Consider the following 230,173-nt stretch of genomic DNA (forward strand, 5'->3'; position numbering starts at 1 on the left):
GACGAGGCCGGCGGCTGGATGAACCGGGACACGGCCTACCGGCTGGGCGAGTTCGCCGCCATCGCCGCGGCGGCCTACGGGGACCGGGTGGCCCGCTGGGTGACCATCAACGAACCGGCCACGGTGAGTGCGAACGGCTACATGCTGGGCGTTCACTCCCCGGGCGAGGCCCACATGCTCAAGGCGCTTCCGAGCGTCCACCACCAGCTGCTGGGCCACGGGCTCGCGATGCAGGCACTTCGCGCGGCGAAGGTGCCCGGCGAAATCGGCCTGACCAACGTGTATTCGCCCATGGTTCCGGCCTCGGCCAATCCGCTGGACAAGGTCAGTGCCGGGCTCATGGATATGGCCCAGAACCGCCTGTACGCGGACCCGGTGCTGCTGGGCAAGTACCCGGACGCCGTCAGGGCCGCCACCTTCTTCTCCTCCTTCAGCCCGTCCAGCGAGGACATGGAGCTGATCTCGCAGCCGCTGGACTTCTACGGGCTGAACTACTACATGCCCACCCGCGTGGCTGCCGGGCCGGGTGAGGGGACGGTGCCCAAGGGCATGGCCGAGGCCATGGGCAACGACCTCGACGGCGACGGATCCCCGACGCCGTTCCACGTCCAGAGCTTCCCGGACACCGAGATCACGGCCTACGGCTGGCCGATCAAGCCGGACTACATGGCCGTGGCGCTGGCGGAGATGGCCGAGCGCTACCCGGAACTGCCGCCGGTCTACATCACCGAAGGCGGCGCCAGCTTTGAAGACCTGGAGATCCACGACGCGGACGGCCGGCTGATCGTCCCGGATGAGCGCCGCGTCCGGTATCTCGCCGAGCACATCGAGGCTGCCATCGAGGCCACCTCGCCCGGCGGCGCGGCCGAGTCGATCGACCTTCGCGGCTACTACGTGTGGTCGCTCATGGACAACTTTGAGTGGTCCGCCGGTTACAAGCAGCAGTTCGGCCTGCTGCACGTGGACCGGGACACCATGGTCCGCACGCCGAAGGCCTCCTACTTCTGGCTCCGCGAGCTCATGGCGGCCCGAAAGCGGGACGCCTCCGGTGCGGGCGCCGCCGTCGAAACCCCGGCAGCCGGAGCTGACACGCAAGCTGAAACCGCGGCCGGAACCCAGACGGCCGGCTAGAGGAGCTCCAGCTCCTGCAGGCGCTTGGCGATGCCGGCGCCGTCGGGGGAGTAGATCCACGGGACCGTGGAGCCCGTGTGGTCGCCGTCGACGGAGTGGCCGCCGGCCAGCACGGCCTCACCGGTGGACAGCTGGCGGATGCCGATCGCGGCCACGCGGTCGCCGTGGTCCTTGGCGAACTGCGAATAGATGGCCTCGTCATGCTGGCCGTTGTCGCCGAACAGGAGCCAGCGCATGTTGGGGAACTCCTGCGCCAGCAGTTCCAGGTTCCGCCGTTTGTGGTCCTGGCCGCTGCGGAACCAGCGGTCGTGGGTCAGGCCCCAGTCGGTCAACAGCAGGGCGCCGGTGGGGTACATGTTGCGGGTGATGAAGCGTGCCAGCGTGGGGGCGGCGTTCCACGGGCCGGTGGACAGGTAGATCACCGGAGCCTCGGGGTGCTCCACCAGCAGCCGGTCCATCAGCACGGCCATGCCCGGGGTCGCCATCCGGGCCCGTTCGTTGAGCACAAAGGTGTTCCACAATGCCAGGAACGGCCGGGGCAGAGCCGTGACCATGATCGTGTCGTCAATGTCCGAGACGATGCCCAGCGTGGTGTCCGGGGAAATGACGTAGATCATCGATTCCGCAGGCTCGGTGCCCTCGGCGCGCAGCACGGCGCGGTGCCAGCCCGGCGTCAATGACACCGGGACAACCGTGTCCACGAGGCCGCCGCGATCGGCGTGCACCCAGGTGGTGACGCCGCCGATTTCGATCTCCACCTCGACGAACTGGATCGGGACAGACGTGAAGGCACGCCAGCCGCGGATATTCTGGTTGCCGTTCTGGGCAGCCTGCTCCGCCCGGCTGCCGGGAGTGGGCTTGCTCGTGAGCAGCACGCGGCCCAGCACCCGGACCCACTCGGTGGAGCCGTAGCCCTGGTAGGCGATGGTTTGCGGGCTGAACTTCCAGCGCCGGGCTGCCTTGAGGCGGAGGTGGTTGACCGAGTCCGAGACCCAGTGGGCCAGCCGGAAGGCCTGGCTGCCCGAGACCTTCTTGTCCGGCTGTGGTTGCTGCGCTGGTTCCTGCGACGCCAATTCCATACCTCCACTCTCCCACAGCGGCAGGTCCGGCCGGCGTTGCGTCCGCCCTCAGGCGTCGCCCAGCAGTTCACGCAGCCTGGCGGCGTTGCGCACGGCGTTGCCGCCGCCGTCGTTGTTGAAATAGGCGTAGACATCCTTGCCGGACGCCAGCCATTCGCGGATTCGGTCCGCCCACCAAGTGAGTTCCTGCTCGGAGTAGGAACCAGCGTAGAGGTGGTCCGGATCCGGCCCGTGCAGCCGCACGTAGACGAAGGGCGCCGTGGCCCGCAGGATGCAGGGCAGTTGGGCGCCGCTCATGACGCAGTAGGCGGCGCCGTGCCGTTCGAGCAACTCATACACCGCCGGGTGGTCCCAGCTGGGGTGCCGGAACTCCACGCTCACGCGGATCCAGCCGGGCAGGGCGGCCAGGAAGTAACCCAGCCGGGCGTCGTCGCGGGCGAAATCCGGCGGCAGCTGGACCAGCAACACGGCCCGCTTGTCACCCAGCTCGTGCCAGCACCGCGCAATCCGCTCCACCCAGGCTTCCGGGCCGTAGAGCTTCTTGCCGTGGCTCAGCCCCCGCGGCGCCTTGACGGACATGGTGAAGCCCTCCGGCAGCCGCCGCTGCCACCCGGCGAAGGAACTCTCCCGCGGCCAGCGGTAGAAACTCGCGTTTAGCTCCACCGTGGTGAACCGCGAGGCGTAGTGGGCCAACCGGTCCCGTGCCGGCAGCCCGGGCGGATAGAGCACACTTTCCCAGTGGTCATAGCTCCAGCCGCTGGTTCCGATGTGCGGCGCACCCGGAGCCCGGAAATCCTGTTCGGGCATGCCTGAATCCTAGCCCGGGCGGGCGGCCGCGCCCAGCCCTCTGCCCCCTGGAGGAGCGCCGGGCTCCTCGTCCGGCAGCGTCCCGTGTGGCACTGTAAGAGGCATGGCACGCATCGAGGATTACGCAATGGTCGGCGATCTGCACACCGCCGCCCTGATCAGCACGGAAGGCTCCATCGACTGGCTGTGCCTGCCCCGCTTCGACTCGCCCGCCTGCTTCAACGCCCTGCTGGACACCCCCAAGGCGGGCCGCTGGCTGCTGGCGCCGGCGTCCGGCGGCGAATGCACCCGGCGGCGTTACCGCAAGAACACCCTCATCCTTGAGACTGAATGGGAGACCGAGGACGGCAAGGCCAAGGTCATCGATTTCATGTCGCCGCGCGACGGGGCAGCGGACATCGTGCGGATCGTGGTGGGGATCCGCGGGACGGTCAGGATGCGCGGCGAGCTGGCGCTGCGCTTCGACTACGGCCACATCGTTCCCTGGGTGCGCCACGACGAACACGGGATCCACGCGGTGGCCGGCCCGGATGCCGCATACCTGGTCACGGAGGCGCCGCTCCGGGGCGAGCACATGGAGACCGCCAGCGACTTCACCGTCAAAGCCGGGCAGCGCATTCCCTTCGTGCTGACGTGGGCGCCCAGCCACCTCGGCCGTCCGCGCAGGGTGGATCCGGAAGGCGTCCTCGCAGCCACCGAAGCGTTCTGGCAGCAATGGTCGGCCAAGTGCCATGTGACCGGCCCCTACCGTGACGCCGTGCTGCGCTCGCTGATCACCCTAAAGGCCCTGACCTTCGCTCCGACCGGCGGCATTGTGGCCGCCGTGACCACCTCCCTGCCGGAGGAGCTCGGCGGCCAACGCAACTGGGACTACCGCTACTGCTGGCTCCGTGACGCGACCCTGACGCTCCAGGCGCTGCTGGCCTACGGCTACTCCGAGGAGGCCGCGGCGTGGCGCAACTGGCTGCTGCGGGCGGTGGCCGGGGATCCGGCCGACCTGCAGATCATGTACGGCCTGCACGGCGAGCGGAGGCTTCCGGAAATGACGCTGGACTGGCTGGCCGGCTACGAGGGGTCGGCGCCCGTCCGGATCGGCAATGGCGCGGCGGGGCAGCTGCAGCTGGATGTCTGGGGCGAGGTGCTGGACTGCCTTGCCCTGACCCGGACCTCGCTGCTGCAGGACGGCGATGATTCCTGGGACGTCCAGGTGGCGCTGATGGAGCATCTGGAGACCGCCTGGGACCGGCCGGACAACGGTCTTTGGGAGATGCGCGGACCGCGCCGCCATTTCACCCACTCCAAGGTGATGGCCTGGGTGGCGGCGGACCGGATGGTCAAGGGCGTCCGTGATTTCGGCCTCTCCGGCCCGGCGGACCGCTGGGAGGCCCTGCGGGACAAGATCCACGCCGATGTGATGGCCAACGGTTTCGACGCCGAACGCAACACCTTCGTGCAGTCCTATGGGCGGCCCGAACTCGACGCCAGCCTGCTGCTGATTCCTCGGGTGGGCTTCCTTGCCCCGGATGATCCGCGGGTTATCGGCACCATCGAGGCGGTGCAGCGGGAACTCACCCAGGACGGCTTTGTGCTCCGCTACCGGCAGGATCAGAGCGACGACGGCGTCCCCGGCGGCGAGGGTGTCTTCCTCGCGTGTTCCTTCTGGCTGGTGGACGCGCTGATCGGTGCCGGGCGGCGCCGTGAGGCCAGGGAGCTGTTCGAACGGCTGCTGGCGCTGCGCAACGACGTCGGGCTCCTGAGCGAGGAATGGGACGTCGAGGGGGCGCGGCAACTGGGGAACACGCCCCAGGCTTTCAGCCACTTTGCCCTGGTGCGCAGCGCCCTCCACCTGCAGGGGGACGGCCGCTGACCCGGGCTGCTGAAACCGCCCGCCAACCGGGCCGCCCGGCGGCGTAGGTCATGGCCCCGAGGCGGATCCGGACTTTCCTCCAGAGCTTAGATAAGTATACTTACTAATATCCCCAGGCGGGGTGGAGGATTGAAGGAGTATGCAATGGCTGGATATTTCGAGCTCGTGGATGCGCCCGACGGCGGCTACCGGATTCGGATGGTGGACGCTGCCGGGGACTTGATGGCCGTCTCGGTTACCTTCCCCACGAAGCGCGCGGCCGTGGCCGGCATCGCCCAGGCGCGGGAGATCGCCGGCACCGGCCTGATCCGTGACCGCAGCGGCGACAGCCAGTCGGCCGTCATGGCCTCCCTGGCCAAGCGGCGGACCGGCGGGGGCGCCGGACGCGGCTCCTCGCTCTCCGGCGGCACCCTGGCGGCCACGAAGCGTACCCGTGCCCACCACTGACAACCAGCCCGCCAGGGAGCGCCAGGCCGCGGTCCTGTTCGACGTCGACGGGACGCTGGTCGACTCGTCCTATATCCACACGCTCGCGTGGTGGCAGGCCTTCCGGCAGGCGGGCTATGACGTCCCGATGGCCAGCATCCACCGCTCGGTGGGGATGGGCGGGGACCGGATCCTCGACCGTCTGCTGCCGGAAACCGCGATCCGGACGGCGACGCGGACATCATGACCTCCCATGCCGCCGTCTTCTCTACTTTCTGGCCCTCGCTGCGCCGGCTCGACGGTGCGCGGGAGCTGCTGGCGCAGTGCTTCGAGTCGGGCCTCGCCGTCGCGCTCGCCTCTTCCGCCCGGGACCGGGACCTCGAAATTCTCCGCGCCACCATCGACGCCGATGCCTACATCCACGCCGCCACCAGCTCCGCGGACGCGAAGGAAAGCAAGCCCGCGCCGGACATCCTGGCCGCGGCGCTCAAAGCCGTCGACGTACCCGCCGGCAACGCCGTTTACGTGGGGGACGCCGTCTGGGATATTTACGCCGCCGGAAAGCTGGACATCCCGGCGATCGGCCTCACCTGCGGGGGCACCAGCGAGGCTGAACTCCTTGCAGCCGGCGCCGCGGAGGTCTATGAAAGCCCGCGGGCGCTGCTGGACAACCTCGCCGGGAGCGCCATCGGCAAGCTGGCCGCGCGGGTCCGGGGCAACTGACGCCCCCGGCCCGCACCCCCGGCCCCCTTCCCCAACTGTTCCCCTCAGACCGCAACCGAAAGGCAAGCACATGAAGGCACTTACTTGGCAGGGCAAACGGTCCGTAAGCGTGGAAGAAGTTCCGGATCCGGTGCTCCAGGAACCCACTGACGCGATCGTGCGCATCACCTCGACGGCTATTTGCGGCTCGGACCTGCACCTTTACGAGACCCTCGGCCCCTACATGCACAAAGGCGACATCGTCGGCCATGAGCCAATGGGCGTCGTCGTGGAGGTGGGCAGCGCCGTCACCAACCTGGCCAAGGGTGACCGCGTGGTCATCCCGTTCAACATTTCCTGCGGCCACTGCTTCATGTGCCGCCAGGGCCTGCAGTCCCAGTGCGAAACGACCCAGGTCAAGGAGAAGGGTTCCGGCGCCTCACTCTTCGGCTTCTCCGAGCTGTACGGCTCCGTGCCGGGCGGCCAGGCGGAATACCTGCGGGTCCCGCACGCCGACTACGGCCCCATCAAGGTGGGATCGGAACTCCCGGACGAGCGCTACCTCTTCCTCTCGGATATCCTGCCCACGGCCTGGCAGGGCGTGAAGTACGCGGACGTACCCGACGGCGGCACCCTCGCGGTGCTGGGCCTGGGACCCGTGGGACAGTTCGCCTCGCGGATCGGCAAACACTTCGGCCTGCGCGTCATTGGTGTCGATCCCGTGCCGGAGCGCCGCGCGATGGCGGAACGGCACGGCGTCGAGACCCTTGACTACTCCAAGGGCGTGGCCGATGAGCTGCGCTCGATGACCCAGGGCCGCGGCGCCGACTCGGTCGTGGACGCGGTCGGCATGGAGGCCCATGATTCGCCCGTGGCTGCCTTCGCCCAGCACGCGGCCGGGCTGTTGCCGGACAAGCTGGCACAGAAGGCCTTCGAGACCGTCGGAGTGGACCGGGTGTCCGCCCTGCACACGGCGCTGGATGCGGTCCGCCGGGGCGGCACCGTCTCGCTGAGCGGAGTCTACGGCGGCAGCGCGACCCCGATGCCTCTGATGCACATGTTCGACAAGCAGATCCAGTTGCGGATGGGCCAGTGCAACGTGCGGCGGTGGACCGAGGACCTGCTGCCGCTGGTCGAAGCCGACGCCGACCCGCTGGGGGTTATGGACCTCGTGACGCACCAGGCCAGCCTGGACGAAGCCCCGGCCATGTATGAAAAGTTCCAGAAGAAGCAGGACGGCTGCATCAAGGTTGTCCTGAAGCCGTAGCGGTGCCGCTGCCGGTCTGTCCTCCGGGGGCCGACCGGCAGCGAGACTGCCCTTGAAAACACGTAGGAACGCGGGCGGATATGCCGAAAACCTGTCCTGTCACTCGTTCCTGGATTGGGATATGCTCCTGAAATGGCACCGCGAAGTTTTCTTCAATGGCCGGTTATCCGGCAGCTGAGCACCGGCGATTTGCTGGGGCGCGGGCCCGCCGTGACCTCGGCCAAGACCCAGGCGATCGCGCCGCGCACCGCCACGGCGGACCGCGTCGTGCAGAGCGTCTGCCCTTACTGCGCGGTCGGCTGCGGACAGCGCGTCTACGTCAAGGACGAGAAGGTTGTCCAGATCGAGGGCGACCCCGATTCGCCCATTTCGCGCGGCCGGCTGTGCCCCAAGGGCTCCGCCAGCGAACAGCTGGTTAACTCGCCGGGCCGGCAGACCAAGGTCCTGTACCGTGCCCCGCGCGCCAAGGAATGGCAACGGCTGGACCTTTCCACCGCCGTCGACATGATCGCCGACCGGTTCATCGAAAGCCGGCGCAGGACCTGGCAGCAGGAAGACGACGAAGGCCGCCTGCTGCGGCGCACCATGGGTATCGCCTCGTTGGGCGGGGCCACCCTGGACAACGAAGAGAACTACCTGATCAAGAAGCTCTTCACCGCCGCCGGGGCGGTACAGACGGAGAACCAAGCCCGTATATGACACTCCGCCACGGTTCCCAGTTTGGGAGCCTCGTTTGGACGCGGTGGTGCAACGCAATCACTGCAGGACATGGCCAACGCCGACTGCATCATCATTCAGGGATCCAACATGGCCGAGTGCCATCCGGTCGGATTCCAGTGGGTGGCGGAGGCCAAGGCGCGCGGAGCCAAGGTCATCCACATCGACCCCCGGTTCACGCGCACCTCGGCGGTCGCTGACAAGCACTTGCCGATCCGGGCCGGATCCGACGTCGTGCTCCTTGGTGCCCTCATCAACTACGTCATCGCCAATGACCTGTGGTTCAAGGAGTACGTGACCGCGTACACCAACGCGGCCACGCTGGTCCACGAGGATTACCGCGACGCCGAGGACCTGGGCGGCCTGTTCTCCGGGTTCGATCCGGAGAAGGGCGCCTACGACAACTCGTCCTGGGCCTACGAGGAGGCCGAGGAAGGCTCCATCGGCGAACCGGCCGGTCCTGAGCACGGCGCAGAGGCCGGCGCCCGGGCCTCCGGTGATACCTTCGGCAGCGGCGGCCCGCCCCTCGAGCACGCCGAGGTGCTGCGGGACGACACGCTCCAGAACCCCCGGACCGTCTTCCAGATCGTGAAGCGGCACTACGCCCGCTACACCCCGGAGATGGTGCGCGACATGTGCGGCATCAGCGAAGCGGATTTTGCCTATCTGGCGAAGGCCCTCACGGAGAACTCCGGCCGCGACCGGACCACCTGCTTCGCCTATGCCGTGGGCTGGACCCAGCACTCCCTGGGAGCGCAGTTCATCCGCGCCGCCGCCATCCTTCAGCTGCTGCTGGGGAACGTGGGACGCCCCGGCGGCGGAATCATGGCCCTGCGCGGCCATGCCAGCATCCAGGGCTCTACCGACATTCCCACGCTGTTCAACCTGCTGCCCGGCTACCTGCCGATGCCCAGCGCCGGCCGGCACGACACCCTGGAGGAGTACCTCAAGGCGAACGCCTCGAAAAACCAGAAGGGATTCTGGGCCGACGCCGACGCGTACACCATCAGCCTGCTCAAGGCCTGGTGGGGTGACGCGGCGACCGCGGACAACGACTGGGCGTACGACTACCTGCCCCGCCTGACCGGTGCCCACGGGACCTACGAGACCGTCATGAGCATGCTCCGGGACGAGGTGGAAGGCTACTTCCTGCTTGGCCAGAACCCTGCGGTCGGCTCGGCCCACGGCCGGATGCAACGCCTGGGCATGTCCCACCTGAAGTGGCTGGTGGTCCGCGACCTGAACATGATCGAATCGGCGACCTGGTGGAAGGACGGCCCGGAAATCGAATCCGGGGAGCTCCGCACCGAGGACATTGAGACCGAGGTCTTTTTCCTGCCGGCGGCAACGCACGTGGAGAAGGCCGGGTCCTTTACCCAGACCCAGCGGCTGCTGCAGTGGCGCCACCAGGCCGTGGCCCCGCCGGGCGAGTGCCAGAGCGAACTCCAGTTCTTCTACGAACTGGGGCACCGGATCCGGCAGAGGCTTGCCGGTTCCCAGGACGAACGGGATCGGCCGCTGCTGGACCTGACGTGGGACTACCCCACTGACGACCACGGCGATCCGGACCCCGAGTCGGTGCTTGCCGAAATCAACGGCCGTCACCTGACCGGCCCCGACGCGGGCAAGCCCCTCTCCGCCTACACCGAACTCCGCGCCGACGGCTCCACGACGGCGGGCTGCTGGATCTACACCGGCGTCTACGCCGACGGCGTCAACCAGGCAGCCAACCGGAAGCCGGGCCAGGAGCAGGGCCCCGCGGCCCCCGAGTGGGGCTGGGCGTGGCCGGCCAACCGGCGGATCCTGTACAACCGGGCCTCCGCCGATCCGGACGGCAAGCCGTGGAGCGAACGCAAGAAATACATCTGGTGGGACGAGGAGCAGGGCAAGTGGGTGGGCGACGACGTCCCGGACTTCCCGCCGACCCTCGCCCCCGGCAGCAAGCCCGACCCGTCGGTGGGCGGTCCGGCCGCGCTCAGCGGCGACGATCCGTTCATCATGCAGTCTGACGGCAAGGGCTGGCTGTTCGCGCCGAAGGGACTCGTGGACGGTCCGTTGCCGACCCACTACGAGGCGCAGGAGTCGCCAGTGGCCAACGGGCTGTACCCGCAGCAGCAGAGCCCGGCGCGCCTGAAGTACCCCCGGAAGGACAACCTCAGCGCGCCCAGCGCAGGCGACCCTGGCGCTGACGTCTACCCGTTCGTGTTCACCACGTACCGGCTCACCGAGCACCACACGGCCGGGGGCATGAGCCGATGGCTGCCGTACCTGTCCGAGCTGCAGCCGGAGATGTTCTGCGAGGTCTCGCCGGAACTGGCCGCCGAGCGCGGACTGGAGCCGTACGGCTGGGCCACCATCATCTCGGCGCGCTCGGCCATCGAGGCGAAGGTGCTGGTCACGGAGCGGATGACGCCGCTGACCGTGGGTGGCCACACCGTGCACCAGATCGGGCTGCCCTATCACTGGGGCGTCGGGAACAGCGCCGTCGTCAGTGGCGACGCTGCCAACGACCTGCTGGGCGTGACCCTCGACCCCAACGTCCAGATCCAGGAATCGAAGGTGGCCTCCTGTGACATCCGCCCTGGGCGCAGGCCGCGGGGACCGGAGCTGCTGGCGCTCGTCGCCGAGTACCAGGCGCGGGCCGGGCTCACGGTGGAGACCAGTAACAGCACGGTGACCCATCCGGCCGCCGAGGGCGAACATCCGGGCGGGCAGACGCCGTGATCCCCGCCCCGCCAGCTGCCCCGAGCGCAGCACATCTTGCCCGGTCCGGGTGGCGGCACATCGCCGCCGCCCGGACACCGACCCGACTTTGGAGGACCGAATGGGCCAGCTGACCGGACCGACCGACCCCACCGCCGATGCCCACTGGGAGCACAACCATCCGCGCAAGGGGTTCTTCACCGACACATCGATTTGCATCGGCTGCAAGGCCTGCGAAGTTGCCTGCAAGGAGTGGAACCACAACCCGCAGGACGGAAACCTCGAACTGCTCGGGTCCTCCTATGACAACACCGGGTCGCTGGGTGCCAGCACCTGGCGGCATGTCGCCTTCATCGAACAGGGCCAGGAGCGCATTGCTGAGGCCCGGGAATCAGGCCGTGCCCTGGTCAGCCTTGGCATGCCGCGCATCGGTCCGCCGGCCCCACCCAGCGTGGCGGACCTCGCTGACGCCGATACCACCCCGCCGGACACGGCGGACTTCCGCTGGCTGATGTCCTCTGACGTCTGCAAGCACTGCACGCACGCCGGATGCCTCGACGTCTGCCCCACCGGAGCGTTGTTCCGCACCGAGTTCGGCACCGTCGTTGTCCAGGACGACGTCTGCAACGGCTGCGGAACCTGCGTGGCCGGGTGTCCGTTCGGCGTGATCGAGCGCCGCAGCAACGGCACCGTGAAGGTTGCCGCCAGCAGGGAGGAACAGCACGCCAAGCATGCCGACGTCCCCAACGCGGGCGTCGCCCAGAAGTGCACCCTGTGTTACGACCGGCTGGTGGCCGACGAGACGCCCGCGTGCGCCAAGGCCTGCCCGACGACGTCCATCAAGTTCGGCGACCACGACGACATGGTGGAGACCGCCAAGGAACGGGTTGCCACCCTGCACGCCCAGGGCATGACCGAGGCCCGGCTGTACGGCGCGAACGAGAACGACGGCGTCGGCGGAACCGGTTCTGTCTTCCTGCTGCTGGATGAACCCGAGGTCTACGGCCTCCCGCCGGACCCGCGGGTGCCCACGGCGGACCTGCCGAAGATGTACCGGCGGGCCGGCATGGCGGTAGCCGGCATGGCCGTCGCCGCCGCGGTGGCGTTCCTGGGAGGACGCGAGTGACGCTCTCGGAATTCGACAGCTTCCGGCCCACCGAGCCTGCCCGACGCCGGCGGGAGGGCGGTAAACGCGGCACCGGCCGGCGCAGGGAAAACGGTGACGGCTCCCGGGAAATGCCCATGGTGCCGGAACCTGAATTCACCTCGTACTACGGCCGTCCGGTGGTCAAGCCGGCCCCCTGGGGCGACGACGTCGCCGCATACCTCTTCCTCGGCGGTGTTGCCGGGGGCTCTGCGCTGCTGGCAGCCGGCGGCCAGTTGAGCGGACGGCCGCTGCTGCGCCGGAACGCCCGGCTCGGTGCCCTCGGCGCCGTCGGCCTCGGCGCTGGCGCCCTGGTCAAGGACCTCGGACGCCCGGAGCGCTTCCTGAACATGCTGCGCACCTTCAAGGTGACCTCGCCGATGAGCGTCGGCTCGTGGATCCTGAGCGCGTTTAGCGCGGGAGCCGGCGTGGCCGCCGTCGCGGAGATCGACCGGATGAGCGGCGAACGGCTGCCGCTGGGACCGCTGCGGGGCGTGCTCCGCGCCGTCGAAGGCCCGGCCGGCCTCGAAGCCGCCGTCTTCGCGGGACCGCTGGCGGCCTACACGGCCGTCCTGCTGGGCGACACCGCGACGCCGACCTGGAACGAGATGCACGGGGAACTGCCGTTCGTGTTCGTCAGCTCCGCCAGCCTGGCCTCCGCGGGGCTCGCGATGGTGACAACCCCGGTCCGCGAGGCCGGACCCGCTCGGAACCTCGCGCTGCTCGGCGTGGTCGGGGACGTGGTGGCGATGAAGATCATGGAACGGCGGATGGATCCGGTGGCCGCGGAGCCCCTGCACCAAGGCAAAGCCGGCACCATGCTGAAGTGGAGCGAGCGGCTTGTCCTGGCCGGCGGACTGGGCACCCTGCTCGGAGGCCGGAACCGGGCGGTCGCGGCGGCGTCGGGACTGGCGTTGCTGGCAGGCTCGGCACTCACCCGCTTCGGCGTGTTCGAGGCCGGGCTCGCCTCGGCCAAGGATCCCCGCTACACGATCGAACCGCAGAAGCGGCGCCTGGCGGCGCGGCGTGCCGCCGGCATTACCGGCGACGCCATCACCACCGGCAGCTGACGCGCCGGCAGCTGACGCGCCGGCAGCTGACGATCCGGGCCCGGGCAGTCAGCCCTGCTCGGGCCGTCGGCGCGCCGGGTCTAGCGGATCCGGATGCCCTGGCCCGCCGTCGTATGGCCGATCACCGGGTAGCCGGGCACCTCGCCCACCACGAGCAGGCCGCCGGAGGTTTGCGCGTCCGCCAGCAGCAGCAGGTCATCCTCCGTGATCCCGGTGTCGGCGTCGAGGTGGGCGCGCACCCAGTCGAGGTTGCGCTTGGTGCCGCCGGAGACGAATCCGTCGCGGAGCGCCGCCCGGGCGCCGTCCACCAGGGGGACGGACTGCAGGTCAATGACGGCGCCGATCCCGGAGGCGCGGACCATCTTGTAGAGGTGTCCCAGCAAGCCGAAGCCGGTGACGTCGGTGGCCGCCTTGACCCCGGCGGTTAGGGCGGCGTCGGAGGCGTCGCGGTTGAGCCGCGCCATCGTCTCGATCGCTTCGGCGAAGACCTCGCCGGTCTGCTTGTGGCGGTTGTTGAGCAACCCGACGCCGATGGGCTTGGTCAGCGTGATGGGCAGTCCGGGCTCGGCGGCGTCGTTGCGCAGCAACCGATCGGGGTGGGCGACGCCGGTGACGGCCATGCCGTATTTGGGCTCCGGATCGTCGATGGAGTGGCCGCCCAGCACCGGGCAGCCCGCCTCGGCGGCGACGCTCAGGCCGCCGCGGAGCACCTCTGTCATGAGTTCCATCGGCAGCACGCCACGCGGCCAGCCGAGCAGGTTGATGGCCGTCACGGGCCGGCCGCCCATGGCGTAGATGTCGGAGAGGGCGTTGGCCGCGGCGATGCGGCCCCAGTCGTACGCGTCATCGACCACGGGAGTGAAGAAGTCGGCCGTGGTCAGCACCGCCAGATCCTCGCGGACCAGGACGGCGGAGGCGTCGTCGCCGCTGTCCAGTCCGACGAGCACCTCCGGCCCGGGGTGCCCGATCAGGCCGCGGACGGCGTCCTCGAGTTCGCCCGGGGGGATTTTGCAGGCGCATCCTCCGCCGTGGGCAAAGCCTGTGAGCCGGATGGGCGCGGCGCTCTCCTCCGGCTTCCGGGTGGGTGTCTGGGCCTCGGTCACCCGCCCAGCGTACCCCCAAGGCAACCCTGCTATATTGAGGCGCGGTGGCGTCCGGGTCCTGGTGGGCCCCCCGGTCTTCAAAACCGGTGCGGCCGAGCATCTCGGCCTGGCGGGTTCGATTCCCGTCCGCCACCGCCAACTTCAGGCGTCACTGCCGCCGGCCGAGGAGGACCGTGGACCAGATCGACCCCCGGCGATTCATTCCGCGGACGAACGACCTGCTTGCCCTGCCCTCCGTCCGGGAAGCCGCCGGGCGGCTCGGCGGCCACGTCATCCGCGAGCTGGTCCGGGACGTCCAGGACCGGGCCCGGCGCGGCGAACTGGCCCCCGCCCTGGTGGAAACGACGCTGACGGCGGCGGTGAACGGCCGCCGGGCAACCACCCTGCGGCCGGTGCTCAATGCCACCGGCGTCATTGTCCACACCAACCTCGGGCGCGCGCCGCTCTCGGACGCCGCCAAGGAAGCCCTCGTCGCCGCCAGCGGCTACGTCGACGTCGAACTCGACCTTCGGGACGGCAGCCGCTCCAGCAGGGGAGCGGGTGCCCGGGCGGCCCTGCTTGCTGCCTGCCCCGCGGCGGAGGCCGCGCTGGTGGTCAACAACGGAGCGGCCGCACTCGTTCTGGCGACCACCGCCCTGGCGGCCGGCAAGGACGTGGTCCTGAGCCGCGGCGAACTGGTCGAGATCGGCGCCGGCTTCCGCCTTACGGACCTGATGGAGTCCACCGGCGCGGTGCTCCGGGAGGTCGGCACCACGAACCGGACGCACCTGGCCGACTACGCGGACGCCCTGGGACCGCAGACGGGGTGCGTGCTCAAGGTGCACCCCAGCAATTTCCGGGTCGACGGATTCACCTCCGCCGTGCCGCTGACCGAACTGAGCCGGCTCACCGTGTCCGGCGGCGTGCCCCTGGTGGCCGACCTCGGCAGCGGACTATTGACGCACGACCCGCTGCTGCCGGACGAGCCGGACGTGACCTCCGCGCTGCTGGCCGGAGCCGACGTCGTCATCGCCAGCGGCGACAAGCTGCTGGGCGGGCCCCAGGCGGGCCTGCTGCTGGGCCGCAAGGACATCATCGACAGGCTGGCCCGCCATCCCCTGGCCCGGGCGGTCCGTGCCGACAAACTCGCCCTCGCCGCCCTCGAAGCCACCCTCACCGGCGGGGCCACGCCCGTGTCCCAGGCCCTGCACGCCGACGTCGGGGAGCTGCGCCGGCGCACCGACAGGCTCGCCGCGGCCCTCGGCGTCCCGGTCGTGGCCCACGACGGCAGGGTCGGCGGCGGCGGCGCCCCCGGCGTGCCCCTGCCGGGTTGGGCCCTGCGGCTGCCGGAGCGGCTCGCCGGGCCGCTGCGTACCGGCAGCCCGGCCGTGCTTCCGCGCGTGCACGACGGCGCCTGCCTGATCGACCTTCGCTGCGTGCCCGCCGCGGACGACGACCGGATCCTCGACGCAGTCCGCCAAGCCCAGTCACGATTTGCGGCGGCCGATGCCGGGGGCGCAGCCTGAATTATGCACGTCATCGCCACGGCCGGGCACGTTGATTCCGGCAAGAGCACCTTGGTCCGCGCCCTCACGGGGATGGAACCGGACCGGTGGGAAGAGGAACGCCGCCGCGGACTGACCATCGACCTGGGCTATGCGTGGACTGCGCTGCCCTCCGGCCGCGACGTGGCCTTCGTCGACGTGCCGGGACACGAGCGGTTCCTCGGGAACATGCTCGCCGGTATCGGCCCGGCGCCCGTAGTTTGTTTCGTGGTCGCAGCCGACGAGGGCTGGCAGGCACAGTCCAGTGACCACCGGGACGCCGTCGTGGCCCTCGGCATCGAGCACGGAGTGATCGTCCTGAGCCGCTCCGACCGGGCCACGGAGCAGCGGCGCGCCGAGGTCCTGGCCAGGACCCGCGCCGAGCTGGCCGGAACAGGCCTGCGTGACGCTCCCGCCGTCGCCGTCTCCGCCATTGACGGCACCGGGCTGGACGAGCTGCGCGCCGCGCTCGACGACGTCCTCGCCGGGGTGCCGGCGCCAATCCTCACCGGCCGAGTGCGGCTCTGGGTGGACCGGTCCTTCACCATCACCGGCTCCGGGACCGTGGTGACAGGAACCCTCGCCGCCGGAACCCTGGCGCGCGGCGACCGGCTGATGCTGCTGGGGGATGCCACCGAGCGGCCGGTGGCCATCCGCGCGCTGCAAAGCTGCGACATCGCGCGGACCTCCGTGGAACCGGTGAGCCGGGTGGCCCTGAACCTCCGCGACGTCGGCCCCGCCGAGATCCACCGGGGCGACGTGCTGGTGACTCCGGACGCCTGGCCCACCACCGCCGTCGTCGGCATCCAACGAGCCTCGGGCCTGGAGTACACGGAGGTGCCGGAGAACATCATGGTGCACGTGGGAACCGCCGCGGTGCCAGCCCGGCTGCGCCCCTTCGGTGCCGACCTTGCCCGTCTGGTCCTCGACCGGGCCCTGCCCCTGGTGCTGGGGGACCGGCTGGTGCTGCGGGATCCGGGGCGGCACTCCGTCCTGGGCGGCGCCCGCATCCTCGACGCCGACCCGCCCGAATTGGTGCGCCGCGGCGACGGGGCCAAGTGGGCGCGGCGGCTCGCCGCGATGGACCCCACAGGCGACCTCGCCGGGGCGGTAGCGGCCCGCGGTGCGGTCCGGGAGGACCACCTGAGGCGGCTGGGGCTGCTGACCGGTCAGGACCCCGCAGGATTCGACGACATCCATGTCATGGGGGACTGGTGGGTGCACGCTCCCGTCCTCGAGGCGTGGCAGCAGCGGTTGCGGACTGCCGTCGAGGAGCTGCGGCAACGGGACCCGTTGGCCCCCGGTCTCTCCATGGGGGCCGCGGCCGGCCTGCTGAGCCTGCCGGACGAACGGCTGCTGCCGCACGTGATCGACGGCGCGACGCTGGAGGCCGACGCCGGACACATCCGGGTGCCCGGTAGCCGCGACGACCTCGGCGCCGCCGAGCCCGCCGTCGCTGAGCTGGAGCGCCGGCTTTCCGCGGCCCCGTTCCACGCCCCGGAAGCCGACGACCTGACCGCGCTGGGCTTGGGCGCCCGGGAGCTGGCTGCCGCCGAACGGGCGGGCCGCCTGCTGCGGTTGCGCGACGGGGTGGTGCTGCTACCTTCGGCGCCGGCCGTTGCCATGCGTGCGCTGGCCCGCCTTGAGCAGCCGTTCACCACGAGCCAGGCGCGTCAGGCGCTCGACACCACCCGCCGCATCGCGGTTCCACTGCTGGAGCATCTTGACTCGCGCGGTTGGACCCGGCGTTTGGATGCCGGCCACCGCACCGTAGTGCGCTAACCCGCGGGCGCTAATCCTGTACGACCGGCCGCGCAGTCCGTGCCGCGCAGTCCGTGCCGCGTTTCCCCGGGCGGCGGGCCGCGCCTGATGGGCCGCTAGCTGGGCGGCTGTTTTGTCCTCAACCCGCCCAGCGCAGGCCGGGACGACGAATCCCAGAAGTCCAGGAAGTCCCGCTCGGTGGCGGCCGCCAGGGCCTCCTCCTTTGCGTGCAACCGTCCGTAGGTGAAGGCGTTCTCCCCGCTGTCCTGGGCCCGGCGGGCCAGCTCCTCCAGCCGCTGCCGTGCCACCACGCTGTCCTGGTGCAGGCCCAGTAACTGCTGGATTGTCCGCGCGGACTTCGCTGTCCGTTTGGCGGTCCGGCGCCGCTTCTTGCTTGCGTGCTTCTTCCCGGTGCGTTTGGGTAGTGAGGCGGCCAGTTCGGCGGAGTAGCGCAGCCGCTTCGCCGCTTTGCGGACCTCGTGCAGGCCCGCATCCCGGGCGCCGGCGTCGCCTGCCCTTGCTGGAAGCGCTGTGACGGCGCGCTGTAACCGCCGCCGGTCCTTGGTCACGAGCTTGCCGAACCTCGCCCTGGGAGCGCCGGCGGCCGTGGGTGACAGCGCAGCGTCGGTGACGAATCGTTCCAGATCCGCCAGCAGCTGGGCATAGCGCTCGTTTCTGAGCGCCTCGAGGACCGTGACGAATCCCGCCGCGGCCAAGGCATCGAGCTCCTCGTCGATCCGGGTGGCGGCCGGGCCGTGCGGTCCGGAAATCCCGCGGAGCGCTTCGGGCTCCTGGGCGAGCAGGGTCGCCAGCCTCTCGCGGACCACTCCCGGATCGCGGGCCGTGCCCAGCAGTCCCGAGAGCCAGCGCAGTTCGTCCCGTAGCGGTTCCACGGCGCCGTCGTCGAACAACGGCCGACCCGAGGCCAGCAGGGAGCGGAGGCGGCGGGCCGCGACACGCATCTGGTGGACCGCTTCCGGCTGTCTCTCCCGGACTCCTGGGGCGTGCTGGCGCAGTTCAGCGAGCTGCTGGTCCAGGTAAGCCAGCAAGGCCTCGCCCGCGGTGGTTGCCACGCTTCACTCTACTTCGTGGTGCAAGACCCTGACGTGGGCCGCGAGATGACAGATCACGGCAATGTTTGTCTCCGGCACTGCCGCGAAGTGTCATCTCGGCATAGGCTGTCCGGGACCGGAACCGCCACGCCACCCCAGGAGCCCCACATGACGCACCAGCACCACCTTGGCCGGGTCGCGGTCGTGACCGGAGCGGGTTCCGGGATCGGGCGGGCGGTGGCCCGGCTCATGCTGGCCGAAGGCTACCGGGTCGTGCTGGCCGGCCGGCGGGAGGAGCCGCTCCTGGCGACCGGGGCCGGCCACGCGCAGGCGCTCGCGTTCCCTTGCGACGTTACCCGCCCGGCCGACGTCGAACGGCTCTTCGCCGTCGCCCTCGAGCAGTGGGGCCGGGTGGACGTGCTGTTCAACAACGCCGGCGTGTTCGGTCCCGAGGCCTCGGTGGATGAGGTCAGCGTCGAGGATTGGAATGCCACGGTGGCCGTGAACCTGACCGGCTCCATGCTGTGCGCCGCCGCCGCGGTCCGGGCGATGAAGGCGCAATCGCCGCAGGGCGGCCGGATCATCAACAACGGCTCGATCGCGGCGCACTCACCCAGGCCGCGCACCGTCGCCTACACGGTCACCAAGCACGCGGTCACCGGCCTGACCAAGAGCATTGACCTCGACGGCCGCGGCTTCGGCATCAGCTGCGGCCAGATCGACATCGGCAACGCCGCCACCGGGCTGATGGACGAGATCGGCGTGGACGACGGCGCGCTCCAGGCCGATGGCAGCCGCAGGCCGGAGCCGACGTTTCCGGTTGAGGACGCGGCCCGCGCCGTGCTGCTGATGGCCGGAATGCCCGCCTCCGCGAGTGTGGGATCCCTCGTCATCACCGCCGCGGGGATGCCATTCATCGGGCGCGGCTGAATCTTAGGCGCGGGAGTCGCCCCGGAACTGGACTGCGCTGGCTGGACTGACCTAGAGCGGCAGCAGTGCGGACAGGTCGGCCCGGAGCCCCGAGGCGGCCACCCGGCCGGAGTCGACGGCGTCCGCCCAGCTCAACCGGCCGGTGACCATCGCGAGCCAGGTGGCGGCGTCGCATTCGATGACGTTCGGGGGAGTGCCACGGGTGTGCCGCGGACCCTCGACGCACTGCGTGACCCCGAACGGCGGGACGCGGACCTCCACCGAATTGCCGGGTGCCCGGGCGGTGACTTCCTCGAGGGAGTAGCGCACCGCCGTCGCGAGCGTGCTGCGGGACACCGGACCCGCTGAGCCGGCAACGGGGTCCGCCGCTGCGTTCCCTGCGACATCGGGTGCGACGTCGGGTGCCGGTGCGGTGGCGTCCCGCCAGGAGGCCAAGGCCGCGCGGCCCTCGTCCACCGGGATCCGGCGCCGTGAGACTGCCACGGCCTAGTCCAGCAGCGCCGAGACGGCGTGGCCGAGGCGGATCTTGCCGACCGGACGGCCGCCTCCCAGCACCGGTTCGACGACCTTCTCCAGCACGCTGGAGACCTCCGGGATCTCGACGGCGCCGGCGGCGGCGAGCAGGGTCAGCCCCACCAGCGTCGTCGCGCGGATGTTGCCGTCCAGGACTTTCAACGCCACCGAGACCCCCTGCGGGGTGGCCATGACCAGCACGCCCTCGGCGCCGATCTTGGCGATGATCCCGAGCTCGTCCATGACGATCGTGTTGGCCTGCCCCCGGCCCTGCACGGCCCACGGGTAGTCCAGCATGGAGGTGGCGATCGTGGCGGCGCGGGCGTTGGAGTTGTTGTCTCCGGGAGCCTTGGCAAGCCTCGAGAAGGCGCGGGCCAGGCCGGTGAGCGACACGGCGGCCACCGGTGCGCCACAGCCGTCGATGCCGAGGTGCGCGATTTTCTCGCCGCAGTATTCCTCGATCACGGACCGGATGCGCTGCTGCAGCGGGTGGTTGGGCTCAAGGTAGCTGTGCGTGTCCCAGCCGTTCTCGGTGCACGCCCACAGGAACGCGGCGTGCTTCCCGGAACAGTTGAAGGCCAGTCGGGACTTCCCGCGTTCGGTCTGGACCAGCCAGGTCCGGGCGGTCTCGTCCTCGGGCCACGCGGCGGGGCACTGGAGCTGGTCTTCCTTCACTCCCGCGGCTTTGAGCATGCCCTCCACCACATCCATGTGGTCGAGGGAACCGACGTGGCTGCCGCAGGCAATCGCCACCTGCGCGCCGCGCAGCGGGACGCCCGACTGCATGGAGGCCAGGGCCTGGAACGGCTTGAGCGTGGACCGCGCGAAAATCGGTGTGGTGATGTCGCCCAGTTCGGTGACGACGTTGCCGTCCGCGGCCATCACGACGGCGGAACCGATGTGGCGGGATTCGATGAAGCCGCTGCGTTCAACGACTGCCAGTTCGACGGCGGACTCAACAGTGAAGGTGGCATGCGAGTTCAAAGGCATGCTGCAAGTCTATGGTGCGTGGCGGCCTCAGCCCGGTTACTCCACGGGCTCAGCCGAGTTACTCCACGGTGACCATGACGGACTGCCAGCCGGAGGCGCCGTCGGGCACGGGATCGGCGCGCTTGTCCGTCTGGACTTCGCCGGTTCCGTCGGTGGCGCGGGCCTTGATGTAGTGCGGTCCCGGGGTGGCATCCCACTCGAAGGACCACTGCCGCCAGGTCACCACGGAGGCCTCCGCCGCGAGGACGGCTTCGGTCCATGGGCCGTTGTCGATCTGCACCTCCACCTTGGTGATGCCGCGGGTCTGCGCCCAGGCGGTGCCGCCGATCGCGACCTTTCCGGCGCGGACCTTGGCGAAGGACTTGGGGACCTCCACCCGGGCCATGGTCTTGATCGGACCGCGCTCGGACCAGCCGCGCTCCGTCCAGTAGGCCTTGTTGTCCGCAAAGCGGGTCACTTCCAGGTCCACGACCCACTTGGTGGCCGAGACGAAGCCGTACAGCCCGGGAACCACCATGCGCACCGGGTAGCCGTGCTCCAGCGGAAGGGCCTCACCGTTCATGCCGATCGCCAGCATCGCGTCCCGGTCGTCCTGCAGGACCTCCAGCGGGGTGGAGGCGCTGAAGCCGTCGACGGAGGTGGAGAGCACCATGTCCGCGCCGTCCTTGGGCCGGGCCATCTTGAGCACATCCCGGATGGGCATGCCCAGCCATTTGGCGTTGCCGGCCAGGTTGCCGCCCACCGGGTTGGAGACGCAGGTCAGCGAGACGTGGGATTCGATCAGCTGGGCATCCAGCAGGTCCTGGAAGCTGAGCCGGACCTCCTGCTCCACGAGGCCGTGGATGCGCAGTTCCCAGGACTGCGCGTCGATTTCCGGCACGCTGAGCGCGGTGTCGATCCGGTAGAAATCCTTGTTCGGGGTGAGCCACGGGGTGACGCCGGGAGCCTTGGACTGGACGCCGGCGGGGACGGCGGCGGCGGCCTTCGCCGGGGCCGGGAGTTTCAGGGCTTCCCGGGCCTGGGCGACGTTGCTGCGGGCGGCGCTCAGGAGCCGGCCGCCGGTGGCGGCAGCTGCGGCGGCCACCGCGGTGATGCCGCTGGCGGTGAAGAAGGCGCGGCGGCTTGTGGCGGGGCGGTCCGGCTCCTTGGCGCCCCGGTCGGAGGCCACCTCCGGCCATTCCCGGGTCCGCCAGAGCTTGCCGATCAGGAACCGAAGCACCACCAGGCCGGCCACGGTGCCGATCAGCGACGGGATGGCATCCAGGGGCTTCACGCTGGCCCGCGTCACCACGCTGGCTACGATCACCGCGCCCATGAGCAGCACGCCGGCCACGCCCAGGGCCCACTTGCGGAAGGCTACGATGCCCAGCACGCAGGCCAGCAGCAGGATGGTCAGGCCCATCCCCACGAACAGGGCGGCCTTGTCATTCGTGCCGAAGGTGGCGATGGCGAAGTCCTTCATCCACGGCGGGGTGAAGTCAATGAAGGTCGAGCCCAGGGCGATCAGCGGCGTCGCCCGCGCCGTGAAGAAGGCGCCGATCAGTTCCGCGACGGCCAGCACGACGGCGGCCGAAACCACCCCGGCCAGCGCGGCGAGCGCGGTGGGCCCGGACAGCAGCGCTGGCCGCTTCCTGGGCTGGCGGGTGGTGCCGGGCTTCGGGGTGCTGGGCATGTTCATACAGGATGTTCGGAGCGGGAGGGCCCGCGGATTGTCCCGAGAGCCGAAGAGCGGACATGTCCGGCGCCTGCGGCGGGGAGTGGGCATGTCCGGCGCTCGCGGCGTGGACTGGGCATGCCCGGCGACGGTCACAGCTTAGGAGCCTGCAGGGTCCACAAAGTACCCTTGGGAACTGTGAAGGTACTTGTCATCGGCCCCGGCGGCCGCGAACACGCCATTGTCCGATCCTTGCTCGCCGACCCCAACGTTTCCGAGGTGCACGGGGCCCCGGGCAACGCCGGTATCAGCAAGCTGGTCCCCACGCACGCCATCGACGCGAACGATCCCGACGCCGTCGCCGCGCTGGCCACCAAGCTCGCCGTCGACCTCGTGGTGGTCGGACCGGAAGCACCACTGGCCGCGGGGGTCTCCGATGCGGTCCGCGCCGCAGGCATCCCGGTCTTCGGCCCCAGCAAGGCCGCCGCCCAGCTTGAAGCCTCCAAGGCCTTCGCCAAGGAGGTCATGGCCGAGGCCGGCGTCCCCACCGCGATGGCTCGCGTAGCCTCCAACGCCGAGGAAGCCGCCGACGCCCTCGACACCTTCGGAGCCCCCTACGTTGTGAAGGATGACGGGCTGGCCGCCGGCAAGGGCGTCGTCGTCACCCGCAACCGGGACGAGGCGCTGGCGCACGCGCAGAGCTGCTTCGACGCCGGCGGGACCGTGGTGATCGAGGAATTCCTCGACGGCCCCGAGGTCTCCGTGTTCGTGCTCTGCGACGGCAGCACCACGGTGGCGCTTTCCCCCGCGCAGGATTTCAAGCGGATCTTCGACAACGACGAGGGTCCCAACACCGGCGGCATGGGCGCCTACACGCCGCTGGACTGGGCCCCCGAAGGCCTCGTCCAGGAGGTCATCGACCGGGTGGCGCAGCCCACCGTCAACCAGATGGCCCACCGCGGCACACCGTTCGTCGGCGTGCTTTTCGTCGGCCTCGCCCTGACCTCGCGCGGCACCCGCGTCATCGAATTCAACGTCCGCTTCGGCGACCCGGAAACCCAGGCTGTCCTGGCCCGGCTCAAGACCCCGCTCGGGGGCCTGCTGATGGCTGCCGCGAAGGGGGAACTGGACAAGGTCCAGCCGCTGCGCTGGTCCAAGGAGTCGGCGGTCGCCGTCGTCGTCGCCGCCGAAAACTATCCCGGCACGCCCCGCACCGGTGACCGGATCCGCGGGCTCAAGAAGGTCGAGGCCATTGAGGGCGTGCACGTCATCCACGCCGGCACCAAGCTCGACGACGAGGGCAAGGTTGTCTCCGCGGGCGGCCGCGTCCTCGCGGTGGTTGCGCTCGGGACGGACCTCGTGGAGGCCCGCGAACGGGCGTACGACGGCGTCGAACTCGTCCAGCTCGACGGCGGCCAGTTCCGCACCGACATCGGCGGCAAGGCCGCGCGCGGCGAAATCAAGGTGACGGCGCCCGGCGCAGCTTCGGCTGTCGCGGCCGCCGCTGCCGGGAAAGCGAAGGCTTGAGCATGAACACCACCGAATCCGCCAAACCCGCCGGCGGCCTGGAGACCGAGGCGCTGGACCTTCCCGGCTGGACGCACGTCTACTCCGGTAAAGTTCGCGACCTCTATATCCCGGCGGACGAGTCCATCACCGAGCGCGTCGGCCACGAGTGCGTCCTGGTGGTTGCCAGCGACCGCATCAGCGCCTACGACCATGTCCTCGCCAGCGAGATCCCGGACAAGGGCCGTATCCTCACCCAGTTGAGCCTGTGGTGGTTCGAACAGCTGGGCGTGGAGCACCATGTGCTCGCGTCCACGGTCGACGCCGGTGTCCCAGCCGCGGTCGAAGGCCGCGCCATGATCTGCAAGAAGCTCGACATGTTCCCGGTGGAATGCATCGCCCGTGGGTACCTGACCGGATCCGGGCTGGTCGAATACCGGCAGTCCGGCACCGTGTGCAGCATCCCGCTGCCGGGCGGCCTGGTGGACGGGTCACGGCTCGCCGAGGCCATCTTCACCCCGTCAGCGAAGGCCGAGGTGGGGGAGCACGACGAGAACATCACCTACGACGCCGTCGTCGACCTGGTGGGCGAGGACGTCGCCGCCCGGCTCCGCGAGCTGACTTTGGAGATCTACACCAAAGCGGAGGAGATCGCCCGCGGCCGGGGCATCATCCTGGCGGACACCAAGGTGGAGTTCGGCATCGACGCCGCGACCGGAGTCATCACCCTCGCCGACGAGGTCCTGACGCCGGACTCCTCGCGGTTCTGGGATGCCGCCACCTACGAGCCGGGCAAGGCGCAGCCGTCTTACGACAAGCAATACGTGCGCGACTGGCTGACCTCGGCGGAATCGGGCTGGGACAAGTCCTCCGACACCCCGCCGCCGGCGCTGCCGGCCGACGTCGTCGCCCGCACCCGCAGCCGCTACGTGGAGGCGTACGAGTTGCTCACCGGCAGGACCTTCGCCTAAGCGCTGCCTTGCGGCCGGGTCGCCTAGCTGCCGGGTCGCCTAGCTGCCCGCGGCGGCGGCTTCGGCGCGGCGCTTGGCCAGCCGGATTTCCAGCACCGCGTCCATGGCCTGCTGGACCCGGTCCGAGGCCCCGGCGGCGCTGAAGTCTTTCTGCGCTTCCTCCAGGTAGACGAGGGCTTCATCGGACTCGCCGGCTGCTTTGAGCGCCTTGCCGAGCAGTAGGGCCACCTCGCCGGCGACGTGCTTGGCCAGCGCGTCCCGTTCGGCGTGGATCTCGCGCAGCTTCTGAACCGCGCCGACGATGTCCCCGGTGAGGTAGAGCCAGCGGGCCCGGATGAAGGCCACCTCAAGCCGGTCAGTCTTGTTGCCGCCGACGATCGAGAGGGCCAGTTCGGCGCGTTCGATCGAGGACAGGGTTTCCGGTTCGACGATCCCGGAGGACAGGCGCACGGCGGCGGAGGCCTTGTTGAACCTGGCCCAGAGGTCGATGTCGCTTGCCGGCGAGAGCAGCGTGGCAGCCTTCTCGTGGTACTTGATGCCCTCGGCGTAGTCGTGCCGCATGAACGCCACGTTCCCGATCACCCAGGCGACCTCGCCGGCCAGCTGGGAGATGGACTGCCCATCCATCTGCTCGTTCATCTCCTGGCAGTACTGCCAGGCTTCGTCGAGCCGGCCGCTTTCGGCGAGGGCACCGATCAGGGCGCGGAGCGCGCCAATGATCAACGTGGAGCCCTTGGGGAGCTGGGCGCAGAGCCGGACCGCTTCCTGGGCGTGCTCGACGGCGACTGCCAGCTGGCCCTGGCCGTGGCACACGGCGGCCAGCATCTGCCGGGCACGCACCCCCAGGCCGGCCGATTCGGCGGCCATGGGGTGGTCCAGCAGCCGCTGCACCAAGTTCTGGCACTCCTTCAACTGCCCCTGTTTCATGAGGCACTCCGCCTGCATGTAGGTCATGTTCCACCAGGCGCTGGTGTTTTTTCCCTCCAGCGCGATCTGGGCGGCAGTGGCGGCGTGGCTGGCGGCCAGCGGATAATCGCGCAGATCCCAGGCCTGTCGCGCGTACAGCCCCGCGAGCACGTATTCGGCGTCGCTGACCGACACCGGCTGGCTCCAGGCCTCCAAAGCCTTGGGCGCCAGCTCCAGCCGGCGGGCGAGCTCTTCGATAACATCCGCGGTCGGTTCACGGCGGCCAGTCTCAAGCAGCGAGATGTAGCTGGGTGAGAAAAGGTCCTTGCCCAGCTCCGCCTGGGTGAGGCCGCGCTCCAGCCGTTCAGCTCGGAGTTTCTCCCCGAATCCGTTCCCCACGGGTTCCTCCTAATTCCGGACAGTCGATGTACTAAATGCTTGACAGTCTCTGTGCAAGTAATTTTACAATGTATGTCAACAAGGGCTGGTGCTGGCTTTGTAACTTTCCGAATCGTATTTCCGACTCGTATTGAGGAACCCACATGTTCAAGAAGATTGCTGCCTCCGTCGCCTTGGCCGGGGCTCTGGCGTTCTCCGCAGCGGCTCCCGCAGTGCTGTCAGTAAGTGCCATCGGTAACTGGCCGGACCCCATGAGCAACAACACTCTGGCGATCGGCAACTGGCCCGATCCCATGGGCACGAGCAAGGGCACGCTTTCGGCGATCGGCAACTGGCCGGACCCGATGGCGAGCACCACCCGGATCGGCAACTGGCCGGACCCGATGTAAGCAACGCTCCAGGCAGCCCCGGGACACCCTAGGTGTCCCGGGGCTCCTTTTTGCCCGGCCCAGTCCATCGAGTGCTCCGAAACGGCCCTTTTGAGGGGTCATAACGGCGACTACGGAGCAGTCGATGGCTGTTCGGTGTCTGTTGTGGCTGGCGGGACAAAAAAAGAGGGCCTTCCAAGTGGAAGGCCCTCTTTGATTGGTCGGGATGACAGGATTTGAACCTGCGACCTCGTCGTCCCGAACGACGCGCGCTACCAAGCTGCGCCACATCCCGATCCGTTACTTCAAAAGCAACTTCACAAGAGTATCCGATTCCGGCCCCGGATGCGAAATCGGTGCCGTAAACGACGCCGCCGCGGGGGACCGGAGCCGGGAATCAGACCAGCGAGTCCTTCCACGCCCCGTGCAGCCTGGCGAAGCGGCCGCCGCCGCCGATCAGTTCCGCGGGCGTACCGTCTTCCACCACGCGGCCGTCATGGACCACGAGGACGCGGTCCGCGGTCTCCACCGTGGAGAGCCGGTGCGCGATGATCAGTGCGGTGCGGCCCGCTTCGCCGGAGCTCACGCCCTGCAGCAGGCTCGCCAGCCCGGCTTGGACCATCCGCTCGGACGGGATGTCCAGCGAGGACGTGGCCTCGTCGAGGATCAGGACGGCCGGCCGGGCCAGGAAGGCCCGGGCGAAGCTGATCAACTGGCGCTGCCCGGCCGAGACCCGTCCGCCGCGTTTGTTGACGTCCGTGTCGTAGCCGTCCGGAAGCGCCGTGATGAACTCGTGCGCGCCCACGGCCTTTGCTGCCTCCTCGATCTCCTCCCGGGAAGCTTCGGGCCTGCCGAGGGCGATGTTGTCCGCTACGGAGCCGCTGAACAGGAAGGCTTCCTGGGTGACCATGACGACGTTGCGGCGCAGGTCCGCCGTCGTCAGCTGCCGCAGGTCCACGCCGTCGAGCGTGAGCGAGCCGGAGGAAACGTCGTAGAAGCGGGCGATCAGCTTGGCGAGGGTGGACTTCCCGGCGCCCGTCTGGCCCACCAGCGCCACCGTCTGGCCGGCGGGAATGTGCAGGTCCATGGCGGGGATGATGACCGGTCCGTCGCCGTAGCGGAACTCGACGTTCTCGAAGTCGATGCGGCCCTTCGCCTCGGGCAGTGCAACGGGGTTTTTCGGCGGCCGGACGGTGGGCACTTCCTCCAGCAGGCCGGAGACCTTCTCCAGCGCCGCCTGGGCGCTCTGGAAGGAGTTATAGAACATCGCCATCTGGTCCACCGGTTGGAAGAAGCGCTTGGTGGAGAGGATCAGCGCCAGCAGGACGCCGACGGCGAGCTCGCCGCTGACGACGCGGAAGCCGCCGGACAGCAGCACGACGGCGACGCAGACGTTTCCGATCAGCACCAGCCCGGGTTGGAAGACGCCGTTGAGGTTGATGGAGCGGACGGTGACCTTGCGGTAGTCCTCGGAGAGTTCCGCATAGCGCTCGGCGTTCTGGCGCTCCTTGCGGAAGGCCTTGACGGCGCGGATGCCGGTCATGGTCTCGACGAAGTGGACGATCAGCCGGGCCGAGACGACGCGGGATTCGCGGAACGCGATCTCGGAATGCTTCTGGTACCAGCGGGACAGGAAATACATCGGCACGCCGGCAGCGAGTACCAGCAGCCCGCTGCGCCAGTCCAGGGCGAACACGGTGGCCGCGGTGAAGATCATGAACAGCAACCCGGAAGCGAGCGAGCTGACCCCGGAATCGAGGAGTTCACGCAGCGCCTCCAGGTCCGAGGTCTGCCGGGCGATGATGCGCCCCGAGGTGTACTTCTCGTGGAACTCCAGGCTCAGCCGCTGGGTCTGCCGGAAGACCCTCACGCGCAGGTCCAGCAGCATCGCCTGGCTCAGTCGCGCCGTCGAGGTCACGTACAGGGCGGTCAGCCCGGCGGTCGCGACGGCCGCGACCAGGTAGGCGACGCCGGCCAGCACCAGCGGGAGGTTGTCCCCGCCGCGCAGGGCCGGGAGGGCGTGGTCGATGCCGAAGGCAATCAGGGCCGGACCGGCCACACGGGCGGCCTGGGACAGCACGACGGCGGCGATGGTCAGCCAGAAGCGCAGGCGCACGGGCCGGATGAGCGAACCGAGCAGGGCTAGGGAGCGCCGCCGGACGGCTTTGCTCTCGGCCTTGGACAGGTTGGCGTTGTCCTCGTTGGCCGTGCCGAAGGTGGTGGTGCTCATCGGGAAACCTCTTCGGCCTCGAGCGCGGACAATTCGGAGTCGAGGTCCCGCGGTTCCGGGTCCAGGCTGGCAATCACGTAGCGGTAGTGGCTGTTCTCGGCGAGCAGTTCGGTGTGGGTGCCGACGGCGGAGATCCGGCCGTCCTCCAGCAGCGCCACCCGGTCGGCCAGCGCCACGGTGGAGGGCCGGTGGGCCACGATCAAGGTGGTGGTGTCGGCAAGCACCTCGCGCAGCCTGGCTTCCACCAGCTCCTCCGTGTTCACGTCCAGCGCGGAGAGCGGGTCGTCCAGGACCAGGACCTTGGGCTGGGCGGCGACGGCCCGGGCGAGGGCGATGCGTTGCCGCTGGCCGCCGGAGAGGCTGAGGCCCTCCTCGCCGATCAGGGTGTCCAGTCCTTCCGGGAGGGAGTAGGCGAAGTGTGCCTGGGCGGTGTCCAGCGCCTCGGCCAGGATCTGCTCCCGGCGTTCCGCCGACTCGTGTCCCGGCACTCCGAGCAGCACGTTGTCCCGGACGGAGCTGGAAAACAGGGTGGTGTCCTCGAAGGCGACGGCGACGACGGTGCGCAGTTCTTCCACGCTGAAGTCGCGCAGGTCCACGCCGTCGATCGTGACGGAGCCAGAGCTGACCTCGAAGAGGCGCGGCACCAGCTGCAGCAGGGCACTCTTGCCGCTGCCGGTGATGCCCACCAGGGCCATCGTTTCGCCGGGGCGGATGTCCAGGCTGATGTCCTTGAGGATCGGCTTGTCCGGCGCGTCCTCGAAGGCGAAGCTGGCATTGTGGAAGCCCAGGGCGCCCTTGAGCTCGGCGGGACGGCGCGGCTCCGGCGGGCTGGTGATGGTGTTGACCGAGTCCATTACTTCGAAGTGCCGGTCCACGGCGGTCTTGGCGGTCAGCGCCATCGCCAGGAGCATGCCGCAGAACTCCACCGGCGCCGCGATGACGGCCGCGGTGGCGAAGAAGGCCACGAGCGAGCCGATGCTCAGCTGGCCGCCGGCCGCCAGCATGACGCCGACGACGAGCCCGGCACCGAGGGCCAGCTCGGGCAGCAGCGTCACCACCAGGCTGAAGGCTGCCAGGTGCTTGGCCTTGGAGATCTCGGTCTGGCGGAGCTCCTCGGCCTGTTCGTTGAAGTTCTCCAGCGCCTCGCGGCTGCGTCCGAACGCCTTGAGCACGCGGATGCCGTGCACGGATTCCTCAACCGTGGTGGCCAGGTCCCCGGCCTGGTCCTGGCTGCGGCGGGCCACCTTGCTGAAGCGGGTCCGGAAGCGGAAGCCGTAGATCATGATCGGAACGGCGGCGGCCAGGAAGATCAGGGCCAGCTGCCAGCTCATGGAGAACATCACGACGACGCCGATCACGACGGTCAGCGTGGTGACCACGAGCATGATCGCGCCGAAGGCCATCCAGCGCCGGAGGAAGTTCAGGTCTGTCATGGCGCGCGAGAGCAGCTGCCCGGAACCCCAGCGGTCATGGAAGGACACCGCCAGGTCCTGAAGGTGGTCGTACAGCGACACCCGCATCCGGGTCTCCACGGTGGTGGCCGGGTTGATGACGAACTGGCGGCGCAGTGCCACGAGCCCGGCTTCGGCGACGCCCAGCACCAGGATCACGGACGACGCTATCCAGACGGCCTGGCCGCTGCCACCGGGCCGCAGCCAATCGTTGATCAGGATCCGCAAGACCTGGGGGATGGCCAGCGCGACGATGCTGGCCAGCAGGGCGGACAGCAGGCCCATGACCAGGCGCGGCATGATCGGCCTGACGTGCGGATAGAGACGGCTGATGGATGAGAAAAACGGGGTCTGCTTGGCCATGCCTGCTTCTTAGCTGCAACTGCGAAATGGATTACGCAACTGGATGTAGTTTCCTGTAGCAACTACCCTAGGCCATCGCGTGACCCGGTTCACAGGATATCGGGCCGTTCCGAAATCTGTTGCAGTAATTATGTTCCGCAATGGAGCCCGGGGGTCTGTTCTTGGGCGCTGGCTCGAGGACATGCCCCTTCCGCGGCGGCCCCATTGGGCATGTCCCCCGGAAGGCGCTGGGCTCCGCGCCTAGGCCCGGGCGGTGAGCGTGAGCAGCACGGCCTCGGGCTTGCAGGCGATCCGGACCGGGGCGAAGCGCGAGGTGCCGATGCCGCCCGAGACGTTGACCGGCGTCGTGCGTCCGTTGCTTTCCCAGTCGTGCAGTCCCTTGGCCCGCCAGGTGGGCAGGTCGCAGTTGGCCACGAGGGCGCCGTAGCCCGGGACGCAGATCTGGCCGCCGTGGGTGTGGCCGGCCAGCAGCAGGTCCGCGGCGTCCTCGGTGAAGTGGTCCAGCACGCGCTGGTACGGGGCATGGGCGACGGCGATCCGCAGGTGCGGCTTGGCGTCTTGGCCCTTGGTGCCGCGCGGCCAGCCGGCGTAGCGCTCGAGGCGCAGGTGCGGATCGTCCACGCCGGAGAAGTCCACGCGCAGGCCCCGAATCACGAGCGACTGGCAGCGGTTGGTGAGGTCAATCCAGCCCCCCATGCCGAAGCCTGCCCGGAGCCGCGGCCAGTCCAGTTCGACGGGGTCCGGGCGCGACTTGGAGGGCCCCAGCAGGTACGAAGCGGGATTCTTGAGCCGGGGGGCGAAGTAGTCGTTCGAGCCGGGGACGAAGACGCCCGGGAACTCCATCAACGGCTGCAGCGCCTCCAGCAGGGGATCGACTGCCTTGGTGTGGCTAAGGTTGTCGCCGGTGTTCACCACCAGGTCCGGCTGGAGCTCGGCGAGGGAGCGGAGCCACGCGGCCTTGCGGTGCTGGCCGGGGACGAAGTGGATGTCGCTCAGGTGCAGCACCCGGAGCGGACCGTACCCGGCGGGCAGGATGGCCAGCGACTCCTCCCGCAGCACAAACTGGTTCTTCTCCCACAATCCGTAACCGGTCGCGGCGGCCCCGGCCGCGGCGCCGACGGCGGTGGTTACGGCAAAGCCGCGCCCGATGCTTCGGGCGCGGCTGGCCAGCTTGGTTCCGCTGATCATGGCTTCTTCGAGGGCCCGGGCTTGGGTGCCGGTGCCGGAGCCGGTGCCGACGGAGCCGGTGACGACGGCGCCGGGTTCTGCTTCGCCGGCGGCACAAAGTTGTTGTTCTTGCCGGCGTCGTTGTTGGTGGGCTGCTGGTATGGCTCGGCCAGCAGGTTCGACGGCGGCTCCGGGAACGGATCGGTGCCGTGCGACGGGGCGACCTCGGCCATGAACCTGGAGAACATCGGCCCGGCGATCATGTAGCCGTCGATGCCCTCATAGAACTGGCCGTTGATCGTGATGTTCTGCCCGGACCGTGTCTGGCCACCCAGCGGATCGCCGAACCAGGCCGCCGTCGCCAGGCCAGTGGTGTGGCCCACCACCCAGGTGGAGCCGTTGTTGTTGGAGGTACCGGTCTTGGCCGCAATCGGGAAGTTGGTCTGGGTGGAAATGCGGGGCTGGATCAGCGAGCCGGAGCCGCGGTTGAGCACTTCCTGCAGCGCGTAGTTCACGCCGCGCGCAACCTCTGGCTTCAGGGCGTCCCGGCAGTTGGTGGCCTGGGCGGGAAGCTTGGCTCCGGTGGCATCCGTCACCGAGGTGATCGCGATCGGTGCGCAGTACCGGCCATCGTTCGCGAACGTCGCGAACGCGGTGGCCATGGTCAGCGGCGAGGTCTGGGTGGAGCCGAGCAGGTTAGGCACTCTGAACATGTCAATCGGCTTGTTGTCTAGGCCGTTGTGCAGGCCCACCGCGTCCACGATCCGCTGAATGCCGCAGAAATCCAGTTGTGCGGCGGAGGCGAAGGTGATGGTGTTGATCGAGTTGTAGAGACCCTTAAGGACCGTCATGGGCTTGTAGTAGTCCGGCTCCGCGTTCTGGAGGTCATCGGTGGCGTTGCCGCCGGCGTTCTTCTCCGCGGTGCTGTACGTGCCGACGGTGGTGCCGCAGGAGTTCCGCCAAGGGAAGCCGGTCCGATACTCGCGCACCGAGCCGTCCACCACCGTGTTCATGGACTTGCCCTCGTCCAACCATTCGGCGAAGGTGAACGGCTTCATGGTGGAGCCTGGCTGGGCGCCGCCCAGGCCGCCGAGGTCATTGCCCTTTTCGTCGTTTTTGTCGACGTTGAAGTTGATCTGGGTGTCGAATTTCCCCTTGGCCGGCAGCCAATTGGTGTTCTGGGCCATGTTGGTGATCTTGCCCGTGCCCGGTTCGACGGAGACCAGGGAGGCTCCCCACTTGTTCGGGTTCGCGCCGGCGGCGGCATCGACCTGCGCCTCGGCTGCCTTCTGGGCCTTAGGCTCCAGCGTGGTCTTGATCGTCAGGCCGCCGCGGAAGATCTTCCGCTCGCGTTCCTTGGCGTCCGCGCCGTAGGCGGGGTTGTTGAGCAGCAGGTGCAGCACGTAGTCGCAGAAGTACGGAGCGGTGGACGAGTAGGCGCAGCCCTGGCGCGGCTGGGTGACCTTGGTCTTGACCGGGGTGGCGACGGCGGTGTCGTACTGCGCTTGCTTGATCTTGCCCTGCGCCAGCATCGCCTTGAGCACGAGGTTGCGGCGGACCTTGGCGTTGTCCGGGTGCGTGACCGGATCGTAGAAGGACGGGCTGTTCACGACGCCGGCCAGGAGCGCGGCCTGCGGCAGCGACAGGTTCTTGGCGGAGGTGCTGAAGAACAGCCGCGACGCCGCCTCGATGCCGTACGCATCGCGGTTGAAGAAGACGATGTTCAGGTAGCCCTCAAGGATCTGCTGCTTAGAGAATTTCTTTTCCAGCGCGATTGCCAGCTTCATCTCGCGTAGCTTGTCACCGACGCCCTTGTTAACACCGTTCAGCAGGACCTGGTCGCTCTTGCCCTCGGATTCGAGGGAGGAGTTGATGACGTTGTTCACGTACTGCTGCGTGATGGTCGAGGCGCCCTGCTTATTGCCGCGCGCGGTGGCGACCAGTGCGCGGAGAATGCCGGTGGTGTCCACGCCGCCGTGCTCGTAGAAGCGGCTGTCCTCGATGGCGACCACCGCGTCCTTGATGTACGGGGACATCTGATCCAGCGACACGCGGGTGCGGTTCTCTTTGTAGATTGTGGCGATGACGCTGCCGTCCGAGGCCAGGATCTTGGTCGACTGGCTCGGCGGTTCAACCTTCAATTCGGCCGGCAGGGTCTCGAAGAATTTGATCGAACCACTCGCCGCGTTCCCGGAGACGGCGGCCGCGGGGACCAGCAGGCCCGCCGCCAGGACACCACAAATCGCGCTCACGCCCAGGAAAAGTACGAGCTTTCCGAGGGTGGTGGCCGTGTCGAATAAAGGGTTCTTACCAGTCGCCATGTTTTCCACTTTACCGGCAAGGACTAGGCTTTACTTCATGACCAAATGGGAGTACGCCACGATTCCGCTCATTATCCACGCGACGAAGCAGATCCTGGACCAGTGGGGCGACGACGGCTGGGAGCTCGTCCAGGTTGTTCCGGGCCCGGACGGAAACGGCCTGGTTGCCTACTTGAAGCGGGAGAAGAACTAGCCATGAGCACCCCCGAAACGACCGCTCCGGCCGCGGCAGCGAGCCCCGCGAGCACGGCCGAAAGTGCCGCCGGCACCGGCGCGTCGTCCGCCGTCGAACAGCGCCTTGCCGAGCTCGGCCTGGCGCTTCCCGAGGTAGCCGCCCCGGTGGCCGCCTACGTTCCGGCCGTCATCTCCGGCAACCACGTCTACACCTCCGGCCAGCTGCCTTTCATCGACGGCAAGCTCGAGGCCACCGGCAAGGTCTCTTCGGGGACCGAGGGGACCTCGGATGAGTCCACCGTGTCCCCGGAAGCGGCCAAGCGCTACGCCGAGGTCTGCGCCGTCAACGCCCTGGCCGCCGTGAAGAGCGTGATCGGCGACCTGGACCGGATCACCCGGATCGTCAAGGTGGTCGGTTTCGTCTCCTCCGATCCCTCGTTCACCGGCCAGCCCGGTGTCATCAACGGCGCCTCCGAACTCCTGGGCAAGGTCCTGGGCGACGCCGGCCAGCACGCACGTTCCGCCGTCGGCGTTTCAGTTCTGCCGCTCGACTCTCCGGTCGAGGTCGAACTGATCGCCGAATTCGCCTAGAAGGCCGGTCGTTTTCCTTGCCGCACCTAGCACGACGCCTGTTCGATCTTCCCCCGGACCTTGAAGGGGCAGCCCGCAGCTGGCTTGATCACGGCGAGCGGACCCCCCGGGCACCCCGCTACGCCTCCTCCGTGGTCCTGCTCCGCGATTCGCCTACCGGCCTGGAGACCTGGCTGGGCTACCGGCCCGGGGCCTCGCCGCTGGGCGTCCTCGCCTTTCCCGGCGGCTCGCTCGAAACGTCCGACGACGACGCCGTGAACTGGCTGGGCCCCGCCCCGCAGTGGTGGGCCGAGCAGATGGGAACATCCGACGTCGGGCTGGCACGCCGCCACGTCATCGGCGCCATCCGCGAGTTGTTCGAGGAGACGGGCGTCCTGCTGGCCGGTCCGGACCTTTCCACCACCGTGGAGGCGACGTCCACCGCCGAGTGGATGCGCGCCCGCGAAGCCGTGGCCGACCAGGAGAGGTCCTTCACCGACGTGCTGGCCAAGCGCGGGCTTTCGGTGCGGACGGATCTGCTCAAGCCGCTGGTGAACTGGCTGAGCCCCGACTTCGCCCACCGCCGTTTCAACACGCGCTACTTCGCCGCGACCATCCCGATGAACCAGCAGCCCTCGCTGCTGGCCAGCAAGGGCGTGTGGGCGCGCTGGGTGTGCGTCCGCAAGGCGATCGCCGAGCGCGACACCACCGCACTGGGCGACGAGGTGGGCCAGCCGAACACCGTGGGCCTGAAACTCGGCCAGCTCCTGGTCCCGGGATCGGAGATCATGCTGGAGAAGATGGCCGCGGCCAACGGCTGCATCGCCTACCTCAGCTACAAACGCAAGGCTCACGCCTATCAGCCGGCCCTGGTGGAGGAAGGCGGCCGCCTGATGCTGGAAGTCGAGGCCGCGAAGACCGTGGCCGGGGAACCGCAGCGCGAACGGTAACGTGCCTGCCGGGCCGGTATTGGCCCGCTCAGACGCACGGTTCCGGATGCCACTTTCCGGGTCAGGACATGCGAAGGGCCCGCTCCGAATATTCGGAGCCGGCCCTTGGCATGTGTTCTTCGCGTATGGTCCCTGCGGTTTAGCGGGAGCGCTGGCGGAGGCGCTGCATGTCGAGGATCACGACGGCGCGGGCCTCAAGGCGCAGCCAGCCGCGCTGGACAAACTCGGCGAGGGCCTTGTTGACGGTCTCGCGCGAGGCGCCGACCAGCTGGGCCAGCTCTTCCTGGGTGAGTTCGTGGGCAACCAGGACGCCGTCCGTCGCGGGGCGGCCGAAGCGGTCGGCCAAGTCCAGCAGCGCCTTGGCCACGCGTCCGGGGACGTCGGAGAAGACCAGGTCGGAGAGCGAGTCGTTGGTGCGGCGAAGTCGCCGGGCGAGGGCCTGCAGCAGCTGGGCCGAGACCTCGGGGCGGGTGCGCAGGAGGGCGTTGAGGCTCTCGTTCTTCAGCCCGGCCAGGCGGGTCTCGGAAACGGCGGTGGCCGTCGCGGTACGCGGGCTCGGGTCGAACAGCGCCATTTCGCCGAACAATTCGCCCGGGCCGAGGATGGCGAGCAGCGACTCGCGGCCGTCCGGGGAGGTGCGGCCGAGCTTCACTTTGCCGGAGACGATGAAGTAGAGCTGGTCGCCCTGGTCGCCTTCCCGGAATACCGAGGCTCCGCGTGAGAGGTCCACCTCGGTGAGTTCGTCCGTCAGCAGACGGAACGCCTCGTCGTCGAGCGTGGCGAAAAGGGGTGCGCGGCGCAATACCTCGATATCCATGAAATCTCCTGACTTACTGTGTCGGCTGGGGCGCTTCAGCCATTGTTTCAGAATTTTGCGGCTTCTGTGACGTACTTGGCACCGAAACGCACGAAACGGCGGGCGGGTGACGTCCCGGGCTGCTGCGGGACCCGGCAAACTGTCAGCCCGCGCCGGTAGAATGGGCACCTACCAGTCATTAAGGAGCCCCGGTGTTCGGCTTGACCATCTTGGACCTGGCGTTGATTCTGACGCTCTTGTCCTACCTGATCTACGGCTTGCGCAACGGCTTCCTGGTGACGCTTGGCGGAATTGCCGGGTTCGCGGCGGGGGCCGTGGCGGCCTTCGTGTCGATTCCGATCGTCAGCGACCTTGTGGGCGATCCCGGCTGGCGGCTTACCGCCATCATTGCCACCGCCGTGCTGTTGATGATGCTGGGGCACGGCCTGGGCACCATGATCGGACGGCGGATCCGCAGCGTTGTGAAGATCAGTCCGCTTCGGCTGGCCGACCGGGTGGTGGGCGGCGGAGTCAACCTCGCCGTGTCCGCCCTTGTGATGTCCATGCTGGCGTTCAGCATCAGCGCGCTCGGTGTTCCGGTCGTTTCCCAACAGCTGGCAGACTCCAAGGTGATCGGCTTCATCGACGGTGTTACGCCCACGCCCCTGAAGACCTCCATGGCCCAGCTGCGCTCGGCCGTGATCGGGGACGGGATTCCGACTCTGTTTGAAGGTGGTGTCGGCGGACGGCCTGTGCCAGTGCCGGATGCCAGCACCGACACCCCCGCCTTGAATAAGGCAGCCGCGTCCGTGCTGAAGATCGCCGGGACCGCCTACCAGTGCGGCCAGAACCAGACCGGCACCGGCTTTGTGGTCTCGCCCGGCCGGGTCGTGACGAACGCCCATGTGGTGGCCGGCGTTCCGGAGCCCGTTGTGGAGGTCCCCGGCGGGGGAGCGCTCCCCGGCCGGGTGGTGTACTTCGACAGCCGGCATGACCTCGCCATCCTGGCCGTGGACGGGCTGCGCGCCGCGCCGCTGCCGCTGGGGCGCGACCTTCCCGCCGGCAGCCCGGCGGCGTTCGCGGGTTATCCGCACGGCGGCCCGTTCCAGTCCAAGCCGGCAACGGTGCGGGACATCACCACCGTGCTGGTTCCGGACATCTATGGCAACAACGCCGCCGCCGAGGATGTGTACCGGCTCGCGGGTGACGTGCAGCCCGGGAACTCCGGCGGTCCGCTGCTGACCACGGGCGGCCAGGTGGCCGGGGTCGTCTTCGCGAAGTCGACGTCCGAGCCCTCGCTGGGCTTCGCCATCACCATGAACGACCTCGGCCCCGTGGCCGCAAAGGCCCCGGACCTGGGCGACGCCGTGTCGCCGGGCCAGTGCATTAAGAAGTAGCCCGCGCCGAACTATCCGGGAACGGGCGGACCGGCCCGTCAGGCGCCGGCGGCCTCGATCCACTCCAGGCTCTGGCCGTGCGGGCCGGCGATGGCCACCGGCAGGCCGTCCTCCAGCAGCAGGAAACGGCCGCGGAGCCGTGCTTCGTCCATTTCGGGAACCACGCTGGATCCGTCCGCCTGCACGATGACGGTGTGGCCCTCGTTGGAGATCCAGTGGCAGCCCCGGTCCGCGGCCAGCAGGGCGATGGTGTCGCGGAATTGTTCGCGGCCGGCGGCATCGAGGTAGGCCATGACCGCGCTGTGGAATACCACCAGGGCGGCCTCCGGCGGTGCCTGCCCGGCCAGGGAGACGAGTTGTTCATTGAGGTCCCCGGCCACCAGCAGCGGCGGATCCGTCCGCGCGACGGCGATCGCCTGGCGCAGCCGCTCACGGCGGAAATCCTGCTCGGGCCAGATCAGGGCCTCCAGCCAGGCGACATCTTCGGGGTCCTGGATGTCCAGCGGGTTCAGGTCGATGCCGGCCCGCCACGCGACCACCGGCAGCGCGGCCGGCAGGGGCACCGGCCCGGCCGTGGCGCAGCGCAGCACCGGGTAGGTCCCGGGCGCGGCGCCGGCCGGAGCCAGTTGCGTGACGCTGCCCGCCCCGTCGTCGAATTCGTAGCCGTAGTGGTCCGGGTACAGCGTCAGCCCCGCCGACGCGCCGACCTCGATGAGGGCCAACGGACGCTTCTCCGCGGCGGCGATCCGGGCGAGGGACGGGAGCAACGCGGCGCAGCGGCCGGCCTCGTTCGTCTGGGTGGACCGGGAGAGGACAATCCGGGAGATGCCGTCCCAATGGGCGTCAAGGAACCTCCTGAACTCCGCGTAGGGGCCGATCCGGGCGCCGAGGAAGCGGGCGGCCGCCAGCATCAGGAGCGGTTGGCGTTTGTTGTGCGGCCACGCGTCGATGCGCCGGATGAGTTCGGGGTCGTCCGCGATGCCCTGCGACCACTCCGCGTAGCAGGGGGAGTTGCCGGGCGCGTCGACGGTGCCGAAGTGGCGGTACCACTCCGCGGTCCCTGCCGGCTCCGCACCGGGGGACATGCTCAGTCCCGGTCCGCGTGCAGCTCGGCGAGGTAGTCGACGGCGAAGCGGTAGCCCAGGATACCCGCCCCGGCGATCACAGCCTTGCTGATGTCCGAGAGGTAGGAGTGGTGCCGGAACGGTTCGCGGGCATGCACGTTGGTGATGTGGACCTCGACGGCGGGAAGCTGCACTGCGGAGAGGGCGTCCCGGATGGCCACCGAGGTGTGGGTGTAGGCGCCGGCGTTCAGGACGATGCCGACCGCTTTGCCCCTGGCGGCATGGATGGCGTCTACGAGGGCGCCCTCATGGTTGGACTGGAAGCAATCGACGTCGAATCCGTGCGCCGCGCCGGCCTCCTTGGCGAGCTCCTCGACGTCGGCCAGGGTGGCCGTGCCGTACTTTTCCGGTTCTCGGGTGCCCAGCAGGTTCAGGTTGGGCCCGTTCAGGACCAGGATGGTGCCGCGTCGGGCGTCCGGGGAGGTGGCTTCGCTCATGCCTGCCAATGTATCGCGTTGTTCCGGACCGTGCCCCTGATGTGTCCTGCGAAGTTCATCATTCACGGACCGGTCCCCGGCCGGCAGGACTGCCCGGACCGCTCGCGAGCCGTTCAATCCGCCGCAGCGCGAGGGCGCAGACCGGCAGGTAGGCCGGTGCCCACCAGGGCACGGTGAAGGTGACCAGGCAGCCGCCATCCTTCTGTGGCTCCACCCGGTGGCCGGTGGCCCGCACCCCGGCAACAGACCACTGCCAGTACCGCCCTGCCTCGAACTTCGTCACGGTGTACGGCAGGGCCACCCGCAGGATGGTGCGGACCCTTCCGCGGCTGCCGGACCGAAGCTCCGAAGACTCCGGTCCCGCTGTTGCCGGTTCGACGCCGCTGACTGATGGCCCCCACGCCGGCCACTGGCCGGTATCCGTGAGCAGCTTCCAGACCACCTCGGCCGGCGCGTCGACCCGGCGCGAGAGGGAAAAGTCACCCGGTGCGGCCCAGGACGGGAACCGTGTTCACTTCTTGAGCGAGTGCGCGATCTGGGCCATCACGGTGTTGTCCGCCAAGGTGGTGGCGTCACCCACCTCGCGGCCCTCGGCGACATCCTTGAGCAAGCGGCGCATGATCTTGCCGGAGCGGGTTTTCGGCAGTTCCGGCACCACCAGGATGGTCTTGGGCTTGGCGATCGGCCCGATCTCCTTGCTCACGTGGTTGCGGAGCTCCTGGACGATCGAGTCGCCCGAGTCCACCGCGTCCCCGCGCAGGATCACAAACGCCACCACGGCCTGGCCGGTGGTCTCATCCGCTGCGCCGACGACGGCGGCTTCCGCCACGGCCGGGTGGGACACGAGGGCGGACTCGATCTCCGCGGTGGAGAGCCGGTGGCCGGAGATGTTCATGACATCATCGACCCGGCCGAGCAGCCAGATATCGCCGTCGTCGTCCTTCTTGGCGCCGTCGCCGGCGAAGTACATCGTTTCGAAGCGGGACCAGTAGGTGTCCTTGAACCGTTCCGGGTCACCCCAGATGCCGCGCAGCATGGCCGGCCATGGCTCCCGGACCACGAGGTAGCCGCCGGCGCCGTTGGGAACGGATTCACCGGCCTCATCGACGACGTCCACGGCGATGCCGGGCAGCGGGACCTGGGCGGATCCCGGCTTGGTGGCGGTCACCCCGGGCAACGGCGCAATCATCTGCGCGCCGGTTTCGGTCTGCCACCAGGTGTCCACGATCGGGGCCGGGTTCTCCTTCTTCTCCCCGTTCTTTCCGGCGTTCGCGCCGATGACCTCCCGGTACCACATCCACGCCTCGGGGTTGATGGGTTCGCCCACCGAGCCCAGCACCCTGATGGAGGAAAGATCCGACTTTGCCGGAATTTCCTTGCCCCATTTCATGAAGGTGCGGATGGCGGTCGGGGCCGTGTAGAGGATGGAGACCTTGTACTTTTCCACGATCTCCCACCAGCGGCCCTGGTGCGGGGAGTCGGGGGTGCCCTCATACATGACCTGGGTGGCGCCGTTGATCAGCGGCGCGTAAGCCACGTAGGAGTGGCCGGTGATCCAGCCGACGTCGGCGGTGCACCAGTACACATCCGTTTCCGGGTGCAGGTCGAAGACCGCCTTGTGCGTGTAGGCCCCCTGGGTGAGGTAGCCGCCGGTGGTGTGCAGGATGCCCTTGGGCTTGCCGGTGGTGCCGGAGGTGTAGAGGATGAACAGCGGGTGTTCGGAGTCGTGTCCGACGGCGGTGTGCTCGTCCGAGGCGGCATCGACCGTGTCGGACCACCAGTGGTCCCGGCCCTCGTGCCAGTCCACGTCCTGGCCGTTGCGCTTGACGACGACGACGTTCTGGACGGTGTGCCCGTCGTGGGCCAGCGCCTCGTCGACGGCCGGTTTCAGGGCGCTGGGCTTGCCGCGGCGGTAGGTGCCGTCGGCGGTGACCACCAGCTTGGCCTCGGCGTCGTCGATCCGCGAACGGAGCGCCTCGGCGGAGAAGCCGCCGAAGACAACCGAGTGGATGGCGCCGATACGGGCGCAGGCCAGCAGCGTGATGACGGCCTCGGGGATCATCGGCAGGTATACGGCCACGCGGTCACCCTTGGCCACGCCGAGGGATTCGAAGGCGTTGGCGGCCTTCTTAACCTCCTGCGTCAGCTGCGCGTAGGTGTAGCTGCGGGTGTCCCCGGGCTCTCCCTCGAAGTAGATGGCAACCCGGTCACCGTTGCCGGCCTCGACGTGACGGTCCAGGGCGTTGTAGGCGGCGTTGATCTCGCCGCCGACGAACCATTTGGCGAAAGGCGGATTGGACCAGTCAAGGGTCTCGGTGAAGTCCTTGCTCCAGCTCAGCAGCGCGCGGGCCTGCTTGGCCCAGAAAGCCGGCCGGTCGGCGTCGGCCTCGGCGTAATCGGCGGCGGTGACCACTGCGGTGGCGGCGAACTCGGCCGAAGGGGCGAACTTGCGGTTCTCCTGCGACAGGTTTTCGAACGCATCGCCCTGCCGGGGCGCCTGGGTGGCCGTGGTGGAGCCGGGGGTCTGCTGGGACATGGTGAACCTCATCATTCATCGATCCGTGCTGTGCGGAACGACCGATCCCGCCGCTGTCCCGGACACCTGCGTGGCACCGGACATCGGCTGGTCACGGGCGTACCGCAAAGAGCTGTTCCGAAATACACACTAACGCGCAGGTGTGACAGAACGTGTGCCCCGTCACAAAGGGAGCCGTGAGCGGCGTTTATTAAGCGCCGAGTGGTGCGGGCGTTCGGCGTGGCCTGCGGGGAGCCGCGCCGAACCCCGCTTTACGCGCAGGGCGAAAGGCTCCCCGGAGTGTGCTGGAGTTACGGCCGGGCAGCTAGTGATCGGTTCTGCACTTGGCTAGGCTGAGACGGAGTTGTGACATCCAATGGGGGGCGACGGGGCCGCTGGCGGTCCTGTTTCGCCTGCCGTTAGGCGGCACTGTCCAGGGTGCGGCCACGCTAAGGAGAACAGAATGAACGAGCAAAGCAACGGGCAGCTCCACGCGCCCCTCCGCAACGAGGGCCAGGCAGGCCCGGCGCAGGCCGACGGCCAGGGGGACCAGCCACGCTTCACCGTGGACAAGCCGAACCCGAAGAACAACGAGGCCGTCGTGGGGCCCTTCACGGTCCGCGACCTCACCGTCTTCGGCTCCACCCTGCTGCTCTTCATCGCCTCCCTGATCCCGATGTTCGTGGACCGCTACAACCTGTGGAGCCTGGGCAACTTCTTCTTCCTGGGCCTGGGGGTCCTGCTGCCGCTGATTGTCGCCGCCCTCTTCGTGGCCCGACGCGTCAGCCCGGGCACGAAGATCCGGATCGGTTCCCTCTCGATCGACCAGTTCGCCTCCGTGGTGGCGTCCTTTAGCCTGGCGTTCTTCTTCCTGGCCTCTGCCGGCGCATTCGTGCCGAGCCTTCTGGTGGGGCTCGTTGGCTCGCTGGGACTCTTCACCGCCACCGTGCTCGCGCGGCTGATTCCCAGCCTCGCCGGCGACTTCCTGCACCGCGCCGAAACCCCCGCCCACGTTGTGGCGCGGGAAGCCGCGGTGCCGGTGCGCAAGCCGCGTGCGCCCAAGGCACCCAAGCCCGCCGGCGAAGCCTCAACGCCCCGGGAAGGCGGCAGCCCGCTGGCTGGCTGGGTCAAGCGGATGACCACGGACAAGACGGCGGGCCCTGCCGAAAAGGCCCCGCTTGCAAGCGAAGGCCGCGGGTCATCAGCCGGTGCCGCCGGTGCAGGTGCAAGCGCTGCAGCTGCAGGAGCCGCAGGCGCCGCCGCGGCATACGCCCGCCCGGCCGCCGCCGAGCCCGCCACCCAGGCTCACGGCGTCGTCCCGACCGCGACGCCGGCCGTATCGCCGACGCCGACGGCAGCGTACGCCCCGGCTCCCGCCGCAGGCGAAGCGGCCCCGGTGGCCGCGGAGCAGTCACCGGCCGCGGCCGCTCCCGCTGCGGCAACTTCAACGGGATCCCCGGCCACCTCGGAGGCACCCGCGCGGCAGAGCGCGGCCCTGGAGGAGACCCAGGCGGCCAGCGTCCCCGCTGCGGCAGCGGCCGCGGCGCCGTCCGCCGCAGGCCACGAGGCACCCACGGCCCTCACCCCGCAGGTCCGTTCGCAGGAGCCGATCGGTGCCACGGTGGACCCGGCAAGCCGCCCCGAGAGCAATGCGGCCGCCCCGGCCTACGAGGCGTTCTGGTTCGCGGTCGCACAGCCCCGGACCGCCGTGGACGAGCGCACCGGCGCCCCGGCCTTCGTCGTCGAACCCGGCGGCTGGGTCCTGGCCCTGGAGGACCGCGGCCACGAGTTCCTAGTCCAGCACACGGACGGCCGCGTCGGCGTGCTCCGGGATCTCAGCAACATCGAACGCGGCTAGCCGGACCGTGGCCACCGAAGTCGGCGCCGCAAAGCCCGCTACCGCGAAGCCCGCCACCGCGAAGCCTCGCGTGCAGGCTGGTGGGGAGACCTTGCTTGGACTCAAGCGACGCGCCCGCCGGATAAACAAGGCACTCGCCGAGCAGTATCCGTATGCGCACGCAGAGCTGGATTTCCGCAGTCCCTTCGAGCTGGTGGTGGCCACGGTGCTCTCGGCCCAGACCACGGATGTGCTGGTCAACCAGATCACGCCGCTGTTGTTCGCCCGGTATCCCGACGCCCGCAGCATGGCCGAAGCCGAGCCCGCAGAGCTGGAAGCGATCATCAAACCCACTGGGTTCTTCCGGGCCAAGGCGCGCAACCTGATGGCGTTGTGCACCAAGCTTGTGGACGACTACGACGGCGAGGTGCCCGGCCGGCTGGCGGACCTGGTGAAGTTGCCCGGCGTCGGGCGCAAGACCGCCAACGTGGTGCTGGGAAACGCGTTCGGGATCCCCGGCATCACGGTGGACACGCACTTCGGCCGGCTGGCGCGCCGCTTCGGTTGGACGGATTCGGACGATCCGGTCCGGATCGAATCCGACGTCGCCGAACTGTTCGAGCCAAGAGACTGGACGATGCTCTCGCACCGCGTCGTGTTCCACGGCCGGCGCGTCTGCCATTCCCGCAAACCGGCCTGCGGCGCCTGCGCGGTGGCGAACTGGTGCCCCAGTTTCGGAGCTGGCGAGACGGATCCGGAGAAGGCCAGGAAGCTGCTGAAGTACGAACTTGCCCCGGGCCAGGAGGAACTGCTGGCGAAGCTGCTGGCCGAAACGCATCGCGCCGCCGAAATCCGGATGGAATCGCAGAGAAGGCCGCAATGACCGCCCGCCAGGACCTGATCGATCTCGTGGCCGCGGTGCAGACCGGCACGGCCCCGTCGCCGGATCCGCGCTGGCGTGAGCTGACGGTTGAGCCCGGCGAACGGGTGCGCCGGGCCGCCGTGCTGATGCTGTTCGGCTCGCTGGATGACGTCCCCGCCACGTCGGTGAAACTGCTGGCGCCGGCGGATCTGGACGTACTGCTGCTCCAGCGCGCGCAGACCCTGGATGATCATCCGGGCCAGGTGGCCTTCCCCGGCGGCGGAATCGACCCGGGCGAATCCGTGATCGAGGCCGCCCTCCGGGAAGCTGAAGAGGAAACGGGGCTGGACCCGCTGGGTGTGGAGGTTCTCGGCGTCATGCCCGAACTGGCACTGCCCCGCGGGAACTTCCTGGTCACTCCCGTGCTGGGCTGGTGGGCGTCCCAGTCACCCGTTCGGGTGGTGGACTATGGCGAGTCCTCGCAGGTCTTCCGGGTGCCCGTGCGGGACCTGCTGGACCCCGACAACAGGGTGATGGCGACCGTCAGCCGTGCCGGCCAGACCTTCCAGAGCCCGGCCTTTACCGTCAACGGCGTGGTGGTCTGGGGCTTCACCGGCATGATCCTCAATCAGTTGTTCGACCAGCTCGGCTGGGCTGTCCCGTGGGACCGGAAGCGCCTTCACGGGATCGACGGCTGAGCTCGGGTCCCCGATATTGTGCCGTCAAGCCCGCCGCGGGCCGTGAGGACGCCGCCGCGGCGGGTTTGTTACCGGACTGGGTGACGGACTGCCGGGGGCCCGGCTTGCCGCCAGGCTTCCCGCCGGACCGGTCCACGACCAACCCGGTCGCGGCGTTCTCGCGCACCGCGGTGATGCCCGCGGCCGCTCCCTTGATGGTGTTGAAAAGCGGTGAAACAGCAACTACTGTCCCGTCCGGTGCCGTCAGCCTGAAGAAATACGACTCGTCCCCGGCTTCTGCAATCTCGAAAACGCCAGCCACTCTGCTGCCTCCCCAATTCCCTGCCTTGTTGCATTGCACCGGCGGATCAATCGGGATCATCGCCGGCCTTTTTCGAGCCTAACGGGGCTCTCAGAGCGGGCGCAACGCTACTGACGGGTACGTTACCCAGGGTGTCCGGCCCGGCGTCGGGCAGCGCATATCGGCAGCTATTTAGCGTTATCGTAGGAGTCGACGACGGCGACGCTCACCGGAAATTCCACCGGGATCCTGCCGAACAGGAGCTCTTTGGCGGCCGCCGCGGATTCCTCTATGGCCCGGATGCAGGCATCGACGGCGTCGGCGGGGCAGTGCACCATGACCTCATCGTGCAGGAAGAAGACCAGTTCCCCGGCGGCTGAGCCGTCCGCACGCAGCCCCCGCAGCCGGCGTCGTAGTTCCGCCAGCCAGCAGGCCGCCCAGTCGGCGGCGGAACCCTGGACCACGAAGTTCCTCGTGAACCGCCCGCGCGAGCGCGCCAGCGACTCGGCGCGGCGCTGTTCCTCCGCAGTGGCGGATTGCTGGCTCCGCAGCCACCGCTCCGAGGGCGGCGGGCTGCTGCGGCCCAGCCGGGAGGTGACGGTTTTGCCCGCTTCGCCCTCGCGCGCGGCTTGCTCGACAAAGCCGACGGCGCGGGGATAGGTCCGGGCCAGCTGCGGCATCAGCCGTCCGGATTCGCCCGTGGTGGCACCGTAGATTGCGCCGAGCAACGCGACCTTGGCCTTTGCCCGGTCGCCGCCGAAACCTTGCGCGGCGATGCCGGCGTAGAGGTCCTTGTCTCGGGCGGCCTCCGCCATCCTGGAGTCCTGGGCAAGCGCCACCAGCACGCGGGGCTCCAGTTGCGAGGCGTCGGCGACGATCAGCTTGTGGCCGGGGTCGGCGTGCACGGCGCCGCGGATCTGGCGCGGGATCTGAAGTGCCCCGCCGCCGCGTGAGGCCCAGCGTCCGGACACGACCCCGCCCACCACGTATTCGGGCCGGAAGCGGCCGTCCTTGACCCAGGCGTCCAGCCACGCCCAGCCGTTGGCGGCGTGCAGCCGGGCGAGCTTCTTGTAGGCCAGCAGCGGTTCGATCGCCGGGTGGCTGGATTCCTTCAGCTCCCACTGGCGCGTGCTCTTTACCTCGATGCCGTTCCGGTGCAGTGCCCGCATCAGTTCCTGCGGGGAGTCAGGATTCAGCGCCGGGGATTGCAGAAGGCGGCGGAGTTCGCTGTTCAGGGCCTCCAACTTGGCGGGGCGGTGGCCCTGGGCCGGCCGCGGGCCGAGGTAGTCCTCGAGGATGCGTTCGTGCAGTTCCTCGCGCCAGGGGACGCCGGTGTGCTGCATCTCGGCGGCAATCATGGCGGCGGCGGATTCGGCGGCCAGCAGCAACTGGAGCCGTTGCTTCCGGCGTCCGCCGTCCGGAGTGACGGCATTTGGAGTGACGGCATTTGGATCGAGGGCATCCGGGGCGACAGCGGACAGGGCTTCCTGCTGCGCGGCGTATTCGGCGCGCAGCTGCTCGGCGGAATAACGCGGGGCCGCGCGCAGCCCAGGGTCATCGAACAGGGCGCCCTGGTCAGCGGGCGGGGGAGGGGGCTGCAGTGCCCGCGGCGGCTGCTGGACGTCGTCGTCCTGGGTGAGCTTCTCCGCATTCCGGGAATACTCGGTATGCGCGGTGAACTCCGAATGGGCCAGGATGGCGCCGCACAGGGTCAGGTCATAGCAGCGTTCCAGCTCGACCCCTGCGGCCAGTAGCGCCGGGTACCAGTCCTGCGTGCGGTGCCAGATCCAACGCGGGCGCTGCTGCTCCAGCTGGCGCACGACGCCGGGCAGCTCGGTGGCGCTGACGATGCGCGCCGCGGGGGCCTCGGGATCGGGGTCGCCGGCCGGCGTGAGCCGTTGCAGGGCTGCGCCGTCGGCGTGGGCGGCGAGCAGCAGATGCATAGGCTCAATTCTGCCCTGCCGGTCCGTGTCCGGTGGACCGGGGTGGGGGCGGGGCCGTTTGTCTGGACGGGGCGCTTTGGGGGCGGAGGGGACCGGGCCGCCCCGGGGCGCGCCGGACCGTGCCGGGGCACACGGAATCGCCCTGGTTTTCCACATAGCCGACGTCGGCGGGTCGAAGCAACGCCCGCAGCTCAGAAAGTGGTGGCATGAGCAGGCATCAACTCCGCGAGCCCCTTGGCAGCCAGGTCACTTCGAGCCAGCCGGTGACCCGGGCGGGGCCGGACGCCGCACCCGGCGCGGCCCCAATCCCCGGGTCATGGCTTCCCGGCGGGTCTGCGGAGACGCTGCTGGTAACGGGCTCCGAGGTCCTGCGCGGCGAGGTGGAAGGGATTGTGGCCGCAGCCGGCCGGCAGCTAATTGTGGCGCGGGATGCCGCGGAGGCGGCCCAGCACTGGGAATCTGCCGGCGCGGTGCTCGTTGGAAGTGACGTCCGCGAACTGCCGATCCGGCGCCGTGCGCCGGCAGTCCTCGTCGGGCTGAGCGGCGAAGGCGACAGCCTCTGGCAGTTGGCGGCGGTCATGGGGGCGGAACGGGTAGCCGTCCTCCCCGAGGGAGGACCCTGGCTTGCCGAGTACCTCAGCCGCTCCCACGCGCCGGACCCCGGTGGCCATGTCCTTGGCGTGGTCGGTGGATGCGGCGGTGCCGGCGCCACCACCGCCGCAATCTGGCTGGCGGAGGCCGCCGCAGGGCTCGGTGCCCGTGTGCTCCTGATCGACGGGGATCCTTGGGGCGGAGGCCTCGAACTGGCCCTCGCAGCCGAGGACGCGCCCGGACTCCGCTGGCCCGACCTTGCCGAGGCCAGCGGCAGCATCGACCCGGACCAGCTTCACGAGTCGCTGCCCGAGACGGGTGGTTTCTCCTTCCTGTCCTGGCCGGGCAGCAGGGAACGGCCCAAGCACGTCGACGCGGCAGCGGTGGCCGGCGTGCTCGACGCCGCACGCCGCTGCTACGAACTGGTCGTGCTCGACGTCGGCCGCGGACGCGAATCGCTGCGCGCCTTCGCATGGGAATGTGACCGCATGCTCGTCGTCCTGCCTGCCCAGCTCCGGGCCGCGGTGGCATCCGCCCGACTGGTGGCCGAACTTCCGCCGGTGGAAACTTCGCTGGTTATCCGTGCGAAGCCGGGAGCCGCGCTGGACGTCCGGCTCATTTCCGAGGCTGTGGGGCTGCCGGTGCAGAGCATCATGCCCGAGCTCCGCGGTACGGCCGCCGCCACGGAGCTCGGGCGGCTGCTGGACGCCGGGCGGCGGCACAGCGTGAAGCGCTTTACCGAAGCTGTCCTTGATTTCGGCGCAGACGAGTACCCGTGAGCTCCCACGCGGCCGGCGCGCCGGACGCTGACAGCCCGCGGCTCCGGAGGCCTAGGAGGCACCAGCCGGGCGTGGACGCCCGGCTCCTTGAGGCCGTCCGCGAGTCGGTCATGGCCGACGCCGGGCCCGTCACCCCGTCCCGGGTGGCCGCGGCCGTCCAACGGAGCGGAAAACTCCTCGGCACCGCCGGGGCGCTGGCGGCTGTCGAAAGTATCAGCGCCGAACTGAATGGGCTGGGGCCGTTGCAGCCGCTGACCCGCGACCCCCTCGTGACGGACATCTTCGTCAACGGCCCGGACTCGGTCTGGCTGGACCGCGGGCGTGGTCTTGAACGCGCCCCGGTCAGCTTTGCCGGGGAGGCGCAGGTCCGTGCGTTGGCGGCCCGGCTGGTGGCCGCCGGCGGCCGTCGGCTGGACGACGGCTCGCCTTGTATGGATGTCAGGCTCGACCGCGGCTACCGGGTGCACGCCGTCTTGCCGCCGATCTCCACGGCCGGGACCTTGCTGAGCGTGCGGATCCGCCGCGAGTCCGTGTTTTCCCTGGCTGAGCTCGGCAGGAGCGGCATGTTCGGCCTGTTCATCGAGGACGTTCTTCGGCGAATGGTGGCCCGGCGCCTCAGCTTCCTGGTGAGCGGAGCGACGGGTTCGGGAAAAACGACACTGCTTGCCACGCTGCTGGGACTTTGCGAGCCCGGTGAGCGGCTGGTTCTGATCGAGGATGCTTCGGAGCTGAATCCCGTCCATCCGCATGTGGTGTCCCTGGAATCGCGCCACAGCAACCTGGAGGGCGGCGGCGCCGTTGATCTCGGCGAGCTGGTCCGGCAGGCCTTGCGGATGCGGCCCGACAGGCTTGTGGTGGGCGAGTGCCGCGGCGCCGAGGTCCGGGAGCTACTTTCCGCTATGAACACCGGGCACAACGGGGCCGGCGGCACGATCCACGCCAACACCGCCGCGGCGGTCCCGGCCCGGCTGACGGCGCTCGGGGCACTCGCGGGGATGGGGCCGGACGCCGTCCGACTTCAGGCAGCCAGCGCCCTCGACGCCGTCGTGCACCTGGAACGGACACGACTCGGCCGTCGGGTGGCATCGGTGGGGCTGGTCGGGGAAGACGCCGGGGGCCTGGCCGTGGCCGTAGCGCTGGAAACGGTCGGCGGCGAGGTCCGCGCCGGGCCCGCATGGCCGGAGCTCGCCGCCCGTCTGGGCCTGGACCCGGCTGCTGCGCCCGACAGTTCCGGCATCCGCGCCGCGGCCGGTCCGCCATGACGGCCCTCCTGACCGGAGTCTTGGCCCTCGCATCCTGGCTGGCGCTCGCGCCGCCCGGCGGGCCCGCCCGGCGTATTCGGCGGTCTCTTCCAGGCCGCTTCGGGAGGTCGGCATCGGAGCTGTCCGTCGGGCGGCGGGCAGAAGGCCGGGGTGGCCGCTTCGCGCCGCTGCGCGGGAAGGGCAGGGCGGCGGCTGCTGTCCCCATGACCGTGCTGGTTCAGCAGTTGGCCGCGCTGTTGAAGGGCGGCCGGACACCCGCCCGGCTGTGGGACGAACTTTGGCTTCTCTATGCGGACCGGGAATTGCCTGACCGCACGCAGGGCAGGACGCAGGGCAGCAGCGGGCGACGCAACCGGGGCGCCGGGCGGCCCGACGCCTTGGATGCGACCTCGCAGGCGATCCTGGCGGCAGCCCGGTCTGCCGCACTGCGGGGAGCCCCGGTCGCGGCAGCCATCCGGACGTGTGCGTCCACCGGTGCCGGCGGCGGCGCCCACGCTGGTCCGGAGGAAAGGAAACGGGCGGTCTGGGTGGAACTTGCAGCATGCTTCGACGTAGCCGAGGCCAGCGGCTGCCCGCTTGCCGAGGTCCTGAACCGCTTCGCCGCCCACCTGGAAGCCGAGGAGGACGCCGAAGCCGCCCGGCAGACCGCACTCGCCGGCCCCCGGGCAACCGTCCGCATCCTGACCTGGCTGCCTTTTTTGGGGCTCGGCCTCGGTGTCCTGCTCGGCGTGGACCCCTTGAGCATCCTGCTCGGGACGCCCTTCGGCATGGCGGCGCTCGTCGCCGGACTCGCCCTCACCGCAGCGGGTCGGATCTGGTCCTCCCGTCTCGTCCGGGCGGCGGCCCGGCTGCAGTGGTGATCCCCCCGGTGGGCAGTTTCGCGGTGGCCGCGCTGCTGGCCGCGGCGGTGGTCGTGGCGCTCGCCGACCAACGCCGTGCGGGCATGCGGTGGCGGCGGCTGGGCCGACGTCAGACTGGCGGGGCGCCTGCGGGAGGCGCAGGCGGCGACGCGAAGACGGCGCCCGAGCCGGGCGTCGGGCTCCGTGATCCGGCACTGATGCTGGAACTGATCGGTGCGATGCTGGACGCCGGAGCAGGGCTGGGGCGCTCGTTGGAATTAGTTGCCGGCCGCGCGGACCCCGAGCTCGGGCGCGCTCTGAGGCCTGTCGTCTCCGCCCTCGCGATCGGCGCCGACTGGGAGACGGCGTGGCGGAGTTCCCAGGCAGTTCCAGCGCGGTTGCTGGCCCTCCGGGACGCCCTGGCCTTCGCCGCGCTGACCGGCGTGCCGTCCGCGGCCATCCTCTATACGCAGGCCGCCCGGCTGCGCCGCGAGCATTTCCGGGCCGCCGAGCAGCGGGCCGCGGCATTGGGCGTGAAGCTCGTCGTCCCGCTCGGGCTGTGCTCGCTGCCCGCGTTTGTGTGCCTGGGCATAGTGCCGGTGCTACTCGCGATGCTGCCCCACGGACCCTGAGGGAAGGATCCGCGTGCCTCGACTTCTCCTCAACAGCCGAAGTTTTCCACTTGGCCACGGACCGCACTTACCGGCGCACGGCGTGGGATCGACATTGGAATCAGCCGGTACTGCACCGGAACAATCGGAGAGGAAATCCCATGACACTTCACCGCAGCACCCCCGCCGGAACCGACCGTGCGACCGCCGAGACTGGAACCGCAGAGGTTCTGGAAATCTACCCGGGCGCCCGGCAGGGGCCGCCGGTCCAGGCCGTTCCCCGTCCGTCCCGCAGATGGGGAAGGCTCTTCGGCTCCGAGGCGGGGATGGCAACGGCTGAATACGCCATCGCCACGCTCGCCGTCGTGCACCTCATAAGGCGGACTTGAGTTCTAACGGCCGGACAGTTTTCCAAGCATCCGCGTCACCGCTTATACCGGATAGAGCGTCGAGGAAGCGCCCCGGGCCGGTGGGCAGTATCGAGGGACCTCACGCCGCTTATTGGGACGGTTTGATGAGGACATCACTCCGGTGAACGACAACCCGGAGGCTCTGTTGTCGACCGTCACCTGGTTGCCTAGGCAAACGGCATGGCGCATCGTCGGAAGGCGGTGAAGCGCATATCTGCCGCTGCCGGCAAGAGAGAGTAGTGCCCCAGCTGTTTTGGGTCGCTACATTCTGGGGGCTGCTGACCCGGTGCAACAGGAGAGTGGGTGCGGGAGCCGCGGGATGCTCGCGCAGCTTCATGCGTCTTCCCCTCTAGCGGTCCGGTGTGCATACCATGACGGCATGCTGCTTTCTTCGCTGGCTTTCATTGGGCTTCCAATATGAGAGTTTCACAGAACCCACCAACGCGACGCACACCACATAATAAGTCGCTACGGGCTAGGGAGGCCGAGGCCAGGGGCGAAAGGACCTGGACGAATTGGCAAAGAGGGCCCCTCATTGAAGAGGTGCTCCGAGTGAACCAAAGGGGTCTCGATGCATCGGATCTGCGGTCCGTTAAACCGCTCGAATACCTGAAGGTAAAATTGCTCGTCCCGACCGAACATCATCATGTTCGCTTACGGCTCGCCGGACTGGAAAGCGAGCAGGTCCATTACTACAGCATCAATCGAAAGCTTGTGGATTTGCTCACGACGGCCAAGGTTCGAGGCTGGGGTCGAACTCGGCCGACCGAGGCTGACCTCGACGAAATGGTGGAGAACTTAACAGGTCACCGCTTTTATCGCCAACGCCGCTAGGCTAGGCACAGTGATCCAAGTCCGCAGCCCGCGGTTTGTAAATCGACACTACCTGCCGCAAATCAGCGGCAGCGGCATTTCTAGGCAGGTTTCCCACAGTAATTTCAGCTCGAACAGGGGTGCCTAGACACCCCTCCCACGTCATAATTGTATGAACCCCATGAAGTTATCTATGATTGCGTCCTGTTGCCCTAAATGCTTCAGCATGTAACAAGAAAGCAGTCCCTCAATTGGAGAGTCACAAAGTGTCGGGAAACCTGGTTCCAACTATGATCACACGCCCCCTCCCTTGGGCGGCAAGTATGGGTTCTGAAATTCGTTGGGATCCCATGTCTTCCCGATATGTACCGGCTGATTACCCAATGATATATTTTGACTCCCATCAGAAGGTCGGCACGTACCTGCATGAAATCGACACTGCGTATAATCGGCTCGTTGACGGCAACCGCCGGGCAGGCCTCCAGCCCCCGCTAACCCTTGGGATTCCCTCGTTTTATTCCCAGTATGAAGTTGCGTTACCTGTCTTCGACCTCGTCCGGAGCCTCGACTATGAGGGCATCACACTTCAGCGGGTTGGTGTCGGAAAGAGCCCCACAGAGCTGCCAATCATCCAGCCCAACGGTGAGGGCGGACCTGCACTGGTTGTGGGTGCACGCTATGAAGTGTGCACCTCGTACGACCGCGGAGAAGTCCTACCCTCACTTCCTGGGTCGAACACGCCCCTCCGGCGGCTTCGTGGGTACGACTTCAAACTCACACTCTTGGGCCACCAGGCAAAACTGCAGACATCGTGCTTGGTATTTAGCTCGGAGACAAAAGGATCCCATGGTCAAGACCAACCAGATTCCGGAATGCCGCCCCTCCCACTGATCGACAACGCACAGTATTCGTTTGATTCCCTTATCCAGAATCCCCGATTTCTTGGTGAAGCGCTTGAAAGCGCCGTTGGTCCTCTCATTGCTGCTTACTGGGATCACTGCAGTCTCCGAGTGGTCACGGAACTCGGAGCCATCTACATGGACCAGGCAATGACGTTCGACCCTCGCTACCTGAGCTCAGACCAATTTCTGGACTTCTTTGCTGCCGCGATGGCGATGGAGCAATGGGCGAATAGGGAGCTTTAGGACATCCGCGACACGGCCTGTCCAGGCATAAGCCGCGCTTCCGCGTCATCAAAGGCGCGATGGGTTCGGCAGCCAGACGAAATCAGAGGTCCAGCACGGCCGGCGTGGATAGCTCCTTCGAGGAACGTAGCCGACGGAAGGCGCCGTCCTGAGGCACACCGTGGAATCACTCCTGACTGGAACACCGGCCACCTACATCCCCAAACGGCCGGCTTTGTACCGACGGGACATACTCTGTGCCGAATTGGGAAAGTTACTTCTTTTGTCGACGTCTAAAGTTCGGCGTTGAGGGCACGCAGGCGGTGCCTTGCTTGGAACGGGTGACGAAGAAGGTCCCGCCGGAACTTTTGGCGATCCTCGCGTCGAACCACTTTTGCTTATCCCGCCGCCACCTCGTTTCTCGAGTAGTTCTCAAATGCGACGCGGACTTCTAGGCACGTAGATTCGGCGTTCCGAAAGGGCTGTTCATTCTTCACCCTTCCCTGACTCCCTCTGGGGCCTCTCCCTACCAAAATCCCCTCGGGAAAATGCCGTCAAAGTCCGCGAGCTGCGTAGCGAGCATAGGCAACTAGGGTTAGTTTCGGTGAATGGCGGATAAAACGTACGATCCAAGGGTGACCCTCCACAACGTGGAGACAGGCGAGGCAACACCGGTAGAAGCGCACTTGGTGCACGGCTTGGATGATTTCAGCAGAGCCTGGGAACCCCAGGTGGAGACCCCATCGCCGCTGATGTTCGAGGGCTGGCAGATGTCGGATGACGAGCACCCCCCGGGGTGCGGCCGCCCTGGGTATCGGCTTGTTTATAAGACGCTACGGACGATCGTCGTACCTCAGGTGAGGCTCGAAATGCGCAACCTCCTCGTAAGATTCACGAACGGGGAGGTCACTATCGGGAGGCCCCTTTTCCATGGCACGCTCGACTCGAGGAAGTCGGGTCACTTCATCGTCCCCGAGTGGGGATCAGCCGCCCTCGGTGAGGGTGGGAACGGAGTCCATTACGAATACGCTGTCAACGGAAACGTTCACATAGAGGCCGCTCAGGATACGTATCCGGCCTGCAACTATGTAGAAGTTCTTTATGTCCTGGACGACGGCGTCTCCTCTACATATGAGGCCTCCATGGCAGCCGGTCGAGCCGGAATCGCCCCCTTTACTGCCATGTTGGACTTGTCATATGGTGACCGGCTGCTTGGCCCAATCCTGACCGAGGAAGTTGGGGAGCTTTTCGATGACTGGCATTGGAACCGACGTCTTGGCGGCCGCACTGTTGCTCTCGAGTCTCAGGCGAACATGAAGATGATTTCCGGGCACCAGTTGTCGGACGCCCTACGAGCAGCAGTGGATCGTCAGGTAGACCTACGGGATGAGAGCCGTGCATCCGCCAGGGTCGCCGCCCAATGGTACTGGGAGGCCGAGAGCCAGTCTGATCCCGGGCTCGGTTTCGCCTCGTATTGGCTTGTATTGGAAGCTCTGGAGTTAGGGCAAAACGCGAACGTCCGACCACTTCGCGTGGCCTTCTCGGCAATCCTTGGCTGCAATGAAGATGACTTGAAGGAATCGATAGGGCGCCTATATGGAGAGCGTAGCGGGTTGTTGCACGGCAATATACGGGCCGTGGACGAGAGCCAAGTTGCGAAGGTCAGGGTGCTCGCAAGCGCGTTGCTACATCGGCATCTTTTCGGCGACATACCCGATGAGAGAGTGGAGGAAGTGCGCCAAGTTCTCCTGCCGGAGCGGTCACCTACATCAGTCTAAAGATCCACGACCGGACATTTCGACGGATCTCGTCCCGCTAGCCTAGGGGCCCCTTTGGGAAGCGAGCTGAATTGTCAGCACCTTGGGCTAATTAGTGATTTTCAGAGATCTTGGTCTGTGCTGCGCAGGTAATCGATCCACGGCTCGGCGCGCTCGAGGACTCCGACCCAGCGGTTCCGGTACTCCTGTTCCACCGCGAAGTGGTTGATTACCTGATTCACGACCAGCCGGCACGTCCCGAAGAGCATGGCCGCATACGGGAGCATCACCTTTCGTCTCCGGACGAAGCCGATGCCGGCTTCGATGTCCTGCCCAATGAACATCGTGACCCCTGCGGTTTCGCCGTGAGCGACGCCTGAGAGCTGGGAGTAGAACGAACGGCCGGGGGCGCCCGGCGCGCTGTCGGACAGAACGGATGAAGCCAGAGCGGTGACGCCTACGCGCTCGGCCTGCAGCCCTGCATCAACTAGCACCTCCTTGAGACCGTCAATGTAGGTTGATCCATTGATCTGCTCGCCATTGAAGAGAGTAAAGTCGCTGTGCTTCGTTGAGGCTGAGAGCTCGGCGATGCCCAGGCTGAGATGCCGGCGTAAGAGCTCCGGTGGTGAGCTGGCCTGGAGCAGGTAGTGCGCCTTGCCGAACGCCTCGACGGCACCCCTGGTCAGGGTGGCAAGCGACATGACGGGGCCGTCCTTCGGCAGGAGCATCGAGAAGGAACGCATGTGGTCGAGGGCGGCGAAGCTGTAGAAGCCGATCGCCAGATGGGCCGACTGGATGTGTGAGGCGCCGGTCGACGTGGGGACGTTGAGCGAATCGGACAAGAAAGTCTCGGCCTTAGACCCCGGGCGCGCCCGCCGGCCGACCGCGAGGTGTGTGATTGCATTGGCGTCCGGGACGAGTCCGATCACGATCTGCCGCATTAGCTTCACGTCCTGGTCACTGAGGTGATCCTCGGGACCTACACCGCCGATTCCGTTGGACCGGCCGACGAAACCTTGAGCTCGGGCCGGGGAGTTCAAGGCTTCTGCCACCGCCACATCCTTCTGCTAGACCTGCAGCTTAACAGCCGTCGCTAGCTCTGGTCCTGCCAAGGAGAGTGGATGGGACCACGGGGCGGTGCGGCCCTCAATCGAGGTTGCTGCACCCGGGAGAGCAGGAGAGCAGTCGGAGAGCACCGAATCGGTTCTTACTCTCCGCGCTTGGCCGCGGAATTCCGCGGAAGTTGCACCTCAGGAGAGCAGGAGAGTAAGAAAAGAAGGCTTTAGGTGTGAGCTTGCGTGCGTGGGCATCACAATGCCGGGTGCGTGACGCCTAGACACGCACACACACGTTCCAGCAAGAGGGCAGGTTCCTTGCGCTCCTGCTCTCCCTAGACCCAAAATCGGCTCCCCACCGCGGGAAAGACGCGGAGAGCAATTCGGAGAGCAACCGATCGGCGCACTCTCCTGCTCTCCGACGACGCCTGCAACTGGAGTCATCGAGGCCAACCAGCCGGAGGTAAGGCCAGGGTGCATTCGTCGTAGCATCACGGAAACGCCCTGCCTCAATCGTTACGGGATTCCTCAAGTTCTGCGATGCGTCGACGCGTAGCAGACACCGCGTCCTGCGCTTGTTGGACCGCTTCTTCAGCTTGGTGTACCTGCCAGGACTGCAGGCTTAGGTCGCGCCGCAGTTCGCTGATTTCGTCATCGATGGCCTCCTTGTCCCGCAGCATCGATGCAAGCGGCACCTGAAGTACGTCGGCGATCGCAACTGCCTCGTCAAGCCGTACTGCCCGTTCGTGTTTCTCGGCGCGAGCAACGGCACTGGGATCGATGCTTCGCCCGATCAATTCCGTGAGGCGCGCAGCAAGGGCTGCTTGCGAAAGGCCTGCCCGTTGCCGCTCCTCGATAAGCCTCCGGGCAAATGTCTCCGTCGCGATCGTCACGTCGTGGTTCCCTCTCATTCCTGTCGTAATAGTGTGTTCAATACATGATGATATACAAAGACTTGCGATGATCACCATGCATCGTTATGCTCAGCGTACGACAGGTCGCGACAACGCCACAGTCCACACACCAGTTCTCTTGGGTGGCGGTGACCTCCGATTCCCGGAACGACGGACGCATGGGACCCACTCACTGAGAGGTCCTGATGTCCACTTCGATCGCGTCCCTCCCGCAGACGCTTCGTCTGTCCAGCGGAGATGACCCCCGGCTCGCCCTCCGCGCCGCCCATGAGCGCGGCTGGCCCCACCCGCATACGCTGCGCGGCTACATCCACACGGGCCGGCTCCCTGCTGTACGGGTCGGAAAACAATTCATGGTCAAAGAATCTGATCTCGAGCGACTGATGACGCCGGTCAATGCCGCTGACTCCGCGCCCCAGCGTCAGGGGTCTTCCGAAGCTGACCTCACCGACCTCGCCGCACTTGCGGCGCGCATGGTCGCCTCCTGGCCGCGCCTAACTGAACAGCGAAAGGCCGAATTGGGCCGGCTGCTGGCCGCCTGAAACGCAACAAGAGCCCCGCCGAAGCGGAGCTCTTGCAGTCAATTCTGAAAAATCCGGCCCTGCAGCAGTTCGCACCTGCCCATGGCCACGGAGGAAACAAGGTCCTCATGATTACTATAGACGACGCCCCCGACAGTCACCGCACGGGGTTCGATAGCACTGACAACAAGGCAGCAGCCGCTCTGTCCGGCCACCTGTCTCCTTATTCAGATCTGGAACAGGAGCACGCGCAGGAGCTGCACGACAGTGCGATCCCGGCCGCAATCGCCGCCGCCCAGGGAGTCCGCAGCGCCCACGTGCGCGACGACCTCCCCGCTTGGGCCAGATGGATCGCCGACAAGTACGGAGACAGCGTATTCCCTTGCCTGGTGTACCCAATGGTCCACCCCGACGGATCCGCAACGGGCCAGGTCAAGCCGGCTCCGGGCAGTGTGACGAGTGAAGGCCGCACCCTCAAGTACGTCTCGCCGGGCAGGGTCGACGACCCGCCTCAACTGCCCGTCCTGCGCGCCGTGCAGCACCCGGACGTCGTCCTCATCGTCGAGGGTGTCAAGCAAGCGCTGGCAGCTCTCGCATGGGCTCCGAAAAACTGGTCGATCTACCGCATCACGGGAATCTGGTCGTGGCGTGTCGCTGGCGACGGCGAGGATGACCCGGGCGCCCCGACGCCGCATCTGGGCGTTGTGCAGGGTCGCAACGTCGTGATCGTGCCCGATGCTGACGCTAAGACCAACATCCTTGTCTTCGAAGGTGCGACCGCGCTCGGCGAAGCCTGCGAGGCATACGGAGCTTTGAGCGTGAAGTTCGCCCGGATCCCCGGAGCTGGCAAGGAAGGTCTCGACGACCTGCTGGGCCGCATCTCCAACGACGACGCCCGACGCAGCATGCTGTTGTCGTGGGTCACCAAGGCGCATGGGAGGCCCGCAGACCTCGACAAGCGCGAGCAGAAGGCGATGCGCAAGGCGCTCGACGAGAGACGTGCGGCAGAGCTTTCCGCGGCACCCGTAACGGCACCCGAGGGACGCACGCCCGTGGATGTCGGAGGGGATCAGCGGCAGGCGTCGCTCGATCTGCTCGCGGCACTGATCGAGCGCTCCGGCGGCGTGCTGGTGTTCCAGCGTGGCGACGAGCTCGTGCGCGTCCGGCGTGCAAAGGATGGCAAGGGCGGGGACGGCCCGCTGTGCGCAACCACGCTCGACCGGAAAGGGCTGCGTCGCGAACTGCTGGACGTGACATATCCGTACACTGTGAGCGCGAAAGGGCCGGCCCCGGCCGTGCTATCCGATAGCCTGGTCGACCTCGTCGCGGATCATTACGACAGGCTCCCGTGGCTGACCGGCGTCACGCGCTCCCCGCTCGTACTCGCTGACGGTGCCGTGCTCACGAAGTCCGGGTACCACGCTGCAAGCGGCGTCTACCTCGACCTGTCGCCCGACGTGCAGGGCATCGAGGTGCCGGACTACCCGGATGATGCGGATATCGAGGAAGCAGTCTCGTTGATCCGCGACGACCTCTTCGCGATGGACGGCGCGGACGGATACGACGGCTGGGCGTTCTCCAGAGTGGCAGACCAGACCAGCGCAATCGCCGGCCTCATTACCCCTGTCATCCGCGCAGTCGTCAGGAAAGCGCCCATGCTCCTGTTCGACGGTCTCCACCGTGGTGTGGGCAAGGGCGGATGCCTCGATGTGATCCATCTGATCGCCTTCGGAGCGCCGGCACCGATCCAGACGACGCCGAAGTCCGACGAGGAGATGGACAAGCGGATCACCGCCAAGCTCCGGGCGAGTGCCGACACGGTCTGCCTCGACGAGGTGCAGGACGATGCGGGCTCCAGGCTCACGTCGAACTCGCTCAGCGCCGCGCTGACATCCGAGATCTACGAGGGCCGCAAGCTCGGATCCTCAGAGATGCTGAGCCTGCCGCAAACGGCCAGCTGGTACGGCCTTGGTAACAACATTGAGATCCCCGGGGACATGGTCCGGCGCGTCTACACGTGCCGGATGGCCTCCGACCGCGAAGACCTCGAGACCCGCGACGATTTCCGTCATGATCTCGACACCTGGGTGCCGGAGCACCGCGCTGAACTGCTGCGCGCAGTGCTGGTGCTTGTACGGGCCTGGTACGCCCGGGGATGCCCCGCGGCCCCGAGGACATTCGGGTTCAAGTCCTTCACCGAGTGGCAGCATGTCGTCGGCGGCATCCTTCACCTCGCCGGCATCCGCGGATTCCTCTCAACCGTGCTCGCGGTCCGCGAGAGCGCGGACAGTGAGGCCGTGGACAATTCTGAGCACTGGGCCTGGGTGGAGTCTGTCTTCCCCGCTGGAAGCCGGTTCGGAGCTTCTGCAGTGCTCGCACAGGCGAAGGCTGATCCGGACGCTCCGCCGCCCTACGGGAAGTCCTGGGAGGAGCTCGACGCCCGCAAGCTCTCGATGTACTACGGCCAGCACCCCCGATGGTATGACGGCCTTCGCGTGCGCGAGGACGGGAAGTTGCATGGCAAGGGCAAGGCCTATGTCGTGGACCGGCTCCCCGTGGGCGTCGCGGCGCTGCAGGGTGCCCAACTGAACGCCGCTCCGACGCTGGGCGCACCTCGTCCGGCCGCAGGTGCCGCCCCTGGCGAGCTCATCGACTTCACCGGACGTGGCGGGTTTAAGCAGCAGGCTGCTCGGGCGATGCCGCCGATGAACGGAAAGACCATCGTTGAGCTCGATGGTGATGCCTCGTGAGCATCCTCTACCTGGACCTCGAAACCGCGGACGCGGATCGCATCTGGGACTACGGCTCCGGATTCGTCCGCCTCGCGGGCTTCGCCGCCGGCGGCTCTGCGGTAGTCACAACCACCGACATCGGCGCGGTGGTCGAGATGATCTGGCAAGCCGACCTTGTGGTCGGCCATAACCTGCTCGCCTTCGACCTGCCTGCGCTCGAGCGGTACCACGGACTCGACCTTGCACGTCTCGTGCGCGAGCAACGGGTGATCGACACGCTGCTGGTGGCCCGGCAGAACGACCCGCCTCTGTCCGGTAAGGCCGACGCCCGGCGGTACAACCTTGATGCCCTATGCCGGCGCGTGCTCGGCGAGGGCAAGGTCTCCGACGACTCCGGCTCAATGCTCAAAGTACTCGCCCGCAAGTTCGGCGGCTACGACCGGATCCCCGTCGACGATCCCGACTACGTGCGGTACCTCGTCCAGGACGTCGAGCTCGTGCGCGAGCTGTCTAGACACCTTATAGTCGACGACTATGTCCGGCGGGAGCTTCAGGTGATGTGGCGGCTCGGGCACATCTCCAAGAACGGCTGGCGGGTTGACGTCGAAAGTGCCCGGGAGGTGCTCGCGGCTCAGGCAGAGCGTGTGCAGCTGCACAAGCAGCGCCTCCACGAGGGGTACGGGCTACCACTTGAGGGAGCGAGGCCGCAGGCTACGAATGTCGGCAAGGCTGCGCTCGAGCGGGTCTTCTCCGACCTCGGTGTCAAGCCGCCACAAACTGCCAAGGGGAACCTGGCGACCGGCAAAGATGCGCTGGAGGCTCTCGAAACGCAGCATCCGGACAACGCCGGCCTGCTCCAGCTGTGCAGCACGCTGCGCGCCTTCAACGGGGAACGTTCGTCTGCGCAGACGATCCTCGATTACACCGCGCCCGATGGGCGCGTGCACCCACAGGTCGCCGCGACCCAGGCGTTCGGTCGATTCTCGGTCACGAAGCCCGGCCTCACGGTCCAGGGCAAGCGCGACCGCGGCAACCTGCTCGAGCGGGCACTGCTCCTTCCCGACGAGGGGCACGTACTCATCACAGTCGACCTGTCCCAGGTTGACGCCCGCGCGATCGCGATGCATGCCCAGGACCCGGGCTATATGGCTGCCGTCGCACCGGGTACTGATCTTCACGACGAGATGGCCGCGGCGGTCTTCGGGGAGAATGGTTGGGACCGCGCTTCGGGCCACCACCCCCGTCGCGGCGATGCGAAGGCGATAACGCACGCTACGTCGTATGGGATGGGCGCCAGCGGGCTGGCCGCCTACGCGGGGATCTCAGTGGAAGAGGCTCAGCGGCAACTGGCCACACTCGATGCCCGGTTCCCCCGTCTGGCCGCGTTCAAGTCCGCAATTCGGGACGAAGCCCGGGGCCAAATTCTCGTGAACGCTTTCGGCCGCCGAATGCGCGTGCAGCCCGGTAAGGAATACACGCAGGCGCCGGCGGCGATTGGCCAGGGAACGGCCCGCGACTTGATGACCGAGGGCGTGCTGCGGCTCCCTGAGTGGCTGCTGCCGTGCCTGCGCGCAGTCGTCCATGACGAGCTCGTCCTGTCCGTTCCAGAGAGCAGGGCGGGCGAGGCCGAAGACGCAGTCCTCGCTGCTCTGCAGTTCACCCACCAGATCGCGCCGGGCGCGACGCCCGTTCCCGTACTCGCGGAGAAGGGTGCCCGTGGACGTGACTGGGCCGACTGTTACCGCGTAGAGAAGGCAAACTGGCCCGAAGTCGCCCGTATCCACCGTGAACTGACGGCCTGTGGCGACGACCGCTGCACGTGGCATACCGTAAGCGGCACTTTTACCACCACCAGCACGAACACCAACACCAACACCAACACCAACACTGAGGAGATCCCAGCATGACGATCAATTTTCGAACCGAGGAAGAGCAGGAACAACTGAACGACCACGTGCGCCGCAAGGAGGTATTGGAGTGGGCCCTTTTCCAATCGCTCCATGCCGAGCCAGCGAGTGCAGGGCAGGTGAAGCGGTTCCTCGCTACTGCTCCACCCGAGGTATTCGTGCTGTTGGGCGGCCTCGTGCCGACAGCCGCGCTGCCGGCCACTCAGAACGAGTCCTTGCACGAGAACCCGATCGTGCAAGGTTTCGTCGGTGCGGTCAGGGCGCGCCGGAAGCAGGACCGGCGATAAGCCACCCCTGCGGCCATTCGCGCGCCTGGGCGCAGGCTATCGTCGCACTCGAGGCCGAGAGCGCTTACGTCAGCCGTGGGGAACGGACTTCCCAATCCTAGTTAAGTGCATCCACCTCATCGAGGAGCCTTACAAGATGCTCGTCAGACATATCGAGAATTGGCTCGTACATAAAAGAATTGACGTGAATATGCTCCGGCGTCATCAACACAACGTTATCGATCGCACGAATTGAATTACTTTCCTCTGGGAAATCCCGCTTATAACGGGTGAACAGTCGTCCGGTCTGATTCGCGTGAAGATTATCCATGAATCCTTGGTCATCGATGCTCTTGACCATGAACTTCTCGGCGGCGAGGCGGATGGCTATTGAGAGGGTGATTTTGTTCGCGAGGTCCATCGTGACAGCCCCGCCTACACATTTGCGCGCCTGGTCATTGACCATATCGATCACCACACCGGAGGGTTCGGGCCAAGCGCCGTTAGTGGCGAACAGATCGTTGAAAATCTGGTCAAGGTCGGCTTGCATGATAGATGTGGTGTCGGGCTTCCAGTGCAGGAGCGATGTCAATTTGATGTAGCTCGGATCGTCCTCGCCTCTCGTGTACTCGAGGAGGTTACGTACGAAGGGGATGGCGGCTACGCGTTTGGTCGCATCGATGAAGAAGTTTGGCTTGAAGTCTCTGATGAACGGGTTCTTGATACCCGCGGCTCTGATGAGTTCGAGCCCGTCATCGCTTTTTTGTACCATGAGGCATTGTTTATAGGGCACGAACCGACTCTCGAGGGTGCGATAGAAGTCGAAGTTGTGCGTGAGCACAACCAGTCGGAAGTTCTCAAACTCTGCGATGTCCTTGAGGTACTGAATAATCGCGTACTTATTTTTGTAGTCGAATGAGTCGGCAATGTCATCGACGATGAATACCGTTTCGCCGGGTGAGTTCTTACGGCGTTCTACCTCGAATAGCACGTTGAGGATGTAGAGAGCCTTCTTCTCGCCAGTACTCAAGACCTCGAGTAGGTCATCGCGCTCCACCGCGACTCGTTCGTCGCCTTCTGCGAATTCAAAGCCAAGCTTGGTGACTGGTTCGAGTCCAAGCACTACGTTGGTGCGGTTTTTCACAGTTAGGGTGAACGGGACGAAGAACCGCGTGTTGAAGATTTCGATGACCTCTTCCCACTGACCTCGCTGTTCGGCCGCCGCTGCTTGAATTTCCTTCTTGCGTTTTTCAGCGGCCCGAAAGCGCGACACTGCCTCTAGGTAGAGGTCCTCGTTGGCCTTCAGATAGGATTTCCAGACTCTTTCCCTGAAGCGATCGACGTTCTCAAACTCCGGCAATATTTCCTGATGGTCGGAAATGAACGCCCAAAATCGGCGACTCTCAACGTTCTTAGTGAGCTTGTTCTCGATCGCAGCGAATGTCTTCCGAAGTGCCGGATCATCGCTGATCGCGTCCTTTTCGGATGCGATCAACTCCGATAGCTCTTTCTGGCTTGTGATCGCGGCCCCTCTGCCGCCATCGTTAAGCACGATCGAGTGGCTTGCCTCAAAGAAGCCGTTGGTACCCAGGCTCTTCGCGATCGTCTCTGCGTTGTAATAGCTGAACGTCTCTCGGGAGAAGTACGCGGAAGCATCTAAAAGGTCGTTGAACCGCGCCACGTACTTTGCCAGAGCTTCAGTGAAGTCTTTGGTCTGGAGAAGCGCTACCACTTTGTCATCAAAAATGACGTCGTATGGCAGCTCCGCGTACGACGCTGCGTCTTCGACCAGCTCTTCCTCGACTCGCACGAGGGCCCGGAAAAAGCTCTCACGGTCCCGGGTGATTGCTAGGGACAGCTCGCTCGAAACATCTTTCTTCGTCTGAGCCTGGGACTTGAGGGCAGTTACAAGGTCCGTCTTCGCTTCATTGATGCCGCGCTGCAGTTCGGCGTATTCAGAACGAAGCGCCTTGTCGACGAGAAGTGTCGACGTTTGTTCAGTGGGCCCCACCTCCTCGTCGTAGGAGACGATCACGACGACCTGTTCGGGATCGAGCGCCACACCGGACTGGTCGGTGATGCTCCGCGAGCTCATCCGGTCGGGGAACACGTGGTCCGTCGACGGTTCGCCAAGAGACAAGTCGCCGAACGTGCGAGCGAACGACGTCTTCATGGTCCCGTTTGGTGCGTAGATCGCGGTCGCACGCGCGTCCTTAAAGCTCAGTTCCGCATCTAGACGGTTGATGCCGTGGCAGTTCGTGAGGTCAATCTTGAGCTTCTTCATTCCGCCTAAATTCAACGTGGACTCGGTTGGCTACACCACCTAGGTTAGTGGTGGGGCCGTGTCAATCTCGTAAGCCCTTGCATTACGGTCCATAAATGTTGGAAAACGTCTCGTAACTTGCGTAGATTGCAGCGCGCTGTTCCGAAACACTACAAGGTCTTGAGGCGCGGAGACTTTGAGGCACTGCTATCTGGCAGGCATAGGCCCGCTCCAGCGAGAACTGACGTATCAGCGCGGTCGTGATGAAATCTACTATGGACCGCAAATCACTGGAGAGCCTCGGCTTCGAGGAATTCCACTCCTTCATAACCATGGACCCGATGGCTCCACCGCTCGACTTCGGGGCATACGTTGTTCTCCGACCCTCATCCGGAGAGCCGAACTTTCTCCGAGAGAGCCGAGGAGGACGATTTAAGGGTCAGGATCGAACCGTGCGGCCCGCTGAGGTTCTCATTGGAAACTGGGTTCCGCATACCCCGGTGCTCTATATCGGTGGGGCGGGCATGAAAGCCGGTCAGCTGACACATCTTCGTGGTCGCATCGATTCCTACCGCCAATATGGCCAAGGTTTCCCCAAATCGCATGCCGGCGGGTGTCGTATCTGGCAACTCGCCGATTGTGAGGAGCTCCTCATCACCTGGAAAGCAACCCCTGGGGTGCCAGGGCTAATTTTGGAACGGAGGCTGCGAAAGATCTTTGCGGATGAACACTCCGGAGCTAGACCTTTCGCAAACGGACCTCTCAAAAGGAAGTAAGCTTCTCCGGTGCCGATGTAACGACGATTGGATCCGCTCATGTCCGACCCCCTATCGCCCCTCCAGCGAGCGACGAAAATGGTTGCTGGTACATACAACGGACCACACTGTGTGGAAGCGGCTGCTCTGATGCTCGAGATAGGGGAGCGCCTGGGTTACGACCTCGAAGCCCGCCCAGTCTCGCTGTTCGCCGTCAACGTGCGAACTGGACAGAGTGTAGCCACCGGGGAATACGGCCGGGCCTTCGGTGACAACTTCCTAAGCCGATACGGTTCCGTCACCATTGGGGGCGAATTCGAGGGAGGGACGGCCTTCCAGCGCCACGCAGGGCACATGATTGTCGTTTCAGATAAGCACGACTTGCTTCTCGATCCCACCTTCGCTCAGTTTCATCAACTTGGCGAATCGGCTGTGGCTCTCTTCGCGTCAGAGACACGTCTCCACCAGAGCGGGCGATTCTGGCATGTGGGTGACGAGGACTTTTTCGCTCGCTATTTTACAGCGGATGACTTTATGGAGCTGGAGTTCGAATTGATCCGCAAGGCTTCAGTTGAACGCGCTGAGAAGATCGTCGCCTACCTCAACAAGTAGACTCTGTCCTGCCCCACGTGTGACTTGCCACGGGTAAGCGACGTCGCGGTCCCAACCTTCCCGCTCGGGGCCCGCGCTAGAGCCCGCTGCTGCCCTTCCACTCCTCTGCCGTCACGCGTTTGATGCTGGCCGACTGCGCCCAGCCCAGGTGGTATGTGCCCGAAGCATCCAGCCACTCAATTAGCCCGTAGCTGTTCGACCAGGCCACCGCCTTGCCGTAGATGCTGCCGACCTGCACCAGGGGACGCCCATACTTCGGGAAGTCATGAATCATTGAGGTGTCATCCATCGGGCGGACCTTCTCGGCGTCCAGACGCGCCATTATCCGCTCCATGTCCTCGGGAGATCCAGCCTTGATCACGCCTCAATTTTAGGGCGATTCCGGGCATTTATCGAATGTGTGTTCTCCACAGGGTTGTACACACGTGAATATACGTTCGACCAACGGCAACTGACGGCCCGCGGGGCCGCTTGCAACCGGCTCCCAGAAGCGCCGGCTAGCCGCCGATCCAACGAAACCCACAGCCCCTGACCGTAAACCCGGCGGCGCTGGCGGGGATAGTGAGGGTGAACTGCGGGGCGACACTGATGAAATTGTTGGCCATGATGTTGCCCTGAGCGTCCGAGAGCTCCCAGTAGCAGTTCTCCACTTTTTCGCCCTGGGACTGCCAGGTGCCCGGTACGACGTCCTTGCCGACCAGGTACTTGCCCGTGTAAACCAGCTTGCCGCTGATGCGGTCGGCATCCAGGGCGGCGCCGGCGCCGGCGTTTGCCTCCAGAACCGCACGCTTCGGGTGATCCGGGCACAGGGTCACTGCCGCCGCAATTTCCTTGGCTTGTGCCGGACTGACTTCACCCTCGAAGTAGTGCCCGGCGGTGGTGGCGCACAGCGCATAGAGATACTTGACTGTGTCCGGCGACGTCCCGCCGGAGGCGGTGCCTGCGACCTTTTCCGCCGCAGTTTGGGTGCCCGTGGTCGTGCCTGCTGTGCACAGATCGAACGGGCTTGCCCAGGCTGCCCTGTAATCGGTGATCGTAGTCCGGGAGGCGCTCTTCACGGAGCACGACAGGGAATATTTCAGACCCGCAGGTGGCGCCGTAGGCGTGGGCGTCGCGGTGGCCGTCAGTGTAGAGCTGGGTGTCCGGCTCGGGGACGGCGACGCCGTTGAGGGCGCATCGGATGGGCTGGGCGCCACCGCCGCCGTCCCTCCTCCGCATCCGCTCACAAGAGATGCCGCGACGATCGCGGACAGGGCAGTGGTCAGAATGCGGTTCAAGGTTCCCCCAAAGAAGTGCTGTGGTCACAGGCTATACGGCCAGTTGCTGGTACAAGTCACAGACCCGCTTCTGCCGGGCGTACCGGCGCGGCTGTGACCAATCAGTGCCGGGAGGTAGTTCCGCCCCGGCACAGCCGCGTCCGGCCCTTGGAAAGCTACCTTTGCCCGCCCGCGTTTTCGGCAACGAGACGCCTCAGCTTGGCGTTAGATAACTCCTTGTTCTCCCCGCCCGAGCAGAGGTTGGCCTGAGGCTGCAGCAGATCGTCCAACGCCCGGACCAGGCCCGCGGTGACCTCAGGAGTCGCCCAGTTCTTATGCGCGACCTGAAATATCCAGTCGCAAACCTGCGCACCCGTCAGGGAACGCTCCAGGTCAACCTCGTACTGGTCGTACTCCAAGACCAAACGCTTCTCGTCAAGCGTCCAGCCTCCCCAACCTGATTTCTCTGCCGACATCACTCGACCCCGCCTTCTTCTTCAGTTCCGTGTCCGCCGTCGCAACGTCACCACCTTAGGACAAAGGTCCAGGTTGGGTGGAGGCGGGGCGGCCATGACAGGCTGCGCTCTGGTTCCCGGCTGGTCCGTGGGGCCTTTACATGTCTTCCTCGTCGACGTCGCTGAGGAGCCTAACCCCTGGCGGTAAACCCGGGTCGGGCCTCTCGTGCGCACCCAGGCGAGGGGATGCCTCCCCCCTAGTCAGGGCCTTCCACCTGAACCACCGGCGCTGGAAAATCGCCCAAGAGTCGCAGTCCACTCTCATGCGTCGGGCTGCCACCATCCTGCCGAGACGAGTGTTACTTGCACGAAACGAATCGTAGGCCGTGACCTCTATGACGCCGCCATGCTCCCGGTTCAGTGCAATGGACAACTTCATCGGCTCCGCACCGGGGCCCATGAAGGGGCGGTACTGCTCAGAGCCGTCCATAAGGCGACCGTAGACGGGGGTGACCTGAACGTTCCAGAGGTTCCCGTCGCCGTAGTGGCGGATTTCCACGTCGCTCAGGGCGTACGTCTCCCGAGGCTTACCGTGTTCGAGCATGATGTACGCGGTGCCGGCCTCGCGGATGAAGAAGGCTATGCCCGCTATGGGAAAGATTTGTTCTGCGCGGAAAATCTGCCAGCCGACACCGACAGCAGCGATGGCAGAGAACACCAGCGCAGCCAGTGCCACAATCTCAGCACCCGTCAAAACTCCACCCATTTCTCCCTGGTCCTCATAAGAGAGAGCCTATCTTCCGCTGCCCACCTGCCCCTCTCATCCCGAAATTCGTACCTTGAACATAGGGGGCGAAAAAATCGACCCCTACGCGAGAGCCCTGGCGACGTCGTAGCCGGCGGATTTCTGAAGGTTGTTCCGCGCCCGGTCGTAGCGCCGGGTGGTCCGCGGATCCGCGTGGCCCATGCTGTCCTGCAGGGCGTGCAGCGAGGTCCCGCTATCGAGCGCGATGGTGGCGAAGGTGTGCCGCAGGCTGTGCGGTGAAATCTGGCCGTCGATGCCTGCCCGGCGCGCGAGGCGCTGCACGGTACGGGCTGCTTCTGATCTCTGCCACGGCCGTCCGGTCGAGGTGGTGAACAGCGGCCGGCTCATCCCCGGACCGTGTCCCTGTACGAGCTCGGTGCCCGAGGTGCCCAGGTACGCATTGAGTGCCACCACCGCCGGCGCCGGGACGGCGACCTTGGCGGTCTTGCCTCCCTTGCGCCGGATGCTCAGCGTGCGGTGGCCGGCGTCGTGGCCGTAGTCGCTGGGGCGCGCTGTGAGCGCTTCGCTGATCCGGACGCCGGTGAACATCAGCAGGTTGATCAGGGCGTTGGACCTCGGGCCGTCCAGGCGCGCCGCCTCCAGCAGCGCCTTCGCCTGGTCCCGGCTGAGTCCCTGGGTCGCACTGTGGTCGGCATCGACGTTGGGCCGGACCACGGTCGCGACCGGGTTCCGTTCGATGGCACCCTCCGCCAGCGCATACCGGTAGAAGCTCGACAGCGCCGAGAGCTTCACCGCCACCGTCGACGGCACCCCGGTGAGGGTGTGCCGGTAGCCGTCCACATGCACCCGGCGCACCGTCAGCAGATCCAGGCCGACCCGGTCGAGCCACGCGCAGTACCCAGCCAGATTTCGGGTGTACGCGGCCAGGGTGTGACGCGAAGACTGCGCCAACTGCCACGCCGCAATAATGGGGGCGTGTCTTGCAGCGTTCCCGACAGGTGCGCTGGTATAAGCGAGGTCCATACTCCACCTTCCCACGTCATTAGTGACATTATGTTGTGGATTTGTGGCGCATCGAGGGCCGCCGAGAGAGGAACAATCCAAATCGTCACGACGCGCCCGGGCCGGACCGCAGGCTCTCACCCAAGCAGGCTGACTGGCTCGATGCTCGAGGGCGGAGAAGTGTTCATCGATCAAGCGCGAACAGTGTTCGACGTACCCCGGCGGGTGTGCGCGGCAAGGAAGAAGCCCGGCCACCCTTCGTCGGGGGCCGGGCTTCCCAGTGCTGGGGTCCGATCAGGATTCCTCGGTGAGGTCCACGACGTCGGAGCCGGCGTTCTTCTTCACGGATTCGATGCCGTGCATTGCGCTGGCCTTCGTCTTGTAGCTCTCCGAAGTGGCGATCGCCTCGCCGTTGCCGGCCTTGAGTCGGAACCGGAACCCGCCGGACTTGTCCTTGTAGACCTCGAACTTGCCTGCCATGGTGACACCTTCCACTGAGACTGAACGCCCACCGGCCCGTTGCCGGATGAGCCACACACTACCTGCGGGGCCGGGCCCGGTGAAGAAGTGCCTACGGTTTCTTGCCGGCGAGGATCTTCCGGGCGGCGTCCGCACGGGCCCCGGTGCAGTTTTTCGTGCCGTAGCCGCTGCGGCGGAGGTCGCCGCCCATGGCCGAAGCCATGCAGTCGGCCAGCTGCTCGACGCCGGGAACAGGCCGGGTCCCATAGATCGCGTTCATCCGCTTCACCAGCTGGTTGAAGTCCGGGTAGACCTTGAAAGACAGGATGTGCGCGCATTCGTGGAGGGAGACGAACCTCAGCGAAGCCTGGTCCGGGATGCCGGTGGCCATCTTGATCTGGCGGTTCAGCGAGTTGGCATTGCTGGTCCGGCCGGGAATGAGGGTGATGACCTGGTTCGGGCAGTAGCGCTTCATGTAGTTGTAAGAGGTCTTCGTGTACCCGGTGTACCGGGCCGGGTCCACGTGCACGATGGTGGAGGTGGGAGACGTCCAGGCACTCTCCCGCGCGGTGGCGTCCACGGCCACCCGGTATTTGCGGACGACGGTCCCGGCGGTGAGTGGAGTCTTCACGGATGCCCTGTAGCCGCTGGGACTGGTGAACGCGACGGTCTGCAGGGTCACCCATTTGCCCGCGCGGTACTCCTGGAGGCGGCCGGTGCGGGACCCGTAGGCGAAGCCCAGCTGGTACGTGTCGGACCACTGGGTTTTGGCCGCCACCCGTCCGCCAGCGGTGCTGAACGGCGTAGAGCTGAAACTAAAGGGAGCGAACGCGCTGGTTGCCCGCCGCTTGTAGGTGAGCGTCCTGGCCGGCGAGGTGGAAAGCGTCTTGCCCGCACTGAGCAGCAACGCCCGGAGCGAGGCACTGCCTTCGGTCTTGAAGGTGTACGCAGTGAAGGTGGCCGAGGATTCGGCGGCTCCCAGCTCCCTGGAGGTCCAGACGGTCCGCCACACCCCTGCGTCGTTGCGCTGCAGGGCGATGGTGGTCCCGGCTGTGCCGGAGGTCATGCCCCAGAAGGAGAGCGCCTTGGCCGGCTGGTCGGCCTCCTCATAGGTACTTAAGTCGATCTTGGGGGCCACAGGCGGGGGAACCGGCTTGGCCCATACCGTCCAGTTGGAACCCCAGGCCACAGCGGTCCCGTCCTTCAGCGCCACAGCCTGGAGCTGGACAACACCGGAGGCCGTAGCGCCGTAGGACGCTACTACCGTGTATGTCGCGGTCGTGGCCGGTGCCGGAGCGGTCCAGGTGCTGTCCTTGCCGTCGATCGTGATGTTCAGCCTGGCGGTCAGGCCTATGCCGTTGGTCATCGTGATGGTCACCGTGTTGCCCGCCCCGGTTCCGGGGTCCAGCTCGATCACTGGTTCAGCGGTGGATTCGGCTGCGATGTCCCCGACCTGCGCGGCCTCCGCCGCCAGGGCCGGTCCGACCGGTGACAGCAGCCCGGCGGTGACCGCCAGTACCGCGGCCGTAGCCGCAACGGACCGGCGCAAAAATCCTCTGTTGTTCAATTCCCCCACCTTGTTCGAAAGACGCAGGGGATGGGCCGTGACCGGGACCCGGCCGGCGAATGTTTCCCCCAGTGCAGACTCTAACCGCGAACCAGGAGTTTTGTCCCGGTTTGCCCCGCCGATGCCCCGCCCGTTCGCCGTGAAGCCCCGTGCGGCGAATACCCGTGGCGGTCCGACCCGACTCCCTTCTAGGACCGCGAACGGGCCCGGGGACCGTCGATTCCCTGGACGCGGCACGTGGCGAAGCCCGACAAGTGAAGGCCATAGGCGGAATCCCTGACTACAGCCGCTTCGAAAGTTGCCGGCATGGGCCCCACTCGTTGCGCACATGCAATCAGCGACGCCACCCGGCGCTCCCTCGGTACGCTTATTGCCGGTTAGGCTGGTGGCATGACGTTGGGGGACGCGGCCGCGGAGCCGCTTGTACACATCAAAGACTTCCGCATGGACTTCGGGGACACGACGGTCATCAGAGACCTGTCCTTCGACGTCCGCGCCGGGGAAACGTTCGGGTTCCTCGGCAGCAACGGTTCCGGAAAGACCACCACGCTGCGGGCGCTGCTTGGCATCTACCAGCCCACCGCCGGCACCCTCCATATCGGCGGGAAGCCCTTCGTCCCGAGGGACGGCGCGCGCTTGGGATACCTGCCCGAGGAGCGCGGGCTCTACAAAAAAGAGTCCGTCCTCGACGTCATGGTCTACTTCGGCCGGCTCAAGGGCCTGGACAAAGCCCGCGCCAAAGCCTGGTCACGGGACTACCTCGAACGCGTCGGGCTCGCTGACAAAGCCACCACCCGGCTCGACAAACTCTCCGGCGGCCAGCAGCAGAAGATCCAGCTCGGCGTCACGATCATGAACGACCCCGAGCTGCTGATCCTCGACGAACCCACAAAGGGCTTCGACCCCGTCAACCGTCGCCTACTCATGGACATCATCGAAGAACAAAAACTCGCCGGCGCGACCGTCGTTATGGTCACCCACCAGATGGAGGAAGTCGAACGCCTCTGCGACCGGGTCATCCTGCTCAAGGATGGCACCTCACGGGCCTACGGCACTGTCACTGAAGTCCAGGACCAATTCGGCGGCACCCTCTACCGGATCACCTACACCGGCCACCTGCCCGCCTCGACCCTGTACGACGTCGTCACCAACGCCGGCAGCGACGCCGAAGTCGCCCCCCGGCCTGGAGGAGACGAAGCAACCGTCCTCCGGGAACTCATCGAGCACGGCGTCGCCGTGCGGTCCTTCACCACAGCGCGGACCTCCCTGGATGAGGTCTTCATCAAGGTCTACGGTGAACAGCACGAACTGGCAGAGGCATAACCCGATGACACAGCACACCACGACACAGCACCCTTCACCCGCGGCGCCGGCGACCCCGCCGCCGGCGCCGAAGCGCCCGTTCGCGCAGCACAACCTCCGCACCGTGATCGACTTCGAATTCACCCGCACCATGAAAAAACGCGGCTTCTGGATCGCCACCCTCGCCATCCCGGTCGTCATGGGGGTCGTGTTTGCCCTCGTCTACCTGAGCAACTCCTCCACCGCCGCCACCGCGGACGCCCAGAAGACCGCAGCGGTGTCTTTCATCTACACCGACGGTTCCGGCCTCATCGCCCCCGACGTCGCCGCCGCCATGGGCGGGAAAAAGGTCACCGACCCCCGGCAGGCACTGCAGGATGTGAAAAAAGGTCTCACCGACGCGTATTTCGCATACCCGAAAGAACCCGCTGCCCAGCCGGTGAAGGTCTACGGGGCAGATAAGGGCATCTTCGAGAACGGCAAATACGACGCCGTCGCCAAGCAACTCCTTACCGCCTCGGCCCGGGCCACCATCGGATCCCCGCAGTTGACAGCGGCGGCTGGCGGCGAGGTGAAGACAGAAGCCACCACGTTCAAAGACGGCCAGGAATCCGGCGGCTTCGGCGCAGCAATACCACCGCTGATGTTCCTGGTGATCTTCTACATTTCACTGATCCTGCTCTCCAACCAGATGCTCAACAGCACACTGGAAGAGAAGGAAAACAGGGTCACTGAAATGATCCTCACCACCCTGAACCCCACTACCCTGATCATCGGAAAGGTCACCGCCCTGTTCATGGTCGGTCTCGTCCAGATCCTGATCTTCCTCACCCCGGTCGCCGTCGGGTACCTTTTCTTCCGCGACAAGCTCGCCCTCCCGGACCTAGACCTCTCCACGATCACCTTCGAACCCGGACCTATGATCGTCGGGGCGCTGCTGCTCCTGGGCGGGTTCACCGTCTTCACCGGGGTCTTGGTCGCGATCGGCGCAGTCATGCCGACCGCCAAAGACGCCGGCACCATCTTCGGGCCCCTCATGGCGCTGATCTTTGTCCCGTTCTACGCGATCAGCCTGATCATCTCCGACCCCCGCGCACCCATCGTGCAGATCTTCACCTACTTCCCCCTCTCAGCGCCCGTGACCGCGCTGCTCCGCAACGGCTTCGGCACCCTCACGCCCGTCGAAGCGACCATCGTCATCGCCGAACTGTTCATCGTCGGATTCCTCATCCTGCGCCTGGCAGTCCACCTCTTCCGGTACGGGTCCATCCAGTACTCGGGAAAACTCTCCATCGCCGGCACCTTCCGGAAACGCACTACGCCCACCGGGAAATGACGCCTATGCCAACCAAGTTCACGAACCCTCAGACGTCCCGTCTAATCCGATGCCTACGGTGGGCCTTCGGCATGTCATGTACGGTGCTCGCCATATCAATGACCCTCTCGTGGGACGATCCGGGTCTTCCGCCGATGCTTGGGCCAATACTGGTTCTGGCGTTTTTTGTTTGTGCGGCGAGCAGCGTCGCCGGACTAGCTGCCGTCCGAATCAAAAACTCCCGGAAATAGCCCAAGTGTCAGATTCCGAAGTCGTTTGCCCGGAATGCCTAAAGTCGTCTGCACTGAGTGCGAAGTAAGTACTCCCTGAGCCGCTCCCGTTTCGGTGGCACGCTCTCGAGCTCAGTTCACGCGGCGCGCCGGATGAACGTTGGGGCGCATTCCCAGCGGCTATAGCCCCTCCGGGGCGACAAGGAAGACTACCTCAGGGGCGGAAGCTCCAACCGGGCCAGCCTCTTCACGGCTTCGGGAGTCACCCGGCCCCGTTCCTTGTCCAAGGCGACCCTCAACTGCGCAGCCAGGATATTGCGGCGTACATGCATCGCCAAGACTCTCCGCGACGCCGGATCGGTCTTGAGCTTCCCGTCCGGCGTTCTCAACGTGACGAAGGGGGACGGCAATTCCGGGGGCGTTAGCTGGGCAAGTCGTACTACCGCCTCCGGCGTCTGACGGCCCTGGACTTCGTCGAGGGTAATTCGAAGTTGCGCCGCCCGAATACCCCTCCGTATTCGCAGAATGGTTTCCTTCCGGGATGCCCCGGCCTCCTCATCCACAGCAGACATTGCCTCGCCCTTCTCCATCCACTTCAGTCATCATCTCGAAGACGTCCGCTAAAGCCAATGGCTTCGCGTCACCGAGGCGGACGATGCAGCAGCTCTTATAGGAGCGTCTTAACAGAAGCCCCCACCCCAGTTGGAGGGTTCTCCGCACTCGGCTCGCAGAGACGAGATCCCACATGTGCCGAGTTATAGGAAGTTCTAGGGGGTTATACGAAATTTCCTAGAACTGGTTGTGTCAAGTATTTCTGGCCCCGGGAGGACGGCTATAACTGGCCCCATCCCTGCACGTTTCGTGCTGCTCGGGAGTCTTGACCGGTGACACCTGGGCGCCAACTGGCAGTACAGTACCTTGGCCTGTCCCCGACGCTCTTTCCCGAAGGAGTGGCAGCCGGCACCCTAGCAGGGGCGGCAGGGGCCGTAGCCGGCCTAACCGGCGGAGCAGCCTTCGTTGCATGTTCGGCCGGGTGGTGACGAAGTGATCTACTGGCCACTGATTTTGCTATTCGCGGGTCTCGCTGTGCTCGGAGGCAGCGCGCTCTACGTGCGGTCCAAGCGTCCGGGGCCGGGGAAGCCGTATCAAGGGTCGCGGATCGTCTTGCTCTTTGTGGGGCTTGCGATTGTGCTGTGCATTGCCGCCCTGATCGGAGTTTTTGTCACCCCACGATGATGCCACGGGAGGCTGGACTAGCACGGGAGACCCCGGACCGATATGCGGTCCGGGGTCACCCTTAGAAATAACCTGTGGCTGTCCCTTAATCAGGCCCTCGTTCGACGTCTGCAATGGTCCCCCTCCAAGGACGAGGATCGCTCCTGTCTTCCCAATTCTCGTGTCAGGGTTTGCGACCTTGTTCACCGCGTCCCGGACCGGTCCGGCGTCGTCCGGCCACAACGCGAGCATGGACGCATCCAGCATTGCCATCAGGTTCGCTGCCCGGTCCGTCTCCCAGGTGGTCTCGGCCTGATCGGGAAGCAGGATGCAGGGCCTGCTGTCGGTTTGGGGGCCCTGGCAGGCGCGATCGGCGGCCCCCTGAGGACATGGCTCAGAGGCATCATGCCGTGATAGCACAAGTAGGTGCGCCTCGCTCGGCAGTCAGACCGTGGATCGGACGAACTAACCCCTAGAGGAGACATGTCAAAAGCATCAAGTGCACGGCTAAAGCGAGTCCTGGTTTACCTCCTTGAACTCATCATCGGAGCGATTACCTTCGGATTCATTGGGCTGGTCAGCGGCGGATGGGAGGCCGTCCCTTATGCGGCAGTTGCCGGAGGCATCTTGAGCATTCCGGCGGGCTTCGCGATAAGTGCCGCCCGCCGGTCCGGTGCCAAGGCTGAACAAGCAAAGGAGGTCTGGCTGGATAAGCGGGCAGGCGACCGTCAGCAAGGCGAGGAACAGAACTAGACCGGCGAGGCCCGCGGCTGGCTGCAGGTGGCCCGCTGGACGACGTAACCGAGTTGCTTCGGACCGGTGCGGCATCTTGAGCAAGGAGCGCCCGGCTAGCCTACGCTTTGTTGGGCGACGGTGTGGGCGAGGCGGTAGGAGTCGGTGCCGGTTTCGATGATGGCGCCGTTGAAGGTCAGCCGGTCAACGATCGCCGCGCACAGGCGGGGGTCGGTGAAGGTTTTCGTCCAGCCGGAGAACGATTCGTTGCTGGCGATGGCGATGGAATTTTTCTCTTCGCGTTCGGTGAGGACCTGGAAGAGGAGCTCGGCGCCGCGGCGGTCCAGTTCCATGTAGCCGAGCTCGTCGATGCAGAGCAGATCGACCCGGCCGTAGCGGGCGATGGTCTTGGCCAGGATCTTCTCATCGGCGGCCTCGACGAGTTCGTTCACGAGCCGGGTCGCGAGGGTGTATTTGACCCGGTAGCCCTTCTCGGCCGCTGCGGTGCCGAGCCCGATGAGCAGGTGGGATTTCCCGGTCCCGGAGTCCCCGATGAGGCACAGCGGCGATCCTTTGCGGATCCAGTCGCCGGTGGCGAGGGTGTGGATGGTGGCGGGGTTGATGTTCGGGTTGGCGTCGAAATCGAAGTCCCCGAGCCATTTGTCCCGGGGAAAGTTCGCTGCTTTGACGCGGCGGATGGAGGAGCGCCGGTCCCGGTCGTCACACTCGGCCAGCAGCAGCTCCGCCAGGAAGCCCTGGTACGAGAGTTGTTCCTTTCCGGCGACGGTCAGGGCTTCGTCCAGCACGGCCCGGATCGTGGGCAGGCGCAGCCGGCGGCAGGCCTGGTCCACGGCTGCGACCGCGGCCTGTTCGGTCAGGCCGCGCCGCCGGCGCAGGGTCGGAGTGATGGTCGTCGAGGGTGCTGCTGGGCTCATGAGATGTTCTCCTTCGACACGGTTCCTGCGGGATGATCGGTGCGTTTGGCCAGCAACTCGTCGTAAACCCCGATCGACGGAAGCGGGCGCGTGTCCGGCGGGAGTCCGGCGATGACGGCTGCGGGGTCCATGAGCCGGCGCTGGGTGAGACTGACAACCCGTTGCACATTCACCTCGTCATGAGCACCGGGATGACGGTCCGAACCGGACCCACCCACGGGGATGCCCGCAGCGTGTCTGCGGGCCTCGACCGCGACCACGTCGGCGCTGACGGCCCCCACTCCCAGCGCCGCGGTGATCCCTGCCCGGACGTCTCCGGCATCCATGGAGCGGTGGAGCAGCAGGACGTCGATGAGTTCACGGGTCCCATCCGCGTCGCCGTTCACCCGGCGCGAAGCTGCCCAGAACGCCTCGTGGGCGCTGGTGAAAGCCCCGGACGCCCGCGCCCGGGCCAAGGCGGTGGAACCGGGCAGCGCGCCGGGCTTGGTCTTGAGGACCTCGAGGTAGTGATCCAGCTGGACGGACTGCCCGCTCTTGGCAACGATCCGCTGATGCCTGGCAGCCACGGCACGGCCGTCGAACACCACGACCTCGGACGCCCGCAGCGAGACCCGGACTTTCCTGCCGATGAACCGGGCCGGGACGGAATACTTCACCATCCGCACCGTAATCATTGAAGACCTGTCCACCCGGGGCGTCAGCACCAGACCCGGATCAAACGCTTCCGCCGGCAACGGCGCCAGGAACGGCCGTTCGGCGGCGAAGTCCTGGCCGATCGTGCGGATCCTGTCGTTGATCCGCCGTCGATCGTCCACGGCCTCCCAGGCCCGGATGCGGTCGTTGAGCTCATCCAGAGACGCAGCAATGGGCATGGGCGAGAGCCGGTTGCGGCGGAACCAGCCAACCTCCCCCTCGACCCCGCCTTTCTCATGCGCCCCGGCGATGCCGGGCTGGCAGTAGAAGGGATCGAAGCCGTAGTGCGAGCGGAACAGCACCCATCGGTCGTTTTCCTTGCGCTGCCGGCCCTGCCCGAACACCAGCGCAGTAACAGCGCTCGTGAGGTTGTCATAGCGGATGTGCCTGACCGGCACGCCGCCGATCTCGTTGAACGCCTCGATGTGGCCTTCCAGGAAAGCCTCCTGCGCCTGCGTCGGATAGATCCGGTGGAAGGCCTTGCCAGACTGGGACAGCCGGAAGACGAACATATGGCACTTCGTCTTCACCCCGTTCAGCACAACCCAGACTTCACCGAAGTCCACCTCGGCCTCAGCGCCCGGGGCGTGTTCCTGCGGGACGAATGCCTCCACCCGGCGGCCGGCTTCAACATCGATCTGGGCCCGGCGGATCCGCACATAGTCACGCACCGTCGAATACGACAGCTCCTCCGCGCCGTGCTCCTCGATCAGCCGGGCCAGGATCCTGCGGGCGGTATGGCGCTGTTTCCGCGGCGCGGTCGTGTCCTCGATGAGCATCGCGTCTACCGCTGCTTTGAACGGCTCCAGCCGCCAGGCAACCGCTTCTCTTGGCTTGCGTGGGGGAGGGGAGGCCGACTCCAGAGCCTGTCGAACCGTCCTTCGGTGAACTTTGTGTTTGGACGCCAGTGCGCGGACCGAGAGGCCCTCGACCCGGGCGTCCCTTCGGATCTGCGCGAATAACTCCACTCTCGAATCCATCCAGAACAGCCTTCCGCCGCATCCATCCACTGATGAATCCAACGTTGAAGGCGGGGCCACATATAACCGTCACAACCTGCCCGGCGAGTCACGAAGTGGGGCCAGAAATAACCGTCCTACCGGGGCCATCCAAACCTGTCACAACCAACCCAGCTTGTTGGCCCGGGGCTGCTGGCCGGCAGCCCGCCGGGTTCGGCGGCCGTGCCCCTTCGCATGGCCGACCCAGCCTCGATCCAGCTGGTCTCCCCCGGCCAGCTGGTCAATGTCGTCATGACGAGCGGCGACGGCTACGGGAAGGCAGCAGCACCCCGGGTGCTCGCGTCGGCGGTTCCGGTCCTGTGGACCTCCGCCCAGGGCGGACGTGCCGACCCATGGCTCGACGCCGGGGAGACGGACGGCCTGATGGTGGTGGCAGCGGACCGGGACCAGGCCCGGAAACTCGCCGGATCCTCCACCCAGGGCAAGCTGTTCTTCGTCCTGGTCGGGGCCGGGTCCGGCTAGGCGGAGGATCGCCGGCTCACCGGTGCGCCGGTCAGCCCCAATGTGGTGGGCGCTGTTCCTTGAGCCAGGCGTCGTGATCGTAGCTGCCGGGCTGGTCGCCCCAGCGTCGCGGATCGTCTTCGGCCGCCTTGTTCGGCAGCACTCCCCCGGATACCGCGGCACCGGATGCCGGCTGACCCTTTGACTTCCCGGAACCTGCATCCTGGCTCGGCACGGACGCGTCCGGGGTGGTTGCGTCCGAGTCGCCGGACCGGTTCGCGTCACCACCGTGACGCTGTTTGTGCTTGTCGTTCTCGGCGTCTGCGCTCATGCCGCCGGCCTCCTTGCTGCGAATAACTGTTCCCTGCTGAGCGGCACCGGCCGCGGCCTAGCTCCGGTCCGCGGTGGCCGGGGCGTAGGCTTCCTGTACGTCTTCGACGCTCAGGTTCTCGATGTCGTCGGAAAAGCCGGGCGAGGTGCGCGTTCGGCTCGATGCCACCGGCTTCTCCAGTCCGAGGTAGCCGCCGATCCGGTCCGCGCAGGCGGAAGGATCGGTGAAGACCTCTATGGTCCATAGTGGCATGTACCGCCAGCCCATGCGCTCTAGCAGCTGCGGGCGGAGGCGGCTGCGCTCACGCACCGTCATCCGCCGGTACCGTTCGGTGCCGTCCGACTCGATGGCAACCGGGCGGGGAATCTCTGCGTCGTCCTGGCCGATGGTGTGCATCGGGTCGGCAGCGGCAACCATGTCCAGGACGCCGTCGTACTGGTGCCAGACCCGCGCACCGCGGGCACGGAGCCGGTCGCCGAGATCGGCCACCAGCGGGTCGGCGCCGAGGGCCTGCTCGCTGGCCGCGGCACGTGACGCCGGGCTCCCCAGATCGGAGTTGCCCGCGATTTCGCGGTCCAGGAGTTCGTAGAAGTCCACCGCTCCGTGGCTCAGGCGGGTGACGTCCAGGTCCTCAGGCCGGAAGCAGCTCAATACGTGCAGTGAGCGCCGGGCCCGGGTCATCGCGAGTGCGAACTTGGCGCGGCCGCCCTCGGCTGACAGCGGGCCGAGGCTGTGCAGCGCACGCCCGTGCGGGGTGCGGCCGTAACCGGGCGAGAAGATGACATGGTCGCGGACCAGTCCCTGGGCCCGTTCAAGGTCCACCACCCGGAACGATTCGTCGCCGGCGGTGAAGAAGCTCCCCAGCAGCGGGTAGTTGGGCAGCTGCCGCCGGATGGCCTCGCCAATCCGGGCGGCATGGCGCAGGCTGCCGGTGACAACGGCCAGCGAAGTGCGCGGGCGGAGCCTTGCGTGTTCGAAGACCAGTTCCACCACGCGGTTCACTTCGGCGACCACCGATTCGACGCCGTCGTGGTCGGCGCTCGGCAGGCCGGTCCCGTCCGGCAGGTACTCCACCGTCAGGGCCCGGTCCAGCCCGGTGGCTGACTGCCCCTCCGGAAGCCTGCGGAGTCCGCCGTCGTAGAATCCCTTGCTCAGCTGCCGGACCAGGTCCTCGTCGACGGCACGGTAGACGGTCCTCAGTTTCCAGACCGGCAGCACCGCGGCGAGTGCCTGGTACGCACTCTCCACGGGCTGGTGTGAGTTTTCGCCGGCGGCGAGCCTCTCGACCCCTACGGTGAAGCCGCGGGGGCTGGCGATCTTGTCGTCGCCAAAGGCAATGACCTGCCGGGAGCGGGCGACGGCGGGCAGCACGGCCTGCAGCGAGGTGGCCTCGGCATCCAGGATCACCACCGCGTCGAAGCGCTGTTCGGCCGGCAGCAGGCTGGTCATGAGGTACGGGCTGACGGACCAGACCGGCACCAGCATGGGCACGAGCTCCGGCGATTGCGCGGTCAGCGCCGCGGGGGTCACCCGTCCGTCCTTCAGCAGGCTGCGCAGCAGGTCGGCCTGCCGGGGGTGCTCGCTGAGGGCGGCGCGCCACCGTTCCGCGAGTTTCCAGCGCAGCCGGGCGGCACCGCTGGCGATGTGGGCGTTGTCCGCGAGGCGGTACTCCGCTTCGAGCTGGCGGAGGGCATCGCCGTCGGACATCGCAAGATAGTCGTCGCCGCTGATCATGGCTTCGAGGGCGGACTGCCACCAGGCCAGCTCAAGCTCCGCGGCCACCGATTCCGCCGGCACCTCGCGCTCGGCGAGGTCCGCGAGCAGTTCGCCCAGGCCGTGCTCGCGCATGTTCTCCACGAGCAGGGTCCGCTCAGGCAGGGTCTCCAGCGTGCCGGTGTCCGCGACGAGGCGTTCCAGGCGCTCCATCAGTTCCTCGTACGGGGTCTCCCGGACGGCTCCGCCGGCAGCCGTGTGCCGCACGGCCGCACTCAGCTCGCTCAGCTCGGACTCCAGCTCACGGTACAGGGCCGTGATCTCGGCCAGCCCGGATGGGACGGCCGGGTGGCGCTGGGTGGTGGCGTAACCGGACCAGCTTGCCCGCTGCTCCTGGACCAGCACCAGCGAACTGTGGAGGTCCGCGATGTGCACGCCCGGACGGACGTACTCCTTGGCGACGCGCCGCAGGCGGGAGCGCTGCATGGACGCCATTTCGATGTTCCGTTCGCGGCGCCACGAGGACGGGGCGGTAGCCGAAATCAGATCATGGACGGGCCGGTCGAAAATGTCGGGGGTGAACTTGTCCAGGCTTTCCCGGACGGCGACCAGCAGCTCGATCTGGTCCCCCCACTCGGCGAACGTCTCGCCAAGGCGGATCTCGGCGTGTTCAGCGACGCCGTTCATCCGTTCGCGCAACTGCGGGAGCTTCTCCGCGACGGAGCGGGCCACCTGCTGCGCCTCCTGGGTCTCCTTGCGCGTCAGCAGCCGCGCGCCGTGCCACGGGCTCATGGTGGAGGCCCGGCTGAAGCTGCCCAGCTCCGCGGCCCGCTTGAGCCGCCCCGCGAGTTCGGCGCGGTCCCGGATGCTGTCCAGCACGCTGCGCTTGAGCCGGACAGTGGTGGCCGGCGCCGGGTGGATGGCGGTCAGCGCGGCGAGCGACTGCATCGCCTCATACGGCGAGCAGCCCCAGCGCGCCCGCACGTTGTGCAGGGAAGCGACATGGTCCATCAGGGCGTGACGGTGCTCGGTCAGGGTGGAGTGCAGGTTCGCCAGTTGCGGTTCGAGCGACTTTTCGTTGCGGACGATCGCGCGGACCAGCTGACCCTTGAGCATCAGGGGCGTGGAGTTGCCGGCGAGCTGCACGAGCAGCGTCTCGAGCCCCAGCGCCTCCAGCTGGGCGGAGACCTCGCCCAGGCTGGCGCGGCGGTCGCCTACGACTAGGACGCTCTTGCCTTCGTCGACCAGCGCACCGATGGTGTTGATCGCCGTCTGGGTCTGGCCGGTTCCCGGCGGGCTGCTGACCACGAGTGAGTCGCCGGCACGGACGGCGTCCACGACGTACTGCTGGTCCGTGTCGGCGTCGAGCAGCAGGAGTTCGTCCGCGGGGCTGCGCTCATCCGTGCTGGGGAAGCGTCCCTCCTCCAGCGGGGGGACGTCGACGGGTGCGCCGGCAGCGGCGCGGCCGAGGGCCGCCACGGTCGGGTTGGTCTGGTTGATCCACGGGTCGTCCAGGTTGCCGGAGAGGTCGGCGAACGTGGAGACCAGCAGGTTGTGCTCGATTTCCGCGCCGTGGATCGGCTGGATCAGGGTGCCCAGGCGGTCGAGCACCGGCTGCGGGTCGAATCGGGCCGTGCTGTAGGCCATCCGGGTTACGGCGTTGACGTCGAACACAATGCCGTGGATGGTCTTCAGGTGCCGGACCAGGGCCGGGTTGATCCGGGCCTGCTCAGTGAGCTGCAGTTCGTAGTCGTCCTCGCCGGGGCGGACGGTGAGGGAGATGGCGGTGAGCATGACCGGCGCGGAGACGCGCTGCGGTTTGCCCCCGACGGCGGAGGTCCAGACGACGGTGCCGGCCGAGAAGTAGCCGGCGTCGATGCCGCGGTCGTTGGCGAGCTCGAAGATCTTGGAACGGAGGTTGCGTGAGGCGCGGGCGGCGACGACGTACTGCTGGCGGTCGCGGATCAGGGTCGACAGGCGGGTCCGTCGCCCGGCCATCAGCTGGGCCAGGCCGGAAGGGTGCGCGTGGGTCAGGTCTATGGAGCCTTCAGGCGTCTTCGTAAAGCGCAGCATGGTGTCTGCTCCGGTGACGGGTTTGAGACCCGACAGCCATTTCCTGAACTCCTCGGAGCCCTCGGGGTGGCCTTGACCAACTGACACTGCTGCCTTCTTTTCTGTGCTCACGGTTTCTGTGTTCGCGGCTTCTGGGTTCGCGCGGGACGCCCTGGACCATACCGGCATGTTTTCGAGGTTAGCCCGAATCGGGCGTTGGTGCGGGGCCGCAACACTGGCACACACCAAATTCGTGGGCAAATTGCTTCGCCGCAGCGGCTTGGCCCAAAGAAAATGGCCGGCCTCCGAGGAGGCCGGCCATTCACAACGCTATTCCCATTCGATGGTTCCCGGCGGCTTGCTGGTGACGTCCAGCACCACGCGGTTCACGCCGTCCACCTCATTGGTGATCCGGTTGGAGATCCGGGCGAGCAGCTCGTAGGGCAGCCGCGACCAGTCCGCCGTCATGGCGTCCTCGGAAGACACCGGACGCAACACGATCGGGTGGCCATAGGTGCGGCCGTCACCCTGCACCCCGACGCTGCGGACGTCCGCCAGCAGGACCACGGGCATCTGCCAGACCTCATTGTCGAGGCCGGCCGCGGTCAGCTCGGCGCGGGCGATGGCGTCGGCCTTGCGCAGCAGGTCGAGCCGCTCCTTGGTCACTTCGCCAACGATCCGGATGCCGAGCCCGGGGCCCGGGAAGGGCTGCCGGCCCACGATTTCCTGCGGCAGGCCTAGCTGGGCACCGACGGCGCGCACCTCGTCCTTGAACAGGGCACGCAGCGGTTCCACGAGCTCGAACTGAAGGTCTTCCGGCAGGCCGCCCACGTTGTGGTGGCTCTTGATGTTCGCAGCTCCCTCGCCGCCGCCGGATTCGACGACGTCCGGGTACAGGGTGCCCTGGACGAGGAACTTGATCTTTTCACCGTGCGCGGCGGCCTCGGCGATGATGGCCAGCTCGGCTTCTTCGAAGGCGCGGATGAATTCGCGGCCGATGATTTTGCGCTTGGTTTCCGGGTCGCTGACGCCGGCCAGCGCGGCCTGGAAGCGCTCCTGCTCGTTGGCGACGTAAAGCTTGACGCCGGTGGCGGCCACGAAGTCGCGTTCAACCTGCTCGGCTTCGCCCTCGCGCAGCAGTCCGTGGTCCACGAAGACGCAGGTCAGCTGGTCGCCGACGGCACGCTGCACCAGGGCTGCGGCGACGGCGGAGTCAACGCCGCCGGAGAGGCCGCAGATGACCCGGGAGTCACCGATCTGCTCGCGGATGCGGGCGACCTGTTCCTCGAGGATGTTGCCCGTGGTCCAGTTCGGTTCCAGCTTGGCGCCTTTGAAGAGGAAGTTCTCGAGAACCTGCTGGCCGTAGGCGGAGTGCTTCACCTCGGGGTGCCACTGCACGCCGTAGAGGCACTTCTCTTCGTTCGCGAAGGCGGCGACGTCGGCGCCCGCCGTCGTCGCGAGGACCTCAAAGCCCTCCGGGGCTTCGTGGACGGAGTCGCCGTGGCTCATCCAGGTGCTCTGGTGCTGCGGCATGCCCTCCAGGATGGAGCGGCCTTCGCCAATGGTGGTGGTCTCGGTGGCGCCGTATTCGCGCAGGCCGGTCCGGGCCACCTTGCCGCCCAGGGCGTTGGCCATGGCCTGGAAGCCGTAGCAGATGCCGAACACCGGCACACCTGCCTCGAACAGGTCGGCTCCCACGCTCGGGGCACCTTCGGCGTAGACGCTGGCGGGGCCGCCGGAGAGGATGATGGCGGCCGGGTTCTTAGCCAGCAGCTGCTCGGTGCTGTAGGTATGCGGAACGACTTCCGAATACACATTCGCTTCCCGGACGCGGCGGGCAATCAGCTGCGCGTACTGGGCACCGTAGTCAACAACCAGGACAGGCCTTTGGGACGTCTGGGATGCAGTGGGAGTGGTCACTGTCCTAGCCTACTTTGCACCGCCGGTCCCCCGCACATTGAGAAGCCCCGGGTAAGCGAACTCACAGGGTAATTCCCCGGTTCAGGGGCGCAGTCAGGGGCGCGGCTCAGTAGCGCTGCGGAGCCTGCGGGTTGGCGGCCAGTTCGGCCTCCACCTCGGCGTGGAACTTCTTCTCCACGAAGAACGACAGGAACGGCACGACGCCGCCCAGCGCCAGGATGATGAGCTTGGCAAAGGGCCAGCGCATGAGCGACCAGAGCCGGAAATTGGACATCAGGTAGACGACGTACATCCAGCCGTGCACGATCAGCACCGTCACGGACAGGTTCACTCCGTTTATCACTCCGGCCGGATCGGCGTCGGCGAACCCGAAGCCGAACGGCTGTCCGGTGACGGCGTTGGTGCCGCCGGCGAAAAGATACTGGCCGAAGACGTAGCGCGCGATCAGCTCCGCGCAGAGCAGGAGAAGCATGGAGCCCGTCAGGTAGGCGAGGACCTTGTAGAACTTCAGGGCGGAGCGGATCTGCGCCTCGGTGCCGCCGAAGCGGCGCTTCTTGCCGTTGGCGTTACCCGTTCCGTTGGACTGCTGCGGCTGGATGGCCGGCTGGGGCTCGATCATGATTGCACTCTCGGATTGGTTGGGTCGGATTCGGGGGAATCTTCGGGGGAAGCAGCGCCCTCGGGGCCGCCCGAGGCAGCGAGCCGGGCGGCCGCTTCATCCTGGGCGTCTTCGAGGCCGCGGCGATAGTCGTCCTTGACCAGCCGCCACCAGATGAACAGGGCGAAGCCGGCGAAGACCACCCACTCAGCGGCGTAGAAGAGGTTGAGCCAGTTCACGGTCTGCGCCGGCGGCTGCGGACCAATGTTGAGCGGTTTGACGGCGCCGGCGGCGGCCACGTCGGCGCCCCCGGAGCGCTCGGCGCTGGCGGCCACGAACCCGGGGTAGCTGCTGACGTCCCAGAGGTTGATGAGTTCCGCAACGGAGACTGCGGTGGCACGCCCGGGGCCGGCGTCGGTGTTGGGCAGCGGCGCCTCCGAAGGAATCAGCCGGCCGGTGAGTTCGATGGTGCCCGACGGCGGTACCGTGGCATCCGCCGGGTCGGCGACCCAGCCCCGTGCCACCGGGATCCAGGTCTGCGGCGAGGCACCGGCGCCGGACAGGGCGGGGGCGCCCTGCACCGCGAAGGCGGAGACGATCCAGAAGCCCTTGGCCCCGTCGTGGATCCGGCCCGGCACCAGGACTTGCTTCCGCGGGTCATAGCTGCCGGTGGCGGTAACCACCTGGTCGGACGCCGTGCCCGGGAAGAACTGGCCCGGCTTCAGCACCGCGGTCAGCGGGCGGGCGTCCTCGGTCCCCGTGGAAACCGGCGCCTCGGCCCGCGTGGAGCGGCCAAACTGCCACTGGCTCAGCAGCACAAAGACCCCGGAAATCACGATCGCCAGCACGAGGCCTGCGATCCAGCGGGGTTTGAGGGCGGTTTTCAACACCCCTTAACCGTACTTCGTCCGCGTGTAGAACAACGAAACGGGGCGGTCCGGGTTCAGGTCCCTACGTGGCGACGGAGTCGACACGAAAGGGCCTGCCCCAATCTCTAGTGGTCGAAGAACACCAGGGACGAATTGATCAGTTCCGAGATGACCTCGGGATCGTACGCCCGGCGCAGCGACTCCCGGAATGACTCCTTGGACAGCGAACGCGCCAGCGTGGCCAGCACTTCCAAGTGGTCGGAGAAGGAACTTGCCGGCGTCGCGATCAGCAGGACAACGGTGGCCGGGCCGTCGGCCGCGCCAAAGTCCAGGGCCTTGCCGTACTTGGTGATCCCCACGGCGATGGAGGTGCGGGAAACGTACTCGCTGCGGGCGTGCGGCAGGCCGACGCCGCCGGGAAGCCCGGTGGCCAGCTGGTGTTCGCGGGCGTTGACGTGGCCGAGGAATCCCTCCAGGTCGGAGATCCGGCCGGCGTCATACATCCGCTGCGCGAGCTGGGCGGCGGCGTCGAACTTGTCCTTCGCATCGAGCTCCAGGATCACCATCTGCGGCGTGGTGAGGTCGGCATCGTACCTGTCCAGTGGTTCCGCCAAGAGGTGTCCCTTCGAAGTGGCGTCGGTGCACGCCGACTGGTGGTGCGCCGTGCGGCGTCCCCGGTCAGCGCAGCGGGACGATGTCCTCGACGCCCATTCGAGCTGCGTCGGCGGATTCGTCGTCCGGCTGCTCCTGGCTCAACCGTTCCGCGTCGACCCGTGCCAGGTAGTGCTTGATCTCGCTCTCGCGCTGCGCATCGCTCCAGCCGAGAACCTCACCGATCAGTTTAGCGACTACCGGCGCGGCGGACACACCGCGGTCCCACGCCTCGATCGAGATCCGGGTCCGGCGGGTCAGCACATCCTGGACATGGCGGGCGCCCTCGAACCTGGCGGCGTACACAGCCTCGGCCGCGAGGTAATCGTCGGCGCCGGGCAGCGGCTCGGCCAGTTCGGGGTTCTCCCCGATCAGCGCCAGCACCTCCGGAGCCATCGAGCCGTAGCGGTTGAGCAGGTGTTCGATCCGCGCGACGTGGACGCCGGTCTCCTCCGCCATCCGGTTGCGCTTGTTCCAGGCGGCCTTGAAGCCGCTGGCGCCCAGCAGCGGGATGGATTCGGTGCACGACGGCGGGACGCGTTCGTCCATGCTGCGGGTTGCCTCGTCCACGGCGTCCTTGGCCATGACCCGGTAGGTGGTCCACTTGCCGCCGGCCACGACGACAAGGCCCGGCACCGGGTGGGCCACGACGTGTTCGCGGGAGAGCTTGGCCGTCGAGTCGTTCTCCCCGGCCAGCAGCGGGCGCAGTCCCGCATAAACGCCCTCGACGTCCTCCCGGGTCAGCGGCCGCTTGAGGACCTTGTTGACGTGTTCGAGGATGTAGTCGATGTCCTTGCTGGACGCCGCCGGGTGCGCCTTGTCCAGGTGCCAGTCGGTGTCCGTGGTGCCGATGATCCAGTGCCGGCCCCAGGGAATGACGAACAGCACGGACTTCTCGGTCCGCAGGATCAGACCCACCGTGGACTGGAAACGGTCCCTCGGCACCACCAGGTGGATTCCCTTGGAGGCCCGCACCTTGAGCTGGCCGCGGTCGGTGACCATGGCCTGGGTTTCGTCCGTCCAGACGCCGGTGGCGTTGATGACCTGCTTGGCCCGGATGTTGAAGCTGGAGCCGTCCTCATGGTTGACGACCTTGGCGCCCACCACCCGTTCGCCCTCGCGCAGGAAGTCCACCACGGCCATCTGGTTCACCGCGTGCGCCCCGTAGTAGGCGGCGGTGCGGACGAGGTTGGCGACGTATTTCGCGTCGTCGACCTGGCCGTCGTAGTAGCGGATGGAGCCCACGAACGCGTCGTCCTTGAGGCTGGGCGCCGCCCGCAGCGTGCCGCGCCTGCTCAGGTGCTTGTGGAACGGGACGCCGCGGCTGTGGCCGCCGGTGATGGACATGGCGTCGTAGAGGATGATGCCGGAGCCGACGTAGGGCCGTTCCACGAAGCGCTTGGTGAGCGGGTAGAGGAACGGGACCGGCCGGGCAAGGTGGGGGGCGAGAACGGAGAGGATCAGGCCGCGCTCGTGCAGGGCCTCCTTGACCAGCGCGAAGTCGAGCATCTCCAGGTACCGCAGGCCGCCGTGAATGAGCTTCGAGGACCGCGACGAGGTTCCCGCCGCCCAGTCGTTGGCCTCCACGATGCCCACGCTGAGGCCGCGGGTCACGGCATCCAGGGCGGCTCCGGCACCGACGATGCCGCCGCCCACGATCAGGATGTCGAGTTCCTTGCCGGGCTCGGTGCTGGCTTTGAGCACCGCGAGGGACGCTTCGCGTTCCGCGGGCCCGAGCGCGCCGCCTGCCAAGGGAGCACCACCGGGAAAACTGTTCATCTCACGCCTCCATCCGGATCAAACCTCGTAGTGCACCACACTACTTCCAAGTTCTCCGGATGGGCAGGGCTTTAGCTGCGCCGGCGAAAGGCTATGGCCCCGCCGGCGCGGGGCTTAGTTGCCGGCGTAGGGCGAGACGACGACGTCGACGCGCTGGAATTCCTTCAGGTCCGAGTAGCCGGTGGTCGCCATTGAGCGGCGCAGCGCGCCGATCAGGTTCGAGGTCCCGTCGGTGTGGTGGCCTGGTCCGAAAAGCACTTCCTGGAGCGGGCCGACGGTGCCGACGTTGACCCTGTCGCCGCGCGGAAGTTCGAGGTGGTGGGCTTCCTGGCCCCAGTGCCAGCCCTTGCCGGGGGCCTCTTCGGCGCGGGCCAGGGCGCTGCCGAGCATGACGGCGTCGGCGCCCATGGCGATGGCCTTGACGACGTCGCCCGAGGTGCCCATGCCGCCGTCGGCGATGACGTGCACGTAGCGTCCGCCGGATTCGTCCATGTAATCCCGGCGGGCGGCGGCGACGTCGGAGATGGCGGAGGCCATCGGCGAGTGGATGCCCAGGGCGCGGCGGGTGGTGGTGGTGGCTCCCCCGCCGAACCCGACCAGCACGCCGGCGGCTCCGGTGCGCATGAGGTGCAGGGCCGGGGTGTAGCCGGCCGCGCCGCCCACGATGACCGGGACGTCGAGTTCGTAGATGAACTGCTTGAGGTTCAGCGGCTCGTGGTCCTTGGAGACGTGCTCGGCCGAGACTGTGGTGCCGCGGATGACGAAGATGTCCACGCCGGCGGCGACGACGGTCTTGTAGTGCTCCTGGGTGCGCTGCGGCGTCAGCGAACCGGCCACGGTTACCCCTGCGGCGCGGATCTCGGCCAGCCGCGAGGTGATCAGTTCGGGCTGGATCGGGGCCTGGTAGAGCTCCTGCATGCGGCGTGTGACGGCAGGGCTGTTCGTCTCGTTCTGGAGGGCTGCGATCTGGTCCAGGACCGGCTGCGGATCCTCGTAGCGGGTCCAGAGGCCTTCCAGGTCGAGGACGCCGAGGCCACCGAGCCGGCCGAGCGCAATGACGGTTTCCGGGGACATCGCGGAGTCCATCGGCGCGGCAATGACTGGCATGTCGAACTTGTAGGCATCGATCTGCCAGGAGACGGAGACGTCTTTGGGATCACGCGTACGTCGGTTGGGGATGATCGCAATGTCATCCAGGGAGTAGGCACGACGCCCACGCTTGCCACGGCCGATCTCAATCTCGTAAGTCACGTCCCCACTTTACTTGACCCGGCCCGGGACCCGGCATCGGCCCGGGCTGCCCCGCCGGTCGGAGCGCGGCAGCCCTCGCCGGCAGGCCCCGTTCGACGCCGCGAAGCACTCCGAAATAATCGATAGCTCACACTGACTTGACCGATTTTGTCAATAGTTTACAAATCGTGAAAATGCCCTTACGTTTACTTTCGGCCGCCCGGGGATTTCGCCCGGCGGCCTCCCCACCCAGTTCCGGGCATTCCGCAATGCCCGGTTATAGAAAGCAGAACCCATGGGAAGTGCATCACGCAGGACCTCGCGCGTCCTGGCCCTCTCGCTGGCGGCCGTCGTTGGCACCATGACCCTCGCCGTCTCCCCGGTGCTCGCGGCCCCCGTCACGGGCCCGGTCGCCTCGGAGACCGCACCGGCGCCGGACGTCAACGCCGGCGAGGCGTACACGCAGTTCATCGTCAGCTTCAAGAAGACGCCGGGCAACGCCACCCCCAACGGCCGGGCGAACGCCTGGGGTAAGGCCGCGAAGCAGCAAGGGGTGAGCGTGCGGGAACTTCGCGCCCTGGCCACCGGCGCAACCCTGATCTCCTCCGACAAGGCCTTGTCCGACCAGGCCGCCACGGACTTCATGGACGCCATCGTCGCTTCTGGAGCCGTCAACGCCGTCGAGCCCGACGCCCGCATGACGGCCGTGCTGACCCCGAACGACACCCGCTACGGGGAACAGTGGGACTTCACCGGCACCAACGGCATGCGGATCCCCGGCGCCTGGGATGTCTCCACCGGGTCCGGATCCACCGTGGCCGTGATCGACACCGGCATCACGGCGCACCCGGACCTCGACGCCAACGTGCTGCCGGGCTACGACTTCGTGTCGGATGCCACTGCCGCGCGCGACGGAAACGGCCGCGATTCCAACCCGCAGGACCAGGGTGACTGGTACGCGGCCGGCGAATGCGGGCAGACCACGGCAGGGAACTCCTCCTGGCACGGCACGCACGTCTCCGGCACCATCGCCGCCGTGACGGGCAACGCCGCCGGCGTCGCCGGAGTCGCTCCCAACGCCAAGGTCCTGCCCGTCCGGGTGCTGGCCAAGTGCGGCGGCTCGCTCTCCGACATCGCGGACGCCATCATCTGGGCTTCCGGCGGCACCGTTTCCGGAATCCCCGCCAACGCCAATCCGGCCAAGGTCATCAACATGAGCCTGGGCGGTTCCGGGGCCTGCGGCACCACCTACCAGGCCGCCATCGACTCCGCCGTGTCCAGGGGCACCACCGTCGTGGTGGCCGCGGGCAACAGCAACCAGGATGCCTCCGGCTTCCGTCCGGCCAACTGCAACTCGGTGGTGACCGTGGCCGCCAGCAACCCTAGCGGTTCCCTCTCGTACTACTCCAACTACGGCGCCACCGTTGACCTCACCGCCCCGGGCGGCGACACCAGCGTCAGCGGCGGCGGCATCCTCTCCACGCTCAACACCGGAACAACGACGCCGGCAGCGGCCGGCTACGCCTACTACCAGGGCACCTCGATGGCGACCCCGCACGTGGCCGGACTCGTCGCCCTGATGAAGTCCAAGTCACCTTCACTCACGCCGGCCCAGGTGGAGTCCACGCTCCGGCAGGGCACCCGGGCCATGCCCGGCGGCTGCACCAAGGGCTGCGGCGCGGGTCTCTCCGACGCCACCGCCACGATGGGCCTGCTCGGCGGAAGCACTCCGCCACCGCCGTCGGGCAACCTGCTGCTGAACCCCGGCTTTGAAAGCGGCTCGGCGTCCTGGACCTCCAACCAGACGGACACCTTCGAAACCGGCACCGCTGCCCGCAGCGGCAGCGGCTTCGCGGGGCTGAACGGCTGGGGCAAGTCAACCTCGTACACCCTGGACCAGGCCTTTTCCATCCCGTCTTCGGTCAGCGGCTCCTCGCTGTCCTTCTACCTGAAGACGCTTACGGACGAGACAACCACCGGCTCCGCGTACGACACCCTGAAGGTCCAGGTCATCAGCGGCGGGGTGACCACGACCCTGGCCACCTACTCGAACCTGAACCAGTCCACAGGGTACGTCCTGAAGACGCTGGACCTGTCCGCGTTCAAGGGCAAGTCCGTCACCCTGCGTTTCCTCGGCGTGGAAGATTCCTCCCTTGCCACGTACTTCTACCTTGACGACACCTCGGTGACCACCTCCTAGGTTCTGGTCCGCCGCACAGAATGGGCATGCCCTCCCTCGCCGGGAGGACATGCCCATTCTTTGTGCGCGGGGACGGGCATATCGGCATTATGTCCACTGGCCGCGGCCTGGGGAGGACATGTCCGCCCGGCGGGTTGACTACAGTGGCTCCATGGCTGAGCGCTGGATCTTTGACGGACACATAGCCGGGATCGGTGCCGCCTCCGGCCTCCGGGCCGTCGTCGGTATCTGGCGCCACTCCCCCTTCGGGGCTTTCGCGGACGTCATGGTCCAGACGGACACCGGGCAACGGCTGCTGCTGGCCCCCTCCGACGACGTAGCGAACTTCATTGCCGCCACGTACAGCTTCGACGAGGTGCGGATCGTGGACGTGGCCGCAGGCCTGGACGGCCGCCGGTTGTCGGTCGCCGCTGGCCCGCTGAGCATCGAGGCAAGCGTTGGCCCCAGGACGGCGGTGGGTTTCGGCCTCCGGGCGGTCCCCCGCCCGCTGGCTGTCCACCCGGCTTGGCTGCGGACCATCAATCCGGTGGCGGCCCTGCTCAGCCCGGGTGCCCGGACGTCCGGCACCGCCGGGAACGGCCGGAGGGAGTACTACGGTGTAACGGATCTTCACCGGATCACCGGCGCCCGGGTCCGGTGGGGCGGCGCAGACCAAGGCCCCCTGGTGCCGATCAGGCCGGCCGTGACGTTCGGTTTCGGCAGCGTCCCAGCCCGGCCTTCGGTGGCGACGGTCCGCACCACGATCGTTTCCGGAGACTAAGCCGCGTCCGGTTTGCTGCGCCTGCCATCAGCCGGCGCACGCGCCGCGGCTCAGACGCCCTCGGTCTCGTCCACACTGAGCTGGGACTCGAACATCCGGAAGTAACGCCCGCGCAACCCCACCAGTTCCTTGTGCGTGCCCTGTTCCACGATTCTGCCGTCTTCGAGCATGTAGACGATGTCCGCCTTCTCGATCGTCGCGAGCCGGTGGCTGATGGCGATGATGGTGCTGCTGCGGTCGGCGAAGAGCCGGGTGAAGATCCGGTGCTCGGCCAGGGCGTCAATCGCCGACGTCGGTTCGTCCATCACCATGAAGGACGCATCCCGGTAGAAGTTCCGGGCCATCGCCAGCCGCTGCCACTGCCCGCCGGACAGGCCGCTGCCCTTCCGCCCGCGGGGATCCTCCATCCAGTTGCTGACGTGGTTGTCCAGCCCGTTGGGCAGCTTGTTGATGAACTCGAGGGCCTCTGCATCGGCAGCGGCCCGGCGGATCCGCTCGTCGTCGCGCGGCGCATCGACGTCGCCGAAGAAAATGTTTTCCGCCGCCGTGGCGAACTCGTACTTGAGGAACTCCTGGCTGAGCACCGCCAGGTGGCGGTGCCAGGACTTCACGTCGACGGCGGCAAGGTCGACGCCGTCGAGCAGCACCTGCCCGGAGTCCGGTCGGTAGAGCCCGGCGAGGATCCTGATCAGGGTGGACTTGCCCGCCCCGTTCTCCCCCACGATGGCGATGTGCTGGCCCTGCCGGATGGTCAGCGAGATGCCTTTGATGACTTCCAGCTCGCTGCCGGTGTAGGTGAAGCGGATGTCGCGCAGTTCCACGGTCCGGGGCGCCTGGAGCAGGGGCGGGGCGTGCTCGGAGTGGACCGGCAGCGCCATGAACAGCTCGTAGTCCTTGAGGTTGGCGAGGTCCTCGTCGATGGAACTGAGCGAGGAGACCAGGTTGTTGGCCGTGGACAGGGCCCGGCTGACAATCTGCTGGACGTAGAGGAACTGCCCCACCGGCTGCGCCCTGGCGATGATCTGTCCCACCACCCAGATCAGCGACACCACTTCGGCGCCGTACTGCAGGGCATCGGCGGCGAGCTGTTTGGGGATGTAGCGCTTCTGGAAGTCGAGCCGGCGCTTTTCGTCCGCATCCCGGAGCCGGGACCGGAGCCCCATCAGGTAACCAACGATCCCGTACAGCCGCATTTCGGCGATATGTTGCGGGCGCAGCAGGTTCGTTTCGATCATCCGCCGCTGCCGGCGCGAGTCAACCTGGGTGTTCCAGTGCGCAATCTGTTCGCGGGACAGTTTGAACTGCAGGTAGACGCTGGGCACGATCGCCACCAGGACGATCACGGCGATCCACCAGCTGACCAGCAGCAGCGCGCCGATGGCCAGGATCACCGAGACCAACTGGGTGAAGATCGCGGCGATCCGGTCCAGGACGCGGGCGTAGGAATCGGAGAAGCGCTTCGCCCTGTCGTACAGGTCCACCGTCTCCTTGTCGTCGTAGCGCCAGAAGTCGAGGGCGAGGAACCGTTCGTACATCAGGTCCCCCACGATCGCGCCGACCCGGAAGCTCATGAGTTGCTGGATGTAGCGGTCCACGCTGCTGAAGGCTCCCCAGAACAGGCCGAGCGCCGCGGTGATGATGACGTAGACGATGGCTTGCTGCCCGGCGGCCGCATTTCCTGCATACGCTGCCGCGAGCGCCGTCGTGGTCAGCGCGGCGAAGTAGGTGGTGACCAGCGGCAGCAGCGCCGAGATCAACGAGCCCACCACTTTCATCACGACGGCGGCAGGCGAGGCCTGGAAGCTGACCCGCAGCACCTGCGCCACGGCCCGGGCGTAGGGCCGCAGCGCCAGTTTCCGCTTGGGCTCGCGCGCGGGCAGGAGTTCGGACATAGCTTCAGCCTAGTTGCGGCGGTGGGCGGTGGGCGTAACGGACGTCCAGCCGCGCAGCCCCTCTAGTATTTCTGCCCGTACTGGTACTCCGGGAACTCGAAACAGGCGCTGAAGCTGTCGATCTGCAGGCTCTCCGGGCCGTCCCAAAAAGACACCAGCAGCTGGGTCCCGTCTTCGTGGCGGAGCTCCACCCGGCGGTTCCCGTCGTTGTCCTTCCCGTCCGTCGCCGACCAGCCGGAGCGGACGGAGACTGAATCCCGGACCTTGTCCAGGAACTTTGCGCGGTCCAGGCCCGGGCGCAGCTCGACCTGGCCGGTCCCCGCCCACTTCTTCTGCTCGCCGCTGCAGGGCATCAGGCTGGAGGTGTCATTCTCGAAAACCGAAACGGACGCTTCGGCCGGGACCATCCCGATAATCTCGTGCTGCACGGCCAAGAGCTTGGATTTGGCGGTTTCCAGCGTCATGGGTTTCATCGTTTGACTCTCTTGTGGTGCGGATCCTGCTCCGCAGGCTGACAGGCCAAGGCACAGGCTGACGGCCAGCGGCCCGAACCAGCTGCCTGCCCGATCGTTCGACCCGCCCCTACCGCGCACGGATCTCCCTGCGGATGTCTGCCAGGGCCGGACCGTTGAACGGATCCGTCGTCGCGATGAGGCTGTGGTTATCGCTGCTGTAGGCCTCCTGCCAGCCGGCGCCTCCGGGCGGGGCGTACACATGCTTTTCAAAGGCGGGCTCCTTCATGGGGTAATTGTCTCCCACGACCCCGCTGCGCTCCGCGGTCAACAGGATGTCAGGGTAGGTGTAGCTCGAGTACTGGGTGCCAGGATCGGCGGTCCAGCCTGGCGGCATGGCGGCCCCGGAGAGGGCGATGACCTTGTCATAGTGGGCGCCGGCGACTTCGGAGCCGGTGACGTTCCGCAGGCCCCAGCTATGGCCGATGGCAACTGTCTGCGCCCCGGACGGCTTTTCCAGCTCGACGGCGGCCTGGAAGTCCCGCAACACCGGGGCCGTCGCGGCCACGAAGTCATCGCTCTTGGCTTCATCGAAGAAGGCCTCCGCAAATCCGCCGTCGGGGAACTCGGTTCCTTTGTAGACGAAGGCAACCGTGCCCTGTGAGGGGTCCGAGCCCACCAGCCACTGCGGGACCGATTGCGGGCGGCCGACGTAAAAGGACTGCTCGTTGGTCCGGGTTCCGGGCACATACGTGACGACGGTCGTGGTGTCGGCGTCGTAGTCGCCGACCATCTCCACGATCGCACTGCGCGCCGTGTCGTAGGCCACGAGTTTGACCTTCCCGTCGACCACTTTCTGCAAGTAGTCCTTTCCCTCCTGCCGCGCGGCCCACGCCTCGTGCTGTTTCGCGTACATCTGCGGATACCCGGCGGCCATGATCAGCGGATTGAATTCGGGTTCCGGATCGGAGGTGCGGAGCCAATCAATGCGGTGCTGGGCGTTGATGGCGTTGGCGCGGACGCGGTCCTCGAACGGGATGCCATTGGTGTTCCCGGCGAGGTTCGGATGCTGGGCGATGAAGGCCGTCCGCTGTTCCGCGGTGAGCCCGTCCCACCAGGACCGCAGCTGGGCCGGGGTCTTACCCTGGAGGTCAGTGGGCTGAGGGACCGGCGTGGCCACCGAAAGACCAACGGCCGCCGTCCCGGCCGCGCGGGCTCCGCCGGCCTGGTTGGCTCCGCCAGCCTGGCTGGCCTGTTCCTGCTCCGCGGCGTTGCGGAGCAGTTCCTCCGCCGCGGCAGCCAGGAACGCGGCCGCCTGACGCAATGCCCGGCTGTGCCCGGATTCCCATTCCTGCCGGAACCTGTCAGCGTCCGGTCCCGGCCAAGGGGTTTGCGCAACCCCGGGTCCCAGTGAACCCAACTGCGCCAGCAGTAGCCGGCCTGAGGAACCCATCTGCGCGCCTAGCCGCCTGAGCTGGGAGGGATCCGCCCCCTGGAATCCATCAGCCACGTGCAATCCCCCTGTTGTCCTCGGCTACCGCCGCGGATCAGGGAATCCCTGGCCGCCGGTCACCGTCGAGGCTACCGTGCACAAACACACGCAGGCCATGGGGAGAGTTCCCCATGGCCTGCGTGTCTTTACGTGCCGTCGGTGGGCCCACGGCGCCCGAGATTAGCGCGAGCCGTAGTTCGGCGCTTCCACCGTCATCTGGATGTCGTGCGGGTGGGATTCCTTCAGGCCGGCCGGCGTGATCCGGACAAACTTGCCGCGGGCCTTGAGCTCGGCCACGGTCGGGGCGCCGGTGTAGAACATGGTCTGGCGGAGGCCGCCGACCAGCTGGTAGGCCACCGAGGAGAGCGGGCCACGGTAGGCGACACGGCCCTCGATGCCTTCCGGGATGAGCTTGTCGTCGCCGGAGACGTCGGCCTGGAAGTAGCGGTCCTTGGAGTAGGAGGTGTTCTTGCCGCGCGTCTGCATGGCGCCCAGCGAGCCCATCCCCCGGTAGAGCTTGAACTGCTTGCCGTTGACGAAGATCAGGTCGCCCGGGGACTCATCGCAGCCGGCCAGCAGCGAACCGAGCATGACCGTGTCGGCGCCGGCGACGAGGGCCTTGCCGATGTCGCCGGAGTACTGCAGGCCGCCGTCGGCGATCAGCGGCACGCCGGCCGGGATGGCTGCCTTGGCGGATTCGTAGATGGCGGTAATCTGCGGGACGCCGACGCCGGCCACCACGCGGGTGGTGCAGATGGATCCGGGGCCAACGCCGACCTTGATGCCGTCGGCACCGGCGTCGATCAGGGCCTGCGCGCCTTCACGGGTGGCGGCCTGGCCGCCGATGATGTCCACGTGCGCAGCCACCGGGTCGGACTTGAGCCGGCGGATCATATCCAGGACGCCCTGCGAGTGGCCGTTGGCGGTGTCCACGAAGAGGGCGTCCACGCCGGCATCGATCAGGGCCATGGCGCGCTCCCAGCCGTCGCCGAAGAACCCGATGGCGGCACCGACGCGCAGCCGGCCCTCGTCGTCCTTGGTGGCCAGCGGGTACTGCTCGGCCTTCGTGAAGTCCTTGGTGGTGATGAGGCCCTTCAGCCGGCCCTGCTCGTCGACGAGCGGCAGCTTTTCGATCTTGTTGGTCGCGAGCTTGTGCGAGGCTTCCTCACGGCTGATGCCGACGTGGCCGGTGACCAGCGGCATCTTGGTCATGACATCGCTGACCAGCCGGATCGGGAAGTCTGTTTCGGGCACGAAGCGGGTGTCGCGGTTGGTGACGATACCCAGCAGCCGCATGCCCTCGTCCACGACGGGCAGGCCGGACACCCGGTAGTGCGAGCAGATCTCGTCCAGCTCGGCCAGCGTGGCCTCGGGGCCGATGGTGAGGGGGTTGGTGATCATGCCGGACTCGCTGCGCTTGACCCGGTCCACCTGGTCGGCCTGGTCGGCGATCGAAAGGTTCCGGTGTACGACGCCGAGGCCGCCCTGGCGGGCCATGGCGATGGCCATCCGCGACTCGGTGACGGTGTCCATCGCGGCGGACAGCAGCGGCGTGTTCACCGTGATGCGCTTGGAGATCCGCGAGGAGGTATCAGCCTCGGAGGGGATGACGTTGGTGTGTCCGGGCAGGAGCAGGACGTCGTCGTAGGTCAGGCCAACGAAGCCGAAAGGGTCGTGTTCGGGCTGGGTCATGAGTGCGCCTCTTACCTTGGGTTTCTGGGTTCACGGGTAGGGGTTGCAGCAGATGACCAGCCCGTCATTACGGGCATGGCCTGTGCAGAAGTGTTGTGTAAATAGTAGAACCTTGGCGGCGATCCCCATATTCCGGGGCGCGAATGTGAGCAACGGCATCCGGCGCGCGGAGCCACAGGCGTCACTTCCAGCCGGTGGTGGCCAGCAGCCGCTTTTCGAACATCGGGATCATGCTTTGGACGTAGGTCTTGGTCAGGTGGTTGTCGTCCTTGTAGACGTACACGTTACCGACGACGGCAGGGCAGGTTCCGTCGGCGCAGATGAAGTCGCTCATGTCCATCAGGTGCAGGCGCGCGACCTTGCCGCGGTAGTCGTCCAGCGGTGAGGACGCCGCCAGGGACTCCTGCAGCGGAACGTTGCACTCGGCGGCGTCGGGGCCCTTCTTCTGGACGCATTCGGGCATGTTGATGGTGAACCGCGGGTTGTCGCGGATACCGACCACCTCGATGCCGGCGTCGGTGAAGGGCTTGATGCCCTCCAGGTACTGCGGCACCTCGGTTTCGAACGGCGCTTCCTTGTGCGTCAGCGAAGCGACCGTGAAGACGGCGTCGGGCTTGTGCGCCAGGACATAGTCGGAGCTGGCCTTGTTGAAGGCGTTGCAGTCCGCGTCCCGGTCGGGAGACTCTCCGCCGAAGCGGCAGTTGCCCTTGAGCAGGGTCACGACTTCCCAGCCGTGGCTCTTGGCAATGGGCCCGAGCGCGGCCATGTACTGCTGGGCATGGGAGTCGCCAAGCACCACGATCTTCTTGGTGACCTTGTCCGGCCGGCTGTTTTGCAGGCAGCCCTGCAGGAGGGGGTCGCTGGGGACGTTCGCGCCGGTGCAGAGCCCGTCGATGTCGGCCCATTCGTTCTTCATGGCGGCCGGCGCCGGGATGATCTTGGCATCCGGCGTCGGTTTGCCGGCGTTCTCCGGGGCCAGTGCAGCGGCGCCGGGAGTCAGTTCCTTCGGTTGGGCCGCGGCTGCGGCTTCGTCGGCGGTGATGTGGCTCTGCCACAAGGTGACCGGACCGGCCAGTACCGCGCCGCAGGCGGCGATGACGACGGCGGTGCGCCAGGCACGGCGCTGCGGCCAGTGCCACTCGCGGAGCGGCTTCTCGACGAACCGGGTGGTGAGCACCGCCAGCAGCACGGAGGCGGCGACAATCGCGAGCCCCTGGCCCAGGTCCGGCGCGGTGATTCCCATGCCGGCAAGGGCCAGCACCAGCAGGGGCCAGTGCCAGAGGTAGAGGGCATAGGAGTTGTCGCCGAGCGCGACGAGCGGACGCCAGGTCAGGAAGCGGTCCACGCCGAAGCGGCTGCCGCTGCGGCCCGCCACGATGATGGCAGCGGCAGCGAGGGTGGGCCAGAGCGCGATGAACCCGGGGAAGGAACGGTCCACGGTCAGCAGCAGCCCGCAGGAGAGCATCGCGGCCAGCCCCGCCCAGCCCAGCACCACACGCAGTACCTTCCCGGGCTTCAGGTACGGCAGGGCCAGCGCCAGCAGCGAGCCCAGCGCGAATTCCCAGAGCCGCGCCCGGGTGTCGAAGTAGGCGTAGGCCTGGTTGCTGGCGGTCTGCTCGATCGAGTAGGCCAGCGACACAGCGAAGATGGCGCCGAAGGCGAGGGCCAGGAGCAGGCGGTAATTCAGCAGCCGTTCATCCAGCCTGGTCCAGCGGCGGAGCGCGTAGCGCAGTCCCCTGTGCAGCAGGGCGGCCCCGGCGAAGATGAGCGGCCACAGCAGGAACACCTGTCCCTGGATGGACAGGGACCAGAAGTGCTGCAGCGGGCTCGCCCCCGAGTGGTCCTGGGCGTAGTAGTCCACGGCGGTGTCGGCAAGCAGCCAGTTCTGCCGGTACAGCAGGGACGCCCAGGCCTGGTCCAGGATGTCCGGCCAGCGGCTTGCCGGCAGGATGGCCCAGGTGCCGATCAGCACGCCCAGCACCACCACGACGACGGCGGGCAGCAGCCGCTTGAGCAAATGCAGCCAGTGGCTGAGCAGCCGGAGCGGCTTACCGCCCTCCACCTTCCGGGCGAAGCTCAGGGTCATCAAAAAGGCCGAGATGAGCAGGAAGATGTCCACGCCGCCGGACACGCGGCCCAGCCACACGTGGTAAGTCACCACCATGAGGACGGCGAGGGCACGCAGGCCCTGCACTTCCGGGCGGTAGTTCGTTTTCCGGCTCGCGGGAGAACCCGCGGCCGCGTGCTGCGGGCTGGCTATGGTTCGCTCGTTCGTCACGTGGGATCCCTCAGGCTGGCTTCCAAAGCATCAATGTTACCGAAACGTAATTTTCTTTTCCAATTTCCGGGGCGCCGTCCGGCCGGGATTCCCTGAGCCCGGCGGGCCCGCGCAGCTAGTCTGTTACGAGTCGAAGGAGGCCGCCAGTGATCGTACAGTTGCGGATATGTGTCCCGGAAGAACTCTCCGGGGCGGTGGTCGAGTGCTGCTCCGGCGAGCTCGGCGTCGCGGAGGTGGCGTTGCACCCCGGCGCCGCGGTGGTGCCCCCGGGCGACGTCATTCTCGTGTTCATGGCACGGGAATCCGTTGAGGCCCTGATCGAGAAGCTGCACGCCCTGAACGTCCAGGACGTGGGATCCATATCGGTCACCACTCCCGAACTCGTGCTGTCCGACCGCGCGGACCAGGCGGTCGACGAAGCGCCCGGCGAAGGCGCGGACGCCATGATCTGGGATGAGGTGTCGCGGCAGACCGGCGAGGACTCCAGGCTGACGTGGAGCTACCTGGCGTTCCTGGTCCTCGCCACCCAGCTTGCCGCAATCGGCATCGTCACCGATTCCACCATCGCAATCGTCGGCGCCATGGCAGTGGGGCCCGAGTTCGGCCCGCTCGCCGCGCTGGCCGTTGCGCTGGTGCGCAGGCAGTGGCGGCTGGGCCGCAGCGCGGCGCTGGCACTCGGCGTCGGGTTCCCGGTCGCAATGCTGGCCGCCGCCTTCACTGCCTGGCTATCCGTCCCCCTTGGACTGTTCCCCACCGACGCCCTGGACCGCGGTTCCGCCGTGGAGTTCATCTACCACCCGGGCCCCTACTCGCTGATTGTCGCCCTGCTCGCGGGTACCGCCGGCATGCTGTCCGTGATCAGCCGGCGTTCGGCGGCCCTGATCGGAGTGTTCATCTCCGTCACCACCGTTCCGGCGGCAGGGTTTGTGGCGGTTTCCCTCGTGCTGGGTGAGTATCAGAAGGCCGCCGGCTCTGCCTTGCAGCTTCTCCTGAACCTGGTCGGGATAGTGGTCTCGGCGGTGGCGGTGCTGCTCTTCTACCGGCTCGTGACAAAGCGCCTGCCGCGCGACGCCGCGCGGAAGCTGCGGCGGAACTCACAGCGACTGCGGGGTTGAACAGCGCCTGCGGGGTTGAACAGCGCCGCGGAAGCTTCGGGCCCTGAAAAGGCAAAGGACCGGGTAAAGCAAAGGACCGGGCCGGCGGATGCCGTCCCGGTCCCTGTTCTTTCCCACGAAGGCGGCGCCGGCTACTTCCAGCCGGTCGATTCCAGGAGCCGCTGGCCGAAGACCGAAGCCATCGAAGCCACGTAGGTCCGGGTGAGGTGGTTGTTGTCCTTGTAGACGAAGGTGTTGCCCACCACCGCGGGACAGATTTTTCCGTCGCAGATCAGGTCCGTCATGTCGACCATGAACAGTCCCGGCACCCTGCCCTGAAGCGCAAGGAGTGGGCTCTTGGCGGCCAGGACATCGCGTTCGGCTCGTTGGCAGTCCGGGCTGTCCTCACCCTTGTTGGCCGCACATTCGGCGATGTTGAAATTGAAGCGCGGGTTGTCCCGGATGGCGACCATCTGAACGTGCTTCTCGGCCCAGAACTTTGCGGTCGCTTCCAGGTCCGGGGAGACCTTCTCCGCCGGGGACGACACCGCGGCTACGGTACCGACGGTCATGATGGCGTCCGGCTTGTTGCGGGACACTTCCTCCGTCACGGCGGCGTTGTAGCTGTCGCAGGGAATGGAGCGGCCCTGGGCGGAGATGCTGTACCGGCAGCCGGCCCTGAGCATCGAGTAGACGCGCCAGCCCTTTTGCTTGCCGACGGCGTCGATGGCGGCCAGCCATTGCTGGGCGTGTGAATCCCCCAGCACGAGGATTGTCTTGGCGGCCTTGTCCGGTGCGCTGTTCTGCGAGCAAGTGCTCCGCAGCGCCGGGTTCGCGGGCTCAAGTTTGCCGGCGCACCGGTTGCCGAGGCTGGCCCAGTCCTTGTTGAGCTGCTCCGGCAGGGGCAGGATCGTGGCGTCGCCGTCGGCTGCGCTGACGAAGCCGGGCAGCAGCGCCAAGGCACCGGGGTTGTTCCGTTGCGACTGTGACATCGCGGCCTGCGCCTGGAGCTGCTGCTGGAGCTGCAACGCAGTCAGTGGCACGGCGACCACCGCGAGGGCCAGCGCGACGGCGACGACGGCGCGACGGCGTCGCGCCTCCGGCCAGGCCCAGGACCGCCACGGCTTCTCGACGAAGCGGGTGGTGAGGAACGCGAGGCCCAGCGAGACGGCGATGATAACGCTGCCCGAAAGCCACCCCGCCTGCTCCTTGCCGCTCCACGCCAGGGCCAGCACCAGCACGGGCCAGTGCCAGAGATAAAGCGCGTAGGAGTTGTCTCCGAGTTTCACGAGCGGGCCGGAGCTGAGGATACGGTCCACTCCCCAGCGGCTGTTCGTCTGGCCGGCAAGGATGATGCAGCTGGCGGCCAGCGTGGGCCAGAGAGCCACAAAGCCGGGGAAGGCCCCCTCCACGTCCAGGATGAAGCCGCAGCTGATCATGGCCACGACGCCGACCCAGCCGAGGACAACCCGGACCGGCCGGGACAGCAGGCTCAGCCCGGGCAGGAACAATGCCAGCAGCGTGCCCAGCGCAAACTCCCAGAGGCGTGCGCCGGTGTCGAAGTAGGCCTGGGACTGGTTCGTCGCCGTATAGATAATCGAGAAGGTCAGCGAGGCGAGAAAGATGGCACCGAAGATGTAGCAGAGCAGCACCCGGTAGCGGAGGCCGTACCGGCGGGCGACCAAGGCTGCGCCGGCAAAGATAAGCGGCCACAGAATGAAGATCTGGCCCTGGATGGACAGTGACCAGAAGTGCTGCAGCGGGCTGGCCATGGCGTGGTCCGCCGCGTAGTAGTCAACGGCTTCGGACTGCAGCAACCGGTTCTCAACGTAGAACAGCGATGCCCAGCTTTGCTCGACGACATCCGGGAAACGGGTGCGGGGCAACAGGAAGTAGCTGGCCGCCAGGACCGTCAAGATGACTACTACCGCCCCGGCCAGGAGACGACGGAACAGGTGGAGCCAGTGCTTGAACAGGTCCATCCGCGAGCCCCGCTCGTAGCGGCCCACAAACTGCAGCGTCATCAGGAACGCGGAGATCAGCAGGAAGATGTCGACGCCGCCGGACACCCGGCCAAACCAGATGTGGTAGGTGACCACCATCAGCACCGCGAGTGAGCGGAGCCCTTGGATTTCCGGCCTGAACTTTGTCCCTCGGGCGGGACGGGCCGGGGTACTGGTTTCCCGCGGCAGGACGAGCGTTCCCGCTCCAGACATATGAACCCCCGTGAAAATGACGCAAGACAGCCAGAGCAACTATACAGGCCGCCCCAAGCACCAACGCCCCAAATGTCGCGCGACCCGCCGTCCGGGACCCTCCGCACCAGCCGTGGAACGAAAAAAGACCGGACCAGCTGATGCTGGTCCGGTCTTTTATTGCGCGGAGACTACGGCGCGGAATCCTTAGTGCTGGTGTCCGGCGTGCTCGTCCTCGTCGGCGGGCTTTTCCACCACGAGGGTTTCGGTGGTGAGAACCAGCGCCGCGATGGAGGCCGCGTTGCGCAGGGCCGCACGAGTGACCTTGACGGGGTCGATGACACCGGCCGAGATCAGGTCTTCGTATTCGCCGGTCTTGGCGTTGAAGCCCTGGTTCACGGCGGATTCGGCCACCTTGGCGACGACGACGTAGCCGTCGAAGCCGGCGTTCTGGGCGATCCAGCGCAGCGGCTGGGTCAGGGCGCGGCGGACAATGCCAACGGCAGCTGCCGCGTCGCCGTCGAGCGCCTGGACGGCCGGATCCTCATCGAGGGCCTTGAGTGCGTGGATGAGGGCGGAACCGCCGCCGGCCACGATGCCTTCTTCGAGGGCAGCGCGGGTGGAGGACACGGCGTCCTCGATGCGGTGCTTCTTTTCCTTCAGCTCGACCTCGGTGGCAGCGCCAACCTTGATCACGCCGATGCCGCCGGCCAGCTTGGCCAGGCGTTCCTGCAGCTTTTCCTTGTCCCAGTCCGAATCCGTGCGGGTCAGCTCGGCGCGCAGCTGGGCAACCCGGGCCGCGACGTCCTCGGCCGAACCGGCGCCGTCGACGATGGTGGTGTTGTCCTTCGTGACGGTGATGCGGCGGGCGGTACCCAGGACCTCAAGGCCCACGGAATCCAGGCTGAGGCCCAGTTCCGGGGAGACAACCTGTGCGCCGGTGAGGGTCGCGATGTCCTGCAGCATGGCCTTGCGGCGGTCGCCGAAGCCCGGGGCCTTGACGGCCACGACGTTCAGGGTGCCGCGGATGCGGTTGACGATCAGCGTGGACAGGGCCTCGCCGTCGACGTCTTCGGCGATGATGAAGAGCGGTTTGGAGCTCTGCAGCGCCTTTTCCAGCAGCGGCAGGAATTCCTGGACCGAGGAGATCTTGCCCTGGTTGATCAGGATCAGGGCGTCCTCGAGGACGGCTTCCTGGCGTTCCGCGTCGGTGACGAAGTACGGGGACAGGTAGCCCTTGTCGAACTGCATGCCCTCGGTGAGGACCAGCTCGGTCTGCGTCGTGGAGGACTCCTCGATGGTGATCACACCATCCTTGCCGACCTTGCCGAAAGCCTCGGCCAGGAGCTCGCCGACCTCGTCGCTCTGCGCCGAGATTGCGGCAACGTTGGCCACCTGGGTGCCTTCGACCGGGCGGGCGTTTTCGAGCAGGCGTGCGGCCACGGCCTCGACCGAGACCTCGATGCCGCGCTTGATCTGGCCCGGAGCGGCGCCCGCGGCAACGTTGCGCAGGCCTTCCTTGACCAGGGCCTGTGCGAGCACGGTGGCGGTGGTGGTGCCGTCACCGGCGACGTCGTTGGTCTTGGTGGCGACCTCCTTGGCGAGCTGCGCGCCAAGGTTTTCGTACGGGTCGTCCAGTTCGACTTCGCGGGCGATGGTGACACCGTCGTTGGTGATCGTGGGGGCGCCCCACTTCTTGTCCAGCACGACGTTGCGGCCGCGCGGGCCGAGCGTCACCTTGACCGTGTTGGCGAGCTTATCGATGCCGGCTTCAAGCGACCGGCGGGCAGCGTCGTTAAACGCAAGCTGCTTTGCCATGGTTTTGTCCTTTCAAGACAGAACCCCGCGCAGCCGTTCCGTTCAAAGCGAAGGAAGGGCGGCGCGGGGGTCCAAGAGAGTTACTTTACGACGATCGCCAGAACGTCGCGGGCGGACAGCACGAGGTACTCGACGCCGCCGGTCTTCACTTCGGTTCCGCCGTACTTGGAGTAGATGACAACGTCGCCGACGGCGACGTCGACGGGAACGCGGTTGCCGTTGTCGTCAAAGCGGCCGGGGCCTACTGCAACAACTTCGCCTTCCTGCGGCTTCTCCTGTGCAGAGTCCGGGATAACCAGGCCGGAAGCCGTGGTCTGCTCGGCTTCGAGCGGGCGGACAACAATACGATCCTCAAGAGGCTTAATAGAGACCGACACTCGGACCTCTCCTTTTCGTCAGCAAATTCGTGGACTTTAAAGCTGTGGTGCCATGGCGTACAGACCGTCGTCGCGGTGCCGGCAGCAGCCAGGCTGTTCAAGCTTCAGGTGTTAGCACCCGCCTAGGGTGAGTGCTAATGACGACTCTATGTAAGTCGTTAGCACTCGGTCAAGGTGAGTGCCAGAAGTTCGTCCTTGGTGAACGCCCTGCCTCGGGCGGGTGGGGTCAGCTGCCGGCGAGGTCGTCGAAGTCGACGTCGTCGCCGTCGTCGATCCGGGCGGAATTGCCGCGGTCGCGGTACAGCACGAAGCCCCCGGCGAGCGCAGCGAGCAGGCCGAGGACGAGGCCGATGATGCCGGCCACCCGGGCGCCGGCGTAGGTGTCCCGGATGGCGCGCGCTTCATCGGTCGCGTCTTTCACATCGTTGCCGCCCACGGAGTAGACGGTCGCATTGAAGGAGTCCAGGAAGAAGATGATCACGAGCAATGCCACGCAGACGACGGCGATCACGATGCCGGTGATCAGCGCCGGCCGGGCGAAGCGGGCCAGTCCCCGGTTGTCCTTTGCCTCCCCGAGGGTGCTCTCCCGGGTGCCTGCCGTGCCGAAGTCTTCTGTATTGCTGCCGTCCATGCCGTCCAGCCTATCGGGCGTCCCGCGGGTTCCCGGCCTGAACTACGCTTGATGGCATGGCTGAGACTACGCAGGACCAGATCGCCCCGCTCCTCAATCCGGAGGGCTGGGAGCTGCTGGCCTCGCTGGGGCCGTACCGCGAGGAGGAAGCCTTCCGCCTCAACGCCTCGCTCCGGAAAGCCGGCCATTCCCCGGAACTGGTCTCCGCGGCGCTGACCCAGTCCCGCTTGCGGACCAAGGCGGAGGCGAAGTTCGGCGAATTCGCCCGGCAGATGATCTTCACCCGCGCAGGCCTGGAGCAGGCCACCAGGCTCACCGTGGCGGCGCGGCACGCCCAGCGTTTCGCCGAGGCCGGGATCGCCCATGTGGCGGATCTGGGCTGCGGACTCGGTGCCGACGCCATGGCCCTCGCTTCCCTCGACATCAAGGTAACCGCCGTGGAACTGGATGAAACCACCGCCGCCTGCGCCACGATGAACCTGATTCCGTTCCGGAACGCCACCGTTGTCCACGCCGATGCCGCCACCGTTCCGCTCGACGGGATTGACGGCGTCTGGCTGGACCCGGCCCGCCGCACCACCTCCAGCTCCGGAACCAAGCGCCTCTGGGATCCGGAGGACTTCTCTCCCCCGCTGTCCTTTGTGGAATCTTTGGCCGCCTCCGGCCGCGCCGTTGGGGTGAAGATGGGCCCGGGCATGCCGCACGCCTCGGTGCCGGAAAACTGCGAGGCCCAGTGGGTCTCAGTGGGCGGCGATGTCACGGAAGTGGCGTTGTGGTTCAACGCTGTCCGCCGCCCCGGGATCAGGCGTGCCGCCCTGGTGCTCGGGCCGCAGGGCGCCGCGGAGCTGACCAGCGCGGAAGACTTCGGGGCCGGTCCGGAGGCACCCCTGGGGCCGGTGGAGGGCTACCTGTATGAGCCCGACGGCGCCGTGATCCGCGCCGGCCTGGTCGCCGACGTCGCCCTGCAGCTGGGCGGTCATCTGCTGGACGAACATATCGCCTACATCTGTGCGCCGGAATTGCGCGACATCCCTTATGCCCGGGCGTACAAAGTCCTTGAGGTGATGCCGTTCAACGTCAAGGCGCTCAAGGCCTGGGTCAAGGACAACGGCGTCGGCGTCCTCGACATCAAGAAGCGCGGCACCTCGGTTACGCCCGAGGAACTGCGCAAGCAGCTGCTCCCCGCCGGCGGCAGGAATGCCAAGAACGCTGCCAAAGAGATCGCCACCCTGGTCCTCACCAGGATCGGCGAGGAACGCGTGGCCATCTCGGTTGAGCCGGTCTAGCACCGGACCCGGCCGCCCGGCTACTGGGCGCGCATGAACTCCTCGGCGGCCCGGACCTGCTCGTCGCTGGGCCGGATCCCCGTGTAGAGCACGAACTGTTCCAGGGCCTGGATGGTGGCGACCTCGGCGCCGGTGATCACCTGCTTGCCGGCGGCCCGGGCGGCCTTGATCAACGGCGTTTCGGCGGGCAGCGCCACGACGTCGAACACCACCTTCGCGGCGGCCACGGCGTCCGGCGGGAAGGACAGCGCGTCAGCCTCCGTGCCTCCGGCCATCCCCACGGGCGTTACGTTGATCAGCATGTCGGCGGCGCCCTCCCCGGAGTCCGGGGCGGGGATCCCGGGCCGCCATTCGAAACCGTAGAGCCCGGCAAGGGCCCGGCCGGCCGCCTCGTTGCGGGCAATGATGGTGACGTGCCGGAAGCCGGCATCACGCAGCGCGGCCGCGGTGGCCTTCGCCATTCCCCCGGCACCCAGCAGCCACACCGAGTAGTCAGTGGGGACGGCGTTGCGTTCAAGCAGCTGCTCGATCGCGGTGTAGTCGGTGTTGTAAGCCGTGAGGGTCCCGCCGTCGTTGACGATCGTGTTGACCGAATCGATGGCTTTCGCGGACGGGTCCATGACGTCAACGAGTGCGATGACGTCCTCCTTGAAGGGCATCGACACCGCGCAGCCGCGGATGCCCAGGCCCCGCACACCGGCAATGGCCTGTGCCAGGTCGGTGGGGGCGAAGGCCTTGTAGATCCAGTTCAGGCCCAGCAGTTCATAGAGGTGGTTGTGGAAGCGGGTCCCGTTGTTGCTCGGCCGGGCCGAGAGCGAGATGCACAGGGTCATGTCTTTATTCAGGATGGGCACAGCACCATTAAACGCCACGGGGCCCAACCCCGCCCGGTTCGTTCAGCGGCAGCCGGAACCCGGCCCCTGACGCCCGACGGCGACCGGCAGTTTGCCGGGGGCGGCCGCCTTTCCGGCGAGTACCGCCAGCAACGCGTCGAAGGCCTCCGGGCTCCGTCCGTACAGAGCGATCTTGGCGCGGGCCGCAGACTTGGCCAGCGGCCACGGCGCATCGAGCGAGACGGCCACGTCCGCCTTCGCCGGGGCGCCGCCGTAACCGATCAGCGTCACGAGCGGCCCCGCACCGATGCCGACCCCGGCGTGCCGGGCCGCTGCCACGAAACGTGCCCGGTCCTGCGTGGAACCACCGCTCACGCGGACCCTGGCCGGAACGATCCGGCCGCGGCAGGGCCCTGCGAGCACGGTGATGGCCTCCTGCGAAACCTTTTCCGACAGCGCGGAGCCGCTGCCGGGAGCAGATCCCCGCGGCGTGTGGCTGCGTCCGCGCCAGAGTTGCATGGTGGCTACCCGCCGCGCCGCCTCGTCCAGACGCGCGGCCGGCAGCGAGCCGCTGCGCACGGCCTTCACGATCGCTTTGTGGGCAGTCTCCACCGAGGCCGGCATGAGCAGCAGGTCCGATCCGGCCGCGAGCGCCAGCGGTGCGGCCGTGTCGCGGGGGAACTGCTGCTGGATTGCCCCCATGTTGAGTGCATCCGTGACGGCGACCCCCTTGAAGCCCATCCGGCGCAGCTCCGCATAGGATGCCTTCGAAACCGATGCCGGGACCCCGGGTTGGAAGGCGCGGACGGCGATGTGGCCGGTCATGATCATGGGCAGCCCGGCGTCGATGGCCGCCTGGAAGGGCAGCAGGTCCTTCGCGCGAAGCTGCTTCAGGCTGGCGTCCTGGACGGGCAGCCCCTTGTGGGAATCGACGCTGACGGAGCCGTGGCCCGGAAAGTGCTTGGCGGCCGGGAGGATCCCCGCGCCGAGCATGCCCTTGGAGAAGGCGATGCCGAATTCCGCGGCGGTGTGCGGGCTGCCGGAGATGGACCGGGCGCCAATTGTGGGGTCGGCTGGCCCCATCGTGACATCGGCGGTCGGAGCGAAGTCGACGTTGAACCCGAGGCCGGCCAGTTCCGCCGAAATTGCCCGGCCGGCGTCGGAGGCCAGCTTCCCGCTGCCGGCTGCCCCGTAGCTCATCGGAGCGGGCCACTCGGTCAGCGGGGCGCGCAGCCGGGCCACCACCCCACCTTCCTGGTCCACTCCGATCATCCCCGGCCAACTGCGGCCATCGGCGCGGGCGGCCCGTTGCAGTCGCGTCGTGGCAGCGCGCATGGCGGCAGTGTCCACCCGTCCGTCCCGGGTGGCGGGCACGTTGTCCCCCATGATGATCGATCCGGCCAGATGCAGGCGCTCAATGGTTCTGGCGTGGGCCGCGTAGTCGGGCCCGGAGAAGAATGGCAGCAGCACCTGGCCGGCCTTCTGCTCGAGGCTCATGGCTCCCACCGCCTTGGCCGCGGCGTCGGCGTCGCGCTGGTCCGGGCCCCAGCCGAGGGGATATGGTTTCGCGGCCCGGGCGGGCGGAGCCGACGGGACGGCTGCAGCCGGCGGCGGGCCGGCCTGGATGCTGCCCGCGGACGTCCCGGGGTCCGGGGTGCCGGGGCCGGATTTGCCGGGGCCGGATTTGCCGGGGCCGGCGCAGCCCGTGGAAACCAGGGCGAGCGCTGTCAGAACCGCCGCGGCGGCCGGAAACAGGCCTCTTCTGTGAACACTCTCACGTATCAGCTGTAACTTGACCACCGGTTCGATGCTACCCCTGCACTAGACTTTGAACACCGCCGCCTTGCCGCCGCATGCCGTATGCGGGCTGCAACACGGGCGGGCAATAAAACAGTGAAGGGACCACATGAAGATTGATTTCGCTTCATCCAGGCAATCAACTCTTGGTGTGGAATGGGAACTGGCGCTCGTCAACGCCGAAACCGGCGAGCTGGCCTCGGTGGCCAACGAGGTGCTCCGCGGCGTGTCCGCCCGGCATCCGGAACTCAACGAGGATGACGAACATCCGCACATCAAGCAGGAGCTGCTGCTCAACACGGTGGAACTCGTCACCGGCATCTGCACCACCGTGGCTGAAGCGAAAGCGGATCTAAGCAGTTCCCTTGCCGCGGTGCGCGAGGTCACCGACCCGATGGGCGTGGAGGTCTTCTGCGCCGGCAGCCACCCCTTCAGCCCCCCGCAGCTCCAGCCCGTCACGGACAAGGCACGCTACGCCAAGCTGATCGACCGCACCCAGTGGTGGGGCCGCCAGATGGTCATCTACGGCGTGCACGTGCACGTCGGCCTCGACCGCCGCGACAAGGTCCTGCCCGTGCTGGACGGCCTCGTCAACTACTTCCCGCACTTCCAGGCGCTGTCCGCCTCGAGCCCGTTCTGGGGCGGCGAGGACACCGGCTACGCCTCGCAGCGCGCACTGATGTTCCAGCAGTTGCCGACGGCGGGACTGCCGTTCCAGTTCGCCAGCTGGGAAGAATATGAGTCCTACGTCCAGGACATGTTCACCACCGGTGTGATCGATACCCTCTCGGAGATCCGCTGGGACATCCGGCCGGTCCCCAACCTCGGCACCATCGAGATGCGCATCTGTGACGGCCTGGCCACGATCGAGGAAGTGGGCGCCATCGCCGCCCTCACCCAGTGCCTCGTGGACGAGTTCTCCACCATCCTGGACAACGGAGGCACCATCCCCACCATGCCGCCCTGGCACGTTCAGGAGAACAAATGGCGTGCGGCCCGCTACGGGCTGGAAGCAATCATCATCCTCGACGCCGAAGGCAACGAGCAGCTCGTCACCGACCACCTGCGCGAAACGCTGAAGAGGCTGGAGCCCGTCGCCGCCAAGCTCGGCTGCAGCGCGGAGCTCGCCGACGTCGAAAAGATCATCGAACGCGGCGCCGGCTACCAGCGGCAGCGCCGCGTCGCCGCGGAGCACGGCGGAGACCTGCGCGCCGTCGTCCTGGACCTGGTCGAGCAGATGCGCAAGGGGCCCGAAGCCTAGCTCCCCTGCCCGGGCGCCGGACCGGCTTCCTAGGCGGAGACGCTCGTTACCGGCATCGACGAGTCCGGTGCGAAGCCGATCCCGCTCGGCGCGGTTCCGGACATCACCAGCTGCGCACCGAGCGCGGCTACCATGGCGCCGTTGTCCGTGCACAGCGAGAGCGGCGGCACTGTCAACCGGATTCCTGCGGCGCTGCAGCGCTGCTCGGTCAGCTGGCGCAGCCTCGAGTTCGCGGCCACTCCCCCGCCGAGCAGCAGTTCGGTGATGCCGTTTTCGCGGCAGGCGAGGACTGCCTTGGCGGTGATGACATCCACGACCGCCTCCTGGAAGGCCGCCGCGACGTCGGCCACCGGCACTGCCTCGCCGCGCGCCTCAAACTGCTCCACGCAGCGGGCGACGGCGGTCTTGAGACCGCTGAAGGACCAGTCGTAGCGGTGCGGGCCGGGTTCCTCGGCGGTCCCCATGTATTTCGGCTGGGTCAGTCCGCGCGGGAAGCGGATCGCCTTGGCGTTGCCGGTGCGCGCGAGCTTGTCGATGGCCGGGCCGCCCGGGTAGCCAAGCCCCAGCAGCCGGGCCACCTTGTCGTAGGCCTCGCCGGCGGCGTCGTCGATCGTGGACCCCAGCAGCTCGACGTCGTCGGTGATGCTGCGGATCCGGAGGATCTCGGTGTGGCCGCCGGAAACCAGAAGGGCACCGAGGTTCTCGGGCAGGGCGTTCGGGCCGGGCGCGGCCTGCGGGCCGGCGTCGTCGGGGCCGTCCTCTTTGGGCTCGAGCAGGCCGACGCCGACGTGCGCCACGAGGTGGTTGATCGCGTACAGCGGCTTGCCGGTGGCAACCGCGAGCGCTTTGGCCGCGCAGACGCCCACCATCAGCGCACCGGCGAGACCCGGGCCGGAGGTGACGGCGATGGCATCGACGTCGTCCAGGGTCACCCCGGCTTCGGCGAGGGCTTCCCGGAGGGTCGGGACGAAGGCGTCCAGGTGCGCGCGGGAAGCAATCTCGGGGATCACGCCGCCGAAGCGCACATGCTCCTCCATGGAGGACGAGACTGTGTTGGCCAGCAGCCGGGTGCCGCGGACAATGCCGACGCCGGTCTCGTCGCAGGAGGACTCGATCCCCAGCACCAGCGGGGCGGAGCTGCGTGGGTGGTGGTTCATTCTGGGCCTGTTCCCCTTTGCTGTGTGTGGTCCGCGGTGCTGCCCGGAAGTGCGCCGTCGGTCTTGTGCAGCTCGAGGCGCATGATCAGTGCGTCGACGCCGTCGCGGTAGTAACGCGGGCGGATGTGGATCTGCTCAAAGCCGAAACGCCGGTAGAGCTGCTGGGCCCGCGGGTTGTCAGCGCGCACCTCCAGCAGCACATCCGCGGCGTGCCGCCGCCTGCTCTCCCGGATGAGCTCGGTCAGCAGCGCCGAACCGATGCCCCGCCCTTCCTGCTCGGGCACCACCGCGATGGTCTGCACGTCCGCGATGGGTTCGATGCACATCAGCCCGGCGTACCCGACGATTGCGCCGCCGGACTCGGCGACGAGGTAGCGCCGGGTCTCCGACTGGGCGAGCTCGTCGGCAAACATCTGCAGCGGCCAGGCGTCCACGGGGAACAGCCGCAGCTCGAGCGCGTGCACGGCCGGGATGTCCGCGGGAACCATGCTCCTGAGGTTCACTCCGGCCGGGGGCGTTGCCGGCGCCGTTTCCGCGGCGTTCACAGGGCACGCTTCCGCGGGCCCGGGACCTGCGCGTCCGACTCCCGCAGGTACAGCGGGGTGGAGTCCAGGAGCTGCTCCCCGGCAGCGAGCCGCGCCAGCGCGAACTGGCCCAGCGAGAGCGCCTCGGGCTGCCGGGTGGCGAACTCGGGGACGGCGTTGAGCACGTCCGGGTAGAGGCCGGCGCCCGCGCCGAAGACGGGAAGGTCCGGCAGAACGGCGGCGGAGCCCACATGCGGACCGTCCACCAGTTGCGGCAGCTGGCTCCCGGCCAGCGCGTAGCGGGCCCAGTAGACCTCCTTGCGCCGCGCGTCGGTTGCGACGATGAACTCGGCCGCCGCTTCCGTGGACTCCGCCACTTCCAGGGCGATGGCGTCCAGGCTCATGAGCCCGACAAGCGGCTTTTCCCAAACGAAAGCCAGGCTGCGGGCGGTGACGATGCCGGAGCGCAGTCCGGTGAAGGGGCCCGGCCCCACCCCGGTGACAATGAGGTCGACGTCGGAGCCGCTGAGGCCCGCATCCGTGAGCAACTGCTCGATGCCCGGGGCAAGGACCTCGGCGTGGCTGCGGGTGTCCTCGGTGGCGAAGCTGCCGACGACCGATTCGAGCGAGTCGTCGGAAACGAGCGCCGCGCTGGCAACGGCCGAGGTATCGATGGCGAGAATCAGCATCTTCAGTCCGTTTCCGGGGTCTCGGGCAGCTCGGTGGTACCGGGCAGGTCAGATATACCGGGCAGGGCAGATATCCCGGCCAGGGGGGCCGGCGGCTCGGCCCAGCGGGGGCCGAAGCCGCGGAACACTATGGTCCTGGGCTCGTCGTCGGCGTCGTCGGTGTCGAAGTCCAGCACGCCGGCGGCGGCCTGGGGGCTGGTCGGCTGGGTGCTGGCCGGTTCGGAGCCGGCGGGCTGGGCGCCGCCAAGCTGGCGGTGCAGCTCAACCTCGAGCCGGCTTTCGCTGAGGTGCTCCACCCGGTCACGGCCCCATTCCACGACGGTCACCGCGCTGTCCATGGTGTTTTCCAGGTCGATGTCGTCGATTTCCGAAGCCGAGGCGAGCCGGTACGCGTCAACGTGGACGAGGTCCGGGCCGCCCGGACGCGGGCCGTCCGGCAGGTTCGGGTGGATCCGCACCAGCACGAACGTGGGCGAAATGATCCCGGCGCGGACGCCGAGGCCTTCGCCGAGTCCCTGCGTGAAGGTGGTCTTCCCGGCGCCAAGCTCGCCTGTGAGCACCAGCAGGTCGCCCGCCTCCAGGACGGCGCCGAGCGAGGCCGCGAGGGCGTGCGTTTCCTCCGCGGTCCCGACTTCCAGGGTCCGCTCCCATGCCGGGTGGCTCACTGCGCAGCCCCTTCGCCGGCGGCGGGGTCCTCGTTGATGTAGCGGCGCGGTACCCGAGGGCTGATGCGGGTGACGATTTCGTAGTTGTTGGTGCCTGCAGCCCTGGCCCAGTCCTCGGCTGTGGGACCGCCGTCGGCACCGTCGCCGAACATCACCGCTTCTGCGCCCAGCAGGCTGGGGCCACCCGCGGAGACCTGCAGCGGGCCGAGGTCGATCACCATCTGGTCCATAGCGATGCGGCCCACCACAGGGTAGTTCACCCCGCCCACCCGGATGGGGCCGCCGGTGGCGACCCGGGGCACGCCGTCGGCGTAGCCCAGCGGGACAAGGCCCAGGGTGCTGGCGCCGCTGGTGCGGTAGTTGAGTCCGTAGGAGACACCCTGGCCGGTGGGGACGTCCTTGCAGTGCGCAACGATGGTGCGGACCGTCATCGCCGGGCGGAGCCCGACCTCCGCAGATCCCTGCCCTTCGAACGGGGAGAGCCCGTAGATGCCCAGGCCCACGCGGACCAGGTCGAAGTGGGTGTCCGGGCGGGACAGGGTCGCCGGGGTGTTGGCGAGGTGGCGGACCTCGGGGTCGACGCCGGCGTCCTGGGCCATCGCCAGGACCTCGCGGAAGGCGGCAAGTTGCTCGTCGGTTTCGGGCCGCTCGGGTTCATCCGCTACGGCCAAGTGCGAGAAGATCCCGACGACGCGCAGCAGGCCCTGGTCCTGGTATTCCATGGCCTCGCCCAGCAGCGTGTCCCAGGTCTCGAGCGTGGCGCCGTTTCGGCCGAGCCCGGTGTCGACTTTCAGGTGGATCCGGGCCGGGCGTTCCTGCTCGCGGGCTGCGGCCACGATCCGGCCCAGCTCCCAGCCGGAGCAGCCGATGTCGATCCCGGCGGCGACGGCGGCGGCAAAGTTACTCTCGGGGGTGTGCAGCCAGGCGAGCAGCGGCGCCTCGATCCCGGCGGCGCGCAGGGCAAGCGCTTCGGAGATATGCGCGACGCCGAGCCAGCTGGCGCCCGCCTCGAGCGCGGCACGGGCCACCGGGATGGCCCCGTGGCCGTATGCGTCCGCCTTGACGACGGCCATCACCTTCGCCGGCGAAGCGACCTTGGCCAGCCGACGGACATTGTGCCGGATGGCTTCGAGGTCGATAACGGCCGAGCGCTCCTCGACATGGTCCGGACGCGCTTCCGCCACCGGCCGGAAATCACCTGTTGCTGCTGGGTATATCACTTTACGATTCTACGGGTGGTGGCAGAGGGTGCTGAATTCCGCCGGCGCCGCGCACCGCTGGACATGCTCATCCCCCGCCGTACCCCCGGCAGGCTACGCGTCGGACAGGTGCGCGATGGTCGCCGTCGCCCGTCGTTGCGCCTCCGGCGGGACGTCGCGCACGATGTCTTCCAGGAAACGGTAGCGGCGCAGCCATTGACTGCCCTGCCGTTCCTTGCGCGCGTTGGCCCGCTGCCACCAGTCGGCGAGGTCTCCCCAGCCCGGGGCGGCCAGCGAGCCGCCGACCTGCTGCACGGCAAGGGCCGCGCACAGGTTGGCGAAACGGAGCCGGTCCCCCAACGGCCAGCCGGCCAGGCAGCCGACGATGAATGCGGCCCCGAAGCAGTCCCCCGCACCGGTGGGGTCGAACGCGGCAACGGGCAGCGACGGCACCCACTCCTCTTCACCGGTCTCGGAGTCCACCGCCATGGAACCCTGCGGGCCCAGCGTCACCACGGCCACCGGGACCTTATCCGCGAGCGCGTAGAGCGCGGCCCAGGGGTTGTCCTTGCCGGTGAAGGCCATGGCCTCCTGCTGGTTGGGCATGAAGGCGTGGAAGTACCGCAAGTTTTCCAGCCTGGCCGGTGCCCACGTCCCGGTGGGATCCCAGCCGACGTCGCCGAAGAGCCACACCCCTGCCCGGTGCGCGTCGACAGCCCATGGTTCCAGCTCTTCACCCAGATCGGCGACGGCGGCGAGCGCGGGCGGCGGGCAGCCGATCAGTTCGCTCGAGCTGACAGGTGCCGGGTGTCCGTGCGTGACCATCGAGCGGTCCTTCTCGACGCTCAGCGACACGGTGACCGGCGAGTGCCAGCCGGGAACGCGCCGTGAGAGGGAAAGGTCCACATGTTCCTGCCGGTCCAGGATTTTCCAGTTGTAGTCGCCGTAGCCGTCGTCGCCGAACGCGGCAGCCAGACCGGTGCGCAGGCCGAGCCTGGCCGCGGCGATAGCCTGGTTCGCCACCCCGCCGGGGCAGCTGCCCATCCCGTCGCTCCAGATTTCCGTCCCGGGCCGGGGTGCGTGCGGCAGCCCGGTGAAGATGATGTCCTGGAACACAGTGCCCGTCAGGAGCAGGTCGAATCCTCCCGCCGCGGGGGTACGGACGGCGGCGAGCGGGTCGAAGCGCGGCGCTGGAATCGCGTCCATACACGGCACACTACGCCGTCCGGGTGGTCCGGGAAAGACGTCGCACAGGGCCCTCCGGCGCGGCTCGGAATAGACTGCTGGCATGCGGCTCATGATCGCCGGCGGCGGCGGATTCCGGGTGCCCCTGGTTCACCGGGCGCTTTGCACCGGGCCCTTCGCCGGGCTGGTCCGGGAGCTGGTGTTATACGACGTCGACGCCGGCCGGCTCGCCGCGATCGAGGCGGTGCTCGCCTCGCTGCCGGGCCGGGATCCGGGCGGCGGCCCGTCGGTACGCACCACCACTTCCCTGGCCGAGGCGCTGCACGGCACGGACATGGTGTTTGCCGCCATCCGTCCAGGCGGCACCGCCGGACGGATCGCCGATGAGCGCGTGGCGCAGGAGCTGGGCGTCCTTGGCCAGGAGACCACCGGTTCCGGCGGCATCTCATACGCCCTGCGCACCATCCCCCCGATGCTGTCCCTGGCTGCGGCCATGAAACGGTTCTGCCCCGGGGCGTGGCTGGTCAACTTCACGAATCCGGCGGGCATGGTGACCGAGGCATTGGTGCCGGTACTGGGCGACCGGGTGGTGGGCATCTGCGATTCGGCCGGCGGCCTGGTGCACCGCGCCGCGCTGGCTGCCGGCGTCGTGTTGCCCGAGGGAAGCCTCGACGGCATCGGCTACTACGGACTAAACCACCTGGGCTGGCTGTATCGACTTCAGTCCGCCGGCCGGGACGTCCTCCCGGAGCTGCTCACCGATGCCCGGGCGCTGGCCGGCTTCGAGGAGGGCCGGCTCTTCCCGCAGCCTTTCCTCGCCGGACTGGGCTGCCTCCCGAACGAGTACCTGTACTACTACTACGAGACCGCCCGCGCCTTGGCCGCCATGCAGGGCGCAGCCCAGACCCGCGGCCAGTCCATCCACCGGCAGCAGTCCGAGCTGTATCCGCGGCTCGCGTCTGCCGGTCCGGAGGCGTACCGGCTCTGGGATGCCGCGCGGCGGGCCCGCGAGGAGGGCTACCTGGCGGAGGCCCGAACCGCCGGCGAGCAGCGGGACGAAGTGGATCTGGCCGGCGGCGGGTATGAACGAGTCGCGCTGGCGGTGATGCGCGCCCTCTCCGGTGGCGGCGCCGCCGAACTGATCCTCAACACGCCCAACACAGCGACGGCGCAGGACGGGTCACGGACCCCCGCGATCCCCGGGCTGCCGGTGGACGCCGTCGTCGAGGTCCCCTGCAGGGTGGACGACGGCGGCGTGCGGCCGCTTCCGCAGGACCGTCCGGGCGACGCGCAGCTCGAGCTGATGCTGCGGATCAAGGAGGTTGAACGGCTCGTGGTCCAGGCGACTGGGCAGGGGCCCGGGAGCCGGCGGCGCGCTGCGGCCCTCGCCGCGTTCGCACGGCATCCGCTGGTCGATTCGGACGTGCTCGCAGGGCGGCTGCTCGCCGGCTACGAGGCCGCGTTCCCGGATTTGGTGCGGCTCTGGCGGGGCGAGGCCCGCCGTTCAGGGGACGGTTCCTAGTCCGCTCAGCCCGTCCGGCGGCCTGTCTCATTGCCCTCGCTCGGCCCTCAGAGGCCCAGCCTAATTGCCCTCGCTCGGCCCTCAGAGGCCCAGCCTAACCGCGCCGCTCGCAAATGTCTTGGGTTGAATCTGCGCGGGGCAGCTACAGCTTGCGGTACATCACATGCAGGCCCACATAGCCCAGTTGCGGGTGCCGGAAGGCCTCCGGGAGGGTTGCGAGGACCTCGAAGCCCATGGCCTGCCATGCGGCGACGGCCCGGACGTTGCTTTCCACCACGGCGTTGAACTGCATGGCGCGGAAGCCGGCGGCGCGCGCGGCGTCCAGGGAGTAGGCGCACAGTGCGCGGGCTACACCCCGGCCGCCGTAGCCGGCCCGGACCATGTAGCCCGCATTGGCGACGTGGCTGCCTCCGCCGCCCTGGTTGGCGTGCAGTTCGCCGGTGCCCAGCACGACGCCGTCGAGCTCGCCGTTCCCGACTGCGACGAAGGTCCGGCCCGGTGCGGTCTTGAACCACTTGGCGCGCGCCTGGTCCTCGGTGGTCCCGCGGTCCCAGGTGAAGGTCTCCCCGGCCCGGATCACCGGCTCAAGGATCTCCCAGATGGCGGCCCAGTCCTCCGCGGTGGCTTCGCGGATCTCCCAGGACGCGGCGGCCGGCCGGACATCTGCGTTCTCGCTCATAGCCGCCACGCTAGCAGCCGGCCGCCCGCGAAGCCGCCGTGAGTTCAGGAGTAATGTTTTATCGAATCCACGTCACGCGAAGGGAAGGAAGAGAATGCCGCTGGTCCGCCGTGTCGCATTCCTCTCCCTGCACACCTCGCCGATGGAACAGCCCGGCTCCGGGGACGCCGGCGGCATGAACGTGTACATCCGCGCCCTCGCCGCGGCCCTGGCGGAGACCGGCGTCGAGGTGGAGATCTTCACACGGTCCACCGCGGCGGGGCAGGCCGCCGTCGAGCACCCCAGCCCGGGAGTCTGTGTCCACAACGTCCTCGCCGGACCGCCGCGGAAACTTCCCAAGGAGGAACTGCCGGCGCTGCTGCACAGCATGGTGGCCGAGATTGACCGGATCAAGCAGCTGCAGCCGCACGGCCGCTACGACGTCATCCATTCCCACTATTGGGTCTCGGGGGTCGCGGGCCTTGAACTCTCGGAGCTGTGGGGGGTGCCGCTGGTGCACACCATGCACACCATGGCCAAGGTCAAGAACCTGCTGCTGGAGTCCGGCGAACAGCCCGAGCCGCGGCGGCGCGAGGAGGGTGAGCACCGGATCGTCGACGGCGCCACCCGGCTGATCGCCAACACCGGCGCGGAAGCCGCCGAGCTGGTCTCGCACTACGACGCCGACCCCGACCGCATCGACGTGGCGCCGCCGGGAGTGGACCTGTCCGTCTTCACGCCCGCCTTCCGCAGCCGCGCCCGCAGCCAGCATGGCGTCCCGCCGGGCCGCTTCCACCTGCTCTTCGCCGGACGGATTCAGCGGCTCAAGGGCCCGCAGATCCTGATCAAGGCGGCCGCGCTGCTGCGCGCCCGCCGCCCGGACATCGATCTGCAGCTGACCATCCTCGGCGCAGTCAGCGGGGCGAAGGATTTTGACCTCAAGGCCCTGATCACCGCTGCGGGGATGGACGACGTCGTCACCCACCATCCGCCGGTCAGCGCACCCAAACTGGCCGGCTGGTACCGCTCGGCCGACGTCGTCGTGATGCCCTCCTACAGCGAATCCTTCGGCTTGGTGGCCCTGGAAGCCCAGGCCTGCGGGACCCCTGTGGTCGCCACCAAAGTGGGCGGCCTGTCGCGGGCGATCTTCGACGGCCGGACCGGCCTGCTGGTGGAAGGGCACAAGGCCGCGGACTGGGCGGATGCGCTGGAGGCCCTGCACGACGACGCTGCCACCCGGGAGGACATGGGCCGTGCCGCGTCGGTGCACGCCCAGGGCTTCGGCTGGCAGCGCACCGCCGCGATTACGATGGAGAGCTACCAGTCCGCATTGGTCCAGTACCTTGGAACACGAAGCATCCCGGTGGGCCACACACACTGACCGGGAGGCAGCACGGAATCCAGGCAGAGCGCCTGGAAGGGCGTTTCGCCGGAACCGCCGGCCGCAGCGCCCCAAAGCCACGAGCTGAAGGGCAACGATGTCTGAGAACACCACGGAGACCGCAGGGGCCAGCGCCACGGCCGGACAGCCGGCAGTGTCGCCCGTCCTGAGCGATCTGGAGATTGCGCAGCGGGCCACCATGCGGCCGATCGAGGACGTGGCCGCCGCGGCCGGAATCAACCCCGAGGCGCTCGAGTTCTACGGCCGCTACAAGGCCAAGATCGATCCCGCCAAGCTGAAGCGGGACGGTGCACACGCGCCCGGCAAGGTGGTGCTGGTTTCGGCGATGTCCCCCACCCCGGCCGGTGAGGGCAAGTCCACCACCACGGTGGGCCTGGCTGATTCCCTGGCCCGCGCCGGGCACCGGGTGATGATCGCGCTGCGCGAACCCTCGCTCGGACCGATCCTCGGCATGAAGGGCGGCGCGACCGGCGGCGGCTACTCCCAGGTGCTGCCGATGGACGAGATCAACCTGCACTTCACCGGCGACTTCCACGCCATCACCTCGGCGAACAACGCGCTGATGGCTCTCGTGGACAACCACATCTACCAGGGCAACGCGCTGAACATCGATCCGCGCCGGATGACGTTTAAGCGGGTGTTGGACATGAACGACCGGGCGCTGCGCGAGGTCGTGATCGGCCTCGGCGGCCCCACCCAGGGCGTGCCGCGGCAGGACGGCTTCGACATTACGGTCGCCTCGGAAATCATGGCCGTGTTCTGCCTGGCTACGGGCCTGGACGACCTGCGCTCCCGGCTGGGCCGGATCACCTTCGGCTACACCTACGACCGTGAGCCGGTAACGGTTGCCGACCTCGGCGTCCAGGGTGCCCTGACCATGCTGCTCAAGGACGCGATCAAACCGAACCTGGTGCAGACCATCGCGGGCACGCCGGCTCTGGTGCATGGCGGTCCATTCGCCAACATCGCGCACGGCTGCAACTCGCTGATCGCCACCCAGACGGCGCGCAGCCTGGCCGACGTCGTCATCACCGAGGCCGGCTTCGGCGCCGACCTGGGCGCGGAAAAGTACATGGACATCAAGTCGAGGATGGCCGACGTCGCCCCGGCCGCCGTCGTCGTGGTGGCCACGATTCGTGCGCTCAAGATGCACGGCGGCGTCGCCAAGGACCAGCTCAAGGAGCCCGACGTCGAGGCGTTGGCCGCCGGCGTCGCCAACCTGCAACGGCACGTTCGCAACGTGGAAAAGTTTGGCATCACCCCGGTGGTGGCGATCAACAAATTCGGCACCGACAGCCAGGAGGAGCTCGACTGGCTGCTGGACTGGTGCGCCGCGGAGGGCGTGCAGGCAGCCGTGGCCGACGTCTGGGGCCGAGGCGGAGGGGGCGACGGCGGCGATGAACTCGCGGCAAAGGTGGCCGCCGCCATCGACGCGCCGCACGGCTTCCGGCACCTGTACCCGCTGGAGATGTCGGTGGAGGACAAGATCCGAACCATCGTGCAGGAGATTTACGGGGCCGACGGCGTCGACTTCTCCGTGCCGGCGCTCAAGCGGCTCGCGGAGATCGAGAAAAACGGCTGGACCTCGATGCCGGTCTGCATGGCTAAGACGCAGTACTCCTTCAGCGACGACGCCACCAAGCTTGGCGCGCCGAAGGGTTTCACCGTCCACGTCCGGGATCTCATCCCCAAGACCGGTGCCGGCTTCATCGTGGCGCTCACGGGCGCGGTGATGACCATGCCGGGCCTGCCCAAGGTCCCGGCGGCGATGCGAATGGACGTCGACGCCGACGGAAACCCCGTGGGCCTCTTCTAGCCCCGGACGCTCCCTCACCTCCGGCGCGTTTCCGCCGGACGCTCCCTCACCTCCGGCGCCATTCCGCCCGATGCTCCCTCACCTCCGGCGTCCCCCAAACCCGTCGCTCCCTCACCTCCGGCGCCCCCAAACCCGTCGCTCCCTCACGTCCGGCGCCCCCAAACCCGACGCTCCCTCACATCCGGCGCCTCTAAACCCGACGCTCCCTCACCTCCGGTGCCATTACGCCGGACGCTCGCTCAGATCGTGCGCGGCGACAGAGGCAGCTGTGGATAACTCCTGCACGGCTTTTCAAAGTCGCTCACAATGCCAGCATGAGAACAGAGCTACCCGGCGTGCTGGCGGCAGGTCCTTTTACCCTCGCGACTGCGACGGCATTGGGAGTGCCCAGGGCCAGGCTCCGGCAGGCGGACTTCAGGCACGTCAGCCGGGGTCTGTACCGGCCAGCGGGTTGGAGCTTCGAGTTGGAGGCTGCGGCCCGCGCGCTGTCCGCAGCTTCCCCCGGGGCATGGATCTCGCACGTTACGGCGGCTCAACTTCGCAGCCAGCTCTTGCCGCCGTGGCTCTCGGATTTCGAGGAGTTGCACCTGAGCAAGCCGCGCGCGCTCCCCGAAGTCCGTCGTAAGGGGATCGTCGGACACACGGTTATTGCGTTCGACGACGAGATTGAGACGGCGGACGGCATCAGGATCAGTACTAGGCCCCGAACGTGGCTTGACCTGGCCCGGCAATTGAGCCTGCACGAGCTTGTCTGCATGGGAGATGAGCTCGTTCGGATCCCCCGGTTCACTCTTGAGGGGCGGAGTGAGCCTTTCGCGACCGTAGAGGGGCTGCGGGAGATGCTGCGCCGTCATCCAAACCTGCAGGGGATCGTCCGCGCACGGGAGGCCCTTGATCTGATGCGGGTGGGAGCCGATTCAGGGCCCGAGACCCTCCTCCGCCTCGCGATGTGCGACGCCGGGCTTCCTGAGCCGGAGCTGCAGATAGAGCTGCGCCCGGGCAGTGCGGGGACGCCGACTGCGGACCTTGGGTATCGGCGTCGGCGCCTGGCGGTCCAGTACGACGGCGGGCACCACCTGCTCCCTGCCCAGATCTTTAGCGATCGCCGGCGAGACAAGGCCTTCGAAGCGGCGGGGTGGACTGTTTTGCTTCTGACAAAAGATGACCTTGCTGATGGCTTCGGTGGTGCAATCGCCAGGATCAAGCAGGTCCTCCGCGCTGCCTACGTCAGCCCGTCGGCCGCCGCCGGCTTCTAGAGCCGATCTGAGGGAGCGTCCGGCTCGAACCTACCGAATGTGAGGGAGCGTCCGGAAGAAACGGGCCGGACGTGAGGGAGCGTCGGGAAGGAAGGCCGCCACGTACGCCGGAAACCACAACGCTCCCACACCATAGGTGCGGGAGCGTTGGGTTGAAACGCGCCAGAAGTGAGGGAGCGCCCGCCGAGGGCAGGGCGAAGGGGCTTAGCGCTCCAGGTCGCCGCGGATGAAGGCCTCGACCTTTTCGCGGGCGAGGTCGTCGTTGAACTGCTCCGGCGGGGACTTCATGAAGTAGCTCGAGGCGGAGAGCAGCGGGCCGCCGATGCCGCGGTCCAGGCCGATCTTGGCGGCGCGAACGGCGTCGATGATCACGCCGGCGGAGTTCGGGGAGTCCCAGACCTCCAGCTTGTATTCGAGAGAGACGGGGGCGTCACCGAAGTTGCGGCCCTCGAGGCGCACGAACGCCCACTTGCGGTCATCGAGCCACTGGACGTAGTCCGACGGGCCAATGTGCACGTCCTTGGCGGCCAGGTCGGCTTCCACGTTGGAGGTGACGGCCTGGGTCTTGGAGATCTTCTTGGACTCGAGGCGGTCGCGCTCCAGCATGTTCTTGAAGTCCATGTTGCCGCCGACATTCAGCTGGTAGGTGCGGTCCAGGGTGACGCCGCGGTCTTCGAAGAGCTTGGCCATGACGCGGTGCGTGATGGTGGCACCGATCTGGCTCTTGATGTCGTCGCCCACGATCGGCACGCCGGCTGCGGTGAACTTGTCCGCCCACTCCTTGGTCCCGGCGATGAACACCGGCAGGGCGTTGACGAAGGCCACGCCGGCGTCAATCGCGCACTGGGCGTAGAACTCGGCCGCTTCCTGGGAACCGACGGGCAGGTAGCAGACCATGACGTCGACCTGGGCGTCCTTGAGCGCCTGGACAACGTCGACCGGCTCCTCCGGGGACTGCTCAATGGTCTCGAGGTAGTACTTGCCCAGGCCGTCGAGGGTCGGGCCGCGCTGGACGGTGACGCCGGTCGGCGGGACGTCGGCAATCTTGATGGTGTTGTTTTCGCTGGCGAGGATCGCGGCGGAGAGGTCCTGGCCAACCTTCTTGCCGTCGACGTCGAAGGCCGCCACGAACTGGACGTCGTTGACGTGGTACTTGCCGAATTGCACGTGCATCAGACCCGGGATCGTGGCCTGGGGATCGGCGTCCCGGTAGTACTCGACGCCCTGGACCAGCGAGGTGGCACAGTTACCCACGCCGACGATTGCAACACGAATCGGATTTGTAGACACGAAACTCCCTTTGAGAACAAACTTCACGCGCCCGGCGCGGCCGCACTCTGATGTACGACGGCGGCAAACGGGCACAACGCCATGCGGCGCCCTTAGCATTCTAGTCAACGGCGGCGGGAGCTAAGTTGTTCCCGGCGCCGGTACCGAATCTGTTACGGCCGGCGGCGGCGCCACGAAACCGCCGGCCAGCAGCTTACTTCTGGGCCCAGAGGTTGATGTCGGACTCGACGGCGAACTCGTCGATCGCGTCCAGCTCATCGGCCGTGAAGTCCAAGTTGTTGATCGCGGCCAGGGTGTCTTCGAGCTGCCGGACGCTGGACGCACCGACCAGGGCCGACGTCACCGAGGTGCCCTTGCCCTGTTCGCGCAGGATCCAGGCGATCGCCATCTGTGCGAGGGTCTGGCCGCGGCCTTCCGCGATCCGGTTGAGCCCGCGCACGCGGTCCAGCTTTTCCCCGGTGATCATGCCTTGGTCCAGGGACTTGTCCTGCGCGGCGCGGGAGTCCTCCGGGACGCCGTTGAGGTAGCGGTCGGTGAGCATGCCCTGCGCCAGCGGCGAGAAGGCGATGGCCCCGGCTCCTACTCGTTCCAGCGCCTCGTACAGGCTGGGGCTGCCGTTCTCGGTCCAGCGGTTCAGCATCGAGTAGCTCGGCTGGTGGATCAGCAGCGGGGTGCCCAGTTCCTTGAGGATCCGGGCCGCTTCGAGAGTCTGTTCCGGGGTGTAGGAGGAGATACCCGCGTACAGCGCCTTACCGGAGCGGACGGCCTGGTCCAGGGCGCCCATGGTTTCTTCCAGCGGGGTTTCGGGGTCCGGGCGGTGGCTGTAGAAGATGTCCACGTAGTCCAGGCCCATCCGCGTCAGCGACTGGTCCAGGCTGGCCAGCAGGTACTTCCGGGAGCCCCAGTTGCCGTAGGGTCCGGGCCACATGTCGTAGCCGGCCTTGCTGGAGATGACGAGTTCGTCCCGGTAGGGCTTGAAATCGTCCTTGTAGTGGCGGCCGAAGTTGGTCTCGGCGCTGCCGTAGGGCGGGCCGTAGTTGTTGGCCAGGTCGAAGTGGGTGACGCCCAGATCGAAGGCGCGGCGCAGGATGGCGCGCTGCACCTCGAAGGGCTTGTCATCGCCGAAATTGTGCCAGAGGCCGAGGGAGATGGCGGGAAGTTTCAGTCCGCTGCGTCCCACCCGGCGGTAGGGCATGGTGTCGTATCGGTTCTCTGCTGCAAGGTAAGTCATGCGTTCTATCCTGTCCTATCGGGAGACGACGGCGGCGCTGTGGCCGGGCAGCCCGGCCCGGCCTCCGGTCAGCGTGACGCCGTCCTCGGTTGCCAGCAGCAGCGAGCCGCCGGTTACGGGGATCTGGCCTGGTTCGGCGGAGAAGTTCATCGCCACCTCCACGGTGCCGCGGCGCAACAGCAGCCAGCCCTCGTCTTCACTGAAGTCGACGGAGGTCTCGGCGAAACCGCCGTCGGCGAGTTCCGGCGTCGCGCGGCGCAGCGCGATCAGTTTCCGGTACAGCTCGAGCAGCCGGGCATGCTCCCCCGACCCGGCTTCGGACCAGTCCAGCTTGGAGCGGGTGAAGGTCGCCGGATCCTGCGGGTCGGGCACGACGGCGGGGTCCCAGCCCATCCGTTCGAATTCCTTGATCCGGCCCTCCGCGGTGGCCTTCCCGAGCTCGGGTTCCGGGTGCGAGGTGAAGAACTGCCAGGGGGTGGTGGCGCCGTATTCTTCGCCCATGAACAGCATCGGTGTGAACGGCGAGGTCAGGGTGGCGACGGCGGCGAGCGCCAACTGGCCGTAGCCAAGGCTCTGGGAGAGCCGGTCGCCGGTGGCCCGGTTGCCGATCTGGTCGTGGTTCTGGCTGCAGACGACGAGCGCGGCCGGGTGCACGAGGGAGGTGTTGATGGGCCGTCCGTGGTGCCGTCCCCGGAAACTGGAGTAGCTGCCGTCGTGGAAGAAGCCCTTTTCCAGGACCTTGGCCAGCGCCTCCAAGGAATCGAAGTCGCTGTAGTAGCCGGTGGTTTCGCCGCTGACGTTGACGTGGACCGCGTGGTGGAAGTCATCGCTCCACTGCCCGGTAAGGCCGTAGCCGTTGGCGTCCCGGGGGTAGAGGAGCCGCGGGTTGTTCAGGTCGGACTCGGCAACCATGGTCGCCGGGCGCCCGGTTTCGGCGGCGATTTCATCCGCGAGCGCGCCGAAGTCCTCCAGCAGGTGGACCGCGCGTTCGTCCTTGAAGGCGTGCACGGCGTCCAGCCGCAGGCCGTCCACGTGGTAGTCGCGCAGCCACATGGCGGCGTTGTCGAGGATGTAGCGGCGGACGACGTCGGAACCGGCGCCGTCCAGGTTGACCGAATCACCCCAGGTGTTCCCCTCCCCCGATTTGAGGTAGGGCCCGAACCGGGGCAGATAGTTGCCGCTGGGGCCGAGGTGGTTGTAAACGACGTCCTGGATGACGCCGAGGCCCGCCGCGTGGGCAGCGTCGACGAAGCGCTGGTAGGCGGCCGGACCGCCGTAGCCCTCGTGCACGGTGTACCAGAGCACGCCGTCGTAGCCCCAGTTGTGGGTGCCGTTGAAACCGTTGACCGGCAGCAGTTCCACGAAGTCGACGCCGAGGTCGGCGAGGTAGCCGAGCTTGCCGATCGCGGCGTCCAGGGTTCCCTCCGGCGTGAAGGTGCCCACGTGGAGCTCGTAGATGACGCCGCCCTGCAGCCCGCGGCCCTTCCACTGGCCGTCGGCCCACTCATGGCTGCCGGGGTCGAAGGTGCGGGAGAGCGAGTGGACGCCGCCGGGCTGGCGGCGGGACCGCGGGTCCGGCAGCGGGGTGCTGTCCCCGTCCAGAAGGTAGCCGTAGTCGACGTCCCCGGACGCCGGGGCGTCCGGGGCGCTCCACCAGCCCTCACTGCCTGCACTCCCCACGCCGGCGGCCCGGGTCATCGGGTACTTCGTGCCGTCGGCGAGGAGCGTGACTTCCTGCGCGTCCGGTGCCCAAAGATCGAAGCGTGCGGTTCCGTGTGCGGGCAGAGTCATTGCCGTTCCCCTCTATCGGTTCGTCTGTTCGTGCGTGTCAGGCAGCCGGTGCCAGCAAGGCAACCGGGTAGTCGCGGAGGATCTCCGCCACGTCCACCGTGCCCGGGCCAAAGGACCTGCCGCTCAGCTGGTCCGTCATGGCGACGGCGAGGCTGATGGCGGTGTCCTGCCAGCCACCCCGCTCCGCCAGGCCGCGGGGCAGCCTCGTGGCCAGGGTGATGGCACCCGGTGCGTCCGCCCCGCGGTCAAAGGCGACCAGGTGATCCGCAGCCGCTCCGGTGGCCGGGACCGGGGAGTAACCGGTGAACAGCTCCGGGGCGTCCCGGCGCAGCCGCAACGCCCGCGAGGTGACCAGCAGTTTCGCCGCGTCCTCCCGGTACGACGCCGGACGCTCACCGGCGTCGAGCGCCGCCAGCGCGGCCTGCCGGGCGCCGAAGTCGAACGGACGCCGGTTGTCCGGATCGGTGAGCGACCGGTCCCAGAACTCGGTGCCCTGGTACACATCCGGCACGCCGGGCATGGTGAGCTGGACGAGTTTGGCGGACAGTGCGTTGGCGGAGCCGTACGGATCCAGCAGGGCGACCAGCGAATCCAGTTCCGCGCGCACCTCGGCGTTGTCGAAGGCCGCGTCGACCGCGGCCGACAGCTGCTTCTCGAAGTCCTCGTTCGGATCCAGCCAGTCCGTCGAGTTGCCGGCTTCGCGGGCCGCCTTCTGGGCGTAGGACTGCAGCCGTTCCCGGTCCGCGGGCCAGACCCCGGCAATGGCCTGCCAGAGCAGGTTGGCCAGCGGGCCGTCCGGCAGCGGCGCGAGCTCCTGGAGCCGGCGCAGCGACGCCGTCCACTCCGGGGCGAGTTCCGCGAGCACGGAAATCCGCGCCCGGGTGTCCTCGCTGCGCTTGGTGTCGTGGGTGCTGAGCGTGGTCATGGACAGCGGCAGTTCAGCCTGGCGCCGCGCCATCCGGGCATGGAACTCCTCCGTGGACAGCGCGAACTCGGTGGGGTCGGCGCCAACCTCGGTGAGGGTGCCCAGCCGGGTGTAGCGGAAGAAGGCGGTGTCCTCGACGCCCTTGGCCATCACCATGCCGGAGGTCTGCTGGAACCGGCGGCCCAGCTCGGCGTCGGCTCCGGGGCCGGCGTGCAGCAGCAGGGGCAGCAGCGCCTGCACCACAGGTTCCAGTTCGGGGCGGCGCTGGACGGCGAGTTCGCACGCTTCGCGCAGCACGTCCTCGCCCTCAGGCAGGTAGCTGCGGTAGACCGGGAAGGCTGCGGTGATCTCGGACAGCGCATCCACGGCCGCTGCCGCGCTGAGCCCGGCGGAGGCCGGCACCAGCCGGGCGAGCCGCAGCATCTCCGAATGCAGGATTCCATCCGTGATCCGCCGCTTGGTGCCGCGGATCATTTCCTCGTAGTCCGCCGCTTCGCCGCCACGCAGCGAGGCGTCCAGGGCGTCGAGCCCGGCCTGGCCGGCTGGATCGACGAAGAGCCGGTCCACGTCCGCGAGGGCGTCGTACCCGGTGGTGCCCTCGCACTCGAAGGCCGCCGGGAGTTCCTCCCCCGGCTCGAGGATCTTCTCGATCAGCAGGTAGGCCCCGCCGGTCGCCTCGCGCAGCCGGCGCAGGTAGCCGGCCGGATCCGCGAGGCCGTCCGGGTGGTCGATCCGCAGGCCGTCAACAAGGCCTTCCCGGAACCAGCGGACGATCTCGGCGTGGGCTTCATCGAAGACCTCCGGGACCTCAACCTTGATCCCGGCGAGGGTATTGACCGCGAAGAACCGGCGGTAGTTGAGCTCGTTGTCCGCCCGGCGCCAGCCGACCAGTTCGTAGTGCTGCCGGTCGTGGACCTCGCTGGGGTTGTCCCCCTCGGCGTAGCTGCCCTCGGCCAGCGGGAAGCGGTGGCCGTAGTACCGCAGTTCACCGTCGCGGATCTCGAGCGCGTCCACATCCGAGTCTTCGCCCAGCACGGGGATCCGGATCCGGCCGCCGCCGAAGTCCCAGTCGACGTCGAACGCCGGGGCGTACGGTGACTGCTGCCCTTCCTTGAGCAGCGACCACCACCACGGGTTCTGCACCGGGGTGGCGACGCCGACGTGGTTCGGCACAATGTCGACGAGCACGCCCATGCCGGCCTCCCGGGTCGCCTTGGACACGGCCGCCAGCCCCTCCGGGCCGCCGCGTTCCGGGTCGATCGCGGCGGGGTCGGTGACGTCGTAGCCGTGGTCCGAGCCCTGCTCCGCCGTGAGGATCGGCGACAGGTAGACCCAGTCGACCCCCAGCGATTTCAGGTAGGGCACGGTCTCCGCGGCATCCTGCAGCGTGAAGCCCTGCCGGATTTGCAGCCGATAGGTTGAGACAGGCGTCCTCATGAAGCGGTTGCCTTCGCCTCGCTGGCTTCCGCCGCCTTGGTCTGGGCCTCAGCCATTTCCTCCTGGGCGTCCTCGTGCTCGGCCATCGAGGCCAGCGACGCGGCGGCAGAGTAGTCCACCTCGACTTCCGGGCCCGAGTAGGCGCGCAGCACCACCATCGACTTGGCCGCCAGGGTCAGGGTGGTCCCGGCCTTGAGCGGTTCGTAGGCGTCGGCCTGGGCCGCGGTGTCGATGAGGACCTCCCAGTTCGGGGAGTACTCGTCGGCCGGCAGGCAGAAGTCAACGTTGTCGTCGTGGGCGTTGAAGGCCATCAGGAAGCTGTCGTCGGTGATCCGGCGGCCGCGGGAGTCCTGTTCCTGGATGCCGTGGCCATTGAGGAACACGCCGATGGTGCGGCCGAAGCCGCTGTCCCAGTCCTCGGGCAGCATTCCGGTGCCGTCGGTCTTCAGCCAGACGATGTCCGGCAGCTTCTCGCCCTCGCCGCGGACGACAGGACGTCCGTCGAAGAACCGGCTGCGGCGGAAGGTCGGGTGGTCATGGCGGATCTTGTTGACGAAGGCGGTGAACTCCACGAGCGGCTGGTCCATGGCTTCCCAGTGGATCCAGCTCAGTTCGGAGTCCTGGCAGTACGTGTTGTTGTTGCCCTGCTGGGTGCGGCCGAGTTCGTCGCCGTGCAGCAGCATCGGCACGCCCTGGGAGAGCAGCAGGGTGGCGATGAAGTTGCGCTGCTGGCGGGCGCGGAGGGCGAGGACGGTTTCGTTGTCGGTGTCGCCTTCCTCGCCGCAGTTCCAGGAGCGGTTGTGCGATTCGCCGTCGTTGTTGCCCTCACCGTTGGCGTCGTTGTGCTTCTCGTTGTAGGACACCAGGTCCCGCATGGTGAAGCCGTCGTGGGCGGTGACGAAGTTGATCGAGGCTACCGGGCGCCGGGCCGAGCTCTCGTACAGGTCGGCGGAGCCGGTCAGGCGGGACGCGAATTCGCCCAGCGTGGACGGTTCGCCGCGCCAGAAGTCACGGACCGTGTCGCGGTACTTGCCGTTCCATTCGGTCCACTGCGGCGGGAAGTTGCCCACCTGGTAGCCGCCGGGGCCGACGTCCCACGGCTCGGCGATGAGCTTGACCTGGGACACGATCGGGTCCTGCTGGATGAGTTCGAAGAAGGTGGACAGCTTGTCGACGTCGTAGAACTCGCGGGCCAGCGTGGAGGCCAGGTCGAAGCGGAAGCCGTCAACATGCATCTCCGTGACCCAGTAGCGCAGGGAGTCCATCAGCAGCTGAAGGGAGTGCGGGTGCCGGACGTTGAGCGAGTTGCCGGTACCGGTGTAGTCCATGTAGTGCTTCTGGTCGCCGTCGACCAGGCGGTAGTAGGCCTGGTTGTCGATGCCCTTGAAAGACAGGGTGGGACCGAGGTGGTTGCCCTCTGCGGTGTGGTTGTAGACGACGTCGAGGATGACCTCGATGCCCGCGCGGTGCAGCTCGCGGACCATCGCCTTGAATTCCTGGACCTGGTGTCCGATGTCGCCCGAGGAGCTGTAGGTGTTCTGCGGCGCGAAGAAACCGATCGTGTTGTAGCCCCAGTAGTTGTTCAGGCCCTTCTCCACCAGGGTGCCGTCGTTGACGAACTGGTGGACCGGCATGAGTTCGATCGCGGTGACGCCGAGCTTCTTCAGGTGCTCGATGACGGCCGGGTGGGCGACGCCGGCGTAGGTGCCGCGCTGTTCCTCGGGGATCTCCGGGTGGAGCTCCGTGAGGCCTTTGACGTGCGCCTCGTAGATGACCGACTCGTGGTACGGGATGCGCAGCTGGCGGTCACCGTCCCATTCGAAGAACGGGTTGATGACCACGCCGTGCATGGTGTGCGGCGCGGAGTCGGCGTCGTTGCGCGAATCGGGGTCGCCGAATTCGTAGGAGAAGAGCGCCGGGTCCCAGTCGATCTGGCCCTGGATGGCCTTCGCGTAGGGGTCCATCAGGAGCTTGTTGGGGTTGAAACGGTTTCCGTTCGCCGGATCGTACGGGCCGTGCACGCGGTAGCCGTACTTCTGGCCGGGCTGGATCTGCGGCAGGTAGCAGTGCCAGACGTAGCCGTCCACTTCGGTCAGTTCGATCCGCGTCTCGCTCAGATCGTCCGCCAGGAGGCAGAGTTCCACCCGCTCCGCTTGCTCGCTGAACAGGGCGAAATTGGTGCCGGTGCCGTCAAAAGTGGCTCCCAGCGGGTAAGCCGTTCCGGGCCAGACTTCCATGTGTACTCCTCGTGCGATGCGGACAATCTCTAGACAGACTACTTGTAAGTAAGGTTACTAATTTACCGGAGGTGCTTGGTGGGCGCTTTTGTTACAGCTTCGCGATGACCTCCGGCAGGGCCAGGGCAATGTCCGAGGCCGTCAGCGGGCCGCCGCTGGAGGCGTCCGTTCCGGCGCGGCCATGCAGGCTCGCCGCCATCGCGGCAATGGCGGCCCACCGGTCCGGGCCGTCGAGCCCTGAGGCTTTGAAGGCATCGGAGCCTTCCGCGAGCTGGGCCAGCAGCGCACCGAGCACGCCGGCCAGCACGTCGCCGCTGCCGGCCGTCGCCATCCAGGGGCTGGCCTCGGCTTGGCTGAAGATCGCTCCCGAGGGCGCCGCCACCAGGGTGGTAGCCCCCTTGAGCAGCACGGTTGCTCCGGTGAGGCCGCTGGCCTGGCGGACGGCGGCGAGGGTGGCGTCCTCAACGGCGGTGCGGCCGGGTCCGGCGCCGTAACGCTCCAGCAGGCCGGCCAGTTCGCCGGCGTGCGGGGTGAGAACGGTGTGCGGGGACAATTCCCGGGGCAGGGCCGGGAGTGCCCCGGCGTCGGCCACGGTGGGAAGGCCAGCGGCAGCCGCCTCGCGGACGCGCTCCAGTTGCTCGTGGGCCCCGTCGTCAAGTCCCGGCCCCAGCAGCCAGGCCTGGACGTGCGCGTCGGCGACGGACGTGCCGCACACCACTTCGGGGCAGGACTGGCGAACCAGGTCCGCGACCTCCGGCGGGCCTACGTAGCGGACCATGCCGGCACCTGCGGCCAGCGCGCCGCGGCAGGCGAGCACGGCCGCCCCCGGGTAGCGGGCGGATCCGGCGACGACGCCGAGCACGCCCCGGGAGTATTTGTGTGAGCGGCGTCCCGGATGCGGCAGGAGAGCCGCCAAGTCGGCTGTTTCCAGGCGCCGCAGCTCGGGGTCCGCCAGCGCGTGCTCGATGCCGATCGGGATGGTCCGGATGCGGCCGGTGAAGTCTGCTCCCGGGTCGGCGAGCAGGCCGGCCTTCGCCGCGCCGAAGCTCACGGTCACGTCGGCGGCCAAGACAGGGGCGTGCGCTTCGCCGGTATCGGCGTCGACGCCGCTGGGGATGTCGCAGGCCACCACCAGCCCGGGCCGGCTGCGCTGCAGTTCCTGGACCAGGACGCCGGCCGCTCCCCGAAGGCCACCCTGGGCGCCGGTACCCAGCACCGCATCGATAACGACGTCGGCTCCGGCCGCGTCTGCAGCCAGCTCCCTGGCGTTGCCGTCGCTGAGTTCGGTGTCCCGGCCGCCCGCGGCGCGGAACGCTGCCAGCGCTTCGGGGTGGGCTTCGCCGGCGGTGAGCACCGCCGTCGCCCGCAGGCCGCGGCGGGCCAGCAGCCCAGCGGCGTAGAGCCCGTCTCCGCCATTGTTGCCCTTGCCGGCCAGCACGCTCACGCTGGACCCGTAGGCCTTCAGTCCGCGGTTCCGGAGTTCCCGGATCACCGTGTTGGCGAGCCCGTAGGCCGCCCGCTGCATGAGAACAGCGCCCATACCGGGGTCCGCACTCGCCTCAAGAAGCTGATTCTCGAGGCCTCGAATGTGGGTTCCGGTATAGGCGCTGATCATGGTGCTCAGCCTTCGGCGATCACCGTGGCGGTGGCGATACCGCCGTCGTGGCTGATCGACAGGTGCCAGCGTTTGACGCCTTTCGACTCGGCTACCGCCAGAACCGTGTCCTTGACCTGGACCGTGGGACCGTTCTGGTCCAGCCCGATCCAGCAGTCCTGCCAGTTCATCCCGGCCGGCGCTCCGAGCACCTTGGCCACGGCCTCCTTGGCGGCGAACCGTGCGGCCAGGGACCGGGTGTTCAGTTCCCGCTCGGCCGGGACAAACAGCCTGTCGCGCAACCCGGGGGTGCGCTCCAGCTGCCGGCCGAACCGCTCAATGTCTACGACGTCTACGCCAATGCCAACAATCATGCGGCTATTCTACGGTCACGCTCTTGGCCAGGTTCCGCGGCTGGTCCACGTCGTAGCCCTTGGCGCTGGCCAGTGCCAGGGCGAAGATCTGCAGGGGCACGGTGGACAGCAGCGGGGCCAGGAGGGTCGGGGTCTCCGGGATGTAGATGACGTGCTCGGCGTAGGCCTTCACCGCTTCGTCACCCTCCTCAGCGATCACGATCGTCTTGGCGCCGCGGGCACGGACTTCCTGGATGTTGGAGACAATCTTGGCGTGCAGCGAGTCGCGGCCTCGCGGTGAGGGCACCACCACGAACACCGGCTGGCCTTCCTCGATCAGGGCGATCGGGCCGTGCTTGAGCTCTCCGGCGGCGAAACCTTCGGCGTGGATGTAGGCGAGCTCCTTGAGCTTGAGCGCGCCCTCCATGGCAACGGGGAAGCCGACGTGGCGGCCCAGGAACAGCACGGACTTGGCGTCCACCATGTCATGGCCGAGCTTCTTGATCGCCTCGGCGTTGTCCAGGATCTGCTGGATCTTGGCCGGGATCTTGGCCAGGTCGGCCAGGATGTCCTTGATCTCGCCCTGGAACTTGTTGCCGCGCAGCTGTGCCAGGTACAGGCCCAGCAGGTAGGCGGCGGCGATCTGGGCCAGGAACGCCTTGGTCGAGGCCACCGCGATTTCCGGACCAGCGTGCGTGTACAGCACGGCGTCTGACTCGCGCGGGATGGTGGAGCCGTTGGTGTTGCAGATGGAGACCGTCTTGGCGCCCTGTTCCTTGGCGTACCGGACAGCCATCAGCGTGTCCATGGTCTCGCCGGACTGGGAGATGGAGACGATCAGGGTGTTGGCGTCCACGATCGGATCGCGGTAGCGGAACTCGTGCGAGAGTTCGACCTCGGTGGGGATCCGGCACCAGCGTTCGATCGCGTACTTCGCGACCTGGCCGGCGTAGGCGGAGGTGCCACAGGCCAGGACGATGATCTTGTCAACGCTCTTGAGCAGTTCCGTGTCGATCCGGAGCTCGTCGAGGGTCAGTTTGCCGTCGACGTCGGAGCGGCCCAGCAGGGTCTGCAGCACGGCGTCCGGCTGGTCGTGGATTTCCTTCTCCATGAAGGACGGGAAGCCGCCCTTCTCCGCGGACGCGGGATCCCAGTTGACGTAGTATTCCTTGCCCTCTGCCGGGGCGCCGAAGAAGTCGGTGATCGCAACGGTGTCGGCGGTGATGGTGACGATCTGGTCCTGGCCCAGTTCCACGGCGCGGCGCGTGTAGTCGATGAAGCCGGAAACGTCGGAGCCGAGGAAGTTCTCGCCCTCGCCCAGGCCCACCACGAGCGGTGAGTTGCGGCGGGCGGCCACGACGACGTCGGGCTGGTCCGCGTGCACGGCGAGCAGCGTAAAGGCGCCCTCAAGGCGCTGGCAAGCAAGTTCCATGGCCTTGGTCAGGCCGCCGTTGGAGTTGTCGCCGCCGAGCTGGTTGCGGTAGATGTAACCGATCAGCGCAGCGGCCACCTCGGTGTCCGTCTCGGAGAGGAAGGTGACTCCTTTGGCCACCAGCTCCTGCTTCAGCTCCGCGAAGTTTTCGATGATGCCGTTGTGGATGAGCGCCAGCTTGCCGCCGTCGGACAGGTGCGGGTGCGCGTTCAGGTCCGTGGGGCCGCCGTGGGTAGCCCAGCGGGTGTGACCGATGCCGGTAACGGCGTCCGGCAGCGGGTGGGCCGCCAGTTCCTCGATCAGGTTGCTCAGTTTCCCCGACTTCTTGCGGGAGGAAATGGCGCCGTCCGCCACCACCGCGATCCCGGCGGAGTCATAGCCGCGGTACTCAAGGCGCCGCAATCCCTCCAGGACAACGTCCAGGGCTTTGTGTTCAGTATTTACCCGGCCAGCCGAGCGGCCTACATATCCAACGATTCCGCACATGGACACAAGCCTAACTGGTTTCCCGGTCGTCCGACGTAGGATGTGCCGCCCGCGACCGGTCCCGGGCGGCCGCCGGAGCGCCTATTTCGCTCTGGGCGTTGTCAAGGGCAGAATCTCTATGGTGACTTTGCAACGCAACGAAGCGAACGGCGAGGGCGTCTCCCCGTTCGTCGAGCTGGACCGGCAGACCTGGTCCCGGCTCGCTGCCCAGATGGAGCAGCCCCTCAACGAAGAGGACGTGCTCCGCCTCCGCGGCCTGGGCGACCCCCTTGACATGAAGGAGGTCCGCGAGGTCTACCTCCCGCTCTCCCGGCTGCTGCACCTCTATGTTGAGGCCGCCAACCAGCTTCACGCGGCCACCACGACGTTCCTGGGCGAGAAAACGCAGCGGACCCCGTTTGTGATCGGCGTGGCAGGGTCGGTGGCCGTGGGCAAATCCACCATCGCCCGAGTGCTGCGCGAAATGCTCCGGCGCTGGCCCGGGACCCCCAATGTCGAACTGATCACCACCGACGGGTTCCTCTACCCCCTTGCCGAGCTCAAGCGCCGTCAACTCCTGGACCGCAAAGGATTCCCGGAATCTTACGACCGCCGGGCGCTGCTGCGCTTCGTGAGCGAAGTCAAGGGCGGGGCCGAGGAAGTGCGGGCCCCTTGGTACTCGCACGTCACTTACGACATCGTCCCGGGCAAGGAAGTGGTGGTCCGCCGCCCGGACGTGCTGATTGTCGAGGGGCTGAATGTGCTGGCGCCGGCACGGCCGCGGCACGACGGCCGGCAGGGACTCGCGTTGAGCGACTTCTTCGACTTTTCCATCTACGTCGACGCCAAGACCTCCTACATCGAGGAATGGTACGTGGACCGGTTCCGCAAGCTGCGGACCACTGCCTTCGCACAGCCGGAGTCCTACTTCCACCGCTATGCCACGCTGTCCGATTCCGAGGCGGAGCAGACCGCACGGGACATCTGGAAGCGGATCAACGAGCCAAACCTGGAGGAGAACGTCCTCCCAACCCGCGGCCGGGCCCAGCTGGTGCTGACCAAGGATGCCGACCACTCCATCCGCCGCATGCTGCTGCGTAAGGTCTAGCACAGGTGTGCCACGACAGCTCCGGCGCTGCGCCGGGCCGGGACAAGGACCGCCGCCGGAAGGCCGGGCGCCTCGTCGCCGCGGCAACGGCCCTGGCCGTCCTGGCCGCTGTGGCGGGCTGCAGCCCGGGAGGCAACCCTTCTCTGCCCGGCTCCGGCACGACTGTGCCAACTGGCAGCCCCTCCTCCCCCACGGTGTCCGCCGCCGGTTCGCCGACGGCCCCGTCCGCCTCTGTCTCAGCCTCCGCGTCGCCGGCGGCCGCGTCTGCGTCCGCCTCTCCGTCGGCTGCGCCGGCCACTTCAGCGCCGGCCACTTCACTGCCGGGCCGGAAGTATTCGCTGGCGGACCCGGCAAGCCCGTGGGTGGTGGTGAACAAACACCGGCCGCTCTCCCCCGCGACCTTCGTTCCCGCCGAGCTCGTGCAGCCGGCCGTCCGGCTGGCGGTCTCCGGCGAGGCCGCACAGTTGAACCGCACGACGGCGGCGGCGGCTGAGCGGATGTTTGGGCAGGCCGCGGCGTCCGGCGTCGTGCTGACCTTGGCGAGCGGCTACCGGTCCTACGCCACCCAGACCGCTACGTACAACGGCTATGTCTCATCCAGGGGCCGGGCGGAGGCGGACACCGCGTCCGCGCGGCCGGGCTACTCTGAGCACCAGACGGGCTGGGCCTTTGATATCGGCGACGGCGGCGGGGTGTGCAGCTTCCAGCCGTGCTTCGCCCAGCAGCCGGCGGCAGTGTGGGTCAAGGCCAACGCCTACCGTTTTGGCTTCGTGGTGCGCTACCCCTGGATGGAGCACCCGGTCACCGGCTACTTCTACGAGCCGTGGCACCTCCGCTACGTCGGCGTCGAAGCTGCCGGCGACATGCACCGGCGGGGCATCACCACCCTGGAGAAGTACTTCGGCCTCCCAGCGGCGCCGGCCTACCGCTGAGCACGGCCGGGTAGGCACCGGAAACTAAAGGTGGCCCGTTTCGTGACGGAAACGGGCCACCTTTTTGCATTCGGGAGGCTACTCGGTGACGAGCTCCAGCGCGAGCTCGGTCCTGACCACCTGGGCCAGGCCCTCGGCGACCTCCTGTGCCGTCTCCTGGTCCGCTGCTTCCACCATGACGCGGACCACGGGCTCGGTACCCGACGGGCGCAGCAGCACGCGGCCGGTGTCGCCCAGCTGGGCCTCGGCGCGGGCCACGGCCGCGGCCACGGTTTCGTCACCCTTGACCCGGCTGCGGTCGACGCCCTTGACGTTGATCAGCACCTGCGGAAGCTTCGTCATCACGGTGGCCAGCTCCTTGAGCGGGCGGCCGGTCATCGCCACGCGGGCGGCCAGCTGCAGCCCCGTCAGGACGCCGTCGCCGGTGGTGGCGTGATCGGAGAAGATCACGTGGCCGGACTGTTCACCGCCGAGGTTGAAGCCGCCTTCGCGCATGCCTTCGAGCACGTAGCGGTCCCCCACACCGGTCTCGCGCAGGCTGATGCCCGCTTCGCGCAGGGCAATCTTGAGTCCCAGGTTGCTCATCACAGTTGCCACGAGGACGTCGTCCTTGAGCTTGCCGGATTCCTTGAGGGCCACGGCCAGGATGGCCATGATCTCGTCGCCGTCCACTTCCTTGCCCTCGTGGTCCACGGCCAGGCAGCGGTCGGCGTCGCCGTCGTGGGCAATGCCCAGGTCGGCACCGTAGTCGAGGACCGCCTGCTTCAGCGGACCGAGGTGCGTGGATCCCACGCCGTCGTTGATGTTGAGGCCATCCGGCTCGGCCCCGATCACCAGCACCTCGGCACCGGCGGACTTGAAGACCTCGGGCGAGCAGCCGCTGGCGGCGCCGTGCGCGCAATCCAGGACAACCTTCAGGCCGTCCAGGCGGTGCGGGAGGGTGCTCAGCAGGTGCAGGATGTAGCGGTCTTCCGCGTCGGAGAACCGCTGGATCCGGCCCACTTCGCCGCCGACCGGCCGGTACGGCTCCTTGCTCAGTTGTTCCTCGATCGCGTCCTCCACGTCATCGGGGAGCTTCTGCCCGCCGCGGGCGAAGAACTTGATGCCGTTGTCCGGGGCAGGGTTGTGGGAGGCGGAGATCATCACGCCGAAGTCGGCGTCGAGGTCGGCAACCAGGTACGCGGCGGCCGGCGTCGGCAGCACACCGGCGTCGTAGACGTCGATCCCGGAGCTGGAGAGCCCGGCCTCTACGGCGGCCGCGAGGAACTCGCCGCTGGCCCGCGGGTCGCGCGCGACGACGGCGCGCGGCCTGTTGCCGTTGGTATTGCGGTCGTGGCCAAGCACGACGGCGGCGGCCTGCGCCAGCTGCAACGCCAACTCTGCGGTCAGTAGGCCGTTAGCAAGGCCCCGGACACCATCTGTTCCAAATAATCTAGACATCGTGCCCAAGTTTAGTCGATCACGGGCTCTTGTCCCGTTTCGGGCCATCGAGGGCCCGTTAAACGACGGAAGCCCGCCCCGCACAATGCGGGACGGGCTTCCGGTTCCAGCCGTGCCGCCGTGGCGACATCGGGTGGGAAGCGCTGTTTAGCGCTTGGAGTACTGCTGAGCCTTACGTGCCTTCTTGAGACCAGCCTTCTTACGCTCGATGACGCGTGCGTCTCGGGTAAGGTAGCCGGCCTTCTTCAGGGTGGCGCGGTTGTTCTCGACGTCGATCTCGTTCAGCGAACGGGCGATGCCGAGGCGCAGTGCACCGGCCTGGCCGGAGGGGCCACCGCCGTGGATGCGGGCGATGACATCGTAGGCGCCTTCGAGATCGAGGATCTTGAAGGGCTCGTTGACGTCCTGCTGGTGCAGCTTGTTCGGGAAGTAGTTCGACAGCTCGCGGCCGTTGATGGTCCACTTGCCGGAGCCCGGCACAACGCGAACGCGTGCAACGGCTTCCTTGCGGCGGCCAACAGCTGCGCCGGCAACGGTCAGTGCCGGACGTTCCTTCTTCGGCGCGGCCGCGTCAGCGGCACCGCTCTCCGAGGTGTAGCTGGTCAGGTTTTCCTCAGCCTCAACGGCTTCGGTGGTCAGTTCTTCGTTCTGAGCCACGATTCTCCTTGATAAAAAGTTGGTTGGTGGCCAGGACTACTGGGCGACCTGGGTGATTTCGAAAGTCTTGGGCTGCTGGGCGGCGTGCGGGTGCTCGGCACCGCGGTAAACCTTCAGCTTGCCCAGCTGCTGTGCAGCGAGGGAGTTCTTCGGGAGCATGCCCTTGATGGCCTTCTCCACGGCGCGGACCGGGTTGGATTCCAGCAGCTCCGCGTAGTTGACGGAGGTCAGGCCGCCCGGGTAACCGGAGTGGCGGTATGCGCGCTTCTGCTCCAGCTTGGCACCGGTGAGGGCGACCTTTTCAGCGTTGATGATGATGACGAAGTCGCCCATGTCCATGTGGGACGCAAAGGTGGCCTTGTGCTTGCCGCGCAGCAGGATTGCGGTCTGGCTGGCGAGACGACCAAGGACAACGTCGGTGGCGTCAATGACGTGCCACTGGCGGTTGATATCGCCGGGCTTCGGGGTGTACGTACGCACGGTGTTTGCCTCGTTCTTGTTCTGGCGTTCTTGTTTTAGGTGTCACGCAAAGGTGCACCTACTATCTATGCGCTACCGGAACAGAGGTGAGGGCTCTATGTAACCAGTCATCCTGTGGTCTCGAATGTGCACGTTGAGTAGCTATCCTGCAACCGGATTCTCAAGCGGGCACGCATCATCGAGATAGGACACGCACAACGACTACCAAGAATAGCGGAAGCCGGGGTCGTGGGTCAAAATGGGGTGTCCGGTGGTGCGCTGCCCTGCGTGCCGTTCGTTTCCGGCCCGCAGCGTTCCTGGAGGTACCGTGCCCGCTCCCGCCCTTGCAGGTTCCGCGGCACTGCTGTTCCTCGCCGGCGCGGCCATTGCCGGACTCTGCCTCGGGCTGCTCGCCGATGTGTTCGTCCGCCGCACCCTGCCGCACCTTGCAGGCCGGCCGGGCCGTGCGCAGAGAACGACGACGGCGGTTTCCGCCGCCGGCCTGTGCGCTCTCCTGGCCTGGCGCTTCGGCCCCGCGCCGGAATTGCCTGCCTTTATGCTTTTGGCGGTTATTGGCGTGCAGTTGGCTCGAATTGACGTTATTCATCATTTGTTGCCTAACCGGCTGGTCGTGCCCCTGCTGGGAGCCGGCGTCGTGCTCCTCGCAGCCGCTTCGCTGGCACTCGGTGGCTGGCTGTCGCTGGCCCGGGGCATCGCGGGCGCCGTCATTCTCTTCTTTTTCTACTTCATCTTGGCTCTCATCAGCCCCAAGAGCCTCGGAATGGGCGATGTAAAGCTCGCCGCTCCCCTCGGTCTGTACTTGGGGTACTTAGGCTGGACGCAGTTGTTCTATGGTGGCGCGCTGGGGTTTGTGGCCGGCGGCGTGGTTTCCCTGGCACTCGTGCTCAAAAACCCCGGAAACAAGCCCAAAGAGGTAGCCTTCGGGCCATCCATGCTGGCCGCCGCCCTGATCACGGCATTGGTCTCCGCGTAGCCTCTCCCCTCCCCCCTTTCCTGGTCGAACCAGTAAGCCCGCTTATCAAAACAAGTAGTTACCGCCGGGCCTCCGGAAAGAACTGAGTACACCTCTCCGGACGCCATACGTAAAACCCTCTTTTCGCCTCCAGAAGTCGAGTAGTCGAAGCCATTGCAACGCCGTTAATCGGCGTGCAAATGTTGTGCCAACGAAGCCCTACCAGATAGAAAAGGGGATTTGCTGGAGCTTCGTAAATCTATTCAAAACTCTGGAAAAGGACTTATAAAATGACTGGTCTCATGGTCTCAATGCTTTCTTTCATCGCCGGCGTCAAGGACCGCCTCGAATCCGAAAAGGGAGCGACCGCCACGGAATACTCGCTGCTCGTGGCCTTCATCGCCTTCATCGTCATCGGCGGCGTCACCATCTTCGGCCAGGGCCTCAGCGCCTGGTTCGCCGAGCTCGGTGGACACGTCGCCGCCTGGTCCAACTAGGCGCAGGCAGCTCAGCAGGTCTCAGCTCTACGCAATGTGCCGCGTCCGTGTCTCGCGGACGCGGCACATTTCTTAAAACCATTCGCTGCCTCTATCCCTGGGGGGATTCCATGAAACGCAGCAGTTCGCCGGCGCCCAAGTCTCGGGCGCAGGGGCGGGACCGCGGCTCGGCCGCCGTCGAATTCGCCCTCGTAGCACCGATCCTCCTGTCCCTGGTAGTGGGAATCGTGGAGTTCTCGTACACCTACAATCTTCAGATTTCCGTGACCCAGGCCGCCCGCGAGGCGGCCAGGACCATGGCCATCAAGAACAACCAGGCCGACGCAAGGGCGGCAGCTGTGGCCGGCGCGCCGGGGCTCAGCCCGGCCGGCTTCAGCTACACGTTTTCTCCCGCCGCCTGTGCCAACGGGAGCACCGCAAGAGTCAACGTCACCTACACCACGAACACTCTGACTAGCTTCTTCGGAAGCACCGTCACGCTGCATGGGACGGGAGCCATGCGGTGCAACGGCTGAAGGCTATGGCCACCCGCAAGCACCGGGACGAGCGTGGCGCAAGCGGCGTGCTGGCAGCGGTCATGATGCTGGTGCTCATCGGCGCCGGGGCCCTGGCCGTTGACACCGGCCAGATCTATGCCGAGCGGGCGCAGCTGCAGAACGCAGCGGACGCAGGCGCCATGGCCGCTGCCCAGCGGTGCCACCAGGCCGGCGGCTGCACCGTCGGACAGGCCATGGCGTGGGCCGCCGAGCTGAGCGGCCCCAACTCCAACGACGGTGCAACCACCGTAGATTCCGTCGACCTGTCGGTGCCCAACCAGGTCAAGGTTGTGACCTCCACGCGCGGCAGCAACGGCGCGGGCTTCTTGACGAAACTCTTCGCCAGCGCGCTGAATGCCCCGCCCGTGACCGTCCGTGCGAACGCCATCGCGTCCTTCAGGAATAAGACGCAGGGCTCCGGTTTTCCGCTGGCGTTGTCCGATAGCTGCTTCAACCTCTCGGGCGGAAGCCAAACCGCAGAGGTCCAGAAAGTCTCCTACAAGCCAGGCGGAACGTGCACGGGACCTTCGGGAACTCAGATCCCCGGCGGTTGGGGCTGGCTCGATCGGAGCTCCCCATGCATCGCTGAAACCACTACCGGAAACAACCGGGCGGGGTCCGACCCCGGCAACAACCCGCCGACTGACTGCGACACAGTGCTTGGCGGCTGGATCGCAACCATCCTCGCGGGGGGCGACGTCAAAGTGGCCTTCCCCGTCTTTGACAATGCCGGAGGCCAGGGGCAGAACGGCTACTTCCATGTGATCGGCTACGCCACTTTCAAGATGTGGGGCTGGAAGTTCGGCAATAACCACAATTACGAATTCCGCAACACTGCTGGAGATCCTGGCATGAACAGCGCCCTGGCCTGCTCCGGCGGCAACAATCGCTGCATCATCGGTCAATTCGTGAAATTCGAAACCATTGATTCGACTGGAGGTATTTCGGGGGGCGGAGCCGACTTGGGAACCGTTGAAATAAAGCTCATCAAATAAGCAATTTCTAAGGAGTTATGATGAAAAAACGCCTGCTGGGGGGCATCGCCGCATTGCTTGTGGCAATTGTTGGAACCGTACTGCTGGTCTCATATGTTCAGAACGCCGATAAACGGGCGCTGGCCGGCACGGAAACAGAATCAATCTATGTTGTGCAAAAGGCCATTCCGGCCGGCACGCCCGCGGAAAAGCTCGCGGCAATGGTGACCAAGAAGGAAGTCCCGAAGCTGGCGCTGGCCGACAGCAGCGTCACGGATCTCGGAACGCTGGGGTCCAAGGTCACGGCTGTTACGTTGATGCCGGGTGAGCAACTGCTCTCCAGCCGGTTGGTGGAAGAGAACGCCTTCCTCGGCCCCGCTCGGGTCCAGGTGCCGGCAGGCCTTCAGGAGATCACCCTGAAGCTCCCCATCGAGCGAGTCGCGGGAGGCGTTTTGAAGGCCGGCGACACGGTGGGCGTCTTCCTCTCGCTGGAGGAGACCGGCGGCACGGCGGGGGTCAAGGTCAGCCGGACGCAGCAAACCTTCCACAAGGTCCTGGTCACGGCGTCGCAGTTCAGCAACGGATCAGCCACGCAGACGGGAACGGCTGACACCGAAGCCGGCGCGAGCCAGGTATCGTCCACTTCCTCCACCAAGGAGCAGGGTGACGGCAGCTATCTCATTACCCTGGCCAGGAACTCCGCAGATGCGCAGCGGATCGTCTTTGCCACCGAGTTCGGCAAGGTGTACCTGTCAAAGGAACCTGGCACTGCCGTCGAATCGGGCAAGGGCACAGTGGACGCGGCAGGGCTGTTCCGATGAGCCGCTTCGTCCTGATCACGCCGAACGCTGATTTCGAACGTCTGGTCCGTCTGGCCGTGGGCGGCATGCATGGTGACCTCCATGTCTTCAAGGCCGACTACCTGCCTGAGGGCCCCGCCGACATCATGCGCCAGATGGTTGGCGAGCCGCCGGAGGTTCTCATCCTCGGCCCGGGCGTGCCCGTGGCGGACTCCTTGAAGCTGGCGGCCGTGGTGGACCTCCAGTATCCCGAAATCAGCGTGGTCCTGGCCGTTACGACCAGCCCTGAAACTGTCGTCCAGGCAATGCGCGCCGGGGTCCGGGACCTGCTGGATCCCGGAGCGGACCCTGACACCATCAGGGTCATGCTGGAACGGGCCAGCCTCGCTGCGGCCGGCCGGCGTCGTGGACTTGGCCCGCAGGCCACCGAGCATGCCGACCACGGTGCGGGGCGAGTCATCGCGGTGATGTCTCCCAAGGGCGGTGTGGGCAAGACAACGGTCGCCACCAACCTCGCTGTCGGGCTCGGCAAGACTGCACCCATGGGCGTGGTGATCGTGGATCTTGACCTCCAGTTCGGCGACGTGGCCAGCGGCCTGCTGCTCGAACCGGAGTTCACCATCACCGACGCCGTGATGGGAGCTGCCAGCCAGGACTCCATGGTGCTCAAGACGTACCTGACGGTCCACCCGGCCGGCATCTACGCTCTCTGCGCGCCCCGGACGCCCGTCGAAATGGACCGCATCAGCGCGGCCCATGTCTCCCATCTGCTGGAGCAGTTGCGGAAGGAGTTCCGGTACATCGTGGTGGATACCGCACCGGGGCTGGGTGAGCATGTCCTCGCCACCTTGGAGCAGGCCACGGACGCTGTCTGGATCTGCGGCATGGATGTGCCCAGCATCCGGGGCATGCGGACCGGATTCCAAATCCTCGACGAACTGAACCTGGTGCCGGCGAATCGCCACATCGTGCTCAACATGGCTGATCGTCGGGCGGGGCTGTCGCTGAAGGATGTCGAGGCCACCATCGGAGCCCCCGTGGACGTGGTGTTGCCGCGCTCACGCACCCTTCCGTTCTCCACCAATAAGGGCGTCCCCATCCTCCAGGACGGCAGCCGGGACGCCGCCCTAAAAGGTCTCCGCCGGCTGGTCGACCGTTTCAAGCCGGACTGGGACGCCAGACCGCACAAGCAACTCCACAGAAGGGCGGTAGTCCAGTGAGCCTCACCGACCGATTCCAGCAACTCCGCGGCGGCCTTCCACCCGCCGGGCCCGAGGAAAAGCCGGCCGCCGTCGACGTCTTTGCTTCGCACGCCCAGCCGGCCACCCTCGGCCGGATCCTGGAGGCGAAGACGGCGGCGGAATCGCAGCCCGGGTTCTCCGAAATCCAGCAGACCGCATCCGTCGCCAGCGAGGCGCTCAACGCGCTCAAGGAACGCGCCAGCGAGGCCCTCTTCGAACGGCTCGGCTCGCGAATCACCGACTCATCAATTGACGAAGCGGAGCTTCACCAATCCGTCAAGGACGAGCTGAAGGCTGTTGTGGACGAGGAGCAAATCCCCCTCACCGCAATCGAACGGCAGCGGCTGATCCGCGAAATCATCGACGACGTATTGGGCCATGGCCCCATCCAGAGATACCTGGACGATCCGACGGTGACCGAGGTCATGGTCAACCGCTTCGACCAGATCTATGTGGAACGCCAGGGCCACCTTCAGCTGACCGATTCCAAGTTCACGTCCGACGACGCCCTGCGGCGGGTCATCGAAAGGATCGTTTCCAATGTGGGACGGCGGATCGACGAATCCTCGCCCTTGGTGGACGCCCGGCTGGCGGACGGGTCCCGTGTCAACGCGATCATCCCTCCGCTAGCCGTCAACGGGCCGGCCCTGACCATCCGGAAGTTCGGCCGGGATCCGCTCACCGTCCATGACCTCATTTCGATGGGGAGCCTCTCACCGGAAATGGCGGAGCTGTTGCAGGCCTGCGTACTGGCCAGGCTCAACATCATCGTTTCGGGTGGCACCGGCACCGGAAAGACGACCCTGCTCAACGTGCTGTCCTCGTTCATTCCGAGTTCGGACAGGATCGTCACCATCGAGGACGCCGTGGAACTGCAGCTGCAGCAGGACCATGTGGTCCGTTTGGAGAGCCGGCCCCAAAACATCGAGGGCAAGGGAGAAATCTCCATCCGCGACCTGGTTCGCAACTCGCTGCGCATGCGGCCGGACCGGATTGTGGTCGGCGAAGTCCGCGGCGGGGAGTGCCTGGACATGCTGCAGGCCATGAACACCGGCCACGATGGCTCCATCTCCACGGTTCACGCCAACTCCCCCAGGGATGCCATTGCCCGGCTCGAAACCTTGGTGTTGATGGCCGGCATGGACCTGCCGCTGCGGGCCGTCCGCGAGCAGGTTGCCTCGGCAGTGAACCTGATCGTCCATATTTCCCGGCTCCGGGACGGCTCCCGGCGCGTCACTCACATCACCGAGGTCCAAGGCATGGAGGGCGACGTCGTTACGCTTCAGGATGCCTTCGTCTTCGACTACTCCGCCGGCATCGACGCCAGTGGCAGATTCCTGGGAAAGCCCGTGCCCACCGGCGTCCGTCCGAGGTTCACCGATCGCTTCGCCGAGCTCGGGATCGCGATTTCGCCGGCAGTATTTGGCGCAGCGCCTGTCAGGGGGCGGTAACAGTGCAGGATCTGTCTCCCCTTGTCTTTGTCGCCGGCCTCGTCCTGGCGTACGCAGCCCTGGCGACGACGGTCGCCGTCCTCCTCAAGCCCCACGCGGTGCCGCTTTCCCGGCGCCGGCCCGATGAGGCGGCCGCCCACTCGTCAAACCTCACCAAGCTGACCGACCAAGCCGTGCACACTCTCAACAGGGGTCTCCGAAGCCGCGGCTCCGGACTGCTCAGCCGGGAGAAGCTCGAGCGTGCGGGGCTGAAGAAACAGCCGGGCGACTACGTACTGATGGGGTGCGCCCTCACATTCGTGGCCGCTGTCCTGGGCTTCCTCCTCGGCGGCCCAGTCCTGGCCGTGCTGCTGACGCTACTGACACCTGTCGGTCTCCTGTTGTTCCTCAACGTTCTGGTCTCGCGGCGTCGCAAGAAGTTCGACGAGCAGGTGCCGGACGCGCTGCAGATGCTCGCCGGCGGTCTCCGCGCCGGCCACAGCCTGCTCCGGGCAGTGGACGCTGCCGCCGAGGAGAATGAGGCGCCGATGAAAGAGGAACTCAGCAGGGTGGTGAACGAGACCCGCATTGGCCGGGACCTTGGCGATTCGCTCGCAGAGGTTGCCCGGCGCACTGCCAACGAGGACTTCGCTTCGATTACCCGGGCCATCGAGATCCACCGGGAAGTCGGCGGCGATCTCGCCCAGGTCCTGGACCACGTGGGCGAGACTATCCGGGACCGCAACCAGATCAGGGGCCAGGTCAGGGCGCTCAGTGCGGAGGGCAGGATGTCCGCCATAGTCCTGATGGCGCTCCCGGTGGTGATGTTTGTTGGCCTGACACTTTTCAACCCGCTGTACTCGAAGGTCTTCCTGACCACTTTTCCCGGGTTCCTGATGATCCTCGCGGCCCTGGTCCTGCTGACCGTGGGCGGCTTCTGGCTCAGCCGACTCATCAAGCCGAAGTTCTGAGAAAGGGAGAGAACCGTGCAAACTATTGCCTACGCCGCCATCCTGGCGGTCATCGCCCCGCTCTCGATCATGACCTGGCTAGCCTTCACCGGAGACCGGGCGGCCGTGCGAAACATCCAGGCCAATCTCGGTCGCGGTCCGCAGGCGACCGGATCTTTGCTCTCGGCCGGAGGCCAACTGGCGGAGCTGAGCCGGAAGATCACGCCCAAGGGCTACACGGCGTGGCTGGACAAGCAGCTCGCCGGCGCCGGCCGGCCGAAGGACTGGCCCTTGGGGCGTGTGCTTATGGTCAAGCCCCTGCTGGCTCTTCCGGGAGCAGTCATGGGAATCGTCATGGTTGCCGGAAGCCCCACGACGCTCAATGTCCTCCTCATGGTGGCCATGACCGCCTTGGCCTATTTTGTCCCGGATATCCTGCTCCGGAACCACGCCCAGAAGCGGCGCGAAGCGATCAAGTTGGAACTGCCGGACGCGTTGGACCAGATGCTCATCTCCGTCCAGGCCGGTCTCGGCTTCGAAACCGCCATGGCGCGTGCCGGCCAGAACGGCAAGGGTCCCCTCGCCGAGGAATTGATCAGGACCCTGCAGGATATCCAGGTGGGCCGCTCCCGCAAGGACGCGTACGTGGCCATGGCCCAGCGCGTCGACGTACCTGACCTGCGCTCCTTTGTCCGGGCAGTGGTGCAGGCCGACGCTTACGGCATCGCTATCGCGAAAGTGCTGAACGCCCAGGCGAAGGACATGCGCGTGAAGCGCCGCCAACGCGCGGAGGAGCACGCCATGAAGATGCCCGTCAAGATGCTGTTTCCGCTCATCTTCTCGATCCTCCCCACGTTGTTCATCGTGGTGCTGGGCCCCACGGTGATGAGCATCATGGAGGTCTTCGCCAACAGATAACCACGCGGCCGCGTTTGGACCGCCCCAAGACCGGACCCCCTTGGTACCCAGAGCCAAGGGGGTCCTCCCTTGTCCTCCTCCCTTTTACCGGGCGCTTTTGGCGCCCCAGCGCAGTATCCGCGCAGGGAATGTACAGGAAAAGGGCAGTTTGGGAAGTCTTGGCACAGGATGTTCGAAAGTCGGATTGACGGCGTGTCGGCGGTTGCTAAGTTCCTCTCAGTGCTGGTGCAGGGCCAGCCGCCCAACTCGCTCAGGAGTCACCAATGCGTTCCTACCTCTCCAACATCGCAACCCGCCTTCGCCGCGACCAGCGCGGCGCCACCGCCGTCGAATACGGCATCATGGTCTCCCTCATCGCCGTAGTCATCATCGTCGCCGTGACGCTGCTCGGCGGCAGCCTGCACGACACCTTCACCAAGGTCCAGTGCGACATCGCCGGCGCAGGGCACACCTATGCGGCGGGCGCCAAAGCCGGGGACGCTACCTGCACCCCGTAGCACCTCTCAGCAATCCACCAGTCAGGGTTGGGGAAGGCTCCGGCCTTTCCCAGCCCTGACTGTGTTCAGGCGCCAGCGAACAGTCAGCAAGGAAGGCGGTCCCCCATGTCCAAGACAAATCAACGGGGCGCCGTCGCCGTGGAGTTCGCCCTGCTGGCCCCGGTCCTGGTCATGATCCTGCTTGGCATCATGGAGTTCGGCCGCGCCTACAACGTGCAAATTTCGCTCTCCAACGCTGCCCGTGAAGGCGCACGAGTGATGGCCATCAACTACGCGGCGCCAGCAGCCGCAACGACCGCCAAGGCCGCGGCGGTCAGCGCCGCGAGCGTGCTGAAACCGGCTCTGGCGAGCGACAAGATAACTTTCAGATATCAGACGACGCCCGCCTCGACGCCCGCGCCAACGGCCTGCGCTGCGAACGTCCAGGTCACCGTGACAATCGACTACAACTTGTCCACTATGACCGGAATCGCCGGACCATTTCCGATGAAGGGCGTAGGTACCATGCAATGCGGCGGATAACAGCTTCGCGCGATGCGGAACACGGCGGGATCGCTGTCATTGTCGCCCTGCTCATGGTGGTTCTACTCGGGTTCGCGGCCATCTCCATCGACGTTGCTCGACTCTATTCCGAACGTGGCCAACTACAGAACGGGTCCGATGCGGTGGCCCTCATGCTGGCCCAAAAATGCGCCAGGAATCTGAACGACGCGGACTGTTCCGACACCGTAACTTCGCCCGCGGTTCTCGCCAGAACGCTTGCCAACGCGAACGCCGTGGACGGACAGAGCAATGTCAAGACCATCGTCTTGGATAAGGTGAACCGCAAAGCCACGGTCACCACGAGCGCCAAGGCGAATGGGGGCGCCCTCAACTCCGTACCGGACCAATTTGCCCGCGCACTGGGCTTTTCGAACTCTGAGGTCTCGGCTACTTCGAACGTGCAGTGGGGGACGCCGTCCAAAGGCACCGTCATCGTCCCCTTGGCCATCGCCGAGTGCAAATTCTCCCCCGACCCGTCTTACGTGCAGGTCCTCAATATGAGCGCGGGCGGATGCGCAGGGATCCCAGGAGGTTTTGGATGGATCATGGACCCCAATGCCGCCGATTCTGCGTGCAGCGTTGTGATCAGCGCCGGCGCCTCGAACGATCCAGGAATCTGGTTCAGCAGCGACACCGGCGCTTCCAGACCCTCGATCTGTTCGCCCGGGGACATCAGCGCTTTGAACGACCAGACCGTCCTCCTCCCGCTCTATGCCGTGGCCACGGGCACCGGATCCGGCGGCAAGTACTACATCAAGGGCTTCGCGGCTTTTCACGTCACCGGCTACCGCTTTTCCAGTGACACCTGGAATTCGAGCGGACTGGCCAACAAATCCCTCCGCGGATACTTCGTGAAATTCGTGTCCCTGTCACAAGCCTTCGAGCTCGGAAGTACTCCCGATTACGGTGCTTCCGTTGTCCGTCTCACCATTGGAGTGCCCTAACCGTGAAGTCACGCTTATTGGCAGGACTGGCCGCCGTCGTGCTGGCTATCGTCGGTGCCATCCTCGTCGTCAGCTACGCCCAGGGCGCCGACACCCGCGCCGTTCAGAACCTGAATCCTGTCTCCGTCATGGTGGTGCAGCGGGCCGTTCCCGCCGGCACCCCGGTGACGTCTCTCGCGGCGTTCGTCACCAGCGAGGAACTCCCCGGCAAGGCCGTCTCCAAGACTGCGCTGAAGAATCTCGACAACGAGACCGGCAAAGTCACCGCCGTCGACCTGGTACCGGGCGAACAGCTCGTGGCAGAACGGCTGGTCCAACCGGAAGAGCTGAAGACCAGCGGATCGGTGCAGGTGCCCAAGGGGCTGCAGGAGGTGTCTTTCCAGCTTGAACCCCAGCGGGTGGTCGGCGGCCGCATCGCTCCAGGCGACCACGTCGGAATCTTCATCAACCTGAAGGATGGCGGCATCGAGGCCAAGCCGGAGAAGCAGACAACGCAGCTGTCCGTGCACAAGGCCCTTGTAACGGCGGTCCAGCGTGCCCCCGCAACCACGCCCACTCCGCAGCCCTCGGCGAGCGGATCGGCCGCGCCGGCCGAGGACACCTCGCTCCCGGTGGGCTCGATGATCGTGACCGTCGCCGTCGACGACGTGGCCGCAACGAAGATTGTCTACGCCTCCAACTTCACGGATGCGGCGAGCATCTGGCTGAGCCGGGAACCGCTCGACGCCAAGGACAGCGGCCGCCCCGGAATCATCACCCGACCGGAGGTCTACAAGTGAGCCGCTTCGTCCTCATCACCCCCAACACCGACTTCGACGCGCGGGTCCGGCAGGCCGTTGCTGGCGGGCTACCGGGCGGCGTCCAGACTTTTGCCTACGTCAACCCGGCGGACCCCGGCGAGCTCTTTGCCAACCTCAACCAGGAGCGTCCCGAGGTGCTGATCCTCGGACCCGACGTTCCGGTTGAAGATGCGCTGCGGCTCGCCACCGTGTTCGACGTGCAACTGCCCGAGCTGAGCGTGATCCTGGTCGGCGAACCCGACCCGGATTTTGTGCTGCTGGCGATGCGCGCCGGGATCCGGGACATCCTTAGCCCCGCCTCGGACCCTGCCCAGATCCGGGTTCTGCTCGAACGCGCCTGCCAGTCCTATGCCAGCCGGACCCGGGCCACGGCCGTGCAGCAGCCGGACAACAACCCCAAAGGCCTGGTGATCGGCGTCTTCTCCCCCAAGGGCGGCGTCGGCAAAACCACCATCGCCACGAACATCGCGATCGGGCTGGGACAGGTCGCGCCGATGAGCGTGGTGATCGTGGACCTGGATCTGCAGTTCGGCGATGTGGCCTCCGGCCTGTACCTGAATCCGGAGCACACCGTCACCGACGCCGTTTCCGCGTCGGCAAGCCAGGACTCGCTGGTCCTCAAGGCCTTCCTCACGGTCCACCCGAGCAGCATCTACGCCCTCTGCGCACCCCGCACCCCCGTAGAGGCGGATGACATCACGCCCCAGCAGGTCAGCCGGCTGATCGAACAGCTCGCGCAGCAGTTCCAGTACGTCGTCGTGGACACCGCCCCCGGCCTGCCCGAGGTGGGCCTGGCCGCCATGGAACAGTGCACCGACGTGGTCTGGGTCAGTGCGATGGACGTGCCCAGCATCCGCGGCCTCCGCTCGGGACTGGAAATCCTCCGTCGGCTCGACCTGCTTCCGGAAACCCGTCATGTGGTCCTGAATATGGCGGACTCCAAGTCCGGGCTCAGCGTCCAGGACGTCGAAGCCACTATCGGCGCCCCGGTGGACGTGAGCATTCCGCGCTCCAAGGCGGTGGCCTATTCCACCAACCGCGGGATCCCGGTCCTGCAGGACGGGCGCAAGGATCCGGCCGTGAAAGGCCTCCGGCAGCTGGTGACGCGCTTCGACCCGGCCTGGCGGGCCACCGCCCAGAAGAAGCTGCACCGACGGGTGGTTGTCTAGTGAAGCTCTCCGAACGCCTCTCCGCAGCCGAAGCCGGCGCCCAGCCGCAGCCCGCAGCACCGACGCCGTCGGCGGCCCCAGCGACGGCGGCGGCCACCGCCGGCCGACCGCTCCGTCTCTCCTCCCCGGCGGAACCGGCGCGTCCCGAGCCGTCGCGCCTCGCGGCGGCGGCCGCGCCGTCGTCCGTGGACCACCACGACGCCGCCCGCACCAAGGGCCAGCACCCGGTGGATGCCTTCGCCGCGCTCAAGGAGCGGGCGGCCACCGCCCTGTTCGAACGGATGGGCACGCGCTTCAACGACTCGGCGGTCACGGAAGACGAACTGCGCGCCACCGCACGCGACGAACTGACCCGCATCATCGACGCCGAACAGGTGCCGCTGTCCACCGAGGAGCGCACCAGGCTGGTCCGCGACGTCGCGGACGACGTGCTGGGGTACGGGCCGCTCCAACGGCTGCTGGATGACCCCGCGGTCACCGAGATCATGGTCAACCGGATGGACCAGATCTACGTGGAACGCAAGGGCCAGCTCACCCTTACCGATTCGCGCTTCAGTTCGGAGGACCACCTGCGCAAGGTGATCGAACGCATCGTCTCCAAGGTGGGACGCCGGATCGATGAGTCGTCCCCGCTCGTGGACGCGCGGCTCGAGGACGGCTCCCGCGTCAACGCGGTCATCCCGCCGCTGGCAGTCGGCGGCTCCTCGCTCACCATCCGAAAGTTCAGCAAGGTCCCGCTCACGGTGCGCAACCTGATCGACTTCGGCACCCTGACGCCCGAGATGGCTGAGCTGCTGAACGCCTGCGTCCGGGCCAAGCTGAACATCATCGTCTCCGGCGGCACCGGCACCGGCAAGACCACGCTGCTGAACGTCCTCTCCTCCTTCCTGCCGCACGACGAGCGCATCGTCACCATCGAGGACGCGGTGGAACTCCAAATCCAGCAGGAACATGTGGTGCGGCTGGAGAGCCGGCCGCCCAACACCGAGGGCAAGGGCGAGGTCACCATCCGCGATCTGCTGCGCAACTCCCTGCGCATGAGGCCGGACCGGATCGTGGTGGGTGAGGTCCGCGGCGGCGAGTCCCTCGACATGCTGCAGGCCATGAACACCGGCCACGACGGCTCGCTCTCGACCGTCCACTCAAACTCCCCGCGCGACGCCGTCGCCCGCCTCGAGACCTTGGTGCTGATGGCTGGCATGGACCTTCCCCTGCGCGCCATCCGCGAGCAGATCGCGTCCGCGGTGAACTTGATCGTGCAGATCTCCCGTCTGCGGGACGGCACCCGCCGCATCACGCATGTCACCGAGGTGCAGGGCATGGAGGGGGACATTGTCACCCTCCAGGACGCCTTCGTCTTTGACTACTCCGCCGGGGTGGACGCCCACGGCCGGTTCCTTGGCAAGCCAGTGGCCACCGGGATCCGGCCGCGCTTCATCGACCGTTTCGAGGACATGGGCATCTACGTCTCCCCCAACGTCTTCGCGGCGCCGCTGGCGCCGGCCGGCAAGGCGTGATCCGGCCATGACGCTGACTCTCGGCATCGCCTTCCTCGCCGCCGCCCTCCTGCTGCTGGCCATCACCGTCCTCTCGCCGGGGACCGCCCGGGTTCCGCTGGACCGACGTCGGCCGGTCCAGGCTTCACCGGACTCCTCGCTCAGCCGGTTCGCCGGCTCCGCGGTCAACCTGGCGGAAGGCTTCCTGGCGCAGCGGAAGATCAGGCTCTTCAACCGGGATGCCCTGGAACAGGCGGGTCTGCGCATGGGCCAGGGCGACTTTTACGTCCTGCTGGCTGTCGGCGCCTTTGTCGGGGCGCTGGCCGGCTTCGTGGTCGCCGGCCCGCTGCTGGCCCTCCTGCTGGTCCTGCTCGCCCCGGTGGCGGGGCACCTCGCCCTGAAGGTCCTCGCCGGCAAGCGTCGCGCAAAGTACGATGACCAGCTCGGCGACACCCTGCAGTTGCTGTCCGGCGGCCTGCGCGCCGGGCACAGCATCCTGCGGGCCATCGACGCCGCCGGCAGCGAATCGCAGAGCCCCACCGCGGAGGAAATGCGCCGTGTCATCACCGAAACGTCCCTGGGCCGCGACCTGCTGGCCTCGCTCAGTGACACCGCGGAACGGATGCGCAATGAAGACTTCGTCTGGATCGCCCAGGCCATCCAGATCAACCGCGAGGTGGGCGGCAACCTCGCCGAGGTGCTTGACCAGGTGAACGAGACCATCCGCGAGCGCAGCGAGATCAAGGGCCACATCAAGTCCCTCGCGGCGGAGGGGAAGTTCTCCGCCTACATCCTGATGGCCATGCCGGTCGGCATCGTGATCATGCTGATGCTGGTCAATCCCGGCTATATGAACGTCATGTTCACGAATCCGCTGGGCTGGGGCATGATCGCGGCCTCCGTGATCCTGATGACGATCGGCGGCCTGTGGATGCGCAAGATCATCGACCTGAAGTTCTGAGGCCCGGATGAGTCCCCTGATCCTGTGTTCCCTGCTGCTGGTTTGCTTCCCGTCGGCCTACCTGACCTGGTCGGTCCTCTCCGTGGACCGGAAGTCCCAACGTGCCATCCGCGAAATGCTGTCGCTGGGCACCGGACCCGCCGAATCCGCCGGTCCCAGGGAGAGCGCCCTGCTGGAGCGGATCGGCCACCGCCTGACGCCTCCGGCGTACGTCCGGAAACTCGACCGGCTCTTGTCCCTTGCCGGACGCCCCGCTTCGCTGCCGCTGGGCCGGGTCCTGGCAGCCAAACCCCTGCTGGGGCTGCTGGGTGCGCTCCTGGGTCTCTGGCTCGCCAGCACTCCGGCGCCGCTCTTGAAGCTGGTGGGCTTGTTCGTGATGCTCCTGGGCTACTTCATCCCGGACCTGCTGCTCTACAGCAAGGGCCAGGAACGCCAGAAAATCATGCAGCTGGAACTGGCCAACACGCTGGACCAGATGCTGATTTCGGTCGAGGCCGGCCTGGGGTTTGAGGGCGCCATGGCGCGGGCCGGTGAAAACGGCAAGGGCCCGCTCGCCGAGGAACTGGTCCGCACCCTGCAGGACATGCAGGTGGGGCGCAGCCGACGGGAGTCGTACCAGGCGCTGGCGGAGCGGACCAACATCCCGGAGCTGCGCAGCTTCGTCCAGGCCGTGGTGCAGGCGGACACCTACGGCATTGCCATCAGCCGCGTGCTCCGGATCCAGGCCAAGGTAATGCGCGTCAAGCGCCGCCAGCGGGCCGAGGAGAAGGCCATGAAGCTGCCGGTCACCATCCTGTTTCCCCTGCTGTTCTTCATCTTCCCGGTGCTCTTTATCGCCATCCTGGGACCTGCCGTGATTAACGCCATCGAGACCTTCAGCGGCCACTGACCGGCCGGCATGTTCGCGGCAGACGGCCCGCCAGGGTGCCCCAGAAACAACCGGCGAAAGTGCCCGCAAGTTTGCCGCAAAGGGCGGGACAAGGATAGCCGCAAGGTTTCCGCAGGAAACCCCGCCCCCTCCGGCGCCGGTCCGGACAGCTAGTACCGTAGTGCCATGTCTCTTTTAGCTCCCGGCCCTGACGACGGAATCGCGGGATCCCTGCTCGCCGCCGATGCCCCCGCGGGCGGGGCCGGACTGACGGCGCCGCTGCCCGAAACGGCCCCGCTGGTGGACCCCGCTGCGCTCCAGACCCTGGGCGAGCAGCTGGACAGCGCCGCCGTCGCCAAGGGCTTCGCACGGGACTACGCCGAGATGTGGGCCCAGCGCTATGAGTCGCTGGCCGGGGCCTTGGAGCGCCGTGACCAGGCCTCGGCCCTTGACGCGGTGCTGAGCGTCAAAACGTCCTCGTCGATGGTCGGCGGGCTGCGCCTGGCCGAACTCGCCGGCGAACTCGAGGAAGCAATCCGGGACGGGAACCTCGGACTGGCCGCCTCCCGGCTGGGCGAGGTTGCCGCGCGGGGCAGCGAAACCGTCGATGAGCTGCAGTTCAGCTACATTCTCTGGGAGCGCTAAGAACGAACAGGTGCCAGGCGGTAGCCCACGCCGCGCACCGTCTGGAGCCAGCGCGGCTGCACCGAATCCTCCCGGAGCTTCCGGCGCAGGTTTCCGATATGGACCTCGACGGCCCGTTCGTCGGATTCGCTGATGTAGGCGTCGGCCCGGTAATACTCTCCCCGCACCACACGGACCAACTCGGTCTTGGACTTCACTGCCCCGGCGCCGCGAAGCAGCGCGTGCAGGAGGTCGAACTCACTGCGGGTCAAAGCGAGCGGCTCGTCGTCGACCGTCACCGAGCGCATCTCGGGGTTCAGGGCCAACCCGTTGTGCCGCAGCACGTTGTCCGGAACGGCAACGTCGGCGCCCGGTCGTCCCGGCGCCGCCGTCGATGCGCCCTGGCCCTCACTCCGCGGCCGGCGCATCATGGCAGCCACCCGGGCCCGCAGCTCACGGGGCCGGAACGGCTTGGTCAGGAAGTCGTCGGCGCCGGTGTGCAGCGCCGTGAGCGTGTCCAGTTCGTCCGTCCGCGCGGTCAGCATGACGATGTAGGCATCGCTGAACTGCCGGATCCGGCGCAGCACCTCATAGCCGTCAATATCGGGGAGGCCCACGTCCAGCGTGACCACACTGGCTTCCCGCTGCCGGACGACGTCGACCCCCGCACGGCCCTCGGCCGCCGAGTGCACCTCGAAACCGGCCTGCCGGAGCACCGCCTCCACGAGGTTGCGCACATCCGCGTCGTCTTCAACAACGACGGCCACCCCAAGGTCAGTCATGCCACCCTCACATCCGATGCTGCTCCGTCGGCTGGCGGTGGACAAGCCCCCGCCGCCGCTACGAAACCGGGGCCCCATGCCCCGATGCCCAGCCCGTACCCAAGGGACACGGGCTACGCATGTCCTGCCACAATACCCACAGGAGGCCTCAATTTCGGCCTCCGGCGCAGTAACACGGACAACAATAATATGTTTGATGTCAAGCAGGTGTGACAGCAATGTAAACTCCAGATGCGAGGAAGGGGCGCTTGGCATTGGATGAACAGCGGCTGTTTCGTGGCGCGGGGGTGGACCGCCACCTAGCAACCCTGCATCCGCGTGCCCGGGTGCTGCTCAGCCAGCTCCCGCTTGTGTTGCTGTTCAGCGCCGGCCTGGCGTCCACACCGGCCGCGTGGGACCTGCATTTGACCAGCGGTTGGGGCCAGGCGGCCCTCACGCTCCATGCCGCACTCCTCCTGGCCTGCCTCCTCGTCCCGTGGCAGCGGTTCGGACCGCCGGCTTCCCTGGTCATTCCGGTTCTTGACCTCGCCGCGATCGGCCTCAGCCGGGTCGCCGCCGCGGAAGTAGTGCCCGGCCTCGGCGTGCTGTCCGTGCTTCCCGTCGTCTGGATAGCCGCCTCGCAGCTCTCCCCCGCCGCTATCGTGTCGGTCAGCTTCTTTGGACCGCTGCTGGCAGGCCTGCCGTGGTGTTTCGCCGCCGGCCCCGAAGACAGCCCCGGCCGCAGCGCCACAGTGGTGTTGCTGGCACTGATGACCCTGGCGGTCGCGCTGGCCATGCAGTTCGTCAGGGCGCAACTGCGGCGCCAGCAGCGCAGGGTTGAAGCCAAGGAGGCGGAGTTGCAGGCCCTCCTCGCGGAGAGCCGGGAGCGCGAGCGGCTGCTCAACACCATCCTGGACACGGTCGACGTCGGCATCGTCGCGATTGGTGCGGACGGGCGGCGCCTGCTCACCAACAGCTGGCAGGCCCGGCTGGAGGCGTCCGCGGCAACCGCCGGGCCGGCCGGGCCAGGTGATCCAGGCTGGGAAGAGCAACTGCTGCTGACCGGACGGGACCAGGCCACACCGCTCCCGCCCGGCCGGCGCCCGCTGCGCCGGGCCCAGCAGGGCGAATCCTTCACGGACCACTTGGTCTACTTCGGGGAAGCGCCCGGCAGCCGGGTCGTGTCCACCGGGGCGAGGCCGCTGAAAGACGACGACGGCGGTTTCGGCGGCGCCGTCGTGGTGTACAACGAGGTCACCGGGCTGGTCAATGCCCTCGCCGCCAAGGAGGACGTGGTCGCGACGGTTTCGCACGAGTTCCGGACACCCCTGACGTCGATCATCGGCAATCTGGACCTGGTGTTGGGCGATGACCTGCCGCTGCCGGTGCTGCGCCGGATTGAAGTGGCGCAGCGCAATGCCGAGCGGCTGCTGGCGCTCGTCTCGGATCTCCTGATGTCCGCCAGCTCCGCGGTGCAGGTCCACCCGCGGAAAACCGACCTGGCCGGGCTGGTGGAGGCAAGCCTCGGCTCGGCGCAGGCGCATGCGCAGTCCTCGCGCGTTTCGCTGGCGATGGACGTGCCGGCGCCGCTGTGGGCGAATGTGGACCCGCTGCGGATCGGCCAGGCCCTGGACAACCTCGTCTCCAACGCCATCAAGTATTCACCGGAGGGCGGCGCCGTCACTGTCACGGCCAGGGAGGACGACGGCCGGGTTCTGCTGCAGGTGGAGGACAGCGGCATCGGCATGACCGCCGCGGACGCCGAACGGGTCTTCACCCGCTTCTTCCGGAGCCCGGCGGTGCGCGACGGCGCGATCCCAGGGGCCGGGCTGGGCTTGTCCATCACCAAGGCGATCGTGGAGGGCCACGGCGGCTCCATTAGCTGCAGCACCCTCCCTGGCTGCGGAAGCACCTTCACCGTGGACCTCCCGACGGACGGTCATCCGGCCGCTTTTTAGTCTCACGGGTGCGTCGCCGGGCTCCCATTTCCCCAGCTTCGACGCCGTCGGCCGGCGTGTTGCGCCGACCCGCCCCCCTTGTAGGGGTTTCGCCGCGGCAAAGGTGGGGAAAATCAGCGGCCGGGCTACTCGCGCCTGGCCCGCGTCAGTTCGGCCCGGGCCAGCAGTCCGCTCGCTGAGGGGTACGCCACCTCTTCGAGTACCAGTGGATGCGGGGCGGCGAGGACGGAGCGCGCATCCCGCTGCCGGGCGATCAGGCGTTCGTACAGCCACCCGGGCTGTTCGACGCCGGTTCCGACGTAGAGCGCCGACCCCACAAGCGAGCGAACCATGTTGTGGCAGAAGGCGTCCGCCTGCACGGTGGCGACGATGACGCCGTCCGCGCCGCGGGTGAACTCGAAACGCTGCAATTCCCGGATGGTCGTGGAGCCTTCGCGGGGCTTGCAGTAGGACCGGAAGTCCTGCAGTCCCAGCAGTTGGGCGGCCCCTTCGTTGAGCAACGCGGTGTCGAGCCGTTCCTTGTGCCAGAGCGTCGTATACCGGCCGAGCGGGTCCCACAGCGCCGGCCCGTCAGCGATCCGGTAGCTGTAGCGCCGCCAGAGCGCGGAGAAGCGCGCGTCGAAGCCTTCCGGGGCCAGGGCAGCGCGGTGCACCTCAATTGCGCCGCTGAGCTCACCCAGCCCCCGGCTCAGGGCACCGCGGAGCCGCCGGAGCAGCGCCGCCGAGGGGTCAAGCTCGGCCCCTCGGTTCAGTCCCCGCCATTCCGCCTCGCTCAGGTCGAGGTGGACCACCTGCCCCCGTGCGTGCACGCCGGCGTCGGTGCGCCCGGCCACGGTCACGCGGACGGGTCGTCGGATCAGCAGGGCGAGGGCTTCCTCCAGGACGCCCTGCACGGTGCGGCGGCCAGGCTGCAGCGCCCAGCCGCTGAAGGGGCGGCCGTCGTACGACAGATCCAGCCGGATACGCAAAAACCCGCCGCCCCCCATAACGGGGGCAGCGGGTTTGAGCTCATTCATAGACTTAAGTCTATAAGAAGGCCTTAGCGAATTACTTCGCGTCCTTCTCGGACTCGGCAGCAGCTTCCTCAGCGGCCGGAGCCTCTTCGGTCTCTGCAGCTTCGGTCTCTGCAACCTCAGCCTCGGGGGCCTCTTCGGTCTCCGCAGCTTCGGTCTCGGCAACCGGAGCGGCCTCGGCCTTGTCGGCGTCGCGCTTGGCAGCGGAAGTAGCCTCGGCTACCACGGCCTGCTTGGCGGAAACCGGCTCGAGGACCAGTTCGATGACAGCCATGGGAGCGTTGTCGCCCTTACGGTTGCCGATCTTGGTGATGCGGGTGTAGCCACCATCGCGGTTCTCCACTGCCTGTGCAATGTCGGTGAACAGCTCGTGGACGACGCCCTTGTTGCTGATCAGGCCGAGCACACGACGGCGGGAAGCCAGGTCGCCACGCTTGGCGAAGGTCACCAGGCGCTCTGCGTAGGGCTGCAGTCGCTTGGCCTTGGTCACCGTGGTGGTGATCCGCTTGTGCTCGAACAGTGAAGCTGCCAGGTTCGCGAGCATGAGACGCTCGTGAGCCGGGCCGCCTCCGAGGCGCGGACCCTTAGTGGGGGTAGGCATAACTATTTCTCCTCATATGGAAGCCGGCGGGCTGTGCACGCTGCGGTGCGTCCAGCCTGCTGGCCAAGATCTGTTTTAGAGCTCGTCGTCGCTGAAAGCGGCGTCGTCCTCTTCGATGGCTGCGGCGCGGGCTGCGAGATCGAAACCGGGAGGGGAGTCCTTGAGGGACAGACCCAGTTCAACAAGCTTCGCCTTGACCTCATCGATGGACTTCGCACCGAAGTTACGGATGTCCATCAGGTCAGCCTCGGAGCGGGCAACGAGTTCACCCACGGTGTGGATGCCCTCACGCTTGAGGCAGTTGTAGGAACGGACGGTGAGGTCCAGATCCTCGATCGGCAGGGCCATGTCTGCTGCCAGGGCAGCATCCGTCGGCGACGGGCCAATCTCGATACCTTCAGCTGCGGTGTTCAGCTCGCGAGCCAGACCGAACAGTTCCACCAGGGTGGTGCCTGCCGAAGCAACGGCGTCGCGCGGGGCGATTGCCTGCTTGGTCTCGACGTCGACAATCAGCTTGTCGAAGTCGGTGCGCTGCTCAACACGGGTAGCTTCCACGCGGAAAGTAACCTTCAGCACCGGCGAGTAGATCGAGTCGACCGGGATACGGCCGATCTCGGAGTCGCCGGACTTGTTCTGAGCTGCCGAAACGTAGCCGCGGCCGCGCTCGATGGTCAGTTCGAGCTCGAACTTGCCCTTCGAGTTCAGCGTGGCAATGTGCAGATCCGGGTTGTGGAATTCGACGCCGGCCGGCGGAGCGATGTCCGCGGCGGTGACGACTCCCGGGCCCTGCTTGCGCAGGTAAGCAACAACCGGCTCGTCGTGCTCGGAGGAAACCGACAGGTTCTTGATGTTCAGGATGATCTCGGTGACATCTTCCTTGACACCCGGAACCGTGGTGAACTCGTGCAGCACGCCATCGATCCGGATGCTCGTTACAGAGGCACCGGGGATGGAGGAGAGCAGGGTACGGCGGAGGGAGTTTCCGAGGGTGTAACCGAAGCCCGGCTCCAGCGGTTCAATGATGAAACGGGAGCGGTTATCGGAGACGACCTCTTCGGAGAGGGTGGGGCGCTGTGCAATGAGCACTTAGGTTTCCTTTCGGCGAGCATCCGCTATATGACGCAACACAGGTGGTGGAAAGATCGGTCTAATGACTTAACACGGCTGGGCTTGCCCGGACCCGTGGGGGTCCGGGCAAGCACCGGCTAAGACTTAGACGCGGCGGCGCTTCGGCGGGCGGCAGCCGTTGTGCGCGCTGGGGGTTACATCCTGGATGGATCCAACCTCGAGGCCAGCGGCCTGCAGCGAACGGATTGCGGTCTCGCGTCCGGATCCCGGTCCCTTGACGAACACGTCAACCTTGCGCATGCCGTGCTCCTGTGCACGCTTTGCGGCGGCTTCGGCGGCCATCTGGGCAGCGAACGGGGTGGACTTGCGGGAGCCCTTGAAGCCAACCTCACCGGACGAAGCCCAGGAGATGACAGCACCGTTCGGGTCCGTGATGGACACGATGGTGTTGTTAAAGGTGCTCTTGATGTGCGCCTGGCCCAGCGCGATATTCTTCTTGTCCTTCTTACGCGGCTTGCGAACCGCGCCACGAGTCTTCGGGGGCATTATTTCTCCTACAGAAAGTTATTGGGGGAAGACGAGCTGATCCCGGAGGATTTAGCGGGTCTTCTTCTTGCCGGCGACGGTCCGCTTCGGACCCTTGCGGGTACGGGCGTTGGTCTTCGTACGCTGTCCGCGTACGGGCAGGCCCTTGCGGTGACGCAGGCCTTCGTAGCTGCCGATTTCAACCTTGCGGCGGATGTCAGCGGCTACCTCGCGGCGAAGGTCACCCTCAACCTTGTAGTTGCCTTCAATGTAGTCACGCAGCTGGACGAGCTCGGCGTCGGACAGGTCCTTGACCCGAACGTCCGCGCTGATGCCCGTGGCAGTCAGGGTTTCGTGTGCACGGGTCTTGCCCACGCCGTAGATGTAAGTAAGCGCAATTTCCAGCCGCTTTTCGCGGGGAATGTCTACGCCAGCGAGACGAGCCATAGTGGCAGTGCTCCTTGAATAAACCGGAGGTCGTAGGCAGTACACCCGCACAATCCGTACGGCCCCAGCCTCCGACCGGGGGTTAGCTGTCCGGACTCGTTATTGCTCAGTGTCCCAGATCAGCTTGTGCTGCCTTTTATTTACTTGCGTGGGTTAGCAACCCAGGGTTTCCCGTGAAGGAAATTAGCCCTGGCGCTGCTTGTGGCGCGGGTTCTCGCAGATCACCATGACCCGGCCATTACGGCGGATCACTTTGCACTTTTCGCAGATCTGCTTGACGCTCGGCTTGACCTTCATGGCGTTCCTTTGCGTGTTGCAGTTGGTCAGCTGGTCCGGCCTTCAGCTGTTGCCGAGGCCGCCCAGTGTTTACTTGTAGCGGTAGACGATACGACCACGTGTCAGGTCATAAGGGCTCAGCTCCACCACTACCCGGTCCTCAGGGAGAATCCTGATGTAGTGCTGGCGCATCTTTCCAGAGATGTGCGCCAGAACGATGTGCTTGTTGGTGAGCTCAACGCGAAACATCGCGTTAGGCAGCGCCTCGGTCACAACGCCCTCGATCTCAATGACCCCGTCCTTCTTGGCCATACCCTCCGCTAACTGTTGTTGCCACAGCCCCTCCGGCTTGCACCGGCGATCACTGCGGACGATTTTAATTGCTTGTTTTGCTAGCTTGCCTGCAGCCACCTGGCCACAAAAGGGCACAACAGGGCAGACAACCAACAGTCAACACTACGGCATTGCGGGCCGAATGTTAAATCCAGCCATGCTAGCGCACTCGGTCCCGGTATGCACGAAAGCGCCCCGCCGGAGTCTCCACCTCGAGTGCCGCGGCGATCCCGTCCAGGATGGCCAGCCGCACGACGTCGGCTGCCGCGCTTTGCAGGGTAATCAGGCTCAGCTGGCGTGCGGCACCGCTGCTGCGGTCCAACGGGAGCGCCCCGGTCGCGAGGCAAAAGACCGTGTCCCCGTCGGCGAGGGTGTGACTGGGGTCCAGGGCCCGCGCCAGCCCCGCGTGGGCGGCCGAGGCCGTGCGCTTGCACTCCGCCTTGTCCAGGATGGCGTTCGTCGCGACGACGACGAGGGTGGTGTTGAGCGCGGGCGGCACTGAGGTTCCGGCTGGGCCGTGGCCGGCTTCCGCCGCAAAAGGTAACCCGAGCGCGTTCACCACGGCGAGGGCCCCGACGACTACCGGGCCGTCCGGGGAGATGTTCTCCAGGGTGATGGAGGCGGTTCCCACTCCCCCTTTATACGTGCCCCGGCCGATCAGGGCTCCGGTGCCGGCTCCGGTGTTGCCGCGGTCGACGTCGTGCCCCTCCTGGCGGGAAGCGGCGTCGGCCGTGGCTGCATAACCCATCGCGGCGTCGGGGCGGGCGCCGAAGTCACCGCCGCGGCCCAGGTCGAAGATGGCGGCCGCGGGCACGATCGGCACCACCCCGCCGTTTACCGCGAAGCCCCTCCCCTGTTCTTCGCACCAGCGCTGGGCCCCGTGGGCGGCCGCCAGCCCGAAAGCGCTGCCGCCGGTCAGGACCACGGCATCGACCGCGGTGCTCAGGGTGGTGGGGTCGAGCGCGTCGGTCTCGTGCGTACCGGGGCCGCCGCCCCGGACGTCCACCGAACCGGCCGTGCCTGGCGGTGGCAGGACCACCGTGACGCCGCTCAGCCAGCCCTCACCGGTCCGGGAGGCGTGACCCACTCGGATCCCGGGAACATCCGTAATCGCAGTCATGGCTCCATTGTGCGCCTCACTGCCGGGACATCAGGCGCGGCGATCTCCCGGCTGGCAAACGAACGTTATGGAATACTGCAACCAACAAGAGGTAAACGGGCAAGGAAGCCTGACATAACAATGCTCTGACAAGGCCTTGTGCGGGGTTCCGCCCATCCAGTGTGTGGTGAAGTGTTCTTGATCCCCCCGCCCAACTGCCTGCCCTCGGCAGGCCCGGATCCGTTAGAGACCCCTATGACTAGACAATTGACTGACAGTCCGGCGACTACCGCCGGGGCCGTCACACGGGATCAGCGCCGGGGACGCTGGTCCGCCCGGACCCGCAGGGACTTCATTGTGTTCCTGGCGCTGGCCCTGCCGAACCTGGCACTGATAGCGGTGTTCACCTACCTCCCGCTCATCAACAACATCTACTACTCCACGCTGGACTGGACGCTGGGCTCCGCCTCCGCGACGGTCGTCGGCCTGGACAACTACATCAACTTCTTCACCAGCGCCGACGCCCCCAAGGTGTTGGGCACCACGGCCATCTTCACCGTCATCACGGTCGGCGGCTCCATGGTGCTCGGGCTGCTGGTGGCACTCGCCCTGAACTCGAAGGTCCGGGGCACCACCTTCGCGCGATCCGCCGTCTTCGCCCCCTACGTGCTCAGCGGCGTCGGCGTCGGCTTGGTCTGGCTGTTCATCTTCGACCCCGGCTACGGGGTGCTGTCCTGGCTGCTCCGCGGCATCGGGCAGCAGAGCCCGCAGTGGATCAACGATCCGCAGCTGTCCCTGGTCATGGTGATCACCGTCTACATCTGGAAGAACCTCGGCTACTGCGCCGTCGTCTACCTCGCCGGCCTCCAGTCGCTCCCGAAGGACGTCATGGAAGCCGCATCGCTGGACGGCGCCAACGGGTTCCGCCGCTTCATCAGCATGTCGGTCCCGCTGCTCTCCCCCACCACGTTCTTCCTGCTGATCACCACGATGCTCAGTTCCCTGCAGGCCTTCGACCTGATCCGGATCATGACCCCGCTCGGCAACGGCACGTCCACCCTGATCTACGAGGCCTACCTGCAGGCGTTCGGCGCCTTCAACCGGGCCGGCTACTCGGCCTCCATCTCCGTGGTCCTCTTCGCCATCCTCCTGGTCATCACCGTGCTGCAGGTGCGGTTCGTAGAACGGAAGGTGCACTACTCGTGAGCACACTCTCTCCCGTGAACCCCGACCCCGCTGCCAGCACCGGGCCAGTTCAGCGCCCCGAGGATCCGCAGCAGCGCCCACGGCCGTTTTCCCGCGCCAACCTGGCCCAGACCATCGCCACGGGCTACCTCCCGCTCATCCTCGCCACCCTCGTGGTGGTCTTGCCGCTGTTCTGGATGGTGCTGAGCTCCTTCAAGCAGCCCGGGGAGATCGTCACAACGGACCTCAAGATCCTCCCGGAGAGCGTGAACCTGGACAACTACCACGTCGCGATGACGACGGTGCCGTTCGCGCAGTTCTTCGTGAACAGCCTGATCGTCACCACGGTGGGATCCACCGTCAAGGTGATCCTGGCTATCCTGACGGCCTACGCCCTGGTCTTCGTCCGCTTCCCGTTCAAGAACGTCATCTTCATCGTCATCCTGGTCGCCCTCATGGTGCCGCCGCAGGTGTCCATCCTGCCCAACTACATCCTGATTGCGGGCATGGGCGGAAAGAACACCCTGTGGGGAATCATCCTGCCCGGGCTGGGGACCGCGTTCGGCACGTTCCTGCTGCGCCAGCACTTCATGACGCTGCCCGGCTCCATCCTGGAAGCTGCCGAGATCGACGGAGCGGGCCACTGGCGCCGGCTCTGGCAGGTCGTCGTCCCGGTCTCCGGTCCCTCCATCGCGACGGTTGCCCTGGTCACCGTGGTGAGCGAATGGAACGACTACATCTGGCCGCTCATCATCACCGACCGCCCGGAAACCATGACGCTCCCGGTGGGCCTGACCCTGCTGCAGAACTCGGAAGGCAACGGCTCCGGCTGGGGCATCCTGATGGCCGGCGCCGTGCTGGTGATCGTACCGATCCTGCTGGTTTTCGCGGCCCTGCAGCGCTACATCGTGGCCGGACTCACCCAGGGCAGCGTGACCGGGTGACCCGACCTCCCTCCCCCGAAACAACCCATCATCACAACGAGTCAACCCTTTTGAGAGGATCCACCATGGCAATCAATCTCGGCCGCAGACACTTCCTTGGCCTGGCCGGCGCGGGCGCAGGAGCAGCAGCCCTGTCGGCCTGCGGCGGCCCGTCCACGAGTGGCGGCACCGGAGCTTCCGGCGCGGCGGACATCGATTTCAGCGGCGTGAAGCCTGCCTCATCCATCGACTTCTGGACCAACCACCCGGGCAAGTCCCAGGACGTGGAAAAAGCGATTATCGAGAAGTTCCAGGCCAAGTTCCCGGAGATCAGGGTCAACCTGATCACCGCGGGCGCCAATTACGAGGAGATCGCACAGAAGTTCCAGACCTCGCAGGCGGCCAAGTCCGCCCTGCCCGGCCTCGTGGTGCTCTCGGACGTCTGGTGGTTCCGGTACTACACCAACGGCAACATCATCCCGCTCAACAGCTTGATCAAGCAGCTGGATATCAAGGTTGACGATTTCCAGAAGTCGCTCGTCGCGGATTACCAGTACGCCGACAAGCAGTGGGCCCTCCCCTACGGCCGCTCCACGCCGCTGTTCTACTACAACAAGGACCACTTCAAGGCCGCCGGTCTGCCGGACCGGGCACCCAAGACCTGGCAGGAGTTCGCCGAGTGGGCCCCGAAGCTCAAGGCCAGCTCCGGCGCCCAGTACGCCTACATCTACCCGGCGCTGGCCGGATACGCCGGCTGGACCCTGCAGAACAACCTCTGGGGCTGGGGCGGCAGCTGGTCGAACGGGTGGACCATCAACTGTGATTCCGCCGAGTCGGTGGAGGCGCTGCAGTGGGCCCAGGACTCGATCTACAAGGACAAGTGGGCCGGTGTTTCCTCCAAGGAAGCTGCGGACGACTTCGCGGCAGGCATCACCTCCGCCACGATCGCTTCCACCGGTTCCCTGCTGGGCGTGCTGAATTCGGCCAAGTTCAACGTCGGCGTCGGCTTCCTGCCGGGCGGTCCGAAGAAGGAAACCGGTGTGTGCCCCACCGGCGGCGCCGGGCTCGGCATCCCCAGCGGTGTCAGCAAGGAGGTCCAGCTCGCTGCCGCGACCTTCCTGAAGTTCATGACCGAGCCTGAGAACACCGCTGCATTCTCGGCCGCCACCGGCTACATGCCCACCCGGACCTCGGCCGACATGACCGCGGTGCTCGCCAAGACGCCGCAGATCAAGACGGCCATCGACCAGCTCGCGGTCACGCACGTGCAGGACAACGCCCGGGTGTTCCTGCCGGGCGCGGATCAGGAGATGGCCAAGGCCGCCGCGAAGATCCTCACCCAGCAGGGCGACGTCAAGGCGACCATGACCGAGCTCAAGACCACCCTTGAGGGCATTTACACCAAGGACGTGAAGCCGAAGCTGAAGAGCTGACGCCGTGCCCCCTGCCTGAGAATGCGACGAATCCCTGGCGACGCTGGTAGTCCAGCATTGCCAGGGATTCGTCGTTTAACGGCCGCTGAGGCACGCCGCTGTTCCCCGCTGTTCCCCGCTGGCCGGCTACGGGATCGGGACAGGCACGACGCCGAGGGGCGCCAGCTTCGCGGCTCCCCCGTCGGGCGCGGAGAGCACCCAGATCCCCTTCTCGTGCACCGCCACGGAGTGCTCCCACTGGCAGGAACGCTTCCCGTCGGTGGTCACCACGGTCCAGTCGTCGTCGAGGGTAGCGGTTTCAATGCTGCCGCGGACCAGCATGGGTTCGATCGCCAGGCAAAGCCCGGGACGGATCTTGGGCCCGCGGTGGCTCGTCCGGTAGTTCAGCACATCCGGGGCCATGTGCATCTCGGAGCCGATGCCGTGGCCCACGTAATCCTCCAGGATGCCAAGCGGCTTGCCCGGCACCGAAGACACGTAGTCATCCACCGCGTTGCCGATGTCACCGACGAACTTGCCGGTGGCCAGCGCCGCTATGCCATGCCACATGGCCGCCTCGGTGACGTCGGAGAGCCGCTGGTCCTCCGGGTCGGCCGTCCCCACGATGACGGTCCGCGCCGAGTCGGAGTGCCAGCCGTCCACGATCGCGCCGCCGTCGATCGAAATGATGTCCCCGTCCTTGAGCACACGGTCGCCCGGGATGCCGTGCACCACTTCCTCATTGACCGAGGTGCAAATGGTCGCCGGGAAGCCGTGGTAGCCGAGGAAGTTGGATTTCGCCCCTGCCTCCTGGAGCACGCCGGCAAACACGGCGTCGAGGTCCCGCGTGGTGACCCCGGGGACCGCGGCGGCCACAGCGGCGTCCAGCGCACGGCTGAGGACGAGCCCGGCTTCGTGCATGGTCCGCATCTGGGCGTTGGTCTTGTATTCAATGCGGGTCTGGCCGAATGCCATCCTCAGCGTCCTTTCGGTGGTGCCGCTCCGCCCGGCGTGGGGATTGCGGAGAAATGGCTGAGGCTCCTCCCGGCAGTGCGGGAGGAGCCTCGATAGTCACGGGCCCGGATCAGGCGGACTGGGCCGCTTTGATGGCCTGCATGACGCGGTCAGTGACCTCGTCGATGCCGCCGATGCCGTCGACCTGGGTGAGGATGCCGCGGTCGGCATACTTGGCCACGACGGCCTCGGTCTGGCCGTGGTAGAGGTCCAGGCGGTGGCGGATCACGGCTTCGTTGTCGTCGCTGCGTCCGGTGTCCTTGGCGCGGCCCAGCAGGCGGGTGACGAGTTCCTCGTCATCGGCCGTGAGCTGCAGGACGACGTCGAGCTTCTGGTCGCCGTCGGCGAGGATCGCGTCGAGGTAGTCCACCTGCGCCGTGGTGCGCGGGTAGCCGTCCAGCAGGAAGCCGGCTTCGACGTCGTCTTCCGTGAGGCGGTCCCGGACCATCTTGTTGGTGACGCTGTCAGGAACGAAGTCGCCCGCGTCCATGTACTTCTTGGCTTCAATGCCGAGCGGCGTCTCACCCTTGACGTTGGCCCGGAAGATATCGCCGGTGGAGATCGCAACGACGCCGAGGCGCTCCGAAATACGCTCCGCCTGCGTTCCCTTGCCGGAACCGGGAGGTCCGATAATCAACATTCTCGTCATCGCAAAAGCCCTTCGTAGTGACGCTGCTGTAGCTGAGCATCAATCTGCTTGACGGTCTCCAAACCTACGCCCACCATGATCAGGATCGAGGTGCCACCGAACGGGAAGTTCTGGTTGGCATTGATCAGGACCAAGGCAATCAGCGGGATCAGGGCCACAAAGCCCAGGTAGATCGCGCCGGGCAGGGTGATCCTGGAAAGCACATACTGCAGGTAATCCGCGGTCGGCTTGCCGGCACGGATACCCGGAATGAAGCCGCCGTACTTCTTCATGTTGTCAGAAACTTCCTCAGGGTTGAAAGTGATCGCAACATAGAAGTAAGTGAAGAACACAATCATGGCGAAGTACAGGGCCATGTAGATGGGGTGGTCACCGCGGGTCAGGTTGTTGTTGATCCACTCAACCCACGGCGCGACGGGCTCGCCCGGCGCAGGCCGGTTGAACTGGGAGATCAGGCCCGGCAGGTACAGCATCGAGGAAGCGAAGATGACGGGAACGACGCCGGCCATGTTCACCTTGATGGGGATGTAGGTGCTCGTCCCGCCGACGGTGCGGCGGCCGATCATGCGCTTGGCGTACTGCACCGGGATGCGGCGCTGGGACTGCTCAACGAAGACCACCAGGGCGACGGTCAGCAGGCCGATGACGAGCACCATGAAGAAGGTGCCCGGGCCCTGCGCCTTCCAGATCGCGCCGAGGGAGGTCGGGAAGCCGGCGGCGATGGAAGTGAAGATGAGCAGCGACATGCCGTTGCCCACGCCCTTCTCCGTCACGAGCTCGCCCATCCACATGATCAGGCCGGTGCCGGCCGTCAGCGTGATGATGATCAGGATCGTGGTGATGATGCTTGAATCCGGGATGATCGGCAGCTGGCAGTTCGGCAGCAGCTGGCCGGAGCGTGCCAGGGAGACCAGCGTCGTGGCGTTCAGGAGGCCCAGCGCGATCGTCAGGTACCGGGTGTACTGGGTCAGCTTGGACTGGCCCGAAGCGCCCTCTTCGTAGAGCTGCTGGAACCGGGGAATGACCACGCGGAGCAGCTGGACGATGATGCTGGCCGTGATGTACGGCATGATCCCGAGCGCGAAGATCGAGACCTGCAGCAATGCACCGCCGCTGAACAGGTTGACGAGCTGGTAGATCCCGCCCGAGGTCTGACCGTTCTGCAAGCATTGCTGGACATTCTGGTAGCTCACACCAGGCGAGGGGATGAAGGCACCCAAGCGGAAGATTGTGATGATTCCCAGCGTGAACAACAACTTGCGTCGCAGATCAGGCGTGCGAAAGGCCCGGCCAAATGCGCTAAGCAAGCGTCCTCCTGAGTAATAAGTAAAGTCGTGTGAGATAGGTCAAATAAACCCAACAACCGAGTCTAACGGGTGGATGCGCCCGGCGAACAATCGGCGGGGCCGTGAAATGGAAAAAACTCCCGGCACCGGGGGCCTGAGCCCCACGGTGCCGGGAGTTTCTACAACGGGCTACTGCCCCGCCGCCTCGTTAGAGGGCGGTGGTGCTGCCGCCTGCTGCTTCGATCTTTTCTGCGGCGCTGGCCGAGAATGCGTGGACGGTGACGTTCACCTTGACGGTGATGTCGCCGGTGCCAAGCACCTTGACGGGCTGGTTCTTGCGAACGGCGCCCTTAGCAACCAGGTTCTCCACGGTGACGTCGCCACCTTCCGGGAACAGCTCGTTGAGCTTGTCCAGGTTTACAACCTGGTACTCAACCCGGAACGGGTTCTTGAAGCCGCGCAGCTTCGGCAGGCGCATGTGCAGCGGCAGCTGGCCGCCGGCAAAGCCAGCCTTGATCTGGTAGCGGGCCTTCGTACCCTTGGTACCGCGACCAGCGGTCTTACCCTTGGAACCTTCACCACGACCAACGCGGGTCTTGGCGGTCTTGGCACCCGGGGCGGGACGCAGGTGGTGAACCTTCAGTGCGTTCTGCTTCTCAGCAGCGGCGCCCTGTGCCTTCTCGGCGGTGTTCTTCTCTGCCATTTACTTCGCCTCCTCTACCTTTACCAGGTGCGGAACCGTGTTGAGCATCCCGACGGTCACGGCGTCGGCGGTGCGGACAACGGTGTGTCCGATCCGCTTCAGGCCGAGGGACCGAAGGGTGTCGCGCTGGTTCTGCTTGCCGCCAATGGCGGACTTGATCTGAGTGATCTCCAACTGAGCGTCGGAGGGAATCAGGTTCTTAGCCATGACTCAGACACCTGCCTTCTGGTTCAGGAGAGCCTTCACCATTGCCGGCGGAGCGATCTCGTCGAGCGGGAGGCCGCGGCGTGCTGCCACTGCTGCCGGCTCTTCGAGGCGCTTCAGGGCATCAACGGTCGCGTGAACGATGTTGATGGCGTTGGAGGAACCGAGCGACTTGGAGAGGATGTCGTGGATGCCCACGCACTCCAGTACGGCACGGACCGGACCGCCGGCGATAACACCGGTACCGGCGGAAGCCGGACGCAGCATGACGACGCCTGCAGCGGCTTCGCCCTGCACACGGTGCGGGATGGTGCTGCCGATGCGGGGAACGCGGAAGAAGGACTTCTTGGCCTCTTCAACGCCCTTCGCGATGGCGGCGGGAACTTCCTTAGCCTTGCCGTAGCCGACGCCGACCATACCGTTGCCGTCACCGACGACGACGAGGGCGGTGAAGCTGAAGCGACGACCACCCTTGACGACCTTGGAAACACGGTTGATGGTTACGACGCGCTCTACGAACTGGCTCTTCTCGGCTTCGCGGCCGCCGTCGCGGCCACCACGGCCACCACGGTCGCCACGGCCCTGGCCGCGGTCGCCACGCTCGCCACGACGGGCGCCACCACGGCGGTCGTCGGTGGTAGCAGGCGCAGCGGTCTCAGTTGCCGGAGCAGCTACAGCTTCAGTCACCTGAATGTCCTTTTCGTTATTTTCGGTCACAGTGCCAGCCCACCTTCACGTGCGCCGTCAGCGACGGCGGCGATCCGGCCGTGGTACTTGTTACCACCGCGGTCGAAGACAACAGCTTCGATACCGGCAGCCTTGGCACGCTCGGCAACGAGCTCGCCAACGCGCTTGGCCTTGGCGGTCTTGTCACCGTCGAATGCACGAAGGTCGGCTTCCAAAGTGGACGCGCTCGCTACGGTCAGGCCCTTGGTGTCATCGACAACCTGGACGAATACGTGGCGTGCGGAACGGTTGACGACCAGACGCGGACGTACAGCCGTACCGGAGATGCGCTTGCGGATACGAAGCTGGCGGCGGCTGCGCTGGGCAGACTTGCTCTTGTTCGTACGCTTCTTGTTAATTGCGATGGCCATGGTTACTTACCAGCCTTTCCGACCTTGCGGCGGATGACTTCGCCGGCGTAGCGGATGCCCTTGCCCTTGTAGGGGTCCGGCTTCCGCAGCTTGCGAATGTTGGCAGCAACCTCGCCGACCTGCTGCTTGGAGATACCTGAAACAGAGAGCTTGGTCGGGGTCTCAACTGCAAAGGTGATGCCGTTCGGAGCCGAGACGCTAACCGGGTGGCTGTAGCCCAGAGCGAACTCCAGGTCAGAACCCTTGGCCTGGACGCGGTAACCGGTACCGACAATCTCAAGCTTCTTCTCGTAGCCTGCGGTAACGCCCTGGATCATGTTGGCGATCAGGGTGCGGGTCAGGCCGTGCAGCGAACGGGAGGCGCGCTCGTCGTTCGGGCGGGCGACAGTCAGGGTGCCATCTTCCAGGGTGACCTCGATCGGGCTGGCCACAGTGTGGCTCAGCTCGCCCTTGGAACCCTTGACGCTGACGACAGAGCCGTCAACCTTGACCTCAACGCCGGCAGGAACGGTGATGGGGAGACGTCCAATACGTGACATTATTCTCTTCCTTTCCCGTTACCAGACGTAAGCGAGGACTTCGCCGCCCACGCCCTTCTTGCCGGCCTGCTTGTCAGTCAAGAGGCCGGAAGAGGTGGACAGGATTGCGATACCCAGGCCACCGAGCACGTGCGGCAGGTTGGTGGACTTTGCGTAAACGCGCAGTCCCGGCTTGGAAATACGACGAACACCAGCGATGGAACGCTCGCGGTTCGGACCGAACTTGAGCTCGAGGGTCAGCTTCTTGCCAACCTCCGCGTCTTCTTCCTTCCAGGAGGCGATGAAGCCTTCTGCCTTCAGGATGTCAGCAACGCGTGCCTTGAGCTTGCTGTAAGGCATAGACACGGAATCGTGGTATGCCGAGTTTGCATTGCGCAGACGCGTAAGCATATCTGCGACAGGATCTGTCATAGTCATGTGGGCTCTTGCCCTTCCTCATAACGGTTTCCGCTGTCCTGGAAATAGAGCCAGGCAGCCGGACCTTTTACGTAGCTAGATTAATCTTCGGTCTTGAACGGGAAGCCAAGCGCCTTGAGCAGCGCGCGGCCTTCGTCGTCGGTCTTGGCAGTGGTCACGACGGTGATGTCCATACCGCGAACGCGGTCGATGGAATCCTGGTCGATCTCGTGGAACATAACCTGCTCGGTCAGACCGAAGGTGTAGTTGCCGTTGCCGTCGAACTGCTTGCCGCTGAGGCCCCGGAAGTCGCGGATACGCGGCAGTGCCAGCGTGACCAGACGGTCCAGGAATTCCCACATACGGTCGCCACGCAGAGTTGCGTGCGCACCGATCGGCATGCCTTCGCGCAGCTTGAACTGTGCGATCGACTTGCGGGCCTTGGTTACCTGCGGCTTCTGGCCGGTGATCAGGGTCAGATCGCGGACAGCGCCGTCGATCAGCTTGGAGTCCTTAGCGGCATCTCCAACACCCATGTTCACAACGACCTTTACCAGACGGGGAACCTGGTTGACGTTCTCGTACTTGAATTCCTCAACGAGCGAGCTCTTGATGGAATCCGCGTACTTGGTCTTCAGACGAGGAACGATCTTGCTTGCCGGAGTCTCGAGAGTCTCAGTCATTAGATGTCCTTCCCTGAGCTCTTGGCCACGCGGACACGCACTTCACGCTTCACGCCATCGCGCTCAACGGTCTCGGTGCGGAAACCGACGCGGGTGGGCTTCTTGGTGGACGGGTCAACCAGAGCCACGTTGGAGATGTGGATCGAAGCCTCAACGACCTCGATGCCACCGGTCTTGGTGCCGCGCTGCGACTGACCGACCTTGGTGTGCTTGGTCACGCGGTTAATGCCTTCGACCAACACGCGGTTGGTCTCCGGGAATACGCGCAGAACCTTGCCCTGCTTGCCACGGTCGCCGCCGCGCTCAGCCTTGGCGCCAGTGATGACCTGAACGAGGTCACCCTTTTTGATCTTAGCCATGGACTAGAGCACCTCCGGAGCCAGAGAAACGATCTTCATGAACTTCTTGTCGCGAAGTTCACGACCAACCGGTCCGAAGATACGGGTACCGCGGGGGTCACCGTCGTTCTTCAGGATCACAGCTGCGTTCTCGTCAAACTTGATGTAGGAACCATCCGCACGGCGGCGTTCCTTCTTGGTACGGACGATGACAGCCTTGACGACGTCGCCCTTCTTTACGTTGCCGCCCGGAATTGCGTCCTTGACGGTAGCGACGATCACGTCGCCAATGCCTGCGTAGCGACGGCCAGATCCACCGAGAACGCGAATGGTAAGGATTTCCTTAGCACCCGTGTTGTCGGCGACCTTGAGTCGCGACTCCTGCTGAATCACTATTTACTCCTTGCGTCGCGCCGGTTCTCAGGCCGTGATCTTGCTACGGAATGAGCCTTGCGGAACGGTTGATCGGGGTGTCTCTTGACCTGCCTGGATTTTGCCAGACCAGGCCTAAACGCCCGTGCCAAAAACAGTTGCATCCCGGGTGCGCGAGGCGCGAGGGGGCACTATGCCGTGGCACGATTGTTTACGAGGTTGATGATGACGCACGAAAGGCGCCATACAAACTCAATATCCTAGCACGGCCGGGGCCCCGTCGTAGAATCGGCCAATACCACAGACGCTCCCTCACTTTTGGCGCCCAATCCCCCGACGCTCCCTCACATCCGGCACGCGCGGCCCCGATGCTCCCTCACATCCGGCACGCGCGGCCCCGACGCTCCCTCACATCATGCTGAGCATGTCTTCCTGCCGGCCTTCACGAGCGCCAACCAGCGGGCGAACAAAGGTGAGGGAGCGTCCCCCACGAACACGCCACAGCTGAGGGAGCGTCCCACAGGAAAGCGCCACACCTGAGGGAGCGTCCCCCACAAACGCGCCAGAAGTGAGGGAGCGTCGGGAACGACGAAACCCCCGCTCCCAGGAGGGAACGGGGGTTTCGGCGCAGATCCCCTTGCGGGGCAGCTGCAGGTGTTACTTGGCCTTCTCGAGGATCTCCACCAGGCGCCACCGCTTGGTAGCGGAGAGCGGGCGGGTCTCGGCGAGGAGAACCAGGTCGCCGATGCCGGCGCTGTTCTCTTCGTCGTGAGCCTTGATCTTCGTGTTGCGGCGCATGACCTTGCCGTAGAGGGCGTGCTTCACGCGGTCTTCGACCTGGACAACGATGGTCTTTTCCATCTTGTCCGAGACCACGTAGCCGCGCTTCGTCTTACGGTAACCGCGCTCGTCAGCCTTAGCTGCGTCGGAAACAGTTTCCGTCACGTTCTCGTCCTTTTCACTCACTTGGCGTCCTCCTCGGTCTCAACCGTTTCAGCCTTGTCAGCCTTCTTGGTTGCAGCCTTCTTGGACTTCTTTTCTTCCTTGGCTTCCACAACCGGTGCGGCAACCTCGGCACGAATGCCCAGCTCGCGCTCACGGAGAACGGTGTAGATGCGTGCGATGTCCTTCTTTACCGCGCGCAGACGACCGTGGTTCTCCAGCTGACCGGTGGCGGACTGGAAACGCAGGTTGAACAGCTCTTCCTTGGACTTGCGGAGTTCTTCAACGAGACGCTCGTTGTCGAAACCGTCCAGCTGTGCGGGTGCGAGATCCTTCGACCCTACTGCCATTTCTATTCACCACCTTCGCGACGCACAATGCGTGCCTTCAACGGGAGCTTGTGGATTGCCAGGCGAAGTGCCTCGCGAGCTACCTCTTCATTAACACCGGAGAGTTCGAAGAGAACCCGGCCCGGCTTGACGTTTGAGACCCACCATTCCGGAGAACCCTTACCGGAACCCATGCGGGTTTCGGCCGGCTTCTTCGTCAGCGGACGGTCCGGGTAGATGTTGATCCAGACCTTGCCGCCACGCTTGATGTGGCGGGTCATCGCAATACGGGCAGATTCGATCTGACGGTTGGTGACGTATGCCGGGCTCAGAGCCTGGATACCCCACTCGCCGAACGAGACCTCGGTGCCGCCCGTGGCAGCGCCGGAACGACCCGGGTGGTGCTGCTTACGGTGCTTGACTCGACGTGGGATAAGCATTTAAGCCTGTCCTCCTTCTACTGCAGGTGCAGCGGCTTCGACAGCCGGAGCTTCGGCAGCAGGAGCTGCGTCGGCTGCCGGGCGGTCGTTACGACGACGGCGGTCGCCACGGTCAGCGCCACCCGGGCGGCCCGGACGATCGCCGGCACCACGGCCGCGGGACGGAGCAGCAGCTGCCTGCTGAGCCAGTTCCTTGGCGGTGACGTCACCCTTGTAGATCCAGACCTTCACGCCGATGCGGCCGAAGGTGGTCTTGGCCTCGTAGAAGCCGTAGTCGATGTTCGCGCGGAGGGTGTGCAGGGGCACACGGCCTTCGCGGTAGAACTCCGAGCGGGACATTTCTGCGCCACCCAGTCGACCCGAGCAAGCGATACGGATGCCCTTGGCACCAGCACGCTGCGCGGACTGCATTGCCTTCTTCATCGCACGGCGGAATGCCACGCGGGAAGTCAGCTGCTCTGCAACGCCCTGGGCAACAAGCTGGGCTTCCATCTCGGGGTTCTTGACCTCGAGGATGTTCAGCTGAACCTGCTTGCCGGTGAGCTTTTCGAGCTCGCCGCGGATGCGGTCTGCTTCGGCGCCGCGGCGGCCGATAACGATGCCCGGACGTGCCGTGTGGATATCCACGCGGACACGGTCGCGGGTGCGCTCGATCTCAACCTTGGCGATGCCGGCGCGCTCCATGCCCGTGGACATGAGCTGGCGGATACGGATGTCTTCGCGAACGAAGTCCTTGTACCGCTGGCCGGACTTGGTGCTGTCGGCGAACCAGTGCGATACGTGATCGGTGGTGATACCGAGTCGGAACCCGTGCGGGTTAACTTTCTGTCCCACTTAGCGAGCCTCCTCTTTCTCCGGGGTAGCGACTACCACGGTGATGTGGCTCGTGCGCTTCTTGATCTGAAATGCACGACCCTGGGCACGCGGCTGGAACCGCTTCATGGTCGGGCCTTCATCAACAAACGCTTCGCTGATGATGAGGTCACCTTCGTCAAACGCCACGCCGTCGCGGTCCGCGAGGACCCGGGCGTTGGAGATTGCCGACTGAACTACCTTGAATACCGGCTCAGAAGCTGCCTGCGGGGCAAACTTCAGAATTGCCAGAGCCTCGTTCGCTTGCTTACCACGAACAAGGTTGACGACGCGCCGGGCCTTCATAGGCGTTACGCGGATGTGACGCGCAATTGCCTTGGCTTCCATTGCTTTCCTTCTCTCGTCTTTGACGTAAGTGCAGGCGCCTAGCGGCGCTTGCCCTTACGGTCGTCCTTGACATGGCCGCGGAATGTCCGCGTGGGAGCGAATTCGCCGAGCTTGTGCCCGACCATCGACTCAGTGACAAACACCGGGATGTGCTTGCGTCCGTCGTGCACGGCGATCGTGTGGCCGAGCATGTCGGGGACGATCATCGAACGGCGGGACCAGGTCTTGATGACGTTCTTGGTGCCCTTTTCGTTTTCCCTGGCTACCTTCACAAAGAGGTGCTGGTCAACGAAAGGACCTTTTTTCAGGCTGCGTGGCATGTGTCCAGGCTCCTATCGCTTGTTCTTGCCAGTACGACGGCGACGAACAATAAGCTTGTCGCTCTCTTTGTTGGGACGGCGGGTGCGGCCTTCGCGCTTACCGTTCGGGTTGACGGGGTGACGTCCACCGGACGTCTTACCCTCGCCACCACCGTGCGGGTGGTCGACCGGGTTCATGGCGACACCACGGACGGTCGGGCGGACGCCCTTCCAGCGCATGCGGCCGGCCTTGCCCCAGTTGATGTTCGACTGCTCGGCGTTGCCGACCTCGCCGACGGTTGCGCGGCAGCGCACGTCAACGTTGCGGATTTCGCCGGAAGGCAGACGCAGCTGGGCGAAACGGCCTTCCTTTGCAACGAGCTGGATCGATGCGCCGGCGGAGCGGCCCATCTTGGCGCCGCCACCCGGACGCAGTTCAACTGCGTGGATCACGGTACCGACCGGGATGTTGCGCAGCGGCAGGTTGTTGCCGGGCTTGATGTCAGCGTCGGCACCTGCTTCCACGGTGTCACCCTGGGCCAGCTTGTTCGGGGCGATGATGTAACGCTTGGTGCCATCAACGTAGTGCAGGAGGGCGATGCGAGCCGTGCGGTTCGGATCGTACTCGATTTCGGCAACGCGGGCGTTGACGCCGTCCTTGTCGTGGCGACGGAAGTCGATCAGACGGTACTGGCGCTTGTGGCCACCACCCTTGTGACGGGTCGTGATCTTACCGGTGTTGTTACGGCCACCCTTTTTCGGGAGGGGACGTACCAACGACTTTTCCGGCGTCGACCGCGTGATTTCGGTGAAGTCCGCTACGCTCGAGCCACGACGGCCCGGGGTAGTCGGCTTGTATTTACGGATTCCCATAATTTATTTCCTCGTTAAAGTGGTCTCCGCTACGAGAGCGGACCGCCGAAGATGTCGATAGTGCCTTCTTTGAGGCTCACAATGGCGCGCTTGGTGTTCTTGCGGGTACCCCATCCGAATTTGGTGCGCTTGCGCTTACCGGCACGGTTGATGGTGTTGATCGATTCGACCTTGACGGAGAAAATCTTCTCCACGGCCAGCTTGATCTCGGTCTTGTTCGAACGGGGGTCCACCAGGAAGGTGTACTTGCCCTCGTCGATCAGGCCGTAGCTCTTTTCCGAGACGACGGGTGCAAGCACGACGTCGCGCGGGTCTTTGATGGTGGCTGCGCTCACTTGGCATCCTCCTCGTTCTTTGCAGCCTTGTCAGCAACGAATGCTTCGTAGGCAGCCTTGGTGAAGACTACGTCGTCAGAAACGAGCACGTCGTAGGTGTTCAGCTGGTCTGCGTACAGAACGTGAACATCCTGGAGGTTGCGCACGGAGAGTGCAGCAACATCGTTGGCGCGGTCGATGACAACGAGCAGGTTCTTGCGCTCGGAGACGCCACGCAGCGTTGCCAGTGCTTCACGGGAGGACGGCTTGGTGCCGGCGACCAGTTCAGCAACGACGTGGATGCGGCCGTTACGGGCGCGGTCAGAGAGAGCGCCGCGCAGTGCAGCAGCAATCATCTTCTTGGGGGTGCGCTGGCTGTAGTCACGCGGCGTCGGGCCGTGGACGATGCCACCACCGGTCATGTGAGGAGCACGGATGGAACCCTGACGGGCGCGGCCGGTGCCCTTCTGCTTGAACGGCTTGCGACCTGCACCGGAAACCTCGGCGCGGGTCTTGGTCTTGTGGGTACCCTGGCGAGCAGCAGCGAGCTGTGCAACGACGACCTGGTGCAGCAGCGGCACGTTGGTCTGTACGTCGAAGATCTCTGCAGGCAGGTCAACCTTGACAGTGCTAGTCATTGAACTAGGCTCCCTTCACGGCGGTGCGTACGAGTACGACCTGGCCGCGGGCGCCGGGGACGGCGCCCTTGATCAGGAGCAGCGACTTCTCGACGTCAACCGCGTGGACCGTGAGGTTCAGCGTGGTGTGACGAACGGCGCCCATGCGGCCGGCCATTTTCATGCCCTTGAAGACGCGGCTCGGGGTGGATGCGCCACCGATTGAACCGGGCTTACGGTGGTTCTTGTGGGCACCGTGGGAAGCTCCAACGCCGTGGAAGCCGTGACGCTTCATAACACCGGCGAAGCCCTTACCCTTGGTGGTGCCAACGACGTCGATCTTCTGGCCGGCTTCGAAGAGCTCAACGGAGAGCTCCTGGCCCAGCTCGTAAGAGTCAGCATCTGCGGTACGCAGTTCTACGACGTGACGGCGAGGCGTGACGCCTGCCTTTTCAAAGTGACCAGCCAGCGGCTTGGTGACCTTGCGGGGGTCGATCTGGCCGTAGCCGATCTGAACGGCGACGTAGCCATCAGTCTCTGCATTGCGCAGCTGCGTGATGACGTTCGAGTCAGCCTGGACCACAGTGACGGGGATGAGCTTGTTGTTCTCGTCCCAGACCTGGGTCATGCCGAGCTTCGTGCCCAGCAGGCCCTTTACGTTACGGGTTGCGGTCATAGTCTCTCAGCACCTCCCTACAGCTTGATTTCGATGTTCACGTCGGCCGGCAGGTCGAGACGCATGAGCGAATCGACAGCCTTGGGCGTGGGATCGATGATGTCGATAAGACGCTTGTGCGTGCGCATTTCGAAGTGCTCGCGGCTGTCCTTGTACTTGTGCGGAGAGCGGATTACGCAGTAAACGTTCTTCTCCGTCGGCAGCGGCACGGGGCCAACTACAGTTGCGCCTGCGCGCGTGACCGTCTCAACGATCTTCCGTGCTGAAACGTCAATGACCTCGTGGTCATATGACTTCAGCCGGATGCGGATTTTTTGTCCCGCCATGTCGCCTGACTCTCTTTCAGTCTGTGCTTCCCCTGGTTAGGGCTGCCCTGTTCACTTACTCGTTGTATGGCTGCCGAAGCATTTGAAGTCGTAACTACCATCAGCCGCACAAGCTGAATCCGGATGAATCCGGGTTCCTCAACCTGCCGGCCAACCGACCCCCGCGGTCGGGCGTGTCGCGCTTTTCACGCGTACTCGTCCGCAATTCCTTGGGGAGTGGGTTATGTTTGGTCTCTTACCTGGACCCTGACACCCGGCATTATCCGGATCGGGACGCGAAAGAGCGCTTGAACAACTCATCTAGTATGCCGGAATTATTCAGCAGAAGCGAATCAGCTCCTTCGGGGGTCCGACGGCGGACCGCGGGCCCCGCCGTCGGGCGCCTTCCGTCCCGGTCATTGCCTTCAGCAACCGCCGATACGAAGATAGGGGCATGACCGTGCAGGATTCCACCGCCGTCCAGGCCCTCGCTGCCAAGCTGCGGCCCGGCTTCATGCTCGGGGTGGCCTCCGCTGCCTTCCAGATCGAGGGCTCCCTGGCGGCGGGTGGCCGCGGGCCCTCCGGCTGGGATGCGTTTGTCGAGAAGCCCGGCAGCATCCAGGACGGGCACTCCCCCGCCGTCGCCTGCGATCACTACAACCGCACGGACGAGGACATCCGACTGATGCGCGAGCTGGGCATTGATTCCTACCGGTTCTCGATTTCGTGGCCGCGGATCCAGCCGGACGGCACGGGCCCGTTCAATGCCGAAGGCCTCGACTTCTACGACCGGCTGATCGACGGTCTGCTCGAAGCCGGCATCTCTCCGATGGCCACGCTCTATCACTGGGACACCCCGCTTCCGCTCGAACACCGCGGCGGCTGGATGAACCGGACGACGGCGGAACGTTTCGCCGAGTACAGCGCCGCCGCCGGGGCCCGGTTCGGCGACCGGGTCACGCAATGGGTGACGCTGAACGAACCCGCCTCGGTCACCCTGAACGGCTATGCCCTTGGCGTGCATGCGCCCGGCCACGACCTGCTCTTCGACGCCCTGCCCTCTGTGCATCACCAGCTCCTGGCCCACGGGCTCGCCGTCCAGGCCTTGCGGGCTGCGGGCGTGGCCGGCGCCGTGGGCGTGACCAACCTGCACTCCCCTGTCCGGCCCGCCTCCGGGTCTGTCACGGACAAGCTGCTGGCCAAGGTCTTCGACCTGGCGCTGAACCGGATCTACGCCGACCCGATCCTTTTGGGCAGCTACCCGAAGCCGCCGCTGGTCGCCCGCCCCTGGTTCCGTGCACTCGGCAAGATCTCCGATGCGGACCTGCGCAACATCCACCAGCCCCTCGATTTCTACGGGGTGAACTACTACTACCCGGTGAAGGTGGCCACCGGCCGTGGCCCTGCGGACAGCCCGGTCGGTTCCGCCGAGGCAATGGTTCGGCTGCCGTTCCACTTCGCCGCATTCCCTGAGTACGAAACCACGGGCTTCGGCTGGCCGGTGGCGCCGGACCATCTGGGTCCACTGCTTCGGGAGATGAAGGACCGGTACGGCGCCGCACTGCCGCCGCTCTTCATCACGGAGAGCGGTGCCAGCTTCCCGGAGCCGGACCACGTGGACGGGCCGATCCCCGACGCCGGCCGGATCAGTTACTTGGCCGATCATCTGGGGCACGCCCTCTCGGCGACGGAGCCCGGCGGCATCGCGGACGACGTCGAGCTCCTGGGCTATTACGTGTGGACCCTGATGGACAACTTCGAATGGGCAGCCGGCTACTCCCAGCGGTTCGGCCTGGTCCATGTCGATTTCGACACCCAGGCGCGGACCCCCAAAGAGTCCTACTACTGGTACCAGGCCCTCAGCCGGGCCCGGCAGAACCGTTCAGCCGGCTAGAGGCCTGCGCTACCGGTTCTTGTTGGCGCGGTCGATGCGCTTGGCGCGCTCGATCTCGTGCCGGAAGTACTTCTTGGCCCACAGGCCGGCCGCCACCACAGCGACAACCACCACTAGGAAAATGATCCATTCCATGCCGGAGTCCTTTCGTCACCAGCAACGGTAGCAGGGGCCTTAAAACAGAACAGCCCCGCTGCAGTGCAGCGGGGCTGTTCCTTCCTTGCGGCGGCCGCGTGGCGGCCCACCGATCAGGAAATCAAGCTCGGATCAGCAAGTAATTACTTGATGATCTTGGTGACGCGTCCCGAACCAACGGTGCGGCCGCCTTCGCGGATAGCGAAGCCGAGGCCTTCTTCCATTGCGATCGGCTGGATGAGCGCAACGGTCATCTCAGTGTTGTCGCCGGGCATAACCATTTCCGTGCCTTCCGGCAGGGTGATAACGCCGGTTACGTCCGTGGTGCGGAAGTAGAACTGCGGGCGGTAGTTGGAGTAGAACGGGTTGTGACGTCCGCCTTCGTCCTTGGAGAGGATGTAGACGTTAGCCTCGAAGTCGGTGTGCGGGGTGATGGAACCCGGCTTGACGACAACCTGGCCACGCTCGACATCGTCGCGCTTCAGACCGCGGAGCAGGAGGCCACAGTTCTCGCCGGCCCATGCTTCGTCGAGCTGCTTGTGGAACATCTCGATACCGGTAACCGTGGTCTTCTGGACCGGGCGGATGCCAACGATCTCGACCTCGGAGTTGATCGCGAGGGTTCCACGCTCGGCGCGGCCCGTAACAACGGTGCCACGGCCGGTGATCGTGAAGACGTCTTCGATCGGCATCAGGAACGGCTTGTCGCGGTCACGAACCGGGTCCGGAACGGACTCGTCGACTGCTTCCATGAGGTCCTCGACGGACTTGACCCACTCCGGGTCGCCTTCCAGAGCCTTGAGGCCGGAAACGCGGACAACCGGTGCTTCGTCGCCATCGAAGCCCTGCGAGCTCAGGAGCTCACGAACTTCCATTTCGACGAGGTCGAGGAGTTCCTCGTCATCGACCATGTCAGCCTTGTTCAGTGCCACCAGCAGGTAGGGAACACCAACCTGGCGGGCGAGCAGGACGTGCTCGCGGGTCTGAGCCATCGGGCCGTCAGTGGCGGCAACCACGAGGATTGCACCGTCCATCTGAGCAGCGCCGGTGATCATGTTCTTGATGTAGTCAGCGTGACCCGGAGCGTCTACGTGTGCGTAGTGGCGCTTCTCGGTCTGGTACTCAACGTGGGAGATGTTGATGGTAATGCCGCGCTGACGCTCTTCGGGAGCAGAGTCAATGGACGCGAAGTCACGCTTCTCGTTGAGAGTCGGGTACTTGTCGTACAGCACCTTGGAAATGGCGGCCGTCAGCGTCGTCTTACCGTGGTCAACGTGACCAATGGTACCGATGTTAACGTGCGGCTTAGTCCGCTCGAACTTTGCCTTTGCCACAGGTTCCTCCTAGAACGTTTTCAAATGACTTACCCTTCGACCGCGCTTGTCGCGGCAGAAACTCCAGTAAGTCTACTTGGGGGGCTTTGGATTGGTGAAATTGCAGATTCAGGAACTAATACTAGTCCCTCGAGCCTGTTCGTGTTGGCGGCCGGAGGCCGGCCGCCAACACCAGGTGAATCCCCTATTGAGGAAACGCACCCGAGTTTGATGCTGCTGCGGGAAGTCCTTTCGGACTACTCGCCGCGGCTCTTCTGGATGATCTCGTCGGCAACTGCCTTCGGGACCTCGGCGTAGCTGTTGAACGTCATGGAGTACACAGCGCGACCCTGGGTCTTCGAACGCAGGTCACCGATGTAGCCGAACATGCCGGACAGCGGAACGTGCGCGCGGATGACCTTGACGCCCTGGGCATCTTCCATGGACTGCATCTGGCCACGGCGGGAGTTGAGGTCACCGATAACTTCACCCATGTATTCCTCAGGGGTGCGGACCTCGACATCCATCAGCGGTTCAAGCAGGACAGGGTTCGCCTTGCGTGCGGCTTCCTTGAAAGCCATACGGCCGGCGATCTTGAACGCCATTTCCGAGGAGTCAACATCGTGGTAAGCGCCGTCAATCAGCGTTGCCTTGATGCCGACAACCGGGTAACCGGCCAGGACGCCGTCGTTCAGTGCATCCTGGATACCGGCGTCGACGGACGGGATGTATTCGCGCGGAACGCGGCCACCGGTGACCTTGTTCTCGAACTCGTACATCTCGCCTTCGGAAGTGTCCAGCGGCTCGATGGCGATCTGGATCTTTGCGAACTGACCCGAACCACCGGTCTGCTTCTTGTGTGTGTAGTCGTGACGCTCTACAGCACGCTTGATGGTTTCGCGGTAGGCAACCTGGGGCTTGCCCACGTTTGCCTCGACCTTGAATTCGCGGCGCATGCGGTCCACCAGGATGTCCAGGTGGAGCTCGCCCATGCCGGCGATGATGGTCTGGCCGGTGTCTTCGTTGAGGGAGACCTGGAAGGTCGGGTCCTCAGCGGAGAGCTTCTGGATGGCCGTGGAGAGCTTCTCCTGGTCACCCTTGGTGTTCGGCTCGATTGCAACCGAGATCACGGGCTCCGGGAAGCTCATGGACTCGAGAACGATCTGGTTGGACGCGTCGCACAGGGTGTCGCCCGTGGTGGTGTCCTTCAGGCCGATCGCTGCGTAGATGTGGCCAGCGGTAGCGCCGTCGACCGGCATTTCCTTGTTGGCGTGCATCTGGAACAGCTTGCCGATGCGCTCCTTCTTGCCCTTGGTGGAGTTGACCACCTGTGCGCCTGCTTCCACGTGACCGGAGTACACGCGGATGAAGGTGAGCTGGCCGAAGAAGGGGTGTGCGGCAATCTTGAACGCCAGCGCGGAGAACGGCTCGTCAGCGGAAGGCTTCCGGGTCAGTTCCTTCTCTTCGTCGCGGGGGTCGTGGCCGACCATCGGGGGGACGTCGAGCGGGTTCGGCAGGTAGTCCACGACGGCGTCGAGCATCGGCTGGACGCCGCGGTTCTTGAACGCGGAGCCACAGAAGACCGGGTACAGCTCGGAGTTGATCGTCATCTTGCGGATGCCGGCCTTGAGCTCGTCGATCGAGATCTCTTCGCCCTCGAGGTACTTCTCCATGAGCTCTTCGGAGGACTCGGCAACGGTCTCAACGAGCGTTGCGCGGTACTCTTCGGCCTTTTCCTTGAGGTCAGCCGGGATCTCCTGGATCTCGTACTTGGCACCCATGGTGACGTCACCCTTGGAGTCGCCGGGCCAGACCAGTGCGCGCATGTAGAGCAGGTCGACGACGCCGATGAAGTCGTTCTCGGCGCCGATCGGCAGCTGCATGACGAGCGGCTTGGCACCGAGGCGGCTGATGATGGTGTCGACGGTGAAGTAGAAGTCAGCGCCGAGCTTGTCCATCTTGTTGACGAAGCAGATACGCGGAACGTTGTACTTGTCGGCCTGGCGCCAAACAGTCTCGGACTGCGGCTCCACGCCTTCCTTGCCGTCGAACACTGCGACTGCACCATCGAGGACGCGCAGGGAGCGCTCAACCTCAACCGTGAAGTCCACGTGGCCGGGGGTGTCAATGATGTTGATCTGGTTGTTTTCCCAGAAGCAGGTCACGGCGGCAGACGTGATGGTGATGCCGCGTTCCTTCTCCTGTTCCATCCAGTCGGTGGTCGACGCGCCGTCGTGCGTTTCGCCGATCTTGTGGTTCACACCCGTGTAGAACAGGATGCGCTCGGTAGTAGTGGTCTTGCCGGCATCAATGTGGGCCATGATGCCGATGTTGCGGACCTTGCTAAGGTCGGTAAGCACGTCCTGTGCCACGGTGTCTCCCTTTCGGATGGACTGCACGTTCGCCGCCGACTCGGTTGAGCCGGCGGCGTCCGGGAAGTATTACCAGCGGTAGTGTGCGAAGGCCTTGTTGGACTCGGCCATCTTGTGGGTGTCTTCGCGACGCTTCACAGCGGCTCCGAGACCGTTCGAGGCATCCAGGATTTCGTTCTGGAGGCGCTCGGTCATCGTCTTTTCGCGGCGGGCCTTGGAGTAGCCAACCAGCCAGCGGAGGGCGAGGGCCGTGGAACGGCCCGGCTTGACCTCGACGGGAACCTGGTAGGTTGCGCCACCGACGCGGCGGGAGCGGACCTCGAGGGAAGGCTTGACGTTGTCCATGGCCTTCTTGAGGGCTGCAACCGGGTCGCCGCCGGACTTGGCGCGGGCGCCTTCGAGTGCACCGTAAACGATTCGCTCTGCGGTGGACTTCTTGCCGTCAACCAGCACCTTGTTGATCAGCTGAGTGACCAGCGGGGAGCCGTAAACGGGATCTAGTACTAGCGGCCGCTTGGGGGCCGGACCCTTGCGAGGCATATTACTTCTTCTCCATCTTTGCGCCGTAGCGGCTGCGGGCCTGCTTACGGTTCTTCACACCCTGGGTATCGAGGGCGCCACGGACGATCTTGTAACGCACACCCGGGAGGTCCTTAACACGGCCGCCGCGGACGAGCACAATGGAGTGCTCCTGCAGGTTGTGGCCAACACCGGGGATGTAAGCGGTGACTTCAACGCCACCGTTGAGGCGCACACGCGCAACCTTACGCAGAGCCGAGTTCGGCTTCTTCGGGGTCGTCGTGTAAACGCGGGTGCAAACACCACGGCGCATCGGGCTGCCCTTAAGCGCGGGGGCCTTGGTCTTCGAGACCTTAGGCGTGCGGCCCTTGCGGACCAGCTGGTTAATCGTAGGCACTCTCGTGTTCTCCGTTTTATCCGGAGCGGCCGTTGGCGGCCGCTCTCTTGTCGCTGCGCCCCGCCGCTCGAGCTTTGAAGTTCTCTCCAGAGCAGCTGAGGCGAAGCCTTAATAGTCGGACCGCACACCCGGGCTCCGGACTCTCATCCTGAATGGCCCCTAGGCATGCGAAAATGTGGCATACGTTGCACAAGAACCCTGCAAACCGGAAACGTCGTCCTGGTTGAACCTTGCGGTTTCAACCGGCGCTCTCATCCACTGCCACAATAACAATTAGTCTCAAGTCTAACACGGACGGCCCCCAGCCCTTAATCGGCGGGCTTTCGTGCCCTTCCGCCGCCGGCCGCTCCCCCTGCCGGGTATCCGTCGAGTGCTGAGATACGGCCCTTCTGGAGCCTCAAAACGGCCGTATCTCAGCAGTCGACGGGTTGACTCGACGGGTTAAACGGGGATGGTCCCCCACCTTGCGGTGCGGGACCATCCTTCGGGGAGCAATTCCTTAGCGGAAGTCGCTGCCCAGGTCGTAGTCATCCAGCGGGATGGCGTGGAACTCAGGAGCTCCGTCGCCACCCAGGGAGTCGTAGGAGAAGTCGCTGAACGCGCTCGGGCCGGTGAACAGATTGGCCTTCGCTTCTTCAGTCGGCTCCACCGTGACCTCGGTGTAGCGCGGGAGACCCGTGCCGGCCGGGATGAGCTTACCGATGATGACGTTTTCCTTGAGGCCGAGCAGCGGATCGCTCTTGCCTTCCATGGCCGCCTGCGTCAGGACGCGGGTGGTCTCCTGGAAGGAAGCTGCGGACAGCCAGGACTCGGTCGCCAGGGACGCCTTGGTGATACCCATGAGCTCGGGACGGCCGGAGGCCGGCGTCTTGCCCTCGGAAACAACACGGCGGTTGGCATCCTCGAAGCGGCTGCGCTCGGCGAGCTCGCCGGGCAGCAGATCCGATTCGCCGGACTCGATGACCGTGACGCGGCGCAGCATCTGGCGGACGATAACCTCGACGTGCTTGTCGTGGATACCGATGCCCTGGCTGCGGTACACGCCCTGGACCTCGTCAACCAGGAACTTCTGCGCGGCACGGGGGCCCATGATGCGCAGAACCTGCTTCGGATCGACCGGACCGTTGATGAGCTTCTGCCCGACGCTGACGTGCTCGCCGTCTTCGATGAGAAGACGTGAACGGCGCAGTACCGGGTAGGCGATCTCTTCGGATCCGTCATCCGGGGTGATGACCAGGCGCATCTGGCGCTCGGACTCTTCGATGGTGATGCGGCCGGCTGCTTCAGCAATCGGTGCGACACCCTTCGGAGTACGGGCTTCGAAGAGCTCCTGGATACGGGGCAGACCCTGGGTGATGTCGTCGCCACCGCCGGCGGAGACAGCGCCACCGGTGTGGAAGGTACGCATGGTCAGCTGGGTACCCGGCTCACCGATGGACTGGGCGGCGATGATGCCCACGGCCTCGCCGATGTCCACGGTCTTGCCGGTGGCCAGCGAACGGCCGTAGCACAGGGCGCAGGTGCCGACGCTGGACTCACAGGTGAGTACGGAGCGGACCTTGACCTCGGTGATGCCGGCTGCGAACAGTTCGGCAATGACGACGTCGCCGCAGTCGGTGCCGGCCGCTGCCAGGACCTTGCCCTTGGCGTCAACGACGTCCACGGCGAGGGTACGGGCGTAGGCGCTGTTCTCGACGTTTTCGTCCAGGACCAGCTCGCCGTTGGCGTCAGCGACCGCGATCGGGGTGACGAGGCCGCGTTCGGTGCCGCAGTCCTCTTCACGGACGATGACGTCCTGCGAGACATCCACCAGACGACGGGTCAGGTAACCCGAGTTGGCGGTACGCAGTGCGGTATCGGCCAGACCCTTACGGGCACCGTGCGTGGCGATGAAGTATTCCAGCACCGACAGGCCCTCGCGGTAGGAGGACTTGATCGGACGCGGGATGATCTCACCCTTCGGGTTGGCCACCAGGCCACGGATACCCGCGATCTGACGGACCTGCATCCAGTTACCACGGGCACCGGAGGACACCATGCGGTTGATGGTGTTCATCGGCGACAGGCTGTCACGCATCGCCTGGGCGATCTCGTTCGTTGCCTTGTTCCAGATCTCGATCAGTTCCTGGCGACGCTCGTCGTCGTCGATCAGGCCCTTGTCGTACTGGCCCTGGATCTTCGCGGCCATGGTCTCGTAGCCGGCGAGGAGCTCCGGCTTGGAGGCCGGGACCTCGATGTCGGAGATGGCGACGGTGACGCCCGAGCGGGTTGCCCAGTAGAAACCGGCATCCTTCAGGTTGTCCAGCGTTGCCGCCGTGACGACCTTCGGGTAGCGCTCGGCGAGGTCGTTGACGATCCGGGACAGTTCGCCCTTGTCGGCAACAGCCTCAACCCACGGGTAGTCCGCGGGCAGCGTCTGGTTGAAGATGACCTGGCCGAGGGAGGTTTCGACCAGTGCGGTCTGACCCGGCTCCCAGCCTTCGGGAGCTTCCCAGCCGGCGTAAGGAACGAAGTCCTCGAGCCGGATCTTGATCTTGGAGTTCAGGTGCAGCTCGTGCAGGTCGAAGGCCATGATGGCTTCCGAGATCGAGGAGAAGATCCGGCCTTCGCCAGCTGAACCGACACGCTTGGTGGTCAGGTGGTAGAGGCCGATGATCATATCCTGCGAAGGCAGCGTCACCGGGCGGCCGTCGGACGGCTTCAGGATGTTGTTCGAGGACAGCATCAGGATCCGGGCTTCGGCCTGGGCTTCGGGGCTCAGCGGCAGGTGGACTGCCATCTGGTCGCCGTCGAAGTCAGCGTTGAAGGCGCCACAAACCAGCGGGTGGAGCTGGATTGCCTTGCCTTCGACGAGCTGCGGTTCGAACGCCTGGATGCCGAGACGGTGCAGGGTAGGTGCACGGTTCAGCAGCACGGGGTGCTCGGTGATGATCTCTTCGAGGACGTCCCAGACCTGCGGGCGGTAGCGCTCGACCATCCGCTTGGCGGACTTGATGTTCTGTGCGTGGTTGAGGTCAACCAGGCGCTTCATCACGAACGGCTTGAAGAGCTCCAGGGCCATCTGCTTCGGCAGACCGCACTGGTGCAGCTTCAGCTGCGGGCCGACGACGATAACGGAACGGCCCGAGTAGTCAACGCGCTTACCCAGGAGGTTTTGGCGGAAACGACCCTGCTTGCCCTTGAGCATGTCGCTCAGGGACTTCAGCGGGCGGTTGCCCGGTCCGGTGACCGGACGGCCGCGGCGGCCGTTGTCGAAGAGGCTGTCAACAGCTTCCTGAAGCATGCGCTTCTCGTTGTTGACGATGATCTCCGGGGCACCGAGGTCAAGCAGGCGCTTGAGGCGGTTGTTGCGGTTGATCACGCGGCGGTACAGGTCGTTGAGGTCGGAGGTCGCGAAGCGGCCGCCGTCCAGCTGGACCATCGGGCGCAGTTCCGGCGGGATCACCGGGACGGCGTCCAGCACCATGCCGAGCGGGCTGTTGTTGGTCGTCAGGAACGCGTTGACCACCTTGAGCCGCTTCAGGGCGCGGGTCTTGCGCTGGCCCTTGCCGTTGGCGATGATGTCGCGCAGCAGGTCGGACTCGGCCTGCATGTCGAAGCTCTCAAGACGCTTCTTGATGGCCTCGGCACCCATGGAGCCCTCGAAGTACATGCCGTAGCGGTCACGCAGTTCGCGGTACAGGCCCTCGTCGCCCTCGAGGTCGGCGACCTTGAGGTTCTTGAAGCGGTCCCAGACCTGCTCGAGGCGCTCGATTTCAGCATCCGCGCGCTTGCGGACGTTGGCCATCTGGCGGTCGGCGGAGTCGCGGGCCTTCTTCTTGTCCGCAGCCTTGGCGCCTTCACCTTCGAGGCGCGCGATCTCGTTTTCGAGGTCGCGGGCGATCGTGGCGATGTCCGAGTCGCGGTTGTCGATCAGCTGCTTCTTCTCGATGTCGTGCTCAACCTGGAGGTTGGGCAGTTCCTCGTGGCGGGCATCGGCGTCGACGCTGGTGATCATGTAGGCAGCGAAGTAGATGACCTTTTCGAGGTCCTTCGGCGCCAGGTCAAGGAGGTAGCCCAGGCGGGACGGGACACCCTTGAAGTACCAGATGTGCGTGACGGGGGCGGCCAGCTCGATGTGGCCCATGCGCTCACGGCGCACCTTGGCACGGGTGACCTCAACGCCACACCGCTCGCAGATGATGCCCTTGAAGCGCACGCGCTTGTACTTACCGCAGTAGCATTCCCAGTCGCGGGACGGGCCGAAGATCTTCTCGCAGAAGAGGCCGTCCTTCTCGGGCTTGAGCGTGCGGTAGTTGATGGTTTCCGGCTTCTTAACCTCGCCGTAAGACCAGCCACGGATGTCTTCCGCGGTGGCGAGGCCGATCTGCATGAGGCCGAAGGAGGATTCGCTGGACATATGGTCCCTGTTCTCTCTTGTTCTCTAAATTCTGAAGTCTTGGGTTACGGGAAGAGGGAGGTGGCGTCCGACGGCGGGCGGTGGCCCGCCGTCGGACGCTTACCTGCTAAACCTCTTCTACGGAACTGGGCTCTGCACGAGACAGATCGATGCCCAGTTCTTCCGCAGCCGTGAAGACTGCGTCATCAGAGTCACGCATTTCAATTGTGGTTCCGTCCGTGGAAAGAACTTCCACGTTCAGGCACAGCGACTGCATTTCCTTGATCAAGACCTTGAAGGACTCAGGAACACCCGGCTCCGGGATGTTCTCGCCCTTGACGATGGCTTCGTAGACCTTCACACGACCGTGGATATCATCCGACTTGATCGTGAGGAGCTCCTGGAGCGTGTAGGCGGCGCCATAGGCTTCGAGCGCCCACACTTCCATTTCACCGAAGCGCTGGCCACCGAACTGTGCCTTACCACCCAGCGGCTGCTGCGTGATCATGGAGTACGGGCCGGTGGAGCGCGCGTGGATCTTGTCGTCCACCAGGTGGTGGAGCTTCAGGATGTACATGTAGCCGACCGAGATCGGATCCGGGAACGGCTCGCCGGAGCGGCCGTCAAACAGGCGGGTCTTGCCCGAAGAGTTGATCAGGCGGTCGCCGTCGCGGGTGACGTTGGTGGAGTCGAGCAGGCCCGTGATTTCTTCTTCACGTGCACCGTCGAAGACCGGCGTTGCGACAGTGGTCTGGCCACTTTCACGCGGCAGGTTCGGCAGCTGCTTGACCCACTCGGGCTCGCCTTCGATCTTCCAACCGGTCTTGGCAACCCAGCCGAGGTGCGTTTCGAGCACCTGGCCGACGTTCATACGGCCCGGAACACCCAGCGGGTTCAGGACGATATCAACGGGGGTGCCGTCGGCAAGGAAGGGCATGTCCTCGATCGGAAGGATCTTGGAGATAACACCCTTGTTGCCGTGACGGCCGGCGAGCTTGTCGCCGTCGGTGATCTTGCGCTTGGCGGCCACGTAGACGCGGACCAGCTGGTTGACGCCCGGGGGCAGCTCGTCATCGTTGTCGCGGTCGAAGACGCGGACACCGATCACGGTGCCGGACTCGCCGTGCGGAACCTTCAGCGAGGTGTCGCGCACTTCGCGGGACTTCTCGCCGAAGATGGCGCGCAGCAGGCGCTCTTCCGGGGTCAGCTCGGTCTCGCCCTTGGGGGTGACCTTACCGACCAGGATGTCGCCGGCTTCGACCTCGGCACCGATGTGGATGATGCCGCGCTCGTCCAGTCCGGCCAGGACTTCCTCGGACACGTTCGGGATGTCACGGGTGATTTCCTCGGCACCAAGCTTGGTGTCGCGGGCATCGATCTCGTGCTCCTCGATGTGGATCGAGGACAGGACGTCCTCGGCCACGATCCGCTGGGACAGGATGATGGCGTCCTCGAAGTTGTGGCCTTCCCATGACATGAATGCCACGAGCAGGTTCTTACCGAGGGCGAGCTCGCCCTGGTCCGTTGCCGGGCCGTCGGCGATGATGCCGCCGACTTCCAGGCGCTGGCCTTCGTTTACCAGGACACGGTGGTTGTAGCAGTTGCCCTGGTTGGAGCGGGCGAACTTGTTGATCCGGTAGTTGGTCTCGGTGCCGTCGTCGTTGAGCATGATGACGAGTTCGGCGGAAACCTCGGTGACCACACCGGCCTTCTTCGCGATGACAACGTCACCGGCGTCGACGGCGGCGGCGCGCTCCATGCCGGTGCCGACGAACGGCGCCTCGGAGCGGACCAGCGGGACAGCCTGGCGCTGCATGTTGGCACCCATGAGTGCACGGTTTGCATCGTCATGCTCGAGGAACGGGATCAGGGCGGTAGCCACGGACACCATCTGGCGCGGGGAAACGTCCATGAACTCGACGTCGGCGGCGGGAACCAGCACGGGCTCGCCTCCACCACCACGGGCACGGACCAGCACGGTCTCTTCGGCGAAGCGCTTGTTCTCGTCGAGCGGGGCGTTGGCCTGTGCGATCAGGACCTCGGCCTCGTCGTCGGCGGTGAGGTACTGGACCTCATCGGAAACGACGCCCTCGGAGACAAGGCGGTACGGGGTCTCGATGAAGCCGAACGGGTTGATGCGTCCGTAGGAAGCCAGCGAGCCGATCAGACCAATGTTCGGGCCTTCAGGGGTTTCGATCGGGCACATACGTCCGTAGTGGGACGGGTGCACGTCACGAACTTCCATGCCGGCGCGGTCACGGGACAGACCACCCGGGCCAAGCGCGGACAGGCGGCGCTTGTGGGTGAGGCCCGAGAGCGGGTTGTTCTGGTCCATGAACTGGGACAGCTGCGACGTTCCGAAGAACTCCTTGATGGCTGCCACAACGGGGCGGATGTTGATCAGGGTCTGCGGCGTGATGGCCTCGACGTCCTGGGTCGTCATACGCTCGCGGACAACGCGCTCCATGCGGGACAGGCCGGTGCGGACCTGGTTCTCGATGAGCTCGCCGACGGCGCGGATGCGGCGGTTGCCGAAGTGGTCGATGTCGTCGATCTCGACGCGCAGCTCGTGGTCCTGGCCGTCGCGCTTGCCCATGAGGGTCTTCTCACCGGCGTGCAGGGCTACCAGGAACTTGATCATGGCAACGATGTCTTCAACGTGCAGCACGGATGCTTCCTTGTCGCCAAGGGAGCGGTCGATGCCGAGCTTGCGGTTGATCTTGTAGCGGCCAACCTTGGCCAGATCGTAGCGCTTGGAGTTGAAGTACAGGTTGTCCAGCAGGGACTGGGCAGCCTCGACGGTGGGCGGCTCGCCCGGTCGCAGCTTCCGGTAGATGTCCAGCAAGGCGTCTTCGCGGGTTTCGGTGGCGTCCTTCTCCAGCGTCGCGCGCATGGAGTCGTACTGGCCGAACTCTTCGAGGATCTGGCCTTCGGTCCAGCCGAGGGCCTTCAGCAGCACCGTGACGGACTGCTTGCGCTTGCGGTCGAGGCGAACGCCGACCTGGTCGCGCTTGTCGATTTCGAGTTCGAACCAGGCGCCGCGGGACGGGATGATCTTCGCGGTGAAGATGTCCTTGTCGCTGGTCTTGTCCGCGGTGCGCTCGAAGTAGGCACCCGGGGAACGAACCAGCTGGGACACGACGACACGCTCGGTGCCGTTAACGACGAAGGTGCCCTTCTCGGTCATCAGCGGGAAGTCACCCATGAACACGGTCTGCTGCTTGATTTCGCCCGTGTTGTTGTTCATGAATTCGGCCTTGACGTACAGCGGAGCCGAGTATGTAGCGTCCCGGTCCTTGCACTCAGCCATCGTGTACTTGGGGTCAGCGAACTCCGGCTCGGAGAAGCTCAGGGACATGGTGCCCTGGAAGTCCTCGATCGGGGAGATCTCTTCGAAGATGTCAGACAGGCCCGACGTGGTGGCGACGCTGAGGTCGCCTTCTTCGACGGCCTTCGCGACGCGTGCCTGCCAGCGTTCGTTTCCGACCAGCCAGTCAAAGCTGTCGGTTTGCAGGGCAAGCAGATTCGGAACGTCAAGCGGTTCGTGAATCTTTGCGAAGGAGAGCCGGCGGGTTGCACCGTCGGTGCTGTCGGCATTGATAGCGGTAGCGTTGTTTACATTAGAGGTGCTCGAGGCGACCAAGAGGGATCCTTCCACAGACCTTCAGGCGTTTTCAGATCTCCCCCGTTATGCACCCTGCGAAGTGACTCCGCAGTGCTACCAAACCGGTTCCGCTATATGACCCGGGACCCCGCCGCCCATGCTGGTGCGCGTTGTAGACGGCACATTGATGGCGCAGCTGTCAGGCTAAGCCCACCGCTATATGAAGGCTGAAGGTAAACAGGGAAGACGCAAATATCTACGATACGGCAAAGCAACCTACTTGTCTACCCCACTTGGGGCGCGATTGCAAGCACGGGCCTGCGCACCCCGGCCGCACCACTGCCCGGCGCCCCGCGCCCGGCCCGGTCCGCCGAATAGCTCAGTGATGGGGCTCACGATAACCTTGGGATACATCATTAGAGATCGGAAGAGATAACCATGAGCAACTCCGCGGACAACAATGATGTTGTCATCCTCGCCGCAGCCCGCACCCCGCAGGGACGGCTGAACGGGCAGCTGGCCAGCTTCACCGCCGTCGAACTCGGCGCCCACGCGATCCGGGCCGCCCTGGCCGCCAGCGGAGTGAAGGCCGACCAGGTCGATTCTGTGGTCATGGGCCAGGTCCTGCAGGCCGGCGCGGGACAGAACCCGGCCCGGCAGAGCGCCATCGGCGCCGGCATCGGCTGGAACGTTCCCACCGTCACTATCAACAAGGTCTGTCTCTCCGGCCTCACCGCCGTGATCGACGCGGCCCGGATGATCCGCAGCGGGGATGCCACCGTCGTCGTCGCCGGCGGCCAGGAATCGATGAGCCGGGCACCGCACCTGCTGCCCGGCTCGCGGCAGGGCTGGACCTACGGCTCGGTCCAGGCGCTCGACGCCGCCGCCCACGACGGCCTCACCGACGCCTTCGACGGGCAGTCCATGGGCCTTTCCACGGAGAGCAAGAACGTCACGCTCGGCATCGACCGCACCTCCCAGGACGAGGTGGCGGCCGCATCGCACCAGCGCGCGGCCACGGCCGCGAAGGACGGGGTGTTCGACGGCGAAATCGCCCCGATCAGCGTCAAGCAGCGCAAGGGCGACCCGATCCTGGTCGGCACAGACGAGGGGGTCCGCCCGGACACGTCCGTTTCCTCCCTGGCCGGCCTGCGCGCGGCCTTCGCCACGGACGGGACCATCACCGCCGGCAACTCCTCCCCGCTCTCCGACGGCGCCGCCGCCCTGGTGCTGACCTCGCGGAAGTTCGCCGAGGAGAACGGCCTGGAGTACCTGGCCGTGGTCGGCAAGCCCGGGCAGGTCGCGGGCCCGGACAATTCGCTGCACTCCCAGCCCTCCAACGCGATCAAGAACGCGCTGGACAAGGCAGGCTGGACCACCGGCGACCTGGACTTCATCGAGATCAACGAGGCCTTTGGTTCCGTGGCCGTGCAGTCCCTCAAGGACCTGGACTACCCGCTGGAGCAGTGCAACATCCACGGCGGAGCCATTGCCCTGGGCCACCCGATCGGCGCCTCCGGAGCCCGGCTGGCGCTGCACGCGGCCCACGAGCTCAAACGGCGCGGGACCGGCAAGGCCGCCGTGTCGCTCTGCGGCGGCGGCGGCCAGGGCGAGGCCCTGCTGCTGTACCGCGACTGATGTCCGAGCTGGACTCGGGCGAGGACCGCGGCGGCGGCGCCGGCAGGAAGCGATTCCTGGCTGACGCCGCCGCGCGCGGCCTGAAAGTGGAGCTGGTAGAGCGCCTGGCCGCCAGCAGCCTGGAGGAGGCCGCCGGAATCCTCGGGATCAGCCCCGGGGAGATCGTGAAGTCGCTCGTGGTCAAGCACAAGGACGGCAGCTTCCTCTTCGCCCTCGTCCCCGGCGACCGCCAGATCTCCTGGCCCAAGCTGCGCCAGCTGGTGGGCGTCAACAAGCTCTCGCTCCCCAGCGCCGACGTCGCCCTCGCCGCGACCGGCTACGAGCGAGGCACGATCACCCCGCTCGGCAGCACCTCCCCATGGCCCGTCTACGCCGACAGCACCATCGCCGGACGGCGGATTTCGATGGGCGCCGGCGAACACGGCTACAGCGCCTTCGTCGATGCCGACGCGCTGGTGGCCGCGCTGGGCGCCGTCGTCGCGGACATCACCGAGCCGCTGACCTCCATTTAGCACCCCCGGGTTAAGTGCCCCGCGACTGCGCCCGAGCCATCGATTGCTCCGTAGCTGCCGTTATGGGGGCTGAAAACGGCAGTTACGGAGCAACCGATTGAGGCCGGGACCGGAATCAGGCGGTGACGGTCAGCGGCTCGCCCTTGACGGTGAGCCGCCAGTTGCTCTGGCTGAACACGGCGGCGTCCAGCGTGCCGCGGGCCACGACGTAGTCGATGATGCGCTGGCGGATCTCCTGCTGGCTGTTCGAGAGCACCGGCGCCGTCTTCACGGCCGGGAAGTTGCCCCCGCCGCTCTGCCGGTAGTTGTTGATGGCCATCGCGAACTCCTTGTCCGCCGGCACGGGCGCGCCGCCGTAGCTCAGGTTCATGATCCGGTCCCCCACCGGGCGGGCCAGGTCGATCTCGTAGTTCAGCGGGGCGTCCAGTCCGAAGACGACGTCGTAGTTGTAGTCCGGAGTGCCGTTCGGCGCTATCGAGGTGGCGGCGTTGGTGACGTCCTGGGCGCTGGCCGTGGTGCCGGCTACCGGCTTGAAGTATTGCGCGGACCATTCGAGGTAGGCCTTGACCTGGGCGCCGGTGACCTTGATGGAGAGCAGGGTGTTGTCGAAGATGTACAGCCCGGCCACGTCGCGGATGGTCAGCGGGCCGGCCTTGACGTCCACCGCCCGCGAGAACGCTGCAGCGATCGAGAGCACCGGAAGCCCGGCTGCCGGACCATTGGCCAGCTCTGCCTTGATGGTGCTGGCCTGGACATAGTTGATCGCGTCGATCGCCGCAGAGTCTCCCCAGCAGGCGGTCGCCGTGTTCAGCGGCGCGGTTGAGGTGCCGATCACCTGGTTCACGTACTTCACGGTGGCCTCGTGCCCGGCCTGCACGGCCCCGATGACGGCGGGGTCGGCGTCGACGGTCTTGGCGTCGAGGAGGTGCGAATGCGCCGAGGCGACGCTCCACTGCCCCCGGTCTTTGACGAGCTGCAGGTCGATCACGGCGACGCGCATGCCCCATTTCAGCGGCTCGGTCAGGAGCACCTGCCGCCCGGTGGCCTTGTTGGTGACGAAGCGTTCCGGGATTTCCAGGTGCGCGTGGCCCACGAGGATCACGTCGATCCCGGGGACTTCCTCGGCGAGCTGCGTGGAGGCGTTTTCGGGGAACGGCAGCGCGTCACCATAGGACGAGCCCGGCGTGGCACCCGAGTGGCTGGAGACGATCACGACGTCGGCTCCGGCCGCCTTCATCTGCGGGATGACGGTCTTGGCTTCCTCGACGATCCCGTTGAAGTCCAGCTTGCCCTGGACGTTGTCCCGGTCCCAGAGCGCGCAGCCGGGCGTCACGAAGCCGACGAGGCCGACCGTCAGCCACCCGTTCTCGGTCTTGACGCGCTTGAGCACGTACGGGGTAAACGCGCGCTGGCCGGTGACGGCGTCGTGCACGTTAGCGCCGAGCAGCGGGAAGTCCAGCTGCTTCTCCCAGGTCCGCAGCATCGGGATGCCGTAGTTGAATTCGTGGTTGCCGAGGGCCACCGCGTCGTAGCCCACGGCGTTCATGGCCAGCGCCATCGGGTGCTTGACGGTGTCCGAAATGGGGTTGACCTTGGCGAAGTAGTAGGCCAAGGGCGTGCCCTGGATGGTGTCGCCGGAGTCGATCGTGAGGGTCTGGCCCGTACCGCGCTCGGCCCGGACCGCCTTGATCAGCGTGGCGGCCTGGGCGATCCCGATCTTGTTCCCGGCGTTGTCCGCGTAGGGCATGTCCTTGAAGTAATCCCAGTTGAAGACGTTGTTGTGCAGGTCGGTGGTGCCGAGCACGGTCAGCTGGAACTGCTTCTTCCCGTTGGCCGGCGCCGCCTGGGCGGCCGGGGCTCCGAGGGCGGCCGCGGCAGCGCTGCCGCCGACGAAGGCCGCGGCGAGCATGGCACGGCGGGAGAACGAAGGATTCGGATCGGTCATGGTGGGGACTCCTCAGGGTTGGCGGCCGGTCGGCACAAAGCCAAAGTCTAGGGGCCGTGCAGTCGCCTGAAAAGGAGAGACAACAATCATTTGCAAAAGATTCACTTGTTCCGCACTACGGGGCCGGAACGCAGGAAACCCCGCCCACCGGAGTGGACGGGGTTTCCCGGAAAGATTGGGGCGTTCGAACTAGTCGAGCGTCCCGGGCAGGGCGAGTTACTTGAGGGTAACGGTTGCGCCGGCCTCTTCGAGCTGAGCCTTTGCCTTCTCGGCGGCTTCCTTGGTGGCGCCTTCGAGAACAGCCTTCGGTGCACCGTCGACCAGGTCCTTGGCTTCCTTGAGGCCGAGGGAGGTGATGGCGCGAACTTCCTTGATCACTGCGATCTTCTTGTCGCCAGCAGCTTCGAGGATGACGTCGAAGTCGGTCTTCTCTTCAACCTCTTCAGCGGCGCCGCCGGCGGGGCCAGCAACAGCAACCGCAGCAGCGGTAACTTCGAAGGTCTCTTCGAAGAGCTTGACGAACTCGGAGAGCTCGATGATGGTCAGTTCCTTGAAAGCTTCAATGAGCTCTTCGTTGGTGAGCTTCGCCATGGTTGGCGTCCTTCCTATAGTGGTGCTTGGCGGCCTGGACCGTGCCCTCGCACCGGAGTCTGGTTTGAAAGAGAGTTAGTTCTCTTCGGCAGCTGCGGCTTCGGCCGGAGCTGCGGCTTCGGCGGGAGCCTCGGCTGCGGGGGCTTCTGCTTCTTCAGCGGCGGGCGCTTCGGCAGCTGCCGGTGCACCGTTCTCTTCTTCAAGCTTGAGGCGCAGTGCGTCGATGATGCGTGCAGCAGCGGCAGCAGGAGCCTTGAGGACGCCTGCAACCTTTGCGAGCTGCAGCTCACGGGACTCGAGTGCTGCCAGGGCAGCAACTTCGCTGGCGTTCAGTGCCTTGCCTTCGAAGTAACCGGTCTTGATAACCAGCTGCTTGTTGGCCTTGGCAAAATCCGTCAGGCTCTTGGCAGCGGCAACTGCGTCACCCTTGATGAACGCGATTGCAGTGGGGCCGGCGAGCTGGCCGTCGAATGCTTCGACACCAGCTTCCTTGGCTGCAATTGCGGTCAGGGTGTTCTTGACGACCGAGAACTTGGTTTCCTGGCCGAGAGAAACACGCAGCTGCTTGAGCTGTGCAACGGTGAGCCCACGGTATTCGGTCAGGACAGCGGCGGTCGATTCCTTGAAATCGTTAGTGATCTCAGCTACTGCTGAAACCTTGCTAGGCGTTGCCATAACCCTCCTTCCGGGGATAGTGCCGGTTCGTCCGGGTCCCCGCTCAGGTGAGCTAAAACTAAAAACGCCCCGCGCAGATGCACGGGGCTTGTCTCAACGCGGTCAAGCCGCGGAGCTTTGCTTCGTTCACCTGCGCCGGCCGCCCTATGTTCAGGGTCCTTCGTCTGGAGATCCACTGGCTCTCCCGGCGCAGCTGCAGATTTGAGCCTTGCTTGGGAGAGTGGATTTCCAACAACCGACGGTCTTTGGTTCCCCCAGCTTACGGGAAGGGTACCGCGCGCTCCAAATCGGCTCAGCTGACGCTGGGCCGGAAGTCCGGCAGTTCCTTTTGCCAGATCCCCGTCACACCCGCGGTGGTGAAGCCCAGCTGCTGGTTGACGGTGAGCAGGTAGCGGTTTTCCGGGGCGTTCCAGGTGTAGAGCACGCGTGCGTCCGGGAACTGCTCGGTCAGCCGCTCCATGTTGGCCACCTTGATCAGCAGGCCGAGTTTGTTGCCACGGTGCTCGGCCAGCACCACGGTGTCGTCCTGGAATACGACGTCGGGGCGCAGCGCCAGGACGCTGATGGTCGTCAAGCCCACCAGAGTTCCGCTGGCGATGTGCTCGACGGCGGTGACTACGGTGCGGCGCCCCTGCGCGATGGCGACGTCCTCCGTCTCGCGCAGCACGCCGCCGTCGAACACCAAGGCTCCGTCCTCGGCCCCCGGGATTCCGTCCTCGCCGGCCCGGTTCTCGAGGGCGGCCACGGCTTCGAGCCACTGCTCCGGGCAACGATCCGTCCAGTGATGCAGCCGGTAGCGTCCCGCGTTGGCCTCCTCCGCCTCCGCCTGCAGTTCGGCGACCAGTTTGCCGTCCAGCGGGAGGACGCAGGAGCTGAACTGCTCGATGTGCTGCAGGGTATAACCGGTGTGTTGGGCGAACTCCACCTCCCGGCTGTTCAGCGGCACGAATCCCATGCCGGTCCCGGGAATCAGCTGCCCAGCCTTGCTGTCACCCAGGGTCGCGGCCGGATGGTTGGTGTCGATCAGGATGGTGCTCCGCCCCTCTTCCCGGGCCAGATGCTCCGCGGCCTCCAGCAGCTGCCGGCCGACGCCGCGGCCCTGGTACTCGGGCAGGATGTCGAGGGTGAATTCGGCCAGGTCCTGGTTATCCGCCAGCGGCAGGGCAACGTCCACGGTTCCGACGATCTGCTGGTCGATCCTGGCAACGAGGATCACCTGGCGCTCGTAAGGATCGGCCATTTCCAGCAGCTTCTCCAGCGGGGAGTAAGCGAGGTCGTCGCTCCCCCAGGTCTGCATCCGGACCTTGCGCCCCACCTCGACGGCGGCGAGGAAATCCGCCGCATCCGGTCCGTCCAGCGAATCCGGAATCCAGAGCTGCTCGATCCGTACCTCTTGTGCCTTAGCGGGCATGTTCCCAGCCATCCTGCCGCCCAATGCTCTACAGCCTCATGCGCTGCCCTGCCCGCGCCGGGCTTCAAGCGTCAGCATATGCCCGTTCGGGTCCGTATTCCATGGCCTGAACGGGTAAGTTTGCGGGCGTTCGAAGGCTGGCGAGGGTCAGTGGGAAGCCGACGAACTTCCCGCGGCGACGGTCCGCTGCCATTCCCCGTCCCAGCCCGCGGGACGGAATCCGAGAGCCACGTTGATAGCCAACATGTGATCGTTTTCGGCAGCGTTGAAGGTGGCCACGCGCTCGATGTCCGGGTAGTCCGCCAGGCGCCGGAGGTTGGCGATCTTGACCAGCATGCCCAGGCGGTGGCCCCGGTGGCTGGCCGCCACCAGGGTGTCATCCTGCTCGGCGAGCCAGGGCTTGTTGGGCGAGAGTTCGAGCACGGAGTACGCGGCCAGTTCGCCCGTCTCCAGATGCCGGGCAGCCGCCACGAGCGAGACGTTCCCGGCTTGCTTCCAGGTGTCCTCGACGTGCCGGACGCGCGCGGCGTCCCAAGTCTCCTCCTCGAAGCTGAGGCCCCCGCTCGGCGCGTCCGTGCTCATCCGCGACATCAGCACGGCGAGCTGCTCCACCAGCTCCTCCGGGCAGTGGTCCGTCCAGGTCAGCAGCTCGTACCCGGCCGCCTTGGTCCGCGCTTCCCGCTCCAGGCCGTCCAGGGCCTGGGCCGCAGCGGCAACCTCCAGGCTGCTGTACCGTTCCACCTGCTCGAGCTGGTAGCCCGCCGCCCTAGCGAAGCGCACGCCCCGGGCCCCGGCCGGCAGGGCGCCCGTTCCCGTCAGCGGCGCGATCACGTCGGGGCCGTCGGCGTCGAAATCCGCCGGGTGTTCGGTGAAGCTCATCAGGACGCTGCGGCCCTCGGCGGCGGCCAACTGCTCCGCGTGGGCCAGCAGCTCCCGCCCGATTCCCCGCCCGGCGTACGAGTTCAGCACGGCCACGTGCACGAGTGCGCGGCCCAGGTTCTCCTGCTGCTCGAGGCGGATCCAGGACTTGGCCGCCATCCGGCCGTCGACGCGGACGAAGAAGCCCCGCACCCGGGCGTAGGCGTTGTCGCGCCAGAAGCGCAGCCGCGCGGGGGCCGCCGTCGCCCGGTCCAGGCTCCCCCAGGTCTCGAGGGTCAGCTCGTCACAGAGCCGGCCGAACTCGAGGAACTCCGCGGCGTCGGGCGCCTCAAGGCTTGCCGGCAGGACCAAGGGTTCGATGAGATACGTCGCTGGAGTCACCGGGACAGCCTAACCGCGGTCCGGAAAGCAGAAAAGACCGCCCCGCGGAGGCGGGACGGTCTTTTCGGTAATGCTGTGAGGACTAGACCTCGGTCAGGACCTTGGTGACGTTAGGGTCAACCGAGATGCCCGGGCCGAACGTGGTGGCCACGGTGGCCTTCTGGATGTAGCGGCCCTTGGAAGCGGACGGCTTGAGGCGCAGGACCTCTTCCAGTGCGGCTGCGTAGTTCTCGGCCAGCTTCACGGCGTCGAAGGAAACCTTGCCGATGATGAAGTGCAGGTTCGAGTGCTTGTCGACGCGGAAGTCGATCTTGCCGCCCTTGATGTCGTTGACAGCCTTGGTGACGTCAGCGGTCACCGTACCGGTCTTCGGGTTCGGCATCAGGTTACGCGGGCCGAGGACCTTACCGAGGCGGCCAACCTTGCCCATGAGGTCAGGGGTGGCGACGGCGGCGTCGAAGTCGGTCCAGCCGCCGGCGATCTTCTCGATCAGGTCGTCGGAACCGACGAAGTCGGCGCCGGCTGCGATTGCGGCCTCAGCCTTGTCACCGGTGGCGAAGACGAGGACGCGGGCGACCTTGCCGGTGCCGTGCGGCAGGTTGACCGTGCCGCGGACCATCTGGTCGGCCTTACGGGGATCGACGCCGAGGCGGAATGCGACCTCAACGGTGGCGTCGAACTTGGACGGGTTGGTGTCCTTGGCGAGGGTCACTGCCTCGAACGGCGCGTAGAACTTCTCCGCGTCGATCTTGGCGGCGGCTGCCTCATATGCTTTGCTGCGCTTTGCCATGCTGCTTATTCTCCTTGTGCAGTTGTGGTCTGCGGACCGCGCTGGGCCCTGCCACAGTCGGGATTCGAACGGTTGATCCGTCCTGGCTTCCCGATATTTCAATGTTTAGGTGTTGCCGGTCGTCCGGCGGTGCTGTCCGGCGTCGTTCACGGTTTCCCGGGCCCGGTGCCGCATCAGCGGTGGAGGGAATTAACCCTCGACGGTGATACCCATGGAGCGGGCGGTGCCGGCGATGATCTTCGCGGCGCCTTCCAGGCTGGTGGCGTTGAGGTCTTCCATCTTGGTGGAGGCGATCTCGTTGACCTGGGCCTGGGTCAGCTTGGCAACCTTGACGGTGTGCGGGGTAGCCGAACCCTTGGCGACGCCTGCAGCCTTCTTGATGAGCTCTGCAGCCGGCGGGGTCTTGGTGATGAACGTGAACGAACGGTCTTCGTAGACGGTGATTTCAACCGGAATAACGTTGCCGCGCTGGGCTTCCGTCGCAGCGTTGTACGCCTTGCAGAATTCCATGATGTTGACACCGTGCTGGCCAAGCGCAGGACCGATCGGCGGGGCCGGGTTGGCGGCACCTGCCTGGATCTGCAGCTTGATGAGGCCGGTGACCTTCTTCTTGGGAGCCAATGTAGGGTCCTTCTCTCAATTACGTCCTGGGACACAGGAGCGTGTCTCAGGTTGGTGGCCGCCATGGCAAGGCGGCCTGCCGCTCCAAGGCTGCTAAGCGGGCAGCCCGGGGCGAATTCTGTGGATGAAGCTAGATCTTGCTGACCTGGTTGAACGCCAGGGTGACCGGGGTCTCACGCTCGAAGATGGAGACCAGCACCACGAGGGTCTGCGAGTCCACCTTGATCTCGGAGATCGTGGCCGGAAGGGTCTCGAACGGGCCCTCCTTGACGATAACCGATTCGCCGACCTCGAAGTCGACGTCGACCGCGGCGGCAGCGTGCTTGACCGGCTTGCCCTTCTCGGCCTGCTCTTCTTCGAAGACCGGGGCGAGCATGGAGAAGACCTCGTCGAGGCGCAGCGGCACGGGGTTGTGGGCGTTGCCCACGAAGCCGGTGACGCCGGGGGTGTGGCGGACGGCGCCCCATGAGGCGTCGGTCAGATCCATGCGGACCAGCACGTAGCCGGGGATGCGGACGCGGTTGATGACCTTGCGCTGAGCGTTCTTGATCTCAACGACTTCCTCCATGGGGACCTGGATTTCGAAGATGTAATCTTCCATGTCCAGGGTCTGGATGCGGGTCTCAAGATTTGCCTTGACGCGGTTTTCGTAGCCGGCGTATGAGTGGATGACGTACCAGTCACCCTCCTGGCGGCGCAGCTTGGCCTTGAATTCGTCGGCGGGGTCGACGTCGGCTGCGGCGGCGGCAACCGCCAGGGCGTCGCCTTCTTCGCCGGTTGCGGTCTCCTCGGCAGCTACGGCCTCGTCAGCAGTCTCATCGGCGGCGTCGGATTCGGGCGCAGCAGAAACAGCCTCGGACTCTTCCGCGGCATCCACCGCAGCGTCCTGGCTCTTATCCAGCTCAGTCTCAGTTACCTCGAGCTCCTGCTCAGACACTTGGTCTCCTGCTTCCTCATTGCCTAACATGCCTATTTAAATGACTCAATTCCGCACACCCCGCGGAAGCTCCGGATTCCCGGAGGTCCACGCAGTCTGCGGACCGGTCGCGTTAGCGGTCCGTGGCGCCTGTTCCGCCGAAGACCCAGCTCACTCCGGTCCCGAAGGCCAGGTCCAGCAGGGTGACGATCACCATCATGATGACCACGAACACCAGCACCACGAGCGTGTAGTTGATCAGTTCCTTGCGGGTGGGTGCAACGACCTTCTTCAGTTCGCCGATGACCTGGCGGACGAAGAGTGCGATCCGAGCGAAGAATCCTGCCTTGGGGGCGTTCTTGGCGGGGCGGCCTTTGGAGCTGCTGGCAGCTGTTTCGGTCACCTGATCCTCACTCATCCTCGCGATGTCGGATACCCGGCTCTGGACTGAACCATGGTTGCTGCGCTTGTTCCGGTGAAGACCGGAACAGCTTGCGCAGGGCAGACAGGACTCGAACCTGCAACCTGCGGTTTTGGAGACCGCTGCGCTACCAATTGCGCCACTACCCTATGGATCGAAAACCGGTCAGACCGCGCTTTTCCGCAGGCTTCCCTGAGGCGCACGCCATCATCGTGTTTTCAACACCGGAGAACCAGTCTACGCAACATCTGCGTCCACGTCGAACCGGCTCCGTCCGGACCCCTGGCTGCCTGCGAAAAAGGCGGACTCGTGAGTCTCATTTCCGCTGTGGGTCACATTCACACCCGGCACCCCGGAGGATCCGCTGAACAGCATAGAGTAGATTTCGTCGAATCCCACATCCAGCCACGAGCTGAACGCGAAGAACGGACCCGCAATGCCTGCCGCCCGCATTTCCCAGCGCATTTCCGCCATAGCCGAATCCGCCACACTGGCTGTCGATGCCAAGGCGAAGGCGTTGAAGGCTGCCGGCCGTCCTGTCATCGGCTTCGGCGCCGGCGAACCTGACTTCCCGACCCCCGGCTACATCGTTCAGGCCGCCATCGAAGCCGCCGGCCAGCCGAAGTACCACCGCTACTCCCCCGCCGGCGGGCTGCCCGAACTGAAGCAGGCCATCGCGGACAAGACGTTCCGCGACTCCGGCTACAAGGCCGAGGCGTCGCAGGTGCTCGTCACCAACGGCGGCAAGCAGGCCGTCTACAACACCTTCGCGACCCTGCTGGATCCGGGCGACGAGGTAATTGTCCCCGCGCCGTTCTGGACCACCTATCCGGAAGCCATCCGGCTGGCCGGCGGCGTTCCGGTGGAGGTCTTCGCCGGTCCCGAGCAGGGCTACCTGGTGACCGTGGAGCAGTTGGAATCGGCCCTCACGGACCGCACCAAGATCCTGCTCTTCGTCTCCCCCTCCAACCCCACGGGCGCCGTCTACTCGCCGGAGCAGGTCAAGGAAATCGGCCTGTGGGCCGCCGCAAAGGGCATCTGGGTGGTCACGGACGAGATCTACGAGCACCTGACGTACGACGGCGTGCCGTTCACCTCGATCGCCACCGCTGCCCCGGAGCTCGGCGACAAGGTGGTCATCCTCAACGGCGTCGCCAAGACCTACGCCATGACTGGCTGGCGGGTGGGCTGGATGATCGGCCCGGCCGACGTCATCAAGGCCGCCACCAACCTGCAGTCACATGCCACCTCCAACGTCTCCAACATCATGCAGATCGCTGCCCTCGCGGCGGTGTCCGGCCCGCTCACCGCGGTTGACGAGATGAAGGTGGCCTTCGACCGCCGCCGGAAGGCCATCGTGGCCGGGCTCAACGCAATCGAGGGCGTGGACTGCCCCACGCCCAAGGGCGCCTTCTACGTCTATGCCGACGTACGGGCGCTGCTGGGCAAGGAGTTCCCGACGGCGAACGGACCGGTCCGTCCTTCGACGTCGGCCGAACTTGCCGCACTGATCCTCGACGAGGTGGAGGTCGCGGTGGTGCCGGGCGAGGCCTTCGGCCCCTCCGGCTACCTGCGCCTGTCCTACGCGTTGGGCGACGAGGACCTGGCCACCGGCGTCGGCCGCCTCCAGGACTTCCTCGGCAAGGCGAAGTAGCAACCCTCCCTCAGATCCTGCAGCTACAAAACGGACGCTCCCGCAGCTCCTGCACGATTTCCACGAACGCTCCCGCACTCACTGCGGGGGCGTTCGTCGTAAGACGCCCGGATGTGAGGGAGGATCCGTCGAAAGGCCGCCGGACGTGAGGGAGGGTTCGTCGAAGGGCCACTGGATCTGAGGGAGGGTTCGTCGAAGGGCCACCGGATCTGAGGGAGCGTCGGGTTGTAAGCCTCCGGATCTGAGGGAGCGTCGGGTGGTAAGCCGCCGGACGCGAGGGAGCGTCTGTCGAAGGGCCGGGGTTAGAGGAGGCGGCGCTCCGCGGCCCAGCGGGTCAGCTCGTGCCGGCTGGAGAGCTGGAGCTTCCGCAGCACCGCGGAGACGTGGGTTTCGACTGTCTTGATTGAAATGAACAACTCCTTGGCCACCTCCTTGTAGCTGTAGCCCCGGGCGATCAGCCGCATGACTTCCAGTTCGCGGGCCGACAGCCGGTCCAGTTCGTCGTCCGCAATGTCGGCCGGGGCGGTGCCGAAAGCGTCGAGGACAAATCCCGCCAGCCGGGGCGAGAAGACGGCGTCGCCGCCCGCCACTCGGCGCACCGCGTCACTGATTTCGGCCCCCGAGATGCTCTTGGTGACGTACCCCCTGGCGCCGGCGCGGATCACGGAGACGACGTCCTCGGCGGCATCCGAAACGCTCAGCGCAAGGAACTTGGTGCTGCCCAGCAGCGCCGCGGAGCCAGCCAGAACCTCGCGACCGCCACCGCCCAGACCGCCGGGGAGATGTACATCCAGCAGCACGACGTCGGGCCGGGCCGCTGCGATGACGGCCACGGCCTCCTCCACGGTTCCTGCCTCGCCGACAACGAGGATGCCGGGATCGAGGTCGGCCTTCAGGCCGGAGCGGAAAATGGCGTGGTCATCGACGATCACCACGCGGGTGCCGCCGGGAGCCGCCCCAGTGCCGGCCTGTGCCTGCATGCTCATTGTTGGTCCTCTCCGTTGCTTCCGATTGTCCCGGTTCCGTTGCCGGCGGGGGTGTTGTTTGCGTCGGCCGCGAGCGGCAGCCGAAGCCGGACCTCGGTGCCTTCGGGGCTGCTGGAGATGGCGGTGGTGCCGCCGTGGCGCCGCATCCGGCCAATCATGGATTCCCGGACCCCGAGCCGGTCGGCGGGGATGGCCGCCGGGTCGAACCCCGGCCCGCGGTCCTTGACGAAGACCTCGGCGGCGTCATCGGTGACTTCCAGGTACACCGAGACGGCTCCGCCGCCGTGGCGGGCCGAGTTGAGCATGGCCTCGCGCGCCGCCTGCACCAGGGCCTCGAGCCGTTCGTTCATGGCGCAGTCCCCCACGGTTACGACTTCCACGGCTTGCCCCAGCGAGTCCTCGACGTCCGCGGCGGCCGCCTTGATCCCGGCGGCGAGCTGGCCCGAGTCCCGGCCGGGGTCGCGGTAGAGCCAGCCCCTCAGTTCCCGCTCCTGCGCCCGGGCGAGGCGGACGACGTCGTGCTCGTTAGCGGCGCGCCGCTGGATCAGCGCCAGCGTCTGCAGCACGGAGTCGTGCAGGTGCGCTGCGATCTCGGCCCGTTCGGTGGCACGCACGCGGCCGGTGCGCTCGGCTTCCAGATCGCGCCAAAACTTCAGGCCCCAGGGCAGCAGCACCAGCGCCACCCCGCCCAGGACGGCGACGGAGGCCAGCAGGGCGAGCCAGGTCTGCTCCCAGGAGCCCGAGCCGGAGACCATCAGCAGCACGCCGGCCACCACCAGGGCGAGCCCGGCAGCCAGCCGGGCCCAGCCGCCGGCCTGGTCAGCCTTGGTCTTGTCCACGAGGCCAGCCCGCCGGGTTTCGTCCAGCTGCATCCAGGCAATGGCTGCTCCGCCCAGGATCGCGGCGACCGGGATCAGCGTGCCCAGCGGCACATCCAGGCCAAGGAGCCTGGCGATCAGGATGCCGGCCGCCAGCAGCAGTCCGGCGCCGAGCAGGATTTCCTTGCCATACGGCATCCCCGGGAACCACGTCCGCCAGGATCCGGCCGGGGCGCCAATTCCGGCCTTGACGGCGTTCCCGCCCGCCGCCGGCGCATTCCCCGCGGGCCTGTCCGCCGGGGGTGCGCTCACCGCGGGAGCTATCGGCGACGCCGGCCGGCGGGCATTGCGTTTGGAGTTCTCGTCCGCAGTGGGCACCATGATCCAGAGCCAGGCATAGAACGCGACGCCGGCCCCGCCCGCGAGCGCCGCCACCACCATGCCGATCCGGACCATCCGCACCGGCCAGCCCAGGTGATGGGCCAGGCCCGCGCAGACGCCGGCGATCACGCGGTCGCTGCTGCGGACCAGCGGCGGGCGGAAAGCGGGTGTTGTCATGGGTCAATCCAAACACGGACCGGGGTTTCCCGGAGCCGTTTTCAGGCCGAACCGGGGGCCGCTCAGGGGACGTTCAGGGTCTTCCCCAGTAGAGCCCCAGCCCCCGCGGGCAGGAGGATCGAAGTATGAACCCGCACACTCCGTACCCAGATGAGGACCCGAACGCTTCGCCCCGTCCGGACGCAGCTCCGGACGCCACTCCCGACGCTCCCGACACTTCCGCAGACGCCGCTTCCAACGGCTCCGCAGGCGCCGCCGGGACGCCCGGGGAACCAGCCCCGGAGGCACCGCCCCTGTATCCGCCCGGCGGCCCGTACCCTTCCGGCCCCGGCGTCCCTCCGCCGTACACCGGCGCCCCGCCTGCCCCGGGCATGCAGCAGCAGAACTTCTTTGACTGGATCCGCAGCCACGGGATCTACCGGGGCCGCGAGCGCTGGATCGGCGGCGTCGCCAGCGGCATTGCCCATCGGCTCGGCGTCGACCCCCTGATCGTGCGGGGCATCCTGATCGTACTGACCGTGTTCGCCGGCGTCGGCGTCCTGCTCTACGGCCTGGCCTGGGCGCTGCTGCCGGAGCCGGACGGCCGGATCCACGTCCAGGAGGCGGCCGCGGGCCGCTGGAGCTCGGGCATGACCGGCGCCCTGATCACCACCATCATCGGATTCCCCAGCCTGGGCAGCGGAGTCTGGGGCTGGGACCGCTACGGCTTCGGCGCCTTCATCTGGACGGTGTTCTGGGTGGGCGGCGCGATCTACGTCATCTACTATCTGACCCAGCGCAACAAGGCCCGCGCCGCGGCATCCCACGGGTCCCCGGGCCAGGGCGTCGGCGGTGCTGGCTGGAGTGCGCCGGGCGCCGGGGGCAACGCGGCCGGCACCCCTCCGGCCGGCCCGGCCGCTCCCGGCGACGCGGGCTCTGGCAGCGCCGGGCAGGCCACCACGGCCCCCACGGCCTCCAACCAGACCCTCCCGCTGGAAGGACTCCCGGCCCGGAACTGGGCAGACCACTCCGGAACTGCCCCCGGCTGGGCGGCGCCTCCGCCCTCGGGCCCCGTCCCACCCTACGGCGGCGGTTACGCCCCGGTGCCCCCGGCGGCCCCGATCCCGGCCCCGAAGCCCCGCAACCTGGGGCCAGGCGCTCCCGCCGTGGCAATGACCGCCGGCCTGGCGCTCCTGGTCGGCGGCGGCATCAAGGCCCTCGATGCGGCCCACGCGATCAACCTCGGCACGGCGGCCAACGCCGTCGTCTGGGCCAGCGCCGCGGCGGTGCTGGGGCTGGGCATCCTGGTTTCCGGGCTGCGAGGCCGGACGGCCGGCATCCTTGGATTCTTCGCCGTCGTGGCATTGATCATCGGCGGAATCTTCAACCTGGTTCCCAACGCTGACCGCGCCCGTTTCCAGAACATCGACTGGGCCCCGGCGAGCATCGAGCAAGCCCGCGACGGGTTCGACATCACGGGCGGGACCGGCACGGTGGACCTGACCAAGATGAACCTGAATCCGCCGCTGGGGTCCGACGTCGTGGTCCACCTTGATGCCACGGCGAGCAATGTCACGGTGGCCATCCCCACCAACGTCCCGGTCCAGGTCCAGGCGGACATGACCATGGGAAACCTCAACGACAGCCGCGGCAACCACGGCGGCGTGACGACCCAGCAGAACGACTACAACACGGACAAGCCCGGCAGCCGCCTGATCGTCAAGGTCTCCGGGACCCTAAGCAACATCACCGTGAAGGAAGGGAACTGACATGAGCAGCTACGACCCGGCGGACACGGCGGCCGGCTCCACGGAGCCCGGTGGCACCCGCCCCCGCGTGGGGACCGTGGTGTGGGGCCTGATCGTGCTGGCTCTGGCCGCACTGATAATCGTCTCCCGACTGGGCCTCGTCGCCCTGAACGGAACCTACGTGCTGATCGGCCTGATGATCGGGGCCGGCGCCGCACTGGTAATCGGCGGACTGCTCTCAGCCCGCGGACGTGACAAAGAAACCACAACAGGGAAGTCTTGAAACATGGATAAGTTCTTCAGCATCGTCCGGGGCCTTGGCCTGAAACGCGGTCCGCAGCGCTGGCTGGGCGGCGTGTGCGGCGGGATCGCCGCCAAGCTGAACGTCGACGTCGCGTACGTCCGGATCGGGTACCTGCTGTTCGCCCTGATCCCCGGGCCGGCGTTCGTGTTCTACCTGGCAGCCTGGTTGATCCTGCCGGACCAGCGGAACGCGATCATCCTCGAGTCCTTCCTCGAGCGGCGCGCCGGCCGGCCCTGAGCCAGTCCGCCGGATCCTCCAGTCCCACCAGCAACGCACAGTGCCCCCGCCGCTCCGGCGGGGGCACTGGTCGTTGATCACTGTGCGTTGGTCACGGTTTGTGTCCTGCCCCACATGCGCGATTAGACTTCTAGGTGAGCTCAGCGTGGCGCTCTGCCTGTACCCCTTCGAACCAGGATTTGAGCCGAGACATGAAAATTGGAATCCTCACCAGCGGCGGAGACTGCCCCGGACTGAACGCCGTGATCCGCGGCGCCGTCCTGAAAGGCATCGCCGTACACGGCCACGAATTCGTGGGATTCCTGGACGGCTGGCGCGGCGTGGTCGAGGGCGACGTCATCGACATCCCGCGTGCACTGGTCCGCGGCATCGCCAAGCAGGGCGGAACCATCCTCGGCACGTCCCGCACCAACCCGTTTGAGAACAACGGCGGGCCCGAGGTCATCAAGGCGAACATGGACCGCCTCGGCATCGATGCCATCATCGCCATTGGCGGCGAAGGCACCCTGGCCGCAGCTAAGCGCCTGACCGACGCCGGGCTGAAGATCGTCGGCGTACCCAAGACGGTGGACAACGACCTCGACGCCACGGACTACACCTTCGGCTTCGATACCGCCGTCGAGATCGCCACCGAGGCCATCGACCGGCTCCGCACCACCGGGGAATCCCACCACCGGACCATGATCGCCGAGGTCATGGGCCGCCACGTCGGCTGGATCGCCCTGCACGCCGGCATGGCCTCCGGCGCCCACGCCATCCTCATCCCGGAGCAGAAGGCCTCGATGGAACAGATCACCGAGTGGGTCATCTCAGCCCGCGACCGCGGCCGCGCACCGCTGGTGGTCGTCGCGGAGGGCTTCGTTCCCGAAGGCCAGGAATCCCCGCACTCCGAGCGCGGTCTGGACACCTTCGGCCGGCCGCGCCTTGGCGGCATCGCCGAACTGCTGGCCCCCGAGCTTGAGGCCCGCACCGGGATCGAGACCCGCGCCACCGTGCTCGGCCACATCCAGCGCGGCGGCGTCCCCACCGCATTCGACCGAGTCCTGGCAACCCGGCTCGGCATGGCTGCGATCGATTCGGTGGTCGAGCAGCGCTGGGGAACCATGGTTTCGCTGAACGGTACCGACATCGTCCACGTCGGCTTCGATGCCGCACTGGGCAACCTCAAGAGCGTCCCGGCGCACCGCTACGAGGAAGCCGCCGTCCTCTTCGGCTGAGGCTTCCCCGTCCCCACGACGCTGGCTGGGTAGGGTTGAAGCATGACTCTTGCGCCCGGTTCCGCTGAAATCATCCAGCTCGCGTGGGCCCGCCGGCTGGGGCTCGACGACGCCGCTTTCGCCACCGCGGCGGGCCGCCGCCTCACCCGGGCGGACGACTCTGCCCGTTGGCTGCAGTTCGTCCGCCTGTTCGGCAGCTCGGCCCTGGTGGGGCCGCAGTGGGCGCTGGACGCCGCAGCCGGGTATTCGGACGAGGAACTGGCGCAGCACGTCACGCTGCTGACCATCACCCGCGCACACGGCGGGCACGGGCTGGGCGCCGCCGCATTGTTCTTCGCCGATGATCTGGCCCTGCAGCAGCCTGCCGAGGAGCTGACCGTCTCGCACGGCAACCCGGAAGCGGTCGAACTCGAGGCCCTGTGCCCGCCGGACGATGTCAACGAGGTGGGCCTGGCGGACCTTGAGCACCGCTTCACGATCATGCACCTCGAAGACGGCCGCCGCACCCCGGTGGCGTGCGGCGCCTACACCGAGTGGGAAGGCATCCTGGCCCAGCTTGGAGTGCTGGTGGCCCCCGAATGGCGGCGCCGCGGCCTCGGCACCCTTGCGGCCTCGATTGCGGCCCACGAGGCGCTGGCCTCCGGGCTGACGCTGCAGTGGCGCAGCGATGTCAGCAATCACGGGTCCCTCGCGCTGGCCCGGAGCCTGGGCTTCACCGCCGGTGGCATCCAGACCAGCGTGCTGCTCGGCTAAGCGGACGCGGCCGGAGCCCGGCGTCGGCCTAGCCCCGCTTGGCCTCGGCGTCCTCTGCGACGGCGGGCACGCCGTCTGTTGCCGCCGGAACCGCGCCCGGCGTGCCCCAGCCCTGCTGCGGCTGGGGTTTGGCAAAGAACAGCGCCACGGCCGCGCCGAGCAGGATCACGGCGGCGGGCAGCAGGATGGACTGGCCCATCGCCGTCGAGAACCCTTCGTGCAGCGCCTCGGGCAGTTTCCCTCCGAAGGCCATCGGGCTCGACTTCGCGGACGCGCCCGGGGCCGGCGGCAGTTCCGCGGCAAGCCGGGCCTGGATCAGCACCGCGATGGCCGCGCTGCCCAGGACCGCGCCGATCTGGCGGGTGGTGTTGTAGACGCCGGACCCGGCTCCCGCGAGCCGGGGCGGCAGGTTGCGGGTGGCAGTGGAGCTCAGCGGAGCCCAGATGCCAGCGTTCGCGAACCCCAGCACGGCACTCGGCAGCAGGAAGAGCCAGATGGGAGTATCCGGGTGCATCAGCGAGGCATTCCAGAAGAGGGCCACGGACATCAGGGTCAGGCCGCCCGCCGTGATGAACTTCGGGTTGACCCGGTCGATGATCCTGCCCACGACCGGGGCCAGGCCGCCGGAGATCACGGCCATCGGAACCATCATGAGCGCCGACTGCGTCGGGGTCAGGCCGCGCACCACCTGGTAGTAGAAGATCAGCGGCAGGCCGAAGGCCGTTACGGTGAAGCCGACGGTGGTGATGCCCAGGTTGGCCAGGGAGAAGTTCCGGTCCTTGAACAAGCCCAGCGGCAGCAGCGGTTCGCCCTTGTTGTACCGCTGCCAGAGAACGAAGGCGACGAGGACCACGATGCCGCCGATGATCAGGCCCCAGACGGTGATGGGCCCGGTGATGGTGCCCCAGTCGTAGGTTTCGCCTTCCTGGATTCCGAAGACCAGCAGGAACAGGCCGACGGCGCTGAGCAGCACGCCGGGGATGTCGAACTTGTGCGGGTGGGTGCTCAAGGCGGGAACGAAGCGCAGGGCCAGGAAGAATCCGGTGATCCCCACCGGAATGTTGATGAAGAAGATCCATTCCCAGCCCAGTCCGTCCACCAGCACGCCGCCGAGGATCGGACCCACCAGGGTGGCGACGCCGGCCGTAGCGCCCCAGATGCCCATCGCGGCGCCGCGGCGGTCCGGCGGGAAGATACGGGTGATGACCGCCATGGTCTGCGGCGTCATCATCGCGGCACCGAGGCCCTGCAGTACCCGGGCCTCGATCAGCGTCTGGACGTCGCCGGAGAGGCCGCACCACAGCGACGCAACGGTGAACACCACGAGGCCGGACAGGTAGAGCTTCTTCGGCCCGAAGCGGTCACCCAGCCGGCCGGTGATGAGCAGCGGCACGGCGTAGGCCAGCAGGTAGGCGCTGGTGACCCAGATTACCGAGTTGATGTCCGCGTTGAGGCCTTCCATGATCCGGGGGTTCGCCACCGAAACGATGGTGGTGTCGATCAGGATCATGAAGAATCCGATCACCAAGGACCAGAGGGCGGCCCACGGCCTCGCTACGTTTTCCATTTCGGTTCCTTACGGTGCGTGTTGCAGGCTAAGCGGGTGGTGGAGCCGGGGTGAAGCTGTGGGATCCGGCGCTGCTGGCTGGGCGGTGCCCGGTTCAGCCGAGGAGCGCCAGAATATCGTTGCGGGCAAACATTTGGGCGGCAGCCCGGGCGGAGGGACTTCCGGCGTCGGGGTCGGCGCCCGCCTCCACGAGGACCTGCACCACGTCCGGGTAACCCTTGAATACGGCGCCGGCGAGCGGTGTCTGGCCGCGGTCGTTGGCCGTGTTGGCGTCCCCGCCGTGCGCCAAGATCAGCCGCACGGCATCCGCCTGGCCGTGGTAGGCCGCAAGCATCAGCAGCGTGTCCCCCGTCGCGGTGGTCAGCGTCGCTGGGGCGCCTGCCGCGAGGTAGCCGCCGAGCAGGGCGGAGTTTCCTTCGCGGGCGGCGTCGAACAATGCGTGGGCCAGGGCGAGCGTCTCGTCGTCGGGGCCGGCCGGCTGGGGCGCCGCCGACTCGGTTCCGCCGCTCACCGGGTCCCCCGGAGGAAGCCGGTCTGGCGTCCCACGACCTGTCCGGCGTCGGGAGCCACGATGGGCTCCTGCGCCGCGGGGTAGGGTTCCTCGCCGTCCATCACGGTCAGCACCTGGTCCGGGGCGACGGAACGCTTGATGACCGCCAACGCCACCGGACCCATTTCGTAGTGCTGCGCCACGGATGTCACTGTGCCGACCTTCCGCTCGCCGGCCCGGACCTCGCTGCCGACAGCGGGCAGCGTGTGCTGGGACCCGTCGAGTTGGAGGAACACCAGACGCCGCGGCGGGTGGCCCAGATTGTGCACCCGGGCGATGGTTTCCTGTCCCTTGTAGCAGCCCTTCGCGAGGTGCACCGCCGTGCGCAGCAGGTCCAGTTCGTGCGGGATGGTCTTATCGTCCGTCTCTGCTCCCCAGCGGGGACGCCACGCCGCGATGCGCAGCGCCTCGGCCGCCATTACGCCGGCCAGCGGGCGGTCCGCCACGGTGGCCTCAAGCTCGGTGGCCGGCAAGAGGTATTCGAACCAGGGCCGTTCCAGGCCGGGGTGGGCATCCTCGCCAACCACCGCGTAGGAGTACCCTCCGGCACCGACGTGCGGCCACGGGTCTTCCCAGACCTTGTGTCCGGACCATTCCGGCACCGGCCGGGTGGTGCCCAGTACTGCCCAGTCCGCCGAGACGTCGGCCACCTCGACCCGGAGCATGAACTTCATCCTGGTCAGCCATTCGGCGAGCGGCGGGGCCTCTGCGGCCTCCACGATCAGCCAGGTGGTGGCGCCGTCGTCCAGAACCCGTGCGTCGAACTCGATCCGGCCCTGCACGCTGAGCAGCAGCAGTTCGGTGGACTGGCCCGGAGCCAGGGCGGTGAGCTGCTGCGAGGAGAGGGTGTTGAGCCAGCTCAGCCGGTCTGGTCCACTCACCGTGACTACGCCGCGCTGGGACAAATCCACGACGGCGGTTCCGGCAGCCAGTGCGCGCTGCTCGCGCAACGGTTCGCCGTAGTGGGCGGCGACGCCGGCGTCCGCGCCGGCCGCTTCGACGGCGCCCGGGCGCGACAGCAGGGGGCTCTTGGTAGTCATATGAAGTAGAAGTCCTCAGGGCTCAGCGGTATTCCGGATTTTCGAAGTCGAATCGGGTGCCGGCTTTCCAGTCATCGGGCAGGTTGCCGTAGGCGGGAATGCCCCCGGCATCCTTGAGCATCCGGGCCAGGTGCAGCAGGTTCCACGTCATGAAGGTGGTGTTGCGGTTGGTGAAGTCGCTTTCCGGGCCGCCGGAGCCTTCGTCCAGGTAGCTCGGACCGGGTCCCACCGCTCCGATCCAGCCCGCGTCCGCCTGGGGCGGGATGGTGAAGCCGATGTGCTGGAGGCTGTAGAGCACGTTCATGGCGCAGTGCTTGATGCCGTCCTCGTTGCCGGTGATGAGGCAGCCGCCGACCTTCGGGTAGAACGCCCACTGGCCCTTGGAATTCAGTTCGCCGGAGTGGGCGTAGAGCCGCTCGATCAGTTTCTTGGTCTGGGACGAGTTGTCCCCCAGCCAGATCGGTCCCGCGACCACCACGATGTCCGCTTCCCGCACCGCCGGGTAGAGTGCGGGCCATTCGTCGCTTGCCCAGCCGTGCTCGCGCATGTCCGGGTAGACGCCGCTGGCAATGTCGTGGTCCACCGTCCGGATGACGCTGGTGGCGACGCCCTGCTTCTCCATGATCCTGCGGCTGATTTCGATCAGGCCCTGCGTGTTGGACGTCTCCGGGGACTTCTTCAGGGTGCCGTTGAAGAACACCGCCTTGAGGTCGCTGTACTTGCCGGAGTGCGCCGTGCCACTTGCTGTCTCGTTCACTGTGGTGCTCCCTGCGTTCGCTGCGGACAACGGAAATCCAGTGAGACCCCGGCCTATGCCGGACGTGCGGTTCAGCCGAGCTTGCTGAGGATGGCGGAGGCGTGCGCTTCCAGGCCGCCGCCCGGCGTCGAGCTCTTGCCCGCGGCAACGTCCCAGCGCCAGAGCAACTTGCCGTCGACCAAACCGAAAATCCGGGTGGCGGCCGTGTATTCCTTGGAGTGGCTGCCCCGCATCACCATGTCGGTGCTGAGCTGGATTTGCGGGCCCTTGATCTGGCCGTAGTACAACTCGGAAATCCCGCCGGGGTGTGAGATGGAGACGGAAATGTCGAAGCCGCCGTCGCTGTTGCGCAGCTCCTCGACCTCGTCGGCGCTCTTGAGCACCGGGACGATGTCGGCCGGGATCAGCCCAGGGCCGCCGTCCTCATCGCGCTGCTTGCGCTCCAGGGCCCAGAAACCGGTCTCCACGGTCAGCGGGCGGAGTTTGGTTCCCTCGTCGTCCGTCAGCCAGGACTCGGCCCGGTACTGCAGGTACGGCAGGCCGTTGTGGGTGAAGGAGACGTGCTGGAGGAAATGCTCCGAATCCTCTTCCCCGGCACCGAGCCGGCCGCGGCCCTCCCACTCACCAATGAGCCAGGACAGCGGAACGAGTTCGGGCGTCAGATCTGTAGGAATTTCAATCGGCACAGCAGCTACCTCTGGAAACTACGGGTTCTGGACGTTTATCGGCTTTTTACTTCTGGCCCTTGAAGAGCCGGTACACCACAAAGCCGGCAAACCAGGCCATGGAAAGGCCGGCGACGGCCAGCAGGACAAGGAAGAAGATCTCAAATGCAAGTACGGACATGATGCCATCCTAACGCTTAGTGGAGGAGTAGTTTGTCTATGAAGTAAGCGAGCGAACCGACCGCGGAGACCGGCGCCAAACCCATGCTCAGCACGGCCGGCAGGTTCAATGTCGCGCCACGGATGATGACCAGCCTGCGGAAGCTGACCAGGACGGCCCCGACCACGATCCCGACCAGGGCGGCAGGCAGTACGGCAATGTCGGAGAGCACGAGGCCGGCCAGCGGACCGGCGAGCCCCGCCCCGACGATGCCCAGCGGGGCGACGATCCGGTCCGGCCAGCGGATCAGGCCCGCCATCAGGGCGATCGCCGCGCTGATGGCGGCAACGAGCAGCATTTCCTTGACCCCGTTGAAGCGCGAGCAAGCGATCCAGCCGGCGCCGAGGCAGGACAGCAACACCCCGGCGCTGGAGCCCAGGGTGGATTCGAGGCGCTGGGCCTGGCCTGTGCCGCGAATCAGCTGCATGACAAAGATGGCCATCACGCCGGCCGCGACAAACGCGGGCGTCCAGTTCAGGAAGCCCGGCGCGGGCAGGTAGGTGGCGGCGATTGCGGAGCCGATTCCGGGGAGGCCGATCAGGGCGGCGAGGGTCTTCTTCGCCGGGATGCCGAGAAAGTGCGGCCAGCCGATGCCGACGCAGACGGCGGTGAGCACGGCGACGCCCAGGAGGGCCTCGGGCGTGGAGTACGCACCGGCAATGATCGCGGCGAGCCCGGCCAGGCCGATGACACCGACACTCCACGACTTCACAGTTCCCCCTCCAACGCTGGCCCGGACGCTCCCACCGGCAGGGCATCCCGGACACGGTCCCCCACGATCAAGTTAGCCACGATCAACCGGTACCTTCGCTCACTGCGGACCCGTAGGGCCTGCTCGACTCCGCCGGGCTGCAGGCCCTGACGGTTCAATCCTGCCTTATATGAACGTTTTGTGTCGTAAGAGAGCCAAGCTGGAGCGGCGGAACAGTGTCCGCGGGGGGCCATTTGGGTATACTCAAAGCTCAGCTACGCTTCCTCCGGCAACCGCAGGCAGGTCACCGCCCGGAAGCTCAGTACCGGCCGGTGAGAGCCCGGTTCAGACGCCCAATGATGCGCGGACACCCCTTGGAGGAACCATGTCGCACATCCTGCTACTGACGAACAGCACCGGATCATCGGTGGATGTCCTGCCTGCGCTGGAACTGCTTAACCACCGCGTCCACATCCTTCCCGCCGAGCCCACGGCCCTGCTCGACACCGACCCGTGCGACATCGTGCTGCTCGACGCCCGCAAGGACCTGGTCGGCGCCCGCTCCCTCACCCAGTTGCTAAAGGCCACCGGGTTGAGCGCTCCCCTCATGCTGATCCTGACCGAGGGCGGCATGGCGGCGGTCTCCTCGGCCTGGGCCGTGGACGACATTCTGTTGGAGTCCGCCGGACCCGCGGAAGTCGAAGCCCGCATCCGGCTCGGCGTCGCGCGTGCCCTGCCTGATGCGGACGACACCCCCACCGAGATCCGAGCGGCCGGCGTCGTCATCGATGAAGCCAGCTATACGGCCCGGGTGAACGGGGCTGCGCTGAACCTGACGTTCAAGGAATTTGAGCTGCTCAAGTACCTCGCCCAGCACCCCGGCCGGGTTTTCACACGCCAGCAGCTCCTCACCGAGGTCTGGGGCTACGACTACTACGGCGGCACCCGCACCGTGGACGTCCACGTCCGGCGGCTGCGCGCAAAGCTCGGCGCCGACCACGAGAACCTGATCAGCACCGTCCGCAACGTCGGGTACCGCCTCACGCTGGTCCGGCAGCCGGACGAAGAGCTCACCGAGGCCTAGCCGGCAGGCCGCCCGGCCAGAGCCAGATCCGGACGCCGGCGAGACACAGGACCGGACACACGCCAGGCAGTGACCGGACACGCAAAAGCCCCGGACTCGAGAATCCGGGGCTTTCTTGCGCCGCTTGGCGCTGCAGTGGAGGACATACGGGTCGAACGTATCGAGGCCACCCCAGTGGTGGATCCCCCTCGCATCCACTGAACGGTTTGGGCCGCTCAACCGGATGAGATAACGACTATACGTGCCCCGAGCCGATGCATCAAATCCTCGCCATTCCCGCCCGCCAAACCGCCACGGACGTATAGCCTTGCACCATGAGTCCCGCGAATCCGGAGAACTGGCCCGTACTCACCCTGCAGGGAGCTGTGGACGAACAGCTCCTGCGGGACGTCACGACTCTCGTGGCCGCCGCCGAGGAGTCAGACGGCAACCCGCCGCTGTCGGAGCAAACCCTCGTGACGCTTCGCGCCCCGGACGCCGGCCCGCACTCCGTGCTGGCACTTGCTCTCTACTCCCCCGACTATTCCCGGGAGAACTCGGGCACGGATGCCAGCGGCCACCGCGCCGCCGGCTCACCCGGTCCGGGCCGGGGCAACGACCTGGCGGGTTTCGCCGTCGTCGTCGAGGAAGCGGACGGCAGCGGGGTGCTGGAGGTGGCGGTCCACCCGAACTACCGCAACCAAGGCGTCGCGGACCGGCTGGTCAGCGAACTCCAGAAGGTGCGCGGCTTCGCAGGCCTGAAGGCGTGGTCGCACGGCAACCACGAGGCCGCCGCTGACCTGGCCGCCCGCTACGGCTACGCCCCGGTCCGCGAACTGTGGAAGATGCGGCTCGCCACGGCGGCCTCGGAACTGCCCGACGTCGCCCTGCCCGAGGGCGTCTCGCTGCGCAGCTTCGTCCCCGGCCGGGACGAGGAGGAATGGCTCGCGGTCAACCGGGCAGCCTTCGCCCATCACCCCGAACAGGGGAACATGAGCCGGGCAGACCTGGACGCCCGGATGGCCGAGCCGTGGTTCGGCCCCGCCGGTTTCCTGCTCGCGGTCGACGGCGCCGGCCGGATCCTCGGCTTCCATTGGACCAAGGTGCACCCCCGCCACGGCGAGCACCCGGCGATCGGCGAGGTGTACGTCGTTGGCGTCGCCCCCGAGGCGCAGGGCACCGGCCTCGGCAAGGCGCTGACCGTCGCCGGCATCAAGCACCTGCAACAGCAGGGCCTGCACGCCGTGATGCTCTACGTCGATGCGGACAACATTCCCGCCGTGGCGCTGTACCACCGGCTCGGCTTTTCGCGCTGGGACATGGACGTCATGTACGCGCCGCTGGAAGGGCGTTAGCCGGAGCTGCGGCCGGGCCCCCGGCGACGGCCGAAACCTGGGCTCCTCCGGATTCGATTCCTTGTAAGGTTGAAGCTAAATCGCGCCAGCATTAGGAGAGACCATGCAACGGGAAACTGCCCGGACGGCCACGTCTGAAGCCGCAACGCCGGACAAGGCTGCCCGTCCCGTGCGGGCCCGGTTCGGCTCCTCCGAAGTGCCCGCCTCGCGCGCCACGCAGGACCGGATCGACATCCCCGAGTTCGCCCCCAACCTGGAACCGGAAGGCGACATCAGCCCGGACCGCTTCCTGGACCGTGAACTCAGCTGGCTCGCGTTCAACGCACGCGTCCTGGAACTCGCCGAGGATCCCAACCTCTACCTGCTGGAACGCGTCAGCTTCCTGTCGATCTTCGCGTCCAACCTGGACGAGTTCTTCATGGTCCGCGTCGCCGGCCTCAAGCGCCGCATCGCCACCGGCCTCGCCGTGCCCTCCCCCGCCGGGCTGAGCCCGATGCAGGTCCTGGAACAGATCGGCGACGCCGCGCACCGGTTGCAGCAGCGCCACGCCCAGGTCTACGCCGACCAGATCCGCCCGGCCCTCGCCTACGAACACATCCACCTGATGCATTGGGAGGAACTCGACGACCAGGCCAAGGACCAGCTCAGCGCCATGTTCGCGGAGAAGGTCTTCCCGATCCTGACGCCGCTGGCCGTGGATCCGGCCCATCCCTTCCCCTACATCTCCGGGCTCTCGCTGAACCTCGCCGTCGTGGTCCGGAACCCGGTCAGCGACAAGGAGCTGTTCGCCCGTGTCAAGGTCCCGGACCAGCTGCCGCGGCTGATCTCCATCGACGGCCCGCGCGCCGGCTCGGTGCCCGGGCGGGTGGCCCGCTTCATCGCGCTCGAGGAAGTCATCGCCGTCCACCTGGACCAGCTCTTCGCCGGGATGGAGGTGCTGGAGCACCACACCTTCCGCGTGACCCGCAACGAGGACGTGGAGGTCGAAGAGGACGACGCCGAGAACCTGCTGCAGGCGCTGGAGAAGGAACTGCTGCGCCGCCGCTTCGGCCCGCCGGTCCGGCTCGAGGTCACCAACGACATCAACCCCAACATCAGGGCGCTGCTGATCCGCGAGCTCGGCGTCGAGGAATCCGAGGTCTATTCCGTCCCGGCCCCGCTGGACCTGCGCGGCCTCTCCGTGATCGCGGGCATCGACCGCGCGGACCTGCACTACCCCAAGCACGTGCCGCACACGTCCCGGTACCTCAACGAGTCCGAGACGTCCAAGGCGGCGAATGTCTTCGCGGCCATGCGGCGGCGGGACATCCTGCTGCACCACCCGTACGACTCCTTCTCCACGTCCGTGCAGGCTTTCCTGGAGCAGGCCGCCGCGGACCCGAAGGTGCAGGCCATCAAGCAGACCCTGTACCGCACGTCCGGCGACTCACCCATCGTTGACGCCCTGATCGACGCCGCCGAGGCCGGCAAGCAGGTGCTCGCCCTGGTGGAAATCAAGGCCCGCTTCGACGAGCAGGCCAATATCTCCTGGGCCCGGAAGCTGGAACAGGCCGGGGTCCACGTGGTCTACGGGATCGTGGGGCTCAAGACCCACTGCAAGCTCTCCCTCGTGGTCCGCCAGGAAGTGGACGGACTGCGCCGCTACTGCCACATCGGCACCGGCAACTACCACCCGCGCACCGCGCGCTACTACGAGGACCTGGGCCTCCTGACCGCCAACGAGCAGGTGGGCGAGGATCTGTCCAAGCTGTTCAACCAGCTCTCCGGCTACGCGCCCAAGTCCACGTTCAAGAGGCTGCTGGTCGCCCCGAGGTCGGTTCGTTCCGGGCTGATCGACCGGATCGAAACCGAGATCCGCAACGCCCGGGCGGGAATCGCGGCCCGCGTCCAGATCAAGGTGAATTCAATGGTGGACGAAGCCATCATCGACTCCCTCTACCGGGCCTCCCAGGCCGGGGTGCAGGTGGACGTGATCGTCCGCGGCATCTGCTCCCTGCGCCCGGGCGTGCCCGGGCTCAGCGAGAACATCACCGTGCGGTCCGTCCTGGGCCGCTTCCTGGAGCACTCCCGCGTCTTCGCCTTCGCCAACGCGGGCGACCCGGTGGTCTACATCGGCTCGGCCGACATGATGCACCGCAACCTGGACAGGCGGGTGGAGGCCCTCGTGCAGCTCAGCAGCGGGGACGACACCACGTACGTCCTGGACATGCTCAACCGCTACATGGATCCTGCCACCGCCAGCTGGCATTTGGACAACAGCGGCGAATGGGTCCGCCACCACCTCGCGGAGGACGGCACCGCGCTGCAGGACGTCCAGTCATGGCTGCTCAACTCGCGGTCGCGGCAGCGCTCGGCGAGCCTGCGCTAAGGCACGGTTGTGAGCAGCGATTCACTGGTCGCGGACCAGACCGACCATCCGGGCGAAGCGATAGCGGTCGTGGCCGCCGGCGCCCTGCCCTGGCGCGTCAACAAGGACAAGCTTGAGGTCCTGCTGATCCACCGCCCCCGCTACGACGACTGGTCCTGGCCCAAGGGCAAGCTCGATCCGGGCGAGACCGTTCCCGAGTGCGCCGCCCGCGAGGTGGAAGAGGAGATCGGCCTCAAGGCGCCGCTGGGCATACCGTTGCCGCCCATCCACTACCACGTGGCGGCGGGCCTGAAGGTGGTGCACTACTGGGCGGTCGACGTCGACGGCGCTCCCCTCCGCCCCGACGGCAAGGAGGTGGACAGCGTCATGTGGTGTTCGCCGGAAAAGGCAGCGGGCCTGCTCAGCAACCCCGGCGACCGTGCCCCGCTGGAACACCTCGTAGCTGCACATTCCCGCGGCGAACTGGACACCTGGCCGCTGCTGGTTGTGCGCCATGCCAAGGCTAAGCCCCGCTCGTCCTGGTCCAAGGCCGAGGGCGACCGTCCACTGGCGGCCACGGGGGCACGGCAGGCCCAGGCCGTGGGCCGGCTGCTTCAGGCCTGGAGCCCCCCACGGGTGGTCACGAGCCCCTGGCTGCGCTGCGTGGCCACGGTCGCCCCCTACGCCAAGGCCGTCGACGCCAAGGTGAAGCTGCACGAGTCCCTGACCGAACACCTGCACGGCCGGAGTCCGCACAAGACCGCGAACGTCGTCGAGTCCCTGTTTGACAAGGGGCGCGCGGTGGCACTGTGCACGCACCGGCCCGCGCTCCCCACGGTTTTCGCCCAGCTGGGCAAGCACATGAACTCACGGCTGCGCGGCTTGCTTCCCTCCACCGACCCCTTCCTCTCGCCCGGGGAGATCGTCGTCTGCCATGTCTCGCACAGCAAGGGCAAGGTCGTGGCCGTGGAGCAGTTCCGCCCCTTCGACGACTAGGGTGCTTGACCCCGACGTCCACGAACCCTAGTTTGTATCAAGTACTTGATACATAACTGCGGGGTCTTTGGGGGATTTCATGCCGGCCGAGTTCTACTTTCCATCGATGCTGCTGTTCGGTCCGATGATCGCTGCCGTGATCGTCTACGCCGTGCTTCGCTGGGTGATTTGGGCCCCGGACACCGGCACGTCACCGTCGTCGGTGTCCGAACACGCCCTCTGGGTGGGGGTCATCGGCTGGCTCGGGAGCTCCCTGCAGGGCGCCATGAACCTCGGCATCATCCCGGCCAACCCCTCCGTGGGCGGCGCCCTGACGACCGCGGGGACGATTATCCCCGCACTGGCCTGGCCGCTGCTGGGGTGCCTGGGGGTGCATGCCCTCGGCCAGATCAGCTATCCGGGCCCGCGCCGGATGCGTCGGCAGACCGTACTCTCCGTCCGGCGGATCCGCGACTTCCTGCCCCGCCGGCTGGCGGCGGTCACGGCGGCCGTCTTTGCCGCCGCCGGGGCCTTCATTGCATGGACCGGCACCCTTCCGGGGTTCTCACCGCTTAGGCCCGAAACCGTGGTGGACGGGCCCTACACGCGGCAGACCAGCGGCGCCGACGGCCGGATACCAGGGCCGGAACTGGCCGGCTGGCTGGGCGGCGCCCTGGCCTTCCTGGCCATCGGAACCTGGCTGGTGCTGCGGCTGATAGCCAGCCGCCGCCAGTTGGAGGCCCTCGACGCCGGCGACAACGCCCTGCTGCGGACCATCGCGATGAACCGCCTGCTCCGTACCGTATCCACCGTGGCCGCCGGGCTGGGAGTCATCGCCGGAAACTTCGCGGCACGGCCTGATCCTTCCGCCGGCATCACGGGATGGACGAATCCCGCCGGCGTCGTCGGCATGGCCGTGCTGCTGGTGATGTGGTGCTGGCGGCCGCCCCGGCTCGCGGCCGCCGGGCTGGGCACGCGGAACCGGCCAGTCGCGGACCTGAAGACGGGCGGACAGCATCCCGCGGCCCGGCTGATCTCCTCGCTGGGTCCCCTGCTGGGCCTCGCGGCGGCGGTACCACTGCTGGCCGGGGTCTTCGTCGTCCCCGGGCTGACGGCCGCCGCGGCGGCCTTCGGCTTGGCAGGCTTCGTGGCGCTGATGGCGGCCGCGGTGCTGGGGGTCCTCGCCGCGGGCGAGCTGCTGCTGCAACGCAATTACGGGGACCCGACGGCGCCGCGCAGCTGGCCGCGCAGGCCGGCCAGCCCCGCGCTGCT

General features: G+C 66.6%; 210 protein-coding genes, 3 tRNA genes and 1 pseudogene (2 of these 214 only partly in view). 88 read left to right on the forward strand and 126 right to left on the reverse strand.

Features of this window, described 5'->3' with window-relative positions:
• On the forward strand, positions 1-1,131 hold the 3' portion of the coding sequence (locus AC1DNC_RS08990; RefSeq protein ID WP_476862225.1) for a GH1 family beta-glucosidase. 402 nt of this gene lie to the left of the window's left edge; 1,131 of the gene's 1,533 nt are visible here — the last part of the coding sequence; its start codon lies off the left edge, out of view; it ends in the stop codon at positions 1,129-1,131.
• Here AC1DNC_RS08990 and AC1DNC_RS08995 read toward each other — a convergent pair.
• Positions 1,128-2,210 (reverse strand): App1 family protein, encoded by a 1,083-nt coding sequence (locus AC1DNC_RS08995; protein WP_476862226.1) that lies wholly within the window; start codon positions 2,208-2,210, stop codon positions 1,128-1,130. The genes AC1DNC_RS08990 and AC1DNC_RS08995 overlap by 4 nt on opposite strands.
• A 48-nt stretch (positions 2,211-2,258) precedes the next feature.
• Positions 2,259-3,017, reverse strand: a complete 759-nt coding sequence (locus tag AC1DNC_RS09000; RefSeq protein WP_476862227.1) for a DUF72 domain-containing protein — start codon at positions 3,015-3,017, stop codon at positions 2,259-2,261.
• Between the two features lie 103 nt (positions 3,018-3,120).
• Here AC1DNC_RS09000 and AC1DNC_RS09005 point away from each other — a divergent pair, with 103 nt between their 5' ends.
• From AC1DNC_RS09005 to nrfD, 8 genes are all read left to right on the forward strand, one after another.
• Positions 3,121-4,884 carry a glycoside hydrolase family 15 protein gene (locus AC1DNC_RS09005; RefSeq protein ID WP_476862228.1) on the forward strand — a complete coding sequence of 588 codons (1,764 nt, stop codon included), beginning with the start codon at positions 3,121-3,123 and terminating at the stop codon, positions 4,882-4,884.
• Between the two features lie 144 nt (positions 4,885-5,028).
• Positions 5,029-5,331, forward strand: a complete 303-nt coding sequence (locus AC1DNC_RS09010; RefSeq protein WP_476862229.1) for a YegP family protein — start codon at positions 5,029-5,031, stop codon at positions 5,329-5,331.
• Positions 5,318-5,557, forward strand: a complete 240-nt coding sequence (locus AC1DNC_RS09015) for an HAD family hydrolase (RefSeq protein WP_476862230.1) — start codon at positions 5,318-5,320, stop codon at positions 5,555-5,557. The genes AC1DNC_RS09010 and AC1DNC_RS09015 overlap by 14 nt, the downstream gene beginning before the upstream one ends.
• Complete coding sequence (locus AC1DNC_RS09020; protein WP_476862231.1) at positions 5,554-6,033, forward strand: HAD family hydrolase; 480 nt, start codon at positions 5,554-5,556, stop codon at positions 6,031-6,033. The genes AC1DNC_RS09015 and AC1DNC_RS09020 overlap by 4 nt, the downstream gene beginning before the upstream one ends.
• Positions 6,034-6,103: 70 nt before the next feature.
• Complete coding sequence (locus AC1DNC_RS09025) at positions 6,104-7,279, forward strand: zinc-dependent alcohol dehydrogenase (RefSeq protein ID WP_476862232.1); 1,176 nt, start codon at positions 6,104-6,106, stop codon at positions 7,277-7,279.
• 132 nt (positions 7,280-7,411) lie between these two features.
• Positions 7,412-10,720: a formate dehydrogenase gene (gene fdh, locus AC1DNC_RS09030; protein ID WP_476862233.1), complete on the forward strand. Its 3,309-nt coding sequence runs from the start codon at positions 7,412-7,414 to the stop codon at positions 10,718-10,720.
• Positions 10,721-10,820: 100 nt separating this feature from the next.
• Positions 10,821-11,825, forward strand: a complete 1,005-nt coding sequence (locus AC1DNC_RS09035) for a 4Fe-4S dicluster domain-containing protein (RefSeq protein ID WP_476862234.1) — start codon at positions 10,821-10,823, stop codon at positions 11,823-11,825.
• On the forward strand, positions 11,822-12,913 hold the full coding sequence (nrfD, locus tag AC1DNC_RS09040) for an NrfD/PsrC family molybdoenzyme membrane anchor subunit (RefSeq protein ID WP_476862235.1): 1,092 nt from the start codon (positions 11,822-11,824) through the stop codon (positions 12,911-12,913). The genes AC1DNC_RS09035 and nrfD overlap by 4 nt, the downstream gene beginning before the upstream one ends.
• A gap of 80 nt (positions 12,914-12,993) precedes the next feature.
• Here the strand turns inward: nrfD and selD are convergent, their stop codons facing one another.
• A complete protein-coding gene (gene selD, locus AC1DNC_RS09045) occupies positions 12,994-13,965 on the reverse strand; it encodes a selenide, water dikinase SelD (protein ID WP_476862623.1) in 972 nt (323 codons plus the stop codon).
• Between the two features lie 94 nt (positions 13,966-14,059).
• Between selD and AC1DNC_RS09050 the strand changes: the two genes are divergently transcribed.
• The 3 genes from AC1DNC_RS09050 (at position 14,060) to selB (ending at position 17,321) form a co-directional block, all read left to right on the forward strand.
• A tRNA-Sec gene (locus tag AC1DNC_RS09050) sits at positions 14,060-14,154 on the forward strand.
• A gap of 35 nt (positions 14,155-14,189) precedes the next feature.
• The gene (selA, locus tag AC1DNC_RS09055; protein ID WP_476862236.1) at positions 14,190-15,521 is read left to right on the forward strand and encodes an L-seryl-tRNA(Sec) selenium transferase; all 1,332 of its coding nucleotides are present in this window, start codon (positions 14,190-14,192) and stop codon (positions 15,519-15,521) included.
• Between the two features lie 3 nt (positions 15,522-15,524).
• A complete protein-coding gene (gene selB / locus AC1DNC_RS09060; protein ID WP_476862237.1) occupies positions 15,525-17,321 on the forward strand; it encodes a selenocysteine-specific translation elongation factor in 1,797 nt (598 codons plus the stop codon).
• A 95-nt stretch (positions 17,322-17,416) separates the two neighbouring features.
• Here selB and AC1DNC_RS09065 read toward each other — a convergent pair whose 3' ends face one another.
• Complete coding sequence (locus AC1DNC_RS09065) at positions 17,417-18,373, reverse strand: CHAD domain-containing protein (protein WP_476862238.1); 957 nt, start codon at positions 18,371-18,373, stop codon at positions 17,417-17,419.
• A 147-nt stretch (positions 18,374-18,520) separates the two neighbouring features.
• On the opposite strand from AC1DNC_RS09065, the gene AC1DNC_RS09070 reads away from it, so the two are divergent.
• Positions 18,521-19,282: an SDR family oxidoreductase gene (locus AC1DNC_RS09070; protein ID WP_476862239.1), complete on the forward strand. Its 762-nt coding sequence runs from the start codon at positions 18,521-18,523 to the stop codon at positions 19,280-19,282.
• Between the two features lie 51 nt (positions 19,283-19,333).
• On the opposite strand, the gene AC1DNC_RS09075 is transcribed toward AC1DNC_RS09070, so the two are convergent.
• The 3 genes from AC1DNC_RS09075 to AC1DNC_RS09085 are packed head-to-tail and all read right to left on the reverse strand — an operon-like array spanning position 19,334 to position 22,457.
• Entirely contained in the window at positions 19,334-19,765 is a 432-nt protein-coding gene (locus tag AC1DNC_RS09075) for a sterol carrier family protein (protein WP_476862240.1), read from the reverse strand.
• 3 nt (positions 19,766-19,768) lie between these two features.
• Complete coding sequence (locus tag AC1DNC_RS09080) at positions 19,769-20,785, reverse strand: asparaginase (RefSeq protein ID WP_476862241.1); 1,017 nt, start codon at positions 20,783-20,785, stop codon at positions 19,769-19,771.
• 58 nt (positions 20,786-20,843) lie between these two features.
• Entirely contained in the window at positions 20,844-22,457 is a 1,614-nt protein-coding gene (locus tag AC1DNC_RS09085; RefSeq protein ID WP_476862242.1) for a molybdopterin-dependent oxidoreductase, read from the reverse strand.
• Between the two features lie 180 nt (positions 22,458-22,637).
• Here AC1DNC_RS09085 and purD point away from each other — a divergent pair, with 180 nt between their 5' ends.
• Both purD and AC1DNC_RS09095 read left to right on the forward strand, forming a co-directional pair.
• Positions 22,638-23,966, forward strand: a complete 1,329-nt coding sequence (purD, locus tag AC1DNC_RS09090; protein ID WP_476862243.1) for a phosphoribosylamine--glycine ligase — start codon at positions 22,638-22,640, stop codon at positions 23,964-23,966.
• A gap of 2 nt (positions 23,967-23,968) precedes the next feature.
• Positions 23,969-24,916, forward strand: coding sequence for a phosphoribosylaminoimidazolesuccinocarboxamide synthase (locus tag AC1DNC_RS09095; protein WP_476862244.1), 948 nt, complete (start codon positions 23,969-23,971; stop codon positions 24,914-24,916).
• Between the two features lie 39 nt (positions 24,917-24,955).
• On the opposite strand, the gene AC1DNC_RS09100 is transcribed toward AC1DNC_RS09095, so the two are convergent.
• Entirely contained in the window at positions 24,956-26,221 is a 1,266-nt protein-coding gene (locus AC1DNC_RS09100) for a helix-turn-helix domain-containing protein (protein ID WP_476862245.1), read from the reverse strand.
• 143 nt (positions 26,222-26,364) lie between these two features.
• Here AC1DNC_RS09100 and AC1DNC_RS09105 point away from each other — a divergent pair, with 143 nt between their 5' ends.
• Complete coding sequence (locus tag AC1DNC_RS09105) at positions 26,365-26,610, forward strand: hypothetical protein (RefSeq protein ID WP_476862246.1); 246 nt, start codon at positions 26,365-26,367, stop codon at positions 26,608-26,610.
• A 197-nt stretch (positions 26,611-26,807) separates the two neighbouring features.
• Here AC1DNC_RS09105 and AC1DNC_RS09110 read toward each other — a convergent pair.
• The 5 genes from AC1DNC_RS09110 to AC1DNC_RS09130 form a co-directional block, all read right to left on the reverse strand.
• Positions 26,808-26,884: transfer RNA gene (locus tag AC1DNC_RS09110), tRNA-Pro, on the reverse strand.
• 102 nt (positions 26,885-26,986) lie between these two features.
• A complete protein-coding gene (locus AC1DNC_RS09115) occupies positions 26,987-28,819 on the reverse strand; it encodes an ABC transporter ATP-binding protein (protein WP_476862247.1) in 1,833 nt (610 codons plus the stop codon).
• Complete coding sequence (locus AC1DNC_RS09120; protein WP_476862248.1) at positions 28,816-30,633, reverse strand: ABC transporter ATP-binding protein; 1,818 nt, start codon at positions 30,631-30,633, stop codon at positions 28,816-28,818. Before AC1DNC_RS09120 ends, AC1DNC_RS09115 begins: the two co-directional genes overlap by 4 nt.
• A 240-nt stretch (positions 30,634-30,873) precedes the next feature.
• Entirely contained in the window at positions 30,874-31,821 is a 948-nt protein-coding gene (locus AC1DNC_RS09125) for a metallophosphoesterase (RefSeq protein ID WP_476862249.1), read from the reverse strand.
• Entirely contained in the window at positions 31,818-34,121 is a 2,304-nt protein-coding gene (locus AC1DNC_RS09130) for a transglycosylase domain-containing protein (protein WP_476862250.1), read from the reverse strand. The genes AC1DNC_RS09125 and AC1DNC_RS09130 overlap by 4 nt, the downstream gene beginning before the upstream one ends.
• A 37-nt stretch (positions 34,122-34,158) precedes the next feature.
• On the opposite strand from AC1DNC_RS09130, the gene AC1DNC_RS09135 reads away from it, so the two are divergent.
• Genes AC1DNC_RS09135 through AC1DNC_RS09145 form a run of 3 tightly spaced genes read left to right on the forward strand, consistent with a single transcriptional unit; the run spans position 34,159 to position 35,815 of the window.
• Positions 34,159-34,314 carry a DUF4177 domain-containing protein gene (locus AC1DNC_RS09135; protein WP_175321496.1) on the forward strand — a complete coding sequence of 52 codons (156 nt, stop codon included), beginning with the start codon at positions 34,159-34,161 and terminating at the stop codon, positions 34,312-34,314.
• Between the two features lie 2 nt (positions 34,315-34,316).
• Positions 34,317-34,886 (forward strand): RidA family protein, encoded by a 570-nt coding sequence (locus AC1DNC_RS09140; RefSeq protein ID WP_476862251.1) that lies wholly within the window; start codon positions 34,317-34,319, stop codon positions 34,884-34,886.
• A 17-nt stretch (positions 34,887-34,903) separates the two neighbouring features.
• Entirely contained in the window at positions 34,904-35,815 is a 912-nt protein-coding gene (locus tag AC1DNC_RS09145) for an NUDIX hydrolase (protein WP_476862252.1), read from the forward strand.
• Positions 35,816-35,954: 139 nt separating this feature from the next.
• Here the strand turns inward: AC1DNC_RS09145 and AC1DNC_RS09150 are convergent, their stop codons facing one another.
• Positions 35,955-36,632 carry a Crp/Fnr family transcriptional regulator gene (locus AC1DNC_RS09150; protein WP_011693220.1) on the reverse strand — a complete coding sequence of 226 codons (678 nt, stop codon included), beginning with the start codon at positions 36,630-36,632 and terminating at the stop codon, positions 35,955-35,957.
• A 191-nt stretch (positions 36,633-36,823) separates the two neighbouring features.
• Here AC1DNC_RS09150 and AC1DNC_RS09155 point away from each other — a divergent pair, with 191 nt between their 5' ends.
• Positions 36,824-38,008, forward strand: a complete 1,185-nt coding sequence (locus AC1DNC_RS09155) for a MarP family serine protease (RefSeq protein ID WP_476862253.1) — start codon at positions 36,824-36,826, stop codon at positions 38,006-38,008.
• Positions 38,009-38,046: 38 nt separating this feature from the next.
• On the opposite strand, the gene AC1DNC_RS09160 is transcribed toward AC1DNC_RS09155, so the two are convergent.
• The 4 genes and pseudogenes from AC1DNC_RS09160 to acs all read right to left on the reverse strand — a co-directional run bounded on the left by AC1DNC_RS09160 (position 38,047) and on the right by acs (position 42,105).
• Positions 38,047-39,093 carry a DUF2332 domain-containing protein gene (locus AC1DNC_RS09160; RefSeq protein ID WP_476862254.1) on the reverse strand — a complete coding sequence of 349 codons (1,047 nt, stop codon included), beginning with the start codon at positions 39,091-39,093 and terminating at the stop codon, positions 38,047-38,049.
• 2 nt (positions 39,094-39,095) lie between these two features.
• Positions 39,096-39,569 carry a type II 3-dehydroquinate dehydratase gene (aroQ, locus tag AC1DNC_RS09165; protein WP_476862255.1) on the reverse strand — a complete coding sequence of 158 codons (474 nt, stop codon included), beginning with the start codon at positions 39,567-39,569 and terminating at the stop codon, positions 39,096-39,098.
• Between the two features lie 58 nt (positions 39,570-39,627).
• Positions 39,628-40,038 (reverse strand): annotated as a pseudogene (locus AC1DNC_RS09170) (SRPBCC family protein); the annotation flags it as partial.
• 42 nt (positions 40,039-40,080) lie between these two features.
• Positions 40,081-42,105, reverse strand: coding sequence for an acetate--CoA ligase (acs, locus tag AC1DNC_RS09175; RefSeq protein ID WP_476862624.1), 2,025 nt, complete (start codon positions 42,103-42,105; stop codon positions 40,081-40,083).
• 442 nt (positions 42,106-42,547) lie between these two features.
• Here acs and AC1DNC_RS09180 point away from each other — a divergent pair, with 442 nt between their 5' ends.
• The 3 genes from AC1DNC_RS09180 (at position 42,548) to AC1DNC_RS09190 (ending at position 45,481) form a co-directional block, all read left to right on the forward strand.
• The gene (locus tag AC1DNC_RS09180; RefSeq protein ID WP_476862256.1) at positions 42,548-43,942 is read left to right on the forward strand and encodes a hypothetical protein; all 1,395 of its coding nucleotides are present in this window, start codon (positions 42,548-42,550) and stop codon (positions 43,940-43,942) included.
• Positions 43,943-44,012: 70 nt separating this feature from the next.
• Positions 44,013-44,804 (forward strand): endonuclease III, encoded by a 792-nt coding sequence (gene nth, locus AC1DNC_RS09185; protein ID WP_476862625.1) that lies wholly within the window; start codon positions 44,013-44,015, stop codon positions 44,802-44,804.
• The gene (locus AC1DNC_RS09190) at positions 44,801-45,481 is read left to right on the forward strand and encodes an NUDIX hydrolase (RefSeq protein ID WP_476862257.1); all 681 of its coding nucleotides are present in this window, start codon (positions 44,801-44,803) and stop codon (positions 45,479-45,481) included. The genes nth and AC1DNC_RS09190 overlap by 4 nt, the downstream gene beginning before the upstream one ends.
• On the opposite strand, the gene AC1DNC_RS09195 is transcribed toward AC1DNC_RS09190, so the two are convergent.
• Together AC1DNC_RS09195 and AC1DNC_RS09200 are read right to left on the reverse strand one after the other, a co-directional pair.
• Positions 45,408-45,842 carry a YegP family protein gene (locus tag AC1DNC_RS09195; RefSeq protein WP_476862258.1) on the reverse strand — a complete coding sequence of 145 codons (435 nt, stop codon included), beginning with the start codon at positions 45,840-45,842 and terminating at the stop codon, positions 45,408-45,410. The genes AC1DNC_RS09190 and AC1DNC_RS09195 overlap by 74 nt on opposite strands.
• 107 nt (positions 45,843-45,949) lie before the next feature.
• Complete coding sequence (locus AC1DNC_RS09200) at positions 45,950-47,704, reverse strand: bifunctional 3'-5' exonuclease/DNA polymerase (protein WP_476862259.1); 1,755 nt, start codon at positions 47,702-47,704, stop codon at positions 45,950-45,952.
• Positions 47,705-47,910: 206 nt separating this feature from the next.
• Between AC1DNC_RS09200 and ssd the strand changes: the two genes are divergently transcribed.
• From ssd to AC1DNC_RS09240, 8 genes are all read left to right on the forward strand, one after another.
• Positions 47,911-49,074 carry a septum site-determining protein Ssd gene (gene ssd, locus AC1DNC_RS09205; RefSeq protein ID WP_476862260.1) on the forward strand — a complete coding sequence of 388 codons (1,164 nt, stop codon included), beginning with the start codon at positions 47,911-47,913 and terminating at the stop codon, positions 49,072-49,074.
• Positions 49,075-49,145: 71 nt separating this feature from the next.
• Positions 49,146-50,336, forward strand: coding sequence for a TadA family conjugal transfer-associated ATPase (locus AC1DNC_RS09210; protein ID WP_476862261.1), 1,191 nt, complete (start codon positions 49,146-49,148; stop codon positions 50,334-50,336).
• A 203-nt stretch (positions 50,337-50,539) separates the two neighbouring features.
• Positions 50,540-51,196 (forward strand): type II secretion system F family protein, encoded by a 657-nt coding sequence (locus tag AC1DNC_RS09215; RefSeq protein ID WP_476862262.1) that lies wholly within the window; start codon positions 50,540-50,542, stop codon positions 51,194-51,196.
• Positions 51,193-51,807: a type II secretion system F family protein gene (locus AC1DNC_RS09220; protein WP_476862263.1), complete on the forward strand. Its 615-nt coding sequence runs from the start codon at positions 51,193-51,195 to the stop codon at positions 51,805-51,807. Before AC1DNC_RS09215 ends, AC1DNC_RS09220 begins: the two co-directional genes overlap by 4 nt.
• Positions 51,808-51,947: 140 nt before the next feature.
• Positions 51,948-52,175 (forward strand): DUF4244 domain-containing protein, encoded by a 228-nt coding sequence (locus AC1DNC_RS09225; RefSeq protein WP_476862264.1) that lies wholly within the window; start codon positions 51,948-51,950, stop codon positions 52,173-52,175.
• A 573-nt stretch (positions 52,176-52,748) separates the two neighbouring features.
• Positions 52,749-53,030 (forward strand): hypothetical protein, encoded by a 282-nt coding sequence (locus AC1DNC_RS09230; RefSeq protein ID WP_476862265.1) that lies wholly within the window; start codon positions 52,749-52,751, stop codon positions 53,028-53,030.
• 329 nt (positions 53,031-53,359) lie between these two features.
• The gene (locus AC1DNC_RS09235) at positions 53,360-54,154 is read left to right on the forward strand and encodes a hypothetical protein (protein WP_476862266.1); all 795 of its coding nucleotides are present in this window, start codon (positions 53,360-53,362) and stop codon (positions 54,152-54,154) included.
• 587 nt (positions 54,155-54,741) lie between these two features.
• Positions 54,742-55,911, forward strand: coding sequence for a hypothetical protein (locus AC1DNC_RS09240; RefSeq protein WP_476862267.1), 1,170 nt, complete (start codon positions 54,742-54,744; stop codon positions 55,909-55,911).
• Between the two features lie 101 nt (positions 55,912-56,012).
• Here the strand turns inward: AC1DNC_RS09240 and AC1DNC_RS09245 are convergent, their stop codons facing one another.
• Complete coding sequence (locus AC1DNC_RS09245; RefSeq protein ID WP_476862268.1) at positions 56,013-56,942, reverse strand: hypothetical protein; 930 nt, start codon at positions 56,940-56,942, stop codon at positions 56,013-56,015.
• A 512-nt stretch (positions 56,943-57,454) separates the two neighbouring features.
• Positions 57,455-57,838: a helix-turn-helix domain-containing protein gene (locus tag AC1DNC_RS09250; protein WP_476862269.1), complete on the reverse strand. Its 384-nt coding sequence runs from the start codon at positions 57,836-57,838 to the stop codon at positions 57,455-57,457.
• Between the two features lie 206 nt (positions 57,839-58,044).
• Here AC1DNC_RS09250 and AC1DNC_RS09255 point away from each other — a divergent pair, with 206 nt between their 5' ends.
• Genes AC1DNC_RS09255 through AC1DNC_RS09270 form a run of 4 tightly spaced genes read left to right on the forward strand, consistent with a single transcriptional unit; the run spans position 58,045 to position 63,306 of the window.
• Complete coding sequence (locus AC1DNC_RS09255) at positions 58,045-58,401, forward strand: helix-turn-helix domain-containing protein (RefSeq protein ID WP_476862270.1); 357 nt, start codon at positions 58,045-58,047, stop codon at positions 58,399-58,401.
• A 32-nt stretch (positions 58,402-58,433) separates the two neighbouring features.
• Positions 58,434-61,130, forward strand: a complete 2,697-nt coding sequence (locus tag AC1DNC_RS09260) for a toprim domain-containing protein (RefSeq protein ID WP_476862271.1) — start codon at positions 58,434-58,436, stop codon at positions 61,128-61,130.
• Complete coding sequence (locus AC1DNC_RS09265; protein ID WP_476862272.1) at positions 61,127-63,019, forward strand: DNA polymerase; 1,893 nt, start codon at positions 61,127-61,129, stop codon at positions 63,017-63,019. The genes AC1DNC_RS09260 and AC1DNC_RS09265 overlap by 4 nt, the downstream gene beginning before the upstream one ends.
• Positions 63,016-63,306: a hypothetical protein gene (locus AC1DNC_RS09270; protein ID WP_476862273.1), complete on the forward strand. Its 291-nt coding sequence runs from the start codon at positions 63,016-63,018 to the stop codon at positions 63,304-63,306. The genes AC1DNC_RS09265 and AC1DNC_RS09270 overlap by 4 nt, the downstream gene beginning before the upstream one ends.
• Positions 63,307-63,403: 97 nt before the next feature.
• Here AC1DNC_RS09270 and AC1DNC_RS09275 read toward each other — a convergent pair whose 3' ends face one another.
• Positions 63,404-65,569, reverse strand: coding sequence for an AAA family ATPase (locus tag AC1DNC_RS09275; protein WP_476862274.1), 2,166 nt, complete (start codon positions 65,567-65,569; stop codon positions 63,404-63,406).
• A 794-nt stretch (positions 65,570-66,363) separates the two neighbouring features.
• Here AC1DNC_RS09275 and AC1DNC_RS09280 point away from each other — a divergent pair.
• Positions 66,364-66,915 (forward strand): hypothetical protein, encoded by a 552-nt coding sequence (locus tag AC1DNC_RS09280; protein WP_476862275.1) that lies wholly within the window; start codon positions 66,364-66,366, stop codon positions 66,913-66,915.
• A gap of 76 nt (positions 66,916-66,991) precedes the next feature.
• Here AC1DNC_RS09280 and AC1DNC_RS09285 read toward each other — a convergent pair whose 3' ends face one another.
• The 7 genes from AC1DNC_RS09285 to AC1DNC_RS09315 form a co-directional block, all read right to left on the reverse strand.
• A complete protein-coding gene (locus tag AC1DNC_RS09285) occupies positions 66,992-67,276 on the reverse strand; it encodes a hypothetical protein (protein WP_476862276.1) in 285 nt (94 codons plus the stop codon).
• Between the two features lie 136 nt (positions 67,277-67,412).
• Positions 67,413-67,973: a hypothetical protein gene (locus AC1DNC_RS09290; RefSeq protein ID WP_476862277.1), complete on the reverse strand. Its 561-nt coding sequence runs from the start codon at positions 67,971-67,973 to the stop codon at positions 67,413-67,415.
• Positions 67,974-68,347: 374 nt separating this feature from the next.
• Complete coding sequence (locus tag AC1DNC_RS09295; protein WP_476862278.1) at positions 68,348-68,650, reverse strand: hypothetical protein; 303 nt, start codon at positions 68,648-68,650, stop codon at positions 68,348-68,350.
• Positions 68,651-68,783: 133 nt separating this feature from the next.
• A complete protein-coding gene (locus AC1DNC_RS09300; RefSeq protein WP_476862279.1) occupies positions 68,784-69,380 on the reverse strand; it encodes a hypothetical protein in 597 nt (198 codons plus the stop codon).
• Positions 69,381-69,494: 114 nt separating this feature from the next.
• Positions 69,495-70,415 (reverse strand): tyrosine-type recombinase/integrase, encoded by a 921-nt coding sequence (locus AC1DNC_RS09305; RefSeq protein WP_476862280.1) that lies wholly within the window; start codon positions 70,413-70,415, stop codon positions 69,495-69,497.
• Positions 70,416-70,688: 273 nt separating this feature from the next.
• Positions 70,689-70,874, reverse strand: a complete 186-nt coding sequence (locus tag AC1DNC_RS09310) for a YegP family protein (protein WP_476862281.1) — start codon at positions 70,872-70,874, stop codon at positions 70,689-70,691.
• Between the two features lie 91 nt (positions 70,875-70,965).
• Positions 70,966-72,420 carry a hypothetical protein gene (locus tag AC1DNC_RS09315; protein ID WP_476862282.1) on the reverse strand — a complete coding sequence of 485 codons (1,455 nt, stop codon included), beginning with the start codon at positions 72,418-72,420 and terminating at the stop codon, positions 70,966-70,968.
• 390 nt (positions 72,421-72,810) lie between these two features.
• Between AC1DNC_RS09315 and AC1DNC_RS09320 the strand changes: the two genes are divergently transcribed.
• From AC1DNC_RS09320 to AC1DNC_RS09335, 4 genes are all read left to right on the forward strand, one after another.
• Positions 72,811-73,743 (forward strand): ABC transporter ATP-binding protein, encoded by a 933-nt coding sequence (locus AC1DNC_RS09320; protein WP_476862283.1) that lies wholly within the window; start codon positions 72,811-72,813, stop codon positions 73,741-73,743.
• Positions 73,744-73,747: 4 nt separating this feature from the next.
• Positions 73,748-75,058 carry an ABC transporter permease gene (locus AC1DNC_RS09325; protein ID WP_476862284.1) on the forward strand — a complete coding sequence of 437 codons (1,311 nt, stop codon included), beginning with the start codon at positions 73,748-73,750 and terminating at the stop codon, positions 75,056-75,058.
• 1,605 nt (positions 75,059-76,663) lie between these two features.
• Positions 76,664-76,798 carry a hypothetical protein gene (locus tag AC1DNC_RS09330; RefSeq protein WP_476862285.1) on the forward strand — a complete coding sequence of 45 codons (135 nt, stop codon included), beginning with the start codon at positions 76,664-76,666 and terminating at the stop codon, positions 76,796-76,798.
• 167 nt (positions 76,799-76,965) lie between these two features.
• Positions 76,966-77,235, forward strand: coding sequence for a hypothetical protein (locus AC1DNC_RS09335; RefSeq protein ID WP_476862286.1), 270 nt, complete (start codon positions 76,966-76,968; stop codon positions 77,233-77,235).
• A gap of 95 nt (positions 77,236-77,330) precedes the next feature.
• Here the strand turns inward: AC1DNC_RS09335 and istB are convergent, their stop codons facing one another.
• Positions 77,331-78,149 (reverse strand): IS21-like element helper ATPase IstB, encoded by an 819-nt coding sequence (istB, locus tag AC1DNC_RS09340; RefSeq protein WP_476862287.1) that lies wholly within the window; start codon positions 78,147-78,149, stop codon positions 77,331-77,333.
• Entirely contained in the window at positions 78,146-79,822 is a 1,677-nt protein-coding gene (istA, locus tag AC1DNC_RS09345; protein ID WP_476862288.1) for an IS21 family transposase, read from the reverse strand. The genes istB and istA overlap by 4 nt, the downstream gene beginning before the upstream one ends.
• 171 nt (positions 79,823-79,993) lie before the next feature.
• On the opposite strand from istA, the gene AC1DNC_RS09350 reads away from it, so the two are divergent.
• Positions 79,994-80,323, forward strand: a complete 330-nt coding sequence (locus tag AC1DNC_RS09350) for an RcpC/CpaB family pilus assembly protein (RefSeq protein WP_476862626.1) — start codon at positions 79,994-79,996, stop codon at positions 80,321-80,323.
• Positions 80,324-80,354: 31 nt separating this feature from the next.
• Here the strand turns inward: AC1DNC_RS09350 and AC1DNC_RS09355 are convergent, their stop codons facing one another.
• The 8 genes from AC1DNC_RS09355 to AC1DNC_RS09390 all read right to left on the reverse strand — a co-directional run bounded on the left by AC1DNC_RS09355 (position 80,355) and on the right by AC1DNC_RS09390 (position 91,466).
• Positions 80,355-80,633, reverse strand: a complete 279-nt coding sequence (locus AC1DNC_RS09355; RefSeq protein WP_476862636.1) for a hypothetical protein — start codon at positions 80,631-80,633, stop codon at positions 80,355-80,357.
• A 57-nt stretch (positions 80,634-80,690) separates the two neighbouring features.
• Positions 80,691-84,506, reverse strand: a complete 3,816-nt coding sequence (locus tag AC1DNC_RS09360) for an AAA family ATPase (RefSeq protein ID WP_476862289.1) — start codon at positions 84,504-84,506, stop codon at positions 80,691-80,693.
• Between the two features lie 222 nt (positions 84,507-84,728).
• Positions 84,729-86,318, reverse strand: coding sequence for a glutamine-hydrolyzing GMP synthase (guaA, locus tag AC1DNC_RS09365; RefSeq protein WP_476862290.1), 1,590 nt, complete (start codon positions 86,316-86,318; stop codon positions 84,729-84,731).
• A gap of 106 nt (positions 86,319-86,424) precedes the next feature.
• Complete coding sequence (locus tag AC1DNC_RS09370; protein WP_476862291.1) at positions 86,425-86,937, reverse strand: DUF3817 domain-containing protein; 513 nt, start codon at positions 86,935-86,937, stop codon at positions 86,425-86,427.
• Positions 86,934-87,806 carry an SURF1 family protein gene (locus AC1DNC_RS09375; protein WP_476862292.1) on the reverse strand — a complete coding sequence of 291 codons (873 nt, stop codon included), beginning with the start codon at positions 87,804-87,806 and terminating at the stop codon, positions 86,934-86,936. Before AC1DNC_RS09375 ends, AC1DNC_RS09370 begins: the two co-directional genes overlap by 4 nt.
• 104 nt (positions 87,807-87,910) lie before the next feature.
• On the reverse strand, positions 87,911-88,399 hold the full coding sequence (locus tag AC1DNC_RS09380) for a PTS sugar transporter subunit IIA (protein ID WP_476862293.1): 489 nt from the start codon (positions 88,397-88,399) through the stop codon (positions 87,911-87,913).
• Between the two features lie 64 nt (positions 88,400-88,463).
• A complete protein-coding gene (locus tag AC1DNC_RS09385; RefSeq protein WP_476862294.1) occupies positions 88,464-90,215 on the reverse strand; it encodes a glycerol-3-phosphate dehydrogenase/oxidase in 1,752 nt (583 codons plus the stop codon).
• Positions 90,216-90,329: 114 nt separating this feature from the next.
• The gene (locus AC1DNC_RS09390) at positions 90,330-91,466 is read right to left on the reverse strand and encodes a GuaB3 family IMP dehydrogenase-related protein (protein WP_476862295.1); all 1,137 of its coding nucleotides are present in this window, start codon (positions 91,464-91,466) and stop codon (positions 90,330-90,332) included.
• Positions 91,467-91,740: 274 nt separating this feature from the next.
• Here AC1DNC_RS09390 and AC1DNC_RS09395 point away from each other — a divergent pair, with 274 nt between their 5' ends.
• Both AC1DNC_RS09395 and AC1DNC_RS09400 read left to right on the forward strand, forming a co-directional pair.
• Positions 91,741-93,645 carry a S8 family peptidase gene (locus AC1DNC_RS09395; RefSeq protein ID WP_476862296.1) on the forward strand — a complete coding sequence of 635 codons (1,905 nt, stop codon included), beginning with the start codon at positions 91,741-91,743 and terminating at the stop codon, positions 93,643-93,645.
• 151 nt (positions 93,646-93,796) lie between these two features.
• On the forward strand, positions 93,797-94,405 hold the full coding sequence (locus AC1DNC_RS09400) for a hypothetical protein (RefSeq protein ID WP_476862297.1): 609 nt from the start codon (positions 93,797-93,799) through the stop codon (positions 94,403-94,405).
• A 50-nt stretch (positions 94,406-94,455) separates the two neighbouring features.
• Here AC1DNC_RS09400 and AC1DNC_RS09405 read toward each other — a convergent pair whose 3' ends face one another.
• From AC1DNC_RS09405 to AC1DNC_RS09425, 5 genes are all read right to left on the reverse strand, one after another.
• Positions 94,456-96,297, reverse strand: coding sequence for an ABC transporter ATP-binding protein (locus tag AC1DNC_RS09405; protein ID WP_476862298.1), 1,842 nt, complete (start codon positions 96,295-96,297; stop codon positions 94,456-94,458).
• Between the two features lie 62 nt (positions 96,298-96,359).
• Positions 96,360-96,770, reverse strand: a complete 411-nt coding sequence (locus AC1DNC_RS09410; protein ID WP_476862299.1) for a hypothetical protein — start codon at positions 96,768-96,770, stop codon at positions 96,360-96,362.
• Positions 96,771-96,879: 109 nt separating this feature from the next.
• Positions 96,880-98,073, reverse strand: a complete 1,194-nt coding sequence (locus AC1DNC_RS09415) for a hypothetical protein (protein ID WP_476862300.1) — start codon at positions 98,071-98,073, stop codon at positions 96,880-96,882.
• A gap of 348 nt (positions 98,074-98,421) precedes the next feature.
• Positions 98,422-99,933 carry an IMP dehydrogenase gene (guaB, locus tag AC1DNC_RS09420; RefSeq protein WP_476862301.1) on the reverse strand — a complete coding sequence of 504 codons (1,512 nt, stop codon included), beginning with the start codon at positions 99,931-99,933 and terminating at the stop codon, positions 98,422-98,424.
• Between the two features lie 181 nt (positions 99,934-100,114).
• Positions 100,115-102,211, reverse strand: a complete 2,097-nt coding sequence (locus tag AC1DNC_RS09425) for an acyltransferase family protein (RefSeq protein WP_476862302.1) — start codon at positions 102,209-102,211, stop codon at positions 100,115-100,117.
• A 146-nt stretch (positions 102,212-102,357) separates the two neighbouring features.
• Between AC1DNC_RS09425 and AC1DNC_RS09430 the strand changes: the two genes are divergently transcribed.
• A complete protein-coding gene (locus AC1DNC_RS09430) occupies positions 102,358-103,326 on the forward strand; it encodes a DUF389 domain-containing protein (RefSeq protein ID WP_476862303.1) in 969 nt (322 codons plus the stop codon).
• 131 nt (positions 103,327-103,457) lie between these two features.
• On the opposite strand, the gene AC1DNC_RS09435 is transcribed toward AC1DNC_RS09430, so the two are convergent.
• From AC1DNC_RS09435 to AC1DNC_RS09450, 4 genes are all read right to left on the reverse strand, one after another.
• Positions 103,458-105,521, reverse strand: coding sequence for an acyltransferase family protein (locus AC1DNC_RS09435; RefSeq protein ID WP_476862304.1), 2,064 nt, complete (start codon positions 105,519-105,521; stop codon positions 103,458-103,460).
• A 186-nt stretch (positions 105,522-105,707) separates the two neighbouring features.
• On the reverse strand, positions 105,708-107,318 hold the full coding sequence (gene groL, locus AC1DNC_RS09440; RefSeq protein ID WP_476862305.1) for a chaperonin GroEL: 1,611 nt from the start codon (positions 107,316-107,318) through the stop codon (positions 105,708-105,710).
• A gap of 80 nt (positions 107,319-107,398) precedes the next feature.
• Positions 107,399-107,695 (reverse strand): co-chaperone GroES, encoded by a 297-nt coding sequence (groES, locus tag AC1DNC_RS09445; RefSeq protein WP_056737866.1) that lies wholly within the window; start codon positions 107,693-107,695, stop codon positions 107,399-107,401.
• 226 nt (positions 107,696-107,921) lie between these two features.
• On the reverse strand, positions 107,922-108,326 hold the full coding sequence (locus tag AC1DNC_RS09450) for a hypothetical protein (protein ID WP_476862306.1): 405 nt from the start codon (positions 108,324-108,326) through the stop codon (positions 107,922-107,924).
• A gap of 56 nt (positions 108,327-108,382) precedes the next feature.
• Between AC1DNC_RS09450 and AC1DNC_RS09455 the strand changes: the two genes are divergently transcribed.
• Positions 108,383-109,612: a THUMP-like domain-containing protein gene (locus tag AC1DNC_RS09455; protein WP_476862307.1), complete on the forward strand. Its 1,230-nt coding sequence runs from the start codon at positions 108,383-108,385 to the stop codon at positions 109,610-109,612.
• A gap of 20 nt (positions 109,613-109,632) precedes the next feature.
• On the opposite strand, the gene AC1DNC_RS09460 is transcribed toward AC1DNC_RS09455, so the two are convergent.
• Together AC1DNC_RS09460 and AC1DNC_RS09465 are read right to left on the reverse strand one after the other, a co-directional pair.
• Complete coding sequence (locus AC1DNC_RS09460) at positions 109,633-110,466, reverse strand: shikimate 5-dehydrogenase (protein WP_476862308.1); 834 nt, start codon at positions 110,464-110,466, stop codon at positions 109,633-109,635.
• Positions 110,467-110,508: 42 nt separating this feature from the next.
• Complete coding sequence (locus AC1DNC_RS09465) at positions 110,509-112,245, reverse strand: glycoside hydrolase family 3 protein (RefSeq protein WP_476862309.1); 1,737 nt, start codon at positions 112,243-112,245, stop codon at positions 110,509-110,511.
• Between the two features lie 106 nt (positions 112,246-112,351).
• Here AC1DNC_RS09465 and AC1DNC_RS09470 point away from each other — a divergent pair, with 106 nt between their 5' ends.
• Entirely contained in the window at positions 112,352-113,503 is a 1,152-nt protein-coding gene (locus AC1DNC_RS09470) for a glutamate--cysteine ligase (protein ID WP_476862310.1), read from the forward strand.
• 29 nt (positions 113,504-113,532) lie between these two features.
• On the opposite strand, the gene tsaD is transcribed toward AC1DNC_RS09470, so the two are convergent.
• From tsaD to AC1DNC_RS09500, 6 genes are all read right to left on the reverse strand, one after another.
• Complete coding sequence (gene tsaD / locus AC1DNC_RS09475) at positions 113,533-114,660, reverse strand: tRNA (adenosine(37)-N6)-threonylcarbamoyltransferase complex transferase subunit TsaD (RefSeq protein ID WP_476862311.1); 1,128 nt, start codon at positions 114,658-114,660, stop codon at positions 113,533-113,535.
• Positions 114,657-115,148 (reverse strand): ribosomal protein S18-alanine N-acetyltransferase, encoded by a 492-nt coding sequence (gene rimI / locus AC1DNC_RS09480; protein WP_476862312.1) that lies wholly within the window; start codon positions 115,146-115,148, stop codon positions 114,657-114,659. Before rimI ends, tsaD begins: the two co-directional genes overlap by 4 nt.
• A 53-nt stretch (positions 115,149-115,201) precedes the next feature.
• Entirely contained in the window at positions 115,202-115,873 is a 672-nt protein-coding gene (tsaB, locus tag AC1DNC_RS09485; protein WP_476862313.1) for a tRNA (adenosine(37)-N6)-threonylcarbamoyltransferase complex dimerization subunit type 1 TsaB, read from the reverse strand.
• Positions 115,874-115,875: 2 nt separating this feature from the next.
• On the reverse strand, positions 115,876-116,538 hold the full coding sequence (gene tsaE / locus AC1DNC_RS09490) for a tRNA (adenosine(37)-N6)-threonylcarbamoyltransferase complex ATPase subunit type 1 TsaE (RefSeq protein ID WP_476862314.1): 663 nt from the start codon (positions 116,536-116,538) through the stop codon (positions 115,876-115,878).
• A complete protein-coding gene (gene alr, locus AC1DNC_RS09495) occupies positions 116,535-117,758 on the reverse strand; it encodes an alanine racemase (protein ID WP_476862315.1) in 1,224 nt (407 codons plus the stop codon). The genes tsaE and alr overlap by 4 nt, the downstream gene beginning before the upstream one ends.
• A 93-nt stretch (positions 117,759-117,851) precedes the next feature.
• Entirely contained in the window at positions 117,852-118,943 is a 1,092-nt protein-coding gene (locus AC1DNC_RS09500) for a carbohydrate kinase family protein (RefSeq protein WP_476862316.1), read from the reverse strand.
• An 82-nt stretch (positions 118,944-119,025) separates the two neighbouring features.
• On the opposite strand from AC1DNC_RS09500, the gene AC1DNC_RS09505 reads away from it, so the two are divergent.
• Positions 119,026-120,444 (forward strand): family 4 glycosyl hydrolase, encoded by a 1,419-nt coding sequence (locus AC1DNC_RS09505; protein ID WP_476862317.1) that lies wholly within the window; start codon positions 119,026-119,028, stop codon positions 120,442-120,444.
• Positions 120,445-120,586: 142 nt separating this feature from the next.
• Here AC1DNC_RS09505 and AC1DNC_RS09510 read toward each other — a convergent pair whose 3' ends face one another.
• Positions 120,587-121,123, reverse strand: coding sequence for an N-acetyltransferase family protein (locus AC1DNC_RS09510; protein ID WP_476862318.1), 537 nt, complete (start codon positions 121,121-121,123; stop codon positions 120,587-120,589).
• 94 nt (positions 121,124-121,217) lie between these two features.
• Between AC1DNC_RS09510 and mshA the strand changes: the two genes are divergently transcribed.
• From mshA to AC1DNC_RS09525, 3 genes are all read left to right on the forward strand, one after another.
• Positions 121,218-122,483 carry a D-inositol-3-phosphate glycosyltransferase gene (gene mshA / locus AC1DNC_RS09515; protein WP_476862319.1) on the forward strand — a complete coding sequence of 422 codons (1,266 nt, stop codon included), beginning with the start codon at positions 121,218-121,220 and terminating at the stop codon, positions 122,481-122,483.
• Between the two features lie 97 nt (positions 122,484-122,580).
• A complete protein-coding gene (locus AC1DNC_RS09520) occupies positions 122,581-124,320 on the forward strand; it encodes a formate--tetrahydrofolate ligase (protein WP_476862320.1) in 1,740 nt (579 codons plus the stop codon).
• 314 nt (positions 124,321-124,634) lie between these two features.
• Positions 124,635-125,576, forward strand: a complete 942-nt coding sequence (locus AC1DNC_RS09525; protein ID WP_476862321.1) for a DUF559 domain-containing protein — start codon at positions 124,635-124,637, stop codon at positions 125,574-125,576.
• Between the two features lie 204 nt (positions 125,577-125,780).
• Here the strand turns inward: AC1DNC_RS09525 and AC1DNC_RS09530 are convergent, their stop codons facing one another.
• The 8 genes from AC1DNC_RS09530 to glmS all read right to left on the reverse strand — a co-directional run bounded on the left by AC1DNC_RS09530 (position 125,781) and on the right by glmS (position 138,352).
• A complete protein-coding gene (locus AC1DNC_RS09530; RefSeq protein WP_476862322.1) occupies positions 125,781-126,866 on the reverse strand; it encodes an inositol-3-phosphate synthase in 1,086 nt (361 codons plus the stop codon).
• A gap of 193 nt (positions 126,867-127,059) precedes the next feature.
• A complete protein-coding gene (gene mgrA, locus AC1DNC_RS09535) occupies positions 127,060-128,097 on the reverse strand; it encodes an L-glyceraldehyde 3-phosphate reductase (RefSeq protein WP_476862323.1) in 1,038 nt (345 codons plus the stop codon).
• 15 nt (positions 128,098-128,112) lie between these two features.
• Complete coding sequence (treZ, locus tag AC1DNC_RS09540; protein ID WP_476862324.1) at positions 128,113-129,888, reverse strand: malto-oligosyltrehalose trehalohydrolase; 1,776 nt, start codon at positions 129,886-129,888, stop codon at positions 128,113-128,115.
• A gap of 37 nt (positions 129,889-129,925) precedes the next feature.
• Entirely contained in the window at positions 129,926-132,250 is a 2,325-nt protein-coding gene (treY, locus tag AC1DNC_RS09545; protein WP_476862325.1) for a malto-oligosyltrehalose synthase, read from the reverse strand.
• Positions 132,247-134,487, reverse strand: coding sequence for a glycogen debranching protein GlgX (gene glgX / locus AC1DNC_RS09550; RefSeq protein WP_476862326.1), 2,241 nt, complete (start codon positions 134,485-134,487; stop codon positions 132,247-132,249). Before glgX ends, treY begins: the two co-directional genes overlap by 4 nt.
• A gap of 91 nt (positions 134,488-134,578) precedes the next feature.
• The gene (locus AC1DNC_RS09555; RefSeq protein ID WP_476862327.1) at positions 134,579-136,102 is read right to left on the reverse strand and encodes an NAD(P)H-hydrate epimerase; all 1,524 of its coding nucleotides are present in this window, start codon (positions 136,100-136,102) and stop codon (positions 134,579-134,581) included.
• Between the two features lie 5 nt (positions 136,103-136,107).
• Entirely contained in the window at positions 136,108-136,455 is a 348-nt protein-coding gene (locus AC1DNC_RS09560) for a holo-ACP synthase (RefSeq protein WP_175321209.1), read from the reverse strand.
• A gap of 4 nt (positions 136,456-136,459) precedes the next feature.
• Positions 136,460-138,352: a glutamine--fructose-6-phosphate transaminase (isomerizing) gene (gene glmS / locus AC1DNC_RS09565; protein ID WP_476862328.1), complete on the reverse strand. Its 1,893-nt coding sequence runs from the start codon at positions 138,350-138,352 to the stop codon at positions 136,460-136,462.
• 118 nt (positions 138,353-138,470) lie between these two features.
• Here glmS and coaA point away from each other — a divergent pair, with 118 nt between their 5' ends.
• Positions 138,471-139,439 carry a type I pantothenate kinase gene (gene coaA / locus AC1DNC_RS09570; protein WP_476862329.1) on the forward strand — a complete coding sequence of 323 codons (969 nt, stop codon included), beginning with the start codon at positions 138,471-138,473 and terminating at the stop codon, positions 139,437-139,439.
• A gap of 5 nt (positions 139,440-139,444) precedes the next feature.
• Positions 139,445-140,371, forward strand: coding sequence for a M15 family metallopeptidase (locus tag AC1DNC_RS09575; RefSeq protein ID WP_476862330.1), 927 nt, complete (start codon positions 139,445-139,447; stop codon positions 140,369-140,371).
• 78 nt (positions 140,372-140,449) lie between these two features.
• Here AC1DNC_RS09575 and glmM read toward each other — a convergent pair whose 3' ends face one another.
• From glmM to rplM, 3 genes are all read right to left on the reverse strand, one after another.
• Positions 140,450-141,811 (reverse strand): phosphoglucosamine mutase, encoded by a 1,362-nt coding sequence (glmM, locus tag AC1DNC_RS09580; RefSeq protein ID WP_476862331.1) that lies wholly within the window; start codon positions 141,809-141,811, stop codon positions 140,450-140,452.
• 147 nt (positions 141,812-141,958) lie between these two features.
• Positions 141,959-142,468, reverse strand: a complete 510-nt coding sequence (rpsI, locus tag AC1DNC_RS09585; protein ID WP_476862332.1) for a 30S ribosomal protein S9 — start codon at positions 142,466-142,468, stop codon at positions 141,959-141,961.
• A gap of 36 nt (positions 142,469-142,504) precedes the next feature.
• On the reverse strand, positions 142,505-142,948 hold the full coding sequence (gene rplM, locus AC1DNC_RS09590) for a 50S ribosomal protein L13 (RefSeq protein WP_015937805.1): 444 nt from the start codon (positions 142,946-142,948) through the stop codon (positions 142,505-142,507).
• A gap of 307 nt (positions 142,949-143,255) precedes the next feature.
• Here rplM and AC1DNC_RS09595 point away from each other — a divergent pair, with 307 nt between their 5' ends.
• The 18 genes from AC1DNC_RS09595 (at position 143,256) to AC1DNC_RS09680 (ending at position 159,169) form a co-directional block, all read left to right on the forward strand.
• On the forward strand, positions 143,256-143,921 hold the full coding sequence (locus AC1DNC_RS09595) for a prepilin peptidase (protein ID WP_476862333.1): 666 nt from the start codon (positions 143,256-143,258) through the stop codon (positions 143,919-143,921).
• A gap of 269 nt (positions 143,922-144,190) precedes the next feature.
• A complete protein-coding gene (locus AC1DNC_RS09600; protein WP_476862334.1) occupies positions 144,191-144,397 on the forward strand; it encodes a Flp family type IVb pilin in 207 nt (68 codons plus the stop codon).
• 110 nt (positions 144,398-144,507) lie between these two features.
• Positions 144,508-144,912 (forward strand): TadE/TadG family type IV pilus assembly protein, encoded by a 405-nt coding sequence (locus AC1DNC_RS09605; protein WP_476862335.1) that lies wholly within the window; start codon positions 144,508-144,510, stop codon positions 144,910-144,912.
• Between the two features lie 5 nt (positions 144,913-144,917).
• Entirely contained in the window at positions 144,918-145,928 is a 1,011-nt protein-coding gene (locus AC1DNC_RS09610) for a pilus assembly protein TadG-related protein (protein WP_476862336.1), read from the forward strand.
• Positions 145,929-145,948: 20 nt separating this feature from the next.
• Positions 145,949-146,728, forward strand: a complete 780-nt coding sequence (gene cpaB, locus AC1DNC_RS09615) for a Flp pilus assembly protein CpaB (RefSeq protein ID WP_476862337.1) — start codon at positions 145,949-145,951, stop codon at positions 146,726-146,728.
• On the forward strand, positions 146,725-147,927 hold the full coding sequence (locus AC1DNC_RS09620) for a CpaE/TadZ family protein (protein WP_476862338.1): 1,203 nt from the start codon (positions 146,725-146,727) through the stop codon (positions 147,925-147,927). Before cpaB (AC1DNC_RS09615) ends, AC1DNC_RS09620 begins: the two co-directional genes overlap by 4 nt.
• The gene (locus tag AC1DNC_RS09625) at positions 147,924-149,399 is read left to right on the forward strand and encodes a CpaF family protein (protein WP_476862339.1); all 1,476 of its coding nucleotides are present in this window, start codon (positions 147,924-147,926) and stop codon (positions 149,397-149,399) included. Before AC1DNC_RS09620 ends, AC1DNC_RS09625 begins: the two co-directional genes overlap by 4 nt.
• 2 nt (positions 149,400-149,401) lie before the next feature.
• Positions 149,402-150,349: a type II secretion system F family protein gene (locus AC1DNC_RS09630; RefSeq protein ID WP_476862340.1), complete on the forward strand. Its 948-nt coding sequence runs from the start codon at positions 149,402-149,404 to the stop codon at positions 150,347-150,349.
• A 15-nt stretch (positions 150,350-150,364) separates the two neighbouring features.
• Positions 150,365-151,246 carry a type II secretion system F family protein gene (locus AC1DNC_RS09635; RefSeq protein WP_476862341.1) on the forward strand — a complete coding sequence of 294 codons (882 nt, stop codon included), beginning with the start codon at positions 150,365-150,367 and terminating at the stop codon, positions 151,244-151,246.
• Between the two features lie 263 nt (positions 151,247-151,509).
• Positions 151,510-151,743 carry a Flp family type IVb pilin gene (locus AC1DNC_RS09640; protein ID WP_476862342.1) on the forward strand — a complete coding sequence of 78 codons (234 nt, stop codon included), beginning with the start codon at positions 151,510-151,512 and terminating at the stop codon, positions 151,741-151,743.
• A 105-nt stretch (positions 151,744-151,848) separates the two neighbouring features.
• Positions 151,849-152,265 (forward strand): TadE family protein, encoded by a 417-nt coding sequence (locus AC1DNC_RS09645; protein WP_476862343.1) that lies wholly within the window; start codon positions 151,849-151,851, stop codon positions 152,263-152,265.
• The gene (locus AC1DNC_RS09650) at positions 152,253-153,230 is read left to right on the forward strand and encodes a TadE/TadG family type IV pilus assembly protein (protein ID WP_476862344.1); all 978 of its coding nucleotides are present in this window, start codon (positions 152,253-152,255) and stop codon (positions 153,228-153,230) included. Before AC1DNC_RS09645 ends, AC1DNC_RS09650 begins: the two co-directional genes overlap by 13 nt.
• Before the next feature lie 2 nt (positions 153,231-153,232).
• A complete protein-coding gene (gene cpaB / locus AC1DNC_RS09655) occupies positions 153,233-154,009 on the forward strand; it encodes a Flp pilus assembly protein CpaB (RefSeq protein ID WP_476862345.1) in 777 nt (258 codons plus the stop codon).
• Positions 154,006-155,199, forward strand: a complete 1,194-nt coding sequence (locus AC1DNC_RS09660; RefSeq protein ID WP_476862346.1) for a CpaE/TadZ family protein — start codon at positions 154,006-154,008, stop codon at positions 155,197-155,199. The genes cpaB (AC1DNC_RS09655) and AC1DNC_RS09660 overlap by 4 nt, the downstream gene beginning before the upstream one ends.
• Complete coding sequence (locus tag AC1DNC_RS09665; protein WP_476862347.1) at positions 155,199-156,716, forward strand: CpaF family protein; 1,518 nt, start codon at positions 155,199-155,201, stop codon at positions 156,714-156,716. The genes AC1DNC_RS09660 and AC1DNC_RS09665 overlap by 1 nt, the downstream gene beginning before the upstream one ends.
• Positions 156,717-156,723: 7 nt before the next feature.
• Complete coding sequence (locus AC1DNC_RS09670) at positions 156,724-157,656, forward strand: type II secretion system F family protein (RefSeq protein WP_476862348.1); 933 nt, start codon at positions 156,724-156,726, stop codon at positions 157,654-157,656.
• 7 nt (positions 157,657-157,663) lie between these two features.
• The gene (locus tag AC1DNC_RS09675; RefSeq protein ID WP_476862349.1) at positions 157,664-158,545 is read left to right on the forward strand and encodes a type II secretion system F family protein; all 882 of its coding nucleotides are present in this window, start codon (positions 157,664-157,666) and stop codon (positions 158,543-158,545) included.
• Between the two features lie 165 nt (positions 158,546-158,710).
• Positions 158,711-159,169, forward strand: coding sequence for an Hpt domain-containing protein (locus AC1DNC_RS09680; RefSeq protein WP_476862350.1), 459 nt, complete (start codon positions 158,711-158,713; stop codon positions 159,167-159,169).
• On the opposite strand, the gene AC1DNC_RS09685 is transcribed toward AC1DNC_RS09680, so the two are convergent.
• Positions 159,166-159,930 carry a response regulator transcription factor gene (locus tag AC1DNC_RS09685; RefSeq protein WP_476862351.1) on the reverse strand — a complete coding sequence of 255 codons (765 nt, stop codon included), beginning with the start codon at positions 159,928-159,930 and terminating at the stop codon, positions 159,166-159,168. The two genes, AC1DNC_RS09680 and AC1DNC_RS09685, sit on opposite strands and share 4 nt — an antisense overlap.
• A 248-nt stretch (positions 159,931-160,178) precedes the next feature.
• On the opposite strand from AC1DNC_RS09685, the gene AC1DNC_RS09690 reads away from it, so the two are divergent.
• A complete protein-coding gene (locus AC1DNC_RS09690) occupies positions 160,179-161,867 on the forward strand; it encodes a sensor histidine kinase (protein ID WP_476862352.1) in 1,689 nt (562 codons plus the stop codon).
• Between the two features lie 125 nt (positions 161,868-161,992).
• Here the strand turns inward: AC1DNC_RS09690 and AC1DNC_RS09695 are convergent, their stop codons facing one another.
• The 8 genes from AC1DNC_RS09695 to AC1DNC_RS09730 all read right to left on the reverse strand — a co-directional run bounded on the left by AC1DNC_RS09695 (position 161,993) and on the right by AC1DNC_RS09730 (position 167,250).
• Positions 161,993-162,883: a tRNA pseudouridine synthase A gene (locus AC1DNC_RS09695; protein ID WP_476862353.1), complete on the reverse strand. Its 891-nt coding sequence runs from the start codon at positions 162,881-162,883 to the stop codon at positions 161,993-161,995.
• Positions 162,884-162,914: 31 nt separating this feature from the next.
• Complete coding sequence (gene rplQ / locus AC1DNC_RS09700; RefSeq protein WP_476862354.1) at positions 162,915-163,481, reverse strand: 50S ribosomal protein L17; 567 nt, start codon at positions 163,479-163,481, stop codon at positions 162,915-162,917.
• A gap of 75 nt (positions 163,482-163,556) precedes the next feature.
• Complete coding sequence (locus AC1DNC_RS09705) at positions 163,557-164,567, reverse strand: DNA-directed RNA polymerase subunit alpha (protein WP_024366109.1); 1,011 nt, start codon at positions 164,565-164,567, stop codon at positions 163,557-163,559.
• Between the two features lie 126 nt (positions 164,568-164,693).
• Positions 164,694-165,095 (reverse strand): 30S ribosomal protein S11, encoded by a 402-nt coding sequence (gene rpsK, locus AC1DNC_RS09710; protein WP_018773682.1) that lies wholly within the window; start codon positions 165,093-165,095, stop codon positions 164,694-164,696.
• Between the two features lie 51 nt (positions 165,096-165,146).
• Complete coding sequence (gene rpsM, locus AC1DNC_RS09715; RefSeq protein WP_476862355.1) at positions 165,147-165,521, reverse strand: 30S ribosomal protein S13; 375 nt, start codon at positions 165,519-165,521, stop codon at positions 165,147-165,149.
• A 183-nt stretch (positions 165,522-165,704) separates the two neighbouring features.
• A complete protein-coding gene (gene rpmJ / locus AC1DNC_RS09720; RefSeq protein WP_009358722.1) occupies positions 165,705-165,818 on the reverse strand; it encodes a 50S ribosomal protein L36 in 114 nt (37 codons plus the stop codon).
• A 69-nt stretch (positions 165,819-165,887) separates the two neighbouring features.
• Positions 165,888-166,109 carry a translation initiation factor IF-1 gene (gene infA, locus AC1DNC_RS09725; protein WP_009358723.1) on the reverse strand — a complete coding sequence of 74 codons (222 nt, stop codon included), beginning with the start codon at positions 166,107-166,109 and terminating at the stop codon, positions 165,888-165,890.
• Between the two features lie 181 nt (positions 166,110-166,290).
• Positions 166,291-167,250, reverse strand: coding sequence for a P1 family peptidase (locus AC1DNC_RS09730; RefSeq protein WP_476862356.1), 960 nt, complete (start codon positions 167,248-167,250; stop codon positions 166,291-166,293).
• A 234-nt stretch (positions 167,251-167,484) separates the two neighbouring features.
• Here AC1DNC_RS09730 and AC1DNC_RS09735 point away from each other — a divergent pair, with 234 nt between their 5' ends.
• The 3 genes from AC1DNC_RS09735 (at position 167,485) to AC1DNC_RS09745 (ending at position 170,770) form a co-directional block, all read left to right on the forward strand.
• Positions 167,485-168,435: a carbohydrate ABC transporter permease gene (locus tag AC1DNC_RS09735; RefSeq protein WP_476862357.1), complete on the forward strand. Its 951-nt coding sequence runs from the start codon at positions 167,485-167,487 to the stop codon at positions 168,433-168,435.
• Positions 168,432-169,358 (forward strand): carbohydrate ABC transporter permease, encoded by a 927-nt coding sequence (locus AC1DNC_RS09740; protein WP_476862358.1) that lies wholly within the window; start codon positions 168,432-168,434, stop codon positions 169,356-169,358. Before AC1DNC_RS09735 ends, AC1DNC_RS09740 begins: the two co-directional genes overlap by 4 nt.
• Before the next feature lie 65 nt (positions 169,359-169,423).
• Positions 169,424-170,770 (forward strand): ABC transporter substrate-binding protein, encoded by a 1,347-nt coding sequence (locus tag AC1DNC_RS09745; RefSeq protein WP_476862359.1) that lies wholly within the window; start codon positions 169,424-169,426, stop codon positions 170,768-170,770.
• Positions 170,771-170,896: 126 nt separating this feature from the next.
• On the opposite strand, the gene map is transcribed toward AC1DNC_RS09745, so the two are convergent.
• The 23 genes from map to rpsJ form a co-directional block, all read right to left on the reverse strand.
• Positions 170,897-171,724 carry a type I methionyl aminopeptidase gene (map, locus tag AC1DNC_RS09750; protein WP_476862360.1) on the reverse strand — a complete coding sequence of 276 codons (828 nt, stop codon included), beginning with the start codon at positions 171,722-171,724 and terminating at the stop codon, positions 170,897-170,899.
• A 109-nt stretch (positions 171,725-171,833) separates the two neighbouring features.
• Positions 171,834-172,403 carry an adenylate kinase gene (locus AC1DNC_RS09755; protein ID WP_476862361.1) on the reverse strand — a complete coding sequence of 190 codons (570 nt, stop codon included), beginning with the start codon at positions 172,401-172,403 and terminating at the stop codon, positions 171,834-171,836.
• 5 nt (positions 172,404-172,408) lie between these two features.
• Positions 172,409-173,719 (reverse strand): preprotein translocase subunit SecY, encoded by a 1,311-nt coding sequence (secY, locus tag AC1DNC_RS09760; protein ID WP_476862362.1) that lies wholly within the window; start codon positions 173,717-173,719, stop codon positions 172,409-172,411.
• 187 nt (positions 173,720-173,906) lie between these two features.
• Positions 173,907-174,401, reverse strand: coding sequence for a 50S ribosomal protein L15 (gene rplO / locus AC1DNC_RS09765; RefSeq protein WP_476862363.1), 495 nt, complete (start codon positions 174,399-174,401; stop codon positions 173,907-173,909).
• Positions 174,402-174,608 carry a 50S ribosomal protein L30 gene (gene rpmD, locus AC1DNC_RS09770; RefSeq protein WP_056626615.1) on the reverse strand — a complete coding sequence of 69 codons (207 nt, stop codon included), beginning with the start codon at positions 174,606-174,608 and terminating at the stop codon, positions 174,402-174,404.
• Between the two features lie 3 nt (positions 174,609-174,611).
• Entirely contained in the window at positions 174,612-175,292 is a 681-nt protein-coding gene (rpsE, locus tag AC1DNC_RS09775) for a 30S ribosomal protein S5 (RefSeq protein ID WP_173403037.1), read from the reverse strand.
• Positions 175,293-175,318: 26 nt separating this feature from the next.
• Positions 175,319-175,702, reverse strand: coding sequence for a 50S ribosomal protein L18 (gene rplR / locus AC1DNC_RS09780; RefSeq protein ID WP_018773674.1), 384 nt, complete (start codon positions 175,700-175,702; stop codon positions 175,319-175,321).
• Positions 175,703-175,704: 2 nt separating this feature from the next.
• Positions 175,705-176,241, reverse strand: a complete 537-nt coding sequence (gene rplF, locus AC1DNC_RS09785) for a 50S ribosomal protein L6 (protein WP_175321177.1) — start codon at positions 176,239-176,241, stop codon at positions 175,705-175,707.
• Between the two features lie 18 nt (positions 176,242-176,259).
• Positions 176,260-176,658, reverse strand: a complete 399-nt coding sequence (gene rpsH / locus AC1DNC_RS09790) for a 30S ribosomal protein S8 (protein WP_056737814.1) — start codon at positions 176,656-176,658, stop codon at positions 176,260-176,262.
• Between the two features lie 80 nt (positions 176,659-176,738).
• Positions 176,739-177,320: a 50S ribosomal protein L5 gene (rplE, locus tag AC1DNC_RS09795; protein ID WP_056425240.1), complete on the reverse strand. Its 582-nt coding sequence runs from the start codon at positions 177,318-177,320 to the stop codon at positions 176,739-176,741.
• Positions 177,320-177,679, reverse strand: coding sequence for a 50S ribosomal protein L24 (gene rplX / locus AC1DNC_RS09800; RefSeq protein WP_066436866.1), 360 nt, complete (start codon positions 177,677-177,679; stop codon positions 177,320-177,322). The genes rplE and rplX overlap by 1 nt, the downstream gene beginning before the upstream one ends.
• Before the next feature lie 3 nt (positions 177,680-177,682).
• Positions 177,683-178,051, reverse strand: coding sequence for a 50S ribosomal protein L14 (rplN, locus tag AC1DNC_RS09805; RefSeq protein ID WP_003803789.1), 369 nt, complete (start codon positions 178,049-178,051; stop codon positions 177,683-177,685).
• Positions 178,052-178,687: 636 nt separating this feature from the next.
• Complete coding sequence (gene rpsQ, locus AC1DNC_RS09810; protein WP_056737811.1) at positions 178,688-178,996, reverse strand: 30S ribosomal protein S17; 309 nt, start codon at positions 178,994-178,996, stop codon at positions 178,688-178,690.
• Positions 178,993-179,322, reverse strand: a complete 330-nt coding sequence (gene rpmC, locus AC1DNC_RS09815; RefSeq protein ID WP_056737810.1) for a 50S ribosomal protein L29 — start codon at positions 179,320-179,322, stop codon at positions 178,993-178,995. Before rpmC ends, rpsQ begins: the two co-directional genes overlap by 4 nt.
• A gap of 2 nt (positions 179,323-179,324) precedes the next feature.
• Entirely contained in the window at positions 179,325-179,741 is a 417-nt protein-coding gene (gene rplP, locus AC1DNC_RS09820) for a 50S ribosomal protein L16 (RefSeq protein WP_056737809.1), read from the reverse strand.
• The gene (gene rpsC, locus AC1DNC_RS09825) at positions 179,742-180,575 is read right to left on the reverse strand and encodes a 30S ribosomal protein S3 (RefSeq protein WP_476862364.1); all 834 of its coding nucleotides are present in this window, start codon (positions 180,573-180,575) and stop codon (positions 179,742-179,744) included.
• Entirely contained in the window at positions 180,576-180,941 is a 366-nt protein-coding gene (gene rplV, locus AC1DNC_RS09830) for a 50S ribosomal protein L22 (protein ID WP_003803798.1), read from the reverse strand.
• Between the two features lie 38 nt (positions 180,942-180,979).
• Positions 180,980-181,261: a 30S ribosomal protein S19 gene (rpsS, locus tag AC1DNC_RS09835; protein WP_018773666.1), complete on the reverse strand. Its 282-nt coding sequence runs from the start codon at positions 181,259-181,261 to the stop codon at positions 180,980-180,982.
• A gap of 12 nt (positions 181,262-181,273) precedes the next feature.
• Entirely contained in the window at positions 181,274-182,113 is an 840-nt protein-coding gene (gene rplB / locus AC1DNC_RS09840) for a 50S ribosomal protein L2 (RefSeq protein WP_024366131.1), read from the reverse strand.
• A gap of 29 nt (positions 182,114-182,142) precedes the next feature.
• Positions 182,143-182,448: a 50S ribosomal protein L23 gene (rplW, locus tag AC1DNC_RS09845; protein WP_018773664.1), complete on the reverse strand. Its 306-nt coding sequence runs from the start codon at positions 182,446-182,448 to the stop codon at positions 182,143-182,145.
• Positions 182,445-183,065: a 50S ribosomal protein L4 gene (rplD, locus tag AC1DNC_RS09850; RefSeq protein ID WP_138768569.1), complete on the reverse strand. Its 621-nt coding sequence runs from the start codon at positions 183,063-183,065 to the stop codon at positions 182,445-182,447. Before rplD ends, rplW begins: the two co-directional genes overlap by 4 nt.
• Positions 183,066-183,069: 4 nt before the next feature.
• Complete coding sequence (gene rplC / locus AC1DNC_RS09855) at positions 183,070-183,720, reverse strand: 50S ribosomal protein L3 (RefSeq protein ID WP_003803812.1); 651 nt, start codon at positions 183,718-183,720, stop codon at positions 183,070-183,072.
• 17 nt (positions 183,721-183,737) lie between these two features.
• Positions 183,738-184,046, reverse strand: coding sequence for a 30S ribosomal protein S10 (gene rpsJ / locus AC1DNC_RS09860; protein ID WP_003803825.1), 309 nt, complete (start codon positions 184,044-184,046; stop codon positions 183,738-183,740).
• Positions 184,047-184,479: 433 nt separating this feature from the next.
• Between rpsJ and AC1DNC_RS09865 the strand changes: the two genes are divergently transcribed.
• Complete coding sequence (locus AC1DNC_RS09865; protein WP_476862365.1) at positions 184,480-185,919, forward strand: GH1 family beta-glucosidase; 1,440 nt, start codon at positions 184,480-184,482, stop codon at positions 185,917-185,919.
• Positions 185,920-185,928: 9 nt separating this feature from the next.
• On the opposite strand, the gene AC1DNC_RS09870 is transcribed toward AC1DNC_RS09865, so the two are convergent.
• The 7 genes from AC1DNC_RS09870 to rpoB all read right to left on the reverse strand — a co-directional run bounded on the left by AC1DNC_RS09870 (position 185,929) and on the right by rpoB (position 198,676).
• Positions 185,929-186,054 carry a hypothetical protein gene (locus AC1DNC_RS09870; RefSeq protein WP_476862366.1) on the reverse strand — a complete coding sequence of 42 codons (126 nt, stop codon included), beginning with the start codon at positions 186,052-186,054 and terminating at the stop codon, positions 185,929-185,931.
• A gap of 143 nt (positions 186,055-186,197) precedes the next feature.
• Positions 186,198-187,388, reverse strand: a complete 1,191-nt coding sequence (gene tuf, locus AC1DNC_RS09875) for an elongation factor Tu (protein ID WP_476862367.1) — start codon at positions 187,386-187,388, stop codon at positions 186,198-186,200.
• A 236-nt stretch (positions 187,389-187,624) separates the two neighbouring features.
• A complete protein-coding gene (gene fusA, locus AC1DNC_RS09880) occupies positions 187,625-189,739 on the reverse strand; it encodes an elongation factor G (RefSeq protein ID WP_476862368.1) in 2,115 nt (704 codons plus the stop codon).
• A gap of 69 nt (positions 189,740-189,808) precedes the next feature.
• Positions 189,809-190,279: a 30S ribosomal protein S7 gene (gene rpsG, locus AC1DNC_RS09885; protein ID WP_026531948.1), complete on the reverse strand. Its 471-nt coding sequence runs from the start codon at positions 190,277-190,279 to the stop codon at positions 189,809-189,811.
• 1 nt (position 190,280) lies between these two features.
• On the reverse strand, positions 190,281-190,655 hold the full coding sequence (gene rpsL / locus AC1DNC_RS09890; protein WP_009358312.1) for a 30S ribosomal protein S12: 375 nt from the start codon (positions 190,653-190,655) through the stop codon (positions 190,281-190,283).
• 499 nt (positions 190,656-191,154) lie between these two features.
• Positions 191,155-195,054 (reverse strand): DNA-directed RNA polymerase subunit beta', encoded by a 3,900-nt coding sequence (locus tag AC1DNC_RS09895; protein WP_476862369.1) that lies wholly within the window; start codon positions 195,052-195,054, stop codon positions 191,155-191,157.
• A 106-nt stretch (positions 195,055-195,160) separates the two neighbouring features.
• The gene (rpoB, locus tag AC1DNC_RS09900) at positions 195,161-198,676 is read right to left on the reverse strand and encodes a DNA-directed RNA polymerase subunit beta (protein WP_138768564.1); all 3,516 of its coding nucleotides are present in this window, start codon (positions 198,674-198,676) and stop codon (positions 195,161-195,163) included.
• A gap of 399 nt (positions 198,677-199,075) precedes the next feature.
• Between rpoB and AC1DNC_RS09905 the strand changes: the two genes are divergently transcribed.
• A complete protein-coding gene (locus tag AC1DNC_RS09905) occupies positions 199,076-200,275 on the forward strand; it encodes an acetyl-CoA C-acetyltransferase (RefSeq protein ID WP_476862370.1) in 1,200 nt (399 codons plus the stop codon).
• The gene (locus tag AC1DNC_RS09910) at positions 200,275-200,787 is read left to right on the forward strand and encodes an aminoacyl-tRNA deacylase (RefSeq protein ID WP_476862371.1); all 513 of its coding nucleotides are present in this window, start codon (positions 200,275-200,277) and stop codon (positions 200,785-200,787) included. Before AC1DNC_RS09905 ends, AC1DNC_RS09910 begins: the two co-directional genes overlap by 1 nt.
• 115 nt (positions 200,788-200,902) lie before the next feature.
• Here the strand turns inward: AC1DNC_RS09910 and AC1DNC_RS09915 are convergent, their stop codons facing one another.
• The 10 genes from AC1DNC_RS09915 to AC1DNC_RS09960 all read right to left on the reverse strand — a co-directional run bounded on the left by AC1DNC_RS09915 (position 200,903) and on the right by AC1DNC_RS09960 (position 209,566).
• Positions 200,903-202,732, reverse strand: coding sequence for a bifunctional metallophosphatase/5'-nucleotidase (locus AC1DNC_RS09915; protein ID WP_476862372.1), 1,830 nt, complete (start codon positions 202,730-202,732; stop codon positions 200,903-200,905).
• 216 nt (positions 202,733-202,948) lie between these two features.
• Complete coding sequence (rplL, locus tag AC1DNC_RS09920; protein WP_175321169.1) at positions 202,949-203,323, reverse strand: 50S ribosomal protein L7/L12; 375 nt, start codon at positions 203,321-203,323, stop codon at positions 202,949-202,951.
• 75 nt (positions 203,324-203,398) lie between these two features.
• Positions 203,399-203,998: a 50S ribosomal protein L10 gene (gene rplJ, locus AC1DNC_RS09925; RefSeq protein ID WP_476862373.1), complete on the reverse strand. Its 600-nt coding sequence runs from the start codon at positions 203,996-203,998 to the stop codon at positions 203,399-203,401.
• 292 nt (positions 203,999-204,290) lie between these two features.
• Positions 204,291-205,409, reverse strand: a complete 1,119-nt coding sequence (locus AC1DNC_RS09930) for a GNAT family N-acetyltransferase (RefSeq protein WP_476862374.1) — start codon at positions 205,407-205,409, stop codon at positions 204,291-204,293.
• Positions 205,410-205,556: 147 nt separating this feature from the next.
• Positions 205,557-206,669 carry a GNAT family N-acetyltransferase gene (locus AC1DNC_RS09935; protein WP_476862375.1) on the reverse strand — a complete coding sequence of 371 codons (1,113 nt, stop codon included), beginning with the start codon at positions 206,667-206,669 and terminating at the stop codon, positions 205,557-205,559.
• Positions 206,670-206,751: 82 nt separating this feature from the next.
• A complete protein-coding gene (gene rplA / locus AC1DNC_RS09940; protein ID WP_476862376.1) occupies positions 206,752-207,459 on the reverse strand; it encodes a 50S ribosomal protein L1 in 708 nt (235 codons plus the stop codon).
• A gap of 189 nt (positions 207,460-207,648) precedes the next feature.
• Positions 207,649-208,080: a 50S ribosomal protein L11 gene (rplK, locus tag AC1DNC_RS09945; protein WP_003803853.1), complete on the reverse strand. Its 432-nt coding sequence runs from the start codon at positions 208,078-208,080 to the stop codon at positions 207,649-207,651.
• A 130-nt stretch (positions 208,081-208,210) separates the two neighbouring features.
• Positions 208,211-209,017: a transcription termination/antitermination protein NusG gene (gene nusG / locus AC1DNC_RS09950; RefSeq protein ID WP_476862377.1), complete on the reverse strand. Its 807-nt coding sequence runs from the start codon at positions 209,015-209,017 to the stop codon at positions 208,211-208,213.
• A gap of 112 nt (positions 209,018-209,129) precedes the next feature.
• Positions 209,130-209,414, reverse strand: coding sequence for a preprotein translocase subunit SecE (gene secE, locus AC1DNC_RS09955; protein WP_056738571.1), 285 nt, complete (start codon positions 209,412-209,414; stop codon positions 209,130-209,132).
• Positions 209,415-209,493: 79 nt separating this feature from the next.
• Positions 209,494-209,566, reverse strand: a tRNA-Trp gene (locus tag AC1DNC_RS09960).
• A gap of 287 nt (positions 209,567-209,853) precedes the next feature.
• Here AC1DNC_RS09960 and AC1DNC_RS09965 point away from each other — a divergent pair.
• Positions 209,854-211,071, forward strand: a complete 1,218-nt coding sequence (locus AC1DNC_RS09965; protein ID WP_476862378.1) for a pyridoxal phosphate-dependent aminotransferase — start codon at positions 209,854-209,856, stop codon at positions 211,069-211,071.
• Positions 211,072-211,373: 302 nt separating this feature from the next.
• Here AC1DNC_RS09965 and AC1DNC_RS09970 read toward each other — a convergent pair whose 3' ends face one another.
• Entirely contained in the window at positions 211,374-212,051 is a 678-nt protein-coding gene (locus AC1DNC_RS09970) for a LuxR C-terminal-related transcriptional regulator (protein WP_476862627.1), read from the reverse strand.
• Positions 212,052-212,053: 2 nt separating this feature from the next.
• On the reverse strand, positions 212,054-213,433 hold the full coding sequence (locus tag AC1DNC_RS09975) for an ATP-binding protein (protein ID WP_476862379.1): 1,380 nt from the start codon (positions 213,431-213,433) through the stop codon (positions 212,054-212,056).
• Between the two features lie 125 nt (positions 213,434-213,558).
• Here AC1DNC_RS09975 and AC1DNC_RS09980 point away from each other — a divergent pair, with 125 nt between their 5' ends.
• The 5 genes from AC1DNC_RS09980 to AC1DNC_RS10000 all read left to right on the forward strand — a co-directional run bounded on the left by AC1DNC_RS09980 (position 213,559) and on the right by AC1DNC_RS10000 (position 217,671).
• Entirely contained in the window at positions 213,559-215,181 is a 1,623-nt protein-coding gene (locus AC1DNC_RS09980; protein ID WP_476862380.1) for a PspC domain-containing protein, read from the forward strand.
• A 1-nt stretch (position 215,182) separates the two neighbouring features.
• The gene (locus AC1DNC_RS09985) at positions 215,183-215,443 is read left to right on the forward strand and encodes a hypothetical protein (RefSeq protein ID WP_476862381.1); all 261 of its coding nucleotides are present in this window, start codon (positions 215,183-215,185) and stop codon (positions 215,441-215,443) included.
• A gap of 3 nt (positions 215,444-215,446) precedes the next feature.
• On the forward strand, positions 215,447-215,701 hold the full coding sequence (locus AC1DNC_RS09990) for a PspC domain-containing protein (protein WP_441417017.1): 255 nt from the start codon (positions 215,447-215,449) through the stop codon (positions 215,699-215,701).
• Between the two features lie 191 nt (positions 215,702-215,892).
• On the forward strand, positions 215,893-216,918 hold the full coding sequence (locus tag AC1DNC_RS09995) for a 6-phosphofructokinase (RefSeq protein WP_476862382.1): 1,026 nt from the start codon (positions 215,893-215,895) through the stop codon (positions 216,916-216,918).
• 42 nt (positions 216,919-216,960) lie between these two features.
• Positions 216,961-217,671, forward strand: a complete 711-nt coding sequence (locus AC1DNC_RS10000; protein WP_476862383.1) for a GNAT family N-acetyltransferase — start codon at positions 216,961-216,963, stop codon at positions 217,669-217,671.
• A gap of 28 nt (positions 217,672-217,699) precedes the next feature.
• On the opposite strand, the gene AC1DNC_RS10005 is transcribed toward AC1DNC_RS10000, so the two are convergent.
• The 6 genes from AC1DNC_RS10005 to AC1DNC_RS10030 all read right to left on the reverse strand — a co-directional run bounded on the left by AC1DNC_RS10005 (position 217,700) and on the right by AC1DNC_RS10030 (position 223,182).
• A complete protein-coding gene (locus AC1DNC_RS10005) occupies positions 217,700-219,238 on the reverse strand; it encodes a DHA2 family efflux MFS transporter permease subunit (RefSeq protein WP_476862384.1) in 1,539 nt (512 codons plus the stop codon).
• A 94-nt stretch (positions 219,239-219,332) separates the two neighbouring features.
• Positions 219,333-219,749: an ankyrin repeat domain-containing protein gene (locus AC1DNC_RS10010; RefSeq protein ID WP_476862385.1), complete on the reverse strand. Its 417-nt coding sequence runs from the start codon at positions 219,747-219,749 to the stop codon at positions 219,333-219,335.
• Entirely contained in the window at positions 219,746-220,828 is a 1,083-nt protein-coding gene (ygfZ, locus tag AC1DNC_RS10015) for a CAF17-like 4Fe-4S cluster assembly/insertion protein YgfZ (RefSeq protein ID WP_476862386.1), read from the reverse strand. The genes AC1DNC_RS10010 and ygfZ overlap by 4 nt, the downstream gene beginning before the upstream one ends.
• A 22-nt stretch (positions 220,829-220,850) precedes the next feature.
• Entirely contained in the window at positions 220,851-221,585 is a 735-nt protein-coding gene (locus tag AC1DNC_RS10020) for a flavodoxin family protein (protein WP_476862387.1), read from the reverse strand.
• A 71-nt stretch (positions 221,586-221,656) separates the two neighbouring features.
• Positions 221,657-222,271, reverse strand: coding sequence for a nitrobindin family protein (locus tag AC1DNC_RS10025; protein ID WP_476862388.1), 615 nt, complete (start codon positions 222,269-222,271; stop codon positions 221,657-221,659).
• A gap of 176 nt (positions 222,272-222,447) precedes the next feature.
• Positions 222,448-223,182 carry a permease gene (locus AC1DNC_RS10030; protein ID WP_476862389.1) on the reverse strand — a complete coding sequence of 245 codons (735 nt, stop codon included), beginning with the start codon at positions 223,180-223,182 and terminating at the stop codon, positions 222,448-222,450.
• 364 nt (positions 223,183-223,546) lie between these two features.
• Between AC1DNC_RS10030 and AC1DNC_RS10035 the strand changes: the two genes are divergently transcribed.
• The 5 genes from AC1DNC_RS10035 to AC1DNC_RS10055 all read left to right on the forward strand — a co-directional run.
• Positions 223,547-224,245, forward strand: coding sequence for a winged helix-turn-helix transcriptional regulator (locus AC1DNC_RS10035; protein ID WP_476862390.1), 699 nt, complete (start codon positions 223,547-223,549; stop codon positions 224,243-224,245).
• 314 nt (positions 224,246-224,559) lie between these two features.
• A complete protein-coding gene (gene mshD, locus AC1DNC_RS10040; protein WP_476862391.1) occupies positions 224,560-225,579 on the forward strand; it encodes a mycothiol synthase in 1,020 nt (339 codons plus the stop codon).
• A gap of 103 nt (positions 225,580-225,682) precedes the next feature.
• Complete coding sequence (locus AC1DNC_RS10045; protein WP_476862392.1) at positions 225,683-227,947, forward strand: RNA degradosome polyphosphate kinase; 2,265 nt, start codon at positions 225,683-225,685, stop codon at positions 227,945-227,947.
• A 9-nt stretch (positions 227,948-227,956) separates the two neighbouring features.
• A complete protein-coding gene (locus tag AC1DNC_RS10050; RefSeq protein WP_476862393.1) occupies positions 227,957-228,922 on the forward strand; it encodes an NUDIX hydrolase in 966 nt (321 codons plus the stop codon).
• A 79-nt stretch (positions 228,923-229,001) separates the two neighbouring features.
• Positions 229,002-230,173 carry the 5' portion of a hypothetical protein gene (locus AC1DNC_RS10055; RefSeq protein ID WP_476862394.1) on the forward strand. It continues 487 nt past the right edge of the window, so 1,172 of the gene's 1,659 nt are visible here — the first part of the coding sequence; the start codon lies at positions 229,002-229,004; its stop codon lies beyond the right edge, outside the window.

The sequence above is a fragment of the Arthrobacter sp. 01N442 genome, assembly GCF_056399345.1.

Coding starts and splice junctions, on each gene's coding strand:
- AC1DNC_RS08995 (WP_476862226.1), bottom strand. CDS start 2,210: ATGGAATTGGCGTCGCAGGAACCAGCGCAGCAACCACAGCCGGACAAG.
- AC1DNC_RS09000 (WP_476862227.1), bottom strand. CDS start 3,017: ATGCCCGAACAGGATTTCCGGGCTCCGGGTGCGCCGCACATCGGAACC.
- AC1DNC_RS09005 (WP_476862228.1), top strand. CDS start 3,121: ATGGCACGCATCGAGGATTACGCAATGGTCGGCGATCTGCACACCGCC.
- AC1DNC_RS09010 (WP_476862229.1), top strand. CDS start 5,029: ATGGCTGGATATTTCGAGCTCGTGGATGCGCCCGACGGCGGCTACCGG.
- AC1DNC_RS09020 (WP_476862231.1), top strand. CDS start 5,554: ATGACCTCCCATGCCGCCGTCTTCTCTACTTTCTGGCCCTCGCTGCGC.
- AC1DNC_RS09025 (WP_476862232.1), top strand. CDS start 6,104: ATGAAGGCACTTACTTGGCAGGGCAAACGGTCCGTAAGCGTGGAAGAA.
- AC1DNC_RS09035 (WP_476862234.1), top strand. CDS start 10,821: ATGGGCCAGCTGACCGGACCGACCGACCCCACCGCCGATGCCCACTGG.
- selB (WP_476862237.1), top strand. CDS start 15,525: ATGCACGTCATCGCCACGGCCGGGCACGTTGATTCCGGCAAGAGCACC.
- AC1DNC_RS09070 (WP_476862239.1), top strand. CDS start 18,521: ATGACGCACCAGCACCACCTTGGCCGGGTCGCGGTCGTGACCGGAGCG.
- AC1DNC_RS09080 (WP_476862241.1), bottom strand. CDS start 20,785: ATGCCTTTGAACTCGCATGCCACCTTCACTGTTGAGTCCGCCGTCGAA.
- AC1DNC_RS09085 (WP_476862242.1), bottom strand. CDS start 22,457: ATGCCCAGCACCCCGAAGCCCGGCACCACCCGCCAGCCCAGGAAGCGG.
- AC1DNC_RS09095 (WP_476862244.1), top strand. CDS start 23,969: ATGAACACCACCGAATCCGCCAAACCCGCCGGCGGCCTGGAGACCGAG.
- AC1DNC_RS09105 (WP_476862246.1), top strand. CDS start 26,365: ATGTTCAAGAAGATTGCTGCCTCCGTCGCCTTGGCCGGGGCTCTGGCG.
- AC1DNC_RS09115 (WP_476862247.1), bottom strand. CDS start 28,819: ATGAGCACCACCACCTTCGGCACGGCCAACGAGGACAACGCCAACCTG.
- AC1DNC_RS09120 (WP_476862248.1), bottom strand. CDS start 30,633: ATGGCCAAGCAGACCCCGTTTTTCTCATCCATCAGCCGTCTCTATCCG.
- AC1DNC_RS09125 (WP_476862249.1), bottom strand. CDS start 31,821: ATGATCAGCGGAACCAAGCTGGCCAGCCGCGCCCGAAGCATCGGGCGC.
- AC1DNC_RS09130 (WP_476862250.1), bottom strand. CDS start 34,121: ATGGCGACTGGTAAGAACCCTTTATTCGACACGGCCACCACCCTCGGA.
- AC1DNC_RS09135 (WP_175321496.1), top strand. CDS start 34,159: ATGACCAAATGGGAGTACGCCACGATTCCGCTCATTATCCACGCGACG.
- AC1DNC_RS09140 (WP_476862251.1), top strand. CDS start 34,317: ATGAGCACCCCCGAAACGACCGCTCCGGCCGCGGCAGCGAGCCCCGCG.
- AC1DNC_RS09150 (WP_011693220.1), bottom strand. CDS start 36,632: ATGGATATCGAGGTATTGCGCCGCGCACCCCTTTTCGCCACGCTCGAC.
- AC1DNC_RS09160 (WP_476862254.1), bottom strand. CDS start 39,093: ATGTCCCCCGGTGCGGAGCCGGCAGGGACCGCGGAGTGGTACCGCCAC.
- aroQ (WP_476862255.1), bottom strand. CDS start 39,569: ATGAGCGAAGCCACCTCCCCGGACGCCCGACGCGGCACCATCCTGGTC.
- acs (WP_476862624.1), bottom strand. CDS start 42,105: ATGTCCCAGCAGACCCCCGGCTCCACCACGGCCACCCAGGCGCCCCGG.
- AC1DNC_RS09180 (WP_476862256.1), top strand. CDS start 42,548: ATGAACGAGCAAAGCAACGGGCAGCTCCACGCGCCCCTCCGCAACGAG.
- AC1DNC_RS09190 (WP_476862257.1), top strand. CDS start 44,801: ATGACCGCCCGCCAGGACCTGATCGATCTCGTGGCCGCGGTGCAGACC.
- AC1DNC_RS09195 (WP_476862258.1), bottom strand. CDS start 45,842: ATGATCCCGATTGATCCGCCGGTGCAATGCAACAAGGCAGGGAATTGG.
- AC1DNC_RS09200 (WP_476862259.1), bottom strand. CDS start 47,704: ATGCATCTGCTGCTCGCCGCCCACGCCGACGGCGCAGCCCTGCAACGG.
- ssd (WP_476862260.1), top strand. CDS start 47,911: ATGAGCAGGCATCAACTCCGCGAGCCCCTTGGCAGCCAGGTCACTTCG.
- AC1DNC_RS09215 (WP_476862262.1), top strand. CDS start 50,540: ATGACCGTGCTGGTTCAGCAGTTGGCCGCGCTGTTGAAGGGCGGCCGG.
- AC1DNC_RS09225 (WP_476862264.1), top strand. CDS start 51,948: ATGACACTTCACCGCAGCACCCCCGCCGGAACCGACCGTGCGACCGCC.
- AC1DNC_RS09235 (WP_476862266.1), top strand. CDS start 53,360: ATGTCTTCCCGATATGTACCGGCTGATTACCCAATGATATATTTTGAC.
- AC1DNC_RS09240 (WP_476862267.1), top strand. CDS start 54,742: ATGGCGGATAAAACGTACGATCCAAGGGTGACCCTCCACAACGTGGAG.
- AC1DNC_RS09255 (WP_476862270.1), top strand. CDS start 58,045: ATGTCCACTTCGATCGCGTCCCTCCCGCAGACGCTTCGTCTGTCCAGC.
- AC1DNC_RS09270 (WP_476862273.1), top strand. CDS start 63,016: ATGACGATCAATTTTCGAACCGAGGAAGAGCAGGAACAACTGAACGAC.
- AC1DNC_RS09275 (WP_476862274.1), bottom strand. CDS start 65,569: ATGAAGAAGCTCAAGATTGACCTCACGAACTGCCACGGCATCAACCGT.
- AC1DNC_RS09280 (WP_476862275.1), top strand. CDS start 66,364: ATGTCCGACCCCCTATCGCCCCTCCAGCGAGCGACGAAAATGGTTGCT.
- AC1DNC_RS09305 (WP_476862280.1), bottom strand. CDS start 70,415: ATGGACCTCGCTTATACCAGCGCACCTGTCGGGAACGCTGCAAGACAC.
- AC1DNC_RS09310 (WP_476862281.1), bottom strand. CDS start 70,874: ATGGCAGGCAAGTTCGAGGTCTACAAGGACAAGTCCGGCGGGTTCCGG.
- AC1DNC_RS09320 (WP_476862283.1), top strand. CDS start 72,811: ATGACGTTGGGGGACGCGGCCGCGGAGCCGCTTGTACACATCAAAGAC.
- AC1DNC_RS09325 (WP_476862284.1), top strand. CDS start 73,748: ATGACACAGCACACCACGACACAGCACCCTTCACCCGCGGCGCCGGCG.
- AC1DNC_RS09335 (WP_476862286.1), top strand. CDS start 76,966: ATGTCAAAAGCATCAAGTGCACGGCTAAAGCGAGTCCTGGTTTACCTC.
- istB (WP_476862287.1), bottom strand. CDS start 78,149: ATGAGCCCAGCAGCACCCTCGACGACCATCACTCCGACCCTGCGCCGG.
- istA (WP_476862288.1), bottom strand. CDS start 79,822: ATGGATTCGAGAGTGGAGTTATTCGCGCAGATCCGAAGGGACGCCCGG.
- AC1DNC_RS09355 (WP_476862636.1), bottom strand. CDS start 80,633: ATGAGCGCAGACGCCGAGAACGACAAGCACAAACAGCGTCACGGTGGT.
- AC1DNC_RS09370 (WP_476862291.1), bottom strand. CDS start 86,937: ATGATCGAGCCCCAGCCGGCCATCCAGCCGCAGCAGTCCAACGGAACG.
- AC1DNC_RS09385 (WP_476862294.1), bottom strand. CDS start 90,215: ATGAACAGTTTTCCCGGTGGTGCTCCCTTGGCAGGCGGCGCGCTCGGG.
- AC1DNC_RS09395 (WP_476862296.1), top strand. CDS start 91,741: ATGGGAAGTGCATCACGCAGGACCTCGCGCGTCCTGGCCCTCTCGCTG.
- AC1DNC_RS09400 (WP_476862297.1), top strand. CDS start 93,797: ATGGCTGAGCGCTGGATCTTTGACGGACACATAGCCGGGATCGGTGCC.
- AC1DNC_RS09405 (WP_476862298.1), bottom strand. CDS start 96,297: ATGTCCGAACTCCTGCCCGCGCGCGAGCCCAAGCGGAAACTGGCGCTG.
- AC1DNC_RS09410 (WP_476862299.1), bottom strand. CDS start 96,770: ATGAAACCCATGACGCTGGAAACCGCCAAATCCAAGCTCTTGGCCGTG.
- guaB (WP_476862301.1), bottom strand. CDS start 99,933: ATGACCCAGCCCGAACACGACCCTTTCGGCTTCGTTGGCCTGACCTAC.
- AC1DNC_RS09435 (WP_476862304.1), bottom strand. CDS start 105,521: ATGTCTGGAGCGGGAACGCTCGTCCTGCCGCGGGAAACCAGTACCCCG.
- groL (WP_476862305.1), bottom strand. CDS start 107,318: ATGGCAAAGCAGCTTGCGTTTAACGACGCTGCCCGCCGGTCGCTTGAA.
- AC1DNC_RS09450 (WP_476862306.1), bottom strand. CDS start 108,326: ATGGACGGCAGCAATACAGAAGACTTCGGCACGGCAGGCACCCGGGAG.
- AC1DNC_RS09455 (WP_476862307.1), top strand. CDS start 108,383: ATGGCTGAGACTACGCAGGACCAGATCGCCCCGCTCCTCAATCCGGAG.
- AC1DNC_RS09470 (WP_476862310.1), top strand. CDS start 112,352: ATGAAGATTGATTTCGCTTCATCCAGGCAATCAACTCTTGGTGTGGAA.
- tsaD (WP_476862311.1), bottom strand. CDS start 114,660: ATGAACCACCACCCACGCAGCTCCGCCCCGCTGGTGCTGGGGATCGAG.
- rimI (WP_476862312.1), bottom strand. CDS start 115,148: ATGGTTCCCGCGGACATCCCGGCCGTGCACGCGCTCGAGCTGCGGCTG.
- tsaB (WP_476862313.1), bottom strand. CDS start 115,873: ATGCTGATTCTCGCCATCGATACCTCGGCCGTTGCCAGCGCGGCGCTC.
- AC1DNC_RS09500 (WP_476862316.1), bottom strand. CDS start 118,943: ATGGACGCGATTCCAGCGCCGCGCTTCGACCCGCTCGCCGCCGTCCGT.
- AC1DNC_RS09505 (WP_476862317.1), top strand. CDS start 119,026: ATGCGGCTCATGATCGCCGGCGGCGGCGGATTCCGGGTGCCCCTGGTT.
- AC1DNC_RS09510 (WP_476862318.1), bottom strand. CDS start 121,123: ATGAGCGAGAACGCAGATGTCCGGCCGGCCGCCGCGTCCTGGGAGATC.
- mshA (WP_476862319.1), top strand. CDS start 121,218: ATGCCGCTGGTCCGCCGTGTCGCATTCCTCTCCCTGCACACCTCGCCG.
- AC1DNC_RS09520 (WP_476862320.1), top strand. CDS start 122,581: ATGTCTGAGAACACCACGGAGACCGCAGGGGCCAGCGCCACGGCCGGA.
- AC1DNC_RS09525 (WP_476862321.1), top strand. CDS start 124,635: ATGAGAACAGAGCTACCCGGCGTGCTGGCGGCAGGTCCTTTTACCCTC.
- mgrA (WP_476862323.1), bottom strand. CDS start 128,097: ATGACTTACCTTGCAGCAGAGAACCGATACGACACCATGCCCTACCGC.
- treZ (WP_476862324.1), bottom strand. CDS start 129,888: ATGACTCTGCCCGCACACGGAACCGCACGCTTCGATCTTTGGGCACCG.
- treY (WP_476862325.1), bottom strand. CDS start 132,250: ATGAGGACGCCTGTCTCAACCTATCGGCTGCAAATCCGGCAGGGCTTC.
- glgX (WP_476862326.1), bottom strand. CDS start 134,487: ATGGAAGTCTGGCCCGGAACGGCTTACCCGCTGGGAGCCACTTTTGAC.
- AC1DNC_RS09555 (WP_476862327.1), bottom strand. CDS start 136,102: ATGATCAGCGCCTATACCGGAACCCACATTCGAGGCCTCGAGAATCAG.
- AC1DNC_RS09560 (WP_175321209.1), bottom strand. CDS start 136,455: ATGATTGTTGGCATTGGCGTAGACGTCGTAGACATTGAGCGGTTCGGC.
- glmS (WP_476862328.1), bottom strand. CDS start 138,352: ATGTGCGGAATCGTTGGATATGTAGGCCGCTCGGCTGGCCGGGTAAAT.
- coaA (WP_476862329.1), top strand. CDS start 138,471: ATGGTGACTTTGCAACGCAACGAAGCGAACGGCGAGGGCGTCTCCCCG.
- glmM (WP_476862331.1), bottom strand. CDS start 141,811: ATGTCTAGATTATTTGGAACAGATGGTGTCCGGGGCCTTGCTAACGGC.
- AC1DNC_RS09600 (WP_476862334.1), top strand. CDS start 144,191: ATGACTGGTCTCATGGTCTCAATGCTTTCTTTCATCGCCGGCGTCAAG.
- AC1DNC_RS09605 (WP_476862335.1), top strand. CDS start 144,508: ATGAAACGCAGCAGTTCGCCGGCGCCCAAGTCTCGGGCGCAGGGGCGG.
- AC1DNC_RS09610 (WP_476862336.1), top strand. CDS start 144,918: ATGGCCACCCGCAAGCACCGGGACGAGCGTGGCGCAAGCGGCGTGCTG.
- cpaB (WP_476862337.1), top strand. CDS start 145,949: ATGAAAAAACGCCTGCTGGGGGGCATCGCCGCATTGCTTGTGGCAATT.
- AC1DNC_RS09620 (WP_476862338.1), top strand. CDS start 146,725: ATGAGCCGCTTCGTCCTGATCACGCCGAACGCTGATTTCGAACGTCTG.
- AC1DNC_RS09640 (WP_476862342.1), top strand. CDS start 151,510: ATGCGTTCCTACCTCTCCAACATCGCAACCCGCCTTCGCCGCGACCAG.
- AC1DNC_RS09645 (WP_476862343.1), top strand. CDS start 151,849: ATGTCCAAGACAAATCAACGGGGCGCCGTCGCCGTGGAGTTCGCCCTG.
- AC1DNC_RS09650 (WP_476862344.1), top strand. CDS start 152,253: ATGCGGCGGATAACAGCTTCGCGCGATGCGGAACACGGCGGGATCGCT.
- AC1DNC_RS09670 (WP_476862348.1), top strand. CDS start 156,724: ATGACGCTGACTCTCGGCATCGCCTTCCTCGCCGCCGCCCTCCTGCTG.
- AC1DNC_RS09675 (WP_476862349.1), top strand. CDS start 157,664: ATGAGTCCCCTGATCCTGTGTTCCCTGCTGCTGGTTTGCTTCCCGTCG.
- AC1DNC_RS09680 (WP_476862350.1), top strand. CDS start 158,711: ATGTCTCTTTTAGCTCCCGGCCCTGACGACGGAATCGCGGGATCCCTG.
- AC1DNC_RS09685 (WP_476862351.1), bottom strand. CDS start 159,930: ATGACTGACCTTGGGGTGGCCGTCGTTGTTGAAGACGACGCGGATGTG.
- AC1DNC_RS09695 (WP_476862353.1), bottom strand. CDS start 162,883: ATGAATGAGCTCAAACCCGCTGCCCCCGTTATGGGGGGCGGCGGGTTT.
- rplQ (WP_476862354.1), bottom strand. CDS start 163,481: ATGCCTACCCCCACTAAGGGTCCGCGCCTCGGAGGCGGCCCGGCTCAC.
- rpsK (WP_018773682.1), bottom strand. CDS start 165,095: ATGCCCCCGAAGACTCGTGGCGCGGTTCGCAAGCCGCGTAAGAAGGAC.
- rpsM (WP_476862355.1), bottom strand. CDS start 165,521: ATGGCTCGTCTCGCTGGCGTAGACATTCCCCGCGAAAAGCGGCTGGAA.
- rpmJ (WP_009358722.1), bottom strand. CDS start 165,818: ATGAAGGTCAAGCCGAGCGTCAAGCAGATCTGCGAAAAGTGCAAAGTG.
- infA (WP_009358723.1), bottom strand. CDS start 166,109: ATGGCCAAGAAGGACGGGGTCATTGAGATCGAGGGCGTTGTGACCGAG.
- AC1DNC_RS09730 (WP_476862356.1), bottom strand. CDS start 167,250: ATGACTGCGATTACGGATGTTCCCGGGATCCGAGTGGGTCACGCCTCC.
- AC1DNC_RS09735 (WP_476862357.1), top strand. CDS start 167,485: ATGACTAGACAATTGACTGACAGTCCGGCGACTACCGCCGGGGCCGTC.
- AC1DNC_RS09745 (WP_476862359.1), top strand. CDS start 169,424: ATGGCAATCAATCTCGGCCGCAGACACTTCCTTGGCCTGGCCGGCGCG.
- map (WP_476862360.1), bottom strand. CDS start 171,724: ATGGCATTCGGCCAGACCCGCATTGAATACAAGACCAACGCCCAGATG.
- AC1DNC_RS09755 (WP_476862361.1), bottom strand. CDS start 172,403: ATGTTGATTATCGGACCTCCCGGTTCCGGCAAGGGAACGCAGGCGGAG.
- rplO (WP_476862363.1), bottom strand. CDS start 174,401: ATGGCAGAGAAGAACACCGCCGAGAAGGCACAGGGCGCCGCTGCTGAG.
- rpmD (WP_056626615.1), bottom strand. CDS start 174,608: ATGGCTAAGAACCTGATTCCCTCCGACGCTCAGTTGGAGATCACTCAG.
- rplR (WP_018773674.1), bottom strand. CDS start 175,702: ATGGCCATCGCAATTAACAAGAAGCGTACGAACAAGAGCAAGTCTGCC.
- rplF (WP_175321177.1), bottom strand. CDS start 176,241: ATGTCACGTATTGGACGTCTCCCCATCACCGTTCCTGCCGGCGTTGAG.
- rpsH (WP_056737814.1), bottom strand. CDS start 176,658: ATGACTATGACAGATCCTGTCGCAGATATGCTTACGCGTCTGCGCAAT.
- rplE (WP_056425240.1), bottom strand. CDS start 177,320: ATGACTGAGACTCTCGAGACTCCGGCAAGCAAGATCGTTCCTCGTCTG.
- rplX (WP_066436866.1), bottom strand. CDS start 177,679: ATGGCTAAGATCAAAAAGGGTGACCTCGTTCAGGTCATCACTGGCGCC.
- rpmC (WP_056737810.1), bottom strand. CDS start 179,322: ATGGCAGTAGGGTCGAAGGATCTCGCACCCGCACAGCTGGACGGTTTC.
- rplP (WP_056737809.1), bottom strand. CDS start 179,741: ATGCTTATCCCACGTCGAGTCAAGCACCGTAAGCAGCACCACCCGGGT.
- rplV (WP_003803798.1), bottom strand. CDS start 180,941: ATGGAAGCCAAGGCAATTGCGCGTCACATCCGCGTAACGCCTATGAAG.
- rpsS (WP_018773666.1), bottom strand. CDS start 181,261: ATGCCACGCAGCCTGAAAAAAGGTCCTTTCGTTGACCAGCACCTCTTT.
- rplB (WP_024366131.1), bottom strand. CDS start 182,113: ATGGGAATCCGTAAATACAAGCCGACTACCCCGGGCCGTCGTGGCTCG.
- rplD (WP_138768569.1), bottom strand. CDS start 183,065: ATGACTAGCACTGTCAAGGTTGACCTGCCTGCAGAGATCTTCGACGTA.
- rplC (WP_003803812.1), bottom strand. CDS start 183,720: ATGACCGCAACCCGTAACGTAAAGGGCCTGCTGGGCACGAAGCTCGGC.
- rpsJ (WP_003803825.1), bottom strand. CDS start 184,046: ATGGCGGGACAAAAAATCCGCATCCGGCTGAAGTCATATGACCACGAG.
- AC1DNC_RS09865 (WP_476862365.1), top strand. CDS start 184,480: ATGACCGTGCAGGATTCCACCGCCGTCCAGGCCCTCGCTGCCAAGCTG.
- AC1DNC_RS09870 (WP_476862366.1), bottom strand. CDS start 186,054: ATGGAATGGATCATTTTCCTAGTGGTGGTTGTCGCTGTGGTGGCGGCC.
- rpsG (WP_026531948.1), bottom strand. CDS start 190,279: ATGCCTCGCAAGGGTCCGGCCCCCAAGCGGCCGCTAGTACTAGATCCC.
- AC1DNC_RS09895 (WP_476862369.1), bottom strand. CDS start 195,054: ATGTCCAGCGAATCCTCCTTCGGCCTCATGCAGATCGGCCTCGCCACC.
- AC1DNC_RS09905 (WP_476862370.1), top strand. CDS start 199,076: ATGAGCAACTCCGCGGACAACAATGATGTTGTCATCCTCGCCGCAGCC.
- AC1DNC_RS09910 (WP_476862371.1), top strand. CDS start 200,275: ATGTCCGAGCTGGACTCGGGCGAGGACCGCGGCGGCGGCGCCGGCAGG.
- AC1DNC_RS09915 (WP_476862372.1), bottom strand. CDS start 202,732: ATGACCGATCCGAATCCTTCGTTCTCCCGCCGTGCCATGCTCGCCGCG.
- rplL (WP_175321169.1), bottom strand. CDS start 203,323: ATGGCGAAGCTCACCAACGAAGAGCTCATTGAAGCTTTCAAGGAACTG.
- rplJ (WP_476862373.1), bottom strand. CDS start 203,998: ATGGCAACGCCTAGCAAGGTTTCAGCAGTAGCTGAGATCACTAACGAT.
- AC1DNC_RS09930 (WP_476862374.1), bottom strand. CDS start 205,409: ATGCCCGCTAAGGCACAAGAGGTACGGATCGAGCAGCTCTGGATTCCG.
- rplA (WP_476862376.1), bottom strand. CDS start 207,459: ATGGCAAAGCGCAGCAAAGCATATGAGGCAGCCGCCGCCAAGATCGAC.
- secE (WP_056738571.1), bottom strand. CDS start 209,414: ATGAGTGAGGATCAGGTGACCGAAACAGCTGCCAGCAGCTCCAAAGGC.
- AC1DNC_RS09965 (WP_476862378.1), top strand. CDS start 209,854: ATGCCTGCCGCCCGCATTTCCCAGCGCATTTCCGCCATAGCCGAATCC.
- AC1DNC_RS09970 (WP_476862627.1), bottom strand. CDS start 212,051: ATGCAGGCACAGGCCGGCACTGGGGCGGCTCCCGGCGGCACCCGCGTG.
- AC1DNC_RS09975 (WP_476862379.1), bottom strand. CDS start 213,433: ATGACAACACCCGCTTTCCGCCCGCCGCTGGTCCGCAGCAGCGACCGC.
- AC1DNC_RS09980 (WP_476862380.1), top strand. CDS start 213,559: ATGAACCCGCACACTCCGTACCCAGATGAGGACCCGAACGCTTCGCCC.
- AC1DNC_RS09985 (WP_476862381.1), top strand. CDS start 215,183: ATGAGCAGCTACGACCCGGCGGACACGGCGGCCGGCTCCACGGAGCCC.
- AC1DNC_RS09990 (WP_441417017.1), top strand. CDS start 215,447: ATGGATAAGTTCTTCAGCATCGTCCGGGGCCTTGGCCTGAAACGCGGT.
- AC1DNC_RS09995 (WP_476862382.1), top strand. CDS start 215,893: ATGAAAATTGGAATCCTCACCAGCGGCGGAGACTGCCCCGGACTGAAC.
- AC1DNC_RS10000 (WP_476862383.1), top strand. CDS start 216,961: ATGACTCTTGCGCCCGGTTCCGCTGAAATCATCCAGCTCGCGTGGGCC.
- AC1DNC_RS10005 (WP_476862384.1), bottom strand. CDS start 219,238: ATGGAAAACGTAGCGAGGCCGTGGGCCGCCCTCTGGTCCTTGGTGATC.
- ygfZ (WP_476862386.1), bottom strand. CDS start 220,828: ATGACTACCAAGAGCCCCCTGCTGTCGCGCCCGGGCGCCGTCGAAGCG.
- AC1DNC_RS10035 (WP_476862390.1), top strand. CDS start 223,547: ATGTCGCACATCCTGCTACTGACGAACAGCACCGGATCATCGGTGGAT.
- mshD (WP_476862391.1), top strand. CDS start 224,560: ATGAGTCCCGCGAATCCGGAGAACTGGCCCGTACTCACCCTGCAGGGA.
- AC1DNC_RS10045 (WP_476862392.1), top strand. CDS start 225,683: ATGCAACGGGAAACTGCCCGGACGGCCACGTCTGAAGCCGCAACGCCG.